Source organism: Bartonella sp. AP258QHHD, from assembly GCF_042196145.1.
Lineage (GTDB): Bacteria > Pseudomonadota > Alphaproteobacteria > Rhizobiales > Rhizobiaceae > Bartonella.
This window is the reverse complement of record NZ_JBHIPR010000014.1, coordinates 115,692-284,384: the sequence shown is the minus strand read 5'-3', so window position 1 is coordinate 284,384 and position 168,693 is coordinate 115,692. Positions and strand designations below refer to the sequence as shown.

Annotated in this window: 117 protein-coding genes, 1 tRNA gene and 5 pseudogenes (1 of these 123 cut by a window edge); 57 read left to right on the top strand and 66 right to left on the bottom strand. The window is 37.2% G+C overall.

Translation table 11 applies throughout. The annotated features are described in order from the left end of the window. Positions 1 to 357 (bottom strand): phage tail protein (locus ACFIMM_RS02130; protein WP_375692589.1); only part of this gene is annotated, 357 nt, incomplete at its 3' end. 559 nt (positions 358 to 916) lie between these two features. Continuing rightward, the gene (thiD, locus tag ACFIMM_RS02125; RefSeq protein ID WP_375612742.1) at positions 917 to 1,771 is read right to left on the bottom strand and encodes a bifunctional hydroxymethylpyrimidine kinase/phosphomethylpyrimidine kinase; all 855 of its coding nucleotides are present in this window, start codon (positions 1,769 to 1,771) and stop codon (positions 917 to 919) included. 129 nt (positions 1,772 to 1,900) lie between these two features. Between thiD and ACFIMM_RS02120 the strand changes: the two genes are divergently transcribed. The 3 genes from ACFIMM_RS02120 (at position 1,901) to ACFIMM_RS02110 (ending at position 5,963) form a co-directional block, all read left to right on the top strand. Beyond that, on the top strand, positions 1,901 to 2,707 hold the full coding sequence (locus tag ACFIMM_RS02120; protein WP_375628565.1) for a lysophospholipid acyltransferase family protein: 807 nt from the start codon (positions 1,901 to 1,903) through the stop codon (positions 2,705 to 2,707). A 691-nt stretch (positions 2,708 to 3,398) separates the two neighbouring features. After that, positions 3,399 to 4,496, top strand: coding sequence for a D-alanyl-D-alanine carboxypeptidase family protein (locus tag ACFIMM_RS02115; RefSeq protein WP_375611309.1), 1,098 nt, complete (start codon positions 3,399 to 3,401; stop codon positions 4,494 to 4,496). 405 nt (positions 4,497 to 4,901) lie between these two features. Further along, the gene (locus tag ACFIMM_RS02110; RefSeq protein WP_375682600.1) at positions 4,902 to 5,963 is read left to right on the top strand and encodes a CobW family GTP-binding protein; all 1,062 of its coding nucleotides are present in this window, start codon (positions 4,902 to 4,904) and stop codon (positions 5,961 to 5,963) included. Positions 5,964 to 6,846: 883 nt separating this feature from the next. Here ACFIMM_RS02110 and ACFIMM_RS02105 read toward each other — a convergent pair. From ACFIMM_RS02105 to ACFIMM_RS02095, 3 genes and pseudogenes are all read right to left on the bottom strand, one after another. After that, positions 6,847 to 7,596, bottom strand: a complete 750-nt coding sequence (locus ACFIMM_RS02105) for a L,D-transpeptidase family protein (RefSeq protein ID WP_375628563.1) — start codon at positions 7,594 to 7,596, stop codon at positions 6,847 to 6,849. A 40-nt stretch (positions 7,597 to 7,636) separates the two neighbouring features. Next, positions 7,637 to 8,594, bottom strand: a pseudogene (locus ACFIMM_RS02100) (acetyl-CoA carboxylase carboxyltransferase subunit alpha). Positions 8,595 to 8,672: 78 nt separating this feature from the next. Continuing rightward, positions 8,673 to 9,611 (bottom strand): site-specific tyrosine recombinase XerD, encoded by a 939-nt coding sequence (locus ACFIMM_RS02095; protein WP_375692588.1) that lies wholly within the window; start codon positions 9,609 to 9,611, stop codon positions 8,673 to 8,675. A 260-nt stretch (positions 9,612 to 9,871) separates the two neighbouring features. On the opposite strand from ACFIMM_RS02095, the gene ACFIMM_RS02090 reads away from it, so the two are divergent. From ACFIMM_RS02090 to ACFIMM_RS02075, 4 genes are all read left to right on the top strand, one after another. Next, positions 9,872 to 10,504, top strand: coding sequence for a shikimate kinase (locus ACFIMM_RS02090; RefSeq protein ID WP_375606223.1), 633 nt, complete (start codon positions 9,872 to 9,874; stop codon positions 10,502 to 10,504). Further along, positions 10,479 to 11,612 carry a 3-dehydroquinate synthase gene (aroB, locus tag ACFIMM_RS02085; RefSeq protein ID WP_375638134.1) on the top strand — a complete coding sequence of 378 codons (1,134 nt, stop codon included), beginning with the start codon at positions 10,479 to 10,481 and terminating at the stop codon, positions 11,610 to 11,612. The genes ACFIMM_RS02090 and aroB overlap by 26 nt, the downstream gene beginning before the upstream one ends. 416 nt (positions 11,613 to 12,028) lie before the next feature. Then, a complete protein-coding gene (locus ACFIMM_RS02080) occupies positions 12,029 to 12,424 on the top strand; it encodes an MliC family protein (RefSeq protein ID WP_375617422.1) in 396 nt (131 codons plus the stop codon). A gap of 17 nt (positions 12,425 to 12,441) precedes the next feature. Continuing rightward, positions 12,442 to 12,834, top strand: a complete 393-nt coding sequence (locus ACFIMM_RS02075) for an MliC family protein (protein WP_375681198.1) — start codon at positions 12,442 to 12,444, stop codon at positions 12,832 to 12,834. A gap of 16 nt (positions 12,835 to 12,850) precedes the next feature. Here the strand turns inward: ACFIMM_RS02075 and mnhG are convergent, their stop codons facing one another. From mnhG to ACFIMM_RS02040, 7 genes are all read right to left on the bottom strand, one after another. Continuing rightward, positions 12,851 to 13,261: a monovalent cation/H(+) antiporter subunit G gene (gene mnhG / locus ACFIMM_RS02070; protein ID WP_375671699.1), complete on the bottom strand. Its 411-nt coding sequence runs from the start codon at positions 13,259 to 13,261 to the stop codon at positions 12,851 to 12,853. After that, the gene (locus ACFIMM_RS02065) at positions 13,258 to 13,539 is read right to left on the bottom strand and encodes a K+/H+ antiporter subunit F (protein ID WP_375606068.1); all 282 of its coding nucleotides are present in this window, start codon (positions 13,537 to 13,539) and stop codon (positions 13,258 to 13,260) included. The genes mnhG and ACFIMM_RS02065 overlap by 4 nt, the downstream gene beginning before the upstream one ends. Then, positions 13,536 to 14,021: a Na+/H+ antiporter subunit E gene (locus tag ACFIMM_RS02060; protein ID WP_375612748.1), complete on the bottom strand. Its 486-nt coding sequence runs from the start codon at positions 14,019 to 14,021 to the stop codon at positions 13,536 to 13,538. Before ACFIMM_RS02060 ends, ACFIMM_RS02065 begins: the two co-directional genes overlap by 4 nt. Then, on the bottom strand, positions 14,018 to 15,640 hold the full coding sequence (locus ACFIMM_RS02055) for a monovalent cation/H+ antiporter subunit D (RefSeq protein ID WP_375611319.1): 1,623 nt from the start codon (positions 15,638 to 15,640) through the stop codon (positions 14,018 to 14,020). The genes ACFIMM_RS02060 and ACFIMM_RS02055 overlap by 4 nt, the downstream gene beginning before the upstream one ends. Then, complete coding sequence (locus tag ACFIMM_RS02050) at positions 15,640 to 15,981, bottom strand: Na+/H+ antiporter subunit C (RefSeq protein ID WP_273790150.1); 342 nt, start codon at positions 15,979 to 15,981, stop codon at positions 15,640 to 15,642. The genes ACFIMM_RS02055 and ACFIMM_RS02050 overlap by 1 nt, the downstream gene beginning before the upstream one ends. After that, a complete protein-coding gene (locus ACFIMM_RS02045; protein ID WP_375612749.1) occupies positions 15,981 to 18,902 on the bottom strand; it encodes a monovalent cation/H+ antiporter subunit A in 2,922 nt (973 codons plus the stop codon). The genes ACFIMM_RS02050 and ACFIMM_RS02045 overlap by 1 nt, the downstream gene beginning before the upstream one ends. Positions 18,903 to 19,131: 229 nt before the next feature. Beyond that, complete coding sequence (locus ACFIMM_RS02040; protein WP_375632101.1) at positions 19,132 to 19,629, bottom strand: BA14K family protein; 498 nt, start codon at positions 19,627 to 19,629, stop codon at positions 19,132 to 19,134. 167 nt (positions 19,630 to 19,796) lie between these two features. Here ACFIMM_RS02040 and ACFIMM_RS02035 point away from each other — a divergent pair, with 167 nt between their 5' ends. Together ACFIMM_RS02035 and ACFIMM_RS02030 are read left to right on the top strand one after the other, a co-directional pair. Continuing rightward, complete coding sequence (locus ACFIMM_RS02035) at positions 19,797 to 20,894, top strand: carboxynorspermidine decarboxylase (protein ID WP_375612883.1); 1,098 nt, start codon at positions 19,797 to 19,799, stop codon at positions 20,892 to 20,894. 55 nt (positions 20,895 to 20,949) lie between these two features. Then, the gene (locus tag ACFIMM_RS02030) at positions 20,950 to 22,188 is read left to right on the top strand and encodes a saccharopine dehydrogenase NADP-binding domain-containing protein (protein WP_375628551.1); all 1,239 of its coding nucleotides are present in this window, start codon (positions 20,950 to 20,952) and stop codon (positions 22,186 to 22,188) included. Between the two features lie 1,127 nt (positions 22,189 to 23,315). Here ACFIMM_RS02030 and lpdA read toward each other — a convergent pair. The 8 genes from lpdA to ACFIMM_RS01990 form a co-directional block, all read right to left on the bottom strand. Then, entirely contained in the window at positions 23,316 to 24,722 is a 1,407-nt protein-coding gene (gene lpdA, locus ACFIMM_RS02025) for a dihydrolipoyl dehydrogenase (protein WP_375611323.1), read from the bottom strand. A 31-nt stretch (positions 24,723 to 24,753) separates the two neighbouring features. Next, entirely contained in the window at positions 24,754 to 25,965 is a 1,212-nt protein-coding gene (gene odhB / locus ACFIMM_RS02020; RefSeq protein ID WP_375682599.1) for a 2-oxoglutarate dehydrogenase complex dihydrolipoyllysine-residue succinyltransferase, read from the bottom strand. Positions 25,966 to 25,997: 32 nt separating this feature from the next. Further along, on the bottom strand, positions 25,998 to 28,997 hold the full coding sequence (locus tag ACFIMM_RS02015; protein WP_375628545.1) for a 2-oxoglutarate dehydrogenase E1 component: 3,000 nt from the start codon (positions 28,995 to 28,997) through the stop codon (positions 25,998 to 26,000). A gap of 163 nt (positions 28,998 to 29,160) precedes the next feature. Beyond that, positions 29,161 to 30,063, bottom strand: coding sequence for a succinate--CoA ligase subunit alpha (gene sucD, locus ACFIMM_RS02010; RefSeq protein ID WP_375628543.1), 903 nt, complete (start codon positions 30,061 to 30,063; stop codon positions 29,161 to 29,163). Positions 30,064 to 30,066: 3 nt separating this feature from the next. Beyond that, on the bottom strand, positions 30,067 to 31,263 hold the full coding sequence (gene sucC, locus ACFIMM_RS02005) for an ADP-forming succinate--CoA ligase subunit beta (RefSeq protein ID WP_375612755.1): 1,197 nt from the start codon (positions 31,261 to 31,263) through the stop codon (positions 30,067 to 30,069). An 88-nt stretch (positions 31,264 to 31,351) separates the two neighbouring features. Then, positions 31,352 to 32,314 (bottom strand): malate dehydrogenase, encoded by a 963-nt coding sequence (mdh, locus tag ACFIMM_RS02000; RefSeq protein WP_375628541.1) that lies wholly within the window; start codon positions 32,312 to 32,314, stop codon positions 31,352 to 31,354. A gap of 290 nt (positions 32,315 to 32,604) precedes the next feature. Next, positions 32,605 to 33,804 (bottom strand): cell division protein ZapE, encoded by a 1,200-nt coding sequence (gene zapE / locus ACFIMM_RS01995; RefSeq protein ID WP_375682598.1) that lies wholly within the window; start codon positions 33,802 to 33,804, stop codon positions 32,605 to 32,607. Between the two features lie 98 nt (positions 33,805 to 33,902). Continuing rightward, positions 33,903 to 34,448, bottom strand: coding sequence for an AprI/Inh family metalloprotease inhibitor (locus ACFIMM_RS01990; RefSeq protein WP_375620904.1), 546 nt, complete (start codon positions 34,446 to 34,448; stop codon positions 33,903 to 33,905). Positions 34,449 to 34,673: 225 nt separating this feature from the next. Between ACFIMM_RS01990 and dapF the strand changes: the two genes are divergently transcribed. The 7 genes and pseudogenes from dapF to ACFIMM_RS01955 all read left to right on the top strand — a co-directional run bounded on the left by dapF (position 34,674) and on the right by ACFIMM_RS01955 (position 40,745). Next, positions 34,674 to 35,525, top strand: a complete 852-nt coding sequence (gene dapF, locus ACFIMM_RS01985) for a diaminopimelate epimerase (protein ID WP_375682597.1) — start codon at positions 34,674 to 34,676, stop codon at positions 35,523 to 35,525. After that, positions 35,525 to 36,808: a tRNA (N(6)-L-threonylcarbamoyladenosine(37)-C(2))-methylthiotransferase MtaB gene (gene mtaB / locus ACFIMM_RS01980; RefSeq protein ID WP_375682596.1), complete on the top strand. Its 1,284-nt coding sequence runs from the start codon at positions 35,525 to 35,527 to the stop codon at positions 36,806 to 36,808. Before dapF ends, mtaB begins: the two co-directional genes overlap by 1 nt. Before the next feature lie 14 nt (positions 36,809 to 36,822). Then, a pseudogene (ftsY, locus tag ACFIMM_RS01975) lies at positions 36,823 to 38,075 on the top strand (signal recognition particle-docking protein FtsY). 101 nt (positions 38,076 to 38,176) lie between these two features. After that, a pseudogene (locus ACFIMM_RS01970) lies at positions 38,177 to 38,757 on the top strand (septation protein A). Between the two features lie 62 nt (positions 38,758 to 38,819). Beyond that, a complete protein-coding gene (gloB, locus tag ACFIMM_RS01965) occupies positions 38,820 to 39,581 on the top strand; it encodes a hydroxyacylglutathione hydrolase (protein WP_375628534.1) in 762 nt (253 codons plus the stop codon). 65 nt (positions 39,582 to 39,646) lie between these two features. Further along, positions 39,647 to 40,081, top strand: a complete 435-nt coding sequence (locus ACFIMM_RS01960) for a hypothetical protein (protein ID WP_375682595.1) — start codon at positions 39,647 to 39,649, stop codon at positions 40,079 to 40,081. A 196-nt stretch (positions 40,082 to 40,277) separates the two neighbouring features. Then, positions 40,278 to 40,745 carry a hypothetical protein gene (locus ACFIMM_RS01955; RefSeq protein ID WP_375611337.1) on the top strand — a complete coding sequence of 156 codons (468 nt, stop codon included), beginning with the start codon at positions 40,278 to 40,280 and terminating at the stop codon, positions 40,743 to 40,745. A gap of 23 nt (positions 40,746 to 40,768) precedes the next feature. Here ACFIMM_RS01955 and ACFIMM_RS01950 read toward each other — a convergent pair whose 3' ends face one another. From ACFIMM_RS01950 to rho, 6 genes and pseudogenes are all read right to left on the bottom strand, one after another. Next, complete coding sequence (locus tag ACFIMM_RS01950) at positions 40,769 to 41,665, bottom strand: ParB/RepB/Spo0J family partition protein (protein ID WP_375612765.1); 897 nt, start codon at positions 41,663 to 41,665, stop codon at positions 40,769 to 40,771. Between the two features lie 41 nt (positions 41,666 to 41,706). After that, positions 41,707 to 42,504, bottom strand: coding sequence for a ParA family protein (locus tag ACFIMM_RS01945; RefSeq protein WP_273790170.1), 798 nt, complete (start codon positions 42,502 to 42,504; stop codon positions 41,707 to 41,709). A 6-nt stretch (positions 42,505 to 42,510) separates the two neighbouring features. Next, a complete protein-coding gene (rsmG, locus tag ACFIMM_RS01940; RefSeq protein ID WP_375611339.1) occupies positions 42,511 to 43,158 on the bottom strand; it encodes a 16S rRNA (guanine(527)-N(7))-methyltransferase RsmG in 648 nt (215 codons plus the stop codon). Beyond that, positions 43,158 to 45,026 carry a tRNA uridine-5-carboxymethylaminomethyl(34) synthesis enzyme MnmG gene (mnmG, locus tag ACFIMM_RS01935; protein ID WP_375639846.1) on the bottom strand — a complete coding sequence of 623 codons (1,869 nt, stop codon included), beginning with the start codon at positions 45,024 to 45,026 and terminating at the stop codon, positions 43,158 to 43,160. The genes rsmG and mnmG overlap by 1 nt, the downstream gene beginning before the upstream one ends. Positions 45,027 to 45,132: 106 nt before the next feature. Beyond that, a pseudogene (gene mnmE / locus ACFIMM_RS01930) lies at positions 45,133 to 46,439 on the bottom strand (tRNA uridine-5-carboxymethylaminomethyl(34) synthesis GTPase MnmE). Between the two features lie 31 nt (positions 46,440 to 46,470). After that, on the bottom strand, positions 46,471 to 47,736 hold the full coding sequence (gene rho / locus ACFIMM_RS01925; RefSeq protein ID WP_015857121.1) for a transcription termination factor Rho: 1,266 nt from the start codon (positions 47,734 to 47,736) through the stop codon (positions 46,471 to 46,473). Positions 47,737 to 48,288: 552 nt separating this feature from the next. On the opposite strand from rho, the pseudogene ACFIMM_RS01920 reads away from it, so the two are divergent. The 6 genes and pseudogenes from ACFIMM_RS01920 (at position 48,289) to polA (ending at position 55,109) form a co-directional block, all read left to right on the top strand. Next, positions 48,289 to 49,129, top strand: a pseudogene (locus ACFIMM_RS01920) (pyruvate, water dikinase regulatory protein). Then, a complete protein-coding gene (locus ACFIMM_RS01915) occupies positions 49,126 to 49,722 on the top strand; it encodes a Maf family nucleotide pyrophosphatase (protein ID WP_375611343.1) in 597 nt (198 codons plus the stop codon). The pseudogene ACFIMM_RS01920 and the gene ACFIMM_RS01915 overlap by 4 nt, the downstream one beginning before the upstream one ends. Next, complete coding sequence (locus tag ACFIMM_RS01910; RefSeq protein WP_375629126.1) at positions 49,715 to 50,587, top strand: shikimate dehydrogenase; 873 nt, start codon at positions 49,715 to 49,717, stop codon at positions 50,585 to 50,587. Before ACFIMM_RS01915 ends, ACFIMM_RS01910 begins: the two co-directional genes overlap by 8 nt. Next, positions 50,584 to 51,171: a dephospho-CoA kinase gene (gene coaE / locus ACFIMM_RS01905; protein WP_375612770.1), complete on the top strand. Its 588-nt coding sequence runs from the start codon at positions 50,584 to 50,586 to the stop codon at positions 51,169 to 51,171. Before ACFIMM_RS01910 ends, coaE begins: the two co-directional genes overlap by 4 nt. 4 nt (positions 51,172 to 51,175) lie before the next feature. Further along, on the top strand, positions 51,176 to 51,883 hold the full coding sequence (dnaQ, locus tag ACFIMM_RS01900) for a DNA polymerase III subunit epsilon (RefSeq protein WP_375629128.1): 708 nt from the start codon (positions 51,176 to 51,178) through the stop codon (positions 51,881 to 51,883). 298 nt (positions 51,884 to 52,181) lie between these two features. Next, positions 52,182 to 55,109, top strand: coding sequence for a DNA polymerase I (gene polA, locus ACFIMM_RS01895; RefSeq protein ID WP_375638144.1), 2,928 nt, complete (start codon positions 52,182 to 52,184; stop codon positions 55,107 to 55,109). Between the two features lie 5 nt (positions 55,110 to 55,114). Here the strand turns inward: polA and ACFIMM_RS01890 are convergent, their stop codons facing one another. The 7 genes from ACFIMM_RS01890 to ihfB form a co-directional block, all read right to left on the bottom strand. After that, on the bottom strand, positions 55,115 to 55,978 hold the full coding sequence (locus ACFIMM_RS01890; protein WP_375620887.1) for an endonuclease/exonuclease/phosphatase family protein: 864 nt from the start codon (positions 55,976 to 55,978) through the stop codon (positions 55,115 to 55,117). Between the two features lie 112 nt (positions 55,979 to 56,090). Further along, positions 56,091 to 56,864, bottom strand: coding sequence for a Bax inhibitor-1/YccA family protein (locus tag ACFIMM_RS01885; protein WP_375611347.1), 774 nt, complete (start codon positions 56,862 to 56,864; stop codon positions 56,091 to 56,093). 1,121 nt (positions 56,865 to 57,985) lie between these two features. Beyond that, entirely contained in the window at positions 57,986 to 58,489 is a 504-nt protein-coding gene (lspA, locus tag ACFIMM_RS01880) for a signal peptidase II (RefSeq protein ID WP_375611348.1), read from the bottom strand. After that, entirely contained in the window at positions 58,479 to 59,333 is an 855-nt protein-coding gene (locus tag ACFIMM_RS01875; RefSeq protein WP_375611349.1) for a TrmH family RNA methyltransferase, read from the bottom strand. The genes lspA and ACFIMM_RS01875 overlap by 11 nt, the downstream gene beginning before the upstream one ends. A 2-nt stretch (positions 59,334 to 59,335) precedes the next feature. Then, positions 59,336 to 60,268, bottom strand: coding sequence for a class I SAM-dependent methyltransferase (locus tag ACFIMM_RS01870; protein ID WP_375611350.1), 933 nt, complete (start codon positions 60,266 to 60,268; stop codon positions 59,336 to 59,338). Positions 60,269 to 60,441: 173 nt separating this feature from the next. Beyond that, entirely contained in the window at positions 60,442 to 60,738 is a 297-nt protein-coding gene (locus tag ACFIMM_RS01865) for a lipopolysaccharide assembly protein LapA domain-containing protein (protein WP_273790185.1), read from the bottom strand. A 7-nt stretch (positions 60,739 to 60,745) separates the two neighbouring features. Further along, positions 60,746 to 61,024: an integration host factor subunit beta gene (gene ihfB, locus ACFIMM_RS01860; protein WP_273790186.1), complete on the bottom strand. Its 279-nt coding sequence runs from the start codon at positions 61,022 to 61,024 to the stop codon at positions 60,746 to 60,748. 183 nt (positions 61,025 to 61,207) lie between these two features. On the opposite strand from ihfB, the gene lptC reads away from it, so the two are divergent. The 6 genes from lptC (at position 61,208) to rlmN (ending at position 68,363) form a co-directional block, all read left to right on the top strand. Next, the gene (gene lptC / locus ACFIMM_RS01855; protein WP_375611351.1) at positions 61,208 to 61,852 is read left to right on the top strand and encodes an LPS export ABC transporter periplasmic protein LptC; all 645 of its coding nucleotides are present in this window, start codon (positions 61,208 to 61,210) and stop codon (positions 61,850 to 61,852) included. Positions 61,853 to 61,928: 76 nt separating this feature from the next. Further along, entirely contained in the window at positions 61,929 to 62,528 is a 600-nt protein-coding gene (locus ACFIMM_RS01850; RefSeq protein WP_375611352.1) for an LptA/OstA family protein, read from the top strand. A 6-nt stretch (positions 62,529 to 62,534) separates the two neighbouring features. After that, positions 62,535 to 63,329 (top strand): LPS export ABC transporter ATP-binding protein, encoded by a 795-nt coding sequence (gene lptB / locus ACFIMM_RS01845; RefSeq protein ID WP_012754448.1) that lies wholly within the window; start codon positions 62,535 to 62,537, stop codon positions 63,327 to 63,329. 912 nt (positions 63,330 to 64,241) lie between these two features. Next, the gene (gene ptsN, locus ACFIMM_RS01840; protein WP_375611353.1) at positions 64,242 to 64,706 is read left to right on the top strand and encodes a PTS IIA-like nitrogen regulatory protein PtsN; all 465 of its coding nucleotides are present in this window, start codon (positions 64,242 to 64,244) and stop codon (positions 64,704 to 64,706) included. A gap of 1,885 nt (positions 64,707 to 66,591) precedes the next feature. Continuing rightward, a complete protein-coding gene (locus ACFIMM_RS01835; protein ID WP_375611465.1) occupies positions 66,592 to 67,095 on the top strand; it encodes an invasion associated locus B family protein in 504 nt (167 codons plus the stop codon). A gap of 41 nt (positions 67,096 to 67,136) precedes the next feature. Then, a complete protein-coding gene (rlmN, locus tag ACFIMM_RS01830; RefSeq protein ID WP_375638148.1) occupies positions 67,137 to 68,363 on the top strand; it encodes a 23S rRNA (adenine(2503)-C(2))-methyltransferase RlmN in 1,227 nt (408 codons plus the stop codon). 790 nt (positions 68,364 to 69,153) lie between these two features. Here the strand turns inward: rlmN and ACFIMM_RS01825 are convergent. After that, entirely contained in the window at positions 69,154 to 69,795 is a 642-nt protein-coding gene (locus tag ACFIMM_RS01825) for a LysE family translocator (protein ID WP_375612781.1), read from the bottom strand. Between the two features lie 170 nt (positions 69,796 to 69,965). On the opposite strand from ACFIMM_RS01825, the gene ACFIMM_RS01820 reads away from it, so the two are divergent. From ACFIMM_RS01820 to trxA, 6 genes are all read left to right on the top strand, one after another. Then, a complete protein-coding gene (locus ACFIMM_RS01820; protein WP_375612782.1) occupies positions 69,966 to 71,201 on the top strand; it encodes an argininosuccinate synthase in 1,236 nt (411 codons plus the stop codon). 373 nt (positions 71,202 to 71,574) lie between these two features. Next, positions 71,575 to 73,236 carry a lysine--tRNA ligase gene (locus tag ACFIMM_RS01815; RefSeq protein ID WP_375620882.1) on the top strand — a complete coding sequence of 554 codons (1,662 nt, stop codon included), beginning with the start codon at positions 71,575 to 71,577 and terminating at the stop codon, positions 73,234 to 73,236. Further along, positions 73,236 to 74,810, top strand: coding sequence for a peptide chain release factor 3 (locus tag ACFIMM_RS01810; RefSeq protein WP_375638149.1), 1,575 nt, complete (start codon positions 73,236 to 73,238; stop codon positions 74,808 to 74,810). The genes ACFIMM_RS01815 and ACFIMM_RS01810 overlap by 1 nt, the downstream gene beginning before the upstream one ends. A gap of 386 nt (positions 74,811 to 75,196) precedes the next feature. Continuing rightward, positions 75,197 to 78,319 carry a double-strand break repair protein AddB gene (gene addB / locus ACFIMM_RS01805; RefSeq protein ID WP_375692587.1) on the top strand — a complete coding sequence of 1,041 codons (3,123 nt, stop codon included), beginning with the start codon at positions 75,197 to 75,199 and terminating at the stop codon, positions 78,317 to 78,319. Continuing rightward, complete coding sequence (gene addA, locus ACFIMM_RS01800) at positions 78,316 to 81,792, top strand: double-strand break repair helicase AddA (RefSeq protein ID WP_375682593.1); 3,477 nt, start codon at positions 78,316 to 78,318, stop codon at positions 81,790 to 81,792. The genes addB and addA overlap by 4 nt, the downstream gene beginning before the upstream one ends. Positions 81,793 to 81,969: 177 nt before the next feature. Then, positions 81,970 to 82,293, top strand: a complete 324-nt coding sequence (gene trxA, locus ACFIMM_RS01795) for a thioredoxin (protein ID WP_273790200.1) — start codon at positions 81,970 to 81,972, stop codon at positions 82,291 to 82,293. A gap of 680 nt (positions 82,294 to 82,973) precedes the next feature. Here trxA and tsaE read toward each other — a convergent pair. The 11 genes from tsaE to gyrB all read right to left on the bottom strand — a co-directional run bounded on the left by tsaE (position 82,974) and on the right by gyrB (position 101,400). Continuing rightward, positions 82,974 to 83,444 carry a tRNA (adenosine(37)-N6)-threonylcarbamoyltransferase complex ATPase subunit type 1 TsaE gene (gene tsaE, locus ACFIMM_RS01790; protein WP_375682592.1) on the bottom strand — a complete coding sequence of 157 codons (471 nt, stop codon included), beginning with the start codon at positions 83,442 to 83,444 and terminating at the stop codon, positions 82,974 to 82,976. A 51-nt stretch (positions 83,445 to 83,495) separates the two neighbouring features. Next, positions 83,496 to 85,961, bottom strand: a complete 2,466-nt coding sequence (locus ACFIMM_RS01785; RefSeq protein ID WP_375692586.1) for an ATP-binding protein — start codon at positions 85,959 to 85,961, stop codon at positions 83,496 to 83,498. A gap of 34 nt (positions 85,962 to 85,995) precedes the next feature. Beyond that, positions 85,996 to 87,393 (bottom strand): adenosylhomocysteinase, encoded by a 1,398-nt coding sequence (gene ahcY / locus ACFIMM_RS01780; RefSeq protein ID WP_375620877.1) that lies wholly within the window; start codon positions 87,391 to 87,393, stop codon positions 85,996 to 85,998. 713 nt (positions 87,394 to 88,106) lie between these two features. Further along, a complete protein-coding gene (locus ACFIMM_RS01775; protein ID WP_375671718.1) occupies positions 88,107 to 89,105 on the bottom strand; it encodes a complex I NDUFA9 subunit family protein in 999 nt (332 codons plus the stop codon). Between the two features lie 44 nt (positions 89,106 to 89,149). Next, positions 89,150 to 90,469 (bottom strand): bifunctional folylpolyglutamate synthase/dihydrofolate synthase, encoded by a 1,320-nt coding sequence (locus tag ACFIMM_RS01770; protein WP_375675477.1) that lies wholly within the window; start codon positions 90,467 to 90,469, stop codon positions 89,150 to 89,152. 4 nt (positions 90,470 to 90,473) lie between these two features. Next, on the bottom strand, positions 90,474 to 91,394 hold the full coding sequence (accD, locus tag ACFIMM_RS01765; protein ID WP_375611366.1) for an acetyl-CoA carboxylase, carboxyltransferase subunit beta: 921 nt from the start codon (positions 91,392 to 91,394) through the stop codon (positions 90,474 to 90,476). 986 nt (positions 91,395 to 92,380) lie between these two features. After that, complete coding sequence (locus ACFIMM_RS01760; RefSeq protein ID WP_375612793.1) at positions 92,381 to 93,100, bottom strand: sulfate transporter family protein; 720 nt, start codon at positions 93,098 to 93,100, stop codon at positions 92,381 to 92,383. A gap of 1,887 nt (positions 93,101 to 94,987) precedes the next feature. After that, the gene (coaBC, locus tag ACFIMM_RS01755) at positions 94,988 to 96,409 is read right to left on the bottom strand and encodes a bifunctional phosphopantothenoylcysteine decarboxylase/phosphopantothenate--cysteine ligase CoaBC (protein ID WP_375668161.1); all 1,422 of its coding nucleotides are present in this window, start codon (positions 96,407 to 96,409) and stop codon (positions 94,988 to 94,990) included. 68 nt (positions 96,410 to 96,477) lie between these two features. After that, positions 96,478 to 98,064 (bottom strand): 2-polyprenylphenol 6-hydroxylase, encoded by a 1,587-nt coding sequence (ubiB, locus tag ACFIMM_RS01750; protein ID WP_375611369.1) that lies wholly within the window; start codon positions 98,062 to 98,064, stop codon positions 96,478 to 96,480. 2 nt (positions 98,065 to 98,066) lie between these two features. Beyond that, complete coding sequence (ubiE, locus tag ACFIMM_RS01745; protein WP_375612796.1) at positions 98,067 to 98,849, bottom strand: bifunctional demethylmenaquinone methyltransferase/2-methoxy-6-polyprenyl-1,4-benzoquinol methylase UbiE; 783 nt, start codon at positions 98,847 to 98,849, stop codon at positions 98,067 to 98,069. Between the two features lie 118 nt (positions 98,850 to 98,967). Continuing rightward, positions 98,968 to 101,400 (bottom strand): DNA topoisomerase (ATP-hydrolyzing) subunit B, encoded by a 2,433-nt coding sequence (gene gyrB / locus ACFIMM_RS01740; protein ID WP_375611371.1) that lies wholly within the window; start codon positions 101,398 to 101,400, stop codon positions 98,968 to 98,970. Between the two features lie 1,256 nt (positions 101,401 to 102,656). Here gyrB and ACFIMM_RS01735 point away from each other — a divergent pair. Beyond that, a complete protein-coding gene (locus ACFIMM_RS01735) occupies positions 102,657 to 103,562 on the top strand; it encodes a transporter substrate-binding domain-containing protein (protein ID WP_375682591.1) in 906 nt (301 codons plus the stop codon). An 11-nt stretch (positions 103,563 to 103,573) separates the two neighbouring features. On the opposite strand, the gene ACFIMM_RS01730 is transcribed toward ACFIMM_RS01735, so the two are convergent. Continuing rightward, positions 103,574 to 105,106: a YifB family Mg chelatase-like AAA ATPase gene (locus ACFIMM_RS01730; RefSeq protein ID WP_375612798.1), complete on the bottom strand. Its 1,533-nt coding sequence runs from the start codon at positions 105,104 to 105,106 to the stop codon at positions 103,574 to 103,576. A 408-nt stretch (positions 105,107 to 105,514) separates the two neighbouring features. On the opposite strand from ACFIMM_RS01730, the gene ACFIMM_RS01725 reads away from it, so the two are divergent. The 3 genes from ACFIMM_RS01725 to ACFIMM_RS01715 all read left to right on the top strand — a co-directional run bounded on the left by ACFIMM_RS01725 (position 105,515) and on the right by ACFIMM_RS01715 (position 112,814). Continuing rightward, positions 105,515 to 107,479 (top strand): autotransporter assembly complex family protein, encoded by a 1,965-nt coding sequence (locus ACFIMM_RS01725; RefSeq protein ID WP_375628501.1) that lies wholly within the window; start codon positions 105,515 to 105,517, stop codon positions 107,477 to 107,479. Then, positions 107,479 to 112,137 (top strand): translocation/assembly module TamB domain-containing protein, encoded by a 4,659-nt coding sequence (locus tag ACFIMM_RS01720; RefSeq protein WP_375682590.1) that lies wholly within the window; start codon positions 107,479 to 107,481, stop codon positions 112,135 to 112,137. Before ACFIMM_RS01725 ends, ACFIMM_RS01720 begins: the two co-directional genes overlap by 1 nt. A 554-nt stretch (positions 112,138 to 112,691) precedes the next feature. Further along, complete coding sequence (locus ACFIMM_RS01715) at positions 112,692 to 112,814, top strand: hypothetical protein (RefSeq protein WP_375611376.1); 123 nt, start codon at positions 112,692 to 112,694, stop codon at positions 112,812 to 112,814. 759 nt (positions 112,815 to 113,573) lie between these two features. Here the strand turns inward: ACFIMM_RS01715 and ACFIMM_RS01710 are convergent. Together ACFIMM_RS01710 and infC are read right to left on the bottom strand one after the other, a co-directional pair. Next, positions 113,574 to 115,340 carry an ABC transporter ATP-binding protein gene (locus ACFIMM_RS01710; protein WP_375682589.1) on the bottom strand — a complete coding sequence of 589 codons (1,767 nt, stop codon included), beginning with the start codon at positions 115,338 to 115,340 and terminating at the stop codon, positions 113,574 to 113,576. A gap of 594 nt (positions 115,341 to 115,934) precedes the next feature. Continuing rightward, on the bottom strand, positions 115,935 to 116,453 hold the full coding sequence (infC, locus tag ACFIMM_RS01705; RefSeq protein WP_026500140.1) for a translation initiation factor IF-3: 519 nt from the start codon (positions 116,451 to 116,453) through the stop codon (positions 115,935 to 115,937). Between the two features lie 196 nt (positions 116,454 to 116,649). Here infC and ACFIMM_RS01700 point away from each other — a divergent pair, with 196 nt between their 5' ends. The 3 genes from ACFIMM_RS01700 (at position 116,650) to dapE (ending at position 119,601) form a co-directional block, all read left to right on the top strand. Continuing rightward, the gene (locus ACFIMM_RS01700) at positions 116,650 to 117,429 is read left to right on the top strand and encodes an alpha/beta hydrolase (protein WP_375612802.1); all 780 of its coding nucleotides are present in this window, start codon (positions 116,650 to 116,652) and stop codon (positions 117,427 to 117,429) included. A 31-nt stretch (positions 117,430 to 117,460) separates the two neighbouring features. After that, positions 117,461 to 118,207 carry a M48 family metallopeptidase gene (locus tag ACFIMM_RS01695; protein WP_375611379.1) on the top strand — a complete coding sequence of 249 codons (747 nt, stop codon included), beginning with the start codon at positions 117,461 to 117,463 and terminating at the stop codon, positions 118,205 to 118,207. A gap of 221 nt (positions 118,208 to 118,428) precedes the next feature. Then, the gene (dapE, locus tag ACFIMM_RS01690; protein ID WP_375611380.1) at positions 118,429 to 119,601 is read left to right on the top strand and encodes a succinyl-diaminopimelate desuccinylase; all 1,173 of its coding nucleotides are present in this window, start codon (positions 118,429 to 118,431) and stop codon (positions 119,599 to 119,601) included. 1,605 nt (positions 119,602 to 121,206) lie between these two features. On the opposite strand, the gene hemW is transcribed toward dapE, so the two are convergent. Beyond that, a complete protein-coding gene (gene hemW, locus ACFIMM_RS01685) occupies positions 121,207 to 122,406 on the bottom strand; it encodes a radical SAM family heme chaperone HemW (protein ID WP_375638155.1) in 1,200 nt (399 codons plus the stop codon). Beyond that, positions 122,403 to 123,050, bottom strand: coding sequence for an RdgB/HAM1 family non-canonical purine NTP pyrophosphatase (rdgB, locus tag ACFIMM_RS01680; RefSeq protein WP_375606138.1), 648 nt, complete (start codon positions 123,048 to 123,050; stop codon positions 122,403 to 122,405). The genes hemW and rdgB overlap by 4 nt, the downstream gene beginning before the upstream one ends. 514 nt (positions 123,051 to 123,564) lie before the next feature. Between rdgB and hrcA the strand changes: the two genes are divergently transcribed. Together hrcA and grpE are read left to right on the top strand one after the other, a co-directional pair. Beyond that, positions 123,565 to 124,635 (top strand): heat-inducible transcriptional repressor HrcA, encoded by a 1,071-nt coding sequence (hrcA, locus tag ACFIMM_RS01675; RefSeq protein ID WP_273790224.1) that lies wholly within the window; start codon positions 123,565 to 123,567, stop codon positions 124,633 to 124,635. A gap of 124 nt (positions 124,636 to 124,759) precedes the next feature. After that, positions 124,760 to 125,422 carry a nucleotide exchange factor GrpE gene (gene grpE, locus ACFIMM_RS01670; RefSeq protein ID WP_375611384.1) on the top strand — a complete coding sequence of 221 codons (663 nt, stop codon included), beginning with the start codon at positions 124,760 to 124,762 and terminating at the stop codon, positions 125,420 to 125,422. Positions 125,423 to 125,528: 106 nt separating this feature from the next. On the opposite strand, the gene thpR is transcribed toward grpE, so the two are convergent. From thpR to ACFIMM_RS01640, 6 genes are all read right to left on the bottom strand, one after another. Beyond that, positions 125,529 to 126,068, bottom strand: coding sequence for an RNA 2',3'-cyclic phosphodiesterase (thpR, locus tag ACFIMM_RS01665; protein ID WP_375620860.1), 540 nt, complete (start codon positions 126,066 to 126,068; stop codon positions 125,529 to 125,531). Between the two features lie 628 nt (positions 126,069 to 126,696). Then, on the bottom strand, positions 126,697 to 126,990 hold the full coding sequence (locus ACFIMM_RS01660) for an HPr family phosphocarrier protein (RefSeq protein ID WP_012754483.1): 294 nt from the start codon (positions 126,988 to 126,990) through the stop codon (positions 126,697 to 126,699). Between the two features lie 17 nt (positions 126,991 to 127,007). Continuing rightward, complete coding sequence (locus ACFIMM_RS01655) at positions 127,008 to 127,406, bottom strand: PTS sugar transporter subunit IIA (protein WP_375611386.1); 399 nt, start codon at positions 127,404 to 127,406, stop codon at positions 127,008 to 127,010. 136 nt (positions 127,407 to 127,542) lie between these two features. Further along, complete coding sequence (locus tag ACFIMM_RS01650) at positions 127,543 to 128,007, bottom strand: HPr kinase/phosphatase C-terminal domain-containing protein (protein ID WP_375628486.1); 465 nt, start codon at positions 128,005 to 128,007, stop codon at positions 127,543 to 127,545. A 23-nt stretch (positions 128,008 to 128,030) separates the two neighbouring features. Then, positions 128,031 to 129,815, bottom strand: a complete 1,785-nt coding sequence (locus ACFIMM_RS01645; protein WP_375628484.1) for a stimulus-sensing domain-containing protein — start codon at positions 129,813 to 129,815, stop codon at positions 128,031 to 128,033. A gap of 39 nt (positions 129,816 to 129,854) precedes the next feature. Continuing rightward, on the bottom strand, positions 129,855 to 130,577 hold the full coding sequence (locus tag ACFIMM_RS01640; protein WP_005774392.1) for a response regulator transcription factor: 723 nt from the start codon (positions 130,575 to 130,577) through the stop codon (positions 129,855 to 129,857). 386 nt (positions 130,578 to 130,963) lie between these two features. Between ACFIMM_RS01640 and lysM the strand changes: the two genes are divergently transcribed. After that, complete coding sequence (gene lysM / locus ACFIMM_RS01635) at positions 130,964 to 131,419, top strand: peptidoglycan-binding protein LysM (RefSeq protein ID WP_375611389.1); 456 nt, start codon at positions 130,964 to 130,966, stop codon at positions 131,417 to 131,419. A gap of 110 nt (positions 131,420 to 131,529) precedes the next feature. Here lysM and ACFIMM_RS01630 read toward each other — a convergent pair whose 3' ends face one another. Further along, positions 131,530 to 132,084, bottom strand: coding sequence for a copper chaperone PCu(A)C (locus ACFIMM_RS01630; protein ID WP_375611390.1), 555 nt, complete (start codon positions 132,082 to 132,084; stop codon positions 131,530 to 131,532). A gap of 959 nt (positions 132,085 to 133,043) precedes the next feature. Here ACFIMM_RS01630 and dnaK point away from each other — a divergent pair. From dnaK to ACFIMM_RS01610, 4 genes are all read left to right on the top strand, one after another. Next, positions 133,044 to 134,936, top strand: coding sequence for a molecular chaperone DnaK (gene dnaK / locus ACFIMM_RS01625; protein WP_273790233.1), 1,893 nt, complete (start codon positions 133,044 to 133,046; stop codon positions 134,934 to 134,936). A gap of 158 nt (positions 134,937 to 135,094) precedes the next feature. Beyond that, positions 135,095 to 136,237: a molecular chaperone DnaJ gene (dnaJ, locus tag ACFIMM_RS01620; protein ID WP_375682607.1), complete on the top strand. Its 1,143-nt coding sequence runs from the start codon at positions 135,095 to 135,097 to the stop codon at positions 136,235 to 136,237. Positions 136,238 to 137,951: 1,714 nt separating this feature from the next. Next, the gene (argB, locus tag ACFIMM_RS01615; protein ID WP_375611391.1) at positions 137,952 to 138,857 is read left to right on the top strand and encodes an acetylglutamate kinase; all 906 of its coding nucleotides are present in this window, start codon (positions 137,952 to 137,954) and stop codon (positions 138,855 to 138,857) included. Between the two features lie 32 nt (positions 138,858 to 138,889). Next, entirely contained in the window at positions 138,890 to 139,804 is a 915-nt protein-coding gene (locus tag ACFIMM_RS01610) for a DMT family transporter (protein WP_375611392.1), read from the top strand. A gap of 280 nt (positions 139,805 to 140,084) precedes the next feature. Here the strand turns inward: ACFIMM_RS01610 and ACFIMM_RS01605 are convergent, their stop codons facing one another. Further along, positions 140,085 to 140,240 carry a hypothetical protein gene (locus tag ACFIMM_RS01605; RefSeq protein ID WP_375638156.1) on the bottom strand — a complete coding sequence of 52 codons (156 nt, stop codon included), beginning with the start codon at positions 140,238 to 140,240 and terminating at the stop codon, positions 140,085 to 140,087. Positions 140,241 to 141,262: 1,022 nt separating this feature from the next. On the opposite strand from ACFIMM_RS01605, the gene lepA reads away from it, so the two are divergent. Continuing rightward, positions 141,263 to 143,068, top strand: a complete 1,806-nt coding sequence (gene lepA, locus ACFIMM_RS01600) for a translation elongation factor 4 (protein WP_375682606.1) — start codon at positions 141,263 to 141,265, stop codon at positions 143,066 to 143,068. Between the two features lie 575 nt (positions 143,069 to 143,643). Here the strand turns inward: lepA and dapD are convergent. Beyond that, complete coding sequence (gene dapD / locus ACFIMM_RS01595; RefSeq protein ID WP_375668153.1) at positions 143,644 to 144,492, bottom strand: 2,3,4,5-tetrahydropyridine-2,6-dicarboxylate N-succinyltransferase; 849 nt, start codon at positions 144,490 to 144,492, stop codon at positions 143,644 to 143,646. Positions 144,493 to 144,598: 106 nt separating this feature from the next. Here dapD and ACFIMM_RS01590 point away from each other — a divergent pair, with 106 nt between their 5' ends. Then, entirely contained in the window at positions 144,599 to 145,462 is an 864-nt protein-coding gene (locus tag ACFIMM_RS01590; protein ID WP_375611394.1) for an LOG family protein, read from the top strand. 32 nt (positions 145,463 to 145,494) lie between these two features. Here the strand turns inward: ACFIMM_RS01590 and truA are convergent, their stop codons facing one another. From truA to def, 3 genes are read right to left on the bottom strand one after another with little or no spacing between them, the layout of a single operon-like run. Continuing rightward, positions 145,495 to 146,238, bottom strand: a complete 744-nt coding sequence (gene truA, locus ACFIMM_RS01585) for a tRNA pseudouridine(38-40) synthase TruA (protein ID WP_375682588.1) — start codon at positions 146,236 to 146,238, stop codon at positions 145,495 to 145,497. A 1-nt stretch (position 146,239) separates the two neighbouring features. Further along, positions 146,240 to 147,169 (bottom strand): methionyl-tRNA formyltransferase, encoded by a 930-nt coding sequence (gene fmt, locus ACFIMM_RS01580; protein ID WP_375620855.1) that lies wholly within the window; start codon positions 147,167 to 147,169, stop codon positions 146,240 to 146,242. Continuing rightward, on the bottom strand, positions 147,169 to 147,705 hold the full coding sequence (def, locus tag ACFIMM_RS01575) for a peptide deformylase (RefSeq protein WP_375620854.1): 537 nt from the start codon (positions 147,703 to 147,705) through the stop codon (positions 147,169 to 147,171). The genes fmt and def overlap by 1 nt, the downstream gene beginning before the upstream one ends. Positions 147,706 to 147,795: 90 nt before the next feature. On the opposite strand from def, the gene ACFIMM_RS01570 reads away from it, so the two are divergent. Continuing rightward, a complete protein-coding gene (locus ACFIMM_RS01570; RefSeq protein WP_375612812.1) occupies positions 147,796 to 148,977 on the top strand; it encodes a DNA recombination protein RmuC in 1,182 nt (393 codons plus the stop codon). A 111-nt stretch (positions 148,978 to 149,088) separates the two neighbouring features. Continuing rightward, positions 149,089 to 149,676 (top strand): hypothetical protein, encoded by a 588-nt coding sequence (locus ACFIMM_RS01565; protein WP_375612813.1) that lies wholly within the window; start codon positions 149,089 to 149,091, stop codon positions 149,674 to 149,676. 1,598 nt (positions 149,677 to 151,274) lie between these two features. Here the strand turns inward: ACFIMM_RS01565 and ACFIMM_RS01560 are convergent. Continuing rightward, positions 151,275 to 151,350, bottom strand: a tRNA-Ala gene (locus ACFIMM_RS01560). A gap of 117 nt (positions 151,351 to 151,467) precedes the next feature. Then, positions 151,468 to 151,848 carry a TIGR02300 family protein gene (locus tag ACFIMM_RS01555; protein WP_375611400.1) on the bottom strand — a complete coding sequence of 127 codons (381 nt, stop codon included), beginning with the start codon at positions 151,846 to 151,848 and terminating at the stop codon, positions 151,468 to 151,470. A gap of 187 nt (positions 151,849 to 152,035) precedes the next feature. Between ACFIMM_RS01555 and aroA the strand changes: the two genes are divergently transcribed. The 5 genes from aroA (at position 152,036) to pncB (ending at position 166,075) form a co-directional block, all read left to right on the top strand. Then, positions 152,036 to 153,364: a 3-phosphoshikimate 1-carboxyvinyltransferase gene (gene aroA / locus ACFIMM_RS01550; protein ID WP_375611401.1), complete on the top strand. Its 1,329-nt coding sequence runs from the start codon at positions 152,036 to 152,038 to the stop codon at positions 153,362 to 153,364. After that, a complete protein-coding gene (gene cmk / locus ACFIMM_RS01545; RefSeq protein WP_375611402.1) occupies positions 153,361 to 154,008 on the top strand; it encodes a (d)CMP kinase in 648 nt (215 codons plus the stop codon). The genes aroA and cmk overlap by 4 nt, the downstream gene beginning before the upstream one ends. A gap of 131 nt (positions 154,009 to 154,139) precedes the next feature. Continuing rightward, positions 154,140 to 155,840 carry a 30S ribosomal protein S1 gene (gene rpsA / locus ACFIMM_RS01540; RefSeq protein WP_026500132.1) on the top strand — a complete coding sequence of 567 codons (1,701 nt, stop codon included), beginning with the start codon at positions 154,140 to 154,142 and terminating at the stop codon, positions 155,838 to 155,840. 227 nt (positions 155,841 to 156,067) lie between these two features. Beyond that, positions 156,068 to 164,638 (top strand): GH36-type glycosyl hydrolase domain-containing protein, encoded by an 8,571-nt coding sequence (locus ACFIMM_RS01535; protein ID WP_375682587.1) that lies wholly within the window; start codon positions 156,068 to 156,070, stop codon positions 164,636 to 164,638. A gap of 132 nt (positions 164,639 to 164,770) precedes the next feature. Beyond that, the gene (pncB, locus tag ACFIMM_RS01530; protein WP_375611404.1) at positions 164,771 to 166,075 is read left to right on the top strand and encodes a nicotinate phosphoribosyltransferase; all 1,305 of its coding nucleotides are present in this window, start codon (positions 164,771 to 164,773) and stop codon (positions 166,073 to 166,075) included. A gap of 1,463 nt (positions 166,076 to 167,538) precedes the next feature. On the opposite strand, the gene ACFIMM_RS01525 is transcribed toward pncB, so the two are convergent. Next, complete coding sequence (locus ACFIMM_RS01525; RefSeq protein ID WP_375611405.1) at positions 167,539 to 167,925, bottom strand: YbaN family protein; 387 nt, start codon at positions 167,923 to 167,925, stop codon at positions 167,539 to 167,541. A 409-nt stretch (positions 167,926 to 168,334) separates the two neighbouring features. Then, positions 168,335 to 168,693, bottom strand: the end of a protein-coding gene (locus ACFIMM_RS01520) for a metal ABC transporter permease (RefSeq protein WP_273790250.1). 547 nt of this gene lie beyond the right edge of the window; only the last 359 of its 906 coding nucleotides appear in the window; its start codon lies beyond the right edge, outside the window — the gene reads right to left on this strand; the stop codon is at positions 168,335 to 168,337.

Genomic DNA, 168,693 nt, shown 5'->3' with positions numbered 1-168,693 from the left:
TTGACCAGAGCGACTGATATAGTCGTGGTCTTTATTGATCGTGGTGATTACTACGGATCCATGGAGAAGGACACTATAGGTCGTATCATTGATCCAACGAAGCATCTGGACAGGCTTTGCTCTTCGGATAGTTGTAGTGATGGCATCTATCGCTACCCGATCACCAAATTCTTCTGGAAACCAAACTCCATGAATGGTTTTGGGATCATTGCCATAGCCAGTAAATTGCAAACTGGGTGTCTTGCCAAAACGCTCCATACAAACCCATGAGGCAGAAAACTCTTCTTCAAAGGATTGGAAATTTAGCCAGTCCACATAAAATTGATGCGGTCCTAACATCAGCAAAGGATCTCTCATAAGCGCCCTCCCCTCATTCTGTCCCGCCATGCAGCGCATTGGCGCGTGCCCGTTGCAAAGCATGAGCAACCGCACGACCAGTGGCCATGGGTTCACGGGCACCATTAACATGTACCGTGACATCTTGATTGTGTGTGATGGGGGAACGGTCTTTGTCTCTTTGCTCTCTCGCAGATGAATTTACAGGAGAAGCCCCCGCAAATTGTGCAATCGGTTGAATGGCTGTTTTGCCACCAATATAAGAAACAGCGAATATAGTGGATCCGCTAGCTTTAATATCGCCTTGTAAAAGGTCTTTCCCTCTACTCTTTTTGCTATCAAATCCTGATTTTACAATTCCTTGCTCTCTTTTTTATACTCAAAATTGCCTCTAAAACAGGATAGATTAATCGTAAAAAATATATAAAAGAAGCAAATTATAACATTTTTTCTTATCCTTCTTAATACAAAATAACTGTTAAGCTACAATACGCTAACATTTATCAGTCATAAGTCCAAAACATCATATAATGACGAAACAAATTCATAGAGTGAAGATTTTTCACTATCAACCGTTGTATTAATCTTTCCATAATGCATAAAAATGATGAAGCGGCCCTCGCCCTTTCCCTACTTTTAAAGCATCTGAGGCAGTTAAAGCGCCATGCAAATAATCTTTTGCTTGTTTAACAGCGCAATCCAAAGGTTGGGTAGGTAACAGAGCTGCAATGGCAGCAGAAATGGTACACCCTGTCCCATGATCATGAGTAGTTGAAAGACGAGAGGCTTCAAGTATAACAAGGTTTTCACAATCACAATAAAGATCTGGACTAGAACAATCGTAATTTTCTGTACTATTTTTGGTCAGCGTATTCAAATGTCCCCCTTTTAACAAAACTGCATGACACCCTAGCGCCAAGAGTCGTGGAGCATATTGATACATAGTCTCTAAAGACCATTGCACTTCACGCCCCAATAACAGTGCAGCTTCAGGCAAATTTGGCGTGATCAAAGTTGACATCGGCACAAGAACATCACGCATAATTTCAATTGCATCAGACTTTAAAAGAACATCACCACTTTTTGCAACCATAACCGGATCAAAAACAATGAAACGCGCTTTATGATAAGCAAGACGTTCTGCAATAACCTGTGCAATCTGAGCATTTGCAACCATACCAATTTTAACGGCATCAACATGGATATCCTCAAAAACAGAATCAATTTGATCTGCAACAAAAGAAGCATCTAATGCCTGAAAAGAACGCACACCCTGAGTATTTTGTGCAACAACAGCTGTAACCACACTCATACCATAAGTTTTCATAGCTGAAAAAACCTTCAAATCCGCCTGCATTCCAGCGCCACCAGAAGGATCTGTTCCCGCAATAGATAAAATCCGTGGAATAAAAAGTTTATCTTTTTGTAATTCCATTAACCTCTTTCCTTCTGTTTTTAAATATCGGAAAATGAGTTACCGAAAAAATAGATGCTTGAAAAAACATAAAGAAGATGTTTTCTCATGTGAATTATATTATATACGAAGTCTTCTTATAGATATAAAATGGAAAATGTAGTGCTTATCCTTCGTTCTATTCTTTTTACGTTCGCTTTTTATACAACAACTTTCATACAAATGATTCTTTACGCTCCCGTTTATTTTTTAATGCCCCGCAAAAAGGCATGGATTGTCCCTAAAACATGGGCGCGCGTTACACTCTTTTTGCAAAAATACATCGCAGGCACAAGTTATGAGATTGAAGGTTTAGAAAATCTTCCCAAAGGACCCTATATCATTGCTCCAAAGCATCAATCGGCTTGGGAAACTTTCAGTCTTGTTCCTTATTTTGATGATCCCACTCTCATTTTAAAACGTGAATTGATGTGGATTCCATTGTTTGGCTGGTATATGGCAAAAACGCAAATTATCCCCATTAACCGCACAACACCCATCAAAGCCTTAAAAATGATTATACAAAAAGCAAAAGAGAAAGTAAAACAAGGGCGCCAAATCTTGATTTTTCCCGAAGGAACACGCCGACAACCCGGTCAAGAACCAGATTATAAGTCAGGAATTGTCGCGCTCTATAATGAATTAGGACTTCAAGTTGTTCCTATTGCACATAATGCGGGTTTATATTGGCCACGCAATAATTTTCGCCGCTATCCCGGAACAATTCGTGTCCGTATTCTTCCCCCGATAGAGGCTGGTTTAAGCAAACGTGATTTTCTAGATCAACTTGTCCAAAAAACTGAAAAAGCGTGTGATGAACTGCTTCTCTTAGCAGCTCAAGACCCTACCCCTCCTCCTATGCCACCATACGCTGTTCAGAAACTTCAAAAACTAAATCAACATGAAACAATGCACTGATTGATAAGAATAATGCATAACTTTGTATATTGAGCGGAGTATAGGGAAAAAAATATAAGAAAGATACTTCAAACTTTCTAATTTAAAATTGTAAAACACTTGTACATGATAAGAAATGATCAATGTGTAAATTTTTTTGAAAAAGAATTCTTCCTCTCTTTAAAATCATTTAAATAACATACATCTCATTGATTTATAAGGATGTTTTAGCGTTATTCAACTTGAATGAGAACCCTGAATACCGTAAGATTTTCTCATTTCAAATCTATTCTAGGTTGAATCAATTAGAATCATTTTCTTACACATTACAAGCGGGGATATCTGTGTGAATAAAACGATACAAGAAAAGATTAAAATGCTTTTTACGAACCGTCTCAAGTGCCAAGGGCTATCCTAACAGGAGAGCAAGAAAAATGCATGATTATGCAGATTCATTCCTTTCTGAGAAATTCAATCCCTCCAAGAGCCTGAAATCTTGTACAATCTTCATTATTTAAAAAGTATTTCTTGAGATACTTAAGTCATCAAACCAAATTCAAGGGGAAAATAAAAATGAGAATTGGTTTTTATCCCACAGACACAACGGATACAGCAATTAACCATCTTTCCTTCCTATCCTAGACTTAAATGCTTTGTGTGCTACATTAAAACAATTCTAAATAACGAATAAGAGGGAACTAGATTTAAATTAATGCGACGTCTCTTCTATAATTTATTTTTTTCTGTGATTTTGAGTTTATCCAGCGCTGTTGCTCTAGCGCAGCCTTTTATTTCTGTTGATGTTACAACGAGGCGTATCTTAAAACATAATCAAGCTTTTGAGCGTTGGTATCCTGCTTCCTTGACAAAATTAATGACCGCTTATGTTATTTTTCGTGCCATGAGCCGAGGGGAAGTTTCACCAAACAAACATATCACCATCAGCGAATACGCCGCAAAAGCTCCCTCATATCGTTCAGGCTATAAAGCTGGTTCTGTACTCACACTTGATACAGCCTTAAGTATCACCATGGTTAAATCTACCAATGATTTAGCCATTGCCATGAGTGAAGCTGTTGCGGGTTCACAGAAAGATTTTGTACGTAAAATGAATAGCGAAGCTAAACGTTTAGGCATGTTTGGCACCCATTTTGCGAACGCAAGTGGTTTACCAGATCCTCAAAACTACTCCACGGCACGCGATATTGCTCTTTTAGCCGTTCAAATACGTCGAGAATTTCCACAATATGCTCATTATTTTTCTATTCCAGCCATTGATTTTGGTAATAATCGAAAAATCCAACATAACTCAAACAACCTCATTGGCCGTTTTTATGGGATAGACGGTATGAAAACAGGATTTATTTGTGCCTCTGGTTTTAATCTTGTTGCCTCAGCCACCCGCAATAAACGTACAATTATTGCTGTCATTCTAGGTGCTAACAACATAAGTGAAAGAGAGGAAAAAGCTGCACAACTTCTTGAAATAGGATTTTTGCACCAAGGAAGCCCCCAATTAACACTAGCAACATTAAAACCTTATGGGAGCAACATAACACAAGCCAACAATATGAGACAACAAACATGCACACCTGAAGCCATAAAAATGCATGCAAATTCATATGATGATCAAGGAAATATTATTCTCACCTCACCTTTTATCACTGCTCCACCTTCTTTTTCTCATCCTTTATCAGTACACCTCATTCGTACGCCACAAACACCTAAAATGACAGTAAAACCACTAAGAAAACCCTATATTCCGTATAAAAGGCACGCAAACCATTCTATAAAAAGCCATAAATCATAATCTACAATTAATTATAATACTTTGATTTATAATGATAATTAATTATTTTGTACCTTATGTCAAAACCACAAGTATTGTAAGATTCTCTCATTTCAAATCTGTATTTGTTGAATCAATAAAACCAGTCTCTTGCGCGCCACAAGGTGGATGAACATGTAGATAAAATAATTAAAACCAGGAATAAAAATCCTTCCTATAAGTCCTTTCAAGAACCAAAAATTATCATAACATTGACGCTAAAAGTGTATAATATACCCACGTGCACCTACCTTTATAAGCGTAAAGATAGTGGTACAATGGATTTCATGGGGGATTAACCATTATATCCCTCACGGACATCATTATAAATTGCTTAGACATACTGAGATATATTTTTTAAAAACAAAACTATGATTGATGATTAACATGAAAATAAAGCGCATCCCTCTCACGCTTATTACGGGTTTTTTAGGCTCTGGCAAAACAACTTTGCTCAACCGTATGCTACAAGACCCTCTTCTAACAGAATGTGCTGTTATCATCAATGAATTCGGCGAAATCAGTATTGACCACCTTCTGGTTGAAAAAACGACAGAAGGAATTATTGAGCTTGCCAATGGTTGCTTATGCTGTAATTTACGCAGTGATCTCATCGACACATTAATTGATTTAATAAATCGCGTTCAGACAGGACAGATCAAACAACTCCATCATATTATCATTGAAACCACAGGGATGGCTGATCCCGCCCCTATTTTACAAATACTTTTAAGCCACCCATTGTTTATTCAAACATTGTCCATAAATGCTGTTCTTGCAACATTTGATACATTAAGTCCACTTTCCATATGTAAGCGCTATCCTGAAATATATAAACAATTAATATTTGCTGATAAAATCATTCTCACCAAAACAGATCTTAGAGACCCACAAACGCTTTCAGATGCACTCCTTAGCACACTTAAAACAATGAATCCTACAGCACAAATCATTGACGCCCATTCTAAAGATTTCTGTTCAAATCTATTAATAAATAACAGATTATGGGATGAAAAAGTAGAAAATACAAAACTTAAACAAAATCTTACGACTACCCCACATGATCATACCCCCCATAAAACCATTCGTACCTTTTCACTAAACTGTGAGGGTCCTGTTGATTACGCCACAATTGAAGCTTTTTTAGATCTCCTACAAGAGCGTTATGGTACAAAATTATTACGTATTAAAGCAATTATCGCATTGCGTGATGACCCTTATCGCCCACTTGTATTACATGGCGTACAAACATTTTTTCATCCTCCCATAAGATTGCCGGCATGGCCAAAAGGAATAAAACAAACACGTTTTGTCATCATTGCCGATGGTGTTGAAAAAGACGCAATACAAAAGCTCCTCAATGCTTTTTTTAATAAACCAGCAATAGATACTGCAGACAAAACAGCTCTCTTAGAAAATCCTCTGGTCATTCCAGGAATAAAATTTTAATTTTTTCTCCCCTTCAATGATATAATATTAAATTCATTGGCACCACCATCTTTATGCTTTTAAAGAAGCAAACCGGCACCATTACACACTTTGCTAATTCCCAATGTTGAAACAAGCCCTTGGTACTTGAGACGGTTTGTAAAAAGCATTTTAGTCTTTCTTGCACAGTTTCACCCACGCGGTTATCCCCGCTTGTAACGTGCAAGAAAATGGTTTTAATTTATTCAACATGGAACGGCTTTGAAATGAGAGAATCTTACGGTATTCAGGGTTCTAATTTAACTTGAATAACACTAAATTATCATTATAAATCAAATTGTTAGGATAAAAAATTTAATACCCATCAATCTGCAAACAGATTGTTTTCTCTCTAAATGCGCTTCATCTGCAAACCACTTCATATGATTCATTTCACAGACCGATTGGCCAAATTCTTGGTTCTAAAATATTCTGCTCAACTCTATGTTTACTCAAGCTAATTGAAATCAAAATCCCTGTTAAGAAAAAAACCAAAATCAGACAGAGGCAATATCGCATTTTAAAATATGTGAATGTATCTTATATAACAGCACGACTATTTTACAGCATAAAAGAATAAAACTCTTTGAAAGAAATAAAAAGAGAGGTACATTTCATGTTAACTTACTCTTCACTAAAAACGAAGATTGATACCAGTAACGATGTGCAAACAATCCAACTTCTTTGAGAAAATTCCTCTTGGCTTCCCACTTCATATGATTTACTTACATAAAGCTCTATGAAAAAACTCTGCGCTTTAAAATATTGACTACTCACTTAAACACCTTATGTGCAAAGTTTTTGCATATCCTGTATCACCATTATTAAGTGATAGTGTTTACGGTGCTGTAGGATACAATAACACTCACTGCATTAGAGAAACTGAATTTTTATCAATATCGCGATTAAAAACGTAACGTTTTCCATAAACCTCAACAGTTGGAGGTTGACGATTTTTTTCAAAAAAATCATAACCTTTCTTAAGCATAACCCAGAATTGATAATGAGGATTCTTGCTATGACGTGACATATTATCCTTGGTCATGCGGAAAGGAAAAGCCTGCAACTGAAACTCTCTTTGTCCTCCTTTAAAAGCATCCCGTGCAAACGCATAAATCTGAGCCATGTTCTTATCACTCATAGAATAACAACCTGCGGAAAAGCAAGAACCATGCACCATAAGATTGCTTCCTGTGCGACCATTTTCCTGATCATAAAGGTTAGGAAATCCTATATTAAAAGAGAGATAATATTTTGAATAAGGATTCATTTGGTTTGCGCTAATAGTATAAAAACCCTCTGGTGTCTGAAGATCCCCTTCTTTATATTTAGGTCCAAGCTTACCAGACCATTTGCAAATGCCATAGCGAGCAACCAAGATAAAAGGTCCTGAACGAGATTGCTTCCAAACTTCAGCAAGATTTTCTTCCTTAAAAAACCGCATCATAATCGGTGCATAGGGATCTATATCATACAGAACCATTCTATTTTTGATTTCTTGCGGCAACGGCTGCTCAACTTTAGCGCGAATAGAGGCTGGTAATCTTCCTTCACATGCTGTCAATAGTCCCATTACAAACAACACACACACAGCAAGGAATCTGCTAAATGTCATCGAATAAAACTCCAATCCAACACCCCTCACAAAAAATAACCTATGTTAGAGATCGACCAATTTGAAGGTATTTTTCCCTTCGCTCTTGTTTAAGCACTTGACCATCTTTTCCAGCCATAGCTTTTAAAGCTTCTGAAATAACATCACCCGTTGCATCAATGACAATCTCTTTGCCACGATGCGCTCCCCCTAAAGGTTCCGAAATAATGCCATCAATAATCTTTAAGCGATACAAATCTTGAGCGGTAATACGCATATTCATTGCAGCATCTTTTGCACGAGCTGGATCACGCCATAAGATAGAAGCTGCTCCTTCTGGTGAAATAACAGAGTAAATTGCGTGCTCCAACATATAAACTTTGTTGGCAGCCGCGATTGCTATCGCCCCTCCAGAACCGCCTTCTCCAATAACAACGGAAACCACAGGAACTTTCAAACGCAAAGTTGTAGCTGTTGATTGAGCAATTGCTTCCGCTTGCCCACGTTCTTCAGCGCTTACCCCAGGATAAGCACCTGCTGTATCAATAAAAGTGAGGAGTGGCAAACCAAAGCGGTCAGCCATTTCCATAATACGTACAGCTTTACGATAGCCTTCTGGACGCGCAGAACCAAAATTATAGCGCAAACGTGTTTGCGTATCGTGACCTTTCTCTTGACCGATATAAGCAACGGCCTCACCTTTAAAGCGTGCAAACCCCGCTTGAATAGCCTCATCTTCAGCAAACTTGCGATCTCCGGCCAAAGGCGTAACGTCACTCAATAGGCGTTTAGAATAGTCCATAAAATGGGGACGATCCGGATGACGAGCGACTTGTGTTTTTTGCCACGGCGATAATTTTTTATAAATATCGCGCAACGCTGTTTGGGAACGCGTTTCAAGACGAGCAATCTCGTCACTCATATCAAGACTGCCTTTTTCCTGAGAAATTTTTTTTTAATTCAAGAATTTTCCCATCAAGATCAGCAACTGGTTTTTCAAAATCAAGATAATTATACATTTGTGTCAACTCATTCAGTGTCACTTATACACTTATAATTTGCTTTATAAAGTCTTTTTCAAAAACATCACCTTTTCTTTAACGAGCCTTTTGCTCATCGGCAAGTGGATGATGCTCATTGACTAAACGATAAAGTCCCTCTTCCAACACATGGGTATAAATCTGAGTGGTAGCAATATCAGAATGACCTAACAAATGTTGAACGGCACGCAAATCAGCACCATTTTGCAAAAGATGACTAGCAAAAGCATGACGCAACACATGGGGAGAAAAGCTATCACTTCCTATCCCTGCTCTTCTAGCGAGATTTTTCAACTCTCGTGCAACGACTTGACGAGCAATATATCCTGTCTCGGAATGCGCAGGAAAAAGATAAGAACTCGTAGCGTCCTTTCCCTGATCACGCAAATTTAACCACTGTGAAAGAACTTGGCATGCTTGTTTTGATAACAGCACCATTCGTTCTTTTTTGCCCTTACCACGAACCAAAACGCTGTATTCCTTCCTTCGAACAGACTGAACCGGCAGACTCACCAACTCACTAATACGTAACCCTGTTGCATAAAGCATTTCAATCAATAGCTGAAGACGCAGTGCTCGGAAATAACCTTTGGACCCATAGTCTGCTTGGTTGACTTCTAACTCCGCAAAATCAAGCAATTTTATCACTGCATCTTCACTCATGATTTTGGGCAAAGGACGCCTCTGACGAGGTGCATCAATATCATGAGAGGGATCATCTGCTCTCAACCCTTCAGCATAAAGGAATTGATAAAACTGACGCAAAGTCGATAAACGACGCGCTTGCGACGATGCCGCAAAACCAAAAGTATGCATAAGTGACAAAAGAGTAATTAAATCTTCTTTTTGTGCTGAAAAAAGCGAAACAGAGTGTGAAGACAATTCGTCTTGTGCCCACTGCAAATCATGCTGATAAGCCGCAAGCGTATGAGACGAAGCCCCTCTCTCCGCACTCATCATCTCAAGAAAATGATCTATCACAGCACCACTTTTCATTTCATTGATTCGCTTCCGTAGAAAGATTCCATGAATTCAAGGGAACATCAATGTACATATCCACAGTTACTGGTTCAACCCAAACCACAAGAGCACCCATTATAATGAAAAGAACAGAAAGCAAAATGAAAAGAATCATCAAAAATCTAGTCAATGTTGGCATAAGACAATAACCTACCCAAAAATATTCTATCTCGTATTATGCCTCACAAAGATTAACAGGAATTGACTTTAAGATGGATAAATGCCGAAATAAAGTTATGAAAAGCAATCGACAAAAACGCGTCCCCATAACACAAATAAAGAATCAGCTCTTATCGTCCCTTGATAAAAGAGCACTTGTCCTTGTTGGTCTTATGGGGGCAGGCAAATCAGTGATCGGAAAACGCGTCGCCACCATGCTTCGTTTACCTTTTTATGATTCTGACCAAGAAATTGAAAAAGCTGCACAAATGACAATCACGGAACTCTTTGAAATTTATGGTGAATCCGAATTTCGTGCTCTTGAACAGCGTGTTATTCTAAACCTCATGAAAAAAAGTCCCCTTGTTTTAGCAACAGGTGGTGGTGCCTACATAAATGAAAATATCCGAAAAGCCATTCACCAAAATGGTATATCCATATGGCTAAAAGTCGATCTTGATATCCTCATGCAACGTGTCTCAAAGCACCCAACACGTCCCCTGCTTCAAACAGCCAATCCTAAAGAAACCATGCAAAAACTCATGGAACAGCGTTATCCTATCTATGCAAAGGCAAACTTAACAATTAACAGTCATAAAGAAAGCCGTCATACCGTAGCACAAAATGTTATACGATCCGTACAGCACTACCTATACACAGAAATTAACAATAGGGATAACCAGCATGCAAACCAAAACCGTCACTGTTAAACTGGACAAACACTGTTACGATATCATCATTGGTCCGGGTCTGATTACACAAGCTGCTTCACAAATTAAACATGCTCTTAATAAAAAAGATCCTCATCAAACGCGCTTGGCACTTGTTACAGATACAAATGTTGCTTCCCTTCATTTGGAGATATTGCAAGCAGAATTAACAAAAAATAAAATTCATACTGTCCCTATTATTGTAGAAGCGGGAGAACAATCAAAATCATTTTCAACCCTGCAAGTTGTTATCGATCAAATTCTTGCTGCACGCTTAGAAAGAGGCGACTGTGTTATTGCTTTTGGCGGTGGTGTCATTGGTGATCTAGCAGGATTTGCGGCAAGTATAATCCGCCGTGGCATGAACTTCATTCAAATGCCCACAACGCTTCTTGCACAAATTGATTCTTCTGTTGGTGGAAAAACGGGAATCAATAGCCAATATGGCAAAAATCTTATTGGTGCCTTTTATCAACCACAATGCGTTATTGCTGACACGTGTCTTCTTGATACCCTGCCACCGCGTGAATTTCGCGCTGGCTACGCAGAAATAGTAAAATACGGTCTCATTAACCAACCTGACTTTTTTGAGTGGCTTGAAAAAAATGGGCAGAAAATTTTCTCTAATGGCCCTATGCGAACAGAGGCCATTGTTCGCTCATGCCAATTTAAAGCTGCCATTGTAGCACGTGATGAGTACGAAACGGGAGAGCGCGCACTCTTAAATCTCGGCCATACATTTGGACACATGCTTGAAACAGCAACCGCTTATGACTCCAACCGTTTAATCCATGGCGAAAGTGTAGCAATTGGGATAATTCTAGCTCATCAATTCTCTGCTCAATTAAATTTAATAAGCCCCACGCTTACACAACGCATTGAAGCGCACTTCAAATCTATAGGATTGCCTACACAATTAAAGGATATCCCAGGGTCTCTACCAGATGCTGAAACTTTAATGACTCTCATTGCCCAAGATAAAAAAGTTTCGCAAAACAATTTGACTTTCATATTAACACGCGGACTTGGCCAATCATTTATTGCAAAAAATGTTTCACCAGATGCAGTTTTATCCTTTTTGGAACAAAAATTAACAGAAATTCGTTAATTCATATTGAATATAATTGATTCGTTTTTATACTTCTATTAAAGATTAAATATGATGATGTCTGCGTAGCTCAGTAGGATAGAGCACAGGATTCCTAAAGAAATTGGGCACTTTGAGGAGAAATCCTCAAAGTGAATCTGCTCAAATTCGGGGAAAGCTTCATGGGCGACTATATGCCAATCCCGAGCCAAGTCTCTTTTCAAATGAGAGAAAGGTGTAGAGACTGAACGGGCAGCACCTAAAGAGCAAAAGCTTCAAGGTGAAGAGACAGTCCAGACCACAAACAGCCGATAAGGCTGGCGGTGAAAATCGAAGTGGTATGAATCCTGGGGTCGCAGGTTCGAATCCTGCCGTAGACACCATCGTATCAGTCAAATTATTCTTTGTGCACAATATTAGGAATATAGGGAAGCATCATGAAAAAAACTTTGCACATTTTAGGATTTTTCACCGCTTTAAGTTTATCACTCTTCAGCTCAAACAATAGCTTAGCTGGTTCTTTAATCATTGAAGTACCAGACAATCCAGAGCCCAAAACAGAGACCATTACCTATCAGTGTGATACTGAAACAGGTAAAGAGCGCGTAGAGGCAGTCTATCTTAATGCTGACAATATTTCGTTGGTTGATTTCAAATGGAACGGTGATCGTGTCATTGCTGCTAATGTCATCGCGGCAACAGGAGCAAAATTTGCAGGAGCTCAGTACATCTGGTGGGAGAAGAACAAAGAAGTCACGCTTTATGACCTTGCTCAGGATCCAGAAGAAAAAAAACCTATCCTCTGTAAAGATGAGTCAACATTATTATTTTAAATAACACGGGAAATATTATGAAAAAAATTTCTTTTACTAAACAATTTTTCATTACTTTAAGTGTGCTCCTCCTCGGTTCAATTAATGCATTAGCAAGTTCTTTAGTCATTGAAGTACCAGATAATCCAGAACCAACAACAGAGACCATCTCCTATCAATGCGATATGGGAACAAGCAAAGAGTATGTTGAAGCAACTTATTATAATGCTGGTAATATTGCGCTTGTTGATTTAAAATGGAACGGTAAGCGCATCGTTGGTTCTAATGTAATTGCCGCTTCTGGAGGAAAATATGTGGGTGGACAATACATTTGGTGGATAACTAAAAATGAAGCCATATTTTACGATCTTATTAATGATCCAAAAGAAGAAAAGCCCATCCACTGTGTAGAAGAAAAAAGCACAGAATAAGGAAGATTCTTACATTTCAAGAACCGTGCTGGCTCTCATCTCTTGATGTTCCTTCTGACGTGGGTAACTTTTCCTCCGTCTTGTGTAATAAAAGAGCCAGCGGTTTTTCTGACTGTTCTTCTGAATGATGTCGATAAGCTGCTGTATGTGAGAGCAACATAGAAGCTACCGGTGCTGTTAAAAACAAAAAAAACATCAGCAACACTTCATGAAAAACAAAATAATGGTCCACAAATATTGAATAAAGAAATGAAGAAATAAGAATACTACCAACGCCCCAACTCGTACATACTGAAAGCATATGCAAACGCTTATAAAAATTGGAAAAACGCACCAAACCTATCGTTGCGATCAATGTCAATCCAGACCCTAATATTAAGAAAACTGTGATAGCAATAGCAACCACAAGCGATATATCATCTTTCATTCAATAATCTCCCCCCGCATAAGAAATTTCGCCAAAGCGATGCTTGAGACAGATCCCAACAATCCAATAATGAGAGCTGCGACAAAATAAGTGGTTGTTCCTGAACGAATATCGAATGTAAGAAACAAAAGAATAGTGGTTATATAAAGGGCATCCAAACCAACAATTCTATCCTGCGCCCGTGGACCACGAATCAACCGAAACAGCGCGAAAATCACCGCTAAACTTAAAAAAAACTGTGAAAAGAAAAGCCCCCAATAAAGAATCACCATACTCATAAAAAAATCTCCAAAAGCAATTGCTCATACCGTTGTTTGATCAACTGTTTGTAATCATATCCATTTTTTAAATTTAAGACATGAAGCAAAAGTTCACCCTTTTTACTATTATAGGCAACCCAAGCAGTTCCAGGGGTTGCCGAAAGGATGCATGCTAAAATAGCCAAAGCAGTGCGATTATGAAGCAGAAGAGGTACTACAATAAAACCAGATTTCTGCTCTCGAGACCTTTTTGTTAAAACAAACCAAGCCACCGAAACATTTGAGAATATAGAATCTATAAATACTCGAAAAACGAGACGAAAAACCGCACTCCAGCTTTTAATAACAACCTTCTCCGGCTCCAGAAGCCGTATCATCCAACCACAAAACAAAGCGGTTAAAATCCCTAAAAGCAATTGCCCTAAACTAAAACCATTTAAAATAAGCCACATAAGGACAATGACACCACTGAAAAAAGGGGAAGGACAAAAACGATTCATTTACTTATCTCCCTATTTTCGAGAGAAAAATCCGTTAAAACGCTCCCAATATAGTTTTGAGGTTCATACAAAGTCTTAGCAGTTTCAGACATATAATGACTAACAGGACTGGCTACAATTGTTATAAGAAAACACAAAGCAAGGAGAACGGCAATAGGCGCAAATTCTATCACTTGCACACGAGGAATACGCCCTTCAAGAGAAACCCAAAAAGTTCGGATACCCGTTCGTGTCAATGCAATCAAAGCCGCAAAACCAGAGAGAGTGACAAAAACTACAAAAAGCCAATCTTGGTAAACCGGAAGAGAAGCAGAAAAATCCTCTCTACTGTGGTTTAAAATTGCCATGAACATCATAAATTTAGCAACAAAACCAGAAAAAGGCGGCAATCCAATAATCAAAATGGCACAGATACCAAAACAAGCTCCAAGAATTGCCAAGGTTACTGGAAAATAGATGCCAACTTCATCTTCTTCCTCCTCTTCATCGTCACCATACACCTCCATTGTGACAGCAAGAACATTAGCAGCCACATCTTGACAGCGTTCTACCAACTCTACCAAAAGAAAAAAAGCTCCCAGTGCTAAAGTTGAAGAAACAATATAAAAAAGTGCGCCTGCTGTCAGTGCTGCATTGCCTATCCCGATCGCAGCCAACAATGTGCCAGAAGAGACAAGAACGCTATAAGCTGCCAAACGCACCAAAACTTGGCTCGCCAATACTCCAATAAAACCAATAATCATAGTGGCAAGCCCACCATAAAACAAAACTGTATGACCAAAATGGTTAAAATATTCACTTTCAGGACCAAACCATAGCAACGTTAAACGTAAAATAATATAAATACCAACCTTGCTCAAAAGTGCAAAAGAAGCTCCAACAGGCGCTGCTGCTGCACTGTAAGTTGGCACCAACCAAAAATTAAGCGGCCACATACCCGCTTTAAGCAAAAAAGCAATACCTAAAAGTGCAACACCTATTTCGAACAAAACAATATCTGTAGAAGATATATATTTTATTTTAACAGCCAAATCGGCCATATTAAGAGTACCAACGACTCCATAAATGAGCGCTATACCAACTAAAAAAAATAATGAAGCAACAAGATTAACCACAACATAATGCAACCCTGCACGCACGCGCGTCTGACCAGAACCATGCAAAGCAAGCCCATAGGAAGCCGTTAACATAACTTCAAAAAACACAAATAAATTAAATAAATCGCCAGTCAAAAAAGCACCATTTATCCCCACCATAAAAAATTGCATTAGTGACTGAAAATGAGAACCAGCTTTGTACCAATGAGCCCGCGCAAAAACCAACACGCTAGTCACCAACAAGCTGGAAAGTAAAAGCATCATAGCGCTTAAGCGATCAAGGACTAAAACAATTCCAAAAGAAGACGGCCAATTACCAAGTCGATAAACATCGCAAGCCGGTGCTATTTCAAGAGTACGTATAATCAATAAAATGGCAGTAACGACCAACAGTCCCGCAGAAGAAAGACTGATGAATGATTTAAGTCTTGCACGACGTTCATCATAAAAAAGAAGAAGTGCTCCAGTGATTAACGGCAAAAGAATAGGCAAAATAAGGAGATGATGCACTCCTATTTCCATTATTGCACCTCACGTCCATCAACGTGATCAGAACCCGTTAAACCACGTGAAACCAACAAGATAACTAAAAATAAAGCTGTTGTTGCAAAACCAATCACAATCGCAGTTAAAACCAAGGCTTGTGGAAGAGGATCGACATAATTAGCTGGATTAATAACAGTGGTAGGATCAACAATTGGAGCAGCATTACTACGCGGTCTACTCATTGAAAATATAAAAAGATTAACACCATAGGAGATCAAGGACAAACCAAGAATGACTTGAAAAGTACGTGGACGCAAAACAAGCCAAATACCTGATCCGACAAAAACACCGATACCCAAAGAAAGAACAATTTCCATTAATTTTCCTTCTCTTTTAAAATAGGTTTCTTACCGATTCGGTAACTCCTAATTGACTGGTGTGCAAGTGCAATTAAAATGAGAACAGTTGCTCCTAACACAAGAGAAAGCACACCAAAATCAAACAAAAAAGCAGATGCCATGGGAACTTTCCCAATTAACGGAAGATGAATATATCGAAAAAAGGATGTTAAAAAAGGATATCCAAAAAACCAAGAGCCCATCCCCGTTACGACTGACAATAATAAACCAAAGCCTATCCAACGCAAAGGTAAAACTCTCAAATGCGTTTCCACCCACCGAATATCGCGTGCAAGATATTGTAAAATAAATCCTATAGCCAAAGTAATACCACCGACAAATCCACCTCCTGGCAGATCATGCCCTCGCATGAATAAATAAATAGCAAAAGCGATAATAATCGGAAAGAGCCAACCCATAATAACAGCAGGAACAGCTAAATAATTCAATACTGTATCTCCCACATTTCGATTAGGCTGTGCTATATCAAAGGCTTTCTGGATACGTTGTTGAAAAGGCGCATCAATACTCTCAGGCGCAGGACGAAAACGTCGTAAGAGTGCAAAAACAGTAAGGGAAACAACACCCAAAACCACAATTTCTCCCATGGTATCAAAACCACGGAAATCAACCAATAACACATTCACAACATTGCGACCACCAGCATCTGAGTAAGCATGCGTTAGAAAAAAATCAGAAATCGTTGTACCTTGGGGACGTGTCATCACTGCAAAAGAAAGCCATGCTACACCAGCACCTCCTACAAGGGATATGATGAAATCACGGAAACGACGCAAGCGAACCCAAAAATGAACAGCAGCTGGCCCAGGGTCATGCAAACGTTTAGGCAACCACCGTAAACCAAGCAATAATAAAACGACTGTAACAACCTCAACAACCAATTGTGTTATTGCTAAATCAGGAGCAGAAAGCCATAAAAAGGTTGCACAAGTCATCAAACCAGCTCCCCCTAAAAGCATAAGTGAAGCAAGACGATGAAACTTTGCTCGCCAAGCAACTAAAAGCGCACATAATCCGCCAACCAGCCAAAGAGCGAGAAAAGGAATATCAAGTGGAAAAAGCGGTAATGTCCCCACTGGAATGAAACCATCGCACCAAAGTAAAAGACCAACAAAGGCAAAACAGACCCAAAAAATCCAATGCAATTGGATCTGCAAACGGCGTGTTGACAAAGCAGACTCCACCGCACGGGCCCATTTCCAAGAAATAATTACGAGAATGCGTTCAAAAATACGCGGTCCTTTTAAGTGACGGAAAAAAGGAGCCCCATCATCACAGGATAAAAAATAACGATGCCCAACAGCATAGAGCAATCCGCCCCCTAATAATGCAACAAAGCTCATCACTAATGGAGTGTTAAACCCATGCCAAACAGCCAAACTATAAGGAATTGTCATTGGTCCTAAAACAGACACGACCGCATTATCTAAAATAGGTCCTATTGTTAAATTAGGAAAAATACCAACCGCTAAACAAATAAACACCAAAAGCTCCATTGGTAAACGCATGAAATGCGGTGGTTCATGGGGAGTCTTGGGTAAATTGTCAGGCTTTGGTCCTAAAAAAACGCCATGAATAAAGCGTATAGAATAGGTCACACTAAACAGACTAGCTAGCGTTGCCACATAAGGCGCAATCCAATCGAGCCATGATTCCATATGCGTTTCAACAGCTTCAGCAAAAAACATCTCTTTCGATAAAAAACCATTCAACAAAGGAACCCCAGCCATCGCTGCACTCGCAACTAAAGCAAGAGTTGCTGTGATAGGCATAGAACGATAAAGCCCTGACAGTTTACGCATATCACGTGTTCCCGTCTCGTGATCAATAATGCCAGCAGCCATAAATAAAGAAGCTTTAAAAGTAGCATGATTGGCCATATGAAAGATCGCCGCAACACATGCAAGTGGACTACCAAGACTTAAAAGTGTTGTAATTAATCCAAGATGACTAATAGTCGAGTAAGCAAGCAGTCCTTTCAAGTCTTGCTGAAACATGGAAAAATAGGCACCTAGAAGAAGAGTTGAGAGTCCTGAAAAGCCAACCAGCCAAAACCAAGATTCTGTTCCAGAGAGCACAGGCCATAAACGAACAAGCAAAAACAATCCCGCTTTTACCATTGTTGCCGAATGCAAATAAGCCGATACGGGAGTTGGAGCAGCCATCGCGTTAGGTAGCCAAAAATGAAAGGGAAATTGCGCGCTTTTTGTTAACCCTCCCAATAAAATACAAATAAGGATAGGACTATAAAGAGAACTTGACCGGATCATATCTCCAGACTGTAGCACCTTATCCAAATCAAAACTGCCAACAGTATACCCAATCAATAAAACTCCAATAAAAAGAGCAAAGCCGCCAAAACCTGTGATCGTTAGAGCCATACGCGCACCCTCACGCGCACTTGCATTATGGTACCAATAGCCGATCAGCAAAAAAGAAAAAATACTGGTAAGTTCCCAGAAAACAACCAAAAAGACGAGATTACCTGATAAAACTATTCCTATCATTGATCCCATAAAGGCCAAAAAAAAGGAAAAAAAACGCGGTACAGAATCCGCTGGATCTATGTAATAACGTGAATAAATGACAACAAGCAACCCAATCCCTGTAATAAGCAAGCAAAAAAGCCAGGACAAACCATCTATGCGGAGAATCAAATCGCTTCCCCATTCTGGAAGCCAAGAAATATCTAAACGCACTATGTGGTTTCCGCGAACTTCCGGATAAAGCATTATTGTAAAAATAAGACAGAAAAGTGCGACGACCCCAGCAAACCACGCTTCATTATTTTTTGCTGTCGAACGAAAAAAGCCAATGACAGCACTTCCACCAAAAGGAAGCAAAACGAGCAATACCAACATTGCTTCCCGTGTTGTCATTCTTTAAACTCCATTTTACCTTAATATTTTGTCATCGACAAAACAAAAACTTATATTCTCACCCCCCCATTCCACACTTAATGATAATAAGATTTAATAAAACTTAAAAGCATTTAAATTTTAAAAAAAACAATGCTTGCATGAAAATACTGCGCACCACACAAGTCTTCTCTTTATTGTAAGAACAATAACGCCCACGACAAGAAGCAATTAAAATTTTATTTAATTTCTATCCTTTAAAAAAGCGTGATAAACACTGCCTACGCCCCCCATGAAAAGGCTGAAAACTATTATCATTTTTATTATAAGAGCGATAACGCGCACGGCAAGATTCAATATGTTGTTTAAGCATCCATGGCTCTTTTTTTTCTAATTTTTCCGAAGAAGACGTTAAAAACACTTTTTTAGCATCTGGTACAACTTTTAATGATGCGCCTTTTGTGCTTAAGTGCGGTGATGTAACAAATGCCACTTCAGGATACCACCAATTATCACTGTATTTACGATAACCACGCCGATAATGACGATAACCTTTGAAACCATTAAGTTCTCTACGCCCCGTAAAAATCAGAGGCACCGAACTATCTTGGACAGAAGTATGAGTAACCAGTTTGGCTTTAGCGTCACTTCTATTTTGCCCCCAATTAACAAGAGTGGTTGTTATAATGAAAAAAATGCTAACAAATACAAAAGCTAAAGCATAATATAATTTTTTTTTCATACTCATAACAAAAAACTCAACATAATAAACAACAGTAATTACAGAAAGCCTTTCTCTTGCTAGACAGAAACAGATTCTTTTCTTAAGATTCTTTTTTCTTGAGACATTCTGTTACTCTTTGTACTAAACGTTGATCTTGGCAATAAGATCCTTCAAAAAAGAATGAATAAATGATGATAAAAACCCCCTATTATCTTATAGACAAATCGAAACTCATCAAAAACATGCAAACAATTTCTCATTTACGGGAAATGTCCGGAGCTAAAATTTTACTTGCTTTAAAATGTTTTGCCACATGGAGTGTTTTTGATTTAATGTCTGAGTTCATGGATGGAACCACATCATCATCCCTTTATGAACTACGTTTAGGAAGAGAAAAATTTGGCAAAGAAACCCATGCTTATTCAGTGGCTTGGGCAGATGATGAAATTGATGAAGCCTGTGGTTATGCAGATAAAATCATCTTTAATTCCATCCAACAGCTTCAACGCTTTTCTGATGCAACAAAAACCATTCAAAGAGGTTTAAGGTTAAACCCAGGAATGAGCGCATCAAATTTTGATCTTGCCAACCCCTCACGCCCTTTTAGCCGCTTAGGAGAAACAAACCAAAGCGCTATCAAAGAAATTCTGCCACTTATCAACGGATTGATGATCCATAACAATTGTGAAAATGCTGACTTTAATCTTTTTAACCAAATGCTTGGGTATATGGAAGAAAAATTTGCAGAACTTTTTTCTGCTGTTGACTGGATAAGCCTTGGCGGTGGAATCCATTTTACGGCTGAAAATTATCCTCTAGAAGCTTTCGCAAAACGCTTAAAACAATTTTCTAAAACTCATGGTGTCACTCTTTTTCTAGAACCAGGAGAAGCTGCTATTACCAAAAGCACCACATTAGAAGTCAGTGTTCTTGACACATTGTATAATGAAAAGAATCTAGCCATCGTTGATAGCTCAATTGAAGCACATATGCTTGATCTTCTCATTTATCGTGAAAATGCTAAATTAGAACCTAATCAAGGACCACACGAAATTATGATTTGTGGAAAATCTTGTCTTGCCGGCGATATTTTTGGAACATTTCAATTTCAAAAACCTCTTAAAATAGGCGATAGACTGTCTTTTCAGGATGCAGCAGGTTATACAATGGTCAAGAAAAACTGGTTTAATGGCGTTACAATGCCTGCTATTGTTCTCAAAGAGTGCGATGGTACATTAACACTTCAACGCCAATTCAGCTATAGCGACTATCAGGAAAGCCTTTCATAAAGATAAACCATAAAAAACGTCATACAACAGTATTAAAAAGGGAGATGGACCTACAATGAAAAAAAATGTTCTCATTATTGGTGCTGGAGGTGTTGCACAAGTTGTTGCACACAAATGTGCTCAAAACAATGATATTCTTGGTGAAATTCATATTGCGTCACGAACACTCAAAAAATGTGAAGCCATCATTGCTTCTATTAAAGAAAAAAACACAATGAAAGAGCAAGGTGTTCTCAAAAGCCATTCGCTCAATGCCATGAATGTAGAAGAAACTATAAAGCTCATCCAAAAGACCAAATGCGAAATTGTCATTAATGTTGGTTCTGCCTTTCTTAATATGTCTGTTCTTTCAGCTTGTATTGAAACCAAATGCGCTTATATCGATACCGCAATTCATGAAGACCCATTGAAAATTTGTGAAACACCTCCTTGGTATGGCAATTATGAATGGCCTCGGCGTCCAGAATGTGAAAAAGCTGGTATAACCGCTATTTTAGGAGCAGGTTTTGACCCAGGTGTAGTGAATGCTTATGCAGCATTAGCGCGCGATGATTATTTTGATAAAATCACAGATATTGATATTATTGATATTAATGCCGGAAATCATGGACGTTGGTTTGCTACAAATTTTGATCCAGAAATTAACTTCCGTGAATTTACAGGACAAGTATGGTCATGGCAAAATAAAAAATGGACTTCCAATAAAATGTTTGAAATCAGCCATGAATGGGATCTTCCCGTTGTGGGAAAACAAAAAGCCTATATGACAGGACATGATGAAATTCATTCACTTTCCAAAAATCTTGATGTAGAGAATGTCCGTTTCTGGATGGGATTTGGTGATCGTTATATCACTGTTTTTACGGTTCTAAAAAATCTTGGTCTCTTATCTGAACAGCCCATTAAGACAGCAGAAGGACAAGAAGTCGTGCCCTTGAAAGTCGTAAAGGCCGTCTTACCCGACCCTTCCTCTCTCGCCCCAGACTACACAGGAAAAACCTGTATCGGAGATCTTATTAAAGGCGAAAAAGATGGACACCTGCGAGAAATTTTTATCTATAATATAGCCGATCACAAACAAGCTTTTCATGAAACTGGGGCACAAGGCATTTCCTATACGGCTGGCGTACCAGCAGCGGCAACAGCTCTTCTTATTGCCACAGGTGAATGGGATGTTAAAACTATGGTCAATGTGGAAGAATTACCACCCCACCCTTTCCTTAAATATCTTGATCATATGGGGCTTCCCACTTTTATAAGAGAACAACAAGAGGATAAAAAATTACAATTTTAATACCTATAGAAAGCATATGCTTGATTTTTTAAGTTATCACAAAACTGCCCAATGAAAACAAACTTAATATTCTCGTGTAATTATGGTTTTCAAAAAAATTTTAGCTATTCGTTATATTTTGGCAACATTGCGATTTCTTAACAACCCTAAAGAAGAGACATAGCATCTTTTTAAGACATAGCGAGCAATGATCAAGAAAAACAGAGAAGAAAAAACTAATTTAATCACACTGTATAACTTGTCATTATCATCAAAAAGATAGTGTCATAAACAAAAGATATAAAAATACCGCTCTTTTAAAGAAGAGCGGTATTTTGTAGAATATTCAATTCCTCGCCTCTTCATCTTAAATGACAAAGATCCTTAACCTACACCAATCATTAAACAATTCAATTTCTTTGAGTGAATTCCTTTTGACTTCCCTCTTCATATATAATGATTTGATTTATAACAATAAATCATCATTTTCAACTTGATTCATAACGCTGAATACTGTAAAATTCTCTTAATCACAAACTCTCTCACATTGAAGTAATTAAAATCTTTTGTCTGCACATCACAAACAAAACGAGCGTGTGAGGTAAAATGATAAAAGAACAGAATGAAATTTCTCAAATAATAAAGAGCTTTAGCAATATTAAGAACTGAAAAAGTGTATTATAATGCCAGCGTGTACTTTTACTAAACATAAAGATGATGGTGCACAATAGGTCTTATAACAGTTTGAATGAATTTCATATATTTCAAGAGGAACTTTTACAGCTATACCATTCACGAACACCCTCGCGAAGTAGATTTGAGCATTTTGAGAGATGTCTTCTTAACACAAAGCACCCAGATAGGCTCAGAATCCTATCTTAAATATTTTATAACAGTATAAAAACTACCCCATATATAAAACTTTACATAGACGAAACACCACCGCTCTAAACGATAGTGCACAACAGAATAATCAATCAAAACTGCACAACAGATATCTAAAACAGTAATTATCGAAAAGCATACAACAAATGGAACATTTCAATACAATTGGTTATATTCTTTTTTAAAGTTTTAAAATGTTGTTGCATGCTTCACTAATATTTTCTGCCTCATGTGCCTTTTAAAATTTACTTTTTAAAAGCTTTTTAAATATGAAGTGGTTTAGCAAATGTTGCCAAAGCTGCCTCACGCACGGCTTCTGATAAGGTAGGATGTGCATGGCAACAACGTCCCAGATCTTCTGATGAACCTCCAAATTCCATTAAAACTGCAATTTCATGGATCATTTCACCAGCACCAAATCCAAGAATATGCCCCCCTAATACCCGATCTGTTTTTTTATCAGAAAGGATTTTAACGAACCCATCACTCTTTTGCATTGCACGTGCACGACCATTGGCCATAAAAGGAAATTTGCCAACATTATATTCAATACCAGCAGTTTTTAGCTCTTCTTCTGTCCTTCCTACACTCGCAATTTCCGGCTGTGTATAAACAACACTAGGAATAACATCAAAATTAACATGCCCTTTTTGACCTGCCAAAATTTCTGCCACAGCAACGCCTTCTTCCTCTGCTTTATGTGCTAGCATTGGTCCTTTTACGACATCACCAATCGCATAAATTCCTGGAACATTCGTCTGCCAATGAGCATCAATTGCAATAAATCCGCGTTCATCTAACTGAACACCAGCCTCTTGTAATCCAAGCCCCTCTGTATAAGGAGAACGTCCAGTAGCAATAAGCACAACATCAGCCTCTAAAGTTTCAGATTCACCACCTTTGACAGATTCAAAGCTCACCTGAGCAGTTGAGCCAGATTGTGTAACAGCTGTTACCTTTGCACCCGTTTTATATTCAATCCCCTGTTTTTCCATTAATTTCTGAAATTGCCGTGAAACTTCACCATCCATTGAGCCCAAAACTTTATTAAGATACTCAATAATGGTCACTTTAGCACCTAAACGGCTCCAAACTGATCCAAGTTCTGAACCAATGACACCAGCACCTACTACAATCATATGCGTTGGTACTTTTTCAAGTGAAAGAGCTCCCGTAGAAGAAACAATAGTCTTTTCATCAATTTCAACATTCACCCCTGGAATGCCTGAACTCTCTGAACCGGTAGCAATAATAATATTTTTTGTCTCAATTGTTTGTTTATTACCATCTCTGGCAACAACTTCCACATGACCCGCACTCAAAATTTTGGCTGTCCCAAAAAAAGTATCAACTTTATTTTTTTTCATCAAAAAAGAAACACCACTCGTATTGGCTGTCACCACAGCTTTCTTATGAACCATCATTTGTTCAAGATTAAGCTTAGATTTACCAATAGAAATACCAAGCGTTTCAAAACCATGCTGGGTTTCAGAAAACACTTCTGAAGCATGCAGCAACGCTTTAGAAGGAATACAACCAACGTTGAGACATGTTCCTCCTAATGTTGTACGCTTTTCAATAATTGCTACTTTAAGTCCCAGTTGCGCCGCTTTTATTGCTGCTACATAACCACCTGGACCCGCTCCGATCACAGCCACATCATAAGACATCCGTTTCTCCTTTCATCCTGAAAACTGTATTTTACAAATCAAGAACAAGGCGTTCCGGATCTTCTAAGCTTTCCTTAACACGCACAAGGAAAGTCACAGCTTCTTGCCCATCCACAATACGGTGATCATAAGAAAGCGCTAAATACATCATGGGGCGGATCACAACTTGACCCTCAACAACCATTGCTCGCTCTTTAATCGCATGCATTCCCAAAATACCAGATTGTGGTGCATTCAAAATCGGTGTTGACATCAACGATCCATACACACCACCATTGGTAATGGTAAAAGTTCCGCCCTGCATATCAGAAACGGCTAATTTTCCATCACGCGCAAGACGCCCCAAACGACCAATCTCTTTTTCAATCTCTGCCAATGACATTTGATCTGCATCTCGCACCACTGGAACAACAAGCCCTTTATCCGTTCCAACAGCAATTCCAACATTGACATAGTTTTTGTAAACAATATCTGTCCCATCAATCTCTGCATTAACAGCAGGAAGTTCTTTTAATGCATGACAAACAGCCTTGGTAAAAAAACCCATAAAACCAAGCTTAACACCATGTTTCTTTTCAAAAAGATCCTTATAACGCTTGCGCAAATCCATCACCGCTGACATATCAACCTCATTAAATGTGGTTAACATTGCTGCTACATTTTGTGCATCTTTAAGACGGCGAGCAATTGTTTGACGCAATTTCGTCATACGAACCCGCTCTTCACGTGTTTCTTGGACAGGAGGTGCCGAAGAACTCATCGCAGAAGAAGAGGGTGTAGGAGCATTTGTACTTTGTTTTAATCCACCAAGAACATCTTCTTTAAGAATTTGTCCACGTTTTCCAGAACCTGAAATATCGCTTTTTGCAACATTATTTTCAGCCATCAATTTTGCTGCTGAAGGAGAAGGAGGCATTGCACTGCTCAAAGCAGGCTTCTTCGATTCAGATGAAGCCGCTGGAACAAGTGTAGCAGAAGGTGAAAGTGATTGGGAGATACCAGCTTCTCCAGCTTTCACCACTCCTAAAAGAGCATTTACTTCAACCGTATCGCCTTCTTTTGCAATGATTTCAGATAATTTCCCAGCAACAGGAGAAGGAACTTCAACGGTTACCTTATCAGTTTCTAATTCAACCAAAGGCTCATCCATAGCGACAGCTTCGCCAAGTTTTTTAAACCATTTGCCAACCGTTGCTTCGGTAACCGATTCGCCCAAAGTAGGAACACGAATTTCAGTAGTCATAATATTTTTCCATACATCAGAGTAGTAATAAATTAAGAACCTAACGCGTCTTTAAGAAACGCAGCCAGTTGTTCAAGGTGTTTCACCATTAACCCAGAGGCCGGTGACGCACTCGCAGGACGTCCTGCATAACGAGCACGTGAATATTGCGCATTAATATGCGTCAAAACCCATTCCAAATAAGGCTCAATAAATGACCAAGCCCCCATGTTTTTTGGTTCCTCTTGGCACCAAAAAACTTCCGCCTGCAAAAAGCGCGATAATACATTCACCAAAACTTTTGCAGGGAAAGGATAAAGCTGTTCAACACGAAGGAGGTAAACATCATCAATACCCCTTTTTTCACGTTCTTCATAAAGGTCGTAATAAACCTTACCAGTACAAAGAACGACACGGCGAATCTTATTATCTTTTTGCAACTTAATGACAGAATCTCTGAGACATTCTGCATCATCAAGCAACACACGACAAAAACTTGTTTCTGGCCCCATTTCATTGAGAAAAGAAACAGCTCTCTTATGACGTAAAAGTGATTTCGGTGTCATCAAAATCAATGGCTTCCGGAAATCACGCTTAATTTGTCGACGCAAAATATGAAAATAATTTGCAGGGGTTGTACAATTAGCAACCTGCATATTATCTTCCGCACAAAGTTGAAGAAACCGTTCTAAACGTGCAGAAGAATGCTCCGGCCCTTGCCCTTCAAAACCATGAGGCAATAAACACACAAGACCAGACATACGAAGCCACTTACGCTCTGCGGATGAAATAAATTGATCAAAAATGACCTGTGCACCATTAGAGAAATCACCAAATTGTGCTTCCCAAAGTGTTAATCCTCGTGGTTCAGCAAGAGAATATCCATATTCAAAACCAAGAACAGCTTCTTCAGAAAGCATAGAATTAACAACGTCATAAAGCGCTTGCCCCTTTTGTAAATGATTCAAAGGAATATAACGCGCCTCATTTTCTTGGTCATAAAGAACTGAATGACGTTGTGAAAAAGTTCCCCGTTCAACATCTTCACCGGAAAGACGAACCGGTGCACCTTCCAAACAAAGTGAACCAAAAGCTAAAGCTTCAGCGGTTGCCCAGTCAACACCCTCACCGGTTTCAAAAATTTTAGCACGATTATTTAAAAAACGTTGAATGGTTTTGTGAACGTGAAAATTCGCCGGAATTTCAACAATTTTCTGACCAATTTCCTTTAAAGTTTTTACTTCAACACCGGTTGCTCTAGAATGCTGCTCATCAGAACTACTAAAAGCTTTGAGTCCCGTCCAGCTTCCATCAAGCCAATCAGCCTTATTAGGCTTATAAGAAGCACTCGCTTCAAGTTCACCTTCAAGCTTATCGCGCCATAATTTTTTTTGTTGCTCAATCTCTTCTGAAGAAATCATTCCTTCTGCTACCAATTGGTCACTATAAAGTTGAAGTGTTGTTTTATGATTACGAATTGCTTTATACATAAGCGGCTGCGTAAAGGAAGGTTCATCACCTTCATTATGCCCATAACGGCGATAACAAAACATATCAATAACCACTGGTTTATGGAAAATTTGGCGAAACTCTGTTGCTATTTTGGCAACAAAAACAACCGCCTCAGGATCATCACCATTCACATGGAAAATTGGTGCATCAATCATTTTTGCGACATCTGATGGATAAGGCGAAGAACGTGAAAAACGTGGAGATGTTGTAAAACCAATCTGGTTATTGATAATAACATGAAGTGAGCCTGCAACACGATAACCTTTAAGACCTGAAAGACCAAAAGTTTCTTGGATAACGCCTTGTCCTGCAAAAGCGGCATCACCATGAATAAGCAATGGCATCACTTTTGAACGCTCACTTAATGGGAGTAAATCAGTATGCGCAGGTCCCATAAGTTGATCTTGTTTAGCACGTGCTTTTCCCATGACAACCGGATCAACAATCTCAAGATGAGATGGATTGGCTAACAGCGATAAATGAACTTTTTTACCATCAAAGTCCAGATCAGCGGTAGTTCCCAAATGATATTTGACATCACCGGATCCCTCCACATCATCAGGCTTGTAAGATCCCCCTTTGAATTCATGAAAAATAGCCCTATGCGGTTTGGCAAGAACTTGTGAAAGAACATTTAAACGACCACGATGTGCCATTCCTAAAATAACTTCCCTAACCCCCAAAGCACTACCACATTTGATAATCTGTTCAAGAGCGGGAATCAGCGCCTCACCACCATCGAGTCCAAAACGCTTTGTACCTTTATATTTAGTGTCTAAAAACTGTTCGAATCCCTCTGCCTGAATAAGCTTATTCAGAATAGCTTTCTTGTCTTGTTGTGTGAAAGAATTTTTTTTATCTCGCCCTTCAATGCGTTCTTGAAGCCATACTTTCTGAACCGGATCAGAAACATGCATATATTCCACACCGATTGTTGAACAATAGGTACGATTGAGAATCTCAAGCATTTGCGGAATAGTTGCATATTCCAACCCTAAAACATTATCAATAAAAATGGGACGCTCGTAATCAGCTGGAGTAAAACCATAAGCTTCTGGAGAAAGTTCCTTATAATCTTCTTGTTTTTCGGCCAATTGAAGAGGGTCAAGTTGCGCATGAAGATGTCCCCGTTCTCGAAACGCACGAATCATCATAATTGCATGAACGGAATCACGTGTTGCACGAATAATATCTTGTTCACTGGAAGTTTTTCCCTTTTGTGCAGCACCTGTTATTGCTTTTTCCTTTAATTTATCGCCAAAATATTTTTCAAGAGAAGACCAATCACCATCAAGAGCAGAAATCAATTCACCCTCTGCTTTTAATGGCCAATGATCACGCTGCCATGTTGCTCCTTCAGCATTTTTAAGAACATCTTCTTTATTATCATGAAGTCCTTCAAAAAAAGCACGCCACTGTGAATCAACACTGGTAGGATCTTTTTCATATTGAGCATAAAGTTGATCTATATAATCCGCATTCCCACCATAAAGAAATGATGTCTGTGCAAAAAGGCTATTTATTTCGTCCTGCCTTGCCATATACTTCTCCGGAACATTTATTCCGTCTCCTTATATCTCTTTTTGACCTTTAAATGCTTACAAACAAGCAGTGATTCGAACATTCAAAAAAGTTTTACCTTTTTATACTCAAGCTTTTTCACCTGAATCTAAGAACCTTTTCTTATTCAGGTGAAACTTTCTTTTAGCCTTTCAAAACTGACATCAAAGTCTTACCTATCTGTGATGGCGAAGAAGATACACGAATCCCTGCTGATTCCATTGCCGCAATTTTATCTTCTGCTCCACCTTTACCACCAGAAATAACAGCACCAGCATGTCCCATTGTCCGTCCTGGAGGAGCCGTACGGCCAGCAATAAAGCCAACAACTGGCTTTTTACGACCTTTTCTTGCTTCATCTTGCAAAAACTGTGCTGCTTCTTCTTCAGCAGAACCACCAATCTCACCAATCATAACAATAGACTCGGTTTCATCATCCGCTAAAAACATTTCCAACACATCAATAAATTCAGTGCCCTTAACAGGATCGCCACCAATCCCTATAGCAGTTGTTTGTCCGAGACCTTCCTGACTCGTTTGAAAAACGGCTTCATAAGTTAAAGTTCCCGACCTCGAGACAACCCCAACAGAACCTTTTCTAAAAATAGAACCAGGCATAATACCAATTTTACATTCATTTGGTGTAAGAATACCGGGACAATTAGGACCAATAAGACGAGACTTTGAGTTTTCTAATCGCGCCTTCACTTTAACCATATCCATAACGGGAATACCTTCCGTAATACAGATAATTAAACGAACTTCAGCTTCTATAGCCTCTATAATAGCTGCAGCAGCCCCTGCAGGAGGAACATAAATAACGGAAGCATCTGCACCTGTTTTTTCTTTTGCTTCTGCAACATTAGCGAAAATAGGAAGAGTTTCGCCTTCTGAACCTTCCCATGTTTCTCCACCCTTTTTAGGATTAACGCCACCAACCATTTGCGTACCATGATAAGCAAGCGCCTGTTCTGTATGAAACGTTCCTGTTTTTCCTGTAAGCCCTTGAACTAGAACTTTTGTCTCTTTATTCACAAGAATTGACATAGCTTAAGCTCCCTTCACGGCTGCAACAATTTTTTGGGCAGCATCATCTAAATCATCAGCAGGAATAACATTCAAACCACTCTCATTGATAATTGCTTTACCTTGCTCAACATTAGTACCTTCAAGACGAACAACCAAGGGAACCTTTAAACCAACCTCACGAACAGCAGCAACCACACCTTCAGCAATGACATCACAACGCATAATACCACCAAAAATGTTAACCAAAATGCCCTTAACATTTGGATCGGCCGTAATAATTTTAAAAGCAGCTGTCACCTTTTCTTTTGATGCTCCACCACCAACATCCAAAAAATTCGCTGGCTCTGCTCCATAAAGCTTAATGATATCCATTGTTGCCATAGCAAGCCCAGCACCATTAACCATGCAACCAATCGTACCCTCAAGAGCAACATAAGCAAGATCATGCTTTGATGCTTCTATTTCCTTTGGATCTTCTTCTGAAAGATCGCGCAATTCTAAAATATCTGGATGACGAAACAGAGCATTATTATCAAAAGAAACTTTCGCATCAAGAACACGCAAGTGACCATCTTTCATCACAATAAGCGGATTGATTTCTAAAAGGCTCATATCTTTTTCACAAAATGCCTTATAGAGAATCGGAAAAAGCTTTTCACCATCTTCTCGCGCACTACTTTGTAGTTTCAACGCATCACAAAGTCTTGCACAATCAGCAGAAGTAACACCCTCTACAGCATCAATGGGAAGCGTGAATATTTTTTCTGGTGTCTCTTCAGCAACCGTTTCAATATCCATTCCACCTTCTGTTGAAACAACAAAAGCAATTCGACCAACGCTACGATCAACCAAAAGTGAAAGATAAAGCTCCCGTTCAATATCGGCACCATCTTCAATATAAAGGCGGTTGACCTGCTTACCCTCTGGACCAGTTTGTTTGGTTACCAAAGTTTTTCCAAGCATTTCTTGAACATTTGCAACAACTTCTTCAACAGATTGTGCAAGCCGAACACCACCCTTTGCATCAGGACCAAGCTCTTTAAACTTACCCTTACCACGACCACCAGCGTGTATCTGACTTTTAACCACATAGAGAGGTCCGGGCAATTTTTCCGCCCATTTTTCAGCTTGCTCTACAGAATAAACAGCGACACCATTTGCAATTGGTGCTCCATATTCATGAAGCAGACGTTTGGCCTGATACTCATGGATATTCATGCATTTGTCCTTTTCTTTTATGGATCTTATTAATCCTAAAGTTTTAACATTCTAAATACTTATTTTAATGAATTAAATCTTGTTCAATTTACTTGAGACTAGGTACAAGAGCAATACAAGCTTCACAAAGCTTTTTAACCGCATTTACTGAATGATCAAAAGCACCTCTTTCTTCTTTATCAAGATCAATTTCAATGACTCGTTCAACACCACCTGCACCAAGTACAACAGGTACCCCAACATAGGTATCATTAACCCCATATTCTCCTGAAAGATAAGCTGCAACAGGCACAACACGCTTAGTATCCTTTAGGTAGGCCTCAGCCATAGAAACAGCAGAAGCTGCTGGTGCATAATAAGCAGAACCTGTTTTTAACAAACCAACAATTTCTGCACCGCCATCACGGGTACGCTGGATAATTTGATCAATTCTTCCCTGTGTTGTCCAGCCCATCTTTATAAGATCAGGCAAAGAAATACCACCAACCGTTGAATAACGCACGAGAGGAACCATTGTATCACCGTGGCCCCCTAAAACAAACGCTGTCACATCTTTAATAGAGACCTTAAATTCCTCAGATAAGAAATGACGAAAACGCGCTGAATCAAGAACACCAGCCATACCAACCACTTTATGTGTAGGGAGACCTGAAAATTTCTGCAATGCCCACACCATCGCATCAAGGGGATTGGTAATACAAATAACAAACGCTGAAGAAGCGTATTTTTTAATTCCAGCTCCAACTTGTTCCATAACCTTTAAATTAATGCCCAAAAGTTCATCACGACTCATACCAGGTTTTCGCGCAACGCCTGCTGTTACAATAACAACATCAGCACCTTCAATTGCTTCATAAGCATTAGCACCTTTTAGACTGATATCAAAACCATCAACAGGAGAAGATTCGGCTATATCTAGAGCCTTACCTTGTGGCACACCTTCTGTAATATCAAATAAGACCACATCAGCAAGCTCTTTAAGCCCAATAATATGTGCTAAAGTACCACCAATCATACCTGAACCAATGAGAGCTATTTTTTTCCGTGCCATTTTATTTTTTCCTAACTTTTAGATAATTCAGCGCACACCCAATCAACGTCCGTATACTGAATATTTTTGACTTCAACCATATTCAAACAATATCATAAAAAGGAGTAAAGAAATGAAATTTACAAATTTCTCTCCTTACAGAAACAACAACCCTCCGCTGAAACAACTATTAGAAAATTATCACGATGTATCGATAAAGTGAATTTAAAAAAAAATACAACAGAATTATTATATTTCTTTAATTTCAAAAAGTTATTGTTTTGACAGTTTACGTAAAGGTAAAAGTATAATCAATGCTTCTTCTTCAAAAGAAAATGTTCTTCCCAAAGTTTTAAATAATCGTAGCTTTGCATTTCGAAAAGACGTGATTGTGTTCTTTGAAATTCAAATGTTTCCGTAATCTGCGCATGCCCTTTATACAAATCCCCTATCCCTGCGGCTGCCGACATAAACAACCGTATGTGGCGCTCATAAAGAATATCAATAAGCAAAATAAACCGTTTTGTTTCATTGCGACATGTATCATCCATGACCGGTACATTATCAATAAAAATCGTATGATAACGCTCCCCTAATAACAAATATTCAGCCGCGGCCAAAGGCTTTTCACATAAATCCCCATAATCAAAACGAGCACATCCTGCACCAAAGCGCGGAATAGGAATAATGCGCCCTTTTATAGAAAGCTCATCAGATGTCTCCTTATGTCCTTGCAATACAAGTGTCCATGCTTGATCCATATATTCATTTGCCGGGACCCCCAACGGCGACACATACATCTGTTGTAGATTTGATTTTTCAAGGCGATAATCTGTTTTTGCATCAAGATTAACAACACGAACATATGCTTTCAAAACTTGAATAAAAGGCAAAAAGAGCTCACGATTCAAACCGTTACAATAAAGGTTATCCGGCGCCACATTTGAAGTCGCAATAAAGAAAATTCCTTTATCAAACAGAGCAGAAATAAGCCGCCCCAATACCATAGCATCAGCAATATCCGTTACACTAAACTCATCAAAACAAAGTACTTTTGCTTCTCGTGCAAGATCCTCAGCAACAGCTAAAATAGGATTATCTTGTTTAAATTTTGCACACCCAGATGCTTGACGATAAAAATTAATACGCTCATGCACATCAGCCATAAAATCATTAAAATGGGCACGCTTTTTATGACCTTTAGGCAAACAAGAAAAGAACAAATCCATCAGCATGGTTTTGCCCCGTCCTACTTCACCATAAATATACAGTCCCTGAAAAAAACCTGTTTCATCTCCTTGTTTTACAACACAAGAAATATTTTGTTTTTTCCTTTTAAATATTCTGTTAAAGAAAGAGCAAAATATCCAAGGCAAAGGATGAGAGATATTTTGTTCCGCAATTTTCTTTAATAAATGATCAAAATATTCTGTTATAGCTAATTGAGCGGGATCAAAACAAACCTCTCCTTTAGCGACAAGCTCCTTATAACGTGTTGAAACGAGAATCATCCAAAAAACCTTTTTCAAACCGATCTCAATGAAAAATACAAATACTTTTCAAGAATCTGTCCGTCTAGTTTAGTTTGTCATAAACGATCAAAAATGATTTAACGACTTAAAATAACGGGATGATCATCAAGTGTACGTCCCTCAAAACGATCAACATTTGAAGAATAAAGAACGAGGATAACACGTCCAGAGTTATTATAAAAATATAATCTTTTTCCTTTAACAGCCCACGATCTCACTTGGGAAGCAATTCCTGGACAGTGTAAAGGACCAGCACGGTACCCTTGTCCAAACTTTGTTTGTGGAGTTGCAATCCGGCAAACTTTTCCTCCCATAGAAAGATTCCACACCCCAGCAACACTTGCAGGAAATAAATCAGTAGCATTACTTGGCAATTCGAGACTAGCCATTCGTCCATCGCTCTGAGAATCTCCTTTTTCATACATCGGAGCGTTTGCATCTTCAGATATCGACGAAGAAGTAGACGACAGATCAGACGCTTCTAATATTGTCATTTGTTGAGATGGATAAAAAACTTCTAATGCGTTACCATCGTCATTACCATCAAACCGTGTTGTTGAACATCCCCCTAAAAACATTACAGTTGATAGTGCAACGAAAAACGAAACTTTTGAAAACGCCATGTCTGTACTCTCTCCCACGACAATAAATAAGTTCACAAAAAAATTAAGCGAATATTTGTTATAGTTACAAAGATAAATTAACAAATTAAAAAAAACAGGTTAAAATCACTTATTTTAAAAGAAATAATTTATGTGCCCAATTTTATATTTATTAAACACTAGAAATTTATAATATTTTCAGTCATATATCTTTTTATAAGTAATCATTAGAAATAGAGAAGTTTCATGAAAACGCCATTTAGCAAAATGGACGGTCTTGGAAATCAAATTATTGTTGTTGATATGCGTGAAAGCACATACGCTCTTACACCACAAGCAATCCTTGCTTTGTCGGCAGATCCTGAAATGCATTTTGATCAAATCATGGCTATCCACACACCAACCCAGAAAAAAACCGACTTCCGCATAGAAATATGGAATGCCGACGGATCAATGGCTAAAGCTTGTGGCAATGGTACCCGCTGTGTCATCGCATGGCTTAAAGATCACAATTTTGGTGAAAAATTTCATTTAGAAACTCCCGCTGGAATTATTGAAGGAAAATACCAAACCGATAATCTCATTTCTGTTGATATGGGATGCCCAAATTTCAATGCAAAAGAGATGCCTGTTTCACGTGAAATAGTTGATACCAATCACGTAGAAATTATCGCTGGTCCCCTAAAAGACGCTTGTCTCATATCCATTGGCAATCTCCATGCTATCTTTTTTGTTGAAAATGATATTCAACATATTCCATTAGAAAAATATGGGCCAAAACTTGAACATGATCCCCTGTTTCCCGAACGGTGCAATATTTCCATTGCTTGCATAACGTCAAAGAAAAGTCTAAATTTACGTACATGGGAGCGAGGGGCAGGATTAACACAAGCATGTGGGAGTGCTGCTTGTGCAAGTGCTGTGGCTGCTTATCGTCGTGGACTTACAGAGCGCCATGTTGATGTGAATTTACCAAAGGGAACACTTAATATTTTTTACCGAGAAGATGATCATATTATCATGACAGGACCAATAAAATATCAATTTAGTGGTTTTTTAAGCCCTTTAACAGGGTGCTACAAAAAGGATCACTCCTGATGGCAGTAGAAATTGTAACTTTTGGTTGTCGACTCAATAGTTACGAATCGGAAATAATTCGCAAAGAAAGCACTTCTTCAGGGCTAGACCAGCTTAAAGATGGTGCTATTATTTTTAATACCTGCGCTGTCACTGCCGAAGCCGTACGACAAGCAAAACAAGCTATCCGCAAAGCAAGACGTGAAAATCCTCATGCGCGTATCATTGTAACAGGGTGTGCAGCCCAAACAGAAGCACAAAATTTTGCCTCAATGACAGAAGTAGATCTTGTTTTAGGAAACGAAGATAAACTTCACGCTCATTCTTATCGTCAACTTCCTGATTTTGGTATTAATCATTCTGAAAAGGTGCATATCAATGACATTATGGAAGTACAAAAAATTGCTCCACATATGGTCAGTGCAATGCAAGAGCGCACCCGCGCTTTTGTACAGGTACAAAACGGATGCGATCACCGCTGTACATTTTGCATTATTCCTTATGGACGAGGACCATCTCGTTCAGTTCCCATGGGTGCTGTCATAGAACAAATTAAAAAGCTGATAGGTGGGGGTATCCAAGAAGTGGTCCTTACAGGTGTTGACCTTACAAGTTATGGCCACGATCTTCCTGGAAAAGCTACTCTAGGAAAATTAACTTCAGCTATTTTGCATCATGTCCCTGACTTAGCCCGATTACGCCTCTCATCTATTGACTCTATTGAAGCAGACGAAGAACTCATAAATCTTTTAGCTTATGAAACAAGAATCATGCCCCATTTGCATTTATCTTTGCAAGCAGGTGATAATATGATTTTAAAACGGATGAAACGGCGTCATCTGCGCGAACATGCCATTCAATTTTGCCAAGAATTGCGTGCCAAACGTTCTACAATGGTTTATGGTGCCGACTTAATTGCTGGTTTTCCTACAGAAACAGAAGAGATGTTTCAAAATAGTCTTGCCTTAATCAAAGATTGTAATTTAACCCATCTCCATGTCTTCCCCTTTAGTCCAAGAGAAGGAACACCTGCCGCACGTATGCCACAAATCAACCGTAAAATAGTTAAGCTGCGTGCTGAAAAATTGCGTAAAGCAGGTGATATGGCTTACCAAAAGCATCTTGCTCATTTACAAAACAGTCTACAAACAATTCTCGTTGAAAAAGATGAAATCGGACGAACAGAAGATTATACTCTTGTACAAGTTAAAGGTGCAAAAGCAGGAACAATTGTTCAAGCCCTTATCGTTGATCATGATGGCGATAAATTGATTGCTGTCCCTCCAAAATTAAACGCTGCTTGAGCAGGAGAATTCTTATGACTAAATCTTTTATAAAAAAAATATTCTCTTTTAACAAATCTCAAGAGCAAGAAATTGAACAACAGATTTCTATTCCTGATAAAAGCGATATAATAGAAGAAAATAAAGACAAAAATGAAAAGACAAAAAATAATCAAATCTCTATAAACACAGAAAAAGAAGAACAAACAAAAAATCCAGAGTCAATACTTACAAAATATGATGAAAAATCTCCATTTCTAGAATCCCATTCTGATAAAATTCCCTTTTCTGGTAAAATTATTGTCACAAACAACATCCGTGAAAAAAAGAATGAAGAAATTTTATCTGAACCTTCTGTTGAACAAAAAAAGACAGCGTGGTTTGGGCGCCTTAAAAAAGGCCTATCCCTTTCTTCACAACGCCTAAGCGGATCAATTGGCGATCTCTTTGTTAAAAGAAAACTTGATGAAGATACACTGCAAGAGCTCGAAGATATTCTTATCCAAGCTGACATAGGTGTAGAGACGGCAACACGCATCACAAATACTTTAGCTTCCAGTCGTTACGGAAAAAACCTCTCCCCAGATGATATTCATACTATTGTAGCTGATGAGGTCAAAAAAGTTCTGGAACCTGTTGCAATACCATTAGAACTTGATCTCAGCCATAAACCTCATGTTATTTTGCTGGTAGGTGTAAATGGCACTGGAAAAACGACAACTATTGGAAAACTTTCAGCCAAATTAACAGAAGGGGGATTAAAAGTTATGCTGGCAGCAGGTGATACTTTCCGAGCCGCTGCTATTGAGCAACTACACATTTGGGGTGAACGTACCAATTCTCCTGTTATTTCGACAAAATTGGGTGCAGATGCCGCCAGCTTAGCATTTGATGCTTATGAAAAAGCAAAAAAACAAACAGTGATGTATTAATTATTGATACAGCAGGGCGTTTACAAAATAAATCTGAATTAATGGATGAGTTGGCAAAAATTATTCGTGTTTTAAAAAAACACACCCCCCAAGCACCCCACACAATCCTTCAAACTCTTGATGCAACAACCGGACAAAATGCACTCAACCAAGTGGACATTTTCAGTGATATTGCTGGTGTTAATGGTTTAGTTATGACAAAGCTAGATGGGACTGCACGAGGAGGAATTCTTGTCGCTATCGCAGCAAAATATAAATTACCCGTTTATTTTATCGGTATAGGAGAAGATATTGAAGACCTTCAACCCTTTTCTGCTTCTGACTTTGCCGAAACTATTGCAGGAAAACACGCATGAAACAGCCTTTATCTAATCTTAATTTACACAATAATTCTGAAAAAAAGATGAATAACAATAAAAAAATTTCTCTCTCACCAACACTTAAGTTTCTTTTGGAAATGGGTCCATTGGTTGCCTTCTTTTTTGCCAATTATAAGGGAGAATGGCTGATAAAAAACATTGGATTTTTTCAAAATTTTAGTAAGCCTATTTTCCCTGCAACAGCTATTTTTATGGTGGCTATTATTATTTCCCTAAGCTTATCATGGATCCTTGCAAGACAAATTCCTATTATGCCTCTTATTTCAGGAATATTTGTTTTAGTTTTTGGCTTTCTAACTCTCTGGCTTCATAATGAAACTTTCATAAAAATGAAACCAACAATCATTAATAGCTTATTTGCTTTTATACTTTTTGGAGGGATGTTTTTTAAAAAACCACTTTTACGTTATGCTCTTGATTCTACCTTAAAACTTGATGATTTAGGTTGGCAAAAACTTACCTATCGTTGGGCGTTTTTTTCATTTTTCTTGCCATTTTGAATGAAATAATTTGGCGTAATTTTAGCGATAATTTCTGGACAAGTTTCAAAGTATTTGGCGTCATGCCTATAACAGTCCTTTTCATGCTTACCCAAATGCCTATAATTATAAAACATTCAAAAGGACTTTTTACAGAAGAGGACAAATCTGATTCTTAAAAAAATCATCACTACCGATTATTTTATAGATTCATCGCCAAACACTGTTCGGGAGAAAAAATATGTTGATTGAACAGTTTATTTGTCGAGAAGACAATTTCGGTGTACTCCTTCATGATGAAAAAAGTGGTATGACAGCTGCAATAGATGCTCCTGAAGGCAAAGCGATTCACAATGCCTTAAAGCGCCACAATTGGACACTTAACACTATTTTTGTAACTCATCATCATCACGACCATGTAGAAGCCCTATCAGAATTAAAACAAGTTTACAACGCTACGGTTATCGGACCAGAAGCAGAAAAAGAAAAGATCAATCATCTTGATAAAACACTTCAACCTGATGAAAGTTTTTCTTTTGGCTCACTCCTTCTTTTAGCTCTTTCAACACCTGGTCATACTCTAGGCGCATTATCTTACTATTTTCCTGAAAAGAATTTACTCTTTGCTGGAGATACACTTTTTTCATTGGGCTGTGGACGTCTTTTCGAAGGAAAACCAGCACAAATGCTGAATTCTTTAAAAAAACTTCGTAAACTTCCTGATGAAACACTTCTCTATTGTGGACACGAATATACAAAAAATAACGCTCTTTTCGCACTAACAATTGACCCACATAATAAAAAACTCCACCAAAGAATAGAGGAAGTTTTTTTGCTACGTGCAAAAAACGCTATGACTTTACCAGTAACCTTAGGGCAAGAAAAAGCCACCAATCCCTTTCTCCGCTGGGATGATAGTGTATTGCGAAAGAACCTTGTAATGGAAGAAAAAACAGATGAAGAAGTTTTTGCTGAAGTTCGAAGAAGAAAGGACAATTTTTAACCATGCGTAAGTTCGTATTACGTTTGTTCCTGCTTTTTCTTTTCGTGATACATATTCAACAAACAATGGCAGAGGAAAAGGAAACAGATAATTCTTCTCTTATAGCACCTCTCATTGCAAATTATCCCTTAACAGAAGATTTTCTTTTAAAGCTGGAAAAAATTGAAAAAGAATGTAAAAACTTACTTCCAGAAACAAAAAATAATCTTATAACTTATGATTCTAGTATCCACTCTAGTATTGAAAACTACACTACCTATATTTCTAGTAAACCAAAACTTGTGAATATTTTAAAAGAAAATAATATAACACCGAAAGATTTTGCTGCGGGAACCTCAGCACTTAAAGAAATATCAGCGCTTATCATATTTGTACCTGAAAAGGAATATTCTACTGAGAAAAATACTATATTTCTAAACAATCTTGAATTTGTTAAAAAACATTTTTACAAAGCAACAATTCTTTTAAATAGCTGTGAAAAACTCATTTTGAGCAACTAATCAGCTATGAGACATTAAAAAATATTATCCCATTAATCTAATAAAAAAGTACGTGCATTAAAAAAACACCGTGTTTTTACCATTCCTAATAATTGTTTTTATTTCGATTATATTTACAAATGTTTTTCTAAAAATAAAGAATAACAGACGGAAAAATATTTATTGAAATTCAAAAAAGAAAGGATAATTTTTCGTCATGTTTAAACTTCTATTGTGTTTTTTCTTCATTTTTCCTTTTGTATCATACGCTCAAGAAAAAAAACAAGAAATAGATGATCCTTCTTTTATACCGCCTTTCATTGCAAATTATCCCTTAACAGAAGATATTCTTTTAAAGCTGGAAAAAATCAAAGCAGAATGTAGAAATTTATCTTCAGAACCAGAACAAACAAATACAAAAAGTGATCTCAGTACTTATGATGATAATATTGAAAAATACGCTTCCTATATTTTTAATAATCCAAAACTTGTAAATATTTTAAAAGAAAATAATATAACACCGAAAGATTTTGTTGTTGCTCACCTAGCACTTCAAGCGACATTGTATGTACTTACTGATGAAGAAAATTCTACTTATGAAAAAAACTCTTTACCTGCAAGAAATATAGAATTTGCTAAAGAGCATATGTATAGAATAATAAAAATTTTAAAAGATAACTGTTAAAAAAATCTTTTTAGAACAATTGATTAACTTTGTAAACGCCGACAAATTTCATCTAATTGTTCTAATGAAGAGTAATGTATTTTTAAATCTCCACCTTTTTTACCATGTCGAATAATAACTTTCATTCCTATCACATCTGCAAGTAATTTTTCTAAAGATTTTGTTTCAGCATCTTTCTCCGTATTGGTACGCTTTTTAGTTTTAGGATTAGCTTGCTCATATGCAAGTATTTCTGTTTGACGTACTGAAAGCCCTTCACGAATAATTTTCTCAGCTAAATTTTGTGGATCATCAACGGTTATAAGACAACGTGCATGACCTGCAGAAAGTTGTCCATCAGTTAAGAATTGTTGTACTTTTTCTGGAAGTTTTAACAAACGAAGCGTATTTGCAACATGACTACGACTTTTTCCTATAACTTGCGCTAAATCTACTTGCGTATAATCATGTTCATTTAGAAGCATCTCATATCCCTTTGCTTCTTCGATAGGATTAAGATCTGCACGTTGAACATTTTCAATAATTGCCAATTCCAAAGCCGTTTTATCGTCCACATCACGAATAATAACGGGTAATTGACTTAAATTTGCACGTTGTGCTGCACGCCAGCGCCGTTCACCCGCAATCAATTCAAACCGATGAGGATGATCTCTTAAAGGCCTCACAATAACCGGTTGAACCACACCGTGTTGACGAATTGATTGTGTCAAATTATCAAGCTCTGTTTCAGTAAAATGACGCCGAGGATTGTGAGGATTACATGAAATAGATTCAATAGAAATAAATCGCTCAGAAAGACTACCGGATTCATTTAATTTATCAAAGCTTGATGAACGTGCAATATTGTTGTTTAAATTGATATCTCCAATCAATGCCGCTAATCCACGTCCTAGTCTTTTTTTTGATAGATCATCGTTCATAATTTTGCTCTTTGAGTTTTCTTACAAAAAATTTTACATTTTTAAGCAGCAGCACGTGCTTGTTTTTCACGTTGAATCATTTCTGATGCTAGACGCAAATAAGCTTGGCTCCCAGCACATTTAAGATCATAAAGCAATACAGGTTTGCCAAAAGAAGGCGCTTCTGATACTCTTACATTTCGTGGAATAACAGTACGATAAACTTTATCTCCCATAAAAGAACGTACATCTTCAACAACTTGATTTGAAAGGTTATTACGTCCATCATACATTGTTAGAACAATACCTTGGATCTCTAAAGATGGATTAAGTACGGATCGCACTTGTTTTACTGTTTCAAGTAATTGACTTAAACCTTCAAGTGCTAAAAATTCACACTGCATAGGCACTAAAACAGAATCCGCAGCCCCCATAGCATTAAGTGTTAAAAGATTAAGGGAGGGAGGACAATCAATTAAAATATAATTGAATTTTTTTTCCATTTCCGGATCATCATAGAGAGCTTTACGTAAGCGTTGTATGCGATCTTTTGATGAAGAAATTTCCATTTCCACACCTAAGAGATCAAGTGTAGAGGGAACTATATAAAGATTGGGTACGGCTGTTTTTAAAGCCGCCTGTGTAATTGAAACGCCCGAAACCAAAACATCATAAGAAGATAAAGGACGGCTATTACGATCAATCCCTAAACCTGTACTAGCATTACCTTGTGGATCAACATCCATAATAAGGACATTTTCACCAATAGCCGCTAAAGCTGTAGCAAGATTAATTGCTGTGGTTGTTTTTCCGACTCCACCCTTTTGGTTTGCAATAGCGATAATTCGTGTTTCGCTCATTTTGCTCTACCCTCTATATGATCGAATATGAGAAATTTCCAAAATAACAGAATTTTCATCAACTTTACTTTTATGTTTTAACAGATCAAAGTGCCAATTGGCAGAGGCATTTTTTATTTCTGTAGCGTAATCCCGACCTTTTTGCAAAAGAGCTATTGTTTTTTCTGTTAATAAAGGAAAAATGAGTTGTAAAAGAGTATCAAGCGGCGCTAATCCCCGTGCTGTTATAATATCAGATATGGGAATTTTTTGATATATATCTTCAATTCTAGCGTGATAAACCGTTGCTGGAAGATTAAGTTGAGCAATAACTGTTCGCAAAAAAGCAACTTTTTTCCCATTACTTTCAACAAGATTAATATGTCCTGCTTTTTTTTCTTTCAAAAAGATAGCAATCACAATTGCAGGAAAACCTCCTCCTGATCCTAAATCACACCAATGTAAAGAATGAGCATACAAAGGAAAAATTTGTGCTGAATCTAGAATATGTCGTGTCCATAGATCTGGTATAGTTGTAGCAGATATCAAATTAATATGTGCATTCCACTGAAGTATTAAAGACTCAAACTGAATTAAATTTTCCATCGTTTCACGTGAAACAGAAGGAACAATATTTAATAATTGTTGATATTTTTTTTCTGTAGAAAAATTCATTAAGCTGTTTTAGCCTTTTCACGTCGTTGACGTTGAATATGTGTAATAATAAGCGATAACGCGGCGGGTGTCATGCCATCAATTTTTTGTGCATCAGCAATTGAACGCGGCGACACTTCTTGAATTTTTGATTTAAGTTCATTTGAAAGACCTGAAATTGCCTGAACATCGAGAGAAGAAGGAATTTCTAAACGCTCATCTCTCTGAAGAGAGGCAATATCTTGTGCTTGTTTATCTAAATAAACCGCATATTGTGCTTCAATTTCTAAAGATTCTGCTGTTTTAGAATCAATTGTTTTTAATTGTGGCCAAAAATCTGAAAGACGCTCTAAGGTCATATGAGGATAAGCAAGAAAATCATAAGCCGAACGCCGAATTCCATCATGATTAACATGTAATCCATGAGCAGAAGCTTCATTGGGTGTTAAAAAAAGATTTTGACATATTGATCGTGCTTGATCAAGCCGTTGTTGTTTTTTCTGATAACATTCCCAACGTATTTTACTCACAATACCCCATTTTTGTGCCAAAGGTGTTAAACGCGTATCAGCATTATCAGATCGTAAAGATAAACGAAATTCAGCACGTGATGTAAACATCCTATAAGGTTCACAAACACCACGTGAAACCAAATCATCAATCATAACACCAATATAAGCAGTAGAACGACTTATAAGTATTTCATCTAATTTACCTACTTTACGTGCAGCATTTAATCCAGCTAAAAGTCCTTGTGCTGCTGCTTCTTCATATCCTGTTGTACCATTAATTTGGCCTGCTAAGAACAAACCCGGTAAAGAACGTAATTCTAAGTTTCTCGTTAATTGTTGTGGATTAACAAAATCATATTCAATAGCATAACCAGGTTGCAAAACTATAGCATTTTCCAATCCTTCAATGGTTTTCAATAGAGAAATTTGTACATCTTCAGGAAGAGAAGTAGAAAGACCATTTGGATAAACAGTATCATCATTTAATCCTTCTGGTTCCAGAAAGATCTGATGTCCATCACGTTCTCCAAATTTAACAATTTTATCTTCAACAGAAGGACAATAACGTGGTCCTAACCCTTCAATATTTCCAGAATATAAAGCAGAGCGATAAATATTCTCGCGAATAATTTGATGTGTTTTCTCATTTGTACGTGTTATTGCACATTCAATTTGTGGTTGTTCAATTTTCTCTGTTAAAAGAGAAAAGGGTATGGGATTTTCATCTGCTTGTTGTTTTTGGAGAGCTTCCCAAGCAATTGTTTTTTTACTCAAACGAGCAGGGGTTCCTGTTTTTAATCGTCCAAGTTTTATATGATATTTTTTCAAATGTTCAGCAAGTTTTACACTTGACTGATCTCCCATACGACCAGCAGCCCATGTTTTATTACCAATATGAATAAAGCCATTTAAAAACGTACCTGTTGTTAAAACAACAGCACCAGAAAAAATTGTTCCTTGTTTTTTTAAAATAACACCTGATACACAATTATCTTTAACAACCAGATCAATAACTTCATCCTCAATAAGAGTAAGATTTTCTTGTTCTTTTAATAATTTTTGAATTGCTTTTTTATAAAGTTGTCTATCTGCCTGTGTTCGTGGTCCTCTTACTGCCGGTCCTTTACGTCTATTAAGTAGTCTAAACTGAATTCCAGCAGCATCTGCTGCTCTTCCCATAAGACCATCTAACGCATCTATTTCACGAACTAGATGCCCTTTTCCAAGTCCACCAATAGCAGGATTACACGACATTGTTCCCAGTGCTGATATTTTATGTGTAACAAGCGCTGTTTTGGCTCCTACACGTGCTGAAGCTGAAGCCGCTTCACAGCCAGCATGACCACCACCAACAATAACAACATCATATGATTGCATTTAATTCATTCCGTAGAAAATATTCTAAGGTTTCACGTGAAACAGGATATAAATTACATAATCTTTATAATCTGTCTATGAAATAATCAATGTTTCACGTGAATCATTATTTACCAACACAAAATTCTGAAAAAATAATATCAAGCAAATCTTCAACATCAATATCTCCTGTAATTTTCCCAAGAAAATCACTTGCACAACGGAGATGTTCTGCACGTAAACTGAGATCAAGAGAATGATAATTAAGAGAAAATTCAATCTCTTTAACAGCCTGCTTTAATAATTGAAGTTGCCTTTTACGTGCTGGAACAATATTTCCAATTTTAGAAGCACGATAATGACAAAATGATTCAAGTTCTTTTATAAAATAATCAAAATTTAAACCAGTTAATGCGGAAAATTGTATAGACCAACGCTGATCATTTTTTTCATAAAGATCAAGCTTATTGCCAACACACCATATTTCAGCCGATGTTTCTGGTAAATCAACTTGCTTAGGATTTCTTATATCATAAACCAAAATAACCAAATCAGCTTCCCTAACATGCTGTTTAGCAATTTCTATTCCCATCTGTTCTATTTTATTTTCTGTTTTTCTAAAACCAGCAGTATCGGTTAAAAAAACAGGTAAACCACCAAGAATAATTCTCATTTCTAAAGCATCACGGGTTGTTCCTGCTTCTTCCGTTACAATAGCAACAGATCTTCCTGAAAGACGATTCATAATGCTTGATTTTCCAGAATTTGGAGCACCAGCAATAACAATTTTTAATCCATCACGTAAAATACTCGCACGTTCTCCTTCAGTAATATATTCCCGAATAGAAGTACAAAGATCCTGAACATCTTTCCAAACTTTATCAGATATTGCGTTGGGAATATCTGCTTCATCAACAAAATCAAGTTCTGCCTCAATAAAAGCACGCGCCTTCATAAGCTTATGACGCCAATCACGATAAAGCGTCGTTAAATGTCCACTTGTACCCATAACAGCTAAACGCCGTTGGCTTTCCGTTTCTGCTTCTATTAAATCAGCAAGACCTTCTGCTTGAACAAGATCTAATTTTCCTTCCATAAAAGCACGACGTGAAAATTCACCTGCTTCTGCAATACGGCATCCAGAAAATGTCGACAATTCATCGAGAAAACGATTAACGACTGCTTTTCCTCCATGTAAATGGAATTCTGCACAATCTTCCCCCGTAAAACTATGAGGAGCAGGAAAAAAACAGTTAAACCAGAATCTAAAAAACTACCATCACGAGCAGTAAGATTTCCATAATGCATAAAACGTGCTTTAGGTAAACGACCACAAAGCGTTTTAACTATATCCACAACATGAGGACCAGAAAGCCGAATGACTGCAACCCCTGAAGGTAACAATCCACTCGAAACAGCAAAGATTGTATCCACAGGTTTTATCCTAATAAAAACTTTAATGACTCTACGTATTCATTGAATCAAAAAATTCACTATTGTTTTTTGTTTGCTTTAATTTATCAATCAAAAATTCAATTGCATCTGTTACATTCATAGATGCTAAAATACGACGAAGAACAAAAATTTTGTGTAAATCTTGTCGTTCTACCAGAAGTTCTTCCTTACGCGTTCCTGACTTTAAAATATCCATAGCAGGGAAAATACGTTTATCAGCAACTTTTCGATCAAGAACAATTTCCGAATTACCTGTTCCTTTAAATTCTTCAAAAATAACCTCATCCATACGACTTCCTGTATCAATCAAAGCCGTTGCAATAATGGTTAAAGATCCGCCTTCTTCAATATTACGTGCTGCACCAAAAAAACGCTTTGGACGCTGGAGGGCATTTGCATCCACACCACCTGTTAAAACTTTACCTGAAGAAGGAACAACTGTATTATATGCACGCCCAAGACGTGTAATAGAATCGAGAAGAATAACAACATCACGCCCATATTCAACAAGACGTTTGGCTTTTTCAATAACCATTTCTGCCACTTGTACGTGACGTATTGCAGGTTCATCAAAAGTAGAAGAAACCACTTCTCCTTTTACTGAACGCTGCATATCAGTAACTTCTTCTGGTCGTTCATCAATTAAAAGAACAATGAGATAACATTCAGGATGATTAGTGGTAATAGAATGAGCAATATTTTGAAGTAAAACTGTTTTTCCCGTCCGAGGAGGAGCTACAATTAACCCTCTTTGTCCTTTTCCCAATGGAGATATCAAATCAATCACGCGTGATGACATATCTTTCTCTGTAGGATCTTGTATTTCCATTTGGAAACGTTCATTTGAATAAAGAGGAGTAAGATTATCAAAGTGGATTTTATAACGAATCTTTTCAGGTTTTTCGAAATTAATTGTATTAATTTTAAGGAGAGCAAAATAACGTTCTCCCTCTTTTGGACTGCGTATGGGACCTTCAATTGTATCGCCTGTTTTTAAAGAAAACGACTGTATTTGTGCAGGTGAAAGATAAATATCATCAGGACCAGGAAGATAATTAGCATCAGCAGATCTCAAAAATCCAAATCCGTCTTGTAAAACTTCAACAACACCTTCTCCTATAATTTCAACGTCTTGTAGAGCAAGTTTTTTCAAGATAGCAAACATTAATTCTTGTTTGCGCATAAGGGAGGCATTTTCAACTTCTAATGTTTCAGCAAAAGAAACAAGCTCAACGGGATTTTTGCTTTTAAGTTCTTGTAGTTTCATTTTTTGCATGAAATATGCTCTTTGTAATTAAGGAGAAGATTGTTCTAAATAATTTATGGAAATTTATGAGTGAAATATTATTAAGAAAAAATATCCTACACTCAATTTTTTTAATCTGCAAGTACCATTTATATGAAATTTGTTCCTGTAATATTAAGTAATTATATGAAAAACTTGAAAAAATATAAAATCCAAATAGTATTTAATTATTTTAATAACAAAAATGTGAGTTAGGATTATAGCATTAATGAAATGCTATTCAAAAGTATTTTTTACAGAAATTTATATTAATAAATTTATATTAAAGAAAGGATTATTCTTATTTATAACTGTGTTTAGTGTGGATTATTATTTATCCTCAATTTTATCCACAAAAGGAACTGAAAAAAGAATAAAAATATCACTATCTTAAAGATATTATCCCCTCTTTTTTTATAAGAGGGATTAAATTATCACAAGCATTTAATTTGTGCATAAAAAAGGAGAATTTTTCATAAATTTTAGTTTTATAAAAAACGGTGAGGATATATACACATGTCTTAACAAGGAGTTAAAATTTTTGTGACAAAAGAAAAAAAATTCTTTCATTTACACATGCTTTCTGATGCAACAGGAGAAACATTAATTTCTGTTGGAAGAGCTGTAGCATCGCAATATGCAATGATTCAGGCAACAGAGCATATCTATCCTATGATTCGTAATAGAATACAGTTACAGAAAGCTCTTGATGAAATACAACAAGAGCCAGGTATTGTTCTTTACACAATGATTGATGAAGAACTTAAACTACTCCTTCAAAAAAAAATGCAAAAAAATAGAAGTTCCCTGTATTGATATATTGCATCCTGTTTTAAATGCTTTTCAGTCTTACCTTGGAATGCCAACACATTTACGTGCGAGCGCACAACATGATCTTAATGCAGATTATTTTCGCCGTATTGAGGCACTGGATTTTACAATAGAGCATGATGATGGACAGTCTTCCAGTAGCTTATCCGAAGCAGATGTGATCCTTGTGGGAATTTCAAGAACCTCTAAAACACCAACAAGCATCTATTTAGCAAATCGCGGAATCAAAACGGCTAATGTTCCTCTTATTCCAGGAATTGATTTGCCAGAATCTCTTTTAGAGGTAAAAAATTCTTTAATTATTGGTTTAATTGCTTCAGCTGAAAGAATCTCACATATTCGTCAAAATAGAGATTTAGGAGAAGGTTTTGCTCTTGATAATTATACTAATCGTATCAACATAGCTGAAGAATTAATCCATGCAAAACGCATTTGCGAACGTTTTGGTTGGCCTATTATTGATGTCACAAGACGTTCTATTGAAGAAACTGCTGCTGCAATATTTGAACTGTTATCACGATTTCGTGAAGGAAATGAGAGAAAATTCTCATGAACGCAGATACTTTAATATTAGCATCTCTTAGTTTTTATCGTGCAAAATTATTAAAAAAAGCAGGCTTAAATTTTTCCATTGAAGGAGCTTCTTTTGATGAAAGAGAAGTAGAAAAAAAAGCAAAAGAAAAAACACCTAAAGAACTCAGCTGTTTTCTTGCGAGCGCAAAAGCAAAAAATGTTTCAGACCGTTTTCCTGATGCTTTCGTTATTGGTTGTGATCAAGTTCTTGATTTTGAAGGTCAAGTTTTTCACAAAGCAACAAATATTAAAGAAGCACATCAACGTTTATGTGAATTATCAGGAAAAACCCATTCTCTTCATAGTGCGGTAGCTTTATTTAAAAATGGTCAAAAAATTTGGGTTGAAGCTTTTAGTGCACATATGTCCGTCCGTTTACTCTCATCAGAATTTATTGAACGTTATTTAGCACGCGTAGGAAAAGATGTTTTAAACAGCGTGGGAGTATATCAAATTGAAGGAGAAGGAATTCATCTCTTTGAAAAAATTGAAGGAGATTTTTTTACCATTGTTGGTTTACCTTTGCTGCCTCTACTCATAAAACTGCGCCACTTAGGAATTATTGATGGTTGACTTAACAATAAAAAAAACAAATTATCCGCGTGCTTTTGTTGTTGGTTCTCCAATTCATCATTCAAAATCGCCAAGAATTCACAATTTTTGGCTTAAACAATATGGTTTACAAGGAGAATATCTTGCACAAGAAGTAACATCTGAAGAGTTCAGTCATTTTATTGCGTCTTTACAAAAAATAGGCTTTTGTGGAGGAAATGTTACTTTGCCTTATAAACAGGAAGCTTTTCGTTTAGCAGATTATAAAGATGAGAGAGCAACAATGATTGGTGCTGTTAATACACTTTGGTATGAAGGAGATAAGCTTTGTGCCACGAATAGTGATGCCTATGGTTTTAGCGCTAATCTTGATGATTTTGTATCTGATTGGGGAGGGGAAACAGCTCTTGTTTTTGGAGCAGGTGGTGCCGCACGCGCTATCATATATGCCTTAAAAAGACGCGGATTTGAACAGATTTATTTAATTAACCGTACAAAACAACGTGCTGATAATTTAGCTCAGCATTTTGGAAAAATCATTAAAGTTTACGATTGGCATAAAATCCATGAAATACTTCATCAAGCTGATTTGATTGTTAATACAACCTCTATTGGCATAAAAAGTCCAGAAGAAAAAAGTGATTCTTTTTTTTGCGATTTTCATAAAGCAAAAAAAACGGCATTAGTAACAGATATTATTTATACACCATTGATAACTCCTTTTTTACAACAGGCAAAGGCTTGTGATCTCAAGACGGTTGATGGACTTGGGATGCTTCTACATCAGGCTGTTATAGGGTTTGAACAGTGGTTCGGAATAAGACCACAGGTAACAAAAGCGTTACGGACAGCTATTTTAGAGGATATGAGTGAAAAAAGAGAATGAAGATCATAGGATTAACGGGATCAATTGCTATGGGAAAATCAACAGTTGCTGATTTTTTCAAGCAAGCGGGTATTTCTGTTTTTAGTGCTGATGAAGCAGTACAACAGCTTTATAAAAGTGAGCCAGCTTTGTCATTCATAGAGCGTATTTTTCCTGGTGTGGTTGAAAACGGAGAAGTTAACCGTTTGAAACTTTCTGAAATTTTGATTGATGATAAAGAAAAATTACAAACATTAGAAAAAATAATTCATCCTTTGGTGCAAGAAAAAGAAAGGGAATTTATTGATATAGCGCGTGAACAAGGGAAAAAATTAGTTATTCTTGATATTCCACTTCTGTTTGAAAAAAATGGTGAAAGTCGTGTGGATAGCGTTATTGTTGTTTCTGCTCCACCAGAAATACAAAAAGAACGTGTAATGATTCGCCAAGGTATGAATGAGAAAAAATTTGCCTTTATCAACGCTCAACAAATGCCAGATGAAAAAAAACGAGAACGCGCTGATTTTATTATTGATACAGGGAAAGATTTAGAGAATACACGTCAACAGGTTTTTGATGTGATAAAAAAATTGCTAAAGAATTAAAATTATGCGTGAAATTATTTTTGATACAGAAACAACAGGTTTAGATAAAGAGAAAGATCGCATAATCGAAATTGGTTGTGTAGAAATGGTTGATCGTTATCTCACAGGACGCCAATTTCATGTTTATTTAAACCCTGAAGGCGTTATTATTCCTGATGAAGTTGTAGCAATTCACGGATTAACCAATGAACGCTTGAAAAACGAGAAAAGTTTTAGTGATATTGTTGATGAATTTTTGGAATTTATCAAAGACGCGACAATGATTGCGCATAATGCGAGTTTTGATATTGGTTTTATTAATGCAGAATTAAAACGCGTCAACAAACCGCTTATCAGTGTTGATAATATTCTTGATACATTGGCTATGGCGCGGCGTAAATTTCCTATGGGTCCTAATTCTCTTGATATTTTATGCAAACGTTTTGGAATTGATAACAGCCATCGTGTTCTTCATGGTGCTTTGCTTGATGCAGAGATTCTAGCCGATGTTTATATTGAGCTCATCGGTGGAAAGCAAGGTGTATTGGGTTTTGATAACAGAAGGGGTATTGATGAACATATCCAGAACGATAAAGATACATCTTATGCCGTTAAAATTCGCCCGCAGGCTTTACCTTCGAGATTGAGTATGCAAGAAAAAAAGTTACACGCTGATTTTATCTACAAAATGGGTGAAAAAGCTCTGTGGAATAACTTCAAAATTCATGAATAACATCATCTTTTATCTAAAAGAGTCACGATTGAAATTAAAGAATATCGATGTTAAAAAAAACGGTCGTTGTGGGGAGGGGAACACCACAACGACCCTGTCGCTACATCGTACCTCAGCTATCATAGGAGGAGCAAAATGAAAGCTATTAATCCTGTAACAGCAAAGAAAAGCTCTAGGTACTTAATATAAAGTGCAACGACTTCACGTCTTATGAAGAGAAAAAATGGCTTTTTAGAGGCAAAGTGAAAAAATATATAAGGGTAATTTGTTTTTTTAGCTGAAATGGAGAAAAAATGTCATGAAAGCAACAGATCATCTTTTTTTGGTTGACGGATCAGGCTATATTTTTCGTGCTTATTATGCTTTGCCGCCTTTAAAACGTAAAAAGGATGGACTTCCTGTAGGAGCAGTAGCTGGTTTTTGCAATATGTTATGGAAATTACTTTGTGATGCTCGTAATACAGCTACGGGTGTTGTTCCAACACATTTTGCTGTTATTTTTGATTATTCATCTGATACTTTTCGTAAACAAATTTATCCTGAATATAAAGCGAATCGCGTTGAACCTCCTGAAGATCTAATTCCTCAATTCGCGCTAATACGCCAAGCAACGAAGGCTTTTAATTTGCCTTGTATTGAAAAGGAAGGCTTTGAAGCGGATGATTTAATTGCTACCTATGCAAAGTTGGCAACAAAGGTTGGGGCAAAAACAACCATTATTTCTTCCGATAAGGATCTTATGCAACTCGTAAATACGCATGTATCTTTGTATGATGGAATGAAAGATAAGCATATAGGTATCTCAGAAGTTATAGAAAAATGGGGTGTTGCGCCTGAAAAAATGATTGATTTACAAGCATTAATTGGAGATTCAACGGATAATGTACCGGGTATTCCAGGCATTGGTCCAAAAACTGCAGCTCAGTTGTTAAATGAATTTGGTTCTCTTGATCTTCTATTGCAAAACGTAACAGAAATTAAACAAACAAAACGACGTGAAAACATTCAAGCTTATAGAGAACAAGTTAAAATATCTCGTGAACTTGTCAGGCTTAAAACAGATGTTCCTATAGATAATGATTTAGATGATTTTATTTTGGAGCCACAAGATGGTCCACGTTTAATTGCTTTTTTGAAAGCGATGGAGTTTTCAACATTAACGCGTCGCGTGGCAGAGGCAACAACATGCGATGCAGCTGTTATTGACGCACTTGATATAAATGTTGAATGGGAAAAACTAAGCCCCAGGAATGATTCTGATATCAGGCATGATTCTGATATCAAGAATACTGAGCGCGCATCCCTTCATAATTTTTCTGAAAATTCTCCACAAGTTTTTGCACAAGAACGTAAAGATCAAGCGCTGACTCAAAAAATTACAAGAGATGCTTATACAACAATTCTTGATGAGGAAATTTTAAAAGACTGGTTATCACAAGCACAAGAGCAGGGTTTTTTCGCTTTTGATACTAAAACAACATCTCTTGATCCGATGCAAGCAAAGCTTGTTGGTTTTTCACTCGCATTACAGCCGGAAAAAGCAGCTTATATACCTCTTGAACATTTTGATGAAGGAGAAGAGGACCTTTTGAGGGGCGGGCGCATTGCTTCACAGATTGGGGCTCGAAAAGCTTTAGCACTTTTAAAACCGATATTAGAAGATTCAGCGGTGTTAAAAATTGGTCATAATATAAAATATGATTGGTTGGTGATGAAGCAATACGACATTATGATAAGCTCTTTTGACGACACCATGCTTTTATCATATGCTTTTGATGCTGGAATGTTAACCCATAATATGGATGATTTGTCTGAACGTTGGCTTGAGCATAAACCAATTGCCTATAAAGATTTAACGCATAACGGGAAAAAAATTACTTCTTTTGCACAAGTAGATTTAAAACAAGCAACCCTTTATGCGGCGGAAGATGCTGATATAAAGCTACGTCTTTGGCAAGTATTGAAACCGCAACTTGTTGCTCGTGGAATGACAAAAATTTATGAGCGTCTTGATAGACCTCTTGTAGAAGTTCTTGCAAGAATGGAAGAACGGGGGATTCTTATTGATCGGCAGATTTTATTGCGTCTTTCAGGAGAGTTGGCACAAGCTGCTTTGATTCTAGAAGAGGAAATTTACAAACAAGCTGATGAAAAGTTTAATCTTGCTTCGCCAAAGCAATTAGGGGATATCCTTTTTGGCAAAATGGGATTGCCTGGAGGCGCTAAAACAAAGGGTGGACAATGGTCAACTTCTGCACAGACCTTAGAAGAGTTGGCTGCTGAAGGTCATATTTTACCGCGTAAAATTATTGAGTGGCGTCAACTTTCAAAGCTAAAATCTACCTATACAGATGCCTTGCCTTCTTATATTTTTTCAAAAACAGGGCGAGTTCACACGAATTATTCTTTGGCAATAACATCAACTGGTCGGTTATCATCATCAGAGCCAAATTTGCAAAATATTCCAGTGCGAACTGCTGAAGGACGTAAAATTCGAACAGCTTTTATTGCTCCCAAAGGACATGTGTTACTTTCTGCTGATTATAGTCAGATTGAGTTGCGCATTCTTGCACATATTGCGGATATAAAAGCATTAAAAGAAGCTTTTGCTAAAGGGCATGATATTCACGCTATAACGGCATCACAAATGTTTGGTGTTGCGATAGAAGGAATGCATTCAGATATACGACGGCGTGCAAAAGCGATTAATTTTGGTATTATTTATGGTATTTCAGCTTTTGGATTAGCCAATCAATTGGGAATTTCACGCCAAGAAGCGGGTCGTTATATTCAACTGTATTTTGAAAGATTTCCAGGAATTAAAGATTATATGGAGAAGACCAAAATCTTTGCACGTGAAAATGGTTATGTAGAAACAATTTTTGGACGTCGTATCCATTATCCAGAAATAAAAGCAAAGAATGTAAAAATTCGTTCTCTTAATGAGCGGGCAGCTATCAATGCTCCAATTCAAGGTTCTGCAGCCGATATTATTCGCCGCGCTATGATACATATGGAAGATGCTTTAAAAGCAGAAAAACTATCAGCAAAAATGTTGCTGCAAGTTCATGATGAACTGATTTTTGAAGTACCAGAAGAAGAAAGTAAAAAAACCATGACTGTTGTTAAAAATGTTATGGAAAATGCTACAATACCGGTTCTATCTTTATCTGTCCCGCTTGAAGTAAAAGTTATGACGGCTCAAAATTGGGATGAGGCACATTAATTTTTTTATTTATTTTTAAGAATATTGATTGCGTTGGAAAGATTAAGATAGGCTTTGATAGGCAAATGATCTGAAGCAATGCGTGCAAGTGGTGAATAATGATTTTCAATACTTGTTACCAATTGGTGGGGAAAAGAAAAAACTCTATCAAGGGCTAACAAAGGAAAACGAGAGGGAAAGCTTGGTACAACTTCAAAAGTGCTATCAAAATAGGGAAAAAAATGATTTAAAGATGAGCCTTTTCCCATTCGCCATTCATTAAAATCTCCTATGAGGAGTGTAGGCATAAGGGGGCGTTTTTGGAAAATTTCAAGGAGCATTTTTGTTTGTTGTTTACGAGAGTAACGTAATAATCCAAAATGAGCCGCAATAATACGAATAGGTCCTGCTGCCATTTCCAACTCTACAATTACAGCCCCACGTGGTTCAATACTAGGAAGAGTGACTTGTAAAGTATCACGTACATATCCCTTTCGCAAAAAAAGAGCATTCCCATGCCAACCATGGCCATGAGGTGACATAGTATTAAGAGGTACAGGAATCAAACCGGTTTCAGCTTTTAATAGCTGAAGATTAATCAAACCGATGCGTTCCCCAAAACGTTTATCTGCTTCTTGAAGAGCAAGGATATCAACTTGTAATTCAGTAATAACACGGACAATTCTTGTAGGATTAAAAACTTTATCAACACCTACACATTTATGCACATTATAGGAAGCAACGGTCAGATCATAATTACTATTTTGATTGACAATGTTTGATTGATGATGAGAGCGGCTATGAATTGTATTTAAAAAGGAGCTATGGAGTTTTTGTTGGATAAAACCGGTAAACCAAGGGAATTTTTGCTTATAAGGGATTTTTGTCATTTTGCGAAAAGAATAGTTTCTAAGAAGCAGAGGGTAAAGATTTACACTAAAAACAAAAGAACCTTGTTTCTAAAAGAAACAAGGTTCTTTAATTAAGTAATGATTTTTGCAATCAATCACGGTTTGAGCCAAGAAACTGTAGCAAGAAGACAAACATATTGATGAAATCAAGATAAAGATTCAGCGCGCCCATAATAACTTTACGTCCTCTGGTATCGCTTTCATCTCCTTCATAATACATCAACTTAATGCTCTGGGTATCGTAGGCTGTTAAACCAGCAAAGATAAAAACACCAATCACAGAGATAGCAAACTGCAAAGCGCTTGATCCAAGAAAAATGTTCACAATCATGGAAAGCAACAAGCCGATCAATCCAATGAATAAGAATGAACCGATTGCTGTGAGATCACGCTTTGTTGTGTATCCATAAAGTGAAAGAGCTCCAAAAGTTGCGGCGGAAATGACAAAGGTTTGCACAACACTTTCTGTCGTATAGCGCAAAACGATTGAAGACAGTGAAAGACCAACCAGAGCAGCATAACCAAAAAAGAGACTACGAGCAGCATTTGTGCTCAATGTATTAATTTTAAAACTGAGAAATAAGACTGCTATGAGTGGTGCAAACATAACAATATAAGAGAATGGCGATGTATAAAATGTTACTCCAAATGGTGTTAGATAAACACTGCTATTGATTTGAGCTGCTGCTTGGCTCATATCTGTTGTCGTTGCTAATGATACAATTGCATAAGCGGCAGCAGCTGTAATAAGCAAACCAATGGCCATTGCATTGTAGACACCCAACATATAGTCGCGTAATCCCTGATCAATTGATGCATCGGCATGAGAAGCAGGTGCCGAACGTAAATCTTTAAAATTAGCCATAATATAAAATCCTTTAGCATATGTTCTGTCAGGTATAGGGCTTTAAAGGTGTCTCTGTCATTACACAGATAAGCTTGGTATAAGCCTTAATTGGGCAAATACAAAAACCCTTAAGAATCACTGACAGAATTCCAGCATATATGCTCTTATTATGGAGATTTATTTAAAAATTACAAGAGATTTATATGAAGAAGGAACCTTACAAATTGGTAAGGAAATAGTTCATTTTAATAAAAAATATTTCCATTTTTTGCCATATTTTTGCAAGATAAAAAGACTATACTTAAAAACTTTTCTATTTTCACAGAAACTATGTAATACAATCCCTTATAAAATATTCACTATTTTTGCGTTTATGAGAAGAGCGGCAAGTATCATCACACTATTTCAACCTCCAATATTGCATCTGTTTTGCACGGTTATAAGAGCTATTGAATTGGATTTTTTATAATATATTGATGTATAATGATAAATTGTCTTTTTGAATGCTAAATGATACTCCGAATATCGCAAGATTCTCTGGTTGAAAATCTGTTCATATTAAATCAATCAAGATTATTGACTTGCTTGTGTCTTGCAAGAGACATGGTTTTAATGGATTCAACATGAACAGATTCCAAATAAAAGAGATTTAGAATAGTAAGGGCTTTAATTCAATATGAAAAACGGTAATTTATATTTATAATCAATATGTTGCTTTAACAAGACACCATTGAGAATAGTTGAAAAAATGTTTTTTATTAAACAATATATAAAATAAAAAAGGAGAGTTTTTAAACGAAGCACTTAAGAAAGGCTCTGTAAAATCGATATCTGTAAAAACTAAAAAACATACGAAAAGCAATTGTTCTAATCAAATAAACAGAACTTCGAATGCTGTGAAATGTCTCCTCAAAAATTGTGATGTAGGACACATGGATAAAAAATATTGATTCTATTTGAGTTCATTTCTTTTGCACTAACTAAGTGTAGAAATGTAAAGTTGAAAAGAAAGTAAGATCTTATAGTCCCATGAAGAGAAACACGTGAAATGACGAGCAACAAGAATTGATTAAGAGAAATCAATGCGTAATCAGACTTGTGATGGTCAATAATCTCTGTTTTCTAAGGCACTGAACATATCAGTGAGAAGATGTACTATTGGAATGACGCCTTGCTTTCATCCAAGTACGCAATTCTTCAATAAGGATGGCAATAACACCGAGAGTGATAAAACTATCTGCAAGGTTGAAAATAGCAAAATAAAAAATATCATCAATATGAAAAAGTATATAATCAGTGACATGATGAAAGCGAATACGATCAATGAGATTGCCGATGGCTCCCCCAATAATAAGAATAAGGCCAAAGCGCATTAAAGACTTATTATATTCAGTATTTTTCCATAACCATAGAAGAAAGATAATCACAATGATCGTGATGGCGATGATTCCCCACTGAGAAAAGGAAGAAAAAAACGAAAATGCAATGCCAGAATTGCGCACATGATAAAGGGAAAGAAAAGGAATAAGCGAAATTTCTGTTCCTAAAGGCATATTGTGCATAACCCAGTATTTGACAGCTTGATCAAGTACTACTGTAAAAGCCAAGCCCAAGAGAAGAAAAGGGAGTGATTTACGAATCATGTTTTTCCTCACATGGTTCAAGTATTAAATAGGGGCGACGGATTTCATAAAGCATAACAGCTGTTGCTACAGCTAGATTAAGCGAGTCTGCTCGTCCGCTTTGTGGAATACGCGTAAGTTTATCACACCGATTCGTAAGAAGATCTGATAATCCCTGTTTTTCATTCCCCATTAAAAGGATAATAGGGCCATTTTTGAAGTCAAGTGTGCGATAATCCAGAGAACCTTTGAGGTGTGTTCCAACAATCATACCTTTAAAGTGAGAAGACCAGTTTAAAAAGCCGTTTTCATCAAAACGATAAAGTGGTACAGAGAAAATAGATCCCATGGTTGCGCGGACTGTTTCAGGCGAGAAAGGGTCTGTTGTCTCGCCAATTAAAATAACACCTTTAGCACCTACAGCATCAGCGGTTCGAATAATGGTACCAAGGTTTCCAGGATCACGTACACGATCAAGCGCGATGTAAACATCTTTAATCTGCCCTTTTATCATTTCAAAAGAGTGCCATTTTTGCTTGAAAATACCAATAACTGTTTGTGGATTATCGCGTCGGGTAAGTGATTCCATAACCTTTTGTGAGGCTTTAATAACAAAACCACCGTTGGCTACAGCACGTGCGGCAGTATTTTCGATAGTAGCATTACCGATTTCACTTTTAGAAAAAATAAGCGTCTGTATTGTCCAGCCAAGATTGAGAGCATCGATGACCAATTTCAATCCTTCTGCCATGAAAAGACCTTCTCTATTACGGTTTTTCTTTTGGCTAAGTGCTTTAAGATTTTTTATGATGGGGTTGCTAAGAGAGGTAATTTCTTTCACTCTACCAGTTTTGGGTCTACACATATTCAAGCAATCCAACGGCTAAAAAGAGAAGTAGAAAGAGCACGTCCTGCAACTTCTTCACGCAAAATGAGTTCTCCTGATTCGACCGTACCACCAAGATTTACAAATGCATCACGCATTAAAGCATGAAGTGCAAAGAAGGAAGCACGAATAGAATAAGCTGTAAGGACAACAGAGAGCGGTTTATCAGAGAGAAGTTTACGACAATTTGTGATCATGGCGGGTAAATGATCAAACAGTTGCCAAATTTCACCATGGGGTCCACGCCCATAAGCAGGGGGATCAAGAAGAATCATATCATAGCTTTTTTTACGACGCAGTTCACGCTCGACAAATTTCATAGCATCATCGCAAATCCAGCGAATAGAATGATCTGGTAATCCTGCTCTTTCTTGATTAGCTTTTGCCCACGCAATGGCTTTTTTAGAAGCATCAACATGGGTAACATTCGCACCCGCTCGTGCTCCAATCAAAGAGGCAATACCTGTATAGCCAAAAAGATTCAACAATTTTATAGGGCGTTCGGCTTTAACAATTTGTTCTTCCATAGAGCGCCAATGGGCATCTTGTTCAGGAAAAACCCCCACATGACGAAAGGAAGTAAAACGGCCTAGAAAAGACAATCCATTCCAAGCAAGAACCCATGTTTCATCAAGTGGCTTTTTAGGAAAATGCCAACGCCCAACCCCTTCTTCATCAAGGTTTCCTGTGAAAATAGCATCAACATCAGCCCATTGTTTTTGTGGTAAAGCGGGTTTCCATAGTGCTTGACCTTCTGGTCGAATAATGCGGTAAGCTCCATAACGTTCTAATTTTTGTCCATGACCAGAATCAATGAGAGCATAGTTTTCGCTTATACCCGTTTCTAAAATAAGGGGTAGCTTTTCCTGCGGATATCTATTGTTATGGGAGAATTGAAAGCATTGTGCAGGCATGTTTTGTATCACGGTATATGAGGTATAAAAATATATTATAAAGCTCTTAAATGTTTCGTAAAAGTGCAAAAAAGCTAAAGTCAATTAAAACAATGTATAAAAAAAGAAAAAGAGCACTTTTAACTCTGTACTGAATATAGAATACAGAGAGAAAAGATTTCATTTAAATACCATTACACCAAATTTGTGATAGATGTTTTCAATTTTTCAATCTCGGCTTTACTTTTTTTGAGAGCTTTTTTGTATTTGTGATAGGAAAACCAACTGATCAGATTTCCTAATAAAATACCAAAACCAAAGAAGATAAAGAGCCATATAAAGAGGGGAGCATGATAAGTAAAACTTTCAGGATTTGCTCGAAAAGGATCAAGGGTTAACGGAACCATTTGACGATTAGCCACGATAAAAACAATCAAAACCGCTGCGAGAATCACACCGATACTTGTTAGAAGAATACGTTTAATTATCATAAGTTTCTCACTGATTAAGACGGTCGCGTAAATCCTTGCCAGTTTTAAAAAAAGGAATCCACTTTTCTTCAACAGAAACGGCTTCACCTGTTCGTGGGTTACGTCCATTACGGGCTGAACGGCTTTTTACAGAAAAAGCTCCAAATCCACGAAGTTCAACGCGATTGCCATTTGCAAGTGCTGTTGCAATTTCCTCAAAAATAGCGTTTACAATATTCTCCACATCCCGTTGAAAAAGATGCGGGTTATGACGAGCGATAATTTGTACAAGCTCTGATTTTACCACAATAGCCTCACTTTCACACAAAAACATTTTGTAATTGTGCACTCCATGCATATTACAATATATAAACGGATAAAAGCAAAATAAAATCAAGAAAAAACAAATTGCAAGAAACAAAATTTGAAAATACCTTCTATAAAGGGTATACAGATTAAAAATGCGGAGGATTTAAGAGATCAGGAGAGTATGTCCGTACACAATCATTATAAAGCCTTTTCAACGCAATCATCTTTTGGAGATGTTTTAAAAAAAGCATCCCGTCATTCGCGTCGCATTAGCATATTAAAAATTTTTTTACCTCTCTTAGCGTTGATTTCAGCGCTGGTTTTTTGCTGGTTTACGTTTTTCTTGGTTCCCGTTACTTCTGATTCTATGCCTTTGAATAATGGAGAAAGTGGCGTGATGAATTTGACGATGCTCAATCCAAAATTAGAAGGGTATACGCGTGCTCATGAACCTTATTGGCTTAAAGCAGAAAAGGCATTTCAAGATCATACCCACGCTGGAATGATTGGGTTGCAAAACATTACAGCTAGAGCATTTATGGGCCAACAAAGACAGGTTTTTCTCGTCGCACAAGGGGGGGTTTACGATAACATTAATGGTTTTTTACAGTTGGATAAGCCATTCACGATTACGACGAATGATGGGATGATGGTACAATTTATGTCAGCTAGTATTAACTTATCCGAGGGACAGTTAAAAACAGATCAACGTGTTAATATTCAGCAAGCCGGTTTGAATCTTGCCGCAAACGCCTTACAAATTCGAGAAAAAGGAAAAAACATATATTTCCATGGTGGTGTGCATTTAGTGCTTCAAAAGCAATAACGCAATATCAATACAAATCTTTAAAGGATATTTATAAAGAGAAGTATGTGTATATACAAACAGAAGAATTGAAATAATGAAATCGTACAAAAGATGGATAGGTGTGATGTTAGCTTTTAGCATGGGAATGTTAGGAGAAGGAGCAGTTTTAGGATATGCTGAAGTGGCTCATTTTGGAATAAGTCTATCAAGCGATAAAGAACCGGTAGAACTTCATGCAGATTCTTTGGAAATACGTGATAAAGAAGGGATAGCGCTTTTTAAGGGTGATGTTTCAGTGGTACAAGGTAAACGTCTTTTAAAAACGGCAGAATTAGTTGTTTACTACGATAAAGCATATAAAGAAATTGATAAAAACAAGGAAGATACAAAGGCATCATCTGTTTCTTTATTTGGTTCGTCGAGTATACAAAAAATGGAAGCTTTAGGAAAAGTTTATATAAAAATTGCTACGCAAGTTGCTACGGGTGATAAAGGCGTTTTTGATGGAAAGTCAAAAATGATGAGTTTGACAGGGAATCATGTTGTGTTAACTGATGGTGACAATGTGGCAACGGGGTGCAAACTAACGGCAAATATGGAAAGCGGAAAGGCTTTTTTAGAAGGTTGTGAGACGCCTAAGAAAAAAGGTCGTGTTTCTATTATTTTAAAACAAAATCAAAAGAATGGCCATTAAGATTTCATGTTTGGAATCAAAAGAAAAAAACAGACCGATAGGTATAATCTTGAAAGTGAAGCTTCAAAAAATCCCTTAAAAGGGACCTTGATTGCCAGTAATTTGATTAAAGTTTATCGAGGAAGACGAACTGTTAATGGTGTTTCTTTTGGCATTCGTACGGGAGAAGCCGTTGGCATTTTAGGGCCCAATGGGGCAGGTAAAACAACTTGTTTTTATATGGTGACAGGGCTTATAAAATCTGATGGAGGATCCATTAAAATTGATGGATTTGATATTACGCATCTTCCGATGTATCGACGTGCGCGTTTAGGTATTGGATATCTTCCACAGGAAGCGTCTATTTTTCGTGGTCTTTCAGTAGAAAATAACATTAAAGCTGTTTTAGAGGTCGTTGAAAAAGATCGCCTTAAACAACGTGAAGAGTTAGATAGCCTTTTACATGAATTTAAAATTGATCATTTACGTAAAATGTCTGCACTTTCGTTATCTGGAGGTGAACGTCGGCGACTTGAAATTGCGCGCGCTTTAGCTTCTCGTCCCCATTTTATGTTACTTGATGAACCATTTGCAGGAATTGATCCTATCGCTATTTTCGATATTCAACAACTTATTCGTCATTTAACGAGGCGTGGCATTGGTGTTTTAATAACGGATCATAATGTGCGTGAGACATTAGGGCTTGTCGATCGCGCTTATATTATTCATACAGGGCGGGTGTTAGTTCACGGTTGTCCTAACGATATTATCAACAACGTTGATGTACGCAGAATTTATTTGGGAAATCAGTTTTCTCTTTGATTTTACAGCTTTCACGAGTTTCCATTTAAGTTTAACCAAACATTATTACTGAAAATTTCCTTATTTATGCCAAAACTTCTTTTATGACTATAACCTTAATGTTGTTATTGAGTGGTGAAAAAGGCTTCATCATTAGAGGTTAGTTTGTTGTTTTATAAGTTTAGCTTACTCATAATTGTATCATAGAAAAGATATCACTAGATTAACGTGATAATGAGTGATAAACGAAGCTCTCAATAAATGCGTGTGTTATTGAAAGGTAAGAGATATTTATCATATTTTTCTCTGTCGAATCAAAAAATATATCGATGATGCTGTTTTAGGTATTTTGATGGGAGCACCGGTTTATATATTGCGGTTATTCAATAGGAGTTGTCGTATTTTATTGGTTTATATCGCCTATTTGAAAATAGGAGCTTGGCTACAGATATCAGGCTAAATCTATAAATCTTTTAAAATAATCATTAAATTTCTAAAAATCTTTATATTCTTGTTATAAGTCGATGTTCAAGCTATACAGTAATTTTCAAAGTAAAGGTCCATTTTGCTCAGTATGCTTTTCATCTTAATTTAAGGGCTCATTGTTTAAAGAAAGAAAAACTCTGATGGCGGATTATACATCAACTCTTATGACAAGTTTAATAAGTTTATGAATAATGGCCTTTCCTAGAGTCGTAAGGAAATTAACTTTATGAACAACTTCATTTGTTTGGTTTCTCATGCCGTTAATGATGATCCGAATACTATTTATTATTGTTTTAGAAGTGATATGAGATGTATTGAGCCATCACCCATTATAAATTGAAAAGTAAAAACACATGCGATGTTGCGAAAAGTGAAAGAACATTAAGTATCTATAGCGTTTATAGGTTTATTGATGAGCATTTTAGCGTGTAAGAGGAAAATTAAAGTATGAATTTGAGTGAGTTAATAGCACCGGAAGCGATCATTCCGGCTCTTAAGGCTAATTCGAAAAAACAGGTTCTGCAAATTTTAGCCGAAAAAGCTTCCAAGCTAACAGGTCTTAGTGAGCATGTGATTTTTGATGTTGTTTTACAACGCGAGAAGCTTGGTTCAACGGGTTTGGGTGGAGGTATTGCGATTCCTCATGGAAAATTACCTGATATTAATCGGATCATTGGTATATTTGCACGTCTTGAAAGTCCTGTTGATTTTGAAGCTCTTGACGACGAACCTATAGATCTCGTTTTTCTCCTTTTAGCACCTGAAAATGCTGGTGCAGATCACTTAAAAGCTTTATCACAGATCGCACGTGTTTTGCGTCACACTGATGTTGTACAAAAGTTGCGCAGTACGCATAATGCCAATGCGCTTTATGCTTTATTGATTCAAACTTCAGAATCAAATGCAGCTTAAAAGTTATTATGAGCGTATAAATTGCGAGGTATGCACTACAGAGCGTAGGAAATAATATAATTTGCATCTTAAGACTAATAATAAAAGGTTATGTCATGAGATTTAAGAAAATTACTTCTAATTGAACCTTCTTTTTAAAGAGCAACCAACAAAAACGAAGGGCTTTTCCTTTCTTGTTCTCGTATATTAAAGCATCTAATTATTATGTTCGTGGATTCTTTTATCCTGTTATACTGTAAAAACACTATCATTTGAGATATGGTGAGATAAATTCTGTAAGTCTTCTTAATATATTAAGTGCTTTTAGAGTGCGTGGTAAATATTTTTAAACAGGACTTGTCTGTAGAGCCTTTAGTTAAGTGAATCACATGAGTGGGAAGAAAAGAGGAGATCGCTCGACAAGAATCCAAACTTTTTCAGTCCAGATTGGATTAAGAATCTTCGTCCTTTGAAAGCGGGAAAGAAATCAACAGAAAAGTTTATTTGTGCATTGAATTTTTTTGTAAGTTGAGTTTGAGTGTTTAGGGATAATATTTTAATGCTCAAGAAAAAATAAGAGATATATTGTATCTTCAGTATAGCAAGATATTGATTTTAAATATAATTCACTATTTCGCATGTTGGATGAGAGATCCGAATATTGTAAAATTCTCTCATTCCAAACTTGTTTATGTTGAATCAATCAAAACCATTTCCTTGCACGTTGTAAACGGAATTAGCGTGTGGATAAAAACTGTACAAGAAAGGGGTAAAAATGCTTCCTATGAATCGTCTAAAGTATCGAGAGTTGTGCAAAACATTGGGAGCTGGAAAATAGTGTTATGGTGCCAGCTTTCTTCTTCACAAGTGGAGAGATCAACTATTTTATAGATATGATTTAGATGTCTGCTGTTGTATAGAGCTCATGCTAAAGAACAATTTTGTACGGTAAGAATGAAAATTATACCTTTAGGTTGGGTGAAAGAGTTTTTATGCATAGGAAGATTTATTTAAGTGTCTTTAATTGATTAAAATATTGTTTAAAAAACGGTAATGTTAGAACTGCTATAGAAAAAAGTTTTATATTTCTTTTTATAAATTACTTAGAAATAAGATAAGGAGACTTTCCCAAAGAATTCTTAAGAAGTTTTTTATAACAGAAAGAAAAATATCGTCTAATACATTAAAATAATACGATTAAGCTATTATAAGCTACTAAAATCATTTTAGAAATTAATAATTGGAGATGAAGTATATAGGGAAATAAGATCAAAAGAAACAAAATTGTATGTGATTATTGAGATAGAATCTAAATTCTTTATGTTTTATTATTAATATCTTGATAATATTTTATTATTTTTACAAGGTCTTTTGAAGATTGAGAAAAAGTGTTATCGGGACGATATTGAATACGAAATATGAATGCACTATAATGAGTAAAAGATGGAGTATTCTGCGAACATAAATGTATTGAATGCATAAAGTCGAGAAGTGATATTCGTAAGGCGATTAAGCTTTTTTGCGGGGAGTCCGGGGTGTATTTTCAAAATTTTGCATCAGATTGCTTGTGATATAAAGAGTATGGTTTATTTCTTAACAGAGTGATGGTATATTTTCATCTCGTTTTGAAGTTCTATAGCTTAAAGAAATCGTTTTTTATACAAAAACGAAATAAGTAGCGTAAAATGAAGATATTATTTTTTAATGTGGTTATTGAATAAGAAGTTTATGTTTTGGTAACGATTAAAAGGTCACAATGAAACGTAGAAATCTATTTTGATTAGTGTGAAAATATTTCGCTTATTGAAGGAATTAGGACAATAACACATGAATATCGAGGAGTTTTTGTTGAATTTTTCCAATGAAGAAAATCTTGTTAGAGACTAAAGAAGTGAGCTAAATGAAGATGTTTGAAAAGACTGTTATTGCTGCATCTGTAATGGTTCTTGTTACAGCGGGAGTGGCATATGCACAAACGCCAAGCCGTTTAAATCAATTTGAAGCGTGGGGAGCCTATTCTTATAAATCGCCCAAAAATACGATTTGCTATGTGTTATCGGTACCTTTGAAGGCTCTTCCAACGACAGTTAATCATGGTGATAACTTTTTCTTGGTTACCAAGCGTTCTCATTCACCTATTTCGTTTGAACCGCAGTTTATGGCTGGTTATACCCTTCAAGAAGGGTCGAGAGTGACAGTGACCATTGGAGGTAAGGACTTTGATTTTTTCACGAAAGATTCCTCAGCTTGGCTGGCGTCATCAGAGCTAGAAAAGCAGCTTGTTTCTGCTATGCGTGCTGGAAGCAATATGACAGTGCAAGCGATATCAAAACGAGGAACGCATACCACTTATACTTATTCCTTAAAAGGGGTCACTGCTGCATTAAATGCAGCTCAAAAGTGCCATTAAGGTTTCGATAACTCTAAAATAGTGATGTGAATTGGAAAGCAATGGCCATTTCTTATGACCTTAGACCAGTTGGTTCATGTTTTGCACGAAAAACAGATAATGTGGTCGTGAAGGAGAGTTCTAAGCTCTCTTTAATTGGTTTGTCGCAAGATGAAATGATGCAAGCTTTAAAGACAGTTGGTGTACCAGAGCATCAAACGCGTATGCGTGTGCGTCAGCTTTGGCATTGGCTTTATGTGCGTGGTGTTTCAAATTTTGATGAGATGCTGAATATTTCTAAAGCAATGCAAGAAACACTTAAGTGTCATTTCTCCATTGCGCGCCCAGAAATTGTTGGAGAACAAATATCAAAAGATGGTACGCGTAAATGGCTCTTACGTTTTCCTGCACGTGGAGCTGGAAGGCCTGTTGAAATTGAAACGGTTTATATCCCTGAAGAAGGACGTGGTACTTTATGTCTTTCATCGCAAGTAGGGTGTACGTTAACCTGCTCTTTTTGCCATACGGGAACGCAGACGCTTGTTCGTAATCTGACCGCAGAAGAAATTTTGGCACAATTATTGGTTGCACGTGATTGTTTGGGTGATTTTCCTGATAAGAATACCCCTGATGGAGCAATTGTTCCCATTGAAGGACGAAAAATTACCAATATTGTTATGATGGGAATGGGAGAACCTCTTTATAATTTTGAAGCTGTTAAAAAAGCTTTATTGATTGCCTCTGATGGCGATGGACTTTCTTTATCAAAACGTCGAATTACGCTTTCAACTAGTGGAGTTGTTCCTGGAATTATCCGAACTGGAGAAGAAATTGGTGTTATGTTAGCAATTTCACTCCACGCAGTACACGATACACTAAGGGATATGCTTGTTCCCATTAATAAAAAATATCCGCTTGCTTTACTAATGGAGGCTTGCCGTAATTATCCTGGTCTTTCCAATGCAAAACGAATCACATTTGAATATGTTATGCTGAAAGATATCAATGATAGTTTAGATGATGCTAAGCGATTGATTCAGTTATTGAAAGGGATTCCTGCTAAGATTAATTTAATCCCTTTTAATCCGTGGCCAGGGAGTAATTATCAATGTTCTGATTGGGAGCAAATCGAGCGTTTTGCTGATGTCGTTAATCAAGCGGGCTATGCTTCTCCTATTCGGATACCGCGTGGACGCGATATTTTAGCTGCATGTGGACAGCTTAAATCAGCTTCAGAGCGCTTACGTAAATCTGAACGTTTACGACTTGAAAATGCCATTGGTCATTAGGTAACGCAATTTTCAGCGATATCGAGGCCTATACTTTTTTGTTTGTAATTTAATATCCAAACTTCATGCGATGGCATATGTGAGACAGAGATTAAGATGGATAAGTGCTAGACGAACAGTTTCAGCGTTTATATGCTAAATGGGGTAAGAGATTGTCTATAGTCTGTTTACATAATCTCTGAAATAAGAAGGAAACCTAATTTAGAGGGAATATGAGGTCTTAAGGATTATAACTAATTTCTACCTTATTATCATACTCGTTAATTCGGTTTTATGTCTTTTAAAAGCATCTACGGTAATATCTTTTAAAAAGTGGAGATTGTGCACTGCCTCATGCTTTTGTTTATTATTTTCTTAAATAAGATCACGCATCACAAGCAAAACAGAGGATCTAAAATATAAATACCATTGAGTTATCCATTGATATGTTTTTTAAGTATCTCTTAGTACACTCTTCATATCACGATAATGCTTGTGAGGAGTATAACAAAAAGCTTCTGTAAATGTATTGTACTCCTACACCTTTATGTTTAATAAAGGTGTAAATTGGTACCACCATTCTATTTTTCAGCTCCCAATGTTGTAACAGCTTTTAGTACTTGAGATGGTTTATAAGAGGTGTTTTTATTCTTTTCTTAGATAGTTTTTATCCATACGAAAACTCCAGCTTCTCTTGTGATGTACAAAGGAAAGGTATTGTTTTATCCAAAACAAACAGGTTTGAAATGAAAAAATCTTATAATATTTGTTTTTTTTATTTAAATTAAAAGCGATACATTACACGTATAAATCAATGTTTTGTAACCACAAGGAGATGGAGGGCAAAGCTGGTAAAAGTACCAGCAATAAGCCAGTCGAGAAAGCGAATATAAAGAGGGTTCTTTTTGAGAGTTTTGGTAAGTTTATGCGCTGTAAAAACGATTGCAATTGTAATGGGGAAAGAAATAGGAATATAAGAGAGTCCTAAAAAGAGCAATTTTTGTGTTGCCATAGGATCATTCGCATTGATAAATTGTGGTAAGAATGTCGCGTTAAAGAGTATAACTTTAGGATTGAGAAGATTAATTCCAATACCAGCAAGATAGTTACGTTTAGCGCTTTGAGATTTAGAAGATGTCTGTTCAAAGGAAAAAGTGGGGTTTCTCCGTAAAGCTTGAAAGGAAAACCATAAAAGATAAAAGGCGCCAACAATTTTCAGAAGAACAAAAGTATGTGGTGCAGCAAAAATAAGCGCTGATAAGCCAAGTGCTACAGCGGTAACCTGAATGGCAAACCCTGTTGCACTACCCAAGGCGCACATAATTCCAGCTTTTTTGCTTTGTGTAATGGTTCGTCCTACAGAAAGCATCATATCTGGTCCTGGAATAAGTGCTAAAATCAACGATGCTAAAGCAAATTGTACAACAATAGACCACTCCGGTAGAAATGACACGTAAATCTCCTTTTATTTTTAAGCAGTGTTCACTATTTATACTTTGAGGCACCTTTATTTACGCTTTTTGCGTCTTTTTAATGTTGCTTAAAAAGAATTTATTTTTATATTTCTTGCATCGTTTTGATTTTTGGGTAGAAATAAAAAAGTAGCTCATATAGAACGTTAAAATGAAAAAGTGGCAAAATATTAGAAAAGTTGTTTTGGCTTATTCAGGTGGATTGGATACGTCAATTATTCTTAAATGGTTGCAAAGTGCGCTAGGTGTTGAAGTTGTAACTTTTACAGCAGATTTGGGGCAGGGGGAAGAGCTAGAACTTGCTCGTCGTAAAGCTGAAATGCTAGGTGTTAAAGAGATCTACATTGAAGATTTGCGCGAAGAATTTGTGCGTGATTTTGTGTTTCCGATGTTTCGAGCCAATACCGTTTATGAGGGGACTTATCTTTTAGGAACATCAATTGCACGTCCACTTATTTCAAAACGCCTTATTGAAATTGCTGAGGAAACAGGGGCAGATGCCATTGCTCATGGAGCAACAGGAAAAGGCAATGATCAGGTACGCTTTGAGCTTTCCGCTTATGCGCTTAATCCTGATATAAAGATTATTGCTCCATGGCGTGATTGGGATTTTAAGAGTCGGACAGATCTCTTTGAATTTGCTCGTATTCATCAAATTCCTGTAGAAAAGGATAAGCAAGGTGAAGCGCCTTTTTCAGTGGATGCAAATTTATTGCATTCTTCATCAGAAGGAAAGATTTTAGAAGATCCAGCACTTCCTGCTCCTGAATATGTCCATATGCGTACTCTTTCGCCGGAAGATGCTCCAGATCAAGCAACCAGAATTACTCTTGGCTTTAAAAAAGGCGATGCTGTTTCAATCAATGGAAAAAATTTATCACCTGCAACTTTACTTGCAGAGTTAAATCATTATGGGCGCGATAATGGTATTGGTCGGTTAGATTTGGTAGAAAATCGCTTTGTGGGTATGAAATCACGGGGTATTTATGAAACACCAGGTGGAACCATTCTTTTGACGGCTCACAGAGCTATAGAATCTTTAACGTTAGATCGTGGCGCAGCTCATTTAAAAGATGAATTGATGCCACGTTATGCAGAACTCATTTATTATGGATTTTGGTTTTCGCCGGAACGTAAGATGTTGCAGGCAGCTATTGATTTATCTCAAGAACATGTTGAAGGTGAAGTCACGTTAAAGCTTTATAAGGGGAATGTAATTATTGAAGGGCGCCAAAGTAAAAAATCACTTTATTCCAGTGAGTTAGTAACTTTCGAGGATGATCAAGGTGTTTATGATCAAAGAGATGCAACTGGTTTTATTAAATTAAATGCTCTACGTTTGCGTACATTAGCAATGCGTCATCAAGGTGATAAAGAAAAGAAATAGAAAATTACGGTGACAAGTGTAATATGGATTAGTGCTTTTGTATGAAATGCCTAGTTTAAGCATTTTTCTGTTGGTTTTTACCGTTCTTTCGTTCAATACTAGAAGCTTATCTTCTGCGCTAATAAATATAATAAGCAAAACCCATGATAATAATAGCAATGAAGGCTTCGATAATCAAAACAGGTCAATTTTGCTTTATAATATTGAATGTTTTTGATTTTTATCAGAACAAAATATATTTATAACGAGGGCGGTTTTTGTATAGTGACTTAAGAGTATAAAGAAATTTTCATCTTTTTGCTTGCTATTATTGACGAATAAATTCAAGAACCATACACCCTATTTTGAAAGAGTGTAATTTTTAGGATAAATAATGATGCGTGATCAGTGTGATACCCTCAACCTTACGCCTGAATTAAAAGATGCAGCTTCTCAATCGAGAACTTGGCCATTTGAAGAAGCACGTAAGATTATCAAACGGTATGAAAAAACGGGTTATCCAGACAGTGTGATATTTGAAACAGGTTATGGCCCTTCTGGTTTACCGCATATTGGAACTTTTGGGGAAGTTGCACGTACAACCATGGTGCGTCATGCATTTCATATTCTCACGGAGAATAAAGTAAAAACAAAATTACTTTGTTTTTCTGATGATATGGATGGTTTGCGCAAGGTTCCTGAGAATGTGCCTGATCGCGAGAGGATGGAACATTATCTTGGTCAACCGTTGAGCCGTGTACCCGACCCTTTTGGAGATGATTATCCTTCTTTTGGAGCGGCAAATAATGCGCGGTTACGGGCTTTCCTTGATCGTTTTGGTTTTGATTATGAATTTGCAAGTGCTACGGATTATTACAATTCCGGTCGTTTTGATGAAACACTTTTGAAAATCCTTGCCTGTTATGACAAGGTTATGGCAATTATTTTACCAACATTAGGTGAAGAACGGCAAGCGACCTATTCACTCTTTCTACCGATTTCTCCCTTTTCTGGAAAAGTATTACAGGTACCGATGATTGCGCGTAATGTTGAAAAAGGGACTGTCACTTATATTGAACCTGAAACAGGAGAAACCATAGAAACAGAGGTTACGGGGGGCAAAGTTAAGTGTCAGTGGAAGGTAGATTGGGCAATGCGTTGGACAGCACTTAGCATTGATTATGAAATGGCCGGAAAAGACCTTATCGATTCCACAAATCTTTCTTCTAAAATTTGTAAAGTATTAGGTGGAACCCCCCCAGAAGGATTCAACTATGAGCTCTTTTTAGATGAGAAAGGGCAGAAAATTTCCAAATCCAAGGGAAATGGCTTAACCATTGATGAATGGCTTACTTATGCCCCAACAGAGAGTTTAGGGCTTTATATGTTTTCAAAACCTAAAACAGCAAAAAGGCTTTATTTTGATGTTATTCCTAAAGCTGTAGATGAATATTATGCTCATCTTTCTGCTTATGGTCGTCAAAAATGGCAAGAACGGCTCAGTAATCCTGTATGGCATATTCATAATGGTTGTCCACCGCAGGTTGATTTGCCTGTATCCTTTGCGATGCTTTTAAATTTGGTAAGTGCTTCAAATGCAGAGAATGCAGAAGTTCTTTGGGGTTTTATTTCTCGTTACGCTAAAGAAGCAAATGCACAAACTTATCCAGAACTTGATCAATTGGTGAAGTTTGCCATTAAATATTTTGATGTTTTTGTTAAACCAAACAAGAAATTTCGTATACCAGATGATAGCGAACGAGCAACATTAGCACAAATTGATGAAAAATTAGCTCATTTACCTGAAACTGTTGATGGCAACATATTACAAAATATGCTTCTTGATGTTGCAAGGTTAACGGAACGCTATCAAGATCATAGCAAAAAAAGCCCTGAAGGTGGGCCTGGTGTTTCTAATGTTTTTTTTCAAATGTTGTATGAAGTCCTTCTTGGACAAGAGCGAGGTCCACGATGGGGATCATTTATAGCGCTTTATGGGATTAATGAAATGCGTGCACTGATTGCTGAAACACTTGCACGTCCTGTGGAGGAATAATGGAACGAAGAGTGCAGGAAGTAAAGCGACGCCGTACATTTGCAATTATTGCTCACCCAGATGCGGGGAAAACAACATTAACAGAAAAGCTTTTATTGTTTGGTGGTGCTATTCAACTTGCAGGAGAAGTAAAAGCCAAAAAAGATCGTATTCAAACCCGTTCTGATTGGATGAATATTGAGCGTGATCGTGGTATTTCCGTTGTGACTTCGGTGATGACGTTTGAATATGAAAATCATATTTTTAATCTCCTAGATACTCCAGGACATGAGGACTTTGCGGATGATACGTATCGCACTCTCACAGCTGTTGATAGTGCTATCATGGTATTGGATGGGGCACGCGGAATTGAGCCAAGAACACTGAAATTGTTTGAAGTATGTCGGATGCGGGATATTCCTATTGTTACTTTTATCAATAAAATGGATCGTGAGGCACGTGATCCTATAGAGCTTTTAGATGAAATTGAAGAAAAGCTTGCTCTTGATACCGCCCCCATAACATGGCCCATTGGGTCGGGTAAAGATTTTGTCGGGACCTATGACCTTCATCATAACCGTTTTCGCCAAAAAGATGATGAGATAACACAGCGGATCGTTTCAAATCCCAGTGAGGTTGTCCATTTACTTCCCCAATATCAACGTTCCACTTTTCTTGAAGGAGTAGAACTCGCTCAAAGTGTTTGCAAGAATTTTGATCTTCAAGCTTTCCGTGAAGGTCATATGACACCGGTTTATTTTGGTTCAGCTTTGCGAAATTTTGGTGTTCGTGATTTGATCAATGCGCTTATAGATTTTGGTCAAAGTCCTCGTGATCAAAGTGCAGATCAGCGCAATGTCATAGCAACTGAACCTAAAATGACGGGATTTGTTTTTAAAATTCAAGCGAATATGGACCCTAATCATCGTGATCGTATTGCATTTTTTCGGGTATGTTCTGGAACACTTGAACGTGGTATGAAAACAAAGTTGGTTCGAACAGGAAAACCGATGACACTTTCGGCTCCACAATTTTTCTTTGCGCGTTCGCGCCAAATTGCTGATCAAGCCTATGCTGGTGATATCGTAGGGATCCCTAATCATGGAACATTGCGTATCGGCGATACTTTGACTGAAGGAGAAGATATCCTCTTTAAGGGAGTACCAAATTTTGCACCAGAGATTTTGCGTCGTGTTTGTTTAGGCGATCCAATGAAAGCAAAAAAGCTCAAAGAAGCTTTGCAACAAATGGCTGAAGAAGGGGTTGTACAATTGTTTATTCCTGATGATGGGTCGCCTTCTCTCATTGGTGTTATTGGTGCTTTGCAAATTGATGTCTTAAAAGAACGATTAAAAATAGAATATTCTTTGCCAGTGAATTTTGAGTCTGCGCGCTTTAATTTATGCCGTTGGATTTCAGCGCAGAGCAAAGATGAGTTGCAAAAGTTTCTCAGCAATCACCGCTCTGCTATTGCGTATGATTTAGAAGGTGATCCAGTTTTTTTAGCGGAGAACCATTTTTCATTAAATTATGAAGCAGAAAGAGCTCCTAAAATAAAATTTTCTGCTTTTAAAGATTATCAAGTACGCTCTTAAAATAAAGAAGAATTTTTTATGTAACAATTTGGTTGATAATGATTTTTCATATTGAGTTGGGGATCTGAATATTGTTATTTTTTCTGAAAACAAAAGGAGTATGTAAAGAACACTTTCAGATTGCACTGTATAAAGAATACGGTAAATTTATTTTATAATATTCAATAAGTTATAATATATTTGTAATTGTAACGTCTTTTAAAATTTTGATATATTTTTTCACAATAGCTTAAGACAAGGTCATATATTTCAGTATTTTGAATGTCAGCTAAAAATCTCCTGTATAAATAGAGCTTTTCAGTTTTTTCTTGTATGAAAATTGTATACAGTCAAAATAAAGCAAATAATCAATAAGATGAAATTTGTTATTCCCAATATGAGATCATATGACTTATAAACCACGTGTCTTTTCTATATCTTCTGGAATGGCTTTTTTGCCTCACTTTGTTGAGGCACTGCTCTCCGGTACCCTTATTGATAATTTCGCTCCCAATGGAGACATTCAAACTGCCCTTGCCGATAGCCTTATTTATGTTCCGACACGTCGTGCTGCTCGCGCTTTACGTTTAGCCTTTGTTGAAAGAAGCGATACACAATCAACTTTCTTACCAACCATTCGTGCTCTAGGAGATGTCGATGAAGACAGTTTCCTTTTTGTTGAAAATCATACCAGCACTCTGAATCCACCCATTGGAAAAAGTGAACGCTTACTGCTTTTAGCGCGCCTTATTCGCCCATGGCGTGAAAATTTACCTGCGCATCTGCGTGCCATGTTTGGTACAGAAGATGTACTTATTCCGGCTCATAGTGCTGATGCAATTTGGCTTGCTCAGGATTTAGCGCATTTGATGGACGAAATTGAAACAGAAGGAGCAGATTGGTCGAAACTTAAAGATATTGCACCTGATATGGTCGCTGAATGGTGGCAAATAACGCTCGACTTTCTGACTATTGTTACGCAAAATTGGCCACAAATCTTGACCGAAAGGCAACGAAGCAATCCCGCGGAATGGCGTAATCAAGCACTCACAATGCATGCAGAGACTTTGCGATGCACGCAGCCTGATAAACCTATCATTGCTGCTGGTGTGTCAGGTTCTATGCCCGCAGTTTCTCATCTTTTAAAGGTTATAGCTTCTCTGCCCAAAGGGGCTGTTGTTCTTCCTGGCCTTGATCTTCATATGGATGAAGAACAATGGAATGCACTAAGCACAAGCAATAAAGAAAAAACAGCTTGTGATTGTTTTGATCCTGCAGAAAATGTTTTTAGCCATCCTCAATATCATTTAAAAAAACTTCTAACTCTCATGGAGTGTCAACGTCATCATGTTTGCGAAATTGGCCAACAAAGTATAACAAAGAAAAAACGAATGGCTCTTTTATCAGAAGCACTCCGACCTGCTTCTACAACAGATAAATGGATACAAATTATCCGTGATGATTATGAAAATCTTTGTGCAGATTGGTCATTTATTGAAGCTATAAATGAACGTGAAGAAGCTCTCGCTATAGCTGTTACCTTACGCAAAGCTATTGAAGAACCTCAAAAAACTGCAGCCCTTATTACAAATGACCGTAATTTAGCACGCCGTGTTGCTGTGGAATTACAGCGATTTGGAATTGAAGCAAATGATTCAGGCGGAATACCACTTGCACAAACATTGCCTGTAACTCTCTTACGACTTATCTTAGAAAATGTATTGCAACCTGATGATCCCATTGCTTTTCTTTCTCTTCTTAAACATCCCCTTACAACACTCCAACAAAATCGTCATCGTTTACGGGAAATGGCAGAAAATTTTGAACTTTTTGTTCTTCGAGGGAATACAGGGCGTATTAATCTTTGCGAATGTGATCAATTTCTTGAAAAATGGATTGAAACATCTTTTCATAATAGTTCTGAAAATAACACCCTTGATCAGCAGAAATGTGAAGAAGCACGTCTCTTTTGTCATCTTTTAAAAAAAGCTGTTGAGCCTTTAACGTCTCTTATGAAACAAGAGAAAGAATGCACCATCAATGAGGCTGCAATAGCAACTGTTGAGGTTTTTGAAAATTTTGGTCGCAATGAGGATAATTCTCTTGCACATCTTTATCAACATGAAGCAGGACAAGCCTTATCAAATTTTTTGCGTGAATTGGTCAGTGATCAATCGGGATTAACATTTCATCTTTGTGAATGGCCCGCTATGTTTTCTGCCATAATAGCAACCCGTTCCGTCGCACCTTCGCCTGGAGGACATCCACGTTTATTCATCTGGGGTACTTTGGAATCGCGTTTGCAAACGGTTGATACAGTGGTCATTGGTGGTCTTAATGAAGGATCATGGCCGATATCAACCCGAAATGATGCTTTTTTATCGCGACCGATGAAAATGATGTTAACTCTGGAACCACCAGAACAGCGTATTGGTCTTTCCGCGCATGATTTTCAATGGGCGATGGGAATGGATAAAGTGGTGATGAGCCGAGCACTACGAGTTGATCATGTTCCTTCTCTCCCTTCACGCTGGCTACAACGCTTAGAAACTGTCGTAGGACAACAAGTTTGGAAACAAATCCGTGCACGAGGTGAAAAGATACGCCATTGGGCAAAGATGCTTGACAATACGGACATGTCTGCTTGTGCAACACGCCCTTGCCCTGTGCCACCCATTGCAGTGCGTCCACGTCATTTTTCCATCACCGAAATAACAACGTTACGCCATGACCCTTATGCCATTTATGCTAAAAAAATCTTAAGGCTCAAACCACTTAAAGCCCTTATTCATGACCTTGGTGCTTCTGAACGCGGAACACTTTATCACGCTATTCTTGCAGATTTTTGCACACAAATAAAAAATCTAAATGCTGCAAATGCATTAGATGTGTTGCTCGCTATTGGACGTAAAGAATTTGATAAGTTTAATTTGCCTGCTGATGTTGAAACAATCTGGTGGAATACATTTGAAAATCTTGCTCCCTTTATTTTGCAATGGGAACAAAGTCTAGAACCCCGAATACGACATTCGGAAGTGGAATCGCAAAAAATACCCATAGGTACAACAGGGGTAACTCTTTCAGGACGTGCTGATCGTATTGATATATTGCCAAACAAAACGGTTGAAATACTTGATTTTAAAACGAGTACACCCCCTTCATCAAAACAGGTTCGCGAATTATTATTTCCACAATTAGCATTGGAAACCGCTCTATTAATGAGAGGAGCTTTTACAGATTTTCAAAATCTGTCCCCCTCAAAACTATTTTATATTCCTCTTAATGGAAAAGGTAAGATTACTCCTCAATTAATTCTTTCAGAAAAAGCGGAAAAAGATCACCAAAATGTTATTAATCTTGGTGAAAGGGCGTGGGAACATCTTATCGCGTTAATGGAGTATTATCAAAATCCACAACAAGGCTATCTTTCACACGCAGTCCCTATGTTAAAACAATATGAAAGTGACTATGATCATCTGGCACGCTTATGGGAATGGTCAAATGGATTTCATAAAGGAGATCAATCATGACTCTTTTTTCTATTCCTGAAGCAGCCCTTGATGCACAAGCAACAGCAACACATCCAAAAACACATGTATGGGTTTCTGCAAATGCAGGATCTGGAAAAACCCATGTTCTAACCGAACGCGTTATTCGTTTGCTTTTAAACGGTACTTCTCCAGCACGTATTTTATGCCTTACTTACACGAGAGCCGCCGCCGCTGTTATGCAATCGCGGATTTTTCGCACACTCTCCAGCTGGAATGAACTCGATGATGCACAGCTTAAAGAAATCTTATCGAAGTTTGAAAACAAACCTATCAGTGCAACAAAAATAACCTATGCGCGCCAACTCTTTGCTCGTGCTTTAGAAACACCTGGTGGTTTGAAAATACAGACTATTCACGCATTTTGCGAATCTCTCTTGCATCAATTTATGCTAGAAGCCAATATTGCTGGACATTTTGAACTCATAGATGATATCAACCGCAAGAAATTACTACAAGAAGCCCGCTGCCAACTTTTAAAGCATCATGATATACAACCCGCTCTAAAACAGCTGCTTAAGGTTATCAGTGAACATACTTTTAACCAATTGCTGTATGAAGCAGCTGAAAAGCAACATAAACTGTCTGATTTTTTGTCTTCTCTTCTGTCTGAAAATGGAGAAGAGAAATTGCGGGCGCTGTTTAATTTAGCACCTGATGATACAAATCAGCAATTACTAGAAAAAATTCAACAGACTGCTCGTCTTCCTCTTTATGCTCTTAACCATTGTGAAACCCATGGGAATAAAAACACTAAGAGTATCATTGAAAAACTTCCCCAATTAGAAACTGCTTGTGATGAAGAAACTATCATTGATATTGTTTCAAATATTTATTTTACAACAGAAGGTAAACCTCGTAATTTTGCACTTATATCGTCTAAAAAATCAGATGAAATTTGGCCTTTTATTCAACAATTGATTAAAGATAAACAAAGCAAGCTTTCTGTTCTTTTAGAAAAATATCACTGTGCAAAAGTTGCCACCCTCAATATGGCTGCTTTTCAGCTTTGTGCCCTTTATCTCAAAATTTATGCAAATTTAAAAAAAGCCAATGGTTTTTTAAACTTTGATGATCTCATTGAGCGCACACTCCATTTGTTACAGCGCAAAGGTGCAAGCCAATGGGTGCACTATAAACTTGATAAGGGTCTTGATCATATTTTGCTTGATGAAGCACAAGATACGAACCCTGATCAATGGAAAATTATTCAACTTTTAGCGCAAGAATTTTTTACAGGTCATAGTCAACGTGACAATATACGTACTCTTTTCGCTGTTGGAGATGAAAAACAGTCTATTTATTCCTTTCAGGGCGCTGCACCAGAAAATTTTGCTGCAAATGGCAAAATTATTCAAAAAAAAGCACAACAAGCAAAGCAGAAATTTGAAAAAATACAATTGAATTACTCTTTTCGCTCCACAGCCGATGTTCTTAAAAGTGTGGATCTTGTCTTTGAAACACCAGAGAATTATAAAGGGCTTTCAGCAGAAAATACAAAAACCATACACGAAGCTATCCGTACTCACAGTCCAGGTGAAGTTATTTTATGGGATGCCATTTCTAAAGAAAAAGACGAATTTCCTGATGATTGGCATGTAACTGTTGATCATTTAGATATACCAGCAGTACGTTTGGCAGAAAAAGTTGCTGAAACGATTGCAGGCTGGTTACACAAAGGAGAAATGCTTCCAGCAAAAGGGCGGTTATTGCGTGCTAGTGATATTATGGTTTTGGTTCGTAAGCGTGATCAATTTGCCCTAGCGCTTTCTCGTGCCCTTAAACAACGCAATATACCCGTCGCTGGTGCAGACCGTTTACAGCTTATAAAACATATGAGTGTGCGTGATTTAATGGCACTCGGACGTTTTGTTTTGCAACCACAAGACGATTTGTCTCTTGCTTGTGTTTTAAAAAGTCCACTCTTTGCGCTTAGCGAAGAGGAACTTTATCAACTTGCCGCTCACCGTACAGGCTCCCTTTGGAAAAGCCTTTGTGAACAGGCATCGTCGCATATTCCTTTTAAAGATACTTTTGAAAGCTTGAGTCAATATCGTACTTTAGTGGATAAAATACCAGTCTTCGAATTCTATAGTCATATCTTAAATGATGATAAGGGACGACAAAAAATTTTAGCGCGCTTAGGCTCGGAAGCCAATGATGTGCTTGATGCTTTTATGGACTACACACTCGCGATTCAAAAAACGGGGTTACCAGGATTACAAGCTTTTTTGGAAACATTAAGTGTCAGTGAACCAGAAATTAAACGTGAGTTTGACCAAAATCATGAAGAAATTCGCATCATGACTGTTCACGCCGCAAAAGGACTGGAGGCTGCTGTTGTATTTTTAGTTGATCCCGGTAGTGCGATTTGGCATCCCCAGCATTCACCTCACTTGCTTGAAGTTCCCTTGAACAATGCATATTTGAGTGACCAACAAGCTTTTATCTGGCGCCCTAATGCAGAATTCGATACAATGCCTTCTAAACAAGCAATTTTGCGTTTAAAAGAGCGTGCTGAAGAGGAGTATAGGCGCCTTCTTTATGTAGGAATGACACGCGCTGAAGATCGCTTGTTTGTTTGCGGGTATAAAGGTCCGAAAACGCCATCTCATACATGGTTACAACTGGTAAAGAGAGCTCTCGAACCACATGCGGTAGCTATAAAAGGTCCTGCGGAAGATATTGCAGCTTGGCGTTATTGCATTACACCGCCTTCTTCTACTTCTATAAACCAAAAAATTTCTTCCGTTGAGTGCCAAACACTTCCACCTCTACCAGACTTTTTCTCCCATAAAGTACCAGCAGAACCAGTGTTACCAAAACCGTTAAAACCGTCAGTGGCGAGCCTTTCCATTGAAGCTGATACAGAGCTGTCCTTAAGTCCAAAACAGCTTACCACTTCACCTGTTTTAGGAGCCATGAACACAAACAGAGCTTTTTCCATTGAATATGGTAATCTCGTTCACCGATTGTTACAGTATTTACCCGATTGTCCCCCACAAAAACGTCGAGATTATGCTCGAAACTATCTCAATATCAAAGCCTCTCATTGGCATGAGAGCCAAAGAGAAGATGCTCTTTGCCATATTTGGAAAATATTAGATCATGTTTATCTCAAACCCCTTTTCTCTGAGCATTCACGTGCTGAGGTCTCCTTAATGGGTATTGTGAAAATTCGTGGAAAAGAACAAGCAATCTCTGGTCAAATTGACCGTCTCTACATCACGCAAAACAGCGTTATCTTTGCAGATTTTAAAACAGGAACCCCGCCAGAAAATGAAGCTGCTATTGCTTCTCATCATTGGTTGCAAATGGCTCTTTATCGAAAGTTATTGCAAGCTATTCATCCCGATAAAGATATACAGGCTCTGCTTATCTACAGTAAAGAAGCCAAAATTTTTAAACTTCCTCCAGAAAAACTTGAGGCATTTCTTAGTGAAGTTGCCTTATAAGTTACTCTTTTCCTTGCAAAGCATTTTTACATTTTATTTACTTTCATAAAATCGCTCAAACAAACACAACGCACAATCCCTAGTGTAAAAAAGTCCTTTAATAATTTATCTTTGCAATAACTTGATATGAATTGTTATTATACCAATCTATAAAAGGTGAATATAAAGGATAAATCAATGACGTGTATAAAAGTTGATAAGGACAATTTCGAAAGTGAAGTTCTAACTTCTTCCACCCCTGTTGTGGTTGATTTTTGGGCAGAATGGTGTGGCCCTTGCAAAGTGATTGCTCCAATGTTGGATGAAATTTCAATAGAAATGCAAAATCAAGTTAAAATTGCTAAGGTAAATATTGATGAAAATCCGGAACTGGCTACCCAATACGGAGTACGTTCTATCCCTACATTATTAATGTTTAAAAATGGAAATATTTCATCGAATATGGTTGGCGCTACCTCTAAAGGACGTCTTTCTGAATGGATAAAAGATGGGCTTAGTTAATTCCACGTATAATTACTATAAAGGAGAGAAATTTTGTCTCTCCTTTTGACTTTTTTAAAATATTCTTTTTTGCATTATGTTATAATGAAAAGACAATAAAAATCAAAATTTTAAATGAATTTAAGAATTCGTGCTTTTATGCATGATTCAATTGGCCATTTTTTATAAAAAATTGCTTTGTATGAAGAATATATGCAATTCTTTCCTTATAGGCGCGTTAAAAATATTGGGTGAATGATAATTTCATTAAAGGTATTTCTTCTTAGATAAGACTATTGAGATAGATAGTGTTTTCAACACATAAAGGGAGATTTTAAGCAAAAACTTTGCAAATTACTTTTCTGAAGCTCACAATTTTTAAGCAGAAAGAGACAAGCAATTCACTACAGGTTATATAATGCTCTTCTAAAGGGTTATCACTTCAATTTAAAATTCTCTTATACTATTCTCTAAAATCAAAATTGTAGGTATCAAATTCTCTAAAATAAATTGATGAATTTCTATAAATTAACGGCTGTCCTTTGCAATTTATGTCATTGTTATATAAAAGAGTCATCATTTCGTTTCATCTTCCATGGTTGGTGCCTCCATGAAGCCTTCTTTATGTTGTCTATCATCTCAGATTTCATAGGTAGTACTGAGGTATTATCAAATTAAAAAATGATGATGTTCATGTTTTTTTAAAATGTACGAATTGCGAAAGACTGTTGCAAACATTCAATGGAATGGGGGACTGCTCTCAATGTCACATGGCGCCCATGAACTTCATATTGTAAGGTAAGTGCGAAAGTGGCAAGCTCTAAAAGAGCTACACTTCTTTCTGGCCATTCAACAAGTAGAATATTGTTCTCGCGTGCTTCATAAAGCCCTAATTCATCAATTTCTTCTGCCATAGAAAGGCGATAAAGATCAGCATGAATAATTTCAAACTTTGGAAGTTGATAGCTTTGCACAAGAGTAAAAGTAGGGCTTGGAACATCCATAGTGTTATCGTTCGCAAGTGTTTGAATGATTGTACGTGCAATGGTTGATTTTCCAGTTCCAAGATCTCCTTGCAGCGTTACAAGATCTCCTGGCTTTAAAGAAAGAGCTAAATTTTGTGCAAAAAGCTTTGTTGCCTCTTCATTTTCAAGAAAAAAACTAAAATTCATTAAAAGTTCCATGAAATGGATGAAAAATTTTTGTTATCATAAAGGTTAAAATTAAAAAATCGTATCTCCTTTGGAGAGTGGGAAAAAACATTTAACTGTTGTTCCTTTTCCAGAACCGGTAAGAATTTCAACATGTCCACCGTGTAGTTCAACGAAACTTTTTACAAGGGAAAGGCCAAGACCCGCTCCCGCACGCCCACCATGGTGTGAATGGGAAGAAAAACGTTTAAAAATACGATCAAGAACGTCTTCTGGGATGTCAGAGCCCTGATTGTGAACGCTAAAGACAATGTTATCATCTTGTTCATCGACGCAAAATTCAATAGTACTCGCCTCCGTTGCAAAATTAATAGCATTACTCAGTACATTCACAAAAATTTGATGCAAGCGCTTTTCATCAGCAGAAATAGAATTTAAGGAAGGAGAAATTTGTTGTAAAAGCGTAATATGCCGTCCATTAAGGCGATCTTCTACACGTGCTACTGCTTGTATCATAGCATCGGCAATGTTAACCGATTTTATGTCCAACTCCATAATGCCTGCATCAAGGGTAGCAAGATCAAGAATATCGTTAACAATATTTAAAAGAGTTCCTGATTCTGAATGAATATGCCCAAGATATTCTTGTTGACGTTTATTGATAGAGCCGAAAATTTGATCACGTAAAATATCGGAAAATCCAATAATATTGGTGAGAGGTGTACGCAATTCATAGGAAACATGTTGGACAAATTCATTACGCAAACGATCAGCACTTTCTAATGCTTCATTTCTTTCTTGAAGAGCACGTGCAACATGGACAGTATCTGTAACATTCACAAAAGTAAGCATTGTTTGTCCATCGGGAAGAGGAACCAGAGTATAGTCAATAATCATATCATTTTTAAGATCTATACGACCTGAATATGTTTCACGTTTTTCAGCAAAACCGGTAATGAATTTGGTAAATTGATCCCATTCTTGTCCTAAGGTTAAGGCTGAACAATGGCTTTGTAACTGTGTAATATGGGTCCCTTCTACCAGTAAATTATAAGGAAGAGACCACAATTTCGACAAGGCAGGATTCGATAAACGAAGGCGTCCATCAGTACCAAAAACAACCACGCCTTCGGAAAGTTTATCAAGTGTTTCACCTTGTATTTTAATAAGTGTATTATAACGGCGTTCAAGATCAATTTTTTCTGTAAGGTTTTCGTAAAGCCAAGTGACACCTCCTTGTGGATGAGGGTTCGAGATAACACGCACCGTACGCCCATCTGGAAGATTCCAAATTTGTTGGTTCGATTCTGTTTGTCGATAGGCTTTAAAAAGTTCTTCTTTCCATGCGCGCCAATCGGGGTGTTCAGCAATGAGCCCTTTTTCACGTAGACGTTCAAGAAATAATGTATGGCTTGGTTCACTTTCTAAAAAGGAAGTCTCCAACGGCCATAAAATTTTAAAAGCATGATTACAGAATTTTAATTTTTGGTTTGTATCAAAAATAGCTACAGCTGTTGAAATTTGGTCAAGTGTTTCACAATGGCTTTGAAGAACATAACTTAATTCATGAGCAAGATTTTCATATGCGCTGTCATCACGCGCAAAAGCTGCCATCCCTTCGGCTGTTGTAATACGTGTGAGATGAAAACGATGTCGTTCTCCATCAATAACTGTGTGAACATGTTCTTGAAAAATTGTTTCTATTTCATCTGTTTTGCGTTGTGTATTTTCATTGAAAAGATCCCCCACTTCATCACTGCCTTCACGAAAATCTGTCATTTCTCTAAAGGCGCGATTGATAAAACAAACTTTTCCTTCACAATCTTTTATCCATACGGGCTCTTGAATAAGATCAAGAAGATTACGCTGCATTCTCAGTTCAGTAAGAAGGCGGGCGATATCTTTCTGTAAACGAGCATTTTCACTCTGTTGTTTTGAGATATCTTGAAAACGAGCAATAGCGACTGTTCCTGCGATGACTCCTGTAACTTGTAGCGGTACATTGTTTGTGGTGGTGATAGAAAGATCAAAAGGGTGACATTTACAACGTAGTTGAGTCAATGCATAATCAAGTTCTCGCAGAGAATTTTCTTCAACCCAGAGCTCAAAACGCTGAAAATCTTTCTGGTCGATTCCTATTTTTTGCAATGCAGAAAGGGCACCAACGACACGGGGTAAGGTTGTTGGATTTTCCCAAATAAGAAGGAATTGCTCGGTTTCTTCCAGAAGCCATTCATAATATTTAAGTTTTTCAGAAAAATTTGCCTGAATTATCTTCAAAGGCTTCTGTGCAGTTTTTGTTGCACGCATAATAACAGCTAGGCACGTGAGAAGTGAAGCACAAGAAATTCCTCCACACAGCGCTAAAAGCAGCCATGGACCATTCGGCAAAGTGAAGAAAAATGGTAAATAACCTTCCAATGACTGAGCAAAAGCGCATGTTGGAGAAAAAAAGAAAAAAAGGCAAAATATATACGTATAGATTCGGATCTCTTTTTGAGCTTTTTCTTTGGGGTTATAGTCACCAAAGCTGAGCACGGCATCTTTCCCTTTTTTAACCCAAGGAAACGTATTAGTAACGGTAATGGTTTGGTTTATAAGGTCCTTGTGGTGAGACTCCAATATAAGCGGCTTGTTCTTCTGATAAAACACTTAATTTTATTCCTAACCGATCTAGATGTAGACGTGCAACCTTTTCATCAAGATGTTTAGGCAAAACAGTGACTTCATTTGTATAGTGTTCTGAACGGGTAAAAAGTTCAATTTGCGCTAAAACTTGATTAGTAAACGAGGCTGACATGACAAAAGAAGGATGCCCAGTCGCATTCCCGAGGTTTAACAAACGCCCTTCAGAGAGCAAAATGATGCGTTTTCCATCGGGAAAGGTGATCATATCAACTTGTGGTTTAATATTTGTCCATGGCAAATTTCTAAGGGCAGCGACTTGGATTTCGTTATCAAAATGACCAATATTTCCAAGAATACACATATCCTTTACTTGTCGCATATGATCTAAACGAACAACATCTTTATTGCCTGTTGTCGTGATGATAATATCAGCACTGGAAGCAGCATCATCCAAATTAACAACTTCATAGCCATCCATAGCGGCTTGAAGAGCGCAGATAGGATCAATTTCTGTTACTTTAACACGAGCCCCAGCACCAGAAAGAGATGCTGCTGAACCTTTTCCTACATCACCATAACCACAGACAATGGCAGTTTTACCAGCGATCATCACATCTGTTCCACGTCGAATACCATCGACCAATGATTCTTTACATCCATATTTATTATCAAACTTTGATTTAGTGACGCTATCATTAACATTAATAGCAGGAAAAGGTAGAAGTCCTTCTTTTTGTAACTGATAAAGACGGTTTACACCTGTTGTGGTTTCTTCGCTTACACCTTTAATTGCTGCGCGCTGTCGTGTAAAAAAACCTGGCGTTGCATCCATACGCTTTTGTATTTGTTTGAAAAAAATTTCTTCTTCTTCTGTTTTGGGATGCGATAAAATATCTTTATTTTGTTCTGCACGACTTCCCATTAAAATATAGTTTGTGGCGTCAGCTCCATCATCTAAAATAAGATTGGAAGGATTACCATCTGGCCATTGGAAGATTGCATCTATATAAGTCCAATATTCTTCCAATGTTTCACCTTTAATGGCAAATACAGGAATGCCTGTTGCGGCGATAGCTGCTGCTGCATGGTCTTGCGTAGAAAAAATATTGCTAGAGCTCCATCGTATATCGGCGCCAATCGCTTTTAATGTTTCAATTAAAACAGCTGTCTGAATTGTCATGTGCAATGAGCCAGAAATACGCGCTCCGCGCAAAGGTTGGCTGGAAGAAAACTCCTTACGACAAGCCATCAAACCAGGCATTTCAGTTTCAGCAATATCAAGTTCTTTACGACCATAAGCGGCAAGTGCAATATCTTTGACAACAAAATCTTGAGCTGCCATTCTTCATTCCTTTAAAATAAGTTTTTCCAAGACGGTAGGAGAAATTAAAAAAAAATGCAAGACAAGAAGAGGACTTCTTTATGTGAAAAAGCTCTTTTAAAATCTCCATAAATTTGTGCAAAAAATATGCATTTATGGATCTGAATAGTGATATTACTGACAGAATAAGAGATCTTCATGATAAGTCTTATTATATAAACAAAATTCTATCCTTTTCACGTAACTTTAAAGCTTTTAAAAGTCTCCAGAGGGAATACCTTTTAAATAATAAAAATGGTGCATTGCTTTACAGTTTTTATATTGATTTTTATGGGATAATATCGAAAGTAGTATACTCGTATTCTACTCACTTATGCGGTTGTTGAAAAAGGAAGAATTACTTTAATCTCATTATTAAGCTTTTTAGCAAAATAATATAAATGCAAAGCCATAGATTATCATGTTTATGGATAGGCAGTTCAGAATCGGTTCTTTAGGATTCCAATGTTGAACCTGCTCTTTGATAAAGACAGTTTATAAGAAGTGCTTTTCTCCTGTTTTCAACGATTTTTATCAAAAGACTATAGATATACGATTAAACATTTTTTGTGATACTAAATGGAGCATTAAAAATGCAAAAACATCACTCTATTGAACACTCTGATTCTAAAACCGCTAACAACGCGCTATGAATTATAAATCAAATAATTAACTCAGTTTTGGAAGAATTTATTCTAGACGAGTAGGTTTTGGGAAAATTGACCATGTGGACGAAATCGCCAGAGATAACTTGGCAAGAATGCTGCCATTGCTCTAGGAGTAACTCCTACTCCTTCTAGCGTATATCCATTCTCTATAGCTTCTTTAGAGACAATGTTATCCATTTGCAAAAAACGTATCTGATTGGCTGTTACGAGTGTTGGTACAAAAGGCAATTTACCGATTGTTCCCAAAATTCCTCCAATCAATAGACCGACAGAAAGAGGCATAGATAGGATTGTTTTTTTACGACGAATGATTTTAAGTATATTTTCAAGAGCATTTTGGAGGGTGATAATCTGGGGACCACCAAGATCATAATTTTTTCCCCAAGCAACCTGTCCATCTAAAGCGCGCACGATAAACTCAGCAACGTCACCAACATACACGGGTTGCAATTTGCTTTGTCCACCTCCAAAAAGAGGCATAATTGGTAAAAAACGTGACAAATCTGCTAAGGTGTTAAAGAAACAATCCTCTGGTCCAAAGATAACGGATGGACGGATAATAATTGCTTGAAGATGCTTGTTATGAATGATTTGTTCACCCATAAACTTAACACGTGCATAAAGACATGAAGCATTCTCGTTAGCCACAAGTGTTGACATATAGATGAGCGGAATACCAGTTTCTGCTGTTAATTCAGCAACATTGTAAACACCATCAATTTGTGTGTTTTTAAAATTCGATTGATTTGCTTGTTTTAAGCTACCGGGTAAAAACACTGCCGCATCAGCTCCAAGCAATGCGCGTGCAACAGAGGCACGATGCTTGATATCTGTTTTAAGCATTTGGGTTTGTCCTACTTCTCCTATTTGGAGCATATAATAAGCTTTTTGTGGACAACGAACAGCGATGCGAACGCGATATCCCCGCTTAGTCAAAGTTTCAACGACATGTCGTCCTACAAAACCGGATCCGCCAAAAACAGTAATGAGTTTAGGATGTTGATAAAGTGCACAATCAAGTTGCATGATTAAAAAGTCTATCTTTCAAAGCTTTAAAAATAGTTAATTATCTAGCACGGTGGTGTTTTATTGTCACGCAAAATATCACCCGCAAGATAAAGAGAACCACTAATAAGGACAATAGCCTCTTTATATTCCATTTTAATTTTATGCAAAGCATCTTGTAGGTGCGCTTTTGGGGCAGCAGGGATTCCTACTTTTTGGGCTGATTCAGCTAAGTCTGTTGGAGAGATACTGGCATTATTGTCAAGCAGCGGTATCGTATATACTTTATCGACAAGGTTAGCTAAAGGACGAAAATAACCGACAGCATCTTTGGTATTAAGCATGCCAGCAATCATAATAATGGGGCGATCTGTTTTTTTTCTCCATTGTGTAAGTTCTGCCGCAATAACTTTTCCTGCAGCAGGATTGTGACCACCATCTAACCATAAATCAATATCAGGAGATAGTTGATCAACCAAAAGTCCTTGGGTAAGATGCTGCATTCGTGCGGGCCAATAAATATTTTTTAAAGCGTCATTTATGGTTTGTTCTGAAAGTTGAAAACCCGCTTGATAAACTGCTTCAAGAGATGCACCAGCATTGGCAACTTGGTGGTCTCCAATAAGGTTAGGAAGGGGAAGATCCATGAGACCTTGATTGTTTTGAAAAACCATACGTCCATGTTCTTTATAACTTTGATAATCTTGATCAAAGAGAGCATAAAATGCTTTATTTTTATTAGCAAGGGGTATTAAAGTAGCAAGAGTTTCTTCATAATTTTGCTTCCCAATGACTACAGGAACGTTTGGTTTGATAATCCCTCCTTTTTGAAAAGCGATTTGAGCAATTGTATTTCCAAGAAAGCTCTCATGATCATAATCAATGGGCATAATAAGCGATACAGCTGGTTTGTTAACGACATTGGTAGCATCAAAACGTCCTCCCAATCCAACTTCTAAAATGACAACATCAGCTGGATGTATACTAAACAACATAAAGGCAGCGGCTGTAAAAATTTCAAAAATAGTAATCGGCTCTTGACGATTTACTTTTATAATTTCACGGATTGTCTCAGCCAATTGGTTTTCTGTAACAAGTTGACCACCTCCTTTTTGACCTAACCGGCAGCGTTCATTCCAGTTGACGAGATGAGGTGAGCTATAAACATGAACGCGGTATCCTGCACTTTCCAAAAGAGCACGGCAAATTGCTGAAGCAGATCCTTTGCCATTTGTTCCAGCGATGTGAATAACAGGGGCAAGTTTTAAATGTGGGTTACCAAGACGCTCTAAAAGGTGAACAATACGCTCTAAAGAAAGATCAAATTTTTTCGGATAATTTTTTAGTAAATCATCCACCACCCTTTGTATTTGACTTTGTTGCATAAACTTAAGCTGCTTTTGTCCTAGAAAGCGATGTTTGAGAGTCTGTTGGGGATGGATCGGAAGGGTTAAAAACAGCAGGGCGTTTCATCATCAAGCGTAAAATACGCGCAATTGTTGTTTTCATTTCTAAACGCGATACAACCATATCAATCATACCATGTTCAAGCAGATATTCACTACTTTGAAAACCTTCTGGTAGGGTTTCGCGTATAGTTTGTTGAATCACACGTGGACCAGCAAAACCAATCATAGCGCCAGGCTCGGCAATGTGAATATCACCAAGCATGGCGTAAGAAGCAGTAACACCACCGGTGGTTGGATTAGTCAGCACAACAATATAGGGAAGCTTTGCTTCTTTCAACATTTCAATCGCTACTGTTGTACGGGGCATTTGCATCAACGAGAGTGTTCCTTCTTGCATGCGTGCACCACCAGAAGCAGCAAAAAGAACCAGCGGACGCCTTTCAGCAATGGCAGTATCAAAAGCTTTGATAATAGCTTCTCCTGAAGCCATACCAAGTGATCCACCCATAAAGGCGAAATCTTGAACAGTTGCAATAATTGGCAAACCCTCAATCGTACCACGTGCACTTAAAATATTGTCATCAACCCCAAGTTTAGAACGATAATCTTTTAACCGGTCAATATAGCGTTTTTCGTCACGAAATTTTAAAGGATCTGTTACAACTTTTGGATTTTCAAGAGCTGTATAAACACCATCATCAAAAAAATGCATGAGACGATTTTTAGCACTGATACGCATATGATGACCAGAATTGGGAGCTACAAATTGATTAGCTTCCAGATCTTTATGGAAGACCATTTCACCACTGGTAGGATCTTTAATCCATAGATTTTCTGGAATTTCACGGCGCCCCAATATAGAGTTAATTTTAGGACGAACATAATTTGTAATCCAGTTCATCTTTATAACCTTCCTTTAAATATTGTGCATCTTTTGCATGATTTGAAAGAATATAGAACTTAAGCAGTCACATTTGCTTTACCGGTTGAACAAAGGAGTCTATTTAATACTTTTATCAGTGTACGTATAGCTTGTTTTTTAATTTTTAATTTTTCCCATATTATAACAATCATATGCATCATGAAGAGTATTCCCTATAATAAATTTCTCATAAGTTTTAAGAACTTACATGTTTGTATTTTTTACTTTGGTGTTAAAATTTACTCCTTGCGATGGTTAACAAACGCCTTATTTTTTAATAAAAATGAATATCCAATTAATCATTCGTATCAACAGTTTTGAAGAAAAGAAACCTTATAGTATAAGGCGCTAACAAGGCTAAAATAATCCATTAAAGATAATGAATACAATAACGCTATATTAGCGAAACGCTAACATCAGAGCAAGATTTTTTTCAAAAGGTTTCTTTAAAGCGCACGCTTTTTACAATTAAAATAGAATACGCTCAAAATACCATTATATTACTCATTTACGCGCTTGTTTTACACAGATATCTTTCAATAATTTCCAAAACTCTCTTATGAAGAATATACACTCTCCATGAATGGTATAAAAGACATTATGCTATCCGTTTTTACTGAAATAGAAGGTACAAAGCGGCACCATCATACTCTTTTTCAGTTTTCAATGCGACGATAATGTTTGCATTAAGAGGATTCATATAAAGATATTTCACGCCTTTTTGAAAGTACTTTTATCCGCACACCACCTCCGTTTATGACATTTCAACAAACGATTTCAATTGATCCAATATGAATAGGATTAAAATGAGAAACCCTCATAATATTTAGGTTTTTCACTCATGTTGTGAAACGATAAGTTATCATTATAAATCAATATATTGCTTTAATAAAAGATAAAGCATAAAATTTTATATTATGCTTTCTTTGGCTGGCAAGTTTTATTAACCTTAAAGTCAAGGAACACTATTTTTGTGTAATGCGTGCTATGGTCTTTTGGGAAAGCATTTTGTGTAAATGTGTCATAAAGGCGGCGGCAAAAAGCGGTGTTGCTAGATTAATAATAGGAATCGAAACAAAAATCGCTATCAATAATCCTGCGCCAAAAACTGTTGTGTAATGAGTATGTAAAAAAGCACGCGCATTTTGCTCTGTTCGAAAACGGTAAGCCGCAAACAAGAAATATTCATGACCGAGCAAATAACCATTAATAAGATAAAAAGCAATTAAATTAATACCTGGTATGAAGAATAAAATAAAAGCAATTCCATTACCAAGAAGGCTTAAAATAACAAATTTAAAGGAAATGATAAGAGAACGCTGAAACGGCAAGGCTTGTCCAATAGGCTCGTTTGGGTAATCCTCCTTTTCAATGATTTCAGCAGCAGAGTCAATGAAAAAACCACCAATCATAGCTGTGATGGGTGCAATCAAAAAAGCCAACAAAAGAGCCAACCCAAGATTAAAGATGATAAGCATGCTAAAACCAATCCATCCCGCCCAACTAGGGAGTCCAGGAAGAAATTGAGCAATCCAGGGCCAAAAGTAAGACACAAAAAGTTGGTGCACACATAACCATAAAATGGTGAGAATGAAAAAAGTAACCCCCAATGCTTTCAGTATCATAATACGATATTGCGAGGTCAGAAGACGTTGTAAAGCACGATAAGCAGCAGTAAAAATCATAGATTAATAAACTAAGGAAAGAAGCAAAAAAACAAGAAATATATTTAAAGTATGTACAGTGTAATTTTTTCTTTCTTTGAATTACAAGATTTTTTTCAAGAACATTATAAAAAACGGTTAAGGTTTCTTTGTTAAAAATAAAGTTTGAATAAATAGAAATTTTGATTTTTAAAAACAAAGAAGAATTTAAAAAGTAGCTGTTGTAGAAGAAATTTTTAGTATTTTTGTACATAGTGTAGATTATTGCGTTTATATGATATATGTAAAAAATTAAGGAATAAGAACTATTTGGGAGAAAAGTTGTTTACTTCTATTTATTCAGTAGAGTTATCTAACTTCGTTTATCTAAGTGCTTAATTGTTTTGCACAATTCCTAAAATTCTGTACTTTTCTACTATTTGGCGGCATGCTTTTGCCTCTCGCTTTCAAAAAAATATTGAGTTCAATGGAATAGGGGTAACGTAGTAGCTCCGTAGATATTCTAATTTTGGGCAACAGAATGATTAATATGATAGAAGTGGAAAAAATAAGCTTAGGCGATTGACTGTCAGATCCCATAGAAGAGCAGTTTTTTGAGAAGAAGCAAAGAAAGGGAGAAACCACGGATGCTTAAAAATGATGAGATTTTGAATTTTAAAAGCCATAAGTGCAATGAAGTAAGCATTCATTGAAGCACTTTTCATACAAGTGGTGCACTGTATCAAATAATTTTTAGATAATAACACCACTAATTTATCGAAGAGAATTGATCATTTTCAACTTGAATAAAATCCCAAATATAGAAATATTCTTTAATTTCAAAGACTCTATTCAACATCAAAAAATTATTTACGTACACATTATAGGCGAGACCAATGTATGGATACAAAGCTTTCGATAAAGGAATAAAAATGCTTCTCATGAAACATCACAATGTGAAGATATCATGGATAAAATTCTAGTCTTTGTGGTCTTGGTATTCTGGAGAGAGGACACAGACATTTAATCTTAAAGACCGATCACTGAGGAAAATAATAAAGGCTTCAGTTTCATAAACTTATAGACAGTGGTACAATGAATTTTGTCTACATTCTTTATGAGCGTCAGCATGAAGTATGCTTAAAATTGCATTGAGATGTTATAATATCATTGATTTATACATTATTTTTCATAGCGAATAAGAGCTCAAAATAAAGTTGTCATATTTTCTCATTAGCTGCTCTCATCATGAAACAATCAAAATCATTTATTTGCATATCATAAATATGACCAATATGTGGATAAAAACATTGAAGAAAGAAAATGCTTTTTATAAATTTTATCCATTACAAGAGCTTTGTCAAAATTGATGGTAGCCAAAGTGAATGATAGCTTGTTTTTTTATAAGCTGGCGAGACAGTGGTGCAATAGATCCTGCTTTTATGAAGGCTAGGGTGAGATAGGATTTTTTAAAAAAACATTTCCCAACGGCTCATCACACCCATTTCGCAACAGCGTTTGTGAATGGTATATGGGTAAAGCTCTCGTGAATAATATAAAACTTATAGGGCATCACTAACTTTACGCTTAATAAAAAGAGCACGTTGGCACCATCATCCTCAGTGTTGTCCGAGACAAGCCCTTGGTTCTTGAGACGGTCCATTATAAGCGCTTTTAGTTCTTTCTGAAACGTTTTGTATTCATACAGTTATCCTTGTTTACAACGTGCAAGAAAATGATTTTTATTGATTCAACATGAGAGAGATTAGGAATGAGAGAATCTTATGATATCTGGGATTCTAATTTAATATGAACAATGCGATATTATCATTATAAACCAGAAATATTATATACTAATTGAGATGGATAGACACATATTGTCAGTTCTATTTTATAAGGTGTTTTAATATCAACGCGTTTGAAGAGTTCTTATTTGCAAAGGGGTATATTTTCCTCATGAGGAGTAGGTGTTTTGGGGGCAAAAAATGATACAATCACGTTTGCTAATTTTTGCGCTACGTGTTGTTTACTCATATGGGGCCATTGTTCAACTTTTTTTCTACTTACGAGATAAACTTGATTTGTATCAGCACCCATGACACTTGTACCATCTAGTTGAAGAGAAATATCATTAGCAAGAATGAAATCAGCTCCTTTTTCAACACATTTTTTTTGCGCATTGGCAATGATATCACATGTTTCAGCAGCAAAACCAATGACCAATGAGGGGCGGTTTGGAGCGTGTCCAATCGTTGCTAAAATGTCAGGATTTTCAACCATATGAAGGGATGGTGGTATTTTATGAGCATTCTTTTTAATTTTGTGTAAAGACTGCGTTTGACTGCGCCAGTCACAAACAGCGGCAACAAAGATAGCACCATCAGCAGGCAATGCGGTTTGAACGGCTTGTAACATCTGTTGTGCTGTTTCAACATGAATGGTTTTTACTTCTTGTGGGTCTGCAAGATTAACAGGTCCACAAATAAGTGTTACTTTTGCACCCAAATGCGCAAGAGCGGTTGCGATGGCATGGCCTTGTTTACCTGAAGACCGATTAGCAATATAACGCACTGGATCAATTGGTTCATGGGTAGGGCCAGAGGTAACGATGAAATGGCGGCCAAAGAGAGGTTTTTCATGCACATTCAAAAGATTCTCTATAGCAGCGATAATAGTTAAAGGTTCGCTCATACGTCCATATCCAATCTCGTCACGTTCAGCCATCTTTCCGATTTCTGGTCCGATGATATGAACGCCATCTGCGTGCAATTGTGCAACATTACGAATAGTTGCTGGATGCACCCACATGGACGGATTCATGGCGGGTGCAATCAAGAGTGGACAGCGTGCTGCTAAAAGGACACAATCAGCCAGATCATCTCCTATGCCATTGGCTATTTTTGCAATGCGGTTGGCTGTAGCAGGAGCTAAAATAATCAGGTCAGCATCACGTGCTAATCGGATATGTCCGATATCGTGTTCTTCTTCACGTGAAAATAAATCAGTATATACAGTACCACCGCTTAAAGCTTCAGCGGCTAAAGGCGTAATAAACTTTTGCGCTGCTTTTGTCATCACAACTTTTAAATGTGCTCCACGTTCTTGTAAACGGCGAATCAAATCAAGGGCTTTATAGGATGCAATACTTCCACCAATAATAAGAAGGAGAGATTTTGATTTCAATGATTGCACTTCAACAGCACTAGTATGAAGGGGTTGTGTGGTGAGAGGAGTGGGATTGCTTAAAAGGCGTCGAACTTCTTCTTCCATAGAAATACCATTTTGCGCGGCGCGTATGCGTAAAGCTTCTTTGGTTTCAGGAGACAGGTTACGAATGGTAATACTGGCCATAAAATACCTCCAAGAAATAAAATGATTGCAATGATTTCATTGTTGATATTTTTAGCATATTAAGGAGATTAGAAAAGGTGAAAAAAGTAAAAAGTAAGACAAGCGCAACAAAGTGCAATGATGAAAAGACTATAACGACCATAACGGTTTCTGTGACTTTGTTCTACAGCAAGTTGTTTGAGGGTAGCAGGAGAAAGATTAAAACCTGTTTTTCTCATTTGATTGAAATCTTCTTCTATTTGTTGGAAATTTTGAACCAATTGTGGTGTTTTGCGTGCCAGCGAAAGGAGAGCTTGTGCTCCTTCACTAAAGTCTTTTACAACGCCTACGGGTCCTAAATTTTTACTAATCCATTCTTTGACAATGGGTTCAGAAGCTTTCCACATATTAAAAGTGGGGTCTAATGTGCGGGCAACACCTTCCACGACAACCATCGTTTTTTGCAGCAATAAAAGTTCAGGTCGCGTTTGCATGTCAAATAATTCAGTGACTTCAAACAATAAAGTGAGCAATTTAGCCATGGAAATGCTTTGTGCTGATTGTCCGTGAATTGGTTCGCCAATAGCGCGGTTGGCTTGCGCAAAGCTTTCGATATTATGGTGTGAAGGAACATAGCCGGCCTCAAAATGGGCACGTGCAACTCGATGGTAATCGCGGGTAATAAAGCCGTAAAGAATTTCAGCAAGGAAATGCTTTTCTTTTTTGCCAAGCCTTCCTGTAATGCCTAGATCAACAGCAACAATACATCCTTTTTCATCTACAAATAAATTACCAGGATGCATATCGGCGTGAAAAAAACCATCACGCAGTGTATGACGAAGAAAAGATTGAATAAGCGTAATAGCAAGCGCCTTCAAATCAAATCCTGCTTCTTTGAGTTTGGAAGTTTCGGATATTCTTATACCATCAATCCATTCCATTGTAAGAACATTACGTCCTGTCCGTTCCCAGTCAATACGTGGAACCCGAAAGCCTGTATCATGTTGAATATTTTCAGCCATTTCAGATATAGCTGCTGCTTCTAAGCGTAAATCCATTTCAAGTCGTGTTGTTTGTGCTAAAGTATCCACCACACAAACAGGACGAAGCCTTCGAGAGGCAGGGATATAGCGCTCTTGTAAATGAGCAATGAGATAGAATCCTCTAAGATCTTTAGAAAAACGTGCTCTGATATTGGGACGAATAACTTTTACAGCACATTTTTTCTTATGGCCAGTTTCATCACTGTATTCAGCTGGATGAACTTGAGCAATAGAAGCGGCGGCAATGGGGGGATAAAAATTTACGAATAAATCATCAATAGAGCGACCAAGAGAACTTTCAATTTGAGCAATAGCGGCAGTGCAAGAAAATGTTTGGACACGATCTTGTAGCTGTGACAAATCTTCCGCAATATCACGCCCAACAATATCAGGTCTTGTGGCAAGAAATTGACCAAGTTTTATGTAAGAGGGTCCAAGCTTATTAATGGCATATGAAATATTTTCAGATCGCTGTTTCTTTTTTGTTTTGCGTCGTGCTAATGCACTCGCTATACGATGACATAGCGCTGGAAATCCTTGAAGATCATCATGAGGAAGAGCACTTAAAACACCTTCACGTGTTAAAACCCATCCTGCACGCATCAATTGAAAGTAAGGGGAAATTTGCACCATTTTTAAATTTTCCAACCTGAATGCAGCGCTGCAATCGCACCGGTGAGATTGCGGTACGATACCCGCGAAAACCCCGCATGCTTGATCATATGGGAAAAATCATCTTGCTTAGGAAATTTGCGGATAGATTCAACCAAATAACGATAAGCATCGCCATCATTTGCGATAAATTGACCTAGCTTAGGGATAGCATGGAAAGACCAAAGATCATAAATTTTATCGAGCCAAGGCATCTCGACATTTGAAAATTCTAAACATAAGAAACGTCCACCGAGCTTTAAAACACGAAAAGCTTCTCTAAGAGCTTGATCAATATGAGGAACATTGCGAATTCCAAAAGCAATCGTGTAAGCGTCAAAGCTTTGATCTTCAAAAGGTAGATTTTCTGCATTGGCTTCAACAAAATCAATCAGAGGGGCAAGACCATTTTTTTGTGCGCGTTTTTTGCCAACGCTGAGCATTGAGCCATTAATATCAAGCACTGTAGCATGGGCTTTTTGGCGTGAAGCATTAAGAATACGAAAAGCAATATCACCTGTACCGCCAGCGACATCAAGAACTTTCCAATGAGAAAGTGCTGGTGGGGAAAGCCAAGCAATCATGGAATTTTTCCACACACGGTGTAGCCCTAAGGATAAGATATCATTCATCTTGTCATAATTTTCAGCAACAGAATGAAACACACCATCCACCATGGATTGTTTTTGTGTTTCATCTACTATTGTAAAACCAAAAGAGTGCTCCATGCCACCCTTGGTTCCTACACGTTCTGTTTCAATTGCCATGTATATGATCTTCCTTATTTTTCTTTTATCGTAAATGAAATAGAGAGGGAATGTTCAACTACGAAAAAACAACGTATAAAACTACGACGTTTACACAGCCAAAAACAGAAGAGTACCTTTAGATATCAAGATTGGCAACGCTTAAGGCATTGTCTTGAATAAAAATACGTCTAGGTTCAACTTCATCACCCATGAGACGAGAAAAGAGTGAATCTGCATCGGTTGCATCATTAATCTTTACTTGTAAAAGAGAACGTGCATTGGGATCAAGCGTTGTTTCCCAAAGTTGTTCAGCATTCATTTCCCCAAGACCTTTATAACGTTGAAGAGTAACACCTTTTTTACCGTTTGTAAAAATGCTCTCTAAAAGGCTCATAGGACCAAAAATACGCTCTGTTTTATCTTTGCGACGTAAAAGAACAGGAGGATGATATATGTCGATAAAATTTTGGGAAATGCGATCAATTTGGCGTGCGTCAGTTGAATTTATAAGTCCCACATCAAGCGTAACAACATCTTTAACACCACGCAAAATACGCTCAAAACATAAACTTCCATCTGCTGTATATTGTCCACTCCAACCTTGTTCCATATCATCAGCAATCAGATTAAGGCGGTGTGCTGTAGTATCTGCTATTTTTTGCGCTTTTTCTTGTGTTGCAAAGACTTCAAGATTAAAAGCGCCAGCAATTGCTGCTTGTTCAACAATATTACGGTCATAACGGGTATGAAGACCATTTAAAAGTTGACGTAATATACGAGCATCTTTAGCGAGTTGATACAAATCAGCCCCTGCACGAACTTCTCCCGTTGAAAGCTCAAGCGTTGTTTCTTCTAATCCAGTATCGATCAAGAATTCTTCAAACGCTGCTTCATTTTTAATATATTGGGAAGATTTTCCACGCGATACTTTATAAAGAGGAGGCTGAGCAATATAAAGATGTCCACGTTCAATCAACTCGGGCATTTGTCTAAAAAAGAAAGTGAGCAGCAGAGTACGAATATGGGCTCCATCAACGTCCGCATCCGTCATGATAATAATCTTATGATAACGTAATTTATCCGGCGAAAATTCATCCTTACCGATAGACGTTCCAAGAGCTGTAATAAGTGTTCCAATCATATCAGATGAGAGCATGCGGTCGAAACGTGCTCGTTCAACATTGAGGATTTTACCACGAAGGGGTAAAATTGCTTGATTTTGACGTGAGCGCCCACTTTTTGCTGAACCGCCAGCCGAATCCCCCTCGACAATAAAGATTTCTGATTTTGCGGGATCTCGTTCTTGGCAATCGGCAAGCTTTCCTGGTAGAGAAGTGATATCAAGCGCCCCTTTTCGTCTTGTGAGTTCACGTGCTTTGCGTGCTGCTTCACGTGCTGTTGCAGCTTCTACCACTTTACTAATGAGAAGTTTTGCTTCATGAGGATGTTCTTCCAGCCATATTGAAAGACCTTCATTGACCAAACTTTCAACAATAGGGCGCACTTCAGAAGAGACTAACTTATCCTTTGTTTGTGAAGAAAATTTTGGATCAGGAACTTTGACAGAAAGAATAGCTGTTAATCCTTCACGGCAGTCATCACCGGTTAAGTTCACTTTTTCTTTTTTAGCAATACCTGAAGATTCAGCATAGCCATTAATTTGGCGTGTAAGGGCACTTCTGAAACCTATCAAATGCGTTCCACCGTCACGCTGAGGGATATTATTGGTAAAACACAAGACCTTCTCATGATAGGAATCATTCCACCACAGGGCAACATCAACGCTCATACCATCCTTTTCACTTGCAATATAAATAGGAGTATCAAGCAGAGCTTTTTTTGATTGATCAATATATTTCACAAACTCTATTAATCCACCTTCATAATGCAATTCAACGGATTTAATATCAGCATGACGCTCGTCAACAAGAAGAATATAAACCCCAGAATTTAGAAAAGCTAATTCCCGTAAACGACGCTCTAAAGTTTCAAAATCAAACTCAACCATAGTAAAGGTTTCAGAGCTTGGTAAAAATCTAATTTCTGTTCCACTTTCTTGATCGCAATCGCCAACAACTTTTAATGGAGCATCAGCTACCCCGTGGGTAAATGATATTTCATGAATTTTACCATTGCGTTTGATTTGCAATTTAAGCCAAACGGATAATGCATTCACAACAGAGACGCCAACACCGTGTAATCCGCCTGAAACTTTATAAGAGTTTTGATCAAACTTTCCACCGGCATGAAGCTGTGTCATAATAACTTCAGCGGCAGAAATACCTTCTGTTGGATGGATATCTGTCGGAATTCCACGTCCATTATCACGAACAGAACAAGAACCATCAGCATGGAGTGTGACGTTTACAAGAGTTGCATGACCGGCTAAAGCTTCATCGATAGCATTGTCTACAACTTCATAGACCATATGGTGTAACCCCGATCCATCATCAGTGTCACCGATATACATACCAGGACGTTTGCGTACAGCATCAAGACCTTTGAGAACTTTGATAGAAGCGGCATCATAGTTATTGCTTTGTGCTGGTGAGGTTATTTCATCACTCATAAGTTAGTCCATTCCTGTGTTCAATTTACAATATTTTATCCGCTTTTTTTAAAGCTCAATGTTCTGATCAGTTATTTATGGAATAACCACATTAAATATTTACCGTATATCAGATCTAGATTCAATATCTGTCGATATATAATGGAGAGAATGATAAAATGATAGTGTACTGCTATGCTGTAAAACACTAGGGCGGTGATATAAGGCGAATAAACACTTATGACTTATACAAAAAGCTGTTTCATAAACGATGCTATTTACTTTGTTTATTTTTGCATATGCGTAATGTTTCAGAATTAGTTATGCATTTTTGTGTTACACTAATAAAGGTCTCACTTGTTTTATCCATAAATCAATTTTTCAATCCTAATTCTACCATATATTTAAAACAAAGGTTGCGAGCTCTCTAAGCAGTTCAAACTTTTGTATGTTAGATTGAGGCGAAAATATTGTGTATATTGGTTTGTGTCATCTTTAAAATGTGAAAAAAGCTTCATTTGAGGAAAATATAAATGCGTAAATGTAAAAACACGTTTCCACGATCATCTTTTATATTCAACTTTACAATTTAAAAAAACGTCTACGGTGATGTTTTTGAATAATGAGGGTAATGACGAATTATCTTACGCTTTTGTTTCTTGCATTCTCGTGAGGTTGCATCGCTCATTCAAAACAAAACGCCATTGTACTGTTTATTCACGCGCTTTTTTAAGGAGCATCTCTCAATGTTCCCAAACTCATTTTACAACGATGTTTGAATAGTATAACGCAAAATACCCTGTGAATACTACAAGATTTATGTCCCCCATCTTTCCCATCGTGACAATAAAGTGCAAATCAGAATCATCATTTTATTTTTCAGCTCTTAAATGTTGATGCAACCTTAATGTTGAGAAAACCCTCGGCATTTGAGGGGTATTTTTACTCTTTTCTTCAATATATCTATATACTTCCCAGGTTGTGATACGCAAGGAAATGGTCTTAATATTTTAAGGTACGCGGGATATTTTGATAAAATAAAGTGTACCACTAAAGTATATACAGCTTATTTCTTATATTAAAAAATTAAATCGCTTTTCTCTAAAATTACTTTTTATATATTCATTTTGGAAAATTAACATCAGAAATCTAAGCATTTTCAATGGTTTCAAAAATAGCAAGAATTTTATTTATTAAACGCCAGATATTTTGGTGAAGTGCGTTAGATAATAGTTTAGAAGTGTTGCATCTTAGTTTTGAAAAATGGGGGAGAGATTTTGAAAATAAAAAAATCTATATATGTGAAACATCTTCAATTGCGTTTACAGTACTTTTTATTCAATAATCCATACAATATTTTTATTCGTATTTTATTTGTAGCGGGGGGGGTTCTATTTTCCTCTTACGCAGAAGCTGAAAGGTTGCCTTCTTTTTTTGATTCGCATGAACATTTGGTACAACCTGATACAACGGATATCTTTCATTTGCGTTTTGTAACAACTTTTGATTTTCCTCCTTTTAATTTTATTGATCAATCGGGGTATCTTGCAGGTTATAATATCGATTTATTGCGTGCTATTTGCTCAAAATTAAAATTAGAGAAGCTTTGTGAAATAGAAGTGATTCCTTGGAAAGAGCTTGTAGAACATGTTAAAAATGGTGGTGCAGAAGTCATTATTGCGGGTTTAAAAGAAACAAGTAAAACCCAGCAAGATCTTGTTTTTACAAAGTCATATTTGCGCTTTCCAGCGCGATTTGTTGCTTCTCGACGTTTAAATCTCGATGAGCCAATAAGCGATCAATTGATACATTTAACCAGTGGTGTTTTGTCTAAAAGTGTTCACGAAAAACTCTTTCAATATTATTTTCCTAAAGCCAAATGGCAAGGGTTTAAAAAGAGAGAAGAGCTCTATAAAGCATTACAAGAGCGTAAAATTGACCTTATTTTTGATGATGGATTTGCTTTATCATTATGGTTCAAAAAACAAAAATCTGTTGATTGCTGCCATTTTGTTGGGGGGGCATATATGGCGCCACAGTTATTGGGGCAAGGAATGCAGCTTGCTGTTGCAAAAAAGAATGAAAAATTGGTTGATATACTCAATTATGCGCTGAAATCTCTAGAAGAGGATGGTAAACTTACAGAACTTTATTTGCGTTATTTTCCAATAAGTTTTTTTTGATGAGTAGTTTTTTAATTAAGGGCTGTTAATCTTTCTGCGCCTAGTCGATAGGAAATAGCTTCTGCGAGATGATAGCGTGAAAGAGTATCTGATCCGTCAAGATCAGCAATTGTGCGTGCAACTTTGAGAATGCGATGATAAGCGCGTGCGGAGAGGTGCATTTTTTCACTCACATCTCGTAAGAGTATGGTCGCACTTTTATCAGGAATGGCAATCTGTTCTATAATTTTGGCAGGGCAATCGCCATTGGTACGAATATGATCAAACCCCATTGTTGAAAAACGTTTAGCTTGAATGGTACGGCACCGTGCGACGCGTTTGGCAACGTCGCAGCTTTTTTCTGATTGTTCTGGTTGCATAAGGTCCATAGCCGTCAAAGCAGGGACATCAATCCGTAAATCAATTCGGTCAAGCAGAGGACCAGAAATACGGGACTGATAATCGATTTGACAGCGTATCCCTTTAGGGCAAACATGGTCTTTTTCGCCTGCCATACCACAACGGCAAGGATTCATTGCGGCAATAAGTTGGAAGCGAGCAGGATAGCTAATATGGTGATTAGCACGGGCGATAACTGACTCCCCACTTTCTAAAGGTTGACGAAGAGAATCAAGAACCCGTGGAGAAAATTCAGGCAATTCATCAAGGAATAACACACCATTATGAGCAAGGGAGACCTCTCCCGGTCGTCCTTTAAGCCCTCCACCAATCATTGCGGCCATGGAAGCAGAATGATGTGGGGAACGAAAGGGGCAATGAAGTGAAATGGTATTATGAACCGTTTCTCCTGTAATAGAAGCAATCAGAGAGACATCTAAAAGCTCACGGCTATCAAGAGGTGGCAAAATGGAAGGTAAGCGTTGCGCTAGCATAGATTTTCCAGCACCAGGGGGACCTACAAACAAAAGGTTATGGCGTCCAGCAGCACAAACTTCTAAGGCACGTTTGGCTGTTTTTTGTCCTTTGATTTCGCAAAGATCTGGAAGTTCAGTTTCGATAGTATATTGGCGCGGTTGTGGACGTTTTTGAATTTGGGTTCCTTTGAAATGGTTGACTATAGTGAGCAGAGTCTCTGGGGCAAGAATATTTATTTCTGCATTTGCCCATGCTGCTTCAGGTCCACATTGGAAGGGACAAATCAGTCCTTTATCGAGTGATAAAGCTGTCATGGCAGCTGGTAAAACACCATTAACGGCGGTAAGTGAACCATCCAGTGATAATTCTCCTAAAATGACATAGTCTTGAGCTACTTCGGGAGGGAGGATTCCCATAGCAAGCATTAAGCCTACGGCGATTGGCAAATCATAATGCGATCCCTCTTTAGGCAAATCAGCTGGTGCAAGATTAATCGTAATTCGTTTAGTAGGCATAGAAAGTCCACAAGCGTGGAGGGCTGCTTGTACACGTTCACGGCTTTCTGCAACTGCTTTATCAGCTAATCCAACAATAGCCATTCCTATTTTACCAGACGAAATCATAACCTGTACATCGACAGGGACTGCTTCTAGACCGCGAAAAGCAACAGTTGTAATACGTGCGATCATTTATTTATTTTCCCCCTTTAGACTTGGTAGAGACAATCATATCTATTTATAAAAATCAAGAAGCATCTCTATAGCTTTTTTTATAGAGAGAACTATATACGTGGGCAGTTTTTTAGCATTCCCATGGAAAGTCATTTGTACAAATTTAACCATGATGATATGGGACGCAATAAAACATTTATAATAAGCTAAATAAATATGTTAAGAAAAAAAGAATGAGGCTGTTCGTGTTATACAACAGTGCAAAATTTTATGAAAATATAAGGGGAGGATAACGTTATGTATCGCAGAGTGTTATTTGATGTGATAAAACGTGTAAAATGTGCAAAGTAATTATATTTACCTTTCTTATTTTTATATTATTTAAAGCGTAGTAGATGCAAAGTGTATTATAAGGTATCTGATTTTATGGTATACCAGACAAGAATTTTGTTAAAATCAGGGACTGTGCGCTGTGTATTTATAGGCTTGTGTTTTACTTTTTCTTTTCCACAGCCACTTGCTGCATTTGATTTTTTCGGCATCCCTTTTTTTGGTCAAAAGAAAACAAATTCTTCTTCACATTATACCAAAAGTACAGAGAAATTTTATAAAGTTGATGTTGTTGCACCGCCAGGTGCACCATTAGAAGGTATAAAAATAGTTAAATCTGTTTCTTCTCTTGTTGCTGATAAAGAGAAAGCATCCGCCAGTTCTTCTGGTTTGCTCGCCAAGGCGCGTTCAGATTATCGAGCAATTCTTTCTGCTCTTTATGCTGATGGACGCTATGGTGGTGTTATTAGTATTAAAATTAATGGCTTAGAAGTCGCTGATTTAAGTCCGGTAACTCAACTTCCAGCACAATCGAATATCGTTATTACAATTAATGCTGGTCCACAATATGTTTTTAGTATTGCCAATATTGATAAAGTAGCTCCGTTTGAAAAACGTAAAGCGCATAAAATGCCCACAATTGAAGAATTGGGCTATAAATTTGGGGCTATTGCTAAATCTGAAACCATTTTGAAAGCAGAAAAATGGGCGATAGAAGGATGGCGGCAACAAGGTTATGCTAAAGCTAAAATTATGAAGAGTGAAGTCGTGGCTGATCATGCTACATTGCGTGTTGAAGGACGGATTGTTGTTGGTCCTGGACAAAAGGCTTATTATGGTCCTTTAAGTGTGCGTAATATAAGTAAGAAACCACGTGTAGATTCAGCTTATATCGCGTGGATGACCGGATTGAAACCAGGGCAGATATACGATTCTGATGCGTTAGCTAAGGCAAATGAACGTCTTGCGCGCCTTGGTGTTTTTCGTGCTATCAATATACGTGAGGCTGATACTATTAATCTAGATGGTAGTTTACCGCTTGCACTTGTTGTACAAGAACGTAAACCGCGTCGTTTTGGTGTAGGCGGTAGCTATTCAACTTTAGACGGTGCTGGTTTTGAGACTTATTGGATGCATAATAATCTTTTGGGTCATGCAGAGACTCTTAAAATTGAAACAAAAATAAGTGGTGTTGGTAGCAATAAAAAGCAATCATATAATTTTAAAAATTTTGATTATCTTTTCGGTGGTACATTTGTAAAGCCCGGTGTACTCACGCCAGATACAGATTTCAGATCAGAATTAAAAATACAACAAGATGTTTTAGAAAATTATACGACAAAAGCCATCAAAGGAAAATTAGGTATTACGCATATTTTTAATGGTAATCTATCGGGACAGGCTGCTGTAGAAGTTTCAAATGGTTATTCACGTGATATCTATTTTGGGAGCCGTAATTTTACAACAATCGGTTTCCCTAGCGGCTTGATTTACGATAGTCGTAATAATAAGTTTAATGCAACAAAAGGTTTATATGGTGAAGTTTTCATTGAGCCTTTTTATGAGATGCGTTTTAGCAACTTTGTTGCAAAAGTAACAGCAGAAGGTCGTTCTTATTGGGCGTTGGATGAAGGGGATCGTTTTGTTGTTGCTGCGCGGGCAAAGCTTGGTACAATTCTTGGGAATGATACAGCACAAGTACCCGCAAATACGCTTTTTTTTGCTGGTGGTGGGGGCTCTGTTCGTGGTTATGCTTACCGTAATATTGGTATCAAAACAGAAAATGATGGGGTTGTTGGTGGACGGGCGCTTATTGAGGGGTCAGCAGAATTGCGTGTTTCTTTAAATGATAAAATAGGGTTTGTCAGTTTTCTTGATGGAGGTTTAGTAGGGAAAAAGGCGAATTTTGATTTTTCTCAAAAAATTAAATGGGGAGCCGGTATAGGAGGTCGTTATATGACGGGTCTTGGTCCTTTACGCGTTGATTTAGCCTTTCCTTTAAAGAGAGAGAAGGGTGACCCTCGCATTGGTTTTTATGTGGGTATAGGGCAAGCATTTTAATGAAAAAAGGTGTACGTTTATCAGCTTTCTTCTTTGTATTTTTGTTTTTTGGGGTGGGTAGTTTTGTTTTTGCGCAAAGAGGAGACATTCTTCCCTCTAGCGAAATGAAAACAGATGATCGCTCATGGTTTGTTTCTTTAATTGAACGAAAGCTTTCAGCGCCTAATCGTCAAGTTCGTTTACACAATATGCAAGGGACACTGTCTTCTCAAACATCAATTGATACTATTACTGTCAGTGATAAAAAAGGGGTTTGGCTTAAAATTACCAATGCTAAAATGGATTGGAATCGTCTAGCGTTGCTGAGAGGGCGGATGGATATTAACCAGCTTTCGGCAGAACAGGTTACATTTTTACGCAAACCGCAAGGCAATTCTTCTTTTGTTTCTTCCCTTGAGACTGGTAAATTCTCTTTACCAAAATTACCGCTTGCTCTTTCTATCAATACGCTTACAGCTCAACATGTGACATTTGAACAGAATCTTTTTGGTTTTTCTGCTGATATGTCCTTAAAAGGCAATTTCACCTTGGCTGGTGGTAATTTTGATGTCGATATAGCGGCGCATCGTTTAGATGCACCGGGTTCTTTTTCTGTTCTCACCAAGATATCTGATAGTAATCGTACAGCTCAAATTGATATTTCTGCTAACGAACCACAAAATGGTATTTTGGCGAATATTTTTAACATTGAACAACGTCCAGCATTAAGTCTCGTCGTGAAAGGTGATGGTACTTTTGATGATTTGGTTATCAAACTTTCTTTAGAGTCCGATCATCATTCTATTTTAGATGGTAATGTTATTCTTGCAAGTGTTCCAGAAGGACAGAGTTTTTCTACGAAATTAGAGGGAACACTGAGCCCTTTAATACCTGTTCAATATCGTAGTCTCTTCGAATCTGATATAACATTAAAAGCAAAGGCAAGAAGAACAAAAGAAGGTGTGACACACCTTGATCAGATGGTTATTCAGAACAAAGCAATGAATGTTATAGCCAATGCTGAAATAACCGCTGATGGATTCTTGCGACGGCTTTTTGTTGATGGCAAAATGGCTCTTGATAACGAAAAGGAGTCTATTCATTTACCTATATCAGAAGTGCCAAAACCTGCGAATACTCTTGCTTTGAACATTGACTATGGTCGCGAAGGTCAACAATCTTGGAATGGGCGGTTGGTTGTAAATCATTTAAGCAATAAAAATATTTATATTCGCGATGCAATTTTTGATATGGGAGGAGTAAGCGAAAATCTTGATAATGCAGCTTCTCGTCATGTTGGAGTTCAGGTTAAAGGGACGCTTCAAGGGGTTAAAAAGATTAAGGGAGCGTTAGTAGAAAATTTAAGCCAAGCGGTTCATGTGCATTTAGATACGGATATTGTTTCGAACAAACCAATTTTGATTCATGATCTGAGTGTTACGGCTCAGGGTTTTTCTTCTTGGTTAAAAGGGACAATGGAGAATTTTGTTTTTAAAGGCGATCTCGGTTTAAAAGCTCAAACATTAACTCCTTTGGAAGTGTTCAGTAAACAATCACTTTCTGGTAATGCAGATATTAAAGCCAAAGGAACGATCAGTTTATTGAGTGGCATTTTTGATCTCCAATTATCAGGAATGGCTGACGATATGAAAATAGGCGTGCAGTCTTTTGATCGTTTATTCAAAGGAAATACTACTCTTTCAGGTGGCACTGCTCGAAATACAAAGGGCTTCACTTTACGTCATTTTAATTTGAAAAATCAATATACAAATATAGAGGCTAATGGTTATTTTTCAGATGAAAGCGCTAAAATGGATCTATCTGCTCAAATATCTGATTTGTCCAAATTAGACTCAAAGATAAGCGGTGCACTTACAATTCAAAGTACGGCGAGAGGGCGCAATAGCCATATAAAACTAAATACGCGTGCCCATATTTCTGAAGCATTAATTGTAGGGAAGAAACTTCAAAACACAACATTTAACATAGATGCATTTGTAGATAATACAGCACCAGTTACTTCTTTAACAGGGGTGGTAAAGGGTGAAGGAATTTTTGCTAAGAAACCTTTGCATTTATCGGCCTCTTTTGAAGATTCTCATAAAATTCGAAAACTTGAAAATATCGATATTAGAGGGGGAAGTGCAAAAATAACGGGTGATCTTTCTCAACAACTTGGCGGTTTTTTGAAAGGAGCGCTGCATATTGATGCCGATGATATTTCCGTACTTTCAGCGTTATTTTTGCAGGATGGTAGTGGAAAAGTAAAAGGAGATTTTATTTTTGATGAACAAAATGGCAGACAAAAAACCAATGTGAAGGCGCATGTTAACCATTTGAATTTTTCCAAGAATAAAATAAAAAAATTGGCAATAGATGCTGACATATTCGATCCTTTTGGCATGACTCAGTTTGAAGGAGTTATCAATGCAGAACATATTCAAACACCTTTGGTAATGGTCAATCGTTTAAATGCTCACGCTGATAGGAATAATGGACAAACGGTTTTTACTGTCCAGGCGATGTTGCATGATACTCTCAATACAAGGCTTTCTGGTCGTTTAATGGTTGAGGAACTTCCAGAAAGTATAAAACGAGAAGTGCAAATTGAAGCTGTGGACTTAAAACAACATACTTTTCATGCAACATTGCCGAAGCCATCTATAATTTCTTTTGATAAAGATGGAATGACAATCAATGAATTAGGAATTGCAATAAATGGGGGCAACATCATCTTAGCAGGAAATATTCAAGATACCCTGAATTTACAACTTACAATGAATGCCCTTCCTGCTACTTTAGTCAATTTGTGGAAATCCGATCTTGGTGCAGCAGGGAGTGTAACAGGGCAGGTTATGATTCGTGGTCATTTAAAAAAACCTGATATAACTTACGATATAAAAGGTGAGGGACTGACAACCGTTGCTTTTCAAGATAAAAAAATTATGCCTTTTTCTCTTTCTGCTACGGGAAACACTGTAGATCAAAATCTTACTTTGAATGCAAATTTAACAGGAGAAGGAGTACAAGCACAAGCTCAGGGGCGTGTATCTCTAGAGAAAAATGCGCTTGATCTTCATATTAATTTGCAAAATTTATCTGCACGTTTGGCGAATGGTTTTATTGCAGGACAAGCGCTTGATGGGACAGTGATAGGTAAAGTTGATATTGGTGGAACAATGAAGGATCCATCTGCTCATTTTGAGCTTTCTAGTCAAAATTTAACCGCTATGACGCATAAAGGACCGATGTCAATCAATATAAATGCTCGTGGTTCTTATAAAAAATCGACATTTCATATTGAAAATATGATAGCTACTGGAGATAAAGGATTAGATCTTTCCATCCATGGGCCTGTATCTCTTAATGGTTCAGAGGCAAAATTAAACGTTAAAGGGATAATGCCTCTTGATTTTGTTAATCTCTTATTAGCTAAGCGTGGTGCACATATAACGGGTACAGCAAGAATTGATACAGCTCTTAATGGGTCATTATCAAAGCCACAATTAATAGGAAATATTTCTATAGGCGACGGTAGCTTTTTTGATTCACAAACAAATGTAGGATTAAATAATATAACGATTGAAGGCAAATTGAAAGGTGATCATATCCTTATAGAAAAAGCTTCAGCTTCTTCGTTTGAGGGGGGAGGAATTTCTGCTTCAGGTCGTATCTCTAATGGTCTAGAGACAGATTTGATATTTCATCTTGATAATGCCAATTATAATGATGGTTCTATGATTCTGGCAACATTATCAGGTGAGATGACAATGACAGGTCATTTTTTAAATAGTCTTGTTCTTGGTGGTGATATCATCGTTGAAAAAGCTGAAGTTTTTGTTCCTGATCATTTTAAAAATGCCAAGTTTCTTGATGTTAGAAATAAGAATTTAACTAAATCGATTCAAACAACACTTGAACGTGCTGATGTTAAGAACACGAACAAAAGCAAAAGCCGTATAGTTACACAAGAATCTTCATCTGTCGTGCTATCAAATATGCGTATTACAGCACGCAATCAATTTTTTGTACGCGGAAAAGGCTTAGATGCTGAACTGGGAGGACGCATTAATCTAGCAGGTCCATTGAATGATGTGCATCCAGTTGGTGAATTTAGAATGATTCGTGGACGTTTTGATATCTTGTCGCAACGTCTTAATTTTGATCAAGGACAAGCGAGTTTTAGTGGTAATCTTAATCCTACGGTTTATTTTGTAACCAACAATAACAGTGGTGATATTCGCGTCACTGTAACTGTAAGTGGGACGGTTGATAATCTTGATATTAATTTTTCATCACAACCAAATTTGCCTCAGGATGAGATTTTGGCGCGTTTGATTTTTAAACGCTCTCTTAATGAATTATCACCATTTCAGATTGCTCAACTTGCAGCAGCAGCGGCTGATCTTGCAGGTAGTTCTAATACATCTTTGTTGAATACTTTACGAACTAAAATTGGACTTGATGATCTTGATGTTATCGTTAATGAGAAGGGGAATACAGGCTTACGTATTGGACGCTACATACACAATAATATTTATTTGGGTTTTGAAGCAGGGTCTGATGGAACGACGAAAGGGACAATTAATTTAGATATTTCGCGTCATCTCAAAGCTAAAGGTGCCATAGGAAATGAACAAAATTCTAGTATAGGTCTCTTTTATGAAAGAGATTATTAAAGATTGAATTTAAAAAAAACAATTTCTTCGTTTTTTGTCTCTCATTTCTAAATCTGAGGAAGGAGGCATAGACTAGAAATCCTATAAAAGAAGAAGCTTTTTGTTGAGGCGTGAAGAGATATATCTGAAATATTTGATTTTTGTTATGCTATTCTCTAAAGGGACAAAATCTTCACGAAAGATAGTATGTTATTTTGCTGCTATATATTTATTTTAGAGAAATACCTTACCTTGTTTTCAAGCCCATATCGTGCTGTTGCCTAAAGAATGGAGTGTGTGCAATATATTGATTTATAAAGATAATTTATTGTTATTCAACGTGAATTAGAACTTTGAATATCGTACGAATCTCTTTCGTATTGAATCAATAAAAATCATTCGGCTTGTATGCTACAAGCGGAGAATCCTGTGTGGATAAAACTATTAAGAAATAACTAAAAATGCCTCTTATGAATCATCTCGAGAGCTAAGAGCTGTCGCAACATTAGGGACTGGCAGAATAGTGTGAGTGGTGCCGGCTTGTTACTCCATAAGCGTAAAGATAGAGGGGGTTAATGGATTTATCGTTATACAATTCACGAATGTTATTGCGAATGGGCTTAGGGAAGACTTTGAGAGAGGTCTCTTTAAAACAAGTACGTGAATTTGCAACACAATGGCATTCTGTTTTTACGTGAAGGACATGATTCCATTAAAGACCGTCAAAAACGTGAGGCAAGCAGAGAATTCATAAGATATCGATTTTATTGTCAAACGCATTTAAAGCAATATTTTTTAATAATAAAAATTACCTATTATTTTAGATTTTGTTTATTGTGTCTGGAATAAGATCACTTTTCTTATAACGAATAGCTCCCCAAACAGAATACTCCAAAATATAACATTATTGTGTTGCAAGTTTATGTACTTGTTTTAAAGGAACATTTCTCAGTGTGCGCTTGAGTCTATTTCATAAGATTGCTTGTGAAATGGTATAAAGTATCTCTTATGAATGGTATAAAATCTACACTACCGTTATTAATAAAGGTATAAGTATTTACTAAAGCTATAAGCCGGCATTATCATTCTATTTTCCAGCTTCTCATGTTGCTGACAATCTTTTCACTTGAAAGTGTAGAGGTATTTTTATTGCTTATCTTAAGAGTTTTTATGCATATACCAATATCTCTTATGACGTACAACAAGCGCTTTTGATTGATTCATCATAAATATAAAGAAAATTTGCAATAAGCAAATTACATCTTATCTTTTGCATTCAACAAAACAACGAGTAAAGTTTTCATCTAAATCCAAGAATTTTATTTTCAATAAACCATAAATTCTTTACCAATTCTTGATTGAAGTAATGCTTTTTCTTGATAACAAGTCTTTTTTTATAAATGGAGCATTACCTTCTATCCATTTTTTATTTCAAATCTTATTTAAGGATCTAGAAATTAGGGGGTATGTTTTTTGAACTGGATATTATGAAGTTTTTTATAAAACCCATGTTCTTTTGCTAGCAATTCTTTTTGAGTACCTTGTTCAATCAGTTGTCCATTTTGTATGACCACAATTTTATGAGCACGAGCAATCGTTGAAAGGCGATGAGCAATAATGATCGTTGTGCGTCCTTTAGTAAGGTGGTGAATGGCTTCATTAATTTGTGCTTCGGTGTGTGAATCGAGCGCACTTGTTGCTTCATCAAGAATCAGAATTTCACTATCGTGAATCATTGCTCTAGCGATAGCGAGTCGTTGTTTTTGCCCCCCTGAAAGATTACAGCCATTATCACCTATCTGTGTATCATAACCATTTGGCAAACTCATAATAAAGTTATGAGCATTTGCTGCTTTTGCTGCTTCGATAATTTCGTCATCACTAGCCCCTTCTTTTCCAAGCCCGATATTATATTTAACAGTTCCTTGAAAGAGAAAAGTATCTTGTCCTACATAGGCCATCAGGTTTCTCAGAGAGCGAAATGTTGTGTAGCGAATGTCTTGATCATTAATCAATATGCGTCCTTTTGTGGGGTCATAGAGGCGCATAATAAGGTTGATAAGGGTTGATTTTCCCGAACCGGATGGTCCCACCAATGCTGTCATTTTTCCGGCTTCTATTTCTAGGTTGATGTCTTTCAATATCATTTTGTTATTAGTGTATGCAAAAGAAACATGTTCGAAACGAATAGTTCCTTGCGTTTTATTCAGATCTTTAGCTTCTTTATGTTCTACAACTGTAAGGGGACAATCGAGTATTTCAAACATCGTACGGATATTGACCAAGCCAGATTCAATTTTAACACGTACATTTGCTAGTCTTTTTGCGGGTTCATAAGCTAAAAGTAAAGCAACAATAAAGGACATAAATTCACCTTGAACACCTGCGCGTTGGGTTGCAAGATAACCGGAAAAACAAATAATACCTGCAATGGCAACACCCGTGAGTGTTTCCATAATTGGATTGGTAATAGCTTCGAGTGTTGCAATACTGTTTGTTTGTTTTTCAACATCACAAATGGCTTTGTCCATCCGTTTTTTCATGACTTCTTCTAGTGAAAAGGCCTTGATGATTCGAATGCCAACAGCCGTTTCCTGTACGATTTTGATAATTTCACCAAGTGAAAGGAGCTCTTTTTCCATCAAGCTGCGAACGCGTTTTAAAGCCATTCGAACGCCTAAAAAAGCTAGTGGTCCTACGATTAAAGTAATGGAGATTAACACAAAGTTTTGAATGAACATGACAAGCAACAGACCACTAACGGAAAGCAAATCACGTACAAAAGTTGTGATAATAGTATCAATTATATTACGTACGGCTGTCGCGTTATGAGTTACACGAACAAGAAGATCAGATGAAGTGTTATTATGATAAAAAGAGACTCCTTGTTCCATAAGTCGTGCAAAAATTTTACGCTGTTGTTCAGCAATGATACTATTGCCTGCTTTGTTTAGAAAGTAAGTTTGGAAAAAAGTTGCAACTCCTTTGAGAATAAAGATAAAAGCAATGAAGCTAGAAATCAAAACAATCATAGGAAAATTTTGTGCATCAATAATCTGATTAACAACATCCCGCATAATCCATGCACTGGTTGCTGTGGTACAAGAAATGATGATCATTGAGAAGATAGCCGCACTGTACCAACGCATATGTTTACGAAAATTTTCTCGCAAAAGGCGGATAATAAGATGTTTGTCAAAAGAGGAAATTTGTTTTTTAGCCATGAAGAGCTTCTATATTCTCTCATTATTTTATGCAAGATTGAAACACTCTTAATTAAAAAGCCCCTTAATCTTTTTTACAAAAATAGCTTTTTCTTTCAAGGTTCATCACATCAATTTCACGACGGTGAGAGTGAAGAATGTAGTGCAAAGTTTCTGTGAAAGGTATAACGAAAATTCGTTGTTCATCATTATTTTTAGTTTTCAATAAAAGGTACCGGCGAGTTTCTCTATTGTATTTACCAATTTCCATATTGTGATAGTCTTTGGCACTTGAAATGGTTCACAAAAAACATTTCTGCTTTTTTAATAATTTTATGTATCATCTCCATTTGTGATGTGTAAGCAAACAATTTTGCCGCATTGCATGATAAGAGAGATTGAAATAAGAAGACCTTACAATGTTTGAGCTTTCTCATTAATATGCAAAATAACGAATTCTTCTTATAAATTGATAAAGCATTATTAAACTCTTAAAAGGATTTATACACATTTATAAAACCTTAAAAGCACCACAAAAATTCTATGTGGTGCTTCTAAATAATACTATACACATCATTTTGATGCGTTGCATGCGAATATTATTCCAATGCAAAACTATTTAGGTGCTATCACCATCATCATTTGCCGGCCTTCAAGCTTTGGCTCCAATTCGATTTTGGCAATTTCACTTGTATCTTCTTTTACACGCTGAAGAAGCTTTAATCCAAGATCTTGGTGAGCCATCTCACGACCACGAAAACGCAAAGTAATCTTTACTTTATCACCATGATCAATAAAGCGATGAACAGCCTTGAGTTTAACTCCATAATCATGGACATCAACATTTGGGCGCATCTTAATCTCTTTGATTTCGATGACTTTTTGCTTCTTACGTGTTTCAGCAGCTTTTTTTTGGGTTTGATATTTTAATTTTCCCAAATCGATGATTTTACATACAGGTGGCTCCGCATTTGGTACAATTTCAACCAAATCAAGTCCCGCATCTGCAGCCATAGCAAGAGCTTCTTGTATCGCAACAACTCCCTGATGTTGTCCCTCATCATTGATAAGCTGAACATGAGGTACCCGAATATCCTGATTTGAACGTGGTCCGTCTTTTTGGGTAGGTGTCATTTTAAACGGTTTACGAATGGTTTATGCTCCTTAAATTTTGATTCAACTACAGTTAATTTAATATACAATTATGTACCTAAAAACAACTATAATTCGTGTTATTTTCATTATTTGATTTATTACTTTTTGGAATGATTTAGATTATAAAAGTTTTTCTCTTAATTTAAAGAAATTGTTTTATAGAGGATAAAAAATCATGGATCAAAATATTCCTTGTCAGTTTTTTTCATTTGAGAACACCGCACTTGCAGTACGCTATCGCAAGGGGCGCCAATCTCCAGGTTTGGTTTGGCTTCCTGGCTATCAATCCGATATGTTAGGAAGTAAGGCAACGTTAGTTGATCAGTTTGCTCAGAAGAATGATTTGTCTTGTTTACGTTTTGATTATTCTGGACATGGAGAATCTGAAGGTGATTTTTTTCAAGGAACAATTTCGCGTTGGGTTAAGGAAAGTTTAGCGACTTTTGAAACCTATTGTGAGGGTCCACAAATTTTGATTGGTTCCTCTATGGGGGGGTGGATTGCGCTAAGGCTTGCAATGATGCTAGCACAGAAAAATAAGAAGCTTGCTGGCATGATATTGATTGCTCCAGCACCTGATTTTACACAAACATTGGTGGAACCAAAATTAGGCCCAGAAGAATGGAAGATTTTGGAGGAGAAAGGCTATATTGAACGACCTGCAGTTGATGATACAGAGCCAATGCCCTTTACAAAAACATTGATTGAAGATGGGCGCGAAAATTGTGTTATGAAAGGATGCATTGATGTTGGATGTCCAGTCCATATTCTACAAGGGATGGAAGATGAAGATATCCCCTATCAGCATACATTGACTTTACTTGATCATTTACCTCTCCATGATGTAACATTGACACTTGTTCGTGATGCGGATCATCGCTTTTCTCGTCCACAAGATTTAGATTGCCTTGAAACAGTATTGAGATCTTTTATTAATCAGATTAATGCAAAGTAAGGGGTACATTTATTGATGAAGATAAAAATATATGAGCATTTCTAAACAGCATTTTATTTTTTCTGAGCGCTCTGTACCTGTACGGGTGCGGGAAAATAAGTATGCGCGCCGTCTTACCTTACGTATTGATGCCAGAAGTCAGGAGATTTGTGTAACAACACCACCAGCAATAAATCTCTATGCGGTTGAAAATTTTATTGAAAAGCATCGATCTTGGATTGAGGCACGTCTTGCTCATGTACAAATCTCTCATAAAAATGCTTATCTCAAAGAGGGGGCGACAATTCCCTTATTGGGTGTTTCTCATACCATAAAGCATAGAGAGGGACGTGGGGTAACAGAAATCATTACAGCAGATGCGGAGCAAGGGCCTGAAATTATTGTTTATGGTCAATTAGAATATCTCCCAAGACGCATTGCTGACGTTTTGAAAAAACAAGCGGCGCTTATTATAACGCCTTTGGTGGCACATTATGCTCATCAGGTAGAGCGTAAAGTCAAATCCATTTGTTATAAAGATACGAGAAGTCGTTGGGGCTCTTGTTCAATCGATAAGCGTCTTTCTTTTTCTTGGCGCCTTATTATGGCACCAAAAGAAGTTGTTGAGTATGTTGTTGCCCATGAAGTTGCTCATCTTGTTGAAATGAATCATGGGCCAAGATTTTGGGCTCTTTGTGAAGAGCTATGTCCTGATAGTAAAACATATCGTGCTTGGTTGAAAGAAAATGCTCCTAGACTGCATGCAATTAATTTTGATTCATATAATTTAGAGGCGTAAAAAACTTTCAAATGAAGGCAATATTTAACGGAACTTTTTGTTGAGTGTTTTGTTGAGTGTGTGCTTGCTCATGTATAATGAGGAAGCCATTGAAGCTCTCAGCACGATTGTTCTCCCCTGCTTGGTTTGCTGAGTGTCTTCAATGTTTTGCTTTATCTTTTTTGTAATTCAGCGTAATAACCCTAAGTTCCGATGACTTATAAAAAATGGGAAGGTTTTTTATGTCTGTTCTTACAGATCCACTTCAGCTATTACAGGCACTTATTCGTTGTCCTTCTGTTACACCTCATGAAGCAGGGGCTTTATCAACTTTGGAACAATTTTTGAAAAAAATGGGATTTCACGTCGATCGCCCTGTTTTTACGGATAAAAATACAGATAATGTTGAAAATCTTTATGCAAAAATGGGGAGTGAAGGACCCCATCTTATGTTTGCGGGTCATACGGATGTCGTACCGCCAGGTGCATTGGAAGATTGGACTTACCCACCTTTTGAAGCTGTTATAGATCAGGGGAAATTATATGGGCGGGGTGCTGTTGATATGAAGGGTGGTATCGCTTGTTTTATTGCGGCTCTAGCGCGAGTTCTTGAGAAACGACCCATTAAAGGAAGGGTAAGCCTTTTAATTACTGGTGACGAAGAGGGGCCTGCTGTTAATGGTACGGTAAAACTTCTCAAATGGGCAGAAAAAAAAGGCGAAAAATGGACTGCGGCTCTTGTGGGAGAACCAACAAGCGTAAAGACTGTTGGTGATATTATCAAAATTGGTCGCCGCGGATCGATTTCTGGTGTCATTACCGTGAAGGGTCGTCAAGGTCATGTTGCTTTTCCAGAGAGGGCTGCCAATCCCTTGCCTTTGGCAAGTAAGCTTATTCAAGCATTGACACAAATCGTCTTAGATAAAGGGACAGAAAATTTTCAACCCAGTAATTTAGAGCTAACAAGCATCGATACCGGTAATTTAGCGGTCAATGTTATCCCAGCGCAGACAACAGTTCATTTTAATATACGCTACAATGATCTTTGGACAAAAGAAACACTGATGAAGGAAATTGAAAAGCGTCTTGCTTTGGTGCAATCAAAAAACAATGGTGATCAATATCCCTCTTATCAGCTTGAATGGATTCCAAGTTTAGGAGATGTTTTTTTGACCAAAAATGATAAACTCATTCAAACTTTATCCAATGCTATTAAAAGTGTAACAGGGAATATACCAGAATGTTCCACTTCTGGTGGTACTTCAGATGCGCGATTTATTAAGGATTATTGCCCAGTGGTTGAATTTGGCTTACCAGGGCAAACGATGCATATGGTAGATGAGTGTGTAGCCCTTGATGCAATGGAAACACTTACTACTATTTATGAGCGTTTTATTATTGAATTTTTTGCATAAAGAAAAGGTTGCTGGTTCAAAAATACCTTTATCTTGTTGTGCCATAAGATATTGCCATTTATGGTGTGGTGATACGAGACTCGTAAAACTTAATATATTAAGTAGTCTTAGAGTAAGTAATGAATATTCTTAAGTTGGGATTCTTGCCTGTAGAGTCTTTAAGTTAAGTGAATTACATAATTGAAAAGCCAAAAGAGACCTGCTTGAAGAAGCAGAACTGTTTAGACCATATTGGATTGAAAATATTCGTTCTTTAAGGTGTAGAAAGGCGGTGCAATCATATATGGAAAACAATGAATATTATATCATCATTGTGTAGTGACAGGTTGAAGCCATGAAGACACACAAAAACATGCTGCTATTGTAAAAAGTTCGTACAACATAAATGCGCTCATTCACAGCTCATGTTTTAATATGGTTTCTGAGCTCTCACAAAAGGCACTTCTTGTTCCAATTAGACTCTCTTAGAATAAAGACTATAGGAAAAGCGCTTTAAGTTTATTTTATTTCATATATTTTGCTCTGCTTTTTTTGTCCCCAAGAACTTCCGTTGCAATATCATTACGAGATAGAAGGTGAGGTTATTTAATCAGCTTTAATATTGGTTATGATAAAGGTACACAGAAATTCTTTTGTAGCATCACGTTGACTTCTTTAGCCAAGGATTGTCCTAGTATTATTCTCAATTTTTTAATTAAATAACTTTAAAGGACGCGTATAGACACTTATAAGCATATACGCATACAAGTAAGATCATATGAGATTAACATCGTTTCACTCGCTAACAAAGCAATACCGATTCATATTTAGTATATTTGTCATTTGAGTGCATTATTTGTTTAGTAAAACTCATGATGTTGCTGTTACCTATAAATTAATACCGATCATACGGCCGCGTATCTCAAATAAATATTGGTTCAGTATTTTTTGCGATAACAGCTTTTACATGCCAGAATAGGATAAAAGCATTGTGTATATCTATTTTTTATAATCTCTGAAACAGACATACAAACATAACCTCATTGAGGGAAAATATAAAAGGTATAAAGGTGAAAATCAGCGTGCTTTTTTTACTTTCTTTTTTATTCGGCTTTACGGTTTTCAAAAGTAACTAGAGTAATATCTTTTTAAATAATCAGAGACTGATGCATGGCTTCATGCTTATTTCTCTGGTTCTTTAAATGGTGCCACGATTTCATAAAGAACAATACATTATCGTATTATGCATTCACATACTTGTTTTAAAGAAATTTTCTCAATGTTTGTCACATTTGTGCTACTACGGTGCTTATGAATGTTGTAATATAAAATCTATAATGCCTCCCCATCTTTATGTTTATGAAAAATAAAGTTAGAGCACCATACACTTTCTAGCTCAAAATATTGCAATAGCTTTTAGCACTTAAGAGTGTTCATAAGAGGCCTTTTTACTCCTTTTTTATAGTTTTTATCCACATGCTTCTCCCTTTTTAAGGTGTAAGCAAATGGCGGTAACTAGCTTGCTATAAATAGTTTTGAAATGAGAGAATCTCACGATATTCTAATCTCACCTTTGCTGTGAAAAATGATAATTATGATTAAAATAAGTATGTTGTTATAAAAACTTTAGTTTGCGAGTTGGCTGATGATGTGATCAAGAACAATACGTCCTTTGGTTGTTGCTTTTAAGCGTTGGTTATCCACCATTTCTATCAATTCTTGGTGTTGTAAATCGATCAGTTTTTCCATTGGAATGCGTTTAGGGCTTAAGGTTTCATAGCGTATAAGTTCTAAGCCTTCGCAAAGGCGTAATCCCATAAGGAGCATTTCATTTGCCTGTTGTTCAGTGGTTAAATGTTCCGTTTCAATACAGCCATGTCCTGTTGTTTCTACCAAATTAAGCCACTGTTCGGGATGCTTTTCATTTATTGTGACATAACGTTCGCGGTTTTCAAGGTGTGATGACAATGTTTTTGAACAGAAAGAGGAATGATTCGGTGTATGCTCAATGAAACGTCCATGTGCTCCTGGACCAAAGCCTGCATATTGGTGATAACGCCAATAAAGAAGATTGTGTGCTGATTCGGCACCGGGCATTGCATGGTTTGAGATTTCATAGGCAGGAAGTCCATGTAGTGCCGTTATTTCTTGAGTAAGATGATACAGATCTGCTGCTAGCTCTGATGGGGGAAGGATAAGTCTTCCTGCATCATGAAGCCGTTTAAAGGCGGTTCCTTCTTCGATCGTCAATTGATAAAGAGAAAGATGGTCCGCTGCTAAATCAATTGCTTGTACAAGTTCAGATTTCCATTGTTCAAGGGTTTGTTCGGGGCGGGCATAAATGAGATCAAAAGATAAACGTGGAAAAATTTGCCGTGCTAAAGTAATAGCGCAAAGAGCTTGTTCCACATTATGGAGTCGGCCAAGTTTGCGCAATACTTTATCATTGAGCGCTTGTATCCCTAGAGATAAGCGATTAACACCTGCCGCACGGTATCCACGAAAGCGCTCTGCTTCCACACTGGATGGATTAGCTTCTAATGTAATTTCAACTTTATCATCGACTACCCATTTTTTTGCAAGTGCTTGCAATAGGGCATCGACAGTTTGCGGCTCCATAAGAGAAGGGGTTCCTCCACCAATAAAAATACTTGTAATATGGCGTGGGCCTATTTTGTGGTATTGCGTTTCTATTTCGCGCTTAAAGGCGGTGACAAAACGTGGTTGATCAACACCATGGATGCGAACATGCGAATTAAAGTCACAATAAGGACATTTAGCTGCACAAAAGGGCCAATGAATGTAAATGCCAAAAGGTTCATTCATGAGAATGCTAAAAGGTTTTCTGCCAAAAGTTTGAAAGCACGTGCGCGATGTGAAAGAGGGGGAATATCATTACATTTCCAGTTGTGTTTTTGCTCTGTTGACATTTCTCCAAAGGTATTTTCATATCCATCGGGTAAAAAAATAGGATCAAAACCAAAGCCTTTGTCTCCCCGTGGAGGCCAAATGAACGTTCCTTCAACGCATCCGCGGAAGTAATCTGCATGAGCATCAGGCCATGCAATGCAAATGACGGATATAAAACGGCATTTCCGTTGGTTTTTTTCTCGTGCTCCGACTTTTTGGAGTTCATTTTCTATTTTTTTCATAGCTTTTGGAAAATTACGTGTACCATCGGCTTGAATTGCCCAATCAGCGGTATAAACGCCTGGCGCACCCTCCAATGCATCTACCTCTAAGCCTGAATCATCAGAGAGGGCAGGAAGTCCTGTCTTTTTTGCTGCTGAAAAAGCTTTAATATAAGCATTTTCTTCAAATGTTTTTCCTGTTTCTTTTGGTTCTGGCAAGCCCAGTTCTTTTGCCGATTGTATTATTAAACCGAAAGGCGTAATTAAAGTAGTGATTTCATGCAATTTTCCGGTGTTATGTGTAGCAATGACAAGTTTTTTATCTGCTATGCTTCTCATATAGATTTCTCCAAAAATGAAAGGGGAATTATTTTTGTGCTAAAAATCGGCTTAAATGCTCATACACACATATTCTGCTTGATTTTACATGATATGATTATTTTACATGTTTTATGATATTTTGTTCCAATAAAATTTTTTATCTTGTACGAAGATAACCTTGCAAAGATAGGAAAGACATGTCTTTTTTATGATAGCATTTTTATGGTAAATTTCCAATTTTCTGCTTGCTCTAAAGGGTAAAATTTTCTACTTACAGCGGTTTTTAATCAATCTAGATTCTTTTGACAAGTCCCTACAGCAGACCACTTTACAGATCAACTCTTATCTTAAATATTTCTCACACACTCTAACAAAAAATATTTCCTGCGTAATTTATCAAGCATCACTCTGAAAGGTAGCATTTTACAGCTCAATAGGATAATATGTTTTTATACTACTTTAGACTATTTGACCAAACCTTGGCAAAACTTATATAAGAGATGAGGATTTTAAAAATAGTGAAACAATTGTGATGAAACACAAAACTATTGATAATGAACTAAAATATCTTGATGAGCGTTCGCGTGATATTTTTCGCCATATTGTTGAAGCTTATCTTAATGATGGGGAACCTGTAGGGTCACGTAATCTTTCGCGGCTTTTGCAACAGACATTATCACCTGCAACGATTCGTAACGTGATGAGTGATCTTGAACATCTCGGTTTGATTTATGCACCACATGTTTCTGCGGGTCGAATGCCGACACAATCAGGTTTACGCTTTTTTGTTGATGCATTTATGGAAGCGGGTGATTTGCCAAACGAAGAGCGAGAAAATATTGAAATGCAAGTCAAAGAGGCTGGTCATGCACAATCGGTTGAACATTTTCTTGTTCAAGCAAGCCGAGTTCTTTCAGATCTTTCACGTGGGGCAGGGCTTGTTTTAGCAACGAAACAAGAAGGAACATTGAAACATATTGAATTTGTGCGCCTTGATAGGGAGCATGCTCTTGCCGTTTTGGTGACTCAACAAGGTGAAGTTGAAAATCGTATTGTTCATTTACCAGAAGGGGTTACTCATGCACAATTGACGGAAGCAACGAATTTTCTCAATGCCCATATCCAAGGGCGCACACTAAGTGAAGCTAAAGGGGAAATTGCCCGCTTATGTGCAGAAACACGGGCTGCACTTGATGATTTATCGCATCATCTTGTTGAAACGGGATTAGCTCTTTGGGGAGGAGAAGATGCTGATCATAAAATACACCTCATTGTTCGCGGGCGTAGCAATTTGCTTGAAGATGTAAAAGCAGAAGAAGATTTAGAACGGTTACGCCATTTGTTTGATGATCTTGAAACGCGCGAGAGTATGGCACAGCTTCTCGATTTAACGGATGAAGGTTCTGGGGTTAGAATTTTTATTGGTTCAGAAAATAAGTTATTTTCTCTTTCTGGTTCTTCTTTAGTTGTAGCACCTTATCGTGATTCACAACAAAGAGTCATTGGTGCTTTAGGTGTTATTGGTCCTACACGGCTTAATTATGCAAGGATCGTGCCCATGGTTGATTATACAGCTCAACTTGTGTCACAGTTATTGCGTTAAAACGATGCAAGTAAGTATTTGTACTATAAAAGCTCATTGTATTATATACATTGCTACCCCTTGATTTTTGTCTGTAGAATTTCGATATCGAGAATAACGAATCTTATGAAGGAATAAAATTTTTATGTCTGATGAAAAAAACAAATTTACTGACGCTTCATTTGAAAATTGTGATTTAAAAAATCCAGCTGATCGTAATACACTTAAACAGGCAGCCGATGAATTTTTAAAAACACATAAAACAGAGGAACACGAAGTCGTTGAAACAGAAAGCAATGAGGTTAGTGATCTTTTAGCGTCTTTGCAGGATGAAAATAAAGAACTGAAAGATCAGCTTTTACGTCTTGTTGCAGATATGGAAAATCTTCGACGCCGTACTATGCGAGATGTGGCGGATGCAAGAGCTTATTCCATTGCTAATTTTGCACGGGATATGTTATCGGTTTCTGACAATCTCAATCGTGCTTTGGAAGCTATTCCAGAAGGTGCACGGGAGAGTGATGCTGGTTTGAAATCATTGGCAGAAGGCGTTGAAATGACTGAACGTGCCATGATGGCAGCATTAGAACGTCATGGGGTGCAAAAAATTCATCCAGAGGGGCAAAAATTTGATCCTCACTTTCATCAAGCGATGTTTGAAATTCCCAATGCTGATGTTCCAGATAATACTGTTCAACAAGTGGTTCAGGCAGGTTATATTATCGGGGAAAGGGTACTACGTCCAGCTATAGTGGGTGTAGCTAAAGGAGGAGCAAAAGAAGCTTCTGTTGAAGCTGATTCGGCTTAAAACACATCAATAACAAACCTCTATCGTAAAATGCAGTATTCCCTGCAGTTTCATATATATAGGGTCTTTTCTCAAAGAGTTTTTAAAGGGTGTGACAAACACCCTTTTATTTTTGAAGTGGCCAATTTCCTTTTACAACATACACGGCATCGCTTGAGGGAAATGGCGATGAAAATAAAACAAAATGATCAACCTCAAAAGGAGGAAATGAAAAATTCCTTCGAAAGAACAGATAAGGAACAAGGTCTTCAGGTTTAGTATCAAGCAGTCGCGCAATAGTAATATGTGGAGTAAATTCTCTTTCATCAGGTGTTAGACCTAAATGGCTACGGATAGATTGCATCTTTTCGTGTAGAAGATTGAGAGCTTTACAAGGTTTAATGCGAATAACAAGAGAGGGGGCAGTATTTTCTGAACCAAAAATATCAAAACCATCTATTTGTAGCATAAAAGGAGAGAGCTTTATTGTGTCAAAGGCGTGCATAAGTATATCTGCGGTAGAACTTTCAACTTTGCCAAAAAAAGATAAGGTGACATGAAAATTTTGCGAATTAATCCACTGCGTATTTGGTAAGCCACTTTGCAACGACACAAGTTGTTGTGTTGTTTGTTGAGGAATTTGAAGGGCACTAAATAGACGACCCACAATATTACCTCTTTACAATGAAAAGATGCCACTCCAAGCACAATGATAGATAACGAGAGTGTGTTGTCTACCAAAGAACATAAGGCAATAGTATAGAAAAATAATGTTTAAAAAATGCTTACCATAATTATGAATATACACAGCTTATTTGTTTTAAGAAAATGGTTATGATATTGATAAGAATTGCGTTTTCAGGATCTGTATCACAATGATGTGCAATGGAAGATTACTTGTGTATTATAAAGGCTACAAAGTTAGCAGAAAATAAGAAAAGTTGATAGATTTTTGATGTGCGAAATTATTTTGACATTTATCTTTAGCCTAAAATAAAGCATACTTTAATACAAGGTAAAGAGTTCTCTTTTCTGTAAAAATTTAATTATATGATTAAGTCGGGGAATAGCCATAATACGCAAAACTATTCAAATTGGTCAAATAATGTTAGGAAAGGAAGAAAAAAATCGAGCATAACAAAATTACTATAAGCTTTTACATTTATGATAATTATGCCAATCTATAATGGATATGAATATTGGTATAAAAGCGGGAAGAGAAATTAAAATTCAAAATAATGATCGAAAGTTCCTATTTTCTAAGAATTATCATCTTTGTTTATGATGAAAAAGCACTAGTTTTCCTCTCCAAAGTTGTTATTGATGAGCTTTTCAAGAGCATTAAGAGCATCTGTTGCTTCTGGTCCTGAAACACGAATGGTGAGGTTGCAACCGGATGAAGCCGCTAGCATCATAAGTCCCATAATTGATGATCCGCCAACAATTTTCCCGTCCTTTTCAACTTCAACAGTAACATTAAAATTGTCAACAGTTTGTACAAATTTTGCAGAAGCACGTGCATGCAACCCACGTTTATTACAGATATTGAAATGACGACTTATACATGGGAGGGTATCTTTGGAAAACATTGGTATTTTATTATCCGCTATAAAATCATACTTGGTACATTAATATATTTACGCCCTGCTTCTTGTGCTATTCTTAACGCGTCTGATAATGAAATATCAGGACATTTGCGAATAGAAATCAGTTTAATAAGCATGGGCAAATTAACACCCGCAATCATTTCAACGCGTCCTTTTTCAATAGCAGGAATAGCTATATTTGATGGTGTTCCACCGAACACATCTGTTAATATGATGACGCCATGATCCGTATCTGTATCGGTTACTGCGGCTATAATATCACCTCGGCGCTGATCTATATCGTCATCGGGATAAACGCATATTGTTGCGAACTTTTCTTGTACTCCAACAACATGTTCCACGGCATGTAAAAATTCGACAGCCAGCTCACCGTGCGTTACAAGCACGAGTCCAATCATTTACGCAAACTCCTGTTAACTAATAAGACCCAACCATAGTTGGTGGGAAAGACATTGTACAAGGCTTTATCTTGCTGCCAAGAAAAATTTGCAAACAAAAGGCAAAAATTGTGATTTTTTTATCTTTAGAAAAAAATTAGACAGATTTTTGCCATACTTTTCTAAACAAAAATGCTTCAATAGCTTGACAAATGGCTGTACAATCGGCTTCACGAAGAGAGGGAAGTTTTAAAAGAGGAATGTGCAAATTTTCAAATTGAAAAGTTTTATTTGTGGAAAAACGTTCATATTCCGGACCGAGAAAAATAACACAATCGATAGTTGTGTGCTTTTCAAATTCTATCATATAAAGACCAACGCCACGAATCTCGATGCCGCCCTCTAAATTATCAGGAGTGTATCCGTGAAGCTTTCCATTTTCCGCACGCAACATTGTATAATCATCACTGATAAGCTTCGCTTCACGTTTTGACCACTCAGCGCGGTCAAGCAAAGAAAGGGTGATGGTTGATTTTCCTGATCCGGATGGACCTATAATTAACAGCCCCTTGCCGCCTAGTTGAAGGCAATTTGCGTGGAGTATTTCACATTTTGTTTTCATGTCTTTTACTTTGGATAAAAGATTTATTTAGCAAGCGGAAGCATGATAGTAAAACGTGCACCAGTTTTACACTTCCCAAGTGTAGGATCAATAATATTTTCGGCTGTAATTGTCCCATTATGAGCCTCGATGATTTGCCGACTAATAGAAAGGCCAAGTCCAGAGTTTTGTCCAAAAGCATCTTCATTTGGTCGATCTGTGTAAAAACGTTCAAAAATGCGTTCAATATTTTCTGAACGAATACCTGGGCCATTATCTTCAATGGTTAAAATAAGGATTGAAGCATGACTTTTCATAGTAATGCAAATTTTGCCACGATTCCGAGGAATAAAAGAACGCGCATTTTCAAGAAGATTTGAAATCACTTGTCCTAAACGAAGTTCATGTCCCAATACAAGATAAGCTTTTCCATGAGAACGTGGGACAATATTAAGGCTTATATCAATAGTTTGCGTATTACGATACACTTCCTGAACAGCATGAACAAGACTTTCCAAAAGCGGTGTCATATCAACAATCTCTGCGGTTTCTCGTGCAAGCTCTGCATCGAGTCGCGATGCATCAGAAATATCTGTAATCAACCGATCAAGGCGGCGCACATCATGTTGAATAATTTCCAGCAATTTTTCTTGTGCTTCTTCATTTTTAGCCAGAGGGAGCGTTTCAACAGCACTGCGTAGAGAGGTGAGAGGATTTTTTAATTCGTGGCTTACATCAGCAGCAAAGCGTTCAATGGCTTCAATACGCATATAAAGGGCATTAGTCATATCACGAATAGAAGTTGAAAGGTGACCAATTTCATCTTCACGCATTGAAAAATCAGGAATTTCTACACGCTGATTATTACCATTACGCACTCGATTAGCCGAGGCAGATAATTTACTTAATGGATGGGCAATCGTATGGGCCAAAAAGAGAGAAAGAACCAAAAGTACGCTACCTACAACGGCAAAAACTTTAAAGATAACCAGTCTTTCGCCTTTTACAATGTTATCAATATCGGAACCAGTGGTTGAAAGAAGAAGAGCTCCAACCACTGCGCGATAGCGTTGAACAGGAACGGCAACAGAAACAATTAATTGCCCTTGTCTGTTGCGTCTTTTAGCCGTAGCAAGAGATCCGTTTAATGCGCGGTACACTTCTGGATAAGCAATACCACTGGTTTTTGTTTGTTCTCTGTCAAGAGCAATACCTTTGCCATAAAATGCGCTTGAATACCATGAAGTAAGGCGATCCCACATGTTTTGTTCTGTTTTAAGTGGGGGTAAATCATAACTAAAAACTTCTCCACTAGAATAAAGAACGCGCGAATCAAGAAGGAGAGTAGCATCACGATCATAGATACGTGCTCTTGTCGTTTTAGGTGTAATAAGACGCCGTAAAAGAGGGGCAACTTGCTCAGGGTTAATAGGAAAATCCCAAGAATCGGTTGATTGAGGAGCGGGTGTAACGCTTTCACCAGTCTGTAACTCTAAGAGTTTTTGAGGGTCAATGAGGATAGAATTTGTATCTACTGTTGCAGAAGCAGCAATAGCCCCAGCAATAATTTTTCCTTGGGTACATAAACTTTTGATTTTTGCTTCAATTAAACCATCGCGAAATTGGTTAAGGTATAAAATGCCTGTAACTAAAACAGCAAGAGCAGCAATGTTTAATATAACAATGCGACGTGTGAGGCTGGAAAAAAGCAATTGTCTAAAGAGACGTTGTGTTCGAAGATGCAAACGAGCGAACATAAGAAATGGCGTTGAGGATGTACCATTAACGGTTGTTTTTTGTAAAGTTTCCAGTTGAGAATTGTCTGTCATCGATTTGATTGCCATTCAAATTTTTGCGACAAAGTAGTTTTATACCTCGTGGAAACGATAACCTACACCATAAAGTGTTTCAATCATTGCAAAATCATCATCCACTTGTTTAAACTTTTTACGCAGACGTTTAATGTGACTATCAATGGTGCGATCATCTACGTAGACTTGATCACTATAAGCAGCATCCATTAAAGCATCACGACTTTTTACAACTCCTGGTCTTTGTGCTAAGGTTTGCAGAATCAAAAATTCCGTAACGGTTAAAATAACAGGTTTATCTTTCCATGTACAGGTGTGGCGTTCTTGATCCATCACAAGATCTCCGCGTTTGAGAGAAGAGGTGGAAGAAGTTCCTGTAGAAAGCGGTTGGTTACGTGCATTAGAACGGCGTAAAATAGCTTTCACGCGTTCAATAAGAAGACGTTGGGAGAAAGGTTTAGTAATAAAATCATCAGCTCCCATTTTGAGACCAAATAATTCATCAATTTCATCATCTTTAGAGGTAAGAAAAATAACTGGAAGATCAGATTTTTGACGCAAACGACGCAAAAGTTCCATCCCATCCATTCGGGGCATTTTAATATCAAAAATAGCTAAGTGTGGAGGGTGAAGTGTGAGACCCTTGAGTGCAGATGCTCCATCTGTATAGCTTTCAACCCGATATCCTTCTGTCTCAAGCGCAAAAGATAAAGATGTCAAAATATTGCGATCATCATCAACAAGTACAATCGTTTGCGTGATTGTTGGTGTATCTTTCATGGTTTCTTAGACCTTTCTATTGCTGTGGTAGCAAATTACCCACACTTATTTATATGGGAGTTCATATTTTTTTTGCAAAACAAATATGATACAAATTGTAGCAAAGTAAAAAACCTTTTGTCATTACTGTAAAATCTTGTTTTGCTTTCATAATTTATAATGTTTCTACGTCTATTAAGATCCCTTCATTTGAGAGAAAATTTTCATAAAGGCTTTTTTTATCAAGGTTTATTACAAAGTTTATTATTGTATTTGTCTCATAATTGAACAGATGTAGTTTTGATTGTTGAAGTTTAGAAAATCTGCCTATGTGTTTTAAGAGCAAAGAAAAGAATGTGGCAATATATGCACAAAAATTTGTTTCTGCTACACGAAAGGAGGTCGTAATGGGATTTTTTAATTTTATTAAAACCGTAGGGGAAAAGTTAGGTATTGGGGACCATGAACCAAAAGAAAAGGATTTTAAGAGAGCATTTGATCATTTTCAACTCGGTACAGAAAAAGTCAATATTCAAGTTGAAGACGGTAAAGCTATTTTAAGCGGTGAAGTTCCAGATAGGGAAACACTTGAAAAAGCACTGCTGGTTGTTGGCAATTCACAAGGTATCTCTTCTGTAGATGTTAATCAATTAAAGGTTATAGATACAACGCCTAGAAAAACTTCTCGCTTTTATGAGGTTAAATCTGGTGATAATCTTTGGAAAATTGCTGAAGAGGTTTATGGAAAAGGGCAAGGTAATAAAAACACATTTATTTTTGAAGCCAATAAGCCAATGCTAAAATCTCCCGATAAAATTTATCCTGGACAAGTTTTACGTATTCCTGAAATTGACCATAGTTAATTCATCAAAGGGGATAATTTTTTACTGATGGCATTAAACAAAAAATAAAGAAGCGTAAAAAATTTCACGCTTCTTCATTTTATAAAGTGTGTATTTATAATAAAAGGAGCTTAGTGAACAGGAGAGGATTTAGAAGGTGATGGTACTTTCATAGCGTTTACAGAGAAATCAACATCAATGGTTCCTGCTTTCTCAAATGTTAATTTTGCGCTAATTTTATCACCTAACTTAAATGGTTGTGAAAGCCCCATGAACATAATATGATCACCGCCAGGCTTAAGCGTGATTTCGCCATTTCCCGGAATTTCAATGCCATTGTGCATTTTTTCCATTTTCATAATATCATTAACGACAGCCATAGAGTGTATCTCTGTTGTTTTTACTCCGTTTGTGGAAATAGAAACCAAACGGTCTGGGGTATTACTGTGATTAATAATGTAGAGATAACCGCTACCAACTCTTATACCTCTAGGTGTTTCGCGTGTCCAAGGATTGAGAATTTCTATGTCGCCAAGTTTATATTGCTGAGCACCTGCTGGCAAGGTTATACCAGCAAAGAGAAGAGCACACACGATATTTATGATAACCTTTTTGTATGGATATTGTGTATGTATTATATTCTTAAAGATGAGATTTGTTATTTTTTTAATAATAGATGTCATCATTGATTTACCCTCCTTCATAAGATTCACACTTTGAATATTTTTATTTTAGCAGAGCTTTTATTTAAAATAAAAGAAAGAAATGCTAAAATGAAATTGATTTGAATATAAAAATCATAGAATTCTTGAAATTTAAAAGAAGACAGTAAGATTTACAATGACAACACACCTCTTAACGCTTCCGTGTTCATCTCATAAATAGTATTTGCAAATGGTATAAAATCTATGATGCACTACTATTTTACTTAATGAAGATATAATACAGAACAATCATCAACTACTTTACCAATTTTAATATTATGACAGCTCTTGGCATTTTAAAGCGTTTATACAGAGGTATTTTTATATATTTTCAAAGTTCAAAATTATACAGTTAAGAAAAAACGCTTTAGATGAATTTAAAGCACAGATTTCAAATAGCCGCAAACAATGAGACCGTTAGAAGGAGAATTTTTGAAAGGAGATCGATAGATAATACCTTTACTGATATGAGCATTAGATATGATGACTATTTTAGTCCAAGGAAAATTTATAATATTTGTGATATAAATTATTCGCCTTTTAAAAAGCTTTTACGTGAGTATGATTTTATCAATGATGAGAAGATCAAGAGCGAGAGTGCAATCATTCTTTTATTTTTTAATTTTTATAGAAAGATATATTTTTTGAGAATTGCAAGAAAAATATATTATGCTCTCAAGTCTCTCATAAATATGGTATTTATGGGTCATTAGAGTGCCTATTTTAAAATAAATTTTTTATTTTGGAGATGTTTCTCTCATTATTCTCTTGTAGCAATAAAAGCCTGTTCTTATATACGAGGCAGCAAGGCTTGTTGCGACTTGCAGTTTATTATTATTTATATTGCTTGAAGCAATATACGGGCTTTAGGTGTTATGAGGAGCTATCTTAAAAAGATGCTTTATGAAGGTTGAGGTAGCTTGCTGAATGGAGATTATAATATGGCAAAAGTAATTGGTATTGATTTGGGGACAACGAACTCTTGTGTGGCTGTTATGGATGGCAAAAACGCAAAAGTTATTGAAAACTCAGAAGGAGCGCGAACAACACCTTCCGTTGTTGCCTTTACTGATGGGGGGGAGCGGCTTGTTGGGCAGCCTGCTAAACGGCAGGCGGTGACAAATCCTGAAGGGACAGTTTTTGCAGTTAAACGTTTGATAGGGCGCCGTTTTGATGACCCTATGGTTGAAAAAGATAAAGCGCTTGTTCCTTATAAAATTGTTAAAGGTGACAATGGTGATGCATGGGTTGAAGAGGCGGGAAAGAAATATTCTCCGTCACAAATTTCAGCTATGATTTTGCAAAAGATGAAGGAAACAGCAGAATCTTATCTTGGTGAAAAAGTTGAACAAGCCGTTATTACGGTTCCTGCTTATTTTAATGATGCGCAACGTCAAGCCACGAAAGACGCAGGTAAAATTGCTGGACTTGAAGTTTTACGGATTATTAATGAGCCAACTGCTGCTGCTTTAGCTTATGGTTTGGACAAAAAGGACGGAAAAACAATTGCTGTTTACGACCTTGGTGGTGGTACATTTGATATTTCAGTCCTTGAAATTGGAGATGGCGTTTTTGAAGTTAAGTCAACCAATGGGGATACGTTTTTAGGGGGTGAAGACTTTGACATGCGCTTGGTCGGTTATTTTGCCGATGAATTCAAAAAAGAACAAGGAATTGATCTGAAAAATGATAAACTCGCTTTACAGCGCTTAAAAGAAGCGGCAGAAAAAGCAAAAATTGAGCTTTCTTCGTCACAGCAAACAGAAATCAATTTACCATTTATCACGGCAGATCAATCAGGTCCCAAGCACTTAACAATGAAATTGACTCGGGCAAAATTTGAATCTCTCGTTGACGATTTAGTGCAGCGTACCATTGAACCTTGTAAAGCTGCGTTGAAAGATGCTGGATTAAAGGCCGGTGAGATTGACGAAGTTGTTTTAGTGGGTGGAATGACACGTATGCCCAAGATTCAGCAAGTTGTGCAGAGCTTCTTTGGTAAGGATCCACACAAAGGCGTTAATCCTGATGAAGTGGTCGCAATGGGTGCTGCCATCCAAGGAGGTGTATTGCAAGGCGATGTCAAAGATGTGTTGTTGCTAGATGTAACACCTTTATCTTTGGGTATTGAAACCTTGGGTGGGGTTTTCACACGCCTTATTGAGCGCAATACCACTATCCCGACGAAAAAATCGCAAGTTTTTTCGACAGCTGATGATAACCAGAGTGCTGTGACGATTCGTGTTTTCCAAGGTGAACGGGAAATGGCAAGTGATAATAAGTTATTGGCTCAATTTGATCTTGTTGGTATTCCTCCAGCCCCACGTGGTATACCTCAAATTGAAGTTACTTTTGATATTGATGCGAATGGTATTGTTAATGTTTCGGCCAAAGATAAGGGAACAGGTAAAGAGCATCAAATTCGTATTCAGGCATCAGGTGGTTTAAGTGATGCTGATATTGAAAAAATGGTAAAGGATGCAGAAGAGCACGCGGCTGAGGATAAAAAACGCCGTGAAGGTGTTGAAGCTAGAAATCAAGCGGAGGCTCTTATTCATTCAACTGAAAAGTCGCTCAATGAATATGGCGATAAAGTATCAGCTGAAGAAAAGGGACAGATTGAAACAGCAATATCTGATTTGAAATCTGCGCTTGAAGGCAGTGATACGGAAGAAGTAACAACAAAGATGCAAAAATTAGCAGAAGTCAGTATGAAACTTGGACAGGCTATGTACGAAGCCTCACAAGCAGCGAGCGCTGACACTGAAACAGAGGCAAAGAATGATGATGTTGTTGATGCTGATTTTGAAGAAGTTAATGATAAGAAGAAATAGTGTCAGCATATGTGTTGATTAATTGATAAACCCGGCCTTTGAAATATAAGGCTGGGCTTTATTATTTGAGATAAGTTGCAACTTTGTTGCTAAAAATATAAATTAAAAGCAATATTATCCATAAAGATGGATGACAGAAAAATTATCAGGAATACATGATGAAGGTTGACTATTATGAAATTCTTGGCGTGACTCGCGAATGTGATGATAAAAAGTTGAAATCTGCTTTTCGTAAGTTGGCAATGCAATATCATCCTGATCGCAACGCGGGGGATAAAGAGGCAGAGCGAAAATTCAAAGAAATTGGCGAAGCCTATGAAGTTCTTAAAGATCCCCAGAAGCGTGCTGCTTATGATCGATTTGGCCATGCGGCCTTTGAAAATAGCGGTGGTCAAGGGGGAGCAAATCCCTTTGGTGGTTTTGCTGCTGGTGGTGGATTTGCGGATATTTTCGAAGACTTTTTTGGTGAGATTATGGGAGGGACACACCGTAAGCGTGGTGATAGTCGCGAACGTGGCGCAGATTTGAGTTATAATATGGAAGTGACTTTAGAAGAGGCATTTTCAGGAAAAACTGCAGAAATTAATATTCCCAGTTCCGTTACGTGTGATGTTTGTGAAGGATCAGGAGCGAGAAAAGGCTCTAAGCCGCAAGTTTGTGGAACATGTCATGGATCTGGTCGTGTGCGTGCTGCACAAGGTTTCTTTTCTATTGAGCGAACATGTCCTTCATGTCATGGACGTGGTGAAACTATTACGGATCCATGCCCCAAATGTCAGGGGACACGACGCATAGAGAAAAAACGTTCATTGAGCGTAAATGTTCCAGCTGGTATTGAAGATGGAACGCGTATTCGCCTTTCTGGTGAGGGTGATGCTGGTATTCGTGGTGGCCCCAATGGTGATCTTTATATTTTCCTTTCCATTAAACCGCATGAGTTTTTTCAGCGAGAAGGAGCAGATCTTCACTGTCGCGTTCCTATTTCAATGGTAACAGCTGCTTTAGGAGGAGAGTTTGAAGTTTCCGACCTTGATGGTGTTAAAGCACGCGTTAAGATTCCAGAAGGGACACAAAATGGACGTCAATTCCGCCTTAGAGGCAAAGGTATGCCCATGTTGCGCCGTCAGCAAGCAAGGGGTGATCTTTACATCCATATCACGATTGAGACACCGCAGAAATTAACGCAAGAACAACGTGAATTGTTGCAAAAATTTGAAAAGCTCTCAAATCATGAAAATTCACCGCAATCACATGGTTTTTTTTCACGTATGAAAGAATTTTTTGAAAATATTTCTGGTTAAAATATGTGAATGTTCTCAGAATAATTAGAGAGAGCTGTAGGAAAGTTATTTTCATTAAGTTTTCTATTATCTCATTGTCTTTGAAAAGCATTTTTTCTTGAAAAGAAAAGAGAGAGACAGCTAATTTAGGATAAACTCCTGCTGCTGATAGTTTTTATATTTCATGAGTTTTATGGATAAGTCTTATTTTTGAGTGTCTATGACATTTTAAAAAGGGCTTATCCATATAAGAACGCAATTGAGTGATTGATAATAAATATTACCAGTGTCATGATAACTGCCTTTATGCATTCAGTATTTTTTGTATTTCTTTTTAAAGGCTCTATAATAAAACTGTAAAATAGGTAGCAGCTTGCCAAGAAACGCTAAATAAGCTGTTAGGCAATCCATCTTTTTCAAATAAAGTATCAACTTCTTATAACCGATTTTATTTTTGGCATTTTTCATAGTTTTAATCACTGCTTCCTTTAAAATAAGGGTTATTTTATTTGGAATAGCTTTTACATGCCTCATCTTAGCTTTTAGCCGTAATCATGTCTTTTTAGATGCGGATTTAGTTTTGTATTTCTGATGTCATAAATAGTTCTTCCAGATAATAAAAAACGCTATAATCAAGTTTATTTTGTTCCAAAGAAATTGTGGAATGAGATAATGTGTGTTTAATGCTAAAGAATACATAACAAAACACGTTTTGAGGTATTTGATGTATCTCTCTTGTGGGAAAACAGATTCGATGGAATTCACTTAATTGAATTTATTGGCATAATAAAAAGTTGGTGGGAAGATAGAAGACGTTACCTTTAAAAAGAAAAAATAAATACAATAAAAAAATAGCACAATATGCTTAGAAAACAGCACGACATATTATTGAAATTGTTAGTGATATGGAAAGAGAAGTATACGAAATGAATCTTTTTTCATAAAATAACATAATTAAAATAATACATTAAAAGAATTAACAATTCTAAAAAACATTGAATAATTCAAGCATGTATCGCTATGCAGAAAGAAAAACTTAATGACCGATCATGAAAAATGAGAAGTTTTATAAAACCTTACGAAGAGAGTAATCTAAACAATTAAATGCTTTTACGAAGATGCTTTTGAAGAGCTATCACAATATATGGATAATGTTGCAAAGCCTTTTTTCGATTTTACGATATAAAAAGATAAATTATTATTATAAATCAACTTATTATGATTCTCCATGAGGAGCGTTCAATCGACATTTCCTCATGTTTAATGATTGAGAAAAAGTCAAATTTTTAAAACCAAAGTTATAGTTTATTGGGATAAGCTATAAAGCAGTTGAGTGATTTCTTAATCTTGGGAATATGTTAATTTTATTATTATAAGAAACTTTATTTTTATCTTATAAAATCAATGGTTGTATATATTCCTATTCATTGTTAAGTATCCGTAGGGATAAACTAATGAGTTGAATGTACGGCTTAGCTTCAAAATTTTGCTTTTCAATTTTATATATAAGATCATAAAATAATGACATTTTTTTACGTCTATTTTGTTTAATTTTTCGCTGTCAATTTTTAAAGGAAGTTTTTTGTATTTCATTTTGCTATTCCTTTTTCGTAATTTAGAGGAAAATTGACGATTTTCAGGGGAGGGGGTGGATAGAGTAAAGTTTGGTTTTATTGTTTTCACTTTTCCTAAATTTCATTAAGAGATGGTAAAAAGTGATGAGGAGGCTCTATTGATGGATGATGCTAAAAACGGTGATGTAGATGTTTTGGAAAAACAAGCAGCATTTTTATCGTCTGCTTTACCTTATATGCAAAAATATGAAAATGAAACGGTCGTGGTAAAATATGGCGGCCATGCTATGGGTGATCCTGCTTTGGGGCGAGCATTTGCGCGTGATATTGCTCTATTAAAGCAATCGGGGATCAATCCTGTTGTTGTTCATGGTGGTGGGCCTCAAATTGCTGAAATTTTAATGAAAATGGGGATTGAATCACGATTTGAAAACGGACTACGGGTAACCGATGAGCGGATCGTTGAAGTGGTTGAAATGGTTTTAGCGGGTTCCATAAATAAAGAAATTGTTGCTCTCATCAATGCTGAGGGTGAATGGGCAATAGGATTATGCGGCAAGGATGGCAATATGGTTTTTGCCGAAAAGGCTTATAAAACTGTCATTGATCCTGATTCGCATATTGAACGTGTTTTAGATTTGGGGTTTGTTGGTGAGCCTGTTGAAGTTGACCGCACATTGCTAGATCTTTTAGCATCTTCTGAAATGATACCAGTTCTTGCTCCTGTAGCTCCAGGACGCGATGGTAAAACTTATAATATCAATGCTGATATTTTTGCTGGAGCTATTGCTGGTGCATTAGAGGCTAAACGCCTTTTATTTCTCACTGATGTTCCTGGTGTTTTGGATAAACAAGGTAAACTTTTAAAAGAATTGACAGTTTCTGAAGCTGAGAAATTTATTAAAAATGGGACAATTTCAGGAGGCATGATTCCAAAAGTAGAGACTTGCATAAAAGCCCTTCAAAATGGTGTGGAAGGTGTTGTCATTTTAAATGGTAAAACTCCTCATTCTGTTTTACTAGAGCTGTTTACCGAACAGGGAGTTGGAACGCTTATTGTTTCATAAATTGTGGGGAAAATTGGAAGAGAAAGTTTTTCATGGTGAATCTAAAACAGTTTAAATATCCTTTATTAAGTAAGCCAGAATTGGCAATATTTACTGCGACAATATTGTGGGGCATTACATTTTTAGTCATTCACATTGCGGTACGCTATAGTGGTCCTCTGTTTTTTGTTGGATTTCGTTTTATTGTTGCATCTCTTATATGTGGGGTAATTTTTTGGCGCTCTATAAAAGGTATAACTGTTTATGAAGTTTTCGCTGGGATGGCAATAGGTTTAGCCATGTTTTTTGGTTATGCTTTTCAAGCAGCTGGACTTCAAACAATTATTAGTAGTCAGTCAGCTTTTATCACAGCGCTTTATGTACCGATGGTTCCAATCTTGCAATGGATTGTTTTTAAAAAACCTCCCCGTTTAGCTTGTTGGATTGGCATTATTTTCGCTTTTATTGGGCTTGTATTTATTTCAGGACAAAAGCCGGGAAATTTTGATTTTTCAAAAGGCGAAATTTTAACTTTGTTAGGCGCTTTAGCGATTGCTGGAGAAGTCATACTCATCGGAATTTTTGCGAACAAGGTTGATAGTCGGCGTGTAACCATTATTCAGTTATTTTTTAGTGGTTTTTTTTCATTTGCTTGTATGCCTTTGATGGGAGAAAGCATTCCTGAATTTTCGTGGGTTTGGTTTAATATTGGTATAGGATTGGCATTAATGAGTGCCATCATTCAATTAGCTATGAATTGGGCACAAAAGTCTATTTCCCCTACGCGTGCGACACTCATTTACGCAGGTGAACCGGTATGGGCTGGTATTGTTGGGCGTTTGGCTGGAGAACATTTATCTCCCTTAGCTTTATTGGGCGGTTTGCTTATTCTGATTGGGATCATTGTGGCTGAATTACAACCTTCACAATGGCGTAAAAAAAATAAAGCAATTAAAAAAATTGATTAGCTATACATTTTTTTATTATGATTTTATTGCATGAGATTTTTGCTTGTAGAGTTTTCCTTTTTGGAGCTTTTTTAATATTAAGATGATTAAGAAGTTCTATAAATTATTCCAGTTTTTGCATACCAAATTGGAGAAATAGTATACTTCTATCTGTTTGTCTAATTTCTAAACTGGGCAGACAATCTTCATTGAGCCAAAACATGAGGTGATATAAAGTTAAAAATTAACGCTCATCTTTACGATCATTTTTAAATTCGGCTTTAACAACTTTCAAAAACATCTACGGTAGTGTTTTTGAATAATGAAAATTACGCACTGTCGCACGTTGTTTCTTTTGTCCTTTAATAGAGTTACGCTTCTCACGCAAAATAGAACGCCCACAGTACCGCCCATAACGTTGTACATTAAAGCGTTTTTTTAAAGATAGTTTTCTCAATATACATCATATTCATTGACGGTCTGCATGAAGTATAGAAAAACCACAGAACATCATCATTTTACTTAAAATAAAAGGCACTAGCATTTTCTTTATCTGTTCTCAATATTACGATAGCCTTTGTCATTTGAAAGAGAGAGGCATTTTGACTCATTTCTTAAACGTTTTTATCCATACACTAGCTCTGTTTTATAATGGGGAAGCAAAAAATTTATTGATTCATTATGAGAAGATTTAAAATGAGAGAGGCTCGCGATATTCAGAGTTTTCATTTAAATTGCAAAACAATAAACGATCATTATAAATCAATGCGTTATCCAATGAATCGAAGAGGATTGGTGTGTTTTATCTTTAATAGAAGAAGGAAGGAGTTGTATAAAAAGTATATAAAACATCACTCAATAGAGCACATTTCTAAAGTTTTAAAAATTGAGAAGAAACACCCTCGATATTCATATTATTGTATATAAGATTGCTAAAAAAGCAGATTATTGCGTACAAATAAAAAAGCATTTCTTGCGAATTTTATTGCAAGCCTAAGTGATATACACGCCCATCATATAAATATGATAATACATTGATTTATAATTATAATACAGCATTACTCACATTCAATTATGACCCTGAATACCGTAAAATTTTCTCACGTCAAATCATTTTCATGTTAAATCAATCCAAATCACTTTCTTACACGTCACAAGTGAGTGGGTGGGGACATGTGGGTAAAAACTGTAAAAGAAAAGCATATCTCTTATAAAATTTTTCAAATGTAAAGGATCGTCGCAATATTGAAGATTGGCAAAGTGTGTGATGGTGCCAGCTTACTACAGCATATGAGTTATCAAATAAGATGCGAAAAGATCATTTTAGCAGCCTTGGATTTAATTTAGCAAATAAAGCCTCATTTTTTAGGCTATAAAAAGTTGTGTTTTGAGAAGCTTTTTAGGTTTATATTCTTTTGATAGAAGCCGGAGCATAATTGGTCTTTGCGTTTTGTATTATTCTTTGCTAAATCGCCTTATATGACAATAGATCGCAATTATATTCGTAATTTTTCCATCGTGGCGCATATTGATCACGGCAAATCCACTTTAGCTGATCGTTTGATTCAAATAACAGGTGGGCTTGATACACGTGAGATGAAAGAACAAGTACTCGATTCCATGGATATTGAGCGTGAACGTGGAATTACTATTAAAGCACAGACGGTACGTTTACACTATAAGGCAAAGAATGGTGAAACCTATATTTTAAATCTTATGGATACACCAGGTCATGTGGATTTTGCTTATGAGGTTTCGCGTTCACTGGCAGCTTGTGAAGGTTCTCTGTTGGTGGTGGATGCAAGCCAAGGCGTAGAGGCGCAGACGTTAGCAAATGTTTATCAAGCCATTGATAATTCCCATGAGTTGGTTGTTGTTCTCAATAAAGTTGATCTTCCAGCAGCAGAACCTGAGCGAGTTAAAGAACAAATTGAAGATGTGATAGGCATTGATACATCTCAAGCAGTAGAAATATCAGCAAAAACAGGTTTGGGTGTTCCTGATGTTTTGGAGGCAATTATTGCACAATTACCACCTCCACATACAGGCGATGTTGCAAATCCCTTGAAAGCAATGTTGGTTGATAGCTGGTATGACGCATATCTTGGTGTCATTGTTTTGGTACGGGTGATAGATGGTATTTTAAAAAAAGGCCAAACCATTCGTATGATGGGTACAGGAGCAAAATATCCAGTTGAGCGCGTTGGGGTGTTTACACCTAAAATGGTACAGGTTGATGAATTAGGACCAGGCGAGATTGGTTTTATCACTGCTTCTATCAAAGAGGTAGCAGATACACGGGTTGGGGATACGATTACTGAAGAGCGTCGTCCTTGTGAAAATGCTTTACCTGGTTTTAAGCCGGCGCAACCTGTTGTCTTTTGTGGACTTTTTCCAATCGATGCTGCCGATTTTGATGATTTGCGTGCAGCCATGGGCAAATTACGCTTAAATGATGCGAGTTTTTCTTTTGAAATGGAAACATCTGCGGCTTTGGGGTTTGGTTTTCGCTGTGGTTTTTTGGGACTTCTGCATCTTGAAATTATTCAAGAGCGATTAGAGCGTGAGTTTAATTTGGATTTAATTGCGACAGCACCTTCAGTTGTTTATCGCATGAATATGAATGATGGTTCTGTTAAAGAGTTGCACAATCCAGCGGATATGCCTGATGTGGTTAAAATTTCTTCTATAGAAGAACCATGGATTCGGGCGACAATCATGACTCCTGATAATTATCTTGGATCAATTTTAGAGCTATGCCAAGAGCGGCGTGGGGTACAGGTTGGTTTGTCCTATGTTGGAACCCGTGCTATGGTAACGTATGATTTACCACTGAATGAAGTTGTTTTTGATTTTTATGATCGGCTAAAATCGATTTCAAAGGGTTATGCTTCTTTTGATTATCAAATGACAGATTATGCAGAAGGTGATTTAGTTAAAATGTCTATTTTGGTGAATGGAGAGCCTATTGATGCATTATCGATGCTTGTTCACCGCACGATTGCAGAAAAGCGCGGGCGTTCAATGTGTGAAAAATTGAAAGATCTTATTCCTCAGCATATGTTTCAGATTCCAGTTCAAGCGGCTATTGGTGGTAAAGTTATAGCGCGCGAAACGATTCGTGCTTTGCGTAAAGATGTAACAGCGAAATGTTACGGGGGTGATGTTACGCGTAAGCGCAAACTTTTGGAAAAGCAAAAAGAAGGCAAAAAGCGGATGCGCCAATTTGGAAAAGTAGAAATTCCACAATCGGCATTTATTCAAGCGCTCAAAATGAACAAATAATGAAAAAAGGGGTATTTTCTCTCATTGATTGCGCTTTTGCTTTTGTCGATTGGTTCAGGTGTTTAAAGAACACTTTTAAATAGAATTGCGTCGTGCTTCATGTTCTTGTGTATTGCATAATGGTATCACTTTCTCACGTAAAACAGAATGCTTTAAACAAAATACATTTATGTTGCATATTGGCGTGCTCGTTTTCGTAAATCATCACTCAATACATCAAACTCCATTTCACAACGGGGGATGTAACAAAATATAATGTAAAATACACTGTGAATGATATAAAATCCATTTGGCATTACCGCTTTTACGCGTCAGAAAGGTGCAAAGCGCACCCATCATACTCTTTTTCCGCTCAAAATATTATGACAGTCCTTATCACTTGAGAGAATTCATTAAAGGTATTTCACTCTTTTCTTAAAGTGTTTCTTACCCACACACCAACTGCGTTTGTAACGTGCAAGGAAATGATAGTGATTGATTCACTATGAAAGGATTTGAAATGAGAGAATCCTTGTATTCGAGGTTATTATTCAAGTTAAAAAACGATGAAATATTATTATGAATTAATCTTGTGTCTAAGAACGTAAAAGATCATTAATGGATGTTTTTTCTCGTGTTTTTTGATCAACGCGTTTTACAATAACAGCACAATAAAGGTTTGGGCCTGCTTCACCATTTGGTAAAGGTTTTCCAAGGAGAGAACCTGGTACAACCACTGAATAGGCTGGTACTTCACCAATAAAAATTTCACCTGTTGTACGATCAATAATCTTTGTTGATTTTCCAATAAAGACTCCCATTCCCAAAACAGCACCTTCACGGATAATACAGCCTTCAACAATTTCAGAGCGAGCACCGATAAAGCAATGATCTTCAATGATTGTTGGATTTGCTTGCAGTGGTTCTAAAACACCTCCAATACCAACACCGCCAGAAAGATGGACATGTTTACCAATTTGTGCACAAGAACCAACGGTGGTCCATGTATCAACCATTGTGCCCTCATCGATAAAAGCACCAAGATTGACAAAGGATGGCATCAATATAACATTGGGTGCAATGTAAGCAGAATGACGTACAATGGCTCCAGGAACGGAACGGAAATCAGCACTTTTAAAATCTGCCTCTTGCCAACCAGAGAATTTTGAAGGAACTTTATCCCACCAATGTGTCCCATTGATTCCACCAGTAATAATTTGCATAGGATTAAGCCGAAAAGAGAGTAAAACCGCTTTTTTCAACCATTGATGAACATGCCATTGTCCATTTTTTTGTCGTTCTGCAACACGGATTTCACCTTTATCAAGAAGGTTCAATGCATGTTCAACACTCTCACGTATTTCGCCTTTTGTGGTAGTATCGATAGAATCGCGATCGTCAAAAGCTTGTTCGATAATAATTTCAAGTTGTGTGATATGGGTCATGACGAGAGTTCCGTTAAACAAGTTGAAAGCTTCAAGATTTATTCTCTATGAACTACGCGAAGAAATGTGTTCAGTCAATAAAACGATGAGGAAGTAGGACAGGTGCATGAAAAAAAGCTGTAAAGAAAAAAGAAAAAGGGAGCAAGAAAACTGGACGCCACTTCTCCATACGAAGGATGCTCTACAACAGATCCATAAAGTCTCTAATTCAGCACAGGTGCGTTCCTCTACTTATCGTTTAGCCTATATCGATCAAGATTTTATGATGCGTCCAGAGCTGCGTTCACAACGTATTAGTCTTGAATTTTTAAAGCCGGAAATAACCCTTAAAGAATATGATATTCAATCAACAGTTGTTTTATTTGGTGGTGCGCGTATTCCTGAACCTGGGCAAGCAGCGTGGGCTGCAAAGAATGAAATACAAAAGAAAAATTTGCATGCTATGTCACATTATTACGATGAAGCAAGAGAGTTTGCACGTTTGTGCTCACTTTATTCTGCTACGACACAATATCGTGAATTTGTGGTTGTTACAGGGGGCGGACCAGGAATCATGGAGGCGGGAAATCGTGGTGCTTGTGATGTTGGTGCCCCAACGATTGGCTTGAATATTATTTTGCCACATGAGCAGGAGCCTAATTCGTATGTGTCACCGCATTTGTGTTTTAATTTCCACTATTTGGGGATGCGCAAAATGCATTTTTTAGTACGAGCGAAAGCCCTAGCCATTTTCCCTGGCGGATTTGGAACTCTGGATGAACTGTTTGAGACGTTAACTTTAGTACAGACGGGGCGTATGAAACAGGTACCAATTTTATTGTTTGGCAAAGAATTTTGGAGCAATACTGTCAATTTTGAGTATCTGTCTGCACAAGGTACAATTTCTCCTACTGATATTAATTTTGTGAAATTTGTTAATACAGCAGCAGAAGCTTTTGAAGAAATTCGTTCTTTTTATAAACTGCCTTAACGACTTTTGAGATGCTCACTCTTGAAGGATAATTAATACTCTACTTTGGTTAAATAAAGTCCTGAGGGGGGGGCAACAACACCACAACGTTTACGATCTTTAGCATGAAGAGCTGTTTCGAGATCTTGAGCTGTCCAACGTCCAATACCCACTTCCATGAGGCTTCCTGCGAATGAACGGATTTGATGATGAAGAAAAGAACGAGCTTGTGCATAAAGGAAAATTTCTTCACCTTCTCTTTGAATATCGAGACGTTCAAGGGTGCGAATAGGGCTTTTGGCTTGGCAATGTGCTGAACGGAAAGTTGTAAAATCATGTTGTCCTACAAGCTTTTGCGCAGCTTCATGCATGGCTTCAGCATGAAGAGGTTTTGGTATCCACCACACGCGTTTGGCATTTAAAGCTGGTGGAGAGCGACGATTAAGTATTTTAAAAAGATAATGGCGTTTTACAGCGGAAAATCGTGCATCAAAGTCATCAGGGACATTTTCTACATTTAAGATTGAAATCGCCTCTCCCTGTTTACGTAAAAGAGCATTGAGCGCGTCACGCACAGTATGGGAGAACCAGTTTTTTTCAAAATCAACATGCGCAACTTGTCCCGTAGCATGTACGCCCGCATCGGTTCTTCCTGCTGTTGTTATGGTCAATTGTTGTCCACTAAAGCAAAAAATTGCTTGTTCAAGAGCTCCTTGTATCGTGTGAAGTTTTGCTTGACGCTGCCAACCAGCATAATTTGAACCATCATATTCAAGAGTGAGTTTAAAACGTGGCATCTTAAAAAACAGCAGAAATATGAGCACCTCGCAAAAAGGTTGCGCACTCAAGAATTTTACCGCCAGATCTTTGGAGAGAGGTTATTTCTATCCGTCCTTGCCCACAATGGATAATCAAAGAATCTGGTTCTATCCGTCCAATTTCAAGAGAAGGACCTGTTGTTAAACGACTATCAAGAATTTTTACACGTTCTTCTCGTCCACCGATATTCATATTGCACCAGCAACTAGGAGAGGGAGAGAGCGCGCGAATATGCCTATGAATAAACTCTGCAGGTTTTGTCCAATCAATGCGGGTCTCTTCTTTTCTAATTTTGGCGGCATAGGTGATGCCTTCTTCTGATTGTGGGGTCAGTTTAAGTTGTCCTTTTTCAAGAGTGGATAAAGTCTCTACCATAAGTTCTGCGCCAATATGTGAAAGTCTGTTTGAAAGCTCAGCAGTGGTGGTGTTATCAGTAATGGGGATGGAGCGAGAAAGAGCGATAGGCCCCGTATCAAGTCCTTCATCCATTTTCATGATCATGATACCTGTTTCTTTATCACCAGCCATAATTGCTCGTTGAATAGGCGCAGCACCACGCCAACGTGGTAAGAGTGAAGCGTGGGCATTAAAACAACCAAAACGTGGCGTTTCGAGAATAGCTTTGGGTAAAAGGAGTCCATAAGCCACCACAATAGCAGCATCAACAGAAAGTGCTGCAAATTGCTCCTGTTGTTCGATTGTTTTGAGTGTTTGAGGCGTGAAGACAGGAATGGATTTTTCTTTTGCTACGGTGTGAACAGCGGAGGGGATTAATTTAAGTCCTCGACGTCCTGCTGGACGAGGGGGTTGACTATAAACAGCAACAACATCATGACCTGCATCCAATAAAGCATGTAAAATAGGAACAGAAAAATCTGGTGTTCCCATAAAACTTAATCGTAAAGCCATTACAAAACTGCTTCCTGCATGTTTTTTTCTTTTGCGCGTTTTTTAAATTTTCGTATCACCATATCGCGTTTGATCTTTGAAATGTAATCAATAAAAAGGCGCCCATCTAAATGATCAATTTCATGCTGCAAGCAAGTTGCTAAGAGATCGTCTGCTTCAATTTCTGTTTGTTTTCCTTCACGGTTCTGATAGCGAACACGAAGGCGTTTAGGACGTTCAACCTCTGCAAAATAATCAGGAATAGAAAGACAACCTTCTTTGTAAATATTACGCTCATCTGAAAGCCATAAAATTTCAGGGTTGATAATAACAAGTGGTTTTTTCTGCTCATCTTCAGAATTTCCAGAGACATCTATAACCAACATACGTAGCGGTATACCAATTTGAATAGCAGCAAGACCAACGCCTTTAGCATTATACATGGTTTCCAACATGTCATCCGCAAGTTTTTGGAGAGCTGAATCGACCTGCTCAACAGGTTTGGACACTTCCCGTAAAATCGGATCAGGTAAAGTAACTAAAGATCTCATTGGCATAAGTAGAGATTAATCAATGGTTTGTTATTGGTCAATATTGAATAACGGATTCTTGCGTTTTTTTACAATAAGAGCGTTATATTACAATTTATGTTTGATTCGTTTTTTTCCATACTCGCTGGTGATTTTTTTTCTAAACTAATGCTTTTGCTTTTATTTATACTTGTCTGTTTGGCATTTTTTATGTTGATACATTCTCATCGAAAAAAAGCATTTTTGGAAAATGAAATTGCTGAACGCGCACGTGAGGCACAAATGCAGATGGCTACCTTGCTGAAAACACAAGCTGAAATGCAAGGACGAATGCAAACGATGGCGGAAATTTTTGGTCAACGGCAGGCTGAATTGAATAAATCACTCAGTGAGCAACTCAATGGGATGACAACAAGCTTAGGCCAAACACTTCAGGTACAGACCAAATCCACTTATGAAAATTTGAATCGTTTGCAAGAGCGTTTAGCAGTGATTGATGCAGCACAAAATAATATTCAATCGCTTACGGGACAAGTTGTTCAGTTGCAGTCCATTTTAAGCAATAAGCAGACGCGTGGTACTTTCGGTCAAGGGCGGATGGAAGCAATTATTGCCGATGCCTTACCAACAAACGCTTATGCTTTTCAGGCTGTTCTTTCCAATGGAAAGCGCCCAGATTGTCTCATTCATATGCCCAATAAAGCTCCTTCTCTTGTTGTTGATGCTAAATTTCCTCTGGAAGCTTGGAATGCTATGCGTAAGGCAGAATCAGCGCAAGAGCGTCAAGAGGCAGAACGCCAATTTCGTACCGATATGGAAGTTCATATTCGTGATATTGCACAAAAATATTTGATTCCTGGAGAAACCCATGACACTGCTTTCCTTTTTGTGCCATCTGAATCGATTTTCGCAACAATTTATGAGGACTTTGAGGCATTGGTACAAAAATCCAATAGAGCCCATGTGATTATTGTTTCACCATCTTTGTTGATGCTCTCTGTCCAAGTGGTACAAACCATTATGAAAGATGCGCGTATGCGTGAACAAGCGCATTTAATTCAATCAGAAGTAGCAAAATTGATGGAAGATTTTGGACGAATGGATACGCGTGTTCGCGCACTACAGAAGCACTTTCATAAAGCAGGTGAAGATATAGAGGGAATTTTGATATCGTCCTCCAAAATCATGAAACGGGCAAATCGCATTGAAACTGTCGAATTAAAAGAAAATTACTCTGAACCAACAAAAATGACAACATTGGCTCAGTCGCAAACATTGCGTTTTGCTGATGAGGAATAAAGCAAAGCAAGCTTCTTAGATATTACAAGTTAGATCATGTTCTTTATTGATTGGTAATCATTTTTTAGTATCTCTATCTTGTTTTATTTCTTAAACGAGAGGAATAGGAATATGCGACACCTTTTGTTTTTAGGGGCACTGGTGTTTTTGCTAGAGGGATGCGCAACAACCACTCCCATCCACACAAATAATGCTTGTGCTATTTTAGCACAAAAAAATGGTTTTTTTGACAATTGGGGTAAGGTGTCTCAAAGAGCGGAAATGCGCTATGGAATTCCTATGCCTATTATTCTTGCAACCATTAAGATGGAATCGAGCTTTCGTCACAATGCACGCCCTCCACGCAAAAAACTACTTGGTTTTATCCCATGGAAGCGTCGGTCGACAGCTTATGGTTATGCTCAAGCGCTTGATAGTACATGGGCAATGTATCTTCGCTCTACAGGAAAGTCTTTTGCATGGCGTACGAATTTCGCAGATGCTGCTGATTTTGTTGCTTGGTATCATAGCCAAAGTGTTCAACGCAATGGGGTGAGGTTTGATGATGCATATAGCCTTTATTTAAATTATCATATGGGGCATGGTGCTTATGCACGTAGTGGTGGGCATGTCAGTGCTGCGCTTTCACAGACAGCACAGCGCATGGCAAGGATATCGAGGCTCTATGAACAGCAATTAAAAAGATGTGGATGGCATTAGGGAAGATTTTTGAAAATCTCAATCAGGGAATTGATGGGATAAAATTATTCGAAAGCAAAATTCCACATGATATGATAAAATAGTGTCGTTTTCCGATCGTTCAATGAAATAAATTGTTATTTTTTAGAATAAACTCAAGCAACAGAAAGTTTTTGCAATACACAATATATTTGAAGATACTCTCGACATTTTTACTTCCTTTGTTAAAAAAATTTATAATAGAAACCATTTTCTATTTAGTGTTGGCATTTCGCATTGGGCTAAGTACTAGAGGTTATTGAAGAAAAATTTTAAAATATAATATCATTTTTTATTTTCATTATGCGTATTACTGGCTGATTATTATATGAATATTTTCTTTGTTAAGCGTATAAAATAGCAATTAAAACAAATGCAATTCGGGCATCATAAAAAGGGTAAAATATTCAATATAAAAAAACGAGAAATGCATTAAACGAAAAAACGTTGTTTTGTATAAAGAGGGCGCTACAGTCTTCAAAAAAACTAAGTGTATTTAGTATTGTATGAAATAAAACATAGTCGTCCATCCAGTTCATCTTAATTGAAAGAAGTTATCTTATTGTATTGTAAAAATACTCCTGTTTATAGGATGATAAGGTATATGCAACTTTATACACAATGAATATTCAGGGTAGGGAATATTCAGAGAAAGATTTGTAACGCCTATGAAGTAACAAGTCAGTCTCCAATGTTGTGATAGCTTTTGCATTTGAGAATATTTATGAGAAGCATTTTTATTCTTTTTCTTAAATGGTTTAAGATATTGATTTATAAAGATAATATATCGTTATTCATATTAAAGTAAGAATCTCGAATGGCGTAGGGTTTTATCGTTTCAGATCTCTTGAGGTTGAATCAATAAAACCATTGGCTTGCACATAACAAGCACAATGGGTATGTGGATAAAAACTGTGAAAGAAAAGACTAAAAATGTTTTTTTATGAACATACATTCTCAAATGTAAGAATTATCCGTAACATTGGGAATTAGCACATATAATGATAGCACCACTTTGCTCTTACACCTCGACCTTGTTTATGACGTGCAGGGAAAAAAATTAATTGATTCAATATATTATTTAAGTGTTAATATACCTTAGTATTGAGCAGGTATACGCTACTCAAGGTGGATAATTTTTAATTGGCAGAACATCTGATCAGGCTAAAAATACTCGAAAAAAGTTCTGATTCGCAATAATTGAGAAGTATATTTTAATATTTTATTCTCTACTCTTTGTTTAAGTACTTCATATCTTTAAAAAAGATACCGGTAACCAACATATTATGATATTTGTGGAAATATTGTGGTAAAGGAAATTCAAATTTTGTCCTTTAAGACAAGGCGCAGGTTAAACAGCTCATTTTCTATTTCTGTGCAAAGCATAAAAAATTATCTACTTTCACGGTTGCGACAGTAAATTTTATAATCCAACAAATGATTAAAAATGTATTATAATATCATTAAGATGCAAGGAACAGGCGCTATTGGAATGATAATTAAATAGCACATAAACCTTTTAAATTGATGCACACATCTTTTATTATAATTGATTCCCTTGATAGAACAGTTGGTCTTTTTGGTGGAGCTAAGCGGGATCGAACCGCTGACCTCTTGCATGCCATGCAAGCGCTCTCCCAGCTGAGCTATAGCCCCTATAAAAACAAATTGTCCCAAAAAGACAGTATACAATTCCAGCTTTTCTAGAACGATCAAAATTGAAGATCAAGAAGAATTTACATTCAATAGAAAAGATGTCCTCTTTTACTTCTTTTAAGCATCGTCATCATTAGAAACACCGCCTCCGAGAATATCAGTAACGTCATCATCTTCATCGTCACCATCATGAGACAAAAATGTATCATCATCATCACCAAGATCTACATCACTATCTTCTAAATCAGGAAGATCGTCATCTTTAGAATCCACATCATCATCTTCAAGAAGCATAAAAGCAGATTTTTCAAGTGCTGTATCAAGCTCTTCAGTATCAACTTCTTCTTCATTATTTGCTTCCGCTGCTGCAACTTCAAAGTAAGAACGCGGATAAGAAATCCCTGTATAGGGCGACACAATAGGATCGCGATTTAGATCGTAAAATTTTTTTCCTGTTTCTGGATCAACACGTTTAGTTCCAAGTTCTTGTTTTGCCATAAACCGTGCCTCTTTGATTAACTATTATTCCATTAAAAGATAAATTTTATGGTGCTTAATCGAAAAATAATACCTTTGTCAAAGATAAATACACTGTTCCACAGTGATTTTTTCATGACGTCTTTTAAAGCATGTGCTAAAGGATGCACAATTTCATAAAAGTTAGATAGAATTAAATAGAATTTCCATGCAAAAAGCAATCCCTATAACCACCTATAAATCGAGTAGTCTCTCTGGAAAAATTCAAATACCAGGAGATAAATCAATCTCTCATCGCTCTCTTATATTGGGAGGATTAGCAAGTGGTGAGACATATATTCATGGATTACTTGAAAGCGCTGATGTACTCAATACAGCTGCTGCTATGCAAGCTATGGGTGCCTGTATTATTAAAAAAGAAGACTTTTGGATCATACGAGGAACAGGGAATGGTTGCCTTTTAGCTGCACAAAAACCTTTAGACTTTGGAAACGCTGGAACAGGTGCTCGTTTGGTTATGGGAATGGTTGGTCCGTATCATATGAAAACAACCTTTATTGGTGATGCTTCTCTCTCTAAACGTCCAATGGGACGTATCCTTGATCCACTGCGTCTCATGGGGGTTGAAATTGAGGCAACGCGCGACGATCACCTTCCTTTAACGCTTTATGGTCCGAAAATGGCTAATCCGATTCGTTACCGTGTTCCAATAGCTTCCTCCCAAATTAAATCAGCAATCCTGCTTGCTGGACTCAATACCGCCGGCACTACAACTGTTATTGAACCAGTTCTGACACGAGATCATACGGAAAAAATGTTAAAAGCATTCGGTGCGCAACTTGAAATAGAAAAAGATAACGAAGGTGCGCGTTTGATTCATCTTAATGGTCAACCCCATCTTACTGGACAAACGATTCATATTCCGGGTGATCCTTCTTCTGCTGCTTTTCCAATTATCGCAGCCCTTCTTATAGAAGACTCTGATATCACCATTGAAAATGTTTTGATAAATAACTCTCGAATAGGACTTATCGAAACATTGTGGGAAATGGGTGCTCAAATTGAATTTTTGAACCGACGTCAAACAGGTGGAGAGGATGTTGCTGATCTACGGATAAAATCATCGGTCCTTAGAGGCGTTACGGTGCCCAAAGAACGTGCTCCATCGATGATAGATGAATATCCTGCTTTGGCAGTAGCAGCTGCCTTTGCAGAAGGCAAAACAGTTATGCTAGGAATTGAAGAATTGCGTGTAAAAGAATCGGATCGATTGTCTGCTGTTGCTCAAGGATTAAAAATTAATTGCGTAGACTGTGAAGAAGGTCAAGATTTTCTTATTGTTTATGGAAAAGGTTCTGCCAAAGGTTTGGGGGGTGGGTATGTTGCCACACATCTTGATCATCGAATTGCTATGTGTTTTCTCATTTTTGGGCTTGTGTCAGAAAAACCTGTTACCATTGATGATAAACGAATGATCGCTACGAGCTTTCCAGAATTTATTCCTTTTATAAAACAACTTGGGGGAAAAATCGCTTGAAGCCTTTTGTTATCGCCATTGATGGACCTGCTGCCTCAGGCAAAGGAACCTTAGCACGCAAAATTGCTGCACATTATCGCCTTCGTCATCTCGATACTGGTCTTACTTATCGTAGTGTTGCTCATACGCTTTTACAACAAAATTTAGCTCTTAATGATGAAAAAAATGCTATTATTTATGCTAAAGAACTTGATTTTAATACCTTAAATCCTTCTCTTCTTTCTTCTCATGAACTTGGTGAAGCGGCTTCAAAAATAGCAATTAACCCTGCTGTACGCAAAATTCTTGTCGAAAAACAACGCAACTTTGCTAAAGTTTTGCCCGGCTGTGTGCTTGATGGGCGTGATATCGGAACGATTGTTTGTCCTGATGCCGATATCAAGTTTTATATTCTAGCCAATGTTCAAACACGCGCCAAACGCCGCTACCAAGAGATTTTAAAAAAAGGTGTTCAAGCAAATTATCATGAAATCCTAGCTCAACTTGAACAGCGCGACAGTCGCGATATAACGCGCAAACAAAGTCCACTAAAACCAGCAAAAAACGCCCACTTGCTTGATACGTCAGAATTGAGTATAGAAGCAACATTTGAAATTGCATGCAGTTTTGTTGATCCAATCATAAAAATGCATATAATTGGATAAATTCGTTAAGGTAACTTCCAGCCTAGCGCTAACTTTTTTCCTTTATTCAAGGAAAAGGCTAGGGAGTTACTCATGTTAACACTAACCTAGCGCTCATACCTTATAATACAAGGTATATATTAGGAGTTCTTATGTCACAATACAATCCCACAACAGCGGATTTTGAAGCCCTTTTAACAGAATCTTTTCAAACTAATGATCTTAATGAAGGATCTGTTGTTAAAGGTCGTGTTATTGCAATCGAAAAAGACATGGCCATTATTGATGCTGGTCTTAAAGTCGAAGGACGTATTCCTCTCAAAGAATTTGGAGCTAAAGCAAAAGATGGTTCTTTGCAAGTTGGCGATGAAGTTGAGGTTTACATTGAACGCATTGAAAATGCGATGGGTGAAGCTGTTTTATCGCGTGAAAAAGCACGGCGCGAAGAAAGTTGGGTCCGTTTGGAGGAAAAATTCAATGCTGGTGCACGCGTTGATGGAGTGATCTTTAGCCAAGTAAAAGGTGGTTTTACAGTTGATCTTGATGGTGCCGTTGCTTTCTTGCCTCGCAGCCAAGTTGATATTCGTCCCATTCGTGATGTTTCACCCCTCATGCATAATTCACAGTCCTTTGAAATTTTGAAGATGGATCGTCGTCGTGGCAATATTGTGGTCTCACGCCGCACTGTTTTAGAAGAAAGTCGCGCTGAGCAACGTTCAGAAATCGTACAAAATCTTGAAGAAAATCAAATCGTTGAAGGTGTGGTGAAAAATATTACAGATTATGGTGCCTTTGTTGATCTTGGTGGGATTGATGGTCTCTTGCACGTTACAGATATGGCATGGCGGCGTGTTAATCACCCATCTGAAGTGCTCACAATTGGCCAAACGATTAAAGTGCAGATTATTCGCATTAATCAAGATACGCACCGTATTTCTCTTGGAATGAAACAGCTTGAAAGTGATCCTTGGGAAAGCATCAGTGTCCGGTATCCGATTGGTAAAAAAATTACGGGTGCTGTTACCAACATTACTGATTACGGTGGTTTTGTTGAAATTGAACCAGGAATCGAAGGGCTGATCCATGTTTCTGAAATGAGCTGGACAAAGAAAAATGTTCATCCTGGAAAAATTCTGTCTACATCACAAGAAGTAGAAGTGGTTGTTCTTGAGATTGATCCTTCTAAACGGCGTATTTCTCTTGGCTTAAAACAAACATTTGAAAATCCATGGGAAGCTTTTGCCAATAAATTTCCTGTCAATTCGCAAATTGAAGGAGAGGTTAAAAATAAAACAGAATTTGGTCTGTTTATTGGGCTTGAAGGCGATGTTGACGGTATGGTTCATTTGTCTGATCTTGATTGGAACCGTCCTGGTGAACAAGTTATTGATACTTATAATAAAGGCGATATCGTTAAGGCTGTGGTCCTTGATGTTGACATTGAAAAAGAGCGCATTTCTCTTGGAATTAAGCAGCTTTCCAGCGATAAAGTTGGAGAAGCAGCTGCTTCTGGCGAATTGCGAAAAGGTGCAGTTGTAACATGCGAAGTGATTGCTGTTAACGACAATGACATTGGTGTGAAATTGATTGACCACAACCTTGAGACAACCATTCGGCGTGCTGATCTTGCGCGTGATCGTGATGAGCAACGTCCTGAGCGTTTCGCAATTGGGCAAAAGGTTGATGCTCGCATCACAGCATTTGATAAAAAAACACGTAAAATTTCAGTATCGATTAAAGCTTTAGAAATTGCAGAGGAAAAAGAAGCTGTTGCACAATATGGTTCTACAGATTCAGGTGCTTCTCTTGGTGATATTCTGGGTGCAGCTTTGAAAAAACAAGAACAAGATTAATCATCAATCATTAAAGTTGGTTTTATTATTAAGGTCACTCATTAGGAGTGACCTTTTTATTTTATAAAAAAAATTGTCTGCTTATTTTTAAATTATTGAAACAAAAATTATAAATGCTTGCAAATAAAAACAAAAAGTTTGTTTTTTGTCTAACAACGGTTCACTATTCAGATAAAATGCTTAAAATTTAAATAAAAAACAATGTAATTGAATAACAATGGGACACTATGACGTGCATAATACCTTTCATAAAGTGCTTTTTTTCTCAAAAAGAGAAAAAAGATCATTTTATTAATACGGATTTTCCTCTTCGTGCAATTTATAAGGTACAGGAAGATCTTTATAACTTAGGGCATGATATAGCTTCTGGTAAAGAAATTTTACTCCCTGAATATGAAGGAGTAGGAGATTTTCGCAAGAGATTGAATGAAAATGCTAAACTTATTCTTCATGCCTTTCATACCAGTGATTTTGCTGCTCGAAATGATGAAACCATCGCACCATCTGCTCAATGGCTCATTGATAATCATTACACCATTGATAAAACCATACAAAAGCTACGTCGTAATCTACCCAAGTCCTTCATAAAGCAACTTCCTCTTTCTACACACAAAGCCGGAATACCACGAATTTTTGCTTTAACTTGGCTTTATATTGCGCATACCGATAGCAGCTTTTCACAAGAAACACTCATGGCTATGACCAACGGATTTCAAGAAGTTTGTGCGCTCACAATTGGTGAATTGTGGGCTCTTCCTTCAGTTATGCAAATGCTGCTCATTGAAAATGGCCGTCGTCTTTCAGTACGTATCGAAAAAGCGCGACATATGCGCCATCTTGCTAGTCAAGTAGCTGATAAAATTTCTCTTTTAGAAAATAAAACAAATCTACACTCTCTTTTTACGCAGTATAAACCATTTACTGTTGATCCAACTTTTTCAGCACATTTATTCTATCGCCTGCGCAGTGCATCTGTCGATTCAACCGTAGCATTAACTTGGCTTGAAAAGCAATTGAAAAGCCAAGGCAGTAGCTTAGAGATTGCAACAGCTGATGAACATACCCGACAAGCAGCAGATGGTGTGACCATGGGAAATATTATCTGTTCTCTTAAAGCTATAGATGATGTTGATTGGACAGCATGGTTTGAAACAGTGAGTTGTGTCGATTCTATTTTGCGTAAAAATAGTGATTTTTCTGAAATTGATGCTCACTCACGCAATATTTATCGACAAGTCATTGAAAAAGTTTCTCGCTTTTCGCCTCTTAGTGAACTGGAAGTTGCACATAAAGTTGTAGAAATGGCAAATTCCACTTCTAAAGATATGCCTCATCATTCTTGTGTGGGGTGGTACCTTGTTGATGATGGTCGTGGCATATTTGAAAAGGCTTGTGGGTATATTCCGCCCTTTCTCATAAAATGGACACGCGCTTCCTGTTGCTCAAAATTGAGAGTCATCGCCGTTCCTGTCTCTCTTCTGACGCTTGCTCTTTTGCTGGTAATTTACGCCCTTTTACAGCTATCTGGCATGACACAATGGATGTCTTTTTGCTTTACTGGATTGGCGCTTTTTCCTGCTATCGATGCTGCTTTTGCTTTATTTAACACTGTTGTTTCGTGGTTTGTCCCATCAAAACAACTCATTGGTTATGAATATAAAGAAGGTATTCCAAAACATGCACGGACAATGGTTGTTGTACCTACTTTGATGACATCACGCGCTGACATTGATGAACAAGTGCGCAATCTTGAAGTGCACTATCTTTCCAATCCTAAAGGTGCCATTCATTTTGCACTCATTACAGATTGGGTGGATGCTCCATTGAGAGAAACGCAAGATGATCTTGATTTATTGCACTATGCGCAAAAGAGTATTGATAAACTCAATAGTCGTTATCATCGTGATGAACTTCCGCTTTTCTTCCTTTTACATCGCCGACGCCTTTATAATACAAGCGAAAAATGTTGGATGGGATGGGAACGAAAGCGAGGAAAACTTCATGAACTTAATCGGCTCTTAAGAGGCGATAAAAATACAAGCTTTTATCCTCCCAATCCACATCTTCCCATGGATTGCCGTTTTGTTATGACGCTGGATTGTGATACACGTCTTACTCCAGAGAGCGTCGCGAAACTTGTTGGAAAGCTTAACCATCCACTCAATTATCCCGTTTTTGATCCACAAAGTGGAAAGGTTGTAAAGGGCTATAGCATTTTACAACCACGCATTATTCCTTCTCTTACAACAGGAAAAAAAACATCAATTCTCCAACGGGTTTTTTCTATAAACCGTGGCATTGATCCTTATGTTTTTGCTGTTTCTGATACTTATCAAGATCTTTTAGGAGAAGGCACCTTTATCGGTAAAGGTCTTTATAATATTGATGCATTTGAACAAGCGCTTGATGGCAAAATTAAAGAAAATACTATTCTTAGCCATGATCTCTTAGAGGGAGGTTATGCTCGTACTGCTCTGGTAAGTAGCATAGAAGTCATTGAAGACTATCCAACCGCTTACAATATTGATGTTATGCGTTATCATCGTTGGGTCCGCGGTGATTGGCAGCTTTTGCCTTATCTTTTTCCCCACCGTCAAATAAGTTCCGTGACGCGTTGGAAAATGCAGGATAATTTACGTCGTTCTCTCACGCCACTTATGTGGTTAATCGCAGCATTTGCAGGATGGGCTTTTTTGTCTTTAAAGAGTGCAATCGTCTGGCAACTATTCTTGTTGTTTAGCTCCTTCATTTCACCCATTCTATGTGTATTAAAAACGCTTGTCTCATCCAATATAGATCATTCTTTGCGTGGACATTTTCAATTAATTTGGAACAAAATTGCTCTTACAAGCGCTGATATATTTCTTAAAACGACGTTTCTTGCTCATTCGGCGTATTTTATGACCGATGCGATTATTCGTACACTCTATCGTATGACGATTTCAAAACAGCATCTTCTTGAATGGAAAACTTCTGCCGCAACAAAATCAATACCCAATAGTTTGCGTTTCTATGTTTTTACAATGGCACCAGCATCGCTTATTGGTATTCTTACTATAGCACTCCCTCTTTTTTCTGATAGTTTTGCAAGCTTGGTTGCTTTGCCTTTTGGGATAGCATGGTTTTTTTCACCCTTCATTGCTTGGATTGTGAGTCAACCTTCAACCTTTCAAGATAGCCTTGATCTTTCTTCAAAAGATGAAAAAAAACTCCGTTCTATTGCACGTCGGACATGGCTTTATTATGCAACCTTTGTCAATGCACAAAACAACTATTTGCCTCCCGATAATTTTCAAGAAGATCCTGAACCTCTTGTTGCTCAACGTACATCGCCTACGAATATTGGGGTTTATCTCCTTTCTATTATTGCAGCACGTGATTTTGGCTGGATTGGTTTTGAAGAGACCATCACCCGTATTGAATGTACATTACGCTCTCTTACAAAAATGGAAAAGTTTCGTGGTCATCTCTATAATTGGTATGAAACGGATACACTCAGGCCTCTTTTACCTACTTATGTATCAACCGTTGATTCAGGAAATCTTGCCGGTCATTTGGTAACACTCTCTTCTGCTTTAAGTGAATGGGCTGAAAAACCGCCTCTTTTTTTCCAAAGTGATCGAGAAGGCTTATCGGATGTTCTTGCTATTCTTGAAGAAACTGTCAGAGAAATTCCAGATCATCAACCCAGTTTACGCTCTTTACGCCAAAAAATCGAAGAAAACATCACTCGTTTTCATGACTCTGTCTTCACTTTTTTAGAACAAGAAAATACGGTCCCTTCTCACATCATAGATCTTTCACTTGCAGCCCACGATATTGTGCACTTAGTCGGTGAACTTGACCACAAAATTCAAACGATAGAATCTGCTGGTGCGCTTTCTTGGGCTAAATGCCTTATCGACACCTGTAACGCTCATCATAATGATGCGACTGCTCATTGTGATACTGAAAAATTAAGTAAAAAACTAAACAGGCTGGCTATAATGGCACGGCAAATAGCCTTTGATATGAAATTTGACTTTTTAGAACAGCCTAAACGGCATCTCTTATCCATAGGATATCGTGTTCAAGAAAACAAACTCGATGAAAATTGTTATGACCTACTTGCTTCAGAAGCACGTCTTGCAAGCTTTTTTGCCATCGCAAAAGGAGATATAAAACTTAAACATTGGTTTCGTCTTGGTCGACTTCTCGTACCCATAGGTGGGAAAGGTGCACTCCTATCATGGTCTGGATCAATGTTTGAATATCTTATGCCATCTCTCGTAATGCATGAACCTTTAGGATCTCTCCTAGATCAAACAAATCGATTGATTATTCGTTGTCAAATACAATATGCCCATAAACGGGAATTGCCATGGGGTATTTCAGAAGCCGCATTTAATGCTCGCGATCATTTAATGAATTACCAATACGCTCATTTTGGTGTTCCAAACCTCGGACTCCAACGTGGTCTTTCACGCAATGCTGTCATTGCTCCCTATGCCAGCCTTCTAGCGGCACAATATGCTCCTGCTTGCGCTGTCGCTAATTTAAAACGACTCCGTGATCTTGGAGCTTTAGGAACATATGGTTATTATGACTCTGTTGATTTTACTCCAACACGTGTGAAAACAGGGGAAAAATACGCCATTGTACGCAATTATTATGCGCATCATCATGGCATGTCTATTCTTGCTCTTAACAATGTTATTTTTCAAGGGCGAATGCGTGATCGTTTTCACCGTGATCCCGTTATTGAAGCAACACAATTGCTCTTACAGGAAAGAGCGCCTCATCTCATTCCTATTATTCATACCAAAGCTGTTAATCGTATGCGCAATAAGTCTCAAGCATTTGACGCAGCCCCTTTGCGCATTATTACAAACCCGTTACTCAAACCACGAGCAACTTTACTTTTGTCTAATGGCTTTTATTCTACCATGTTAACAGCGAACGGTTCTGGTTACAGTCGTTGGCACGATTATGCGATTACGCGCTTTATTCCTGATGCAACAGAAGATCAACAAGGTACTTTATTCTTCTTACGTGATACGCATAGTGGACGGTGGTGGTCTGTTACTGGTGAGCCAACACGTGTTATTGAAGAAGACGCTGTCAGCATTTTTACAGATGAAAAGGCTGAATATACAAAAATGGTTGATGGTATTAAATCAACACTTGAATGTCTTATTACATCTGAAGGATGTGGCGAAGGGAGACGTATTCAACTGATGAATACGACAAATAAAGACCGACTCATTGAAGTGACTTCTTATGGTGAATTAGCACTTGCCACGATGGATACAGACCAAGTTCATCCTGTTTTTTCTCGTATGTTTATAGAGACAGAAATTGCTGAGGAAGGCAAAACAATTTTTGCCAAAAGGCGTAAACGCTCACCTAGCGACCCTGATATTCATATTGCTCATTTTGTTTCTAGTACAACAGATACTCTCCAAGAGACAGAAGCTGAAACAGATCGCTCTCTGTTTATTGGTCGGGGGCGATCTATTCATCGTCCCGCTGCATTTGACCAAAATACTCGTTTTAGTAACAGTCAAGGTTGTGTTCTAGATCCTATTATGTCATTGCGCTGCTGTGTACAAATTCCAGCCCATGGCAAAGCAGAACTTATTTTTTGGACTTTCGCTGCTCATACAAAAGAAGCGTTGCATAATCATATTAAACATTATCGACAACCTGATATGTTTCAAAAAGAACTTTCAATGGCATGGACGCGCTCACAAGTTGCACTGTATCAGAGTGGAACTCAGCTTAAAGAAGCCATTGTTTATCAAAAATATGCAACACCGCTTATCTATCCAGACCGCACATGGCGTCTTCCTTCTGAAATATTAGCAAAAATGCTTGGAAAACAGTCTGATCTTTGGCCCATGTCCATTTCAGGAGACAATCCACTCTGTCTTCTTAGATTAAATAACGAGGGAAATATAACTGTACTGCGTGAGCTTCTTAAAGCACACGAATATTGGCGTATGCGCGGTCTTATTGTTGATTTGGTCATTCTCAATGAACAAACATTTTCTTATATACAAAGTACACAACGCGCTCTTGAGTGGGTCTGTGAATCTTATTATCACCACACGCAAAAAGCAGATGAACGCCAACATATTTTCATGCTTCGACGCGATCAAATGAGTGAACAGAGTTTTAAAACGCTTCTTGCATCAGCGCGTATCGTTCTTGATGCCCAAAATGGCTCTTTATCTGAACAACTTAAACGACTTGATGAGAATGATTTTAATCTCACAGTTCGTAAAAATTATCAAGAACCTTATGATCAATTAGACTTGCCAAGATATAACGAAGGACAGCAATTTACAACACAAACTGAACAAAATCTTTTTTCTTCCATTGGTCTTATTAGCCAACAAAAACCATCCTCTTTTCTCCCAAATGGAGAAGATCTAAGATATTGGAATGGTTACGGTGGTTTTAATCAGCACAATCATTATGTAATACGTCTTCATGGACGTACCACTACACCGCATCCGTGGATTAATGTCATTGCTAATCACAGATTTGGTTTTCATGTCTCTGCTGAAGGTGCAATTTTTACTTGGGCTAACAATAGCCGCGATTATCAACTAACTCCTTGGGCGAATGATCCAACGTCTAACCGACCAGGAGAAGCTCTTTATCTGGTTGATCGCCAGTCTTTAAAACGTTTCTCACCCGTTTCTACTGTTGAATGTGACGAAAATATTGTCTATGAGGCGTGTCATGGGTTTGGATTCTCAACTTTTAAATCAACACATTCAGAAATCGCATTAGAACTGACTCATACACTTGATCCCGAAAAACCTATTCGCTTTTCACGTCTTATCCTTACGAATGAAGGGAAAAAACCACGCAGTTTACGCCTTTATAATTATGTTGAATGGGTTTTGGGAAATGTCCGTACAAAATATGCCCCCTTTATTGTTTCCTCTTATGAGACCAGATGGGGTGCACATTTTATTCAAAATCCCTATCACATCGAGAAATCTCAACAAGTTACATTTTTATCAGCGTCCGAAATGCCAACCAGCACTACGACCAATCGCGCTGAATTTATTGGTGCAACGGGAACCGTAACACGTCCAAATGCGATCCGTAAAGCCGCTGCTCTTTCGAATACCATTGAAGCAGGATGTGATCCTTGTTCAGCATTCGCCTATGATATTGATCTTCAACCAGGGCAAACAAAAGAAATCATCTTCTATCTTGGCAGTGCTGAAAATAGGCAAGAAGCTGAAAAATTACTCAATCAAGTACGTGCAAGTGATTTTGAAATTCAGCTCACAAAACAAAAACAGCAATGGAGTGATTTTGTTTCTCCTTTCCAAGTCAAAACACCTGATGCTTCTTTTAATCTTATGGTCAACCATTGGCTTCCTTATCAAATCTACGCATGCCGCATCATGGCACGCGCAGGCTTTTACCAAGCGAGTGGTGCATTTGGTTTTCGTGACCAGTTACAAGATAGCTTGTCTTTGTTATTGCTGGAACCACAATTAGCACGTGAACAATTGTTAAATGCAGCAGCGCACCAATTTCTTGAAGGTGATGTGCAACATTGGTGGTTGCCTGACACAAATGCTGGTGTTCGTACATACATTTCTGATGATATCGTTTGGCTTGCATATGCAACAGCTCTTTATGTCACTACCACTGGTGATGACGCTTTTCTTGATACGCTCATTCCTTTTATTGAAGGTGATGTTCTCAAAAGTGGGCAACAGGATGCTTATTTTCAACCCACCCAATCCCCAAAGGTTGCAACAGTTTATGAACATTGTGTTTTAGCTTTAGACCTTGCCATTAAACGCTGCGGACCACATGGTCTCCCTCTTATTTTAGGTGGGGATTGGAATGATGGCATGAATTTGGTCGGTGTGGAAGGAAAAGGCGAAAGCATTTGGTTAGGATGGTTTCTTGGGTACACATTACAAGCATTTATCTCTTTAGCCAAAAAACGTGCTGACAATAGCCATATGCAAATATGGAGTACGTACCTTGAACATTTAACAAAATGCCTAGAGAAAAATGGTTGGGATGGTGCTTGGTATCGACGTGGTTATTTTGATGATGGAACACCTCTTGGCTCTAAAATCAATGATGAATGTCAAATTGATACCATTGCTCAATCTTGGGCTATCATTTCTCAAATGGCATCGCCTGAACGTCAAAAACAAGCAATGACATCAATGTTGGAACATCTCTATGATAAAAAAGGCGGACTCATTCGCCTTTTTTGGCCGCCTTTTGATAAAAGTACGCTCGAGCCTGGTTATATAAAAGGTTATCCTCCAGGAATTCGAGAAAATGGTGGTCAATACACGCATGGTGCCATTTGGAGTATTTTTGCGTTGGCTGAAATGGAACAAAACGATAAAGCTTATGCTTTATTTTCTATGATAAACCCAATTACCCATGGACAAGATCCTGAAATTTATCGTGTTGAACCTTATGTAATGGTCGCAGATATTTATGCTGTTGAACCACGATGTGGTCAAGGCGGTTGGACTTGGTATACAGGTTCAGCCGGTTGGTTTTATCGCGCCGCAACACAAGCTATTCTTGGAATACAGCGTCAGGGAGACCTATTGTTTTTGCAGCCACATTTACCCTCTATTTGGCCAAAATATGAAGCAACAATGAAGTTTTATGATGCCGTTTATTGCATTAAAGTAAAATGGGGACCTAAAAATATGCTCTATATTAATAGCAAAGAATATACCGAAGTTCATATAGGGATAAAGTTACAAAAAACAGGTCAGCATGAAATTATACGTATTGTCAAATCTTAAAGATTAAAGATGAAAAAAGAGAGCAGACTTTTTATTCTTGTCCAAAACTGTAGAGTTGTTATATTGCACCGCCTATATTAGCCGTGTTGGTGCATAATATTTTAGATTTTATGAAAATGAAAGAAAAAGGTTATGAATCATCCGGATATTGCTAGACGTGTTTACAATCACACTTGGAAACTTGATCCCATTATTCGGTCACTTCTTGATACGGATTTTTATAAGCTTCTAATGGTGCAGATGATTTGGGGGTTATATCCTAATGTTAATGTTACTTTTTCCCTCATAAATCGCTCTAAAACAATACGTCTTGCCGACGATATTGATGAGAGTGAATTGCGTGCCCAACTTGATCATGCTCTTAGTTTGCGCTTTACAAAAAAAGAAATGATTTGGCTTGCTGGTAATACATTTTATGGACGCAAACAAATTTTTGAACCGGATTTTCTTCAGTGGCTTGAGAATTTTCAACTTCCAGAATATGAACTCACCCGCAAAGATGGCCAATATATCCTTCATTTTCATGGACCCTGGGCCCATAGTTCCATGTGGGAAATTCCTGCCCTTGCTATTATTAGTGAATTACGTTCACGTGCTGCTCTCAAAAAACTAGATCGTTTTGCTCTTGATGTACTTTATGCGCGTGCTAAAGCAAAAATGTGGAGTAAAGTTGAACGTCTCAAAAAATTGCCTGATATTAAAATATCTGACTTTGGGACAAGGCGTCGCCATTCTTTTTTATGGCAGCGCTGGTGTGTGGAAGCATTAAAAGAAGGCATTGGTCATTCTTTTACTGGAACTTCTAATGTTCTTCTTGCCATGGATACGGATTTAGAAGCTCTTGGAACCAATGCACACGAATTGCCTATGGTTATTGCGGCTCTCAGCAACAATGATGATGAATTACGCAGAGCTCCGTATCAAGTCTTGCAAGATTGGAATCGTTATTATGGTGGAAATCTTCTCATTGTATTACCTGATACCTTTGGTACAGAAGAATTTTTACGCAATGCACCAGATTGGGTCGCTGATTGGACGGGTTTCAGACCCGATAGTGCGCCTCCTATTGAAGGTGGTGAACGTATTATTCAATGGTGGAAAGAAAAAGGAAAAGATCCACGCAAAAAACTTTTAATTTTTTCTGATGCTCTTGATGTCAATACAATTGAAAAAACCTATCATCATTTCCATGGTAAAGTGCGCATGAGTTTTGGATGGGGCACGGATCTTACCAATGATTTTACAGGCTGTGCACCTCAGGAAATCGAAACTCTTGATGCTCTTTCCCTTGTTTGTAAGGTGACCTATGCCAATGGTCGACCAGCCGTAAAACTTTCAGATAATCCTGAAAAAACGATCGGTGATTCAAAAGAAGTACAACGTTATCTCAATTTTTTTGGTAATAAAAAACGAATTGCTAGACCTATAAAGACATAGTTTCCGGTTCTTTAAAACAAGTATATTGATCCATCATATTGTTTATAAGATTGATTTTTGTCCTACCCTAAGGACGAGGATTCTTAACCTTTGCTGGTCTGTAAACAGTTCGGCTGTTTTTGAGCAGATTCTACTTGGCCTACCACGCATACGCTTCACTTACATAAGGCGCGATAGATAAGACTTAAAAATATTTACGACGCATTAAAAAAATACTTAACGGGCCAAGGAAGTTTAGCCAAGGAGATTTTCTCATTTTAACCCTGTTAAATCAAGCACACTCATCTCCTTGCATGTATGAAGGTTTTCAAGTTCTAAGGGTTATTGTTGTAGTTTGACAGTAGGTTTTATACTAAGTGGGAAGAGGTTGGATTAAGTAGGAATACGTGGTAATTTGTTGTTTTTATGTACAATTTTGACCATTCAATGCGCGTTTTATCAAAATAGATTTTGACACCTAAAATTGCAAAAATTACCGAAAATCAGAAAAAAGTGCGTTTCCATAAATAAAAATGAGAAAAGGCTTTCAAAACCCTTTGAGAACATCTTTAAACTCTTTGAAAAAATAAATTGGTACAAAATCTAGTGTCAAAATATACAAAACCAGATGACAAGCTATAATTGTAGCATTAGGAATTACTAAGGCAAAATTGGAGGATGACAAATAGCATGGTGACTATTGGTGTGCATTTTGAAAGGCAAGGATGATGGTGCTCAAATAGATTTTATACACGTTACAATGAGATTTTACTTTATCCATGTATGGTCTGCTATTATGAAATGAGTAAAGTGTTGGGAGATGTTTCATTAAAATAAATGTGTAAATAACATGATTTGGGAGACCTTTTGTTTTACGTGAGGGGCATGACTTTATTAAAAACAGAGAATGCAATAATATTTTTATTTCGAATAAGCTTTATACAAAGACAGAGAAATTATTTATTCGCATATTATAATAAGAATGCGTGTATATATAAAACCATTTGAAAAACTCTGTTGTTTCTTATGAATTATTCTTAAGTTAATAACAGATGTAACATTAAAGATTGATATAATAGACCGGCTTCTTAACTGTATAAGTATAAAAATGATGGTGTTTAGTAAGCTTTGTATTATATCCTCATTAAGAGATATGAAAACAAACGAAATGTCTTTTAGAAAGAAATGACTATCATATCAATGACTTTTTAATGATGTATATGTAGAGATTCATACAAACATGCTTTACAAAAATAATGACTCTCTTCCATGAATGTGATTTATCATTGTTTACCAAGTGAGAACATTTTGAGTGTTCATAAAAATTATTTCACAAACATATTATTAATTAATTGCGTTCAAAAAGCTTGCTATTTCATATGCATTTTGGAAATGGAGAGCTTATATTCAAAACTTAAAAGTTCTCATAGTTTTTACAAATAAGTTGAAGCTAAAAAGAGTATCCCATAAAGCCTTTTTTATCATTAGGAAGATGGACGTGTTACAATATAAATGGCAATCAGCAATAATATAACCGCAACAAGTAAAGAAATCCACAAAGGAGGGTGTAGCATTACAAAAAAGGATAAAAATCCTCCTGTCATACTCATCATTGCAAAAACTTTAACGAATGGAGAGATTGCTTTTTTTTCTTCCCATCGCTTAATAGGGGGACCAAAAATACGATGATTATTCAACCATTGATGAAAACGTGGAGAAGAACGCGTAAAACACCATGAGGCAACCAATAAAAAAGGCACAGTTGGCATAATAGGTAATACGACACCGATAATACCTAATATAACCATCGCCCACCCTGCTATATAATAGCAGATACGTAAAGGGTGCGATATCTTCAAATCTTTTTTCATTTTCTCGTACTATTTTCCTCTACGCAAAACCCTATACAAAAACATTGTATCTGTTTTTTTCTGTTTACATGTCTGAGTGTACAATTACGCTCTACCCCTTCATGCGTAAGTGTCTTTGCTGTTATAAGTTCCTTGAAAATACCGAATAGCTTACACAATATTATAATCATTTTAAATGATTTCAAGAAAAGAGGAGAGATTTTAGAAAAACAAAAAAATAAAAAGGCTGCAGAAAAAATCAATGCAGCCTCTTAATTAAGAATGCAGTGTTGTGGTGGGAGAAAATTTACTGCATTCACCTGCTAGATATTAGGAGGAAAAATAACCTAGCACCCCAAACTCTAATTAAAATAAAAATGAGAAACAATATATAAAAATGCATGGCTGATATGCATGAATTTTAACACTTTCAAGTCTCTTGAACTGTGTTTCGACGAAAGAAAATCATCATGAAAATAGCCATAAAAATCAACGTCAAGATCAACACAATTGTGGAAGCAGAATCAGAGCCGATAAATAAGCTGAGATAAATCCCTAAAAAACCAGAAAAAGCTGCAACAAGTATCGCGATCATTAACATAAAAGAAAACCGCTTTGTGACAAGATAGGCAATTGCTCCTGGTGCTATCAGTAAAGAAATAACGAGTACGATACCTACAGCTTTCAAAGCCGCAACAATTGTAAGAGAAATCATCGTTAGCAGGGTATAGTGGAGTAGAGATATTGGTAACCCCATTGCACGTCCTTGAACTGTGTCAAAAATATACA

Coding starts and splice junctions, on each gene's coding strand:
- thiD (WP_375612742.1), bottom strand. CDS start 1,771: ATGGAATTACAAAAAGATAAACTTTTTATTCCACGGATTTTATCTATT.
- ACFIMM_RS02120 (WP_375628565.1), top strand. CDS start 1,901: ATGGAAAATGTAGTGCTTATCCTTCGTTCTATTCTTTTTACGTTCGCT.
- ACFIMM_RS02115 (WP_375611309.1), top strand. CDS start 3,399: ATGCGACGTCTCTTCTATAATTTATTTTTTTCTGTGATTTTGAGTTTA.
- ACFIMM_RS02110 (WP_375682600.1), top strand. CDS start 4,902: ATGAAAATAAAGCGCATCCCTCTCACGCTTATTACGGGTTTTTTAGGC.
- ACFIMM_RS02105 (WP_375628563.1), bottom strand. CDS start 7,596: ATGACATTTAGCAGATTCCTTGCTGTGTGTGTGTTGTTTGTAATGGGA.
- ACFIMM_RS02095 (WP_375692588.1), bottom strand. CDS start 9,611: ATGAAAAGTGGTGCTGTGATAGATCATTTTCTTGAGATGATGAGTGCG.
- ACFIMM_RS02090 (WP_375606223.1), top strand. CDS start 9,872: ATGAAAAGCAATCGACAAAAACGCGTCCCCATAACACAAATAAAGAAT.
- aroB (WP_375638134.1), top strand. CDS start 10,479: ATGCAAACCAAAACCGTCACTGTTAAACTGGACAAACACTGTTACGAT.
- ACFIMM_RS02080 (WP_375617422.1), top strand. CDS start 12,029: ATGAAAAAAACTTTGCACATTTTAGGATTTTTCACCGCTTTAAGTTTA.
- ACFIMM_RS02075 (WP_375681198.1), top strand. CDS start 12,442: ATGAAAAAAATTTCTTTTACTAAACAATTTTTCATTACTTTAAGTGTG.
- mnhG (WP_375671699.1), bottom strand. CDS start 13,261: ATGAAAGATGATATATCGCTTGTGGTTGCTATTGCTATCACAGTTTTC.
- ACFIMM_RS02065 (WP_375606068.1), bottom strand. CDS start 13,539: ATGAGTATGGTGATTCTTTATTGGGGGCTTTTCTTTTCACAGTTTTTT.
- ACFIMM_RS02060 (WP_375612748.1), bottom strand. CDS start 14,021: ATGAATCGTTTTTGTCCTTCCCCTTTTTTCAGTGGTGTCATTGTCCTT.
- ACFIMM_RS02055 (WP_375611319.1), bottom strand. CDS start 15,640: ATGGAAATAGGAGTGCATCATCTCCTTATTTTGCCTATTCTTTTGCCG.
- ACFIMM_RS02050 (WP_273790150.1), bottom strand. CDS start 15,981: ATGGAAATTGTTCTTTCTTTGGGTATCGGTGTTTTTGTCGGATCAGGT.
- ACFIMM_RS02045 (WP_375612749.1), bottom strand. CDS start 18,902: ATGACAACACGGGAAGCAATGTTGGTATTGCTCGTTTTGCTTCCTTTT.
- ACFIMM_RS02040 (WP_375632101.1), bottom strand. CDS start 19,629: ATGAGTATGAAAAAAAAATTATATTATGCTTTAGCTTTTGTATTTGTT.
- ACFIMM_RS02035 (WP_375612883.1), top strand. CDS start 19,797: ATGATAAAAACCCCCTATTATCTTATAGACAAATCGAAACTCATCAAA.
- ACFIMM_RS02030 (WP_375628551.1), top strand. CDS start 20,950: ATGAAAAAAAATGTTCTCATTATTGGTGCTGGAGGTGTTGCACAAGTT.
- lpdA (WP_375611323.1), bottom strand. CDS start 24,722: ATGTCTTATGATGTGGCTGTGATCGGAGCGGGTCCAGGTGGTTATGTA.
- odhB (WP_375682599.1), bottom strand. CDS start 25,965: ATGACTACTGAAATTCGTGTTCCTACTTTGGGCGAATCGGTTACCGAA.
- ACFIMM_RS02015 (WP_375628545.1), bottom strand. CDS start 28,997: ATGGCAAGGCAGGACGAAATAAATAGCCTTTTTGCACAGACATCATTT.
- sucD (WP_375628543.1), bottom strand. CDS start 30,063: ATGTCAATTCTTGTGAATAAAGAGACAAAAGTTCTAGTTCAAGGGCTT.
- sucC (WP_375612755.1), bottom strand. CDS start 31,263: ATGAATATCCATGAGTATCAGGCCAAACGTCTGCTTCATGAATATGGA.
- mdh (WP_375628541.1), bottom strand. CDS start 32,314: ATGGCACGGAAAAAAATAGCTCTCATTGGTTCAGGTATGATTGGTGGT.
- zapE (WP_375682598.1), bottom strand. CDS start 33,804: ATGATTCTCGTTTCAACACGTTATAAGGAGCTTGTCGCTAAAGGAGAG.
- ACFIMM_RS01990 (WP_375620904.1), bottom strand. CDS start 34,448: ATGGCGTTTTCAAAAGTTTCGTTTTTCGTTGCACTATCAACTGTAATG.
- dapF (WP_375682597.1), top strand. CDS start 34,674: ATGAAAACGCCATTTAGCAAAATGGACGGTCTTGGAAATCAAATTATT.
- mtaB (WP_375682596.1), top strand. CDS start 35,525: ATGGCAGTAGAAATTGTAACTTTTGGTTGTCGACTCAATAGTTACGAA.
- gloB (WP_375628534.1), top strand. CDS start 38,820: ATGTTGATTGAACAGTTTATTTGTCGAGAAGACAATTTCGGTGTACTC.
- ACFIMM_RS01960 (WP_375682595.1), top strand. CDS start 39,647: ATGGCAGAGGAAAAGGAAACAGATAATTCTTCTCTTATAGCACCTCTC.
- ACFIMM_RS01955 (WP_375611337.1), top strand. CDS start 40,278: ATGTTTAAACTTCTATTGTGTTTTTTCTTCATTTTTCCTTTTGTATCA.
- ACFIMM_RS01950 (WP_375612765.1), bottom strand. CDS start 41,665: ATGAACGATGATCTATCAAAAAAAAGACTAGGACGTGGATTAGCGGCA.
- ACFIMM_RS01945 (WP_273790170.1), bottom strand. CDS start 42,504: ATGAGCGAAACACGAATTATCGCTATTGCAAACCAAAAGGGTGGAGTC.
- rsmG (WP_375611339.1), bottom strand. CDS start 43,158: ATGAATTTTTCTACAGAAAAAAAATATCAACAATTATTAAATATTGTT.
- mnmG (WP_375639846.1), bottom strand. CDS start 45,026: ATGCAATCATATGATGTTGTTATTGTTGGTGGTGGTCATGCTGGCTGT.
- rho (WP_015857121.1), bottom strand. CDS start 47,736: ATGCAAAAAATGAAACTACAAGAACTTAAAAGCAAAAATCCCGTTGAG.
- ACFIMM_RS01915 (WP_375611343.1), top strand. CDS start 49,126: ATGAACGCAGATACTTTAATATTAGCATCTCTTAGTTTTTATCGTGCA.
- ACFIMM_RS01910 (WP_375629126.1), top strand. CDS start 49,715: ATGGTTGACTTAACAATAAAAAAAACAAATTATCCGCGTGCTTTTGTT.
- coaE (WP_375612770.1), top strand. CDS start 50,584: ATGAAGATCATAGGATTAACGGGATCAATTGCTATGGGAAAATCAACA.
- dnaQ (WP_375629128.1), top strand. CDS start 51,176: ATGCGTGAAATTATTTTTGATACAGAAACAACAGGTTTAGATAAAGAG.
- polA (WP_375638144.1), top strand. CDS start 52,182: ATGAAAGCAACAGATCATCTTTTTTTGGTTGACGGATCAGGCTATATT.
- ACFIMM_RS01890 (WP_375620887.1), bottom strand. CDS start 55,978: ATGACAAAAATCCCTTATAAGCAAAAATTCCCTTGGTTTACCGGTTTT.
- ACFIMM_RS01885 (WP_375611347.1), bottom strand. CDS start 56,864: ATGGCTAATTTTAAAGATTTACGTTCGGCACCTGCTTCTCATGCCGAT.
- lspA (WP_375611348.1), bottom strand. CDS start 58,489: ATGATTCGTAAATCACTCCCTTTTCTTCTCTTGGGCTTGGCTTTTACA.
- ACFIMM_RS01875 (WP_375611349.1), bottom strand. CDS start 59,333: ATGTGTAGACCCAAAACTGGTAGAGTGAAAGAAATTACCTCTCTTAGC.
- ACFIMM_RS01870 (WP_375611350.1), bottom strand. CDS start 60,268: ATGCCTGCACAATGCTTTCAATTCTCCCATAACAATAGATATCCGCAG.
- ACFIMM_RS01865 (WP_273790185.1), bottom strand. CDS start 60,738: ATGATAATTAAACGTATTCTTCTAACAAGTATCGGTGTGATTCTCGCA.
- lptC (WP_375611351.1), top strand. CDS start 61,208: ATGTCCGTACACAATCATTATAAAGCCTTTTCAACGCAATCATCTTTT.
- ACFIMM_RS01850 (WP_375611352.1), top strand. CDS start 61,929: ATGAAATCGTACAAAAGATGGATAGGTGTGATGTTAGCTTTTAGCATG.
- lptB (WP_012754448.1), top strand. CDS start 62,535: ATGTTTGGAATCAAAAGAAAAAAACAGACCGATAGGTATAATCTTGAA.
- ptsN (WP_375611353.1), top strand. CDS start 64,242: ATGAATTTGAGTGAGTTAATAGCACCGGAAGCGATCATTCCGGCTCTT.
- ACFIMM_RS01835 (WP_375611465.1), top strand. CDS start 66,592: ATGTTTGAAAAGACTGTTATTGCTGCATCTGTAATGGTTCTTGTTACA.
- rlmN (WP_375638148.1), top strand. CDS start 67,137: ATGGCCATTTCTTATGACCTTAGACCAGTTGGTTCATGTTTTGCACGA.
- ACFIMM_RS01820 (WP_375612782.1), top strand. CDS start 69,966: ATGAAAAAGTGGCAAAATATTAGAAAAGTTGTTTTGGCTTATTCAGGT.
- ACFIMM_RS01815 (WP_375620882.1), top strand. CDS start 71,575: ATGATGCGTGATCAGTGTGATACCCTCAACCTTACGCCTGAATTAAAA.
- ACFIMM_RS01810 (WP_375638149.1), top strand. CDS start 73,236: ATGGAACGAAGAGTGCAGGAAGTAAAGCGACGCCGTACATTTGCAATT.
- addB (WP_375692587.1), top strand. CDS start 75,197: ATGACTTATAAACCACGTGTCTTTTCTATATCTTCTGGAATGGCTTTT.
- addA (WP_375682593.1), top strand. CDS start 78,316: ATGACTCTTTTTTCTATTCCTGAAGCAGCCCTTGATGCACAAGCAACA.
- trxA (WP_273790200.1), top strand. CDS start 81,970: ATGACGTGTATAAAAGTTGATAAGGACAATTTCGAAAGTGAAGTTCTA.
- tsaE (WP_375682592.1), bottom strand. CDS start 83,444: ATGAATTTTAGTTTTTTTCTTGAAAATGAAGAGGCAACAAAGCTTTTT.
- ahcY (WP_375620877.1), bottom strand. CDS start 87,393: ATGGCAGCTCAAGATTTTGTTGTCAAAGATATTGCACTTGCCGCTTAT.
- ACFIMM_RS01775 (WP_375671718.1), bottom strand. CDS start 89,105: ATGCAACTTGATTGTGCACTTTATCAACATCCTAAACTCATTACTGTT.
- ACFIMM_RS01770 (WP_375675477.1), bottom strand. CDS start 90,469: ATGCAACAAAGTCAAATACAAAGGGTGGTGGATGATTTACTAAAAAAT.
- accD (WP_375611366.1), bottom strand. CDS start 91,394: ATGAACTGGATTACAAATTATGTTCGTCCTAAAATTAACTCTATATTG.
- ACFIMM_RS01760 (WP_375612793.1), bottom strand. CDS start 93,100: ATGATTTTTACTGCTGCTTATCGTGCTTTACAACGTCTTCTGACCTCG.
- coaBC (WP_375668161.1), bottom strand. CDS start 96,409: ATGGCCAGTATTACCATTCGTAACCTGTCTCCTGAAACCAAAGAAGCT.
- ubiB (WP_375611369.1), bottom strand. CDS start 98,064: ATGGTGCAAATTTCCCCTTACTTTCAATTGATGCGTGCAGGATGGGTT.
- ubiE (WP_375612796.1), bottom strand. CDS start 98,849: ATGGCAATTGAAACAGAACGTGTAGGAACCAAGGGTGGCATGGAGCAC.
- gyrB (WP_375611371.1), bottom strand. CDS start 101,400: ATGAGTGATGAAATAACCTCACCAGCACAAAGCAATAACTATGATGCC.
- ACFIMM_RS01730 (WP_375612798.1), bottom strand. CDS start 105,106: ATGATCGCACGTATTACAACTGTTGCTTTTCGCGGTCTAGAAGCAGTC.
- ACFIMM_RS01725 (WP_375628501.1), top strand. CDS start 105,515: ATGGTATACCAGACAAGAATTTTGTTAAAATCAGGGACTGTGCGCTGT.
- ACFIMM_RS01720 (WP_375682590.1), top strand. CDS start 107,479: ATGAAAAAAGGTGTACGTTTATCAGCTTTCTTCTTTGTATTTTTGTTT.
- ACFIMM_RS01715 (WP_375611376.1), top strand. CDS start 112,692: ATGGATTTATCGTTATACAATTCACGAATGTTATTGCGAATGGGCTTA.
- ACFIMM_RS01710 (WP_375682589.1), bottom strand. CDS start 115,340: ATGGCTAAAAAACAAATTTCCTCTTTTGACAAACATCTTATTATCCGC.
- infC (WP_026500140.1), bottom strand. CDS start 116,453: ATGACACCTACCCAAAAAGACGGACCACGTTCAAATCAGGATATTCGG.
- ACFIMM_RS01700 (WP_375612802.1), top strand. CDS start 116,650: ATGGATCAAAATATTCCTTGTCAGTTTTTTTCATTTGAGAACACCGCA.
- ACFIMM_RS01695 (WP_375611379.1), top strand. CDS start 117,461: ATGAGCATTTCTAAACAGCATTTTATTTTTTCTGAGCGCTCTGTACCT.
- dapE (WP_375611380.1), top strand. CDS start 118,429: ATGTCTGTTCTTACAGATCCACTTCAGCTATTACAGGCACTTATTCGT.
- hemW (WP_375638155.1), bottom strand. CDS start 122,406: ATGAATGAACCTTTTGGCATTTACATTCATTGGCCCTTTTGTGCAGCT.
- rdgB (WP_375606138.1), bottom strand. CDS start 123,050: ATGAGAAGCATAGCAGATAAAAAACTTGTCATTGCTACACATAACACC.
- hrcA (WP_273790224.1), top strand. CDS start 123,565: ATGAAACACAAAACTATTGATAATGAACTAAAATATCTTGATGAGCGT.
- grpE (WP_375611384.1), top strand. CDS start 124,760: ATGTCTGATGAAAAAAACAAATTTACTGACGCTTCATTTGAAAATTGT.
- ACFIMM_RS01660 (WP_012754483.1), bottom strand. CDS start 126,990: ATGTTTTCCAAAGATACCCTCCCATGTATAAGTCGTCATTTCAATATC.
- ACFIMM_RS01655 (WP_375611386.1), bottom strand. CDS start 127,406: ATGATTGGACTCGTGCTTGTAACGCACGGTGAGCTGGCTGTCGAATTT.
- ACFIMM_RS01650 (WP_375628486.1), bottom strand. CDS start 128,007: ATGAAAACAAAATGTGAAATACTCCACGCAAATTGCCTTCAACTAGGC.
- ACFIMM_RS01645 (WP_375628484.1), bottom strand. CDS start 129,815: ATGACAGACAATTCTCAACTGGAAACTTTACAAAAAACAACCGTTAAT.
- ACFIMM_RS01640 (WP_005774392.1), bottom strand. CDS start 130,577: ATGAAAGATACACCAACAATCACGCAAACGATTGTACTTGTTGATGAT.
- lysM (WP_375611389.1), top strand. CDS start 130,964: ATGGGATTTTTTAATTTTATTAAAACCGTAGGGGAAAAGTTAGGTATT.
- ACFIMM_RS01630 (WP_375611390.1), bottom strand. CDS start 132,084: ATGATGACATCTATTATTAAAAAAATAACAAATCTCATCTTTAAGAAT.
- dnaK (WP_273790233.1), top strand. CDS start 133,044: ATGGCAAAAGTAATTGGTATTGATTTGGGGACAACGAACTCTTGTGTG.
- dnaJ (WP_375682607.1), top strand. CDS start 135,095: ATGAAGGTTGACTATTATGAAATTCTTGGCGTGACTCGCGAATGTGAT.
- argB (WP_375611391.1), top strand. CDS start 137,952: ATGGATGATGCTAAAAACGGTGATGTAGATGTTTTGGAAAAACAAGCA.
- ACFIMM_RS01610 (WP_375611392.1), top strand. CDS start 138,890: ATGGTGAATCTAAAACAGTTTAAATATCCTTTATTAAGTAAGCCAGAA.
- lepA (WP_375682606.1), top strand. CDS start 141,263: ATGACAATAGATCGCAATTATATTCGTAATTTTTCCATCGTGGCGCAT.
- dapD (WP_375668153.1), bottom strand. CDS start 144,492: ATGACCCATATCACACAACTTGAAATTATTATCGAACAAGCTTTTGAC.
- ACFIMM_RS01590 (WP_375611394.1), top strand. CDS start 144,599: ATGAAAAAAAGCTGTAAAGAAAAAAGAAAAAGGGAGCAAGAAAACTGG.
- truA (WP_375682588.1), bottom strand. CDS start 146,238: ATGCCACGTTTTAAACTCACTCTTGAATATGATGGTTCAAATTATGCT.
- fmt (WP_375620855.1), bottom strand. CDS start 147,169: ATGGCTTTACGATTAAGTTTTATGGGAACACCAGATTTTTCTGTTCCT.
- def (WP_375620854.1), bottom strand. CDS start 147,705: ATGCCAATGAGATCTTTAGTTACTTTACCTGATCCGATTTTACGGGAA.
- ACFIMM_RS01570 (WP_375612812.1), top strand. CDS start 147,796: ATGTTTGATTCGTTTTTTTCCATACTCGCTGGTGATTTTTTTTCTAAA.
- ACFIMM_RS01565 (WP_375612813.1), top strand. CDS start 149,089: ATGCGACACCTTTTGTTTTTAGGGGCACTGGTGTTTTTGCTAGAGGGA.
- ACFIMM_RS01555 (WP_375611400.1), bottom strand. CDS start 151,848: ATGGCAAAACAAGAACTTGGAACTAAACGTGTTGATCCAGAAACAGGA.
- aroA (WP_375611401.1), top strand. CDS start 152,036: ATGCAAAAAGCAATCCCTATAACCACCTATAAATCGAGTAGTCTCTCT.
- rpsA (WP_026500132.1), top strand. CDS start 154,140: ATGTCACAATACAATCCCACAACAGCGGATTTTGAAGCCCTTTTAACA.
- ACFIMM_RS01535 (WP_375682587.1), top strand. CDS start 156,068: ATGACGTGCATAATACCTTTCATAAAGTGCTTTTTTTCTCAAAAAGAG.
- pncB (WP_375611404.1), top strand. CDS start 164,771: ATGAATCATCCGGATATTGCTAGACGTGTTTACAATCACACTTGGAAA.
- ACFIMM_RS01525 (WP_375611405.1), bottom strand. CDS start 167,925: ATGAAAAAAGATTTGAAGATATCGCACCCTTTACGTATCTGCTATTAT.